The sequence below is a fragment of the Azospirillum sp. UENF 111221 genome (genome assembly GCF_058780625.1).
Genome location: NZ_JBSNCH010000005.1, coordinates 1,835,001 through 2,056,060 on the forward strand (window position 1 = coordinate 1,835,001; position 221,060 = coordinate 2,056,060).

At 68.5% G+C, this 221,060-nt stretch carries 221 protein-coding genes, 3 tRNA genes and 11 pseudogenes (1 of these 235 only partly in view); 143 read left to right on the top strand and 92 right to left on the bottom strand.

Translation table 11 applies throughout. The annotated features are described in order from the left end of the window. Positions 1-23: 23 nt before the first annotated feature. From ACWPN3_RS23315 to ACWPN3_RS23330, 4 genes are all read right to left on the bottom strand, one after another. Positions 24-197 carry a hypothetical protein gene (locus ACWPN3_RS23315; RefSeq protein ID WP_158285370.1) on the bottom strand — a complete coding sequence of 58 codons (174 nt, stop codon included), beginning with the start codon at positions 195-197 and terminating at the stop codon, positions 24-26. Between the two features lie 103 nt (positions 198-300). After that, the gene (locus tag ACWPN3_RS23320) at positions 301-1,260 is read right to left on the bottom strand and encodes a lipid II:glycine glycyltransferase FemX (protein WP_109096911.1); all 960 of its coding nucleotides are present in this window, start codon (positions 1,258-1,260) and stop codon (positions 301-303) included. A gap of 30 nt (positions 1,261-1,290) precedes the next feature. Next, positions 1,291-2,151 carry a flagellar motor stator protein MotA gene (motA, locus tag ACWPN3_RS23325; RefSeq protein WP_098740974.1) on the bottom strand — a complete coding sequence of 287 codons (861 nt, stop codon included), beginning with the start codon at positions 2,149-2,151 and terminating at the stop codon, positions 1,291-1,293. 364 nt (positions 2,152-2,515) lie between these two features. Next, complete coding sequence (locus tag ACWPN3_RS23330; RefSeq protein ID WP_492241303.1) at positions 2,516-2,884, bottom strand: hypothetical protein; 369 nt, start codon at positions 2,882-2,884, stop codon at positions 2,516-2,518. 371 nt (positions 2,885-3,255) lie between these two features. Between ACWPN3_RS23330 and ACWPN3_RS23335 the strand changes: the two genes are divergently transcribed. Beyond that, positions 3,256-3,831 carry a glutathione peroxidase gene (locus ACWPN3_RS23335; protein ID WP_492261770.1) on the top strand — a complete coding sequence of 192 codons (576 nt, stop codon included), beginning with the start codon at positions 3,256-3,258 and terminating at the stop codon, positions 3,829-3,831. Positions 3,832-3,851: 20 nt separating this feature from the next. Here the strand turns inward: ACWPN3_RS23335 and ccmB are convergent, their stop codons facing one another. Continuing rightward, the gene (gene ccmB / locus ACWPN3_RS23340; RefSeq protein WP_395458927.1) at positions 3,852-4,517 is read right to left on the bottom strand and encodes a heme exporter protein CcmB; all 666 of its coding nucleotides are present in this window, start codon (positions 4,515-4,517) and stop codon (positions 3,852-3,854) included. After that, positions 4,514-5,206 carry a heme ABC exporter ATP-binding protein CcmA gene (ccmA, locus tag ACWPN3_RS23345; RefSeq protein ID WP_492241305.1) on the bottom strand — a complete coding sequence of 231 codons (693 nt, stop codon included), beginning with the start codon at positions 5,204-5,206 and terminating at the stop codon, positions 4,514-4,516. The genes ccmB and ccmA overlap by 4 nt, the downstream gene beginning before the upstream one ends. A 589-nt stretch (positions 5,207-5,795) precedes the next feature. On the opposite strand from ccmA, the gene ACWPN3_RS23350 reads away from it, so the two are divergent. The 5 genes from ACWPN3_RS23350 to ACWPN3_RS23370 all read left to right on the top strand — a co-directional run bounded on the left by ACWPN3_RS23350 (position 5,796) and on the right by ACWPN3_RS23370 (position 10,920). Beyond that, positions 5,796-7,475 carry a putative transporter gene (locus ACWPN3_RS23350; protein WP_492241306.1) on the top strand — a complete coding sequence of 560 codons (1,680 nt, stop codon included), beginning with the start codon at positions 5,796-5,798 and terminating at the stop codon, positions 7,473-7,475. Between the two features lie 137 nt (positions 7,476-7,612). Next, the gene (locus ACWPN3_RS23355) at positions 7,613-8,419 is read left to right on the top strand and encodes an ABC transporter ATP-binding protein (RefSeq protein WP_109096908.1); all 807 of its coding nucleotides are present in this window, start codon (positions 7,613-7,615) and stop codon (positions 8,417-8,419) included. An 86-nt stretch (positions 8,420-8,505) separates the two neighbouring features. Continuing rightward, positions 8,506-9,360, top strand: coding sequence for a lysine/arginine/ornithine ABC transporter substrate-binding protein (locus tag ACWPN3_RS23360; protein WP_255636334.1), 855 nt, complete (start codon positions 8,506-8,508; stop codon positions 9,358-9,360). A 161-nt stretch (positions 9,361-9,521) separates the two neighbouring features. Continuing rightward, positions 9,522-10,226 (top strand): ABC transporter permease, encoded by a 705-nt coding sequence (locus tag ACWPN3_RS23365; protein WP_098740968.1) that lies wholly within the window; start codon positions 9,522-9,524, stop codon positions 10,224-10,226. Between the two features lie 4 nt (positions 10,227-10,230). After that, on the top strand, positions 10,231-10,920 hold the full coding sequence (locus ACWPN3_RS23370) for an ABC transporter permease (RefSeq protein WP_492241307.1): 690 nt from the start codon (positions 10,231-10,233) through the stop codon (positions 10,918-10,920). 203 nt (positions 10,921-11,123) lie between these two features. Here ACWPN3_RS23370 and ACWPN3_RS23375 read toward each other — a convergent pair whose 3' ends face one another. After that, on the bottom strand, positions 11,124-12,281 hold the full coding sequence (locus ACWPN3_RS23375; protein ID WP_492241308.1) for a penicillin-binding protein activator: 1,158 nt from the start codon (positions 12,279-12,281) through the stop codon (positions 11,124-11,126). 104 nt (positions 12,282-12,385) lie between these two features. On the opposite strand from ACWPN3_RS23375, the gene rsmI reads away from it, so the two are divergent. Genes rsmI through gshB form a run of 4 tightly spaced genes read left to right on the top strand, consistent with a single transcriptional unit; the run spans position 12,386 to position 15,499 of the window. Beyond that, positions 12,386-13,291 carry a 16S rRNA (cytidine(1402)-2'-O)-methyltransferase gene (rsmI, locus tag ACWPN3_RS23380; RefSeq protein ID WP_492241309.1) on the top strand — a complete coding sequence of 302 codons (906 nt, stop codon included), beginning with the start codon at positions 12,386-12,388 and terminating at the stop codon, positions 13,289-13,291. Next, the gene (locus ACWPN3_RS23385) at positions 13,288-13,656 is read left to right on the top strand and encodes a YraN family protein (RefSeq protein WP_109096902.1); all 369 of its coding nucleotides are present in this window, start codon (positions 13,288-13,290) and stop codon (positions 13,654-13,656) included. The genes rsmI and ACWPN3_RS23385 overlap by 4 nt, the downstream gene beginning before the upstream one ends. 27 nt (positions 13,657-13,683) lie before the next feature. Continuing rightward, positions 13,684-14,529 (top strand): SirB1 family protein, encoded by an 846-nt coding sequence (locus ACWPN3_RS23390; protein WP_109096901.1) that lies wholly within the window; start codon positions 13,684-13,686, stop codon positions 14,527-14,529. A 22-nt stretch (positions 14,530-14,551) separates the two neighbouring features. Further along, positions 14,552-15,499, top strand: a complete 948-nt coding sequence (gene gshB / locus ACWPN3_RS23395; RefSeq protein ID WP_109096900.1) for a glutathione synthase — start codon at positions 14,552-14,554, stop codon at positions 15,497-15,499. Positions 15,500-15,571: 72 nt separating this feature from the next. Here the strand turns inward: gshB and ACWPN3_RS23400 are convergent, their stop codons facing one another. Then, the gene (locus tag ACWPN3_RS23400; protein WP_109096899.1) at positions 15,572-16,441 is read right to left on the bottom strand and encodes a LysR family transcriptional regulator; all 870 of its coding nucleotides are present in this window, start codon (positions 16,439-16,441) and stop codon (positions 15,572-15,574) included. Positions 16,442-16,548: 107 nt separating this feature from the next. Between ACWPN3_RS23400 and ACWPN3_RS23405 the strand changes: the two genes are divergently transcribed. The 3 genes from ACWPN3_RS23405 (at position 16,549) to ACWPN3_RS23415 (ending at position 18,708) form a co-directional block, all read left to right on the top strand. Then, positions 16,549-16,917 carry a cupin domain-containing protein gene (locus ACWPN3_RS23405; protein ID WP_492241310.1) on the top strand — a complete coding sequence of 123 codons (369 nt, stop codon included), beginning with the start codon at positions 16,549-16,551 and terminating at the stop codon, positions 16,915-16,917. 104 nt (positions 16,918-17,021) lie between these two features. Then, the gene (gene trpS / locus ACWPN3_RS23410) at positions 17,022-18,020 is read left to right on the top strand and encodes a tryptophan--tRNA ligase (RefSeq protein ID WP_109096897.1); all 999 of its coding nucleotides are present in this window, start codon (positions 17,022-17,024) and stop codon (positions 18,018-18,020) included. A 13-nt stretch (positions 18,021-18,033) separates the two neighbouring features. Then, positions 18,034-18,708: a pyroglutamyl-peptidase I gene (locus ACWPN3_RS23415; RefSeq protein WP_492241311.1), complete on the top strand. Its 675-nt coding sequence runs from the start codon at positions 18,034-18,036 to the stop codon at positions 18,706-18,708. 7 nt (positions 18,709-18,715) lie between these two features. Here the strand turns inward: ACWPN3_RS23415 and ACWPN3_RS23420 are convergent, their stop codons facing one another. Beyond that, positions 18,716-19,090 carry a MarR family winged helix-turn-helix transcriptional regulator gene (locus ACWPN3_RS23420; RefSeq protein WP_085090502.1) on the bottom strand — a complete coding sequence of 125 codons (375 nt, stop codon included), beginning with the start codon at positions 19,088-19,090 and terminating at the stop codon, positions 18,716-18,718. A 987-nt stretch (positions 19,091-20,077) separates the two neighbouring features. Between ACWPN3_RS23420 and ACWPN3_RS23425 the strand changes: the two genes are divergently transcribed. Both ACWPN3_RS23425 and ACWPN3_RS23430 read left to right on the top strand, forming a co-directional pair. Next, a complete protein-coding gene (locus ACWPN3_RS23425) occupies positions 20,078-21,571 on the top strand; it encodes an alpha/beta fold hydrolase (protein WP_492261771.1) in 1,494 nt (497 codons plus the stop codon). 22 nt (positions 21,572-21,593) lie between these two features. Then, the gene (locus ACWPN3_RS23430) at positions 21,594-21,848 is read left to right on the top strand and encodes a hypothetical protein (RefSeq protein WP_492241313.1); all 255 of its coding nucleotides are present in this window, start codon (positions 21,594-21,596) and stop codon (positions 21,846-21,848) included. Positions 21,849-21,887: 39 nt separating this feature from the next. Here ACWPN3_RS23430 and ACWPN3_RS23435 read toward each other — a convergent pair whose 3' ends face one another. Beyond that, on the bottom strand, positions 21,888-23,420 hold the full coding sequence (locus tag ACWPN3_RS23435) for a YifB family Mg chelatase-like AAA ATPase (protein ID WP_492241314.1): 1,533 nt from the start codon (positions 23,418-23,420) through the stop codon (positions 21,888-21,890). A 221-nt stretch (positions 23,421-23,641) separates the two neighbouring features. Between ACWPN3_RS23435 and ACWPN3_RS23440 the strand changes: the two genes are divergently transcribed. The 4 genes from ACWPN3_RS23440 (at position 23,642) to ACWPN3_RS23455 (ending at position 26,773) form a co-directional block, all read left to right on the top strand. Next, positions 23,642-24,487 (top strand): creatininase family protein, encoded by an 846-nt coding sequence (locus ACWPN3_RS23440; RefSeq protein ID WP_492261772.1) that lies wholly within the window; start codon positions 23,642-23,644, stop codon positions 24,485-24,487. Positions 24,488-24,557: 70 nt separating this feature from the next. Then, positions 24,558-25,598 carry a heat-inducible transcriptional repressor HrcA gene (hrcA, locus tag ACWPN3_RS23445; RefSeq protein WP_492241315.1) on the top strand — a complete coding sequence of 347 codons (1,041 nt, stop codon included), beginning with the start codon at positions 24,558-24,560 and terminating at the stop codon, positions 25,596-25,598. A 51-nt stretch (positions 25,599-25,649) separates the two neighbouring features. Further along, on the top strand, positions 25,650-26,249 hold the full coding sequence (grpE, locus tag ACWPN3_RS23450; RefSeq protein WP_492241316.1) for a nucleotide exchange factor GrpE: 600 nt from the start codon (positions 25,650-25,652) through the stop codon (positions 26,247-26,249). A 158-nt stretch (positions 26,250-26,407) separates the two neighbouring features. Then, on the top strand, positions 26,408-26,773 hold the full coding sequence (locus ACWPN3_RS23455) for a response regulator (protein ID WP_109096891.1): 366 nt from the start codon (positions 26,408-26,410) through the stop codon (positions 26,771-26,773). Between the two features lie 16 nt (positions 26,774-26,789). Here ACWPN3_RS23455 and ACWPN3_RS23460 read toward each other — a convergent pair whose 3' ends face one another. From ACWPN3_RS23460 to ACWPN3_RS23490, 7 genes are all read right to left on the bottom strand, one after another. Continuing rightward, positions 26,790-27,659, bottom strand: a complete 870-nt coding sequence (locus ACWPN3_RS23460) for a DUF1848 domain-containing protein (protein ID WP_492241317.1) — start codon at positions 27,657-27,659, stop codon at positions 26,790-26,792. Between the two features lie 59 nt (positions 27,660-27,718). Continuing rightward, positions 27,719-28,276: a NifU family protein gene (locus ACWPN3_RS23465; RefSeq protein WP_492261773.1), complete on the bottom strand. Its 558-nt coding sequence runs from the start codon at positions 28,274-28,276 to the stop codon at positions 27,719-27,721. A gap of 203 nt (positions 28,277-28,479) precedes the next feature. After that, positions 28,480-28,989 (bottom strand): universal stress protein, encoded by a 510-nt coding sequence (locus ACWPN3_RS23470; RefSeq protein ID WP_109096889.1) that lies wholly within the window; start codon positions 28,987-28,989, stop codon positions 28,480-28,482. A 19-nt stretch (positions 28,990-29,008) separates the two neighbouring features. After that, entirely contained in the window at positions 29,009-29,785 is a 777-nt protein-coding gene (locus tag ACWPN3_RS23475; RefSeq protein WP_492241318.1) for a TIGR02186 family protein, read from the bottom strand. Further along, on the bottom strand, positions 29,785-30,702 hold the full coding sequence (locus tag ACWPN3_RS23480) for a sulfite exporter TauE/SafE family protein (protein ID WP_109096887.1): 918 nt from the start codon (positions 30,700-30,702) through the stop codon (positions 29,785-29,787). Before ACWPN3_RS23480 ends, ACWPN3_RS23475 begins: the two co-directional genes overlap by 1 nt. A gap of 171 nt (positions 30,703-30,873) precedes the next feature. Then, positions 30,874-31,572 (bottom strand): hypothetical protein, encoded by a 699-nt coding sequence (locus tag ACWPN3_RS23485; RefSeq protein ID WP_492241319.1) that lies wholly within the window; start codon positions 31,570-31,572, stop codon positions 30,874-30,876. 97 nt (positions 31,573-31,669) lie between these two features. Beyond that, a complete protein-coding gene (locus ACWPN3_RS23490) occupies positions 31,670-32,200 on the bottom strand; it encodes a hypothetical protein (protein ID WP_109096087.1) in 531 nt (176 codons plus the stop codon). Positions 32,201-32,337: 137 nt separating this feature from the next. Between ACWPN3_RS23490 and ACWPN3_RS23495 the strand changes: the two genes are divergently transcribed. Next, the gene (locus ACWPN3_RS23495) at positions 32,338-32,811 is read left to right on the top strand and encodes a hypothetical protein (RefSeq protein ID WP_109096086.1); all 474 of its coding nucleotides are present in this window, start codon (positions 32,338-32,340) and stop codon (positions 32,809-32,811) included. A gap of 103 nt (positions 32,812-32,914) precedes the next feature. Here the strand turns inward: ACWPN3_RS23495 and ACWPN3_RS23500 are convergent, their stop codons facing one another. After that, a complete protein-coding gene (locus ACWPN3_RS23500) occupies positions 32,915-33,922 on the bottom strand; it encodes an adenosine kinase (protein ID WP_109096085.1) in 1,008 nt (335 codons plus the stop codon). Positions 33,923-34,087: 165 nt separating this feature from the next. On the opposite strand from ACWPN3_RS23500, the gene ACWPN3_RS23505 reads away from it, so the two are divergent. The 4 genes from ACWPN3_RS23505 to ACWPN3_RS23520 all read left to right on the top strand — a co-directional run bounded on the left by ACWPN3_RS23505 (position 34,088) and on the right by ACWPN3_RS23520 (position 37,706). Further along, a complete protein-coding gene (locus ACWPN3_RS23505) occupies positions 34,088-34,561 on the top strand; it encodes a winged helix-turn-helix transcriptional regulator (RefSeq protein WP_109096084.1) in 474 nt (157 codons plus the stop codon). Further along, a complete protein-coding gene (gene fabF / locus ACWPN3_RS23510; RefSeq protein ID WP_492241321.1) occupies positions 34,558-35,841 on the top strand; it encodes a beta-ketoacyl-ACP synthase II in 1,284 nt (427 codons plus the stop codon). The genes ACWPN3_RS23505 and fabF overlap by 4 nt, the downstream gene beginning before the upstream one ends. A 139-nt stretch (positions 35,842-35,980) precedes the next feature. Next, entirely contained in the window at positions 35,981-36,676 is a 696-nt protein-coding gene (locus ACWPN3_RS23515) for an EI24 domain-containing protein (RefSeq protein WP_109096082.1), read from the top strand. A gap of 151 nt (positions 36,677-36,827) precedes the next feature. Further along, the gene (locus ACWPN3_RS23520) at positions 36,828-37,706 is read left to right on the top strand and encodes a bactofilin family protein (RefSeq protein WP_492241322.1); all 879 of its coding nucleotides are present in this window, start codon (positions 36,828-36,830) and stop codon (positions 37,704-37,706) included. A gap of 97 nt (positions 37,707-37,803) precedes the next feature. On the opposite strand, the gene nth is transcribed toward ACWPN3_RS23520, so the two are convergent. Continuing rightward, positions 37,804-38,439: an endonuclease III gene (gene nth, locus ACWPN3_RS23525; protein WP_492241323.1), complete on the bottom strand. Its 636-nt coding sequence runs from the start codon at positions 38,437-38,439 to the stop codon at positions 37,804-37,806. 322 nt (positions 38,440-38,761) lie between these two features. Here nth and ACWPN3_RS23530 point away from each other — a divergent pair, with 322 nt between their 5' ends. Then, the gene (locus ACWPN3_RS23530; protein ID WP_109096080.1) at positions 38,762-39,238 is read left to right on the top strand and encodes a hypothetical protein; all 477 of its coding nucleotides are present in this window, start codon (positions 38,762-38,764) and stop codon (positions 39,236-39,238) included. Between the two features lie 80 nt (positions 39,239-39,318). Continuing rightward, on the top strand, positions 39,319-39,909 hold the full coding sequence (locus ACWPN3_RS23535) for a DUF2244 domain-containing protein (RefSeq protein WP_492241324.1): 591 nt from the start codon (positions 39,319-39,321) through the stop codon (positions 39,907-39,909). 19 nt (positions 39,910-39,928) lie between these two features. Here the strand turns inward: ACWPN3_RS23535 and ACWPN3_RS23540 are convergent, their stop codons facing one another. The 3 genes and pseudogenes from ACWPN3_RS23540 to ACWPN3_RS23550 form a co-directional block, all read right to left on the bottom strand. Beyond that, positions 39,929-40,405 carry a low affinity iron permease family protein gene (locus tag ACWPN3_RS23540; RefSeq protein ID WP_109096078.1) on the bottom strand — a complete coding sequence of 159 codons (477 nt, stop codon included), beginning with the start codon at positions 40,403-40,405 and terminating at the stop codon, positions 39,929-39,931. A gap of 137 nt (positions 40,406-40,542) precedes the next feature. Further along, a complete protein-coding gene (locus ACWPN3_RS23545; RefSeq protein ID WP_492261898.1) occupies positions 40,543-41,145 on the bottom strand; it encodes a mechanosensitive ion channel family protein in 603 nt (200 codons plus the stop codon). A gap of 16 nt (positions 41,146-41,161) precedes the next feature. Further along, positions 41,162-43,021 (bottom strand): annotated as a pseudogene (locus tag ACWPN3_RS23550) (mechanosensitive ion channel domain-containing protein); the annotation flags it as partial. Between the two features lie 110 nt (positions 43,022-43,131). On the opposite strand from ACWPN3_RS23550, the gene ACWPN3_RS23555 reads away from it, so the two are divergent. Together ACWPN3_RS23555 and ACWPN3_RS23560 are read left to right on the top strand one after the other, a co-directional pair. After that, positions 43,132-43,857, top strand: coding sequence for a sulfite oxidase-like oxidoreductase (locus tag ACWPN3_RS23555; RefSeq protein ID WP_492241325.1), 726 nt, complete (start codon positions 43,132-43,134; stop codon positions 43,855-43,857). Between the two features lie 73 nt (positions 43,858-43,930). After that, positions 43,931-44,007 (top strand) — tRNA-Arg (locus tag ACWPN3_RS23560). Between the two features lie 20 nt (positions 44,008-44,027). Here the strand turns inward: ACWPN3_RS23560 and ybaK are convergent. From ybaK to apaG, 3 genes are all read right to left on the bottom strand, one after another. Further along, the gene (gene ybaK / locus ACWPN3_RS23565) at positions 44,028-44,510 is read right to left on the bottom strand and encodes a Cys-tRNA(Pro) deacylase (RefSeq protein WP_199237490.1); all 483 of its coding nucleotides are present in this window, start codon (positions 44,508-44,510) and stop codon (positions 44,028-44,030) included. A 94-nt stretch (positions 44,511-44,604) separates the two neighbouring features. After that, complete coding sequence (gene folE / locus ACWPN3_RS23570; RefSeq protein WP_174471515.1) at positions 44,605-45,231, bottom strand: GTP cyclohydrolase I FolE; 627 nt, start codon at positions 45,229-45,231, stop codon at positions 44,605-44,607. Positions 45,232-45,688: 457 nt separating this feature from the next. Next, positions 45,689-46,081 carry a Co2+/Mg2+ efflux protein ApaG gene (apaG, locus tag ACWPN3_RS23575; RefSeq protein WP_098740939.1) on the bottom strand — a complete coding sequence of 131 codons (393 nt, stop codon included), beginning with the start codon at positions 46,079-46,081 and terminating at the stop codon, positions 45,689-45,691. 483 nt (positions 46,082-46,564) lie between these two features. Here apaG and ACWPN3_RS23580 point away from each other — a divergent pair, with 483 nt between their 5' ends. From ACWPN3_RS23580 to ACWPN3_RS23600, 5 genes are all read left to right on the top strand, one after another. Then, positions 46,565-47,269, top strand: coding sequence for a GNAT family N-acetyltransferase (locus ACWPN3_RS23580; protein ID WP_492241326.1), 705 nt, complete (start codon positions 46,565-46,567; stop codon positions 47,267-47,269). A gap of 199 nt (positions 47,270-47,468) precedes the next feature. Next, complete coding sequence (gene miaB / locus ACWPN3_RS23585; RefSeq protein ID WP_492241327.1) at positions 47,469-48,863, top strand: tRNA (N6-isopentenyl adenosine(37)-C2)-methylthiotransferase MiaB; 1,395 nt, start codon at positions 47,469-47,471, stop codon at positions 48,861-48,863. Beyond that, complete coding sequence (locus ACWPN3_RS23590) at positions 48,860-49,969, top strand: PhoH family protein (protein WP_492241328.1); 1,110 nt, start codon at positions 48,860-48,862, stop codon at positions 49,967-49,969. The genes miaB and ACWPN3_RS23590 overlap by 4 nt, the downstream gene beginning before the upstream one ends. Further along, complete coding sequence (ybeY, locus tag ACWPN3_RS23595; RefSeq protein WP_492241329.1) at positions 49,966-50,472, top strand: rRNA maturation RNase YbeY; 507 nt, start codon at positions 49,966-49,968, stop codon at positions 50,470-50,472. The genes ACWPN3_RS23590 and ybeY overlap by 4 nt, the downstream gene beginning before the upstream one ends. Then, positions 50,469-51,425 (top strand): hemolysin family protein, encoded by a 957-nt coding sequence (locus ACWPN3_RS23600; RefSeq protein ID WP_492241330.1) that lies wholly within the window; start codon positions 50,469-50,471, stop codon positions 51,423-51,425. Before ybeY ends, ACWPN3_RS23600 begins: the two co-directional genes overlap by 4 nt. Before the next feature lie 79 nt (positions 51,426-51,504). Here ACWPN3_RS23600 and ACWPN3_RS23605 read toward each other — a convergent pair whose 3' ends face one another. Beyond that, a complete protein-coding gene (locus tag ACWPN3_RS23605) occupies positions 51,505-51,744 on the bottom strand; it encodes a hypothetical protein (RefSeq protein WP_492261774.1) in 240 nt (79 codons plus the stop codon). Here ACWPN3_RS23605 and ACWPN3_RS23610 point away from each other — a divergent pair. The 5 genes and pseudogenes from ACWPN3_RS23610 to trmB form a co-directional block, all read left to right on the top strand. Further along, a pseudogene (locus tag ACWPN3_RS23610) lies at positions 51,713-52,051 on the top strand (apolipoprotein N-acyltransferase); the annotation flags it as partial. The gene ACWPN3_RS23605 and the pseudogene ACWPN3_RS23610 sit on opposite strands and share 32 nt — an antisense overlap. 28 nt (positions 52,052-52,079) lie before the next feature. After that, a complete protein-coding gene (lnt, locus tag ACWPN3_RS23615) occupies positions 52,080-53,183 on the top strand; it encodes an apolipoprotein N-acyltransferase (protein WP_492261775.1) in 1,104 nt (367 codons plus the stop codon). 130 nt (positions 53,184-53,313) lie between these two features. Then, positions 53,314-53,808, top strand: a complete 495-nt coding sequence (locus ACWPN3_RS23620; RefSeq protein WP_109096070.1) for a helix-turn-helix domain-containing protein — start codon at positions 53,314-53,316, stop codon at positions 53,806-53,808. Positions 53,809-54,123: 315 nt separating this feature from the next. Beyond that, positions 54,124-55,305, top strand: a complete 1,182-nt coding sequence (gene metK / locus ACWPN3_RS23625) for a methionine adenosyltransferase (RefSeq protein ID WP_492241331.1) — start codon at positions 54,124-54,126, stop codon at positions 55,303-55,305. A 120-nt stretch (positions 55,306-55,425) separates the two neighbouring features. Continuing rightward, the gene (gene trmB, locus ACWPN3_RS23630) at positions 55,426-56,208 is read left to right on the top strand and encodes a tRNA (guanine(46)-N(7))-methyltransferase TrmB (RefSeq protein WP_492241332.1); all 783 of its coding nucleotides are present in this window, start codon (positions 55,426-55,428) and stop codon (positions 56,206-56,208) included. A 10-nt stretch (positions 56,209-56,218) separates the two neighbouring features. On the opposite strand, the gene ACWPN3_RS23635 is transcribed toward trmB, so the two are convergent. Next, positions 56,219-56,548 (bottom strand): antibiotic biosynthesis monooxygenase family protein, encoded by a 330-nt coding sequence (locus tag ACWPN3_RS23635; RefSeq protein WP_492241333.1) that lies wholly within the window; start codon positions 56,546-56,548, stop codon positions 56,219-56,221. 275 nt (positions 56,549-56,823) lie between these two features. On the opposite strand from ACWPN3_RS23635, the gene rimP reads away from it, so the two are divergent. The 23 genes and pseudogenes from rimP (at position 56,824) to ACWPN3_RS23750 (ending at position 77,962) form a co-directional block, all read left to right on the top strand. Continuing rightward, on the top strand, positions 56,824-57,324 hold the full coding sequence (gene rimP / locus ACWPN3_RS23640) for a ribosome maturation factor RimP (RefSeq protein ID WP_109096066.1): 501 nt from the start codon (positions 56,824-56,826) through the stop codon (positions 57,322-57,324). A gap of 113 nt (positions 57,325-57,437) precedes the next feature. Continuing rightward, positions 57,438-58,994 (top strand): transcription termination factor NusA, encoded by a 1,557-nt coding sequence (nusA, locus tag ACWPN3_RS23645; protein WP_492261776.1) that lies wholly within the window; start codon positions 57,438-57,440, stop codon positions 58,992-58,994. Between the two features lie 74 nt (positions 58,995-59,068). Continuing rightward, positions 59,069-59,842, top strand: coding sequence for an RNA-binding protein (locus ACWPN3_RS23650; RefSeq protein ID WP_492241334.1), 774 nt, complete (start codon positions 59,069-59,071; stop codon positions 59,840-59,842). A gap of 21 nt (positions 59,843-59,863) precedes the next feature. Then, a complete protein-coding gene (infB, locus tag ACWPN3_RS23655) occupies positions 59,864-62,743 on the top strand; it encodes a translation initiation factor IF-2 (RefSeq protein ID WP_492241335.1) in 2,880 nt (959 codons plus the stop codon). 96 nt (positions 62,744-62,839) lie between these two features. Next, on the top strand, positions 62,840-63,163 hold the full coding sequence (locus tag ACWPN3_RS23660) for a type II toxin-antitoxin system Phd/YefM family antitoxin (protein ID WP_492241336.1): 324 nt from the start codon (positions 62,840-62,842) through the stop codon (positions 63,161-63,163). Further along, a complete protein-coding gene (locus ACWPN3_RS23665; protein ID WP_492241337.1) occupies positions 63,142-63,537 on the top strand; it encodes a type II toxin-antitoxin system VapC family toxin in 396 nt (131 codons plus the stop codon). Before ACWPN3_RS23660 ends, ACWPN3_RS23665 begins: the two co-directional genes overlap by 22 nt. Positions 63,538-63,586: 49 nt before the next feature. Next, positions 63,587-64,113 (top strand): annotated as a pseudogene (gene rbfA / locus ACWPN3_RS23670) (30S ribosome-binding factor RbfA); the annotation flags it as partial. Positions 64,114-64,208: 95 nt separating this feature from the next. Next, entirely contained in the window at positions 64,209-65,150 is a 942-nt protein-coding gene (gene truB, locus ACWPN3_RS23675; RefSeq protein WP_109096059.1) for a tRNA pseudouridine(55) synthase TruB, read from the top strand. Positions 65,151-65,164: 14 nt separating this feature from the next. Beyond that, complete coding sequence (rpsO, locus tag ACWPN3_RS23680; RefSeq protein ID WP_109096058.1) at positions 65,165-65,434, top strand: 30S ribosomal protein S15; 270 nt, start codon at positions 65,165-65,167, stop codon at positions 65,432-65,434. Between the two features lie 378 nt (positions 65,435-65,812). Further along, on the top strand, positions 65,813-67,924 hold the full coding sequence (gene pnp, locus ACWPN3_RS23685) for a polyribonucleotide nucleotidyltransferase (protein ID WP_109096057.1): 2,112 nt from the start codon (positions 65,813-65,815) through the stop codon (positions 67,922-67,924). A 136-nt stretch (positions 67,925-68,060) separates the two neighbouring features. Continuing rightward, positions 68,061-68,771 carry a helix-turn-helix transcriptional regulator gene (locus ACWPN3_RS23690; RefSeq protein WP_492241338.1) on the top strand — a complete coding sequence of 237 codons (711 nt, stop codon included), beginning with the start codon at positions 68,061-68,063 and terminating at the stop codon, positions 68,769-68,771. Between the two features lie 106 nt (positions 68,772-68,877). Further along, entirely contained in the window at positions 68,878-69,309 is a 432-nt protein-coding gene (locus tag ACWPN3_RS23695) for a VOC family protein (RefSeq protein ID WP_492241339.1), read from the top strand. Next, a complete protein-coding gene (locus ACWPN3_RS23700) occupies positions 69,306-69,761 on the top strand; it encodes an EVE domain-containing protein (RefSeq protein WP_492241340.1) in 456 nt (151 codons plus the stop codon). The genes ACWPN3_RS23695 and ACWPN3_RS23700 overlap by 4 nt, the downstream gene beginning before the upstream one ends. Before the next feature lie 234 nt (positions 69,762-69,995). Beyond that, entirely contained in the window at positions 69,996-70,754 is a 759-nt protein-coding gene (locus ACWPN3_RS23705; protein ID WP_109096053.1) for a heme ABC transporter permease, read from the top strand. 5 nt (positions 70,755-70,759) lie between these two features. Next, the gene (gene ccmD, locus ACWPN3_RS23710) at positions 70,760-70,993 is read left to right on the top strand and encodes a heme exporter protein CcmD (protein WP_492241341.1); all 234 of its coding nucleotides are present in this window, start codon (positions 70,760-70,762) and stop codon (positions 70,991-70,993) included. Next, positions 70,990-71,454, top strand: a complete 465-nt coding sequence (ccmE, locus tag ACWPN3_RS23715) for a cytochrome c maturation protein CcmE (RefSeq protein ID WP_098740916.1) — start codon at positions 70,990-70,992, stop codon at positions 71,452-71,454. Before ccmD ends, ccmE begins: the two co-directional genes overlap by 4 nt. Before the next feature lie 7 nt (positions 71,455-71,461). After that, positions 71,462-73,468: a heme lyase CcmF/NrfE family subunit gene (locus ACWPN3_RS23720; RefSeq protein ID WP_492241342.1), complete on the top strand. Its 2,007-nt coding sequence runs from the start codon at positions 71,462-71,464 to the stop codon at positions 73,466-73,468. Between the two features lie 14 nt (positions 73,469-73,482). Beyond that, entirely contained in the window at positions 73,483-74,037 is a 555-nt protein-coding gene (locus tag ACWPN3_RS23725; protein ID WP_109096050.1) for a DsbE family thiol:disulfide interchange protein, read from the top strand. After that, a complete protein-coding gene (locus ACWPN3_RS23730) occupies positions 74,037-74,510 on the top strand; it encodes a cytochrome c-type biogenesis protein (RefSeq protein ID WP_492241343.1) in 474 nt (157 codons plus the stop codon). Before ACWPN3_RS23725 ends, ACWPN3_RS23730 begins: the two co-directional genes overlap by 1 nt. After that, positions 74,510-75,928, top strand: a complete 1,419-nt coding sequence (gene ccmI / locus ACWPN3_RS23735; protein ID WP_492241344.1) for a c-type cytochrome biogenesis protein CcmI — start codon at positions 74,510-74,512, stop codon at positions 75,926-75,928. Before ACWPN3_RS23730 ends, ccmI begins: the two co-directional genes overlap by 1 nt. A 45-nt stretch (positions 75,929-75,973) precedes the next feature. Continuing rightward, the gene (locus ACWPN3_RS23740; protein WP_492241345.1) at positions 75,974-76,810 is read left to right on the top strand and encodes a shikimate 5-dehydrogenase; all 837 of its coding nucleotides are present in this window, start codon (positions 75,974-75,976) and stop codon (positions 76,808-76,810) included. 139 nt (positions 76,811-76,949) lie between these two features. Further along, positions 76,950-77,525, top strand: a complete 576-nt coding sequence (locus ACWPN3_RS23745; RefSeq protein WP_109096046.1) for a Smr/MutS family protein — start codon at positions 76,950-76,952, stop codon at positions 77,523-77,525. Positions 77,526-77,562: 37 nt separating this feature from the next. After that, positions 77,563-77,962 (top strand): annotated as a pseudogene (locus ACWPN3_RS23750) (helix-turn-helix domain-containing protein). 37 nt (positions 77,963-77,999) lie between these two features. On the opposite strand, the gene ACWPN3_RS23755 reads toward ACWPN3_RS23750, so the two are convergent. The 7 genes from ACWPN3_RS23755 to hisB all read right to left on the bottom strand — a co-directional run bounded on the left by ACWPN3_RS23755 (position 78,000) and on the right by hisB (position 82,281). After that, positions 78,000-78,368: a histidine triad nucleotide-binding protein gene (locus ACWPN3_RS23755; RefSeq protein WP_109096044.1), complete on the bottom strand. Its 369-nt coding sequence runs from the start codon at positions 78,366-78,368 to the stop codon at positions 78,000-78,002. 30 nt (positions 78,369-78,398) lie between these two features. Further along, positions 78,399-78,806: a phosphoribosyl-ATP diphosphatase gene (locus tag ACWPN3_RS23760; protein ID WP_492261777.1), complete on the bottom strand. Its 408-nt coding sequence runs from the start codon at positions 78,804-78,806 to the stop codon at positions 78,399-78,401. Further along, positions 78,799-79,584, bottom strand: a complete 786-nt coding sequence (gene hisF, locus ACWPN3_RS23765; protein ID WP_109096043.1) for an imidazole glycerol phosphate synthase subunit HisF — start codon at positions 79,582-79,584, stop codon at positions 78,799-78,801. Before hisF ends, ACWPN3_RS23760 begins: the two co-directional genes overlap by 8 nt. Next, the gene (gene hisA, locus ACWPN3_RS23770) at positions 79,584-80,330 is read right to left on the bottom strand and encodes a 1-(5-phosphoribosyl)-5-[(5-phosphoribosylamino)methylideneamino]imidazole-4-carboxamide isomerase (RefSeq protein ID WP_492241347.1); all 747 of its coding nucleotides are present in this window, start codon (positions 80,328-80,330) and stop codon (positions 79,584-79,586) included. The genes hisF and hisA overlap by 1 nt, the downstream gene beginning before the upstream one ends. A gap of 74 nt (positions 80,331-80,404) precedes the next feature. Next, positions 80,405-80,947: a GNAT family N-acetyltransferase gene (locus ACWPN3_RS23775; RefSeq protein ID WP_492261778.1), complete on the bottom strand. Its 543-nt coding sequence runs from the start codon at positions 80,945-80,947 to the stop codon at positions 80,405-80,407. 4 nt (positions 80,948-80,951) lie between these two features. Continuing rightward, the gene (gene hisH, locus ACWPN3_RS23780) at positions 80,952-81,596 is read right to left on the bottom strand and encodes an imidazole glycerol phosphate synthase subunit HisH (protein ID WP_492241348.1); all 645 of its coding nucleotides are present in this window, start codon (positions 81,594-81,596) and stop codon (positions 80,952-80,954) included. Between the two features lie 61 nt (positions 81,597-81,657). Further along, positions 81,658-82,281, bottom strand: coding sequence for an imidazoleglycerol-phosphate dehydratase HisB (gene hisB / locus ACWPN3_RS23785; RefSeq protein WP_044550958.1), 624 nt, complete (start codon positions 82,279-82,281; stop codon positions 81,658-81,660). Positions 82,282-82,416: 135 nt separating this feature from the next. Here hisB and ACWPN3_RS23790 point away from each other — a divergent pair, with 135 nt between their 5' ends. The 3 genes from ACWPN3_RS23790 (at position 82,417) to hslU (ending at position 85,975) form a co-directional block, all read left to right on the top strand. Beyond that, complete coding sequence (locus ACWPN3_RS23790; RefSeq protein ID WP_492241349.1) at positions 82,417-83,946, top strand: serine protease; 1,530 nt, start codon at positions 82,417-82,419, stop codon at positions 83,944-83,946. Between the two features lie 116 nt (positions 83,947-84,062). Further along, positions 84,063-84,626 (top strand): ATP-dependent protease subunit HslV, encoded by a 564-nt coding sequence (hslV, locus tag ACWPN3_RS23795; protein ID WP_492241350.1) that lies wholly within the window; start codon positions 84,063-84,065, stop codon positions 84,624-84,626. Between the two features lie 5 nt (positions 84,627-84,631). After that, on the top strand, positions 84,632-85,975 hold the full coding sequence (gene hslU / locus ACWPN3_RS23800; protein ID WP_492241351.1) for an ATP-dependent protease ATPase subunit HslU: 1,344 nt from the start codon (positions 84,632-84,634) through the stop codon (positions 85,973-85,975). Between the two features lie 75 nt (positions 85,976-86,050). Here the strand turns inward: hslU and mltA are convergent, their stop codons facing one another. Further along, entirely contained in the window at positions 86,051-87,253 is a 1,203-nt protein-coding gene (mltA, locus tag ACWPN3_RS23805; RefSeq protein WP_492241352.1) for a murein transglycosylase A, read from the bottom strand. 16 nt (positions 87,254-87,269) lie between these two features. Next, positions 87,270-87,965 (bottom strand): Tim44/TimA family putative adaptor protein, encoded by a 696-nt coding sequence (locus ACWPN3_RS23810; protein ID WP_492241394.1) that lies wholly within the window; start codon positions 87,963-87,965, stop codon positions 87,270-87,272. A gap of 233 nt (positions 87,966-88,198) precedes the next feature. On the opposite strand from ACWPN3_RS23810, the gene ACWPN3_RS23815 reads away from it, so the two are divergent. Together ACWPN3_RS23815 and secB are read left to right on the top strand one after the other, a co-directional pair. Beyond that, positions 88,199-88,834 carry an FxsA family protein gene (locus ACWPN3_RS23815; protein ID WP_492261779.1) on the top strand — a complete coding sequence of 212 codons (636 nt, stop codon included), beginning with the start codon at positions 88,199-88,201 and terminating at the stop codon, positions 88,832-88,834. Positions 88,835-89,088: 254 nt separating this feature from the next. Further along, entirely contained in the window at positions 89,089-89,523 is a 435-nt protein-coding gene (gene secB / locus ACWPN3_RS23820) for a protein-export chaperone SecB (protein WP_492261780.1), read from the top strand. 140 nt (positions 89,524-89,663) lie between these two features. Here the strand turns inward: secB and rho are convergent, their stop codons facing one another. The 4 genes from rho to hemE all read right to left on the bottom strand — a co-directional run bounded on the left by rho (position 89,664) and on the right by hemE (position 94,004). Further along, entirely contained in the window at positions 89,664-90,920 is a 1,257-nt protein-coding gene (rho, locus tag ACWPN3_RS23825) for a transcription termination factor Rho (protein WP_109052252.1), read from the bottom strand. 395 nt (positions 90,921-91,315) lie between these two features. Then, on the bottom strand, positions 91,316-91,744 hold the full coding sequence (hemJ, locus tag ACWPN3_RS23830; protein WP_098740896.1) for a protoporphyrinogen oxidase HemJ: 429 nt from the start codon (positions 91,742-91,744) through the stop codon (positions 91,316-91,318). A gap of 28 nt (positions 91,745-91,772) precedes the next feature. After that, positions 91,773-92,891 (bottom strand): ferrochelatase, encoded by a 1,119-nt coding sequence (gene hemH, locus ACWPN3_RS23835; RefSeq protein WP_109096036.1) that lies wholly within the window; start codon positions 92,889-92,891, stop codon positions 91,773-91,775. A gap of 93 nt (positions 92,892-92,984) precedes the next feature. After that, a complete protein-coding gene (gene hemE / locus ACWPN3_RS23840; protein ID WP_492241395.1) occupies positions 92,985-94,004 on the bottom strand; it encodes a uroporphyrinogen decarboxylase in 1,020 nt (339 codons plus the stop codon). A gap of 514 nt (positions 94,005-94,518) precedes the next feature. On the opposite strand from hemE, the gene ACWPN3_RS23845 reads away from it, so the two are divergent. The 5 genes and pseudogenes from ACWPN3_RS23845 to dnaQ all read left to right on the top strand — a co-directional run bounded on the left by ACWPN3_RS23845 (position 94,519) and on the right by dnaQ (position 98,170). After that, the gene (locus tag ACWPN3_RS23845) at positions 94,519-95,358 is read left to right on the top strand and encodes a pyruvate, water dikinase regulatory protein (protein ID WP_109052255.1); all 840 of its coding nucleotides are present in this window, start codon (positions 94,519-94,521) and stop codon (positions 95,356-95,358) included. Further along, positions 95,355-95,960: a Maf family protein gene (locus tag ACWPN3_RS23850; protein WP_492241354.1), complete on the top strand. Its 606-nt coding sequence runs from the start codon at positions 95,355-95,357 to the stop codon at positions 95,958-95,960. Before ACWPN3_RS23845 ends, ACWPN3_RS23850 begins: the two co-directional genes overlap by 4 nt. Continuing rightward, positions 95,957-96,839 (top strand): annotated as a pseudogene (locus ACWPN3_RS23855) (shikimate dehydrogenase). The gene ACWPN3_RS23850 and the pseudogene ACWPN3_RS23855 overlap by 4 nt, the downstream one beginning before the upstream one ends. Before the next feature lie 10 nt (positions 96,840-96,849). Continuing rightward, complete coding sequence (gene coaE / locus ACWPN3_RS23860; protein WP_492241356.1) at positions 96,850-97,494, top strand: dephospho-CoA kinase; 645 nt, start codon at positions 96,850-96,852, stop codon at positions 97,492-97,494. Continuing rightward, positions 97,487-98,170 carry a DNA polymerase III subunit epsilon gene (gene dnaQ / locus ACWPN3_RS23865; protein ID WP_492241357.1) on the top strand — a complete coding sequence of 228 codons (684 nt, stop codon included), beginning with the start codon at positions 97,487-97,489 and terminating at the stop codon, positions 98,168-98,170. Before coaE ends, dnaQ begins: the two co-directional genes overlap by 8 nt. A gap of 38 nt (positions 98,171-98,208) precedes the next feature. Here the strand turns inward: dnaQ and ACWPN3_RS23870 are convergent. The 3 genes and pseudogenes from ACWPN3_RS23870 to ACWPN3_RS23880 form a co-directional block, all read right to left on the bottom strand. Continuing rightward, positions 98,209-99,184, bottom strand: a pseudogene (locus tag ACWPN3_RS23870) (quinone oxidoreductase family protein). Between the two features lie 57 nt (positions 99,185-99,241). Continuing rightward, complete coding sequence (locus tag ACWPN3_RS23875) at positions 99,242-99,739, bottom strand: methylated-DNA--[protein]-cysteine S-methyltransferase (protein ID WP_109096029.1); 498 nt, start codon at positions 99,737-99,739, stop codon at positions 99,242-99,244. Between the two features lie 19 nt (positions 99,740-99,758). Then, on the bottom strand, positions 99,759-101,810 hold the full coding sequence (locus ACWPN3_RS23880; protein ID WP_492241359.1) for a thioredoxin domain-containing protein: 2,052 nt from the start codon (positions 101,808-101,810) through the stop codon (positions 99,759-99,761). 184 nt (positions 101,811-101,994) lie between these two features. On the opposite strand from ACWPN3_RS23880, the gene ACWPN3_RS23885 reads away from it, so the two are divergent. The 7 genes from ACWPN3_RS23885 to ACWPN3_RS23915 all read left to right on the top strand — a co-directional run bounded on the left by ACWPN3_RS23885 (position 101,995) and on the right by ACWPN3_RS23915 (position 108,362). Next, complete coding sequence (locus tag ACWPN3_RS23885; protein ID WP_014249167.1) at positions 101,995-102,246, top strand: DUF6489 family protein; 252 nt, start codon at positions 101,995-101,997, stop codon at positions 102,244-102,246. After that, complete coding sequence (locus ACWPN3_RS23890) at positions 102,243-102,617, top strand: (2Fe-2S) ferredoxin domain-containing protein (RefSeq protein ID WP_247872788.1); 375 nt, start codon at positions 102,243-102,245, stop codon at positions 102,615-102,617. Before ACWPN3_RS23885 ends, ACWPN3_RS23890 begins: the two co-directional genes overlap by 4 nt. A 10-nt stretch (positions 102,618-102,627) precedes the next feature. Then, positions 102,628-103,959, top strand: coding sequence for a tRNA uridine-5-carboxymethylaminomethyl(34) synthesis GTPase MnmE (gene mnmE / locus ACWPN3_RS23895; RefSeq protein WP_109096027.1), 1,332 nt, complete (start codon positions 102,628-102,630; stop codon positions 103,957-103,959). A gap of 128 nt (positions 103,960-104,087) precedes the next feature. Continuing rightward, a complete protein-coding gene (mnmG, locus tag ACWPN3_RS23900) occupies positions 104,088-105,983 on the top strand; it encodes a tRNA uridine-5-carboxymethylaminomethyl(34) synthesis enzyme MnmG (protein WP_492241360.1) in 1,896 nt (631 codons plus the stop codon). Then, positions 105,980-106,594 (top strand): 16S rRNA (guanine(527)-N(7))-methyltransferase RsmG, encoded by a 615-nt coding sequence (gene rsmG / locus ACWPN3_RS23905; protein ID WP_492241361.1) that lies wholly within the window; start codon positions 105,980-105,982, stop codon positions 106,592-106,594. Before mnmG ends, rsmG begins: the two co-directional genes overlap by 4 nt. Before the next feature lie 62 nt (positions 106,595-106,656). After that, on the top strand, positions 106,657-107,454 hold the full coding sequence (locus ACWPN3_RS23910) for a ParA family protein (RefSeq protein WP_063635622.1): 798 nt from the start codon (positions 106,657-106,659) through the stop codon (positions 107,452-107,454). Next, positions 107,451-108,362, top strand: coding sequence for a ParB/RepB/Spo0J family partition protein (locus ACWPN3_RS23915; RefSeq protein ID WP_098740884.1), 912 nt, complete (start codon positions 107,451-107,453; stop codon positions 108,360-108,362). The genes ACWPN3_RS23910 and ACWPN3_RS23915 overlap by 4 nt, the downstream gene beginning before the upstream one ends. 28 nt (positions 108,363-108,390) lie before the next feature. Here the strand turns inward: ACWPN3_RS23915 and ACWPN3_RS23920 are convergent, their stop codons facing one another. Genes ACWPN3_RS23920 through rdgB form a run of 3 tightly spaced genes read right to left on the bottom strand, consistent with a single transcriptional unit; the run spans position 108,391 to position 110,678 of the window. After that, positions 108,391-108,885, bottom strand: a complete 495-nt coding sequence (locus tag ACWPN3_RS23920) for a dihydrofolate reductase (RefSeq protein ID WP_109096024.1) — start codon at positions 108,883-108,885, stop codon at positions 108,391-108,393. Positions 108,886-108,918: 33 nt separating this feature from the next. After that, positions 108,919-110,088, bottom strand: coding sequence for a radical SAM family heme chaperone HemW (hemW, locus tag ACWPN3_RS23925; RefSeq protein WP_492241362.1), 1,170 nt, complete (start codon positions 110,086-110,088; stop codon positions 108,919-108,921). After that, positions 110,076-110,678, bottom strand: a complete 603-nt coding sequence (gene rdgB, locus ACWPN3_RS23930) for an RdgB/HAM1 family non-canonical purine NTP pyrophosphatase (protein WP_492241363.1) — start codon at positions 110,676-110,678, stop codon at positions 110,076-110,078. The genes hemW and rdgB overlap by 13 nt, the downstream gene beginning before the upstream one ends. Before the next feature lie 137 nt (positions 110,679-110,815). Between rdgB and ACWPN3_RS23935 the strand changes: the two genes are divergently transcribed. Then, a complete protein-coding gene (locus ACWPN3_RS23935; RefSeq protein WP_492261781.1) occupies positions 110,816-112,714 on the top strand; it encodes a hypothetical protein in 1,899 nt (632 codons plus the stop codon). A gap of 5 nt (positions 112,715-112,719) precedes the next feature. Here ACWPN3_RS23935 and rph read toward each other — a convergent pair whose 3' ends face one another. Both rph and ACWPN3_RS23945 read right to left on the bottom strand, forming a co-directional pair. Beyond that, positions 112,720-113,436: a ribonuclease PH gene (gene rph, locus ACWPN3_RS23940; RefSeq protein WP_492261782.1), complete on the bottom strand. Its 717-nt coding sequence runs from the start codon at positions 113,434-113,436 to the stop codon at positions 112,720-112,722. 39 nt (positions 113,437-113,475) lie between these two features. Continuing rightward, positions 113,476-114,795, bottom strand: coding sequence for an MFS transporter (locus ACWPN3_RS23945; protein ID WP_199237484.1), 1,320 nt, complete (start codon positions 114,793-114,795; stop codon positions 113,476-113,478). Between the two features lie 308 nt (positions 114,796-115,103). On the opposite strand from ACWPN3_RS23945, the gene ACWPN3_RS23950 reads away from it, so the two are divergent. Beyond that, a complete protein-coding gene (locus ACWPN3_RS23950) occupies positions 115,104-117,368 on the top strand; it encodes an NADP-dependent malic enzyme (protein WP_492239768.1) in 2,265 nt (754 codons plus the stop codon). Positions 117,369-117,450: 82 nt separating this feature from the next. Here ACWPN3_RS23950 and ACWPN3_RS23955 read toward each other — a convergent pair whose 3' ends face one another. Continuing rightward, positions 117,451-118,011: a GNAT family N-acetyltransferase gene (locus ACWPN3_RS23955; protein WP_492239769.1), complete on the bottom strand. Its 561-nt coding sequence runs from the start codon at positions 118,009-118,011 to the stop codon at positions 117,451-117,453. 11 nt (positions 118,012-118,022) lie between these two features. After that, on the bottom strand, positions 118,023-118,619 hold the full coding sequence (locus tag ACWPN3_RS23960) for a helix-turn-helix domain-containing protein (RefSeq protein WP_492239771.1): 597 nt from the start codon (positions 118,617-118,619) through the stop codon (positions 118,023-118,025). A 170-nt stretch (positions 118,620-118,789) separates the two neighbouring features. Here ACWPN3_RS23960 and ACWPN3_RS23965 point away from each other — a divergent pair, with 170 nt between their 5' ends. The 7 genes and pseudogenes from ACWPN3_RS23965 to ACWPN3_RS23995 all read left to right on the top strand — a co-directional run bounded on the left by ACWPN3_RS23965 (position 118,790) and on the right by ACWPN3_RS23995 (position 126,727). Next, positions 118,790-120,412: an ATP-binding protein gene (locus ACWPN3_RS23965; protein ID WP_492239772.1), complete on the top strand. Its 1,623-nt coding sequence runs from the start codon at positions 118,790-118,792 to the stop codon at positions 120,410-120,412. 127 nt (positions 120,413-120,539) lie between these two features. Continuing rightward, positions 120,540-121,581: pseudogene (locus ACWPN3_RS23970) on the top strand (PstS family phosphate ABC transporter substrate-binding protein). Positions 121,582-121,607: 26 nt separating this feature from the next. Next, a complete protein-coding gene (gene pstC, locus ACWPN3_RS23975; protein WP_492239774.1) occupies positions 121,608-122,990 on the top strand; it encodes a phosphate ABC transporter permease subunit PstC in 1,383 nt (460 codons plus the stop codon). After that, entirely contained in the window at positions 122,983-124,296 is a 1,314-nt protein-coding gene (pstA, locus tag ACWPN3_RS23980; RefSeq protein ID WP_492239775.1) for a phosphate ABC transporter permease PstA, read from the top strand. Before pstC ends, pstA begins: the two co-directional genes overlap by 8 nt. 5 nt (positions 124,297-124,301) lie before the next feature. Next, positions 124,302-125,132, top strand: coding sequence for a phosphate ABC transporter ATP-binding protein PstB (gene pstB, locus ACWPN3_RS23985; RefSeq protein WP_109096012.1), 831 nt, complete (start codon positions 124,302-124,304; stop codon positions 125,130-125,132). 95 nt (positions 125,133-125,227) lie between these two features. After that, positions 125,228-125,932 (top strand): phosphate regulon transcriptional regulator PhoB, encoded by a 705-nt coding sequence (gene phoB, locus ACWPN3_RS23990; RefSeq protein WP_109452346.1) that lies wholly within the window; start codon positions 125,228-125,230, stop codon positions 125,930-125,932. Between the two features lie 66 nt (positions 125,933-125,998). Beyond that, positions 125,999-126,727 (top strand): SAM hydrolase/SAM-dependent halogenase family protein, encoded by a 729-nt coding sequence (locus ACWPN3_RS23995; RefSeq protein ID WP_492239776.1) that lies wholly within the window; start codon positions 125,999-126,001, stop codon positions 126,725-126,727. A 103-nt stretch (positions 126,728-126,830) separates the two neighbouring features. On the opposite strand, the gene ACWPN3_RS24000 is transcribed toward ACWPN3_RS23995, so the two are convergent. The 3 genes from ACWPN3_RS24000 to ACWPN3_RS24010 form a co-directional block, all read right to left on the bottom strand. Beyond that, complete coding sequence (locus tag ACWPN3_RS24000) at positions 126,831-127,556, bottom strand: Bax inhibitor-1/YccA family protein (protein WP_063635611.1); 726 nt, start codon at positions 127,554-127,556, stop codon at positions 126,831-126,833. A gap of 146 nt (positions 127,557-127,702) precedes the next feature. Then, on the bottom strand, positions 127,703-130,228 hold the full coding sequence (locus ACWPN3_RS24005) for an ABC transporter permease (protein WP_492239777.1): 2,526 nt from the start codon (positions 130,226-130,228) through the stop codon (positions 127,703-127,705). 198 nt (positions 130,229-130,426) lie between these two features. Then, on the bottom strand, positions 130,427-131,194 hold the full coding sequence (locus ACWPN3_RS24010) for an ABC transporter ATP-binding protein (RefSeq protein ID WP_492239778.1): 768 nt from the start codon (positions 131,192-131,194) through the stop codon (positions 130,427-130,429). A gap of 112 nt (positions 131,195-131,306) precedes the next feature. On the opposite strand from ACWPN3_RS24010, the gene ACWPN3_RS24015 reads away from it, so the two are divergent. The 4 genes from ACWPN3_RS24015 (at position 131,307) to thpR (ending at position 134,815) form a co-directional block, all read left to right on the top strand. After that, the gene (locus ACWPN3_RS24015; RefSeq protein ID WP_492239779.1) at positions 131,307-131,927 is read left to right on the top strand and encodes an arylesterase; all 621 of its coding nucleotides are present in this window, start codon (positions 131,307-131,309) and stop codon (positions 131,925-131,927) included. Between the two features lie 6 nt (positions 131,928-131,933). Further along, complete coding sequence (locus tag ACWPN3_RS24020; protein ID WP_492239780.1) at positions 131,934-133,100, top strand: FIST signal transduction protein; 1,167 nt, start codon at positions 131,934-131,936, stop codon at positions 133,098-133,100. 28 nt (positions 133,101-133,128) lie between these two features. Then, positions 133,129-134,184, top strand: a complete 1,056-nt coding sequence (locus ACWPN3_RS24025; protein WP_492239781.1) for an NADP(H)-dependent aldo-keto reductase — start codon at positions 133,129-133,131, stop codon at positions 134,182-134,184. 79 nt (positions 134,185-134,263) lie between these two features. Then, the gene (thpR, locus tag ACWPN3_RS24030; protein ID WP_109096006.1) at positions 134,264-134,815 is read left to right on the top strand and encodes an RNA 2',3'-cyclic phosphodiesterase; all 552 of its coding nucleotides are present in this window, start codon (positions 134,264-134,266) and stop codon (positions 134,813-134,815) included. A gap of 8 nt (positions 134,816-134,823) precedes the next feature. Here the strand turns inward: thpR and ACWPN3_RS24035 are convergent, their stop codons facing one another. From ACWPN3_RS24035 to dnaK, 3 genes and pseudogenes are all read right to left on the bottom strand, one after another. Further along, positions 134,824-136,014 carry a GGDEF domain-containing protein gene (locus ACWPN3_RS24035; protein WP_247872785.1) on the bottom strand — a complete coding sequence of 397 codons (1,191 nt, stop codon included), beginning with the start codon at positions 136,012-136,014 and terminating at the stop codon, positions 134,824-134,826. Positions 136,015-136,239: 225 nt separating this feature from the next. Further along, a complete protein-coding gene (dnaJ, locus tag ACWPN3_RS24040) occupies positions 136,240-137,391 on the bottom strand; it encodes a molecular chaperone DnaJ (protein WP_109096005.1) in 1,152 nt (383 codons plus the stop codon). A gap of 151 nt (positions 137,392-137,542) precedes the next feature. Continuing rightward, positions 137,543-139,460, bottom strand: a pseudogene (gene dnaK, locus ACWPN3_RS24045) (molecular chaperone DnaK). Positions 139,461-139,797: 337 nt separating this feature from the next. Between dnaK and ACWPN3_RS24050 the strand changes: the two are divergent. Both ACWPN3_RS24050 and ACWPN3_RS24055 read left to right on the top strand, forming a co-directional pair. Next, on the top strand, positions 139,798-140,082 hold the full coding sequence (locus tag ACWPN3_RS24050; RefSeq protein WP_492239783.1) for a hypothetical protein: 285 nt from the start codon (positions 139,798-139,800) through the stop codon (positions 140,080-140,082). A 12-nt stretch (positions 140,083-140,094) separates the two neighbouring features. Next, the gene (locus ACWPN3_RS24055) at positions 140,095-140,298 is read left to right on the top strand and encodes a hypothetical protein (protein WP_098740861.1); all 204 of its coding nucleotides are present in this window, start codon (positions 140,095-140,097) and stop codon (positions 140,296-140,298) included. Positions 140,299-140,378: 80 nt separating this feature from the next. On the opposite strand, the gene ACWPN3_RS24060 is transcribed toward ACWPN3_RS24055, so the two are convergent. From ACWPN3_RS24060 to ddpX, 3 genes are all read right to left on the bottom strand, one after another. Beyond that, entirely contained in the window at positions 140,379-140,909 is a 531-nt protein-coding gene (locus tag ACWPN3_RS24060; RefSeq protein ID WP_109096004.1) for a hypothetical protein, read from the bottom strand. Between the two features lie 189 nt (positions 140,910-141,098). Continuing rightward, positions 141,099-142,151 (bottom strand): polysaccharide deacetylase family protein, encoded by a 1,053-nt coding sequence (locus ACWPN3_RS24065; RefSeq protein ID WP_109096003.1) that lies wholly within the window; start codon positions 142,149-142,151, stop codon positions 141,099-141,101. 240 nt (positions 142,152-142,391) lie between these two features. Further along, positions 142,392-142,961, bottom strand: a complete 570-nt coding sequence (gene ddpX, locus ACWPN3_RS24070) for a D-alanyl-D-alanine dipeptidase (RefSeq protein WP_492239785.1) — start codon at positions 142,959-142,961, stop codon at positions 142,392-142,394. Positions 142,962-143,158: 197 nt separating this feature from the next. On the opposite strand from ddpX, the gene tsaB reads away from it, so the two are divergent. Further along, entirely contained in the window at positions 143,159-143,941 is a 783-nt protein-coding gene (gene tsaB / locus ACWPN3_RS24075; RefSeq protein ID WP_492239787.1) for a tRNA (adenosine(37)-N6)-threonylcarbamoyltransferase complex dimerization subunit type 1 TsaB, read from the top strand. Next, positions 143,938-144,405 (top strand): GNAT family N-acetyltransferase, encoded by a 468-nt coding sequence (locus tag ACWPN3_RS24080; RefSeq protein WP_109096001.1) that lies wholly within the window; start codon positions 143,938-143,940, stop codon positions 144,403-144,405. Before tsaB ends, ACWPN3_RS24080 begins: the two co-directional genes overlap by 4 nt. A 3-nt stretch (positions 144,406-144,408) precedes the next feature. Here the strand turns inward: ACWPN3_RS24080 and ACWPN3_RS24085 are convergent, their stop codons facing one another. Next, positions 144,409-144,663 (bottom strand): sulfurtransferase TusA family protein, encoded by a 255-nt coding sequence (locus tag ACWPN3_RS24085; protein WP_098740857.1) that lies wholly within the window; start codon positions 144,661-144,663, stop codon positions 144,409-144,411. Positions 144,664-144,752: 89 nt separating this feature from the next. On the opposite strand from ACWPN3_RS24085, the gene ACWPN3_RS24090 reads away from it, so the two are divergent. The 9 genes from ACWPN3_RS24090 to ACWPN3_RS24130 all read left to right on the top strand — a co-directional run bounded on the left by ACWPN3_RS24090 (position 144,753) and on the right by ACWPN3_RS24130 (position 152,186). Next, a complete protein-coding gene (locus ACWPN3_RS24090) occupies positions 144,753-145,166 on the top strand; it encodes a Ros/MucR family transcriptional regulator (RefSeq protein WP_014249126.1) in 414 nt (137 codons plus the stop codon). Between the two features lie 397 nt (positions 145,167-145,563). Beyond that, positions 145,564-146,457, top strand: coding sequence for a GNAT family N-acetyltransferase (locus ACWPN3_RS24095; protein WP_492239788.1), 894 nt, complete (start codon positions 145,564-145,566; stop codon positions 146,455-146,457). A gap of 7 nt (positions 146,458-146,464) precedes the next feature. Next, positions 146,465-147,331 (top strand): lysophospholipid acyltransferase family protein, encoded by an 867-nt coding sequence (locus ACWPN3_RS24100; RefSeq protein ID WP_109095999.1) that lies wholly within the window; start codon positions 146,465-146,467, stop codon positions 147,329-147,331. 47 nt (positions 147,332-147,378) lie between these two features. Next, positions 147,379-147,452 (top strand) — tRNA-Gly (locus ACWPN3_RS24105). A gap of 203 nt (positions 147,453-147,655) precedes the next feature. Further along, positions 147,656-147,904 (top strand): hypothetical protein, encoded by a 249-nt coding sequence (locus tag ACWPN3_RS24110; RefSeq protein ID WP_492239789.1) that lies wholly within the window; start codon positions 147,656-147,658, stop codon positions 147,902-147,904. Positions 147,905-148,560: 656 nt separating this feature from the next. Beyond that, positions 148,561-149,154, top strand: coding sequence for a YgjV family protein (locus ACWPN3_RS24115; protein ID WP_158285353.1), 594 nt, complete (start codon positions 148,561-148,563; stop codon positions 149,152-149,154). 209 nt (positions 149,155-149,363) lie between these two features. Beyond that, entirely contained in the window at positions 149,364-149,747 is a 384-nt protein-coding gene (locus ACWPN3_RS24120; protein ID WP_492261783.1) for a PA2169 family four-helix-bundle protein, read from the top strand. Between the two features lie 151 nt (positions 149,748-149,898). Further along, the gene (locus ACWPN3_RS24125; RefSeq protein ID WP_109095995.1) at positions 149,899-150,138 is read left to right on the top strand and encodes a hypothetical protein; all 240 of its coding nucleotides are present in this window, start codon (positions 149,899-149,901) and stop codon (positions 150,136-150,138) included. A 179-nt stretch (positions 150,139-150,317) separates the two neighbouring features. Next, entirely contained in the window at positions 150,318-152,186 is a 1,869-nt protein-coding gene (locus ACWPN3_RS24130) for a hypothetical protein (RefSeq protein WP_492239791.1), read from the top strand. Between the two features lie 27 nt (positions 152,187-152,213). On the opposite strand, the gene ACWPN3_RS24135 is transcribed toward ACWPN3_RS24130, so the two are convergent. The 3 genes from ACWPN3_RS24135 to ACWPN3_RS24145 all read right to left on the bottom strand — a co-directional run bounded on the left by ACWPN3_RS24135 (position 152,214) and on the right by ACWPN3_RS24145 (position 156,411). Then, positions 152,214-152,993, bottom strand: coding sequence for a DUF1003 domain-containing protein (locus tag ACWPN3_RS24135; protein WP_492239792.1), 780 nt, complete (start codon positions 152,991-152,993; stop codon positions 152,214-152,216). 293 nt (positions 152,994-153,286) lie between these two features. Continuing rightward, entirely contained in the window at positions 153,287-155,110 is a 1,824-nt protein-coding gene (locus ACWPN3_RS24140) for a phosphoenolpyruvate carboxykinase (GTP) (protein WP_109095992.1), read from the bottom strand. Positions 155,111-155,607: 497 nt separating this feature from the next. Next, positions 155,608-156,411 carry a HugZ family pyridoxamine 5'-phosphate oxidase gene (locus ACWPN3_RS24145; protein ID WP_492261784.1) on the bottom strand — a complete coding sequence of 268 codons (804 nt, stop codon included), beginning with the start codon at positions 156,409-156,411 and terminating at the stop codon, positions 155,608-155,610. A 402-nt stretch (positions 156,412-156,813) separates the two neighbouring features. Here ACWPN3_RS24145 and ACWPN3_RS24150 point away from each other — a divergent pair, with 402 nt between their 5' ends. The 8 genes from ACWPN3_RS24150 (at position 156,814) to ptsP (ACWPN3_RS24185) (ending at position 164,198) form a co-directional block, all read left to right on the top strand. Then, positions 156,814-157,509 carry a response regulator transcription factor gene (locus ACWPN3_RS24150; RefSeq protein WP_109052301.1) on the top strand — a complete coding sequence of 232 codons (696 nt, stop codon included), beginning with the start codon at positions 156,814-156,816 and terminating at the stop codon, positions 157,507-157,509. Between the two features lie 4 nt (positions 157,510-157,513). Then, entirely contained in the window at positions 157,514-159,235 is a 1,722-nt protein-coding gene (locus ACWPN3_RS24155) for a stimulus-sensing domain-containing protein (protein WP_492261785.1), read from the top strand. Positions 159,236-159,459: 224 nt separating this feature from the next. Further along, the gene (locus tag ACWPN3_RS24160) at positions 159,460-159,870 is read left to right on the top strand and encodes a hypothetical protein (RefSeq protein WP_247872783.1); all 411 of its coding nucleotides are present in this window, start codon (positions 159,460-159,462) and stop codon (positions 159,868-159,870) included. 141 nt (positions 159,871-160,011) lie between these two features. Next, complete coding sequence (locus ACWPN3_RS24165; protein ID WP_109095988.1) at positions 160,012-160,470, top strand: HPr kinase/phosphorylase; 459 nt, start codon at positions 160,012-160,014, stop codon at positions 160,468-160,470. Next, the gene (gene rapZ / locus ACWPN3_RS24170) at positions 160,467-161,504 is read left to right on the top strand and encodes an RNase adapter RapZ (protein WP_492239794.1); all 1,038 of its coding nucleotides are present in this window, start codon (positions 160,467-160,469) and stop codon (positions 161,502-161,504) included. Before ACWPN3_RS24165 ends, rapZ begins: the two co-directional genes overlap by 4 nt. 122 nt (positions 161,505-161,626) lie before the next feature. Beyond that, positions 161,627-162,025 (top strand): PTS sugar transporter subunit IIA, encoded by a 399-nt coding sequence (locus tag ACWPN3_RS24175; RefSeq protein ID WP_042690507.1) that lies wholly within the window; start codon positions 161,627-161,629, stop codon positions 162,023-162,025. A gap of 9 nt (positions 162,026-162,034) precedes the next feature. Then, positions 162,035-162,337, top strand: a complete 303-nt coding sequence (locus tag ACWPN3_RS24180; protein WP_109095987.1) for an HPr family phosphocarrier protein — start codon at positions 162,035-162,037, stop codon at positions 162,335-162,337. Beyond that, positions 162,327-164,198 carry a phosphoenolpyruvate--protein phosphotransferase gene (gene ptsP / locus ACWPN3_RS24185; protein ID WP_492239795.1) on the top strand — a complete coding sequence of 624 codons (1,872 nt, stop codon included), beginning with the start codon at positions 162,327-162,329 and terminating at the stop codon, positions 164,196-164,198. The genes ACWPN3_RS24180 and ptsP (ACWPN3_RS24185) overlap by 11 nt, the downstream gene beginning before the upstream one ends. A gap of 48 nt (positions 164,199-164,246) precedes the next feature. On the opposite strand, the gene ACWPN3_RS24190 is transcribed toward ptsP (ACWPN3_RS24185), so the two are convergent. Next, the gene (locus ACWPN3_RS24190) at positions 164,247-165,977 is read right to left on the bottom strand and encodes a c-type cytochrome (protein ID WP_492261786.1); all 1,731 of its coding nucleotides are present in this window, start codon (positions 165,975-165,977) and stop codon (positions 164,247-164,249) included. Positions 165,978-166,029: 52 nt separating this feature from the next. On the opposite strand from ACWPN3_RS24190, the gene ACWPN3_RS24195 reads away from it, so the two are divergent. Then, a complete protein-coding gene (locus ACWPN3_RS24195) occupies positions 166,030-167,520 on the top strand; it encodes a M48 family metalloprotease (protein WP_492239798.1) in 1,491 nt (496 codons plus the stop codon). A gap of 137 nt (positions 167,521-167,657) precedes the next feature. On the opposite strand, the gene ACWPN3_RS24200 is transcribed toward ACWPN3_RS24195, so the two are convergent. Continuing rightward, positions 167,658-167,954, bottom strand: a complete 297-nt coding sequence (locus ACWPN3_RS24200; RefSeq protein WP_492261787.1) for a hypothetical protein — start codon at positions 167,952-167,954, stop codon at positions 167,658-167,660. Between the two features lie 192 nt (positions 167,955-168,146). Beyond that, positions 168,147-168,911, bottom strand: coding sequence for a hypothetical protein (locus ACWPN3_RS24205; RefSeq protein ID WP_492261788.1), 765 nt, complete (start codon positions 168,909-168,911; stop codon positions 168,147-168,149). Here ACWPN3_RS24205 and ACWPN3_RS24210 point away from each other — a divergent pair. Next, positions 168,880-169,713: an adenylate/guanylate cyclase domain-containing protein gene (locus ACWPN3_RS24210; RefSeq protein ID WP_492261789.1), complete on the top strand. Its 834-nt coding sequence runs from the start codon at positions 168,880-168,882 to the stop codon at positions 169,711-169,713. The two genes, ACWPN3_RS24205 and ACWPN3_RS24210, sit on opposite strands and share 32 nt — an antisense overlap. Before the next feature lie 65 nt (positions 169,714-169,778). Here ACWPN3_RS24210 and cobT read toward each other — a convergent pair whose 3' ends face one another. From cobT to ACWPN3_RS24235, 5 genes are all read right to left on the bottom strand, one after another. Beyond that, positions 169,779-171,650, bottom strand: a complete 1,872-nt coding sequence (cobT, locus tag ACWPN3_RS24215; RefSeq protein ID WP_492261790.1) for a cobaltochelatase subunit CobT — start codon at positions 171,648-171,650, stop codon at positions 169,779-169,781. A gap of 4 nt (positions 171,651-171,654) precedes the next feature. Beyond that, positions 171,655-172,053 carry a type II toxin-antitoxin system VapC family toxin gene (locus ACWPN3_RS24220; RefSeq protein ID WP_492239801.1) on the bottom strand — a complete coding sequence of 133 codons (399 nt, stop codon included), beginning with the start codon at positions 172,051-172,053 and terminating at the stop codon, positions 171,655-171,657. Then, a complete protein-coding gene (locus tag ACWPN3_RS24225) occupies positions 172,050-172,598 on the bottom strand; it encodes a ribbon-helix-helix domain-containing protein (protein WP_492239802.1) in 549 nt (182 codons plus the stop codon). The genes ACWPN3_RS24220 and ACWPN3_RS24225 overlap by 4 nt, the downstream gene beginning before the upstream one ends. Positions 172,599-172,643: 45 nt before the next feature. Next, complete coding sequence (gene cobS, locus ACWPN3_RS24230) at positions 172,644-173,648, bottom strand: cobaltochelatase subunit CobS (protein WP_109095981.1); 1,005 nt, start codon at positions 173,646-173,648, stop codon at positions 172,644-172,646. A 74-nt stretch (positions 173,649-173,722) separates the two neighbouring features. Then, positions 173,723-174,367, bottom strand: coding sequence for a J domain-containing protein (locus ACWPN3_RS24235; RefSeq protein ID WP_348770320.1), 645 nt, complete (start codon positions 174,365-174,367; stop codon positions 173,723-173,725). A 150-nt stretch (positions 174,368-174,517) separates the two neighbouring features. Between ACWPN3_RS24235 and ACWPN3_RS24240 the strand changes: the two genes are divergently transcribed. Continuing rightward, a complete protein-coding gene (locus ACWPN3_RS24240) occupies positions 174,518-174,793 on the top strand; it encodes a BolA family protein (protein WP_085087049.1) in 276 nt (91 codons plus the stop codon). A 301-nt stretch (positions 174,794-175,094) separates the two neighbouring features. Continuing rightward, the gene (locus tag ACWPN3_RS24245; protein ID WP_247872779.1) at positions 175,095-175,562 is read left to right on the top strand and encodes a ribbon-helix-helix domain-containing protein; all 468 of its coding nucleotides are present in this window, start codon (positions 175,095-175,097) and stop codon (positions 175,560-175,562) included. A gap of 60 nt (positions 175,563-175,622) precedes the next feature. Here ACWPN3_RS24245 and ACWPN3_RS24250 read toward each other — a convergent pair whose 3' ends face one another. The 5 genes from ACWPN3_RS24250 to ACWPN3_RS24270 form a co-directional block, all read right to left on the bottom strand. Further along, on the bottom strand, positions 175,623-176,258 hold the full coding sequence (locus ACWPN3_RS24250) for a DUF2889 domain-containing protein (protein WP_109095979.1): 636 nt from the start codon (positions 176,256-176,258) through the stop codon (positions 175,623-175,625). Between the two features lie 114 nt (positions 176,259-176,372). Next, entirely contained in the window at positions 176,373-176,834 is a 462-nt protein-coding gene (locus tag ACWPN3_RS24255; protein WP_109095978.1) for a CBS domain-containing protein, read from the bottom strand. A gap of 167 nt (positions 176,835-177,001) precedes the next feature. Further along, on the bottom strand, positions 177,002-177,490 hold the full coding sequence (locus ACWPN3_RS24260; protein ID WP_109095977.1) for an SRPBCC family protein: 489 nt from the start codon (positions 177,488-177,490) through the stop codon (positions 177,002-177,004). 117 nt (positions 177,491-177,607) lie between these two features. Then, a complete protein-coding gene (gene aroB, locus ACWPN3_RS24265; RefSeq protein ID WP_492239803.1) occupies positions 177,608-178,753 on the bottom strand; it encodes a 3-dehydroquinate synthase in 1,146 nt (381 codons plus the stop codon). 51 nt (positions 178,754-178,804) lie between these two features. Beyond that, on the bottom strand, positions 178,805-179,518 hold the full coding sequence (locus tag ACWPN3_RS24270) for a shikimate kinase (protein ID WP_492261791.1): 714 nt from the start codon (positions 179,516-179,518) through the stop codon (positions 178,805-178,807). A gap of 341 nt (positions 179,519-179,859) precedes the next feature. Between ACWPN3_RS24270 and ACWPN3_RS24275 the strand changes: the two genes are divergently transcribed. The 3 genes from ACWPN3_RS24275 to ACWPN3_RS24285 are packed head-to-tail and all read left to right on the top strand — an operon-like array spanning position 179,860 to position 182,987. Continuing rightward, on the top strand, positions 179,860-180,000 hold the full coding sequence (locus ACWPN3_RS24275) for a hypothetical protein (protein WP_167393297.1): 141 nt from the start codon (positions 179,860-179,862) through the stop codon (positions 179,998-180,000). After that, positions 179,981-181,915, top strand: coding sequence for a hypothetical protein (locus ACWPN3_RS24280; protein WP_492239805.1), 1,935 nt, complete (start codon positions 179,981-179,983; stop codon positions 181,913-181,915). The genes ACWPN3_RS24275 and ACWPN3_RS24280 overlap by 20 nt, the downstream gene beginning before the upstream one ends. Before the next feature lie 43 nt (positions 181,916-181,958). Next, entirely contained in the window at positions 181,959-182,987 is a 1,029-nt protein-coding gene (locus ACWPN3_RS24285) for a site-specific tyrosine recombinase XerD (protein ID WP_492239806.1), read from the top strand. A gap of 60 nt (positions 182,988-183,047) precedes the next feature. Here the strand turns inward: ACWPN3_RS24285 and ACWPN3_RS24290 are convergent, their stop codons facing one another. Both ACWPN3_RS24290 and ACWPN3_RS24295 read right to left on the bottom strand, forming a co-directional pair. Next, positions 183,048-183,359 (bottom strand): polyhydroxyalkanoic acid system family protein, encoded by a 312-nt coding sequence (locus ACWPN3_RS24290; RefSeq protein WP_098740825.1) that lies wholly within the window; start codon positions 183,357-183,359, stop codon positions 183,048-183,050. 60 nt (positions 183,360-183,419) lie between these two features. Continuing rightward, positions 183,420-183,722 (bottom strand): 4a-hydroxytetrahydrobiopterin dehydratase, encoded by a 303-nt coding sequence (locus ACWPN3_RS24295; protein WP_109452339.1) that lies wholly within the window; start codon positions 183,720-183,722, stop codon positions 183,420-183,422. A 142-nt stretch (positions 183,723-183,864) separates the two neighbouring features. Here ACWPN3_RS24295 and ACWPN3_RS24300 point away from each other — a divergent pair, with 142 nt between their 5' ends. After that, the gene (locus ACWPN3_RS24300) at positions 183,865-184,215 is read left to right on the top strand and encodes a metallopeptidase family protein (protein ID WP_098740823.1); all 351 of its coding nucleotides are present in this window, start codon (positions 183,865-183,867) and stop codon (positions 184,213-184,215) included. A gap of 130 nt (positions 184,216-184,345) precedes the next feature. Beyond that, a complete protein-coding gene (locus ACWPN3_RS24305; protein ID WP_492239807.1) occupies positions 184,346-184,642 on the top strand; it encodes a CCDC90 family protein in 297 nt (98 codons plus the stop codon). A gap of 68 nt (positions 184,643-184,710) precedes the next feature. On the opposite strand, the gene ACWPN3_RS24310 is transcribed toward ACWPN3_RS24305, so the two are convergent. Next, positions 184,711-185,322 carry a uracil-DNA glycosylase family protein gene (locus ACWPN3_RS24310; RefSeq protein ID WP_492239808.1) on the bottom strand — a complete coding sequence of 204 codons (612 nt, stop codon included), beginning with the start codon at positions 185,320-185,322 and terminating at the stop codon, positions 184,711-184,713. Continuing rightward, positions 185,315-186,055, bottom strand: coding sequence for a Sir2 family NAD+-dependent deacetylase (gene cobB, locus ACWPN3_RS24315; RefSeq protein WP_492239809.1), 741 nt, complete (start codon positions 186,053-186,055; stop codon positions 185,315-185,317). The genes ACWPN3_RS24310 and cobB overlap by 8 nt, the downstream gene beginning before the upstream one ends. Positions 186,056-186,164: 109 nt before the next feature. Between cobB and ACWPN3_RS24320 the strand changes: the two genes are divergently transcribed. Continuing rightward, a complete protein-coding gene (locus tag ACWPN3_RS24320; protein ID WP_492239810.1) occupies positions 186,165-186,662 on the top strand; it encodes a low molecular weight protein-tyrosine-phosphatase in 498 nt (165 codons plus the stop codon). Between the two features lie 69 nt (positions 186,663-186,731). Continuing rightward, positions 186,732-187,928: a sensor histidine kinase gene (locus tag ACWPN3_RS24325; RefSeq protein WP_492261792.1), complete on the top strand. Its 1,197-nt coding sequence runs from the start codon at positions 186,732-186,734 to the stop codon at positions 187,926-187,928. A 31-nt stretch (positions 187,929-187,959) separates the two neighbouring features. On the opposite strand, the gene ACWPN3_RS24330 is transcribed toward ACWPN3_RS24325, so the two are convergent. From ACWPN3_RS24330 to ACWPN3_RS24345, 4 genes are all read right to left on the bottom strand, one after another. Continuing rightward, positions 187,960-188,430, bottom strand: a complete 471-nt coding sequence (locus ACWPN3_RS24330; RefSeq protein WP_492239812.1) for a DUF2000 family protein — start codon at positions 188,428-188,430, stop codon at positions 187,960-187,962. A gap of 44 nt (positions 188,431-188,474) precedes the next feature. Next, positions 188,475-189,332 carry an AraC family transcriptional regulator gene (locus ACWPN3_RS24335; protein ID WP_492239813.1) on the bottom strand — a complete coding sequence of 286 codons (858 nt, stop codon included), beginning with the start codon at positions 189,330-189,332 and terminating at the stop codon, positions 188,475-188,477. A gap of 77 nt (positions 189,333-189,409) precedes the next feature. Next, on the bottom strand, positions 189,410-190,789 hold the full coding sequence (locus ACWPN3_RS24340) for a leucyl aminopeptidase family protein (RefSeq protein WP_492239814.1): 1,380 nt from the start codon (positions 190,787-190,789) through the stop codon (positions 189,410-189,412). A 225-nt stretch (positions 190,790-191,014) separates the two neighbouring features. Further along, on the bottom strand, positions 191,015-191,170 hold the full coding sequence (locus ACWPN3_RS24345) for a hypothetical protein (RefSeq protein ID WP_492239815.1): 156 nt from the start codon (positions 191,168-191,170) through the stop codon (positions 191,015-191,017). A 39-nt stretch (positions 191,171-191,209) separates the two neighbouring features. Between ACWPN3_RS24345 and ACWPN3_RS24350 the strand changes: the two genes are divergently transcribed. From ACWPN3_RS24350 to ACWPN3_RS24360, 3 genes are all read left to right on the top strand, one after another. Next, positions 191,210-192,367 (top strand): GGDEF domain-containing protein, encoded by a 1,158-nt coding sequence (locus ACWPN3_RS24350; protein ID WP_492239816.1) that lies wholly within the window; start codon positions 191,210-191,212, stop codon positions 192,365-192,367. A gap of 83 nt (positions 192,368-192,450) precedes the next feature. After that, positions 192,451-193,101 (top strand): glutathione S-transferase family protein, encoded by a 651-nt coding sequence (locus ACWPN3_RS24355; protein WP_492239817.1) that lies wholly within the window; start codon positions 192,451-192,453, stop codon positions 193,099-193,101. Continuing rightward, on the top strand, positions 193,098-193,604 hold the full coding sequence (locus ACWPN3_RS24360) for a GNAT family N-acetyltransferase (protein WP_492239818.1): 507 nt from the start codon (positions 193,098-193,100) through the stop codon (positions 193,602-193,604). Before ACWPN3_RS24355 ends, ACWPN3_RS24360 begins: the two co-directional genes overlap by 4 nt. A gap of 115 nt (positions 193,605-193,719) precedes the next feature. On the opposite strand, the pseudogene gltB reads toward ACWPN3_RS24360, so the two are convergent. Continuing rightward, positions 193,720-198,268, bottom strand: a pseudogene (gltB, locus tag ACWPN3_RS24365) (glutamate synthase large subunit). A 96-nt stretch (positions 198,269-198,364) separates the two neighbouring features. Beyond that, positions 198,365-199,813 (bottom strand): NAD(P)-dependent oxidoreductase, encoded by a 1,449-nt coding sequence (locus ACWPN3_RS24370; protein WP_492239820.1) that lies wholly within the window; start codon positions 199,811-199,813, stop codon positions 198,365-198,367. A gap of 385 nt (positions 199,814-200,198) precedes the next feature. Between ACWPN3_RS24370 and ACWPN3_RS24375 the strand changes: the two genes are divergently transcribed. Beyond that, on the top strand, positions 200,199-200,999 hold the full coding sequence (locus ACWPN3_RS24375; protein ID WP_109095962.1) for an undecaprenyl-diphosphate phosphatase: 801 nt from the start codon (positions 200,199-200,201) through the stop codon (positions 200,997-200,999). Positions 201,000-201,089: 90 nt separating this feature from the next. Here the strand turns inward: ACWPN3_RS24375 and ACWPN3_RS24380 are convergent, their stop codons facing one another. Together ACWPN3_RS24380 and ACWPN3_RS24385 are read right to left on the bottom strand one after the other, a co-directional pair. After that, positions 201,090-202,277, bottom strand: a complete 1,188-nt coding sequence (locus ACWPN3_RS24380; protein WP_492239821.1) for an MFS transporter — start codon at positions 202,275-202,277, stop codon at positions 201,090-201,092. A gap of 197 nt (positions 202,278-202,474) precedes the next feature. Further along, entirely contained in the window at positions 202,475-203,446 is a 972-nt protein-coding gene (locus ACWPN3_RS24385; RefSeq protein ID WP_492239822.1) for a complex I NDUFA9 subunit family protein, read from the bottom strand. A gap of 278 nt (positions 203,447-203,724) precedes the next feature. On the opposite strand from ACWPN3_RS24385, the gene ACWPN3_RS24390 reads away from it, so the two are divergent. From ACWPN3_RS24390 to ACWPN3_RS24440, 11 genes and pseudogenes are all read left to right on the top strand, one after another. After that, a tRNA-Leu gene (locus ACWPN3_RS24390) sits at positions 203,725-203,811 on the top strand. Between the two features lie 121 nt (positions 203,812-203,932). Beyond that, a complete protein-coding gene (locus ACWPN3_RS24395) occupies positions 203,933-204,559 on the top strand; it encodes a ribonuclease D (RefSeq protein WP_109095959.1) in 627 nt (208 codons plus the stop codon). Between the two features lie 241 nt (positions 204,560-204,800). Continuing rightward, complete coding sequence (locus tag ACWPN3_RS24400) at positions 204,801-205,838, top strand: KpsF/GutQ family sugar-phosphate isomerase (RefSeq protein ID WP_492239823.1); 1,038 nt, start codon at positions 204,801-204,803, stop codon at positions 205,836-205,838. Between the two features lie 52 nt (positions 205,839-205,890). Then, positions 205,891-206,664 carry an LPS export ABC transporter periplasmic protein LptC gene (gene lptC / locus ACWPN3_RS24405; protein WP_247872776.1) on the top strand — a complete coding sequence of 258 codons (774 nt, stop codon included), beginning with the start codon at positions 205,891-205,893 and terminating at the stop codon, positions 206,662-206,664. After that, on the top strand, positions 206,661-207,557 hold the full coding sequence (locus ACWPN3_RS24410; RefSeq protein ID WP_492239824.1) for an LptA/OstA family protein: 897 nt from the start codon (positions 206,661-206,663) through the stop codon (positions 207,555-207,557). Before lptC ends, ACWPN3_RS24410 begins: the two co-directional genes overlap by 4 nt. Beyond that, complete coding sequence (lptB, locus tag ACWPN3_RS24415) at positions 207,554-208,345, top strand: LPS export ABC transporter ATP-binding protein (protein ID WP_109095958.1); 792 nt, start codon at positions 207,554-207,556, stop codon at positions 208,343-208,345. Before ACWPN3_RS24410 ends, lptB begins: the two co-directional genes overlap by 4 nt. 33 nt (positions 208,346-208,378) lie before the next feature. After that, a complete protein-coding gene (gene rpoN, locus ACWPN3_RS24420; protein ID WP_492239825.1) occupies positions 208,379-209,995 on the top strand; it encodes an RNA polymerase factor sigma-54 in 1,617 nt (538 codons plus the stop codon). 152 nt (positions 209,996-210,147) lie between these two features. Next, positions 210,148-210,738, top strand: a complete 591-nt coding sequence (gene hpf / locus ACWPN3_RS24425; RefSeq protein ID WP_109095956.1) for a ribosome hibernation-promoting factor, HPF/YfiA family — start codon at positions 210,148-210,150, stop codon at positions 210,736-210,738. A gap of 34 nt (positions 210,739-210,772) precedes the next feature. Beyond that, positions 210,773-211,231 (top strand): PTS IIA-like nitrogen regulatory protein PtsN, encoded by a 459-nt coding sequence (ptsN, locus tag ACWPN3_RS24430; RefSeq protein WP_109095955.1) that lies wholly within the window; start codon positions 210,773-210,775, stop codon positions 211,229-211,231. A 150-nt stretch (positions 211,232-211,381) separates the two neighbouring features. Further along, positions 211,382-211,711: pseudogene (locus ACWPN3_RS24435) on the top strand (Uma2 family endonuclease); the annotation flags it as partial. 70 nt (positions 211,712-211,781) lie between these two features. Further along, complete coding sequence (locus ACWPN3_RS24440; protein ID WP_492261913.1) at positions 211,782-211,925, top strand: hypothetical protein; 144 nt, start codon at positions 211,782-211,784, stop codon at positions 211,923-211,925. Between the two features lie 163 nt (positions 211,926-212,088). Here the strand turns inward: ACWPN3_RS24440 and ubiG are convergent, their stop codons facing one another. Then, entirely contained in the window at positions 212,089-212,883 is a 795-nt protein-coding gene (gene ubiG, locus ACWPN3_RS24445) for a bifunctional 2-polyprenyl-6-hydroxyphenol methylase/3-demethylubiquinol 3-O-methyltransferase UbiG (protein ID WP_492239827.1), read from the bottom strand. 183 nt (positions 212,884-213,066) lie between these two features. Here ubiG and ACWPN3_RS24450 point away from each other — a divergent pair, with 183 nt between their 5' ends. The 4 genes from ACWPN3_RS24450 to ACWPN3_RS24465 all read left to right on the top strand — a co-directional run bounded on the left by ACWPN3_RS24450 (position 213,067) and on the right by ACWPN3_RS24465 (position 218,797). Further along, the gene (locus ACWPN3_RS24450; protein WP_109095953.1) at positions 213,067-214,302 is read left to right on the top strand and encodes an aspartate kinase; all 1,236 of its coding nucleotides are present in this window, start codon (positions 213,067-213,069) and stop codon (positions 214,300-214,302) included. A 46-nt stretch (positions 214,303-214,348) separates the two neighbouring features. Beyond that, the gene (locus ACWPN3_RS24455) at positions 214,349-215,434 is read left to right on the top strand and encodes an NAD(P)H-dependent flavin oxidoreductase (RefSeq protein ID WP_109095952.1); all 1,086 of its coding nucleotides are present in this window, start codon (positions 214,349-214,351) and stop codon (positions 215,432-215,434) included. Between the two features lie 2 nt (positions 215,435-215,436). Then, on the top strand, positions 215,437-217,755 hold the full coding sequence (gene ptsP, locus ACWPN3_RS24460; RefSeq protein ID WP_376957971.1) for a phosphoenolpyruvate--protein phosphotransferase: 2,319 nt from the start codon (positions 215,437-215,439) through the stop codon (positions 217,753-217,755). A gap of 232 nt (positions 217,756-217,987) precedes the next feature. After that, positions 217,988-218,797 (top strand): transglutaminase-like domain-containing protein, encoded by an 810-nt coding sequence (locus ACWPN3_RS24465; RefSeq protein WP_109095951.1) that lies wholly within the window; start codon positions 217,988-217,990, stop codon positions 218,795-218,797. A gap of 19 nt (positions 218,798-218,816) precedes the next feature. Here the strand turns inward: ACWPN3_RS24465 and ACWPN3_RS24470 are convergent, their stop codons facing one another. Then, a complete protein-coding gene (locus ACWPN3_RS24470) occupies positions 218,817-218,969 on the bottom strand; it encodes a hypothetical protein (protein ID WP_492261914.1) in 153 nt (50 codons plus the stop codon). Between the two features lie 82 nt (positions 218,970-219,051). Next, positions 219,052-219,312 (bottom strand): annotated as a pseudogene (locus ACWPN3_RS24475) (winged helix-turn-helix transcriptional regulator); the annotation flags it as partial. Between the two features lie 102 nt (positions 219,313-219,414). Between ACWPN3_RS24475 and ACWPN3_RS24480 the strand changes: the two are divergent. Further along, positions 219,415-220,185 (top strand): SDR family oxidoreductase, encoded by a 771-nt coding sequence (locus ACWPN3_RS24480; RefSeq protein WP_492239829.1) that lies wholly within the window; start codon positions 219,415-219,417, stop codon positions 220,183-220,185. 110 nt (positions 220,186-220,295) lie between these two features. On the opposite strand, the gene gyrB is transcribed toward ACWPN3_RS24480, so the two are convergent. Beyond that, positions 220,296-221,060, bottom strand: partial view of a DNA topoisomerase (ATP-hydrolyzing) subunit B gene (gene gyrB, locus ACWPN3_RS24485; RefSeq protein WP_109095914.1) — the 3' portion only. It continues 1,719 nt past the right edge of the window; only the last 765 of its 2,484 coding nucleotides appear in the window; its start codon lies beyond the right edge, outside the window; the stop codon is at positions 220,296-220,298.

Genomic DNA, 221,060 nt, shown 5'->3' on the forward strand with positions numbered 1-221,060 from the left:
GGTGGAGAGGACCGCCGGTGCGCCTATTCCTTGTTCATCATGTTGCGAATGGCGCCGACGAACTGGCGGGCGGTGTCCTCGTTCTCCACCATCTTCTGCAACCTGTCGCGGATGATCATCGCCTTCGGCCGCTGCTGCATGGCGCGTTCGATGGCGACGTCGGCTTCGCCGGGCTTCAGGGGTTCAAGGTCTGACATGGCGGATATCCCGTGCGAAAGCGTTGACGTGTCGGCGCGCAGGTAAGGATAGCCGGAACCGCTGCGGCCATCATCAGGCAAAGCACATCAGTGACACCGGCTATCAACGATACTGGCCGACGGTCTCCACCGCCTCGCCGCCGGTGCCGAGCTTGAACTCGGTGACGCCGGGAGCCGTATCAGGGTTGATGCCGCCGAGGTCGAGGGCTCGGACGCCGCGCTGCTTCAATTCCTGCATCGCCTTCCACAGCACCAGCCGTGTGGCGCCGTTCTTGCGCCCCGCCTCGCTGGCCCAACTGATCTGACTGGTGGCACAGACGCCATGACGGAAGAACAGCCAGCAGGCGGCCGGCGCGCTGCCGTCCAGCGCCGTGATCATCAACGCCCCGTTGTTGCGGCCGCCGCCTTTGACCATGGCGTTGCGCAGACGGACCGCCAGCGGCCCGGTCATGGCGCGGAACCCCTTCTCGCGCGCCTGGTCATGCTCCCGCTTCATCAGCCAAGGCAGGTTGTCGGCCTTCCAGTCGACGTCGAGGACGAGGCCGGCCTTTTCGGCCCCGCGCAGACGCTTGCGCCAATCGCGGGCAAGGCCGGCATGCATCGCCTCCTCGCTCCGCGTCAGATCCAGCCAGACGGTCCGATAGCCGGGGCCGACTTTGCGAAAGCCGCAGCGGGCGAGCAGCGCCTCGTTCTCCAGTCCGGCCGGGAGTTCAGGCAGCAGGTTGGCGCGGCTGAGCGGATTGCCTGGACAGGCGCGGCGCAACAGGCGGAACACCGCCTCCAGCGTATTGGCATCGGGGATTGTACCGTCCAGCCACAGCGGTCCGCGGTAGCATTGCCGGTCGTGGAACAGCTTCAGCATGCGGCGGTCGAGTGTCTGGACGAGGCCGATCGGCTCGCCATCACGGTTGATCACGCCCAGGCGAGGGACATGGCCATAGGTGCGGCCCATGGCACGGCCATAGGCGAAGCTCTGCAGCAGGGTGGAGCGGGGAACGCGGGCGAACAGCGCATCCCAATCGCCGACGGTGCCCTCGTTCCAGGCGATGTCGATGTCCGGCATCGGCGTCTTCCGAAAGTTCAGGTGGCCGGATCAGGCGGGCGGCAGGGCGGAGGTCGCCTCTTCCACCTGGGCGAAGGTCGGACGGTATTCCGGTTCCAGCACGTTGCGGGCGTATTCAACCGAAATGGCGGGCGCGTAGCCGGACAAATGGGCGATCAGGCCGGTCTTCATCGCCTGATAATACTTGCCCTCGGCGTGATAGACGTTCTTGAGGCCGCTGGCGATGGGCGCGAGGAAGCCGTAGGCGACCAGAATGCCGGTGAAGGTGCCGACCAGCGCGCCGCCGATCAGCTTGCCCAGAACTTCCGGCGGCTCGGTGATCGAGCCCATGGTGTGGATCACGCCCAGCACCGCCGCCACGATGCCAAGCGCCGGCACGGCGTCGGCCACCGCCTGAATGGCATCGGCGATGCGCTGGTGTTCGTGGTGCATCGTCTCGATGTCCTCGTCCATCAGGTCGACCAGCTCATGCGGGTTGTCCGCACCCAGCGACATCAGACGGAGATAGGTACAGAGGAAGGCGATGGCGTGATGGTCGCCGTAGAATTTCGGAAACTGCTGGAAAAGCGGCGAGTCCTCCGGCTTTTCGATGTGCTGTTCAAGCGCCAGCAGGCCCTTGGTCTTCGCGATCTTGAAGACCTGGTACATCATGGTGAGGACCTCCAGGAAGTCCTCTTTCTTGTATTTCGGGCCTTTGAACAGGTGGCCCAGCTCCTTGCCGGTGTGGGTGACCACCGATTTCGGATTGGCGATGAAGAAGGCGCCGGCACCGGAACCCAGGATGATCATGAACTCGAACGGCATCCACAGCACGCCCATGTGGCCACCGCCGAGGATGTAGCCACCGAACACACTGAAGATCACGATGCCGAAGCCGATCATCACGAACATTCGGTCTCTCCCCTCCCCATACCGACCACGGGCCGCAAGATGCTGCCGGCTGACAGATGGCCGGACATCGGTTGAGTTTCCGTGAATCACCCGAACGGCCTACCGCCTTCGCGACAGGCCGCGCGATCCTACCGATGCAGGAGTGCCCTGTCACGAAAGGACTGAGGAGTAAGGGTTTTCAACGGGTGCAGGGAGGAGGGGCGGTGAAGGTGTCGCTGGGCTCCGTGCACAGGAGGACAAATGCACAGCCCGAGCGCGACGGAAAAGCACAGGATGGTCACAGCCCAAGCGGGGCGGTCCGACAGCGCAACGCCCCAGCGACCGGGTAGACCGGCCAGCCGGGGTGCTCGAAAAGCAAAGAATGTTATCGAAGCGGAATGTTCATCTGGACGCTGACGCCCGGCGGCGGCGGCGGGGCATAGATGACCGGGGGCGGTGCATAGGACGGCGCATAAATGACGCGCGGCGGAGGCTGCGGGGCCGGCACGACGACCACCGGCGGCGGCGCGCCATAGATGACGACCGGACGATCATCATGGTGATGCTTCTTGTGATGGCCCCAGCCATGGCCACGGCCATGCTCGCCGGGGTCGGCAAGCGACGGCGCAGACAGCGCGGCACCGAGCATCAACATCGTTCCGGCAACACCGGCGGCCTTTGCGGCGGCACGGACAGCCCGGCGTATCGCCGTCCGCGGCATCTGGAGATCCTGCATGGCGGCTCCGGCGTTCATCGACCTGTTCTCCTGGAATGGGTTTGCATCGGCAACGGGAAGCGCGGACGCCGGGCGGACGGCCACATACCCAATTCGATGGGATAAACGCTTATGCTCAGGCTGAGGTTCGACCGGGTGGGACATTTTTGGGCGCTGTGCGGTGGAGGGGGTTGGCTGAACGGACGGCGGCGGGAGGGTGCCGTGCGTCCTTACTCATGAAGCTGTTGATCGACGGCGGCCACCGCTACCCGTCCGAAGGGGCTAGACCGGATGAAGCGCGCAGTCGGGTGGTGCCGTCATGATCCGATGGGCACTTGGCCGCGTATCAGGCATCGTATGGGCAAGGATGACCTCATCCCAACCGCCACCCCACCCACCGAGCCGCGCCGATGACCGTCCGAGCCAGACTTCGCACCGTCGCCATGGCGGCAGTCCTTTCCATGATGGGAGGCGCCGGCGCCATGGCCGCAAGCAACGCTTACGATTTCACCTTCCAGAGCATCGACGGCAAGCCGCTGCCGCTGTCGCAGTTCAAGGGCAAAGCGATCCTGGTGGTCAACACCGCTTCGCAATGCGGCTTCACCCCGCAATACAAAGGGCTGGAGGCGCTGTGGCAGCGCTACCGCGATCGCGGTCTGGTGGTGGTCGGCGTGCCCTCCGATGACTTCGGCGGCCAGGAGCCGGGGAGCGCCAACCAGATCAAGGATTTCTGCGAGGTCAATTACAGCATCGACTTCCCGATGGCGGACAAGACGGTGGTATCGGGCGACAGCGCCCACCCCTTCTACCGCTGGGCGGCGGACGAGCTTGGCTTCCTCGCCAAGCCGCGCTGGAATTTCCACAAATATTTGGTGGGGCCGGACGGCAAGCTGGTGTCCTGGTTTTCCACCATGACCGACCCCGAGTCGGACAGGGTGCGCGAGGCAATCGAGACGCTGCTGCCGGAAAAGGCGCCGAAGTCTTAAGCGCCGCCGCCGCTCCCGCCCTACTCCACCGCCTGCCGCAGCGCCGCAGCCCCCGCCCAGGGGGCGAGCGGCAGGGCGGCGGCGAGGATGCCAGCAAGCAGCAGCAGGTGCGGGCGCGGGGTCAGCCCGTTGATCGCCGCGTCGATGGCGCCCGCGCCGAAGATCAGCACGGGGATGTAGAGCGGCAGGATCAGCAGCGACAGCAGAACGCCGCCACGCCGCGCCCCCAATGTCAGCGCGGCGCCGATGGCGCCGATCAGGCTGAGGATCGGCGTACCCAGCGTCAGGGTCAGCACCAGCACGCCGAACCCCTGCGCGTCCATGTTCAGCAGGACGGCCAACAGCGGGGCGGCGACGATCAGCGGCACACCGGTGACCAGCCAATGGGCCAGCGTCTTCGCCAGCACCGCGGCCTCCAGCGGTAGGGAGGACAGTGACAGCAGCTCCAGAGAGCCGTCCTCGTAATCGGTCTGGAAGAGACGCTCCAGCGACAGCAGCGAGGCGAGCAGCGCCGCCACCCAGATCACGCCGGCGGCGATGCGGGCCAGGATGTTCGGCTCCGGACCGACGCCGAAGGGGAACAGCACGACACAGAGCACGAAGAACATGACGGCGATGGTGGCGTCCGATCCCTGGCGCAACGCCAGCCGCAGGTCACGCGCGACAAGACGCAGGAAACGGCTCATGGCCCAGCCCCTTCTTCCTCATGCTCGTCGCCCACATCCTCATCGCCGGCCTCTTCGTCGGCGTAAGGGGTGAACTCGTCCAGATGCAGTTCCTCGCCGCCGGGGGTGGCGATGTCGGTGTGAGTGGACAGCACCACCATGCCGCCCTGCGCCCGATGTTCGGCGATCAACCCTTCGAACAGGGCGATGGCGGCGCGGTCGAGCGCCACGGTCGGTTCATCCAGCAGCCACAGGGTCGCCGGTGCGGCCAGAAGCCGCGCCAAGTTCAGCCGGCGCTTCTGACCGGCCGACAGGTAGCGGCCCGGCACCCCGGCGATGTGCGGCACCCCAAGCCGGTCGAGTGCGGCCCGCGCGTTGGCGGCGGGATCGGCGGCCCCGGCCAGCGCCGCCCAGAAGGCAAGGTTCTCCGCCGCAGTCAGCACCGGCTTCACCGCGTCGAGATGGCCGACATACTGCACCTTCGCCCGGTGGGCATCCGGGTCGTCGGCAACCGACACCCCGTCCCAGCCCAGCGTGCCGCGCAGCGGCTTCAGCAGCCCGGCCATCACCCGCAGCAGGCTGGACTTGCCGCTGCCGTTGGGACCGAGCAGAACCAACGCGCCGCCGGGAGCGATGCGGAACTCCAGCCCGGTGAAGACCAGCCGGTCGCCACGCAGACAGGTCAGCTCTGATCCGGCAAAGACGGGCATGGGGACGGGTCGCGCTTCCGGTTGAGGGAGGCGCTGCTATAGCACAGGGCAGCGGGAAAGCCGGAGCGAGAATGCGGTCGCCCCAGCGGTCAACCGACGCATCGGTTCAATGGGCACAGCGGGTCAATGGAGGCGGGACAAAAGAAAAGGCCACCGCGAGGGGGTTCTCGCGATGGCCTTGCGTCCGGCCGGGTCCGGCCGGTCGATACCTTGTGGAACGGCTTCGTTCGTCGCAGCGATGGCGCTAGGGGGAACGCCGATGCGCGCGACCTCTGGGGCCGGTTGCTTGGGTTATCGTGTACGGGAAGAAAGTGGCAAAATTTGGATGGAGTTCGAGGAAACGGATGCTACCCGATGACGCGACGCGGCCTCCGCAGCGCTGCGCTCCCATGCGTGCACCGCAGCGCCGGGTGCCGGGATTGTCACGGCTAAAGGCCGGACGCTTGTTCTGAATCAACGCCTTGGTCGCTGTCCTGCCGCATCGTGGCGCTGTCATGCCCCCGCTCGAACGGGGACCGCCGCCACCCTCCGGGTTTCCTCGTGATTGCGGCGGTGTCTGCCCAAATGTGTTCAGGAAGCGAGTTGTCCCATGTCGGCCTTCGCAGACATCCTCCAGGCCATGCCGCCGATCGCGCGGGTGGTGTTCATGCTCGGTCTCGTCTCGGCGGCGGGCGTGGCGCTCGGCCATATCAAGATCCGCGGTGTCGGGCTCGGCATCGGCGGCGTGCTGTTCTCCGGCATCGCCGGCGGCCACATCGCCAAGGAGGCGGGCATCGCCTTCAATCCGGAGATGATGGACTTCATCCGCGACTTCGGGCTGATCCTGTTCGTCTACACCATCGGCATCCAGGTCGGTCCCGGCTTCTTCGCCGCACTCCGGCGGACCGGGCTGGCCCTGAACGGGCTGGCCCTGCTGATGGTGGGATCGAGCATCCTGCTGACCGCGGTGCTGGTGTCGTCGGGCGCGCTATCGCTGGGCTCCTCGCTGGGCGTGTTCGCCGGTGCCGTGACCAACGCCCCGGCGCTCGCCGCCACCCAGCAGGTGCTGACTGAAGTCGGGGCCGGGGCCGGGGTGATGGCCCTGCCCGGCCTCGCCTTCGCCGTCACCTACCCGTTCGGCATCGCCGGCAACCTGCTGTCGATGGCCGCCGTCCGCATCCTGTTCCGCATCGACCCGGAGGCGGAGGCCACCCGCTTCGAGGACTGCCGCCGGGCCGAGGTGTCGACGCTGGAGACCATGGATCTGGCCGTCCGCAATCCGGAGCTTGCCGGCCGGCCGCTGGGCTCCATCGACCTGCTGTGCGGCCAGGGGGTGGTCGCGTCGCGCCTGCTGTGCGACGGCAAGCTCTGCGTCCCGCATGACGGGACCTGCCTGAAGCTGGGCGACGTGCTGCATGTGGTCGGGCCACGGCCGAAACTGGAGCAGGTGCGCGCCCTGCTGGGACAGGAGTTCGACCGGCCGCTGACCACCAAGGGCACCGACCTGAAGTGGGAGCGCATCGTCGTCACCAACAACGCGGTTCTGGGCAAGTCGATCGCCACGCTGAACCTCCAGGACGCCCATGACGTGGTTGTCAGCCGGGTCAACCGGTCGGGCGTGGAGCTCGTGCCGACCCCGGCGCTGAAGCTTCAGTTCGGCGACATCCTGACGGTGATCGGCCGACCGGACAGCCTCGCCGCCGTCGGGCAGATCTTCGGCAACTCCACCCGCAAGCTGCAGCAGGTGGAGATGATCCCGATGTTCCTGGGCATCGCGCTGGGTGCGGCTCTGGGCGCCATCCCGATCTTCCTGCCGGGGATGCCGGCACCGCTGCGCCTCGGCCTTGCCGGCGGCCCGCTGATCGTCGCCCTGATCCTGGGCCGCATCGGCCATGTCGGGCCGCTGGTCTGGTTCATGCCGCCTGCCGCCAACCTGGCGCTGCGCGAGATCGGCATCATCCTGTTCCTGGCCGTGCTGGGCATCGCGTCCGGCGACCGCTTCGTCGCCACGCTGGCCAGCGGCGCCGGCTGGCCCTGGATGATGTGGGGCGTGCTGGTAACGCTGGTGCCGCTGCTGCTGACCGGGCTGGTCGCGCGCGGTGTCATGAAGCTGAACTTCCTGACCATCTGCGGCGTCCTGGCCGGCGCCCAGACCAACCCGCCGGGGCTGGCCTATGCCAACGCGCTGGTCGCGTCGGAGGCTCCGGCGCTGGCCTACGCCACCGTCTACCCGCTGGCGATGTGTCTGCGTATCCTGGGACCGCAAATTCTGGTACTATTGTTGTGGTGACGCACCATTTTCCGACACAAGCGGCACAACGCGCGCGGCGTGTGAAATCCGCGTTGCGGAACCCCTGCGCCCCGGTCTAGCCTGTGCCGTAATGGTCAGACCATAGCCAGCCTCCACAACCCAGCCGGTTCTCCCGCATGCATCGCCATCCGCCCGTCAGCGATTCCGCACCCGCCGCCGTCGCCGTGGAGGATTTGCACAAGCGGTTCGGCGAGCTGGAGGTGCTGAAGGGCGTGTCGCTGACCGCCCGCGAGGGCGACGTGATCACGTTGATCGGCTCGTCCGGCTCGGGCAAGAGCACGCTGCTACGCTGCATCAACATGCTGGAGATCCCGGACGACGGCCGCGTGGTGATCGGCGGCGAGGCCATCGCGCTGAAGAAGACGCGCGGCGGCGCCAGCATCCCCGCCGACTCGCGGCAGGTGGAACGCATCCGCACCCGGCTCGGCATGGTGTTCCAGAGTTTCAATCTCTGGACCCATATGACCATCTTGCAGAACGTGATCGAGGCACCGGTCCATGTGTTGGGCGTGCCGAAGGCCGAGGCCATCGACCGCGCCCGCATGCTGCTGGACAAGGTCGGCATCCTGGCGAAGGCCGACAGCTATCCGGTCCAGCTCTCCGGCGGGCAGCAGCAGCGCGCGGCCATCGCGCGCGCACTCGCCATGCAGCCGAAGGTGATGCTGTTCGACGAGCCGACTTCGGCGCTCGACCCCGAACTGGTCGGCGAGGTTCTGCGCGTCATCCGCCAGCTGGCGGACGAAGGCAACACGATGATCCTGGTGACGCATGAGATGGGCTTCGCCCGCGAAGTGGCGTCCAAGGTGGTTTTCCTGCACCAGGGGCGGATCGAGGAGGAGGGGTCACCCGACAAGGTGCTGACCAACCCCGACTCGGACCGGGTGCGGCAGTTCCTCTCGCGCCATCTGTCCGGCGCGGCGTGAGGGGACGAGGCAGAGGGCAGGACCGGACCGTCAGAAACAGCCCGGCTCCCAACAGGAGCCAAAGAACGGGCGAACCGAACAGAGGAGTGTGTTCCTTGAAGAAGATCGTTTCGGCCCTGGCGCTCGGCGCCATGATGGCCGTCGCCGCTGCCGGCGCCGCCGGTGCGAAGGAATGGAAGACGGTCCGCATCGCCAGCGAGGGCGCCTATCCTCCGTGGAACGCCACCGACACCTCGGGCAAGCTGACCGGCTTCGAGGTCGACCTCGGCAACGACCTGTGCAAGCGCATGAAGGTCACCTGCGAGTTCGTCGCCCAGGATTGGGACGGCATCATTCCGGCCCTGCAGCAGGGCAAGTACGATGCCATCATGTCGGCGATGACCATCACCGACGAGCGGAAGAAGGTCATCGACTTCTCGGTCCCCTATGGCACCGAGCCGTCGGTCTTCGCCGTGGTGACCGGCTCGCCGCTGGCCAAGGCGCTGAACCTCGGCGCCGACCGCGTCGACCTGAACGACCAGGGCAAGGCGAAGCCGGTCCTGGACAAGCTGGCCGAAGCGCTGAAGGGCAAGTCGGTCGGTGTCCAGGTGTCGACCATCCAGGCCGACTTCATGGACAAGCATCTGCCGAAGGTGACCATGCGCACCTACGACAAGATCGACAATGCCGGCATCGACCTGGGCTCCGGCCGCGTCGACGCCATGCTGGGCGACCGCTCGGTCGTCGAGGCGGTGGTGAAGGCCACGCCGGACAAGATGGTCATCGTCGGCCCGAACTTCATCGGCGGCGTGATTGGCGAAGGCATGGGCGTGGGCCTGCGCAAGGACACCGCCGACCTGAAGGCGATGTTCGACAAGGCCATCGGCGAGGCGCTGAAGGACGGCACCGTCAAGAAGCTGAGCACCCAGCATTTCGGCTACGACATCTCGCCCACCAAGTAAGGGGGCGAAGCAAGGCGGACCACAGGTCCGCCTGTCTGACCGGTACGGCGCCCGGCGACCTTCACGGCGACCGGGCGCCAGTCGTTCAGTAACCTCCGTTCGCTGACCCCCGTCCGGCCGGCGCTCCGCGCCGCGCCCGGCGGGCCTTACCGGGCGTGCCAATGCTGGAACTCCTTTCCTTCGGTCCCAACGGCTGGGGCGGACAATTGCTGATGGGCACCGCGATGACGGTCGCGGTCGCCGTGTCGGCCTTCGCCTTCGGTATCCTCGTCGGGTCGCTCGGCGCCTCGGCCAAGCTCAGCCACTCCCTGGCGCTGAACGTCGTGGCCGATGTCTACACCACCATAGTGCGCGGCATCCCCGAACTGCTGGTCATCTATCTGCTGTTCTTCGGCGGCAGCGGCGTCGCCACCTCCATCGCCGCCGCCTTCGGCTATGACGGGCGGGTCGACCTGAATGCCTTCACCATCGGCGTGCTGGCGGTCGGGCTGATCTCCGGCGCCTACTCGACTGAGGTGATCCGCGGTGCGGTGCAGTCGGTCCCCTTCGGCCAGATCGAGGCGGCGCGCGCCTGCGGCATGAGCCGCTGGCTGATCCTGCGCCGGGTTCTGGTGCCGCAGACGCTGCGCTTCGCCCTGCCCGGCCTCGGCAATGTCTGGCAGCTGACGCTGAAGGACACGGCGCTGGTGTCGGTGACGGCACTGGCCGAGCTGATGCGCATCACCCATCTGGCGGCGGGCGCCACGCGCCAGCCCTTCCTGTTCTACAGTACCGCCGCCGTGCTGTACCTGATGCTGACCACCATTTCGACGGCGCTGTTCAACCGCGCCGAAATCTCCGCCAATCGCGGCGTCCGGAGGGCCTGAGGCCATGAACTGGCAACTGATGTGGGACAGCCTGCCCCGCATGCTCGGCGGGTTGTCGCTGACGCTGCAGCTGATCGTCGGATCGCTGGCGCTGGGCGCGCTGGTCGCCTTCGGCGTGGCGTTGCTGCGTCTGTCGGGCAACCGCGTGGTGGAGACGCTGGCGGCGGCCTATGTCTTCATCTTCCGCGGCACCCCGCTGCTGGTGCAGATCTTCCTGGTCTATTACGGGCTCGGCCAGTTCGAGTTCATCCGCGACAGCTTCCTCTGGCCCTTCCTGCGCGAGCCCTACTGGTGCGCCATCCTGGCGCTGACGCTGAACACCGGCGCCTACACCAGCGAGGTGCTGCGCGGCGCCATCCTGTCGGTGCCGCAGGGACAGGTGGAAGCGGCACGGGCCTGCGGCATGTCGCGGGCGCTCGCCTTCCGCCGCATCGTGCTGCCGGTGGCGATCCGCCAGATGCTGCCGGCCTACGGCAACGAGGTGATCCTGATGGTGAAGGCGACCTCGCTCGCCAGCACCATCACGCTGATGGAGGTCACCGGCATCGCTCGCCGGATGATCGCCCAGACCTTCGCGGTCTTCGAGCTGTTCATCGTCGCCGGCGTGATCTATCTGGTGCTGAACTTCATCGCCACCCGCCTGATCAAGTTCGCCGAATGGCGCCTGACCCCCTACCTGCGGGCACGGGCATAAGTAAGGATAGCGTCGCACACATCGTCTCCCAGCCGGAGGTTTTCCCCACTCTCCCTTGGAGAGTAAGGCCGGGGTTAAAGGGACACACGGCGACGATCCCCGTGTATCCTTACCTGGGAAACGAAAACGCCGCGGTCCGTCCCGATGACGGCCGCGGCGTTTTCATTTCCAGCCTCTCTTCCCGGAGGAGAGAGCGTGTCTCCTTATTGCCCGAGTATCTCGAAGGACGGCGGGGCCGGATCGATCACGCGCGATCCGGTCGGCGTGATCTCCATCACCGCCAGTCCGCGTTCGACCAAGCCGTCGGCGCGCAGGCGGAACAGGCCGTCCAGCCCCTCGAAGCCGTTCGGGTTGGTCATCGCCATGCGGTCGAAGGGCACCGGACCGCCGGTGCGGGTCAGCACCGCGGCGATGGAGGTGGCGTCATAGGCCAGCGTGGCGATGCGCGGCGGCTTGCGGCCATAGACCTGCTCGAACTGCGACTCGAAGCGGGCGCGGGTCTGCGGCGCCGGTGCGGCATAGAGCGCGCCGACCAGCGCCGGCTCCTGCCCGAGCGCCCCTTGCGAGGTGTCGTCCCACAGGCCAGTGCCCAGCAGCTTGACCTGCTGCGGCTGCACGCCGTTGGCGGCCAGCGCCTGGGCAATGCCCTGGGCGCGCTGCCCGCCTTCGGCCAGCATCACCGCCTGCGGCTGCGGGGTTTCCTGGGCCACCTGCTTGGCCGGGACCGACAGGTCGGTGACCGCCGGATCGTAGCGTTCGACCTGCGTGGTCATGGTGCCGAGCTTCGGTGCGATCTGCTGCATGGCGTTCACCACCGCGTCGCCATAGGGCGAGCGCGGCGCCAGCACGGTGAAGCGCGTCACCCCGCGCGAGCGGGCATAGCCGGCAACGCGGTTGACCTGATCGGCCGGGACGAAGCCAAGCACATAGGTGCCGTTGCCGGCCTGGGTGGCGTCGTTGGTGAAAGCCAGAACGTCGACGCCGGCATTCTGGGCAATCGGCCGCACCGCGGCGACGTCGGCGGCGAACAGCGGGCCGATGATCAGGCGGGCGCCCTCGGCCAGCGCCTGGCGCGCGGCGTCGGCCGCGCCGTTCGGCGTGCCCTTGGTGTCGCGCGGCAGAAGCTGCAACTGATCGCCGGCCATGTCGAACAGCGCCATCTGGGCGGAGTCCAGCATGGCCTGGCCGATGGCGGCGCTCTGCCCGCTGAGCGGCACCAGGACGGCCACCTTGATCGGGCCCTGCGCTTCCGGCAGGGGAGCCACCGGAGCCGGGACCGGTTGCGGCGCTTGTGCCACCCGCGGCGGCGCGCTTACAGTCGAACAGGCCGACAACAGGCCGGCGACCAGCAAGGCTGCCACGCCGTGACGTTTCAGACCCTGTGAGAAAGCTGTTGCCAAGCGTGCCACCAATCGTCTCCACATCTGCTGAAACGGCCGCCGATACCGAAGGCGAGACCCAAGGCATGGTCCCCACCGAGCCGGCCGAAAGTGGCGTTCAAGGTAGCCCCCTCGCCGCGCCAAGTAAACTCGCGGGCGGGCTGTATGTCGTCGCTACCCCCATCGGAAACGCCGCCGACATCACGCTGCGCGCGCTCGACACGCTGAAGCGGGCCGACGCCATCGCCTGCGAGGACACGCGCGTTACCGCCAAGCTGATGGGCATCCACGGCATCCACACCCCCTTCGTCTCCTACCACGAGCACAACGCTGCAAAGATGCGTCCGATCCTGATCGGCCGCATGAAAAAGGGCGAGGCCATCGCGCTGGTCACCGACGCCGGCACCCCGCTGGTCTCCGACCCCGGCTACAAGCTGGTGCGGGAGTGCGTGGCGGAGGGGGTGGCGGTGACCACCCTGCCCGGCGCATCGGCCCCGCTGGTGGCCCTGGTGCTGTCCGGCCTGCCGACCGACCGCTTCCTGTTCGCCGGCTTCCTGCCGAACAAGAGCAGCGCGCGGCGCGCCACCGCCGGTGAGCTGAAAGGCGTGCCCGCCACGCTGGTCTTCTTCGAATCGCCGCAGCGCCTGCCGGAGTCGCTGGCCGACCTCGCCGACATCCTGGGCCCGCGCGAGGCCGCCGTCGCCCGCGAACTGACCAAGCTGTACGAGGAGGTGCGGCGCGGCACCCTGCCAGAGCTGGCCGCCCATTATGCCGAGGCCGGCCCGCCGCGCGGTGAGGTCGTGCTGGTGATCGGCCCGCCGGGAGAGGAGGCGACGCCGGGCGAAGCCGATGTCGACGCCCTGCTGCGCGAGGCGCTGACCCGCCTGTCGGTGCGCGATGCCGCCGCCGATGTCGCCGCCCGCACCGGCCAGCACAAGCGCACCGTCTATGCCCGCGCGCTGGAACTGCAGCGGGAGGAAAGGACGAAATGACCGACTTGGATGCGCGGCGCCTGCGTGCCGAAAGCCTGGGCCGCCGGGCGGAGGCGCTGTGCCGCCTGTCGCTGCGGCTGCGCGGCTACCGCATCCTGGCAAGCCGCCTGCGCACGCCGATGGGCGAAATCGACATCGTCGCCAGACGCGGCCGCACCATCGCCATCGTCGAGGTGAAGGCACGCGGCGACTGGGACACCGCCAACGAAGCGTTGAATGCCCGCCAGCGCGGCCGGCTCGCCCGCGCCGCCCATGCCTTCCTCGGCGCCAACCCACGCTATGCCGGCTATGTCTTGCGCTTCGACGTGATGCTGGTTACCCCTTGGGCCTGGCCCCGTCATCTGGTCGATGCCTGGAGACTGTGAGGGGATGAATTTGAAGGGGCGACAGTCTTGAGCAACAGCGCGGAAGCCCGCGAAATCCTGCGCCGCATCGGCGACCAGCCGGACGACGAGATCGATCTGGCCGAAGCCGCCCTGGCTCTGGGCGCGCTGGAGTTGCCGAGCGCCGACCTCGCCCCCTACCGCGCCCATATCCGCGCCATCGTCGAGGATCTGGCCGCCCGCGTCGCGGCAGAGGACAAGGCCGCGGGCGATAGCCTGGAAGCGCGCATCGCCCATCTGCACGCCGTGATCGGCGAACGCCACGGCTATTCCGGCGACCACGACACCTACGACGACCTGCAGAACGCCAACCTGCTGCGGGTGGTCGACCGCCGGCGCGGCCTGCCGGTGGCGCTCGGCATCCTCTACATGCATGCCGCCCGCTCGCAGGGCTGGCCGATGGTCGGGCTGAATTTCCCCGGCCATTTCCTGGTCCGCATCGAGAAGGACGGCGCCCGCGCCATCCTTGATCCCTTCAACGAGGGGCAGACCCGCAGCGTCGTCGACCTGCGCGACCTGCTGAAGGCCACCGCCGGCAGCGCCGCCGAGCTGGAACCCGGCCATTACCAGCCGGTGTCGAACCGCGACGTGCTGCTGCGCCTGCAAAACAACATCAAGCTGCGCCACCTGTCGGCGCACGATGTGCCGAAGGCGCTGGAGGTGCTGGAGGCGATGCGCCTGTTCGCCCCGCACGAGCCGGCGCTGTGGCGCGAGACCGGCCTTCTGGAAGCCCATGCCGGCAATCTGAAGGACGCCATCACCGCGTTGGAAACCTTCATGGCCCTGACCGGTGACGACCATCACCGGCACCAGACCGCCTCGCTGATCCAGCAACTGAAGAACCGCCTGAACTGACCCCGTTCCAGAGGGACCCGTCATGAGCCTCGCCGTCGCCTTCCAGATGGACCCCATCGAGTCGATCAACATCGACACCGACTCCAGCTTCATGATGGCGCTGGAGGCGCAGAAGCGTGGCCATCGCCTGTACCACTACCACCCGCGCGACCTGATCCTGACCGGCAACCGCCTGACCGCCCGCGTGCGCGAAATGACGGTGGTGCGCCAGCGCGGCGCCCACTACACGCTGGGCGAGCCGGTTATGACCGACCTGTCGACGATGGACGTCATCCTGCTGCGGCAGGACCCGCCCTTCGACATGGCCTACATCACCTCCACCCACCTGCTGGAGCATGTGCAGCCCAAGGTTCTGGTCGTCAACGACCCGGCCGAGGTCCGCAATGCGCCGGAAAAGCTGTTCATCACCAAATTCCCCGACCTGATGCCGCCGACGCTGATCACCAGCGACAAGCAGGCCATCCTGGACTTCCGGGCCGAGCACAAGGACATCATCGTCAAGCCGCTGTTCGGCAACGGCGGCGCCGGCGTCTTCCACCTGAAGCCGGACGACGAGAATCTCGGCTCCCTGCTGGAGATGTTCACCCAGCTCTACCGCGAGCCGGTGATTGTCCAGCGCTACCTTCCGGAAATCCGCCAGGGCGACAAGCGCATCATCCTGGTCGACGGCGAGCCGGCTGGTGCTGTCAGCCGCATGCCGCTGGAGGGCGAGGCCCGCGCCAATTTCCATGCCGGCGGCAGCGCCAAAAAGACCGAGCTGACCGCGCGCGAGCGCGAGATGTGCGACGCCATCGGCCCGGTGCTGCGCGAGAAGGGTCTGGTCTTCGTCGGCATCGATGTGATCGGCGACTACATGACCGAGATCAACGTCACCTCCCCCACCGGCATCCAGGAGATCAACCGCCTGAACGGCGTGCAGTTGGAAGCCCTGCTGTGGGATGCCATCGAGCGCCGCCGCGCGGCAAAATAAGGACTGCGGCGCGCGGGGAAGTAAGGATAGGGCGCCACCGGGTCGAACGGGCGGGCTGGGCCGTGGGACCGGTCAGCCCGTCCGCTTGAACCGGGCGAAGGCGTCGCGGATTTGCCGGGCCAGTTCCGCCGCCGCCAGCGAGGGCGTGCGGACCGGCCGATGCAGCGTGACGGCGAAGGACGGCAGGTCGGGAAGACCGCTGTCCGCCGGCAGGATTTCCAAGTCGGGCGGCACGGTGAAGGCCAGCCAGGCCGAGACCGCGAGATCCATCCGCACGGTGGCGAAGGTGGCGTCCAGCCCGCCATTCTCGAACATGCTGCGCCAATCCCGCCCCTGTCGGCGCAGCGCCGCCATCACCGCCGGCCGGAAGACGCAGGTTTCCACCACCAGCGACAATGGCAGCGGGGTCGCGGCATAAGCATTGCCGCCGCGCGCACCGACCCAGACCAGACGGTCGATCAGCAGATGCTCGCCCTGCGCCGCCTCCACCGGCTCCTCGACCAGCGCAAGGTCGAGATCGCCATCGCCGATGCGGCCCGCCAGTTCGGGGGACGATCCGCAGATCAGCGTCAGCTCGACCTTCGGAAAGGCAGCGGTGAAACTCCGCAGCATTGGGGCGATGCAGGGAGCGACAAGGTCGTAGGGAACACCGATCCGCACCGGCCCGTCGATGGCGCCGCCGGTGATGTCTGCCCAAATCTCGTCGTTCAGCGCCAGCAACCGCCGGGATTTCCCCAGCAAACGCTCCCCCAATGCGGTCGGGCGCAATCCGCCGCGGTCACGGATGAACAGGGGGCCGCCGGCCAGCGCTTCAAGCCGGGCAATCTGCTGGCTGACCGCCCCCTGCGTCAGGTTCAGGTTCTGGGCTGCCGCCGTCATGCTGGCGTGGTCTGCGACCACGGCAAAGCTGCGCAGCAGGGTCGTGTCGAGATTCCTGGGCATGACGGCATTATGAACAATAATGATCTCCATCTCCACTATTAGTTACCAAAGAGATCGGTTGAACGCTATTCCGGTTCATCCGCACCACGACCGGAGATGACGTTCCGATGATCCCTGCCCTCAACATCGACGCCGCACTCGACGCCCTGACCGATCACTGGTCGCCCAAAGTGATCGCGCGGGTGAACGACCAGTATGTGAAGGTTGCCAAGTTGAAGGGCGAGTTCGTCTGGCACCGCCACGATGATGAGGATGAACTCTTCCAAGTCATCCGCGGCCGGCTGCGCATCCAGTTCGAGGATGGCAACGAGACGCTGCTGTCACCGGGCGAACTGTGCGTGATCCCACGTGGAGTGATGCACAATCCGGTCGCCGACGAGGAATGCTGTATTCTGCTGATCGAAACGGTGACGACGAAGCACACCGGCGATGTCGAGACGCCGATGACCCGCACCATCGCCCAACAGCTGGCCTGAAAGCGGGCCCGACGGCGTGCTTGGCTGCGGCGCGCCGTGCCTTGACCGGCGGACTTCGGGGGGCGATAACTGCCGCCTCCCAGAGTTTTCGAGCGAGACCACCCGTGAACCGCATTTTCTCCGGCATGCAGCCGACCCGGCAGCTTCACCTCGGCAACTATCTGGGGGCGCTGCGCAACTGGGTGGATCTGCAGAACAGCTACGAGTGCATCTTCTGCGTCGTCGACCTGCACGCGCTGACCATCGACCAGGACCCGGAGGTTCTGCGCAACAACATCCGCGAGGTCGCCGCGGCCTACATCGCCGCCGGCATCGACCCGGACAAGAACATCCTGTTCAACCAGTCGGTGGTGTCCGGCCATGCCGAGCTGGGCTGGATCCTGTCCTGCCACACGCCGCTGGGCTGGCTGAACCGCATGACGCAGTTCAAGGAAAAGGCCGGCAAGCAGAAGGACATGGCCAACCTCGGCCTCTATGCCTACCCGACGCTGATGGCCGCCGACATCCTGCTGTACAAGGCCACCCATGTGCCGGTGGGCGAGGACCAGAAGCAGCATCTGGAACTGGCGCGCGACATCGCCGGCGCCTTCAACCGCCGCTATGAGACCGAATACTTCCCGCTGCCCGAGCCACAGATCCTGGGCGAGGCGACGCGGGTGATGAGCCTGCGCGACGGCAAGAAGAAGATGTCGAAGTCGGACGAGTCCGAATATTCGCGCATCAACATGACCGACGATGCCGACACCATCGCGCAGAAGATCCGCAAGGCGAAGACCGATCCGGAACCGCTGCCGGAAACCGTGACCGAGCTGGAGGCCCGTCCGGAGGCCGACAACCTCGTCACCATCTATGGTGCGCTGGCCGGCCAGTCACGCGAGCAGGTTCTGGCCCAGTTCGCCGGGTCCCAGTTCTCCGACTTCAAGAAGTCGCTGGTCGACCTGTCGGTGGACAAGCTGGCGCCGATCACCACCCGCATGAAGGAGCTGCTGGCCGACAAGGCTGAGATCGACCGGCTGCTGAAGAAGGGCGGCGAGCGCGCCGCCGCGATTGCGGAAAAGAACCTGAACGACGTGAAGGACATCATCGGCCTGCTGCGGCCGTAAGGATAGCCTGCCCGTGACGGCCCCCATCCTGATCACCGGCTTCGCACCGTTCGGGACGATCCCGGACGGCGAAGCGGATCCTTCAGCCGCCGACCATCCCCCCACCGACCATCCCTGGACGGCCGATCCGACCGCCCTGCTGATGGAGCGGCTGGCGGGAGAACCGGGGGTCGTCACCGCCACCCTGCCCCCCCTGTATGACACCTGCGGCGAGGCCTTCGCCGCGCTGCTGGCGGAACACCGGCCACTGGCTGCGCTCGGCTTCGCCTATCTGGACTCCAGCGATTACATCCGGCTGGAACGGCTGGCCTGGAACCGCGACGAAAGCCAGCTGCCGGACGCAGCCGGCACGGTGCGGGACCATGCCGACATCGTGCCCGACGGGCCGACCGCCTATGGCAGCACCCTGCCGGTGCCGCGGGTGATGCGGGAATTGTCGATGGCCGGCCTGCCGGTGACCTTCGGCGATTTCTCCGGCGGCTTCCTCGGCAACCATCTGTTCTACCGGGCGCGCCATATCATCGAGAGCGCCGGCCTGGACGTGCCCTACGGCTTCTTCCACATGCCACCGCTGCCGGAGCGCGCGGCGGTGCTGCGCCGTTTCGGCGGTCTGAGCCTGGATCGGCAGGAACTGGCGGCCCGCACATTGGTCGGCATGCTGCGCCGGGCGCTGGACGGGATCGCGTAGGTAAGGATCAGGCCGTCCTGGCGGGACGGCGCTGCTCGGGCGGGTTCACGATGGCGCGCAGCGCGTCCAGGAACTCACGGCCCTTGTCGGTCAGGGTGACGATCTTGCGGCGGCGTTCGCGCGGATCTTCCTGCGCCTGCACCAGATCGAGGCCGGCCTTGCCGAAGCTGTGCCAGCGGCTGAGCGCCGCGACGTTGCGCGACGCGGAGGATTGGGCGATGCCCAGGCGTTCCGCCAGTTCGCCGATTGAGATGCCTTCGCTCTGCGCGATGGTCATGAAACTCAGCGCATACTGGATGGGCAGGTCGGGGTCGAGCTTGCGGAACGCCTCAAGCACCTGGACGACGGTAAGGACCTCGTCATGACGAACGCGGGCCGGCATTCAGCAGGTCTCCGCGACGCCGCGCGCTATGCAGCGCGGGAGGGTGGTCCCCAACGGGCCGGTGTGTAGATGATGTTCAGGCGTCCAAGCCATAGGATGACTTCCCCGTTTTCACGCCTCAGGTCGAAGGACCCGGCCGGCGATGCCCAGCGGGCGTGTTCAACGAAGAGACGGTGACCGCAAAAACCCAGAAAGACACACATGGGATCCTCTCGATATCCGGAATTCACGTTCGAAGGCTGCGGGAAGAAGGCGGGCCGGCTGGGCTTGAGTGGCGGCCATATGGGCGGCCCAATTGGCGGCGATGATGGCCGGGTCGCCCGATCGGCGAGTCCAGGCAGTGGCTACGATGGCTTTCATCGAAACTCTCCAGGGGTTGAGTGATGCCGGCGTGAGAGACCGGCGGATCCGGTATCGCCGGTCAGCGATACGGTTGCAAGGTCAAAAATGTCCGCGCGTCCGATAGGTTCCGATCGCGGATGTGAAAAGGCGGAAGACGGCAGGCGAGTGGAGGCTCTTCGCCGTCTCCGACGTCGCCGTCCGTCAATCCGATGTCGCGCCGCAAATGGTCGCACAATCGGCCCGGTCCCGAGGATAGCCCGGAATCGAGCCAACGGCTCCGCAACGCCGTCCACAAGGTCGGCATGATCTGCTCCTGTAATCGAGAGACACCGACAGTCGGGACTTCTGTGACGAAATAATTCCGTGAGCGGATGTATTCCGTCAACCGGTTCCTCTTGAGATGACCGTTCGTTTGCAAATGGCGTGACCTTCACCGCACGTCTGTTGCAAATCGGCACCGCTTTTCCGCCGTTTCGCCATCCGCCAGGATGAGGCCGGGCATCTCTGGACAAGCGGAGGTCGGTCGGTCAAACACAAAGCCGGCGGCAAAAGCCGTCTGCGGTACTCCTCTCACCGGTCTCCTATCCATCAGTTCCGGGTCGCCCGTCCGTGTCCATCCTCCCCTCTTCCGCATGGCCGACAGCGGTGCGTTCCGCCCGTAAGCTGCTGGCGGTTGCAGCCGTGGCGGCGGGCGTGCTGTGGAGCCTGCCTGCGGCGGCGGAGGCGCGTTTCACCCCCGGCCCCTGCTGGTTCACCGTGCCGGACGGCGAAGCGGCCCTGTGCGGAACGGTCGCGGTGCCGGAGCGGCGGGACCGTCCCAACAGCCGCAGCCTGCGCCTGCCGGTCGCCGTCCTGCTCAGCACCGCCCGCCAGCCGGCCCCCGATCCCGTGCTGTTCCTGGAGGGTGGCCCCGGCGCCTCCCCCTTCGGCAGCGGCGAGGCGACGGAGGAGCGGATGGAGGTGTGGTGGGAACTGTCGGCCCCGTTCCGCCGCACCCGCAACCTGATCCTGTTCGATCCGCGCGGCGTTGGCCGGGCGGAACCCGACACCGATTGCCCGGAGCTGGACGCCGTCGGCACCAGCCGCGGCACCCGGCCGCTGACGCGCGAGCAGCGCGCGGCGGCGGAACGCTCCGCGGTCAGCGCCTGTTCCGCTCGGCTGCAGGCGGCCGGGCTGGATGCCACCCAATTCTCCACCCCCGTCGCGGCGGAGGATGCGCTGGACATCGTCACCGCGCTGGGCGCCCAGCGCGTCAACCTGTTCGCGGTGTCCTACGGCACGCGGGTCGGGCTGGAGATCCTGCGGCGGCAGGGCGTCCGTGTCCGCACCGCCGTCTTCGACAGCGTTTATCCGCCCGACGTCAACGCGCAGGAGGAGATGGCTTGGCTGGCGCAACGCTCCTATCGCCGGCTGTTCGACGACTGCGCCGCCAACCGGGCCTGCCGCTCCGCCTTTCCCGATCTGGAAAAGCGCTTCCTCGGCCTGATCGACCGGCTCGACCGCAACCCGGTCGAGATCGTCGTCGGCGATCATGAGACGCGCCGCATCCTGCGGCTGACCGGCGGGGCGGCCATTGCCGCCGGGCTGGAGGCGATGGCGGTCAGCGAGGCCGTGCCGGCTCTGCCGATCATGCTCGACCGCGCCATCCGCGGCCAATACGCCACGCTGGCCGAATGGGCGCCGACCAACTGGCTGGGCGACCCGGAGGTCGCCGACGGGCTGGCCTTCTCGGTCGAATGCCGTAAGTCGGTGACCACCGCCGATCCGTTGAAGCGCGCCGACAACGCCCGCCGTTATGCCCCCTACGGGCTGGTCGCCGCCGACGACCCCGGCCAGCGCGTTTGCCGCCTGTGGCCAGCCGGCCATCAGGAGTTGACCGAGCGCCTGCCGGTCGCCAGCCCGGTGCCGGTGCTGCTGCTGTCGGGGGCCTACGATCCCGTCACCCCGCCGGACTGGGGCGACCGCGCCGCCGCCACCCTGCCGAAGAGCCGCCATCTGGTCTTCCGCGCCGCCAGCCACATCGTGACCTCCGGCGAGGACTGCGCCATGGCCTCCGCCGTGACCTTCGTCGAGCAGGAGTCGGTTCCGGCAACCGTCTGTCCGGGCGCGGCCAAGCCGCCGGTGTTCGAAGGACCATGAACCGCAGGAGAACAACTCCCCGATGCCCTTTCCACCCCATGAACGCGCCGTGCTGCTGGCGGTCAAAGGCGTCGGGCCGACTGTGATCGGCAGGCTCGAACAGGTCGGCATCCATGATCTGGCGGCGCTGGCCGGTGCGGACGCCGCGGCCCTGTGCACGGCAATCGCCGGAGAACTGGGCGCGAGCTGCTGGAAGAACAGCCCGCAGGCACGCGGCGCCATCGCGGCAGCGATCCGTGCCGCGCAACAGCATGGGGCGGCGACCGCCGCAGACTGATGCCGGTGGTCGTCCTGCGCGCCCTGTTCACCGTCTCGTTCACCGCCCCGGCGCGATCCGCCGGTAGCTCAGCGCCTCCGCGATGTGGCGGCGCCTGACCCCCTCGGCCCCGTCCAGATCGGCCAGCGTCCGCCCGACCCGCATCACCCGATGATAGCCGCGGGCTGACAGCTTCAGCCGCTCCGCCGCCTCGGTCAGCAGGGCGCGGCCGGGGGCGTCGGGGGAGGCCACCTTTTCCAGCAGTTCGCCGTCGGCCTCGGCGTTGGTCCGCACCGCCCGGCCGGCCGGGTAAGGACCGAAACCGCCGTAGCGCTCCGCCTGGATGGCGCGGGCGACGGCGACACGGGCAGCGATGGCGGCGCTGCCCTCCGCCGGGGGCGGCAGGCTGAGGTCGGCGGGGCTGACCGCCGGGACATCGATGTGCAGGTCTATGCGGTCGAACAGCGGGCCGCTGATCTTCGACTGATAGTCGGCGGCACATTTCGGCGCGCGGGCGCAGGCGAGCGAGGCGTCGTCGAGATGGCCGCAGCGGCAGGGGTTCATCGCCGCCACCAGTTGGACGCGCGCCGGGTAGGTCACATGGTGGTTGGCGCGGCTGACCACCGCCTTGCCGGTCTCCAGCGGTTGACGCAACGCCTCCAGCAGCGCGCGGGGGAACTCGGGCAATTCGTCGAGGAACAGAACGCCCTGGTGCGCCAGGGAGATCTCGCCCGGCTTCGCCCGCGTGCCGCCACCGACCAGCGCCGGCAGGCTGGCCGACTGGTGCGGCGCGCGATAGGGGCGCTGGCGCAGCAGACGACCGTCCTCCAGCAGACCGCCGACGCTGTGGATCATCGACACCTCCAGCGCCTCCGCCGGGTCGAGCGGTGGCAGCAGGCCGGGCAGCCGGGCGGCCAGCATCGATTTGCCGGAACCGGGCGGGCCGATCATCAGCAGGTTGTGCGAGCCGGCGGCGGCGACCTCCAGCGCACGCTTGGCCGTTTCGTTGCCCTTCACGTCGCGCAGGTCGGGCGGCGGTGCGTCCTGCTCCTGCATCCGCGGCTTGGGCGGGGTCAGCACCTGGGTGCCCTTGAAATGGTTGATCAGCGCCAGCAGGTTGGCCGGCGCCAGCACGTCGAGGTCGGGACCGGCCCAGGCCGCCTCGCCGCCGCAAGCCGCCGGGCAGATCAGGCCGCGCTCGTTGGCCAGCGCGTCGATGGCGGCCGGCAGCACACCCGCCACCGGGGTCAGGGCGCCGTCCAGCGCCAGCTCGCCCAGCGCCACATAACGGGCGATCTCCGCATCCGGCAGCACCCCCATCACCGTCAGCAGGCCGAGCGCGATGGGGAGGTCGAAATGGCTTCCTTCTTTCAGCACGTCGGCGGGGGCGAGGTTGACGGTGATGCGCTTGGCCGGCAGCGCCAGTCCCAGAGCGTGCAGCGCGGCGCGCACCCGCTCCCGGCTTTCGCCCACCGCCTTGTCGGGAAGTCCGACGACGGTGAAGGCGACGATTCCGCCGGACATCTGGACCTGGACGTCGATCCCCAGAACCTCGATGCCCTGGAACGCCACCGTGTTGACGCGCGCAACCACCACCGCACCCCGAAACAGACGCCCGACAGGGCATGTTGCACGCGATTGTAGTCTTCCCACCAGCTATGCGCCAGCGCGGGATGAAAATCACCTCGCCACCGGCCCCATCATATCCGCCCGGCGCAGGGAGCGGTTGTCCCGGCCCTCCGGCCGCCTAACATGAGGGCAAACACATGTCCGGCTGCATTGCCGGCACGCATCGTCGAAAAGGATCAGCCACCGTGCAGCTTCACCTGAGCACCTGGGCCGAGGTCGAGACCTATCTGAAGACCTCCAAGGGCATCATCATGCCGATCGGCTCGACCGAGCAGCATGGGCCGAACGGGCTGGTCGGCACCGACGCCATCTGTGCCGAGGTCGTCGCGAAGGGCGTCGGCGACGCCACCGGCGCGCTGGTCGGCCCGACCATCCCGGTCGGCATGGCCGTCCACCACATGGAATTCCCCGGCTCGATGACGCTGAAGCCGTCCACCCTGATCGCGCTGCTGCGCGACTATGTCGGCTCGCTGGCCGAACACGGGTTCGAGCGCTTCTTCTTCGTCAACGGCCATGGCGGCAACATCGCCACGCTGCGCGCCGCCTTCTACGAGATCTATGCGGAGAACCGGGCGCTGCGCGGCCGCGACGCGCCGGACCTGCGCTGCACCCTGGTGAACTGGTGGGAGAATGGCGAGGTCGGCCGCCTGTCGCGCGAGCTGTACCAGGGCAAGGAGGGCTCGCACGCCACCCCCAGCGAGGTGTCGCTGACCCAGTACGCCTATCCCCAACTCGATCAAGACCGCGGCGATGGAGCCGGAACAGGCGCCGGCCGGCGGCTTCCACGATGCCCGCGACTTCCGCCGCCGCTATCCCGACGGCCGCATCGGCTCCGCCCCCGGCCTCGCCCGTCCCGAACATGGCCAGCGCCTGTACGAAGCGGCAGTCGGCGCCATCGCCACCCAGTACCGCGCCTTCCTGGCGGAGCAGTAAGGGCGGTCACTCTCCTGCACGCCGCTCAGGTCCCAGTGGGGGGATGCCGGTGGGGCATCTTCGCCCCGCACGTTGATTCGGCGGTCGGACCTGCCTAAATTCGGACCGGTTGACGGAACCCGCGTTCCGCAACCGACCGGCCCGAACAGAGCACGACCGCCCCAGTCCATGATCAACGAGCTGAACCAGCGATCGCGCGAGATTTTCCGGCTGATCGTCGACGCCTATGTGGCGTCGGGCGAGCCGGTCGGCTCGCGCACGATCTCCAGGCGGCTTGGCATGGCCTTGTCGCCCGCGACCATCCGCAACGTGATGGCCGACCTGGAGGAGCAGGGGCTGCTCTACGCACCGCACACCTCCGCCGGCCGCATCCCGACCGATGCCGGCCTGCGCATGTTCGTCGACGGCCTGCTGGAGATCGGATCGCTGACCGAGGACGAGCGCGCCTCGATCGAAGCGAAATGCTCCGCCTCCGGCCGCGCCTTCGCCGACGTGCTGGGTGAGGCGTCGACCATGCTGTCCGGCCTGTCGCACTGCGCAGGCTTGGTGGTGGCGCCCAAGACCGACCGCCCGCTGAAGCACATCGAGTTCGTGTCGCTCGGCCCCGGCCGCGCCCTCGTCGTCCTGGTAAACGAGGATGGGCTGGTCGAGAACCGGGTGATCGAGGTTCCGATGGGGGTGCCGACCTCCACCCTGCAGACGGTGTCGAACTTCCTCAGCGCCAAGCTCGCCGGCCGCACGCTGGACGAGGCCCGGCAGGAGGTCCTGCAGGAGATCGAGCAGCAGAAGACGCAGTTGGACGAGCTGTCGCGCAAGGTGGTCGCCGCCGGTCTGGCCACCTGGGCCGGCAGCGGCGGGTCGAACGCCGGCCAGCTGATCGTCCGCGGCCAGTCCCGCCTGCTGGAGGACGTCACCGCGCTGTCGGATCTGGAGCGCGTGCGCGGCCTGTTCGAGGCGCTGGAGACCAAGGAGACGATGCTGCGCATGCTGGACGCCACCGGTCGCGGCGACGGCGTGCAGATCTTCATCGGGTCGGAGAACGTCCTGTTCAGCCACTCCGGCTGTACGATGATCATCTCCCCCTTCCAGAACAGCCGGGAACAGGTGATCGGCGCCATCGGCGTCATCGGCCCGACCCGCATCAATTACGCCCGCATCATTCCGCTGGTCGATTACACCGCCAAGGTGGTCAGCCGGCTGATCGGCTGAGCACCGCCCTCACCAACTCCGCCTTTTGACGAAGCAAGAATTGAGAAGACCATGAGCGAAGAGCAGAACAAGCCCGCCGACGCCACGGTGGAGCCGACCGAGGCCACCGCCGACACCACCGCCAACCAGACGGACACCGGTTCGCCTGAGGACCGCGTCGCCAAGCTGGAGGCCGAGGTCGCCAGCCTGAAGGACCAGCTTCTGCGCGCCATGGCGGAGACGGAGAACACCCGTCGCCGTGCCCAGCGCGACCGTGAGGACGCCAGCAAGTTCGCCGTGTCGAGCTTCGCCAAGGAGCTGGTGTCGGTCGCCGACAATTTGCGCCGCGCGCTCGACGCCGTGCCGGCCGAGGGCCGCGAGCAGGACGATGTGCTGAAGGGCCTCGCCGTCGGCGTCGAGGCGACCGAGCGCCAACTGTTCGCCGCCTTCGACCGCGCCGGCATCAAGAAGCTGGACCCGGCCGGCGAGCCGTTCGACCCGAACTTCCATCAGGTGATGTTCGAGATCGAGAACACCGGCAAGACGGCCGGCACCGTCGTGCAGGTCCTGCAGCCCGGCTACACCATCCACGGCCGCCTGCTGCGCGAGGCGATGGTCGGTGTCGCCAAGGGCGGTGACGCCGGCGGCCAGCACGTCGATACGAAGGCGTAACCGTACAACCTCTGCAAAGCCCCCGGTTCAGCGGCTCCGCCGACGGGCCGGGGGCTTCGTGCCGTGCGGAATAGGGTACGCCAGCGGTTGACGGTCGGCGGGAAATTGCCTAGGCCTTTCCCTTATTCCTTTCGGCCGAGCAACCGGAGCCGCGTTCCATGCCCAAGAGCGTCCTGACCGTCGACGATTCCAAGACCATCCGCGACATGGTCGGGTTCACGCTGAAAGGCGCCGGCTATGAGGTGGCGGAGGCGTCGGACGGCACTGCCGGCCTTGCCCTGGTCAACCAGCGCAAGTTCGACTGCATCATCACCGATTTGAACATGCCGGGCCTGGACGGGCTGGCGCTGACCCGCGCCATCCGCGGCTCGGCACTCAACCGCGCCACCCCGGTCCTGCTGCTGACCACAGAGGCCGATCCGGCCAAGAAGTCCGCCGGCCGCGAAGCCGGCGCCACCGGCTGGCTGGTGAAGCCCTTCAACCCGGAAAAGCTGGTGGAGACGGTGCGGAAGGTCTGTCCGTAAGGACCGGTCTTCCCCGTCAACGGGCAATCAGGAACTCCCCGTCAGGATCATGCGCGGCGAAGCGCTGTTGGGCCTTGCCGCGGTCGGCGACGGCATAGCAGTAGACGCAGCCGTGCGGGCAGCTGTCATAGTCGCCGATGTCGCGGCTTTCGGCGCACAGGCAGCCGGGCCGGTTGCCCTTCTCCCGCGCGGCGATCGCATGGCCCGCGACATCGGACAGCCGCAGCCCATCGACGCAGCGGGCCGGCGCCGTGCCGGGCGTGCCGTCCAGGTCCGGCTGGGTGCAGAGCGTCAGCGCCATCCCCTCCCCCGCCGCGATCCCGGCCAGGTCCGCCAGCAGCGCGCGCTTCTCCTCCGCCTCCGGATCGCGCCAGCCGATGCCGGCGGCGGCGAGGTTGCGGGCGGTCTTGCGATAGGGCTGGAGGAAGGAGGCCACCACCTCGTCGGTCACCCCGCGCAGCGAGCGGGCGATGGCGGCGAAGGTCTCGCGGTGCCAAGCGGGCGGCGTGGCCTCGGTCAGGGCGATGGGGTCGTAGCGCCAGACCGCGGCGCGCGGGCCCCAGCGTTCGCGCACCCGCAGCATATGGCCGACCGCGGTCTCCCAGGCGGGGACCGAGCGCTCCAGCACGGTCGGCAGGCCGGTGACGCTGTACTGCACGACGAAGGGAAAGCCCCGCTCCGCCACGCTGTCGAGTGCCGGCAGGAACGGTCCCAGATTCTTGGTCCAGAAGATGAAGCCGTCGACCGCCGGACGGGTGAGGTCGATGCGGTAGGTCTGGCCGCCATAGGGGTTGACCATCCGGCAGTAACCGGCGTCGAGGCGGTTCAGGAACCAGCGCCCGTAGAAGGCGGGAATGTCGGTCTTGTAGCTGGCGGAGATGATCATGCAGCCAGCATGGGAATGCCGGCCCGCCGCTTCAAGGGCGGACCGGCATGACCAAATCCTTACTGGACCGCGCGGACTTCGACCACTTCGGGGATGTAGTGGCGCAGCATGTTCTCGATGCCGTGCTTCAGCGTGGCGGTGGAGCTGGGGCAGCCGGAACAGGCCCCCTTCATCGCCAGATAGACGACGCCGCGCTCGAAACCCTGGAAGGTGATGTCGCCGCCGTCCTGGGCGACCGACGGGCGGACGCGGGTGTCCAGCAGCTCCTTGATCTGCTCGACGATCTCCTCGTCGTCGGCATTCGCCGCCGCGGCATGGCCGTCGCCGCCGTCCTCCAGCAGGACCGGGCGGTCGGCGGTGAAATGCTCCATGATCACGCCGAGGATCGACGGCTTCAGCAGGAACCAGTCGCGGGCGTCGGTCTTGGTGATGGTGATGAAGTCGGCACCCAGGAAGACGCCGACGACGCCCTCGATCTCGAACAGGCGCTGGGCGAGCGGCGACCGGGCGGCATCCTCGCGGCCGGTGAAGTCGGCGGTGCCGCGTCCGAGCACGTCACGCCCCGGCAGGAACTTGAAAGTCGCCGGGTTGGGCGTCTGCTCGGTCTGAATGAACATGGTCTGGTCCTCCATCGGCGGCGGAATGGAACCGCCGGCGCGCCCGGGATCGGGACGCGGTACGATTGGGGGAAATCTGGGCCGAAACGCCGGGCGGATCAAGGACCCCGGTTGTGTGGGTATTCGGCATCCGGCATGCGCGGACCGTTCCCGCCGCACCTATCCTTACCTGCGTCGCCATCCTTACCTGCCTTGCCCCCGCTTTACGTGATCGCGTCCAGCTCCTCGTTGCTGAGACCGCCGGGGACGATGGTCAGCGGGATGTGCAGCCGCCCCAGCCCGCGGCCGGTGTAGTAGGAGATCAGCGGGCCGGGCCCCTCCGGGTCGGTGCCGGCGGCCAACACCAGGATGGAGATGCTCGGCTCCTCGCCGATCAGGGCCAGCACCTCCTCGGTGCGGTTGCCTTCGCGGACATAGAGCGCCGGCAGGGTGCCGGTCAGCTGGTTGACCTCGCGCGCCAGCTTCTGGAGCATCTGCTCCGCCTCGGCGCGCTGTTCCTCGCGGATCAGGTTCTCCACCGCCAGCCAGTGCTGCATCTCGCCCTTTTCCAGCACGGTCAGCAGCGCCACCTTGCCGCCCGACTTGCGGGCGCGCAGGCAGGCATAGCGGAGCGCCACCTTCAGCTCCGGGCTGTCGTCGACCACCACCAGGAAGATGCGCACCGGCTTGGGGGGCTGCTGTTCCGGCGTGGCGGACTGCGTCGTGTCGGTCATCTCTGTCAACCCTCTCGGCTTAGACCCGGCGGAATGCGGCGCCGGCCGCCCAGCCGGCCGCGATGGCGCCGAGGACGGCGGCCACCCCGTAGACGACCGGGCGGTTGCGCGCGAAGTCCGACACTTCGGCGCTGAACCCGATCTTGGACACCACCAGCGGCGTGGTCTGGGCGCTGACCACCTCGCCGTCGCGTATCAGCAGGGCTTCGACATTGTACAGCCCGGTCGGGACATTGGCCGGGAAATAGATGTTGGTGCGGAACAGCCGCTCGCCCAGGAAGGCGACCTGCCCCATGGAGATGGCGTAGAGCCCCTGGCGCTGCTTGTTGCGGATCAGCGCGCTGCGGTAGGCGGCAAGCTCCTCCGGCGGCAGGGTGGATTCCGCCGGCAGTTGCAGCTGCGGCAGGCCAAGCTGGTGGCGCTCCAGCGCCGGGCGGCCGACCAGCTGGTCGAGCGGCCGGCTGACCGCCACCGTGTAGAAGCTGGGCACCTGGTCGAAGCGCAGGCTGTCGGTGTTCATCCACATGCCGGCCACCCGCTGCTTGCGGCGGACGGTGGCGGGGGAGCGCGGGCCGGTGACGACGATGGCGACGTCGCCCGCCCCGTCGGTGGTGCCGAACAGCACGACCTCCGTGCCGGTGAAGCCGGTGGTGATGGCGATCAGATGGCTCGACAGGTCGGCGACCAGCTGCTGCGCCCACACCGTCGCCGCCACCGTGCCGCCCAGCAGCAGCCCGGCCAGCGCCGCGGCGGCCTGGACCAGACGGCGCTTGGTAAGGATACGCAGCCCCGCCATCAGCGCAGCCCCATGGTCAGGGTGTAGAGGTCGTCGGGACGGGAGAACAGGTCCCAGGCCAGCTTCAGCGCCACCGCCACCACGATCATCGACAGCGCCATCCGGGCGGTCTCGCCGCGCAGCCGGGTGCCGGCCCGGGTGCCGAACTGCGCGCCGATCACGCCGCCGATCAGCAGCAGGAGCGCCAGCATGGCGTCCACCGTCTGGTTGGTGGCGGCCTGGAGCAGGGTGGCCGCCGCGGTGGTGAAGATGATCTGGAACAGCGAGGTGCCGGCGACCAGGCCGGCCGGCATGTTCAGCAGATAGATCATCGCCGGCACCAGCAGGAAGCCGCCGCCGATGCCCATGATCGCCACCAGCATGCCGCCGACCGCCCCGATCCCCGCCGGCAGCAGGGCGGAGATGTAGAGCTTGGAGCGCTGGAAGCGCATCTTGAAGGGCAGGCCGTGCAGCCAGATGTGGCGGTGCAGCTTGCCGCGCTTGGCCGTCGGTGCCCGGCGGCGCAGGATGGCGCGGCTGCTTTCCACCAGCATCATGCCGCCGATGGTGCCGAGGAAGAAGACGTAGGACAGGGTGATGGCGATGTCGATCTGGCCCAGCCGCTGGAGGATGCCGAAGATCCACACCCCCACCGCGGTGCCGACCACGCCGCCGCCCAGCATCACCACGCCCAGCTTCACGTCGACATTGCCGCGCCGCCAGTGGGCGAGCACGCCCGACACGCTGGCGGCGACCAGCTGGTTGGCCTGGGTGCCGACGGCGATTGCCGGGGGAACGCCGATGAAGATCAGCAGCGGCGTCATCAGGAAGCCGCCGCCGACGCCGAACATTCCCGACAGGAAGCCGACCAGCCAGCCCATGCCGAGCACCAGCAGCGCGTTGACCGACATCTCGGCAATCGGCAGGTAGACTTGCATGGAGGAGCAATCTGTCAGGATGGGCGGCGGGATCGGCAGCTTACCCGAGCCGGTGCCGTGGCGGAAGACCGCAGCGCCGCCCTTTCGGGGGGATCGCTTCCGGTGACGGGGCCGGCGGGAGGGGTGGAACGGCGTGGAACGGTTTCCGGCCGATGTTCCATCCTGTCCGCCTCACAGACGGTCGAAGGCGGCCTTGCCGCGGCGTTCCAGCGCCGAGCCGAGGGTGGGGTAGGGATCGTCGGGGTTGAGGGTGTAGGGATAGACGCCCTTCGGCCCCGGCGCTTCCGGGCGGGCGAGGATGGCGGCGACGGCGCGCGGATCGGGCGGGGTGCGTTCGCGGAAGGCGCCGGGGATGCTGTCGTCGTCGAGGTCGGGGACGATCCCGGCGAAGGGGTCGGCCGCAGGCTCGGCAGACGGGTCTTCCGACGGCTGAGATTTTTGCGGCTGATGCGCCGGCCGTTGCGCCGGCTGGTCGGCCAGCCCGTCGAGGATGCCGAGCCGGTCGGCCAGCCAGCGCACCGTCGACGGATCGCCGGAGGAGACCAGCCGTTCGATCTGCTCGACGACCAGACTGCGCAGCGAGGACAGGCGGAGGTCGGCCTCGCGTCTCAGCGCCTGCCGCTCCCACCACACCCTGTGACGGAAATCCTTGGAGCCGTAATAGGCCCGCCAGAGGGTCGTCCGGCTGCATCCCATGGCGCGGGCGACATAGAGGAAGCTGCTGCCGCGGGCCAGCATGCCGGCGGCCATGATCCATTGCTCCTCATGGAACTGCGAACCGGGGACCAGCGAACCGTCCGACGGCACCGGCGGCTCTTCCGCCCACACCGGAAAACGGTCGTTTGCGAGGGTACGGCTGTCGAGGGGCATGGCGTGGCTCCGCGAATGAGGGGGCAGTGCGGAGAGAGTATAGGAATTATTTCTTTATTCGGTGGGCTTTTGCAAAAACCGGAAACCGGACGGGGGGTCAGGGCACCGCCGCGTGGAAGAAGACCTGATAGCCGCCCTTCTGCGGGAAGATATGCTCCGCCTCGCGCCGGGCGGACGACATGTCCAGCGCATGCACCACGACCCGGTTGCCGTAGCGCCAGGCCGGGTTCACCGGCTTGCCGGCAGCGCGGGCGGCGGCGGCGACGACGGTGTCGAACTGCGCCTCCGCCTTGAAGCTGCGCCGGTTGCCGCCGGGGGTGCCGAGGACGTGCAGGAAGACCGGCGGTTCCTTGTCCAGTGTGTCGATCTGGCGCTGGAGATGGCTGACCCGCAGTTCGGCGGCGGTCAGACGCCCCCTCGCCTCCTCCAGCCGGTAGGCCATGTCGGCCAGCGCCTCCGTCTCGGCGCGCTCGCGCTCCTTCAGCGGCCGCACCGACTGGCGCAGCCGGTCGAGCCCGGCCACCCGTTCCCAGCTGCGCCGGATGCCGACCCAGCACAGATGGCACAGCATGGCGAGCGCCGCCACCAGCGGCACCGCCGAGTCGAGGATCGTCCGCACCACATCCATCGCCACCCCCGCCCCTTCAAACCCCGCCCCTTAAAGCGGCATCGCCGCCGGCGCCTGCCCTGGCACGCCGGTTGCTGACGTCCAGGCAGCCGGGCATGCAGCAAGGAGCGTGCCGACGGGAGCGGAGGAGGAGGAGCATGCAGACGCCGCTGCTGCTGGTGCTGGAAATGGTCATCATGATGGCCTGCCTCAGCTGGGGCACCGTGTCGATCCTGCGGATCGGCTACCGGATTGCGTCGGTGCAGCGCCGCCGGTCGCAGCTGCATCATGGACGGACGGAGCTGGCCCACACCACCGACTCCCTGCGGCGCGACCTGCGCCGGCAGGAAACCGAACTGCGCCAGCTGGAGGACGCGATCGCCGTGCGCAACGCCCAGGCGGCGGACTTGCAGAGCCAGTTGAACGATTTGCGCCGCCAGGGTCCGCGGGAATACACGCTGATGACCGAGCGTTTCGGCGAGAAGGACCGGCTGTGGCTGCTGACCGTCCCGCGGCCCGACCGGCCGGAGCGCTGGGCGGTGGCCGCCCCCGACAGCGGAACGGCGCTGGCGCTGCTGTGCGCCCGGGTCACCGTGCCGGAGCGGCCGGTGGTGGACGACCAATTGAACTGAGCCGGCTGAACTGACGAAAACCGGACCGGAATGAGAACCGGCCGCAGTTGCAAAATGCAGTGCGGCCGGCAACGTTGTCGCGATCTGACAGGCAAATCGCAGGTCAGAGGATGCCCTTGGCGGCGACCAGTTCGCGCAGGTTCACCTCCGGCCGGGCGCCGACATGGCCGATGATCTCCGCCGCGGCGACGGCGCCCAGACGGCCGCAGACCGCCGGGGACAGGCCGCGGGTGTGGCCGAACAGGAAGCCGGCGGCATAGAGGTCGCCGGCCCCGGTGGTGTCGACCACCCGCTCCACCGGCTCGGCCGCCACCTCGACCACCTCGCCGGCCGAGACGATGACGGCGCCCTTCTCGCTGCGGGTCAGCGCCGCCGTCTTGCCCAGCCGCTTCACCGCCGCCAGCGCGTCCTCGAAGCTGTCGGTGCCGTAGAGGGCGCCGATCTCATGCTCGTTGGCGAACAGGATGTCGACATGGCGTTCCACCAGATCGACGAACTCGGCATGGTGGCGGTGGACGCAGAAGCTGTCGGACAGCGACAGCGACACCTTGCGGCCGGCGGCGTGCGCGATCTCCGCCGCCTTGCGGAAGGCTTCCTTGGCGCGGGGCGGATCCCACAGATAGCCTTCCAGATAGGTCACCTGCGAGGCGGCGATCAGCGTCTCGTCGATGTCCTCCGGCCCCAGTTCGACGCAGGCGCCGAGATAGGTGTTCATCGAGCGCTGGGCGTCCGGCGTGACCAGGATCAGGCAGCGGGCGGTCGGCGCCCCGCCCAGCAGCGGCGCGCTGTCGAAGGCGACGCCCGAGGCGCGGATGTCGTGGCGGAACACGTCGCCCAGCTGGTCCTTGGCCACCTTGCCGATATAGGCGCCGCGCCCGCCCAGCATGGCGATGCCCGCCATGGTGTTGCCGGCGGAACCGCCGGAAACCTCGACGCCCGGCCCCATGCGGCCATACAGCTCCTCCGCCCGGGCGGCGTCGATCAGCGTCATCGCCCCCTTTTCGATGGTGTTGGCGGCGAGGAAGGCGTCGTCGGCGTGGGCGATCACGTCCACGATGGCGTTGCCGATGCCGGTGACGTCGTAGGCGGCATCCTGGACGGACGTGGTCATGGGCTCTCCTGGGAGATCTTGCGGTCGGTGCGAAGTTGCGGCGCGAGTATAGCCGCCGCCGCCCGCATCACAAGCGCGGCTCGGGCAGGCACTCCCGATGCTCCGCGGCCGTGCCGCCGTCCCCGTCGCTTGCATGATGAAAGTGACCGTGCGACAGTCGCCGCCATGCGACGCACCCGCCTGAGCGACGTTCCCTGCCCCATCGCCCGCGGCCTCGACGAGGTCGGGGAATGGTGGTCGCTGCTGATCCTGCGCGACGCGATGTTCGGCCTGACCCGCTTCGACGAGTTCCAGCGCAGCATCGGGCTTGCCACCAACATGCTGACCCGCCGCCTCCAGGCTCTGGTGGAGGCCGGGCTGCTGGAGAAGCGGCCCTACCAGGACCGCCCGCTGCGCCATGGCTATCACCTGACCGGCAAGGGACGGGATTTCCTGCCGGTGCTGATCGCCATGGCCGGCTGGGGCAGCCGCTGGCTGGCGTCCGGCGGGGCGTTCCGGATTGTCGACAGGGACACCGGACGGACGGTCGAGCCGGTGCTGATCGACAGGACGACAGGCGAAGCGATCCGGCCGGAGCGGCTGCGCCCGGACTTCACGATCCCTGCAAAGACGACATGGTCAAAGGACGAAACCGAATGAGACGAGTCGTGGTCACCGGATTGGGCGCGGTCACGCCGCTCGGGGCCGGGGTGTCGGCGAGCTGGCGCGCCGTGCTGGACGGCCGCAGCGGCATCCGCGCGGTAAGGGGAGTCGATGCCGGCGGGATCGATGTCGCCGACCTGCCCTGCCGCATCGCCGGACAGGTGCCGGACAGCGGGGATGCCGCCTTCGACGCCCCCTTCGATGCCGACGCGGTGGTGCCGCCCAAGGACCAGCGCAAGATGGACCGCTTCATCCTGCTGGCGCTGGCCGCCGCGGAGGAGGCGGTGGCCGATGCCGGCTGGCGCCCGGCCGACGCGGAGGCGCAGGAGCGCACCGGCGTGATGATCGGCTCCGGCATCGGCGGCCTGCCGGCCCTGGCCGACGCGGCGCTGACCCTGCACGCGAAGGGGCCGCGCCGCATCTCGCCCTTCTTCGTGCCGTCGACCCTCATCAACCTCGCCTCGGGCCATGTCTCGATCCGCTACGGCTTCCGCGGGCCGAACCATGCCGCGGTGACCGCCTGCGCGACCGGGGCGCATGCCATCGGCGACGCCGCCCGGCTGATCGCCATGGACGATGCCGACGTCATGCTGGCCGGCGGCAGCGAGGCGACGATCTGCCGTCTCGCCATCGCCGGCTTCTGCGCCGCCCGCGCCATGTCCAGCGGCTTCAACGACGACCCGGCCCGCGCGTCGCGCCCGTGGGACCGCGAGCGCGACGGCTTCGTCATGGGCGAAGGGGCCGGGGTGCTGGTGCTGGAGGAACTGGAGCACGCCAAGCGGCGCGGGGCGACGATCTATGCCGAGGTCACCGGCTATGGCCTGTCGGGCGACGCCTACCACATCACCTCGCCGGCGGAGGACGGCAACGGCGCCTTCCGCGCCATGCGCGCCGCGCTGAAGCGGGCCGGGCTGGCGCCGGACGCCATCGACTACGTCAACGCCCACGCCACCTCCACCCCGGCCGGCGACCCGGTGGAGATCGCGGCGGTCAAGCGCCTGTTCGGCCCGGCGGCGGCGAACCTCTCGATGTCCTCGACCAAATCGGCGACCGGCCATCTGCTGGGCGCGGCGGGCGCGGTGGAGGCGATCTTCGCCATCCTGGCCCTGCGCGACCAGGTCGCCCCGCCCACCCTGAACCTGGAGGCGCCGTCGGAGGGCTGCGACCTCGACCTCGTGCCGCTGCGGCCGAAGGAGCGGCGCATCCGCCATGTCCTGTCGAACAGCTTCGGCTTCGGCGGGACCAACGCCGCGCTGGTGTTCAGCCCCGCGCCGTAACGGGAGAGCGGCACAGGCGGCACGGGGGGACTGGAACCCGGCCGCCGGCCACCGTAGATATGCGGGCGGCGGCCCTGCTCCGAAGCCCTGCTCCGACGCCCTGCCCCGCCGCCATTCCCCGCCGCCTTACGGACCGCCGATGATCCGCGCCCTCGTGCTTGCCTTCGCCCAGCTGTCCGACCCGCGCGTGCGCCGGGTGGTGTGGATCGGGGTGTTCGTCTCGCTGCTCGCCTATGCCCTGCTGGCCGCCGGCGCCTCATTGGCGCTGTCGGCGACGCCGCTGACCGGCTATGGCTGGATCGACGCCACCATCGACGTCATGGGCGGGCTGGGGGTGCTGGTGCTGGCGTGGCTGCTGTTCCCGGCCACGGTCGGCACGGTGTCGAGCTTCTTCCTCGACGAGGTGGTGGAGCGGGTCGAGGCGCGGCACTACCCCGGCCTGCCCGCCCCGCGCCAGGCCGGCTGGCTGGAGGAGCTGGCGACGGCGCTGCGCTTCCTGCTGCTGGTGCTGGCGGTCAATCTGCTGGCGCTGCCGGTCTACATCTTCGCGCCCGGCCTGAACCTGATCGTCTTCTACACCATCAACGGCTATCTGCTGGGCCGGGAGTATTTCGAGATGGTGGCGCACCGGCGGATGGACCGCGCCGCCGCCCGGGCGATGCGCCGTGCCAGACCGCTGAAACCTTTTTTGGCCGGGGTCGTCATTGCCTTCCTTTCGACAATCCCCTTCGCCAATTTGCTGGTCCCCGTCGTGGCGAGCGCCTTCATGGTTCATGTCCTACAGTCCATGTCGGCGCCCCTTGCGGCGGGCCGGACGACCGTGATACGCCGCTAGGCGGCACGGCCGCACACCGTCGCCTGCCCGGAAACCGGCCGCCCGGACACCAATTGCGGCGACCGCCTTCCCGGCGGGGCGCCTCCGGCACCGGGCCACACGATTTCCAGGCCATCCCGCCACCCGAATGTCCAGACTGGGGGAACCGCTCATGCTGTTCGGACGAAAGACACCGCCCGCCGCTCCCAAGGCCGACAGCCCCGTCCCGCCGCAGCCGGCTGTCCGTCCGCACACCCCGGGCGAGCCCGGCGCCGTCTCGTCGCCGCTCGCCTCCCTCAACAATCCGGGGCTCAACACCCCGGCCCATGCCCCGGCCTCCGCTGTCGCGGCCGGAGCGGCCGCCCCCAGCATGGCCCACGCCCTGGCCGGCACGCAGCACGCCGCCCCGGCCTATCCCGACATGCCTTCCGCCTCGAAGGGACCCGACATGAACAGCATTCCCAAGCCCCCCTCCGCGCCGTCCGTGCCGGGTGCCGGCTTCAAGACCGACGTGCCGCGCCGGGTCGTCGACATGCCCGGCTCCGCCCCGCGCCAGCCGTCGATCCCGATCGCCAACCCGGCTGCCGCCCCCGTCGCCCAGGCTCCGGTCGCGCCGGCCCCCGTCGCCCCGGCCATGCCCGAGCAGCGCCGCCTGACCGTCGGCCGCGACATCTCGCTGACCGGCGAGATCGGCTCCTGCGACGTGCTGGTTGTCGAAGGCACGGTCGAGGCCAAGCTGCGCGAAGGCCGGCTGGTCGAGATCGCCGAGACCGGCCTGTTCAAGGGCTCGGTCGACATCGAGGAGGCCGACATCGCCGGCCGCTTCGAAGGCGACATCGCGGTCCGCGGCCGCCTGACCGTGCGCTCCACCGGCAAGATCACCGGGTCGATCCGCTTCGGCGAGCTGGCGGTCGATGCCGGCGGCCAGCTGGTCGGCGACATCCAGATCTACGGCACCGGCTCCAAGCCCGCCGCCGCCGCGGTCCAGCCGGTGGCCCAGCCCGTGGCCCAGCCCGTGATCGAGCAGATCCCGGCGGCCGAGACCGTCTGACCGGCCCCTGCGACCGGCAGAAACCGCAAGACGCCCGGCTGGCTCTCCGCCATGCCGGGCGTCTTGCGTTTGGGCCAAGCGAGATCAGGCCCCCCAATCAGGCGATGATCTTGTCCTTGAAGGCGCAGAGGTCGGCGACCGGGCAGACCGGGCACTCGGGCTTGCGCGCCTTGCAGACGTAGCGGCCGTGCAGGATCAGCCAGTGGTGGGCATGGCGGCGGTAGAGCTTCGGCACCGCCTTCAGCAGCTTCGCTTCCACCGCGTCCGGCGTCTTGCCGGGGGCGAGCCCGGTGCGGTTGCCGACGCGGAAGATGTGGGTGTCGACCGCGATGGTCTCCTCGCCGAAGGCGACGTTCAGCACGACGTTGGCGGTCTTGCGGCCGACGCCGGGAAGCTGTTCCAGCGCGTCGCGGTCGCGCGGCACCTCGCCGCCATGGCGCTCGATCAGCAGCTCCGACAGGCGGATGACGTTCTTGGCCTTGGTGTTGAACAGGCCGATGGTCTTGATGTACTGGCGCAGCCCCTCCTCGCCCAGCGCCACCATCTGCTGCGGCGTGGTGACGATTTGGAACAGCGGTCCGGTCGCCCGGTTCACCCCGACGTCGGTGGCCTGGGCCGACAGCACCACGGCGACCAGCAGCGTGTAAGGATTGACGTAGTCCAGCTCGCTCCGGGGTTCCGGGTTGGCGGCGGACAGGCGGCGGAAGAATTCCTGGACGGCGGCTGGCTTCATGACCGCCACCATAGCCGCAACGCCCGAGCCTGCGCCAGAGGCGGAACGGGCCAGGGAGAGTGGCCGTTTGACGGCGAACGATGACAGCCGCGAAACACTCCGGCGCAGACCGCAGGCCAAACTGCAGCGCTGCGTCGCAATTTGCGACAAAGATCGGAGCAATTGACGCCAGTTCAACAGAATTGGACGCAGGATTACGGCTTTCCGGTCGCTTTTGCGGTGGCGTATGATTTGCTGGCTGCGGGGGAACCGTTAGAACGCTTGAAGACGAACCATGGATTATCCTGGTTGTGGCGTTCGGATCGGATAAGGGTATTTGGAAATGACCGCGTCTTATCTTGTGGAACTGAAGGATTGGGGACTGCATGTCCGGTTGCAGGGCACCCTGTCGCTGGAGCAGCGCGACAGCATCGCCCGGCAGGTGGAGATGCACTGCGCCGCCCTGGGCGCGCGCGGTACGCCCTGGAGCAGCCTTGTCGAGTTCGACCGCTTCGAGGCCGAGGACTTCCGGCCGGAGATCGTCGTCGCCCTGATGAAGCTGGCCCGGCGCTGCGGACAGGTGCGGTGCGGCGTGGTGATGACCGACTGGGACTGGGCCGCGGTGATGGCGGAGGTGATGATCGTCGCCGGCATCGACGATCAGGCGCGGATCTTCGTCCTGGCCCAAGGCCTGAACCTCGACGGCAGCCTGGCCGGGGAGATCGAGGGCCGGCCGGCCGCAGACTATCCCGGCATGGACAGCGCCATGGCCTGGGTGCTGAACGGCGGCGCGGTGCCGATGGTGTCGCAGGCAGCATAAGGGGGCAGCATGACGAGGGCGGCATAACCCCGATTTCCTCGCGGTTTTCCGACGGGCGGCGCTGGGGTAGGATGGCCGCCATGCCAATCGACATCAGCGGCCCGCAACCCGGTGGCCGGCAGCCCGGCGACGGTCCCTCCCCCGCGGACAGCGGCGGCGGCAGCGGCTCGGTGCGCGTGCTGTTCGACGCCATCCTCCACCCGCACCGCAGCCTGGGCCGCAGCGGCTTCCGAATCCTGATGGCGGTGGTCGTGGCGATGAATTTGATCGTCGCCGGCATCTTCGTCGCCCATGGCGCCTGGCCGGTCGTGCCCTTCTGCGGGCTGGACGTGCTGGCGCTGTGGCTGGCCTTCCGGGTCAGCTACCGCTCCGCCCGCCAGTATGAGCGGGTGCGTCTGACCGAAACCGCGCTGACGGTGCAGCGGGTGCATTGGAAGGCGCCGGAGCGGCGCTGGTCCTTCCATCCCTACTGGCTGCGGATCACCCACAGCGAGCCGGCCGACCATGAGCGCCACGGCGCCGCCGGGCAGGTCACGCTGAGTTCCCATGGCCAGTCGGTGGGGGTCGGGTCCTTCCTGTCGCCGGACGAGCGGTCCAGCTTCGCCCGCGCGCTGGGCGACGCGCTGCGCGCCTGGCGCCGCCCCCCCTGCCCGCCGGCGCCGGCCGGATAGGGCAGCCTAAACGGCACACTCACCGCTTCTCCGCCGGGTCGGGCAGGCCGCGCTCCTCCAGCTCCTCGTCGACCTCGCGCTCCACTTCGCGTTCGACCGCGCGTTCGACCTTTTCGTCGATGCGGTGGTCCAGGCATTCGGCGGTCCTGGCGAGCTTTTCAAAGCTGCGCTTCACCTTCGCCAGCTCGTTTTCCGGCATCTCCTCCACATCGATCATGCCGTTGCGGGCGGAGTGGGTGGCGCGGATCAGCTCGTCCAGCTTCAGGTGGATGGCCTGGGTGTCGCGGTTCTGGGCGTTCTGGATGATGAACACCATCAGGAAGGTGACGATGGTGGTGCCGGTGTTGATCACCAGCTGCCAGGTGTCGGAAAAATGGAACAGCGGCCCGGTCAGTCCCCAGACCAGCACGACGGCGAAGGCGGTGACGAAGGCAGCCGGACGGCCGGACTGGCGCTCCATCCAGCGGGCGAACCGGGAAAAGGCATCGCTGAGCATGGTTGCGGCTGGCTCCCGCCGATCGGACGTACAGGACGTACATAAGGAAAACGCCCGGCAAAGCCGGGCGTTCCCTGTGCGTAAGGTCTGAGCCTGTGCTTACGGGCAGTACCCCTGGCGGGCGATACCCCCGGCGGTCAGGAGCCCTGGCTGAGCGCTTCCGCCAGCGCGCGGTCATGCGGGTTCTGGCCGACGACCAGCTGCATCGACTGGGTCGGCATGGAGATGCCCAGCTCGTCGAACTTCTTCTTGAGCAGGCGGTTGAACTCGCGGGTGACGCCCCACTGGCGGGTCGGGCGGGTCTTGAACTGGGCCAGGATGTTGATGCCGGTGTCGGACAGCTTGTCGACGCCCAGCACCTCCAGCGGGTTCAGGATGTCGGCGGCGAACTGCGGCTGGGCCTGCACCTCGGCCCCCGTCTCCTTCAGCGCGGCGATGATGCGGTCGGGATCCTCGCGGTTGGACACCGTGATGTTGAACAGGGTGACCGAGAAGTCCTTGCTCATGTTCTTCACGGTGGTGACGGCGCTGAACGGCACGGAATGCACGGCGCCCGACCCGTCGCGCAGGCGGATCGAGCGGATGGAGATCGCCTCCACCGTGCCGGAATGGCCGCCGCCGACGTCCACCGCGTCGCCGACCGACACCGTGTCCTCGAACAGGATGAACAGGCCGGTGATGATGTCCTTGACCAGAGTTCTGCGATCCGAAACCGATGGCCAGACCGACGACACCGGCACCGGCCAGCAGCGGCGCGATGTTGACGCCCAGCTCCGACAGGGTGATCAGCGACACCATCGTCACCAGCAGGATCAGGAAGGCGTTGCGCAGCAGCGGCAGCAGCGTGCGCATGCGGGCGCTGCGTTCGATGCGGGTGCCGTTGCGGTCGGTGGCGCGCAGGAAATGCTCGATCAGCGCGCTGACCACCTCCCAGGCGACGATGGCGCCGGCCAGCAGCAGGCCGATGGAGATGGCGCTGCCGACGATGCGGCGGCCGGCGTTCGTTTCGACCATCCCCAGCGTGTCGATGCCCCAGCCGTTCAGCGCGGCGCCGAGCGCCACCAGCCAGATGATGATCTTGCCGATGCGCTGGACGATGGGGAGATAGTGGAAGGCGCGGGTGTGGAGCTGCGGCAGGTTGCCGGCCAGCTCGCGGTTCATGGTCAGGCCGCGGCGCAGCGTCCGGTTCAGCCCGCCCACCAGCAGCCGGGCCACCACCACCGCCACCACGGTCACGGCGGTGCCGCGGGCCAGGAATTCAAAGCCGCCATAGACGTTGAGCACCCAGACGCCCAGCGTCACCACGACATAGAGGATCGCCAGCACGTGCCAGATCTCGGCGAAGCGGCGGCGCGCGGTGCGCAGCACCGCCCCCTGCCCTTCCGCCTCGCGCCGGGCGGTCGCCAGCGGGTCGCCGTCGCCCGACAGCGGGTTGCCGCGCATCCAGTCGGCGACGCCGACCCGGTTCTGCAGGATCAGCGCGATCAGCATGGCGGCGATCACCACGCCCAGCAGCTTCAGCAGCGCGCCGTAGGCGCCCAGCGGCAGGCCCAGCACATAGGCCCCCTCCGCCAGGAAATAGCCGTAGACCGCCACGGCGATCAGCCGGCGCGACCAGATGTAGCAGCGCTTCGCCCCGGCCTCGCTGGTGTGGACCATGCGCAGGTTGGGCGCGTCGGGCGCGAACATCATCCGCACCAGGATCAGCAGCGCCTGGGTGATGACGGTGGCGTTGACCACCGCCAGCGCCACCAGCCGCACCCGCGGCGCCGGTTCGGTCACCGACAGGATGGTGTAGGCGACGACGATGAAGCCCAGGATCGGCGCCAGCTCCAGCACCGCCCGGCCGAGCAGCATCGGGATGCGCAGCAGGGTGGAGTCGACACGGCGGGCGGCCATGGCATGGCGCGGCCGGCTGAGCAGCCAGGCGATGCCGCGCGCAGCCACCGCGCCGATGCCGAGGATCATCGCCAGCTGGATGGCGATCTGGACCCAGCGGTCGCGGGCGGTGTCGTCCTGCGCCTGCCGCTGCACCCAGGACAGCGCCCCCGGCAGGTCGGAGAAGACGTTGGCGACCTGCACCAGCTGGCGACTGACCACGTCCATCCGCGCCGCCAGGAAGGCCAGCGCGCGGGCGCCCAGGGTCTGCGGCAGCGCCGACTCGCCTTCCGCCTCCTTGGCCTGGGCAAGGCCGCGCTGGGCGGTGATCAGGTTGCGCAGCTGGGTGACCAGCTGGGTGCGCGCATCCTGGTTCTCCAGCGTGCCGACCAGCGCCTCCAGCTGCTGCACGGTCGCCTCGTCCACCACCACCGGGGCGGCAGCGGGAGCGGCGCCACCGGCGGCCGGAGCCGCAACGGCGGCGGCGGGCGCTGCCGAGGCGGCGAGCACCGGCGTCCCCGCCCCGGCGAGCAGGCCCGCGAGAAGCAGGACGGCGAGGCCGCCGGACAGGAGCCGACGCCAAGCGCTTGGCAGAGGGTTTGCGGCGGGCGTTGCGGACCGGATCATCGGCAATTCACTCGGGTGGTCTTTGACGGGGCGGCGATGCGGGTGGGCGGCAAAAAACAGCCGGCCGGCACCCTGGCGTGGAACTGTGGCTCCAATATGCCGGGGCTCCATTATGCCGGGCTTCGGGAAGTTAGTTCTCCCGCTTGCGCTTGCCAACCCGACTGTCTGTTCCTTTTTTTAGCGGGACCCCTGCCGGAAACGGCGGAAACGGAGGACGAGCGATGAACGACACACCCAGCGGAGAGGACAGGACCGACCGGCCGGAGCCCGGGCAGGAGGTGGGCCGGGAGGTCGAGCGCGAAGGCGCCGTCCGCGACAAGCTGGTCGCCACCAAGGAGCAATGGGCGCGCGATGGCCGTGCCCTGACGGGACATGCCGCCGACCCGGCGCGCGACCGGCTGCCGCCCGGCCAGCGGCTGGTGACCGACTGGCCGGTGCTGGATCTCGGCATCACGCCGAAGGTGACGACGGCGAACTGGTCGCTCGCGGTGGACGGGCTGGTGGAGAACCGGCTGTCCTGGAGCTGGGACGATTTCCAGTCCCAGCCGCAGGAGAGCTTCGTCTCCGACATCCATTGCGTCACCACCTGGTCGCGCTACGACAACCGGTGGGAGGGGGTCAGCGCCCGCCGCCTGCTGGAGCTGGCCCGGCCGAAGCCGGAGGCGCGCTTCGTCGTCTTCCATTCCTTCGACGGCTACACCACCAACGTCGCCCTGTCGGACTTCGACGACGACGGCGTGCTGCTCGCCACCAACTGGGAAGGCCAGCCGATCAGCCGCGAGCATGGCGGCCCGGTGCGGATCATCCTGCCCAAGCTGTATCTGTGGAAGAGCGCCAAGTGGGTGAAGCGGATCGAGCTGCTGGCCGGCGACCGCAAGGGCTATTGGGAGGTCCGCGGCTACAACAACCACGCCGACCCGTGGCTGGAGGAGCGCTATTCGGACTGACGGGGGCGGCGCCGCACTTTCACCAAAAGCCACTTTCCCCTTCCCGGCGAAACCGTTAAGGTGCGGCGCAAGTGGCCCCGTAGCTCATCAGGATAGAGCGCGAGTTTCCTAAACTTGAGGCAGCAGGTTCGAGTCCTGCCGGGGTCACCACCACCTTAAAAAATCGCGGTTCAGTGCGCGACGATGGCGCAGACCGCCGCCTTCGTCGCCTTCGCCAGATCGGCGGGCGCCAGCACGATCTGCAGACCGCGCCGGCCGCCATTCACCACCATTTCCGACAGCGCCTCGGCGCTCGCGTCGATGAAGGTCGGCAACGCCTTCTTCTGGCCGAGCGGGCTGATGCCGCCGACCAGGAAGCCGGTGGTCTTTTCCGCCAGCGCCGGGTCGGCCAGATCGGCCTTCTTCGCCTTGGCCGCAGCGGCGATGGCCTTCAAATCCAGCTTGGCCGCGACCGGGATGACGGCGCAGGCCAGCGCCTTGGGCTCCAGCTGGACGATCAGGGTCTTGTAGACGATGGCGGGGTCGAGGCCGAGCGATTCGGCCGCGTGCAGGCCGATGGCGTCGGCCGACGGGTCGTACTCGTATTCCATCAGCCGGAAGGCGACGCCCGCCGCCTTCGCCGCATTGACCGCCGGGGTCACCTTCGCCGCCATGCTCCACACCGCTCACTGGGAAATAGCGGCGGGAGCTTGGCAGGCAGCGGTTTGGGTGTAAAGCCCTCTCCCCCGGAGGGAAGGGGCAGCATCCTCACTCCATCCCGCGCGACGACGGGTTGCCGATCATCGTCAGGAATTCGCGGCGGGTCGACGGGTCGGTGCGGAAGGCGCCCAGCATGCGGCTGGTCACCATGGTCACGCCGGTCTTGTGGATGCCGCGGGTCGTCATGCACTGGTGCTGCGCCTCGACCACCACGGCGACACCCTCGGGCTGGAGGACCTCGTCGATGGTGTTCGCGATCTGCGCCGTCATCTTCTCCTGGATTTGCAGGCGCTTGCCGTAGGCCTCGACCAGCCGCGCCAGCTTGGAGATGCCGACGACGCGGCGGCGCGGCAGATAGGCGACATGGGCCTTGCCGATGATCGGCACCATGTGGTGCTCGCAATAGGACTCGACCCGGATGTCGCGCAGCACGACCATCTCGTCGTAGCCGTCGGTCTCCTCGAAGGTGCGCGACAGGATCTCGACCGGGTCGATGCCGTAGCCGGCGAAGAATTCCTCGTAGGAGCGGACGACGCGGTCCGGCGTGCCGACCAGCCCCTCGCGCGCCGGATCGTCGCCGGCCCAGCGGATCAGGGTGCGCACCGCCTCCTCCGCCTCGGCGCGGGACGGACGGTCGAGGGCGTCCGGCCGGGACAGGCCGGGGCCGCGGAGCACGTTGTCGACCGCCGGAGGCTTGGCGTGCGGGGTCTTGGTAGCCGTCACGGGAACATCCTTTCCATAACTGATAACACGCCTTGCATGGACCGCCGGCCGTGAGCCGACGGCTGTCGCGCAACACGCCCATCCTGTCTGGCCATCCTGTCTGGCGTCACTCGGGTTTGCCGTCAGTACGGAGCCGATGCCTCGGCGGATCAACCGAACGGCCCGCAAGACGAAAAGGAAATATCTAGACCGGAGTGGCGGCGCCTGCCTTCCCGTTTCCGCCCGGTTTCTGTCGCCGGACGCCAGTCGGAAGACCCTAGATAGGGTCAGGCCTATGACCGTCAAGCGGTGGACAAACTACGGGCAGCCATGCGGCTTGTCAAAGCCGCGTGTTGAATTCTTCCAATAACCACACACATTCTATTGTATTATTTGCCTGCAGCCGGATTTCCGGGTCCGGGTTTTCCGGTCAGTTCAGCTGCATCGGCTGGTGCGGGCTGTCCAGCGAGAAGGCCGGGATCGTCACGTCGAAGGCGCGGCCGTCCTCGCCCTCCATGCCGTAGGTTCCGGCCATGATGCCGGACGGCGTGCCGAGCGGCGTGCCGCTGGTGTATTCGAAATGGTCGCCCGGCTCCAGCACCGGCTGTTCGCCGACGACGCCGGGGCCCCGCACCTCCTGCACGCGGCCCATGGCGTCGGTGATGCGCCAGTGGCGGGTGCGCAGCTGCACCGTCTCCTCGCCCTCATTCTCGATGCGGACATGATAGGCCCAGACGAAGCGCCCCTCCGCCGGGGACGACTGGTCCTCCAGGAACACGGGCTGGACGGTGACGCGGATGTCGTGGGTGACGGCGGTGTACATGGTCGAGGATCCTGGCAGGCAATCCGGGCGGACAGCCAAGTGAACGGCGCCGGCCGAAAAACGTGCCGGCGGCCGGGGAATCCGGCTGGCCGGGCGGCTGTCGGCCACAGAATAAGGTCCCCCCTCCGCACTGTCCAGAAGCGCCCCGGACAATCGTGGGACATGGCCGTATGGGGCCCGCATCCAGATGGATACAGTTATGCACTCCATCGGGGTCTCCGCGGTCTTGCGACGGGGGGGCGACGATGATATATGCGCAAGTCCCAGCAACGGCCGAAGAGCCTTGTCCATGTCTCGTTCGCACGCCCTTCGCATCCGACGACGGAGCCTCGCACCGCGCTTTGCGGTTGCGGCCGTCCTTGGGTCGCGTGCGAACGCCAAAGGCACATCGGGGACCTGACACCCCCGGCCTTCCGGCGGCGGCGCGATCCGCCCTTCAGAAGCCTTCTGAGAAGACCTTCTTCCCGCCGGGAGCCCCACCTGATGATCATCACCGTCGAAGAGCCGAAGCACGCCGCCGCCATCGAAGCCCTGCTGGACGCCTCCTTCGGTCCGGACCGCTTCAACAAGACCGCCTACCGGCTGCGCGACGGCGTCGACTCCATCCCCGCCCTGAACCTCGTCGCCATCGAGCATGACGAGCATGGCCGCGAGGTGGTGGTGGGCACCATCCGCTACTGGCCGATCCTGGTCGGCGGCGCCACCCCGTCCATCCTGCTCGGCCCCATCGCCGTCGCCGCCCATCTCCAGGGCAGCGGGCTGGGCAGCAAGATGATCCGGATGAGCCTGAACAAGGCGGTGGCGCTGGGCCACAAGTCGGTGATCCTGGTCGGCGACGCCCCCTATTACGAGCGGTTCGGTTTCTCCCGCGCCCTGACGCTGGGTATGGAGATGCCGGGTCCGGTCGACATGAGCCGGCTGTTGGGGCTGGAACTGGTCGAAGGCTCGCTGGCCGGCGCCGCCGGCATGATCGGCAAGCCGGAACCGGCCGACGCGCAGGATATCGCCATCGGCGCCACCCCTGTTCTCGGCCCGGTGCTGGCGACCTCCATCGACCTGCCGGCGGGAGACACCCCCGTCCCTTTCAGCGCCCTGTTCAGCCGGACGGCGGCGGAGCGACTTTGGACTGACCGGGTGCGCCGGACCGACTGGTTCTGGCGCGACGGCCTCCAGGCCGGGGCGGCGTGACGGTTCCGGATCGCGGAAACGGCTTGTTTTGCGAATTGGGCCTGTTTGCGAAATGTGGGCGGGGCGAAGCGGGATTGACTCGATTCGCCCCGCACGCGATACCATCTTTTCAGGAGCGACGCCGGACCGACGGCGTGCCGCGCGCCACGCAAAACCGTGAGCGCGCTATTCGTTTTTGTTCCAAGCGGAAGGGTGCGGGTTGACCAAGAAGCTGTTCATCAAGACCTGGGGCTGCCAGATGAACGTGTACGACTCCGCCCGCATGGTGGACGTCCTGGCACCGCTGGGCTACCAACCGGTCGATGAGCCGGACGGCGCCGACATGGTGATCCTGAACACCTGCCACATCCGCGAGAAGGCGGCCGAGAAGGTCTTCTCCGAGCTGGGCCGGCTGCGCCAGATGAAGGACCGCAAGGCGGAGGCCGAGGACGGCCGGATGATCCTGGCGGTCGCCGGCTGCGTCGCCCAGGCCGAGGGCGAGGAGATCGTCGCCCGCGCCCCCTTCGTCGACATGGTCTTCGGCCCGCAGACCTACCACACCCTGCCGGAGATGGTGGCGAAGGCCAGCCGCGCCGCCGGCAGCGTGCTGAACACCGACTTCCCGGCCGAATCCAAGTTCGACCTGCTGCCGGAGGAAGCCGGCAGCCAGGGCGTCGCCGCCTTCCTGGCGGTGCAGGAGGGTTGCGACAAGTTCTGCACCTTCTGCGTGGTGCCCTACACCCGCGGTGCCGAGTTCTCCCGCCCCGCCGGCCAGATCCTGGCCGAGGCGAAGCGGCTGGTCGCCGGCGGCACGCGCGAGATCACCCTGCTGGGCCAGAACGTCAACGCCTGGCACGGCGACGGGCCGGACGGCGCCACCTGGGGCCTCGGCCGGCTGATCCGCGAACTGGCGGAGATCGACGGGCTGGCGCGCATCCGCTACACCACCTCGCACCCGCGCGACATGGCCGACGACCTGATCCGCGCCCATGCCGAGGTGCCGCAGCTGATGCCCTATCTGCATCTGCCGGTGCAGGCCGGCTCCGACCGCGTCCTGGCGGCGATGAACCGCAAGCACAGCGCCGACGATTACCGCCGGCTGGTCGGCCGGCTGCGCGACGCCAAGCCCGACCTGGCGATGTCCGGCGACTTCATCGTCGGCTTCCCCGGCGAGACGGACGCCGATTTCGCCCAGACGCTGAAGCTGGTCACCGAGATCGGCTATGCGCAGGCCTATTCCTTCAAATACAGCTCGCGTCCCGGCACCCCGGCCGCGGTCGAGGGCGCCCAGCTGCCGGACGCAGTGAAGGAGGCACGGCTGGAGGCGCTGCGCCAGCTGCTGGACGCCCAGCAGATCGCCTTCAACCATGGCTTCGTCGGCCGCAGCGTGCCGGTCCTGTTCGACCGCGTCGGCCGCCGCGACGGCCAGCTGCTGGGCCGCAGCCCGTGGATGCAGTCGATCCATGCCGAGGCGGACGCACGGCTGCTCGGCCGCATCGTCGAGGTGCGGGTCGACGCGGCGCGGGCCAACAGCCTCGCCGGCACCGTGGTGACCGGTGAATACGTCACCGCCTCTCCCTTCCAGCCTGCCGTAACCTTGGAGGCCAGCGCTTGAACGGTCTGCCCGAACGGCGCATCGACGTTCAATTCGATGACAACCGTCTTCTGCCGATGCTGTATGGCGAGCATGACCGCCACCTCGCCCGCATCGAATCGCTTCTCGGCGTGTCGCTGATCTCGCGCGGCAACACCCTGACCATCTCCGGCCCGTCGGACGCCGCCGAAACGGCGCGGACGGCGCTGAACGGCCTGTATGGCCGGCTGAGCCGCGGCCAGACCATCGACGGCGGCGAGGTCGACGGCGCCGTCCGCATGGCGACCGCCGAGGCCAGTTTCGCCGGTGTTGCGAGCGGCGAGGAGCCGCGCGCGCCCGGCCCGCAGGCGACCATCACCCGCGCCGAAATCGCGCTGCGCACCCGCCGCCGCGGCCCGATCACCCCGCGCACCCCGACCCAGGCCGCCTATCTCCAGGCCCTGGCGGAGAGCGAGCTGGTCTTCGGGCTCGGCCCGGCCGGCACCGGCAAGACCTATCTGGCGGTGGCGCAGGCGGTGGCCCTGCTGACAACCGGCCAGGTCGACCGCATCGTGCTGTCGCGCCCGGCGGTCGAGGCCGGCGAGCGGCTGGGCTTCCTGCCCGGCGACCTGAAGGAAAAGGTCGATCCTTACCTGCGCCCGCTCTACGACGCGCTGCACGACATGCTGCCGGCGGAACAGGTCAAGAAGCGGCTGGAGTCCGGCGAGATCGAGATCGCACCGCTGGCCTTCATGCGCGGCCGGACGCTGGGCAACGCCTTCGTCATCCTCGACGAGGCGCAGAACACCACGCCGATGCAGATGAAGATGTTCCTCACCCGTCTCGGCGAAGGCGGGCGGATGGTCGTCACCGGCGACATCTCGCAGATCGACCTGCCGACCGGCACCCGGTCGGGCCTGCGCGACGCGCTCGACATCCTGCGCGGGGTGGAGGGCGTGCGCTTCGTCCGCTTCACCGACGCCGACGTCGTCCGCCACCCGATGGTGGCCCGCATCATCCGCGCCTATGACCAGGCCGATGCCCGCGAGGCGGAGCGCAAGCAGGCCCGCCGCACCAACACCGCGCCGGCTGGTTCCGCACCCGAAACGACCGTTGGTGATGCTGGGACCATTGGAGAACCGGAATGACCACCGCGGTCGACATCGCTGTTTCACGTGAAGCCGGCGACTGGGCCGAGGATGCCGAGTGGCTGGCGGAGCGCGCCGCCCTCGCGGCCCTCGCTGCCGCCTATGACGACGAGGAAGGCCCGGCCGAGCTGTCGGTCGTGCTGGCCGACGACGAGCTGGTCCACCGGCTGAACCGCGAGTATCGCGGCAAGGACAAGCCGACCAACGTCCTGTCCTTCGCCCTGACCGAGGCGGAGGAACCCGACGCGCAGGACGGCATGCCGGTGATGCTGGGCGACGTCATCCTCGCCTATGAAACGGTTGCACGCGAAGCCGCCGAACAGCGGAAAAGCTTCCAGGACCACATGACTCACCTTGTGATGCATGGTGTTCTGCATCTGCTGGGGTATGATCACGAGACGGACGACGAGGCCGAGGAGATGGAGGCGCTGGAAACCCGGTTGCTCGCCACGCTCGGAATCGCCGATCCTTACGCCGCCAACCACCAACCGCCGGACCGATGAGCGATATATCCGACAGTCGCACGCCCCGTGATGACAACGGGGCCGAAGACCATTCCCTGGGCCACCTGTTCAAGGGGTGGCTCCGCACCGTCTGGGGCGGCCGCGAGGACAATTCCCTGCGCGGCACCATCGAAGAGCTGATCTCCGGCCTGGACGATGCAGCCAGCGAGGACGGCGAGGATTCGCTGGGCACCGGCGAGCGGGCGCTGCTGACCAACATCCTGAAGCTGCGCGACCGCACCGTCGCCGACGTCATGGTGCCGCGCGCCGACATCATCGCCGTCGACATCGACACGCCCTTCCCTTCACTGGTCCAGCGCGTCGCCGAGGAAGGCCATTCCCGCCTGCCGGTGTTCCGCGAGACGCTGGACGACGTGGTCGGCATCATCCACATCAAGGATGTGATGACCCTGATGGCCAAACAGGCCGTCTCCGCCGAGGGCTTGCGCCAGAAGCCGGACCTGAGCGGCATCATCCGCGAGGCGAAGATCGTCGCCCCCTCCATGCATGTGCTCGACCTGCTGGTGCAGATGCGCCAGACCCGCCAGCACATGGCGCTGGTGGTGGACGAGTTCGGCGGCATCGACGGCCTCGTCACCATCGAGGATCTGGTCGAGGAGATCGTCGGCGAGATCGAGGACGAGCATGACGAGGCCGCGGCGCCGCGGCTGGTCGAACGTCCCGACGGCAGCCTGATCGCCGACGCCCGCCTGCCCATCGAGGATTTCGAGGTCCGGGTCGGCCCGGTGCTGACCGAGGAGGAGCGCGAGGACATCGACACGCTCGGCGGTCTGGTCGTCTCCATCGCCGGCCGGGTGCCGGGGCTGGGCGAACGGCTGGTCCATCCGTCGGGCCTGGAGTTCGAGATCGTCGATGCGGACTCCCGCCGCCTGAAGCGCCTGCGCGTCCACAATGTCCCGGCGAACAGCGTGGAGCTGGCGGAGACGGCCTGAGGAACGGGGTGGGGACGGTCTCCCCACCCCCACAACACAGCCCCGCCCACAAGGACCTTGGCACCCCTGCACGGCCGCATTACCTATGGCGCCGCCCGCCCTTTGCCTGTGGCGCCGCCCCCTGCCGCTGCCGGAGTTTTGCCTTGACCGCCACCGACACCCTGCCCGTCCCGGCCAAGCTGGGCCGCGTTTCCGCGCGGCTGGCCGCGCTGACCGGCTGGCGCCGGCTGGCCGCCGCGATGCTGCTGGGCGGGTTCGCCACGCTGGCGCTGCCGCCGGCCGACCTGATGCCGGTCGTGCTGGTCGCCTTCCCCGGCATGATCTGGCTGCTTGAGGGGGCGGAGACCAAAAAGGCCGCCTTCGCCGTCGGCTGGTTCTTCGGCTTCGGCCATCATTTGCTGGGGCTCTACTGGATCAGCGCCGCGCTGTTCACCGACATCGACCGCTTCTGGTGGGCGCTGCCGCTGTCGGCGGTCGGGCTGCCGGTCGTGCTGGCGATGTTCAGCGGCGGCGCCACCCTGACCTTCCAGCTGCTGCGCCGGCGCGGCTTCGGCGCCGGGCTCGGCCGCCCGCTGCTGTTCGCCGCCTGCTGGTGCCTGTGGGAATGGCTGCGCGGCCATCTCTTCACCGGCTTTCCCTGGAACCTGATCGGCTATGGCTGGGTCGGGGTGCTGCCGGTTCTGCAGAACCGCCTCGCTGGTCGGCATCTATGGCCTGACGCTGGTGACGGTGCTGGTGGCGTCGCTGCCGGCCGCCCTGCCCGACCGCGACACCACGCCCGGCCGGGCCGGTGCCGCCGTCGCCGCCGGTCTGGCGCTGCTGGCGGTCCTCGGCGGCTGGGGAGCCTGGCGGCTCGCCGGTGCTGTCGACGAGCCGGTGCCGGGGGTGCGGCTGCGGCTGGTCCAGGCGGCGATCGACCAGCGGCTGAAATGGGCGCCCGGCGAGCGGGTGCAGAATTTCCAGAGCCATCTCGCCTTGTCCGCCGCCGCCCCGGCCGATCCCGCCGCCCCGCCGCCCAACGTCATCATCTGGCCGGAAACCGCCGTGCCCTTCTTCATCGAGGACGATGCGCGGGTGCGGCAGGCCCTGGCCTCGGTCACGCCGTCCGGCGGGCTGCTGATCACCGGAGCCCCGCGCACGACGGTCGATGCCGATGGCGAGCGCCGCTATTTCAACGGCATGGTGGCGGTGGACGGCAGCGGTGCCGCGGTCGCCGACTACGACAAGTTCCATCTCGTCCCCTTCGGCGAATACATGCCGCTGCGGCAATGGCTGCCGGTCGGCGCCATCGCCGGCAACGGGGCGGAGTTCTCCGCCGGTCCCGGCCCGCGCACCCTGCACCTGGGCGACCGCGTGGCGGGCCTGCCGCCCTTCAGCCCGCTGATCTGCTACGAGAGCATCTTCCCCGGCGCGGTGGTCGACAGCGCCGACCGGCCGCAATGGCTGCTGAACCTGACCAACGACGCCTGGTACGGCCGCACCGCCGGTCCGCACCAGCATTTCGCCATCAACCAAGTGCGGGCCGTCGAGGAAGGGCTGCCGCTGGTCCGGGTGGCGAATACGGGAATATCCGGGGTGGTGGATTCCTACGGTCGTGTGCGACAATTGCTCGGTCTGGGTGAGCGTGGCTTCATCGATACCACGTTACCGAAAGCTCCGTCTGGCGTTACAGCCTATGCCCGTATGGGAGACTGGATTTTCGGCATAGTGCTTCTGGGCTGTTTCATGGCGGCCCTGACCACGCGATATCACCGCTGATGCTGCAATACGGGCATTCTGCCCGCCACAGGCAGAACAAATTCGTGTAACCGGCATGACCGGAGCGGGCTTGACTGCATACGTGGATATGTCGTAACTAGGTTGCACAACCGTTACAGGGATAAACGAGATGCAGACTGAAACTGGAGCGCCGCGCGGGCGCCGTGCGGGTGCGGGCCGTCCGAAGACCGGAAAGCCGAATCCCATCGATGTCCACGTCGGATCCCGCGTCCGTCTCCGCCGCACCCTTCTCGGCATGAGCCAGGAAAAGTTGGGCGAGGCCATCGGTCTGACCTTCCAGCAGGTGCAGAAGTACGAGCGCGGCGCCAACCGCATCGGCGCATCGCGTCTGTTCGATCTCAGCCGCGTGCTGGACGTGCCGGTTTCCTTCTTCTTCGACGACATGCCGGCCGACGCGGCCTCGGCCCGCGTCGAGGACGACGACGAGGCGGGTGGCTCGGAAGAGCGGTCGGCCAGCACCTACGAGCCCGATCCGATGGCCAAGCGCGAGACGCTGGAACTGGTCCGCGCCTATTACAAGATCAGCGATCCGTCGGTGCGCAAGCGCCTGTTCGAGCTGACCAAGGCCGTGGCCAGCGCCGCCGTGGCGGAAGCCGCGGAGTAAGTTGCGGCGGCGATTTGCTGCAAGGGCTTGCGGCAAGGGCTTGCGGCGGTGACTCACGGCGGCGCTTTGCAGCCTTGAGCACCCGGCGGTGCCTCCCGCCGGTTGTCCGCGGCCTGAGATACCCACCGAACGGGGAAGATGCGGCGCGACCGTATCCACCCCCTTCGTGTGGTGCCTGCGATGATAGGACCAAGGCCTTACCGCCGGTAGGCTTCTTGACCCCGGCCTGAAACCTTGTCAAAACCGGATTTGGATCGGTGTCTGCGGCCGCTGTACCGGTCTGCCGTTTCGGCTCATGAAATAGCGTGCCGCCGAATGCCGAGGTTTCCCGTGGCAAAGTTGAACTACGTCTTCACCAGCGAGTCCGTGTCGGAAGGTCATCCCGACAAGGTCTGCGACCGCATTTCCGACGCCATCGTCGATCTCTACCTCTCGCACGACCCGCAGGCCCGCGTGGCCGTGGAGACGCTGGCGACCACCAACCAGGTGGTGCTGGCCGGCGAGGTTCGCGGCCCCGACAGCATCAAGGCCGACCAGCTGGTCGCAGCCGCCCGTGCCGCGGTGAAGGACATCGGCTACGAGCAGGACGGCTTCCACTGGGAGAAAATGGACGTCAAGTGCTTCGTCCATTCCCAGTCCGCCGACATCGCGGTCGGCGTCGACGCCGCGGGCAACAAGGACGAGGGTGCCGGCGACCAGGGCATCATGTTCGGCTATGCCTGCCGCGAGACCCCGGCCCTGATGCCGGCGCCGATCTACTACAGCCACGCCATCCTGAAGTCGCTGGCCGAGGCGCGGCATTCCGGTGCCGCCCCGCAGCTGGGCCCGGACGCCAAGAGCCAGGTCACCCTGCAGTACATCGACGGCCGCCCGACCCGCGCCACCGCCATCGTGCTGTCGACCCAGCATGCCGAGGGGCTGGACCAGGACGCCGTGCGCGAGATCGTCCTGCCGCACATCGTCAACTGCCTGCCGGAAGGCTGGATGTGCGACGACAAGAACCTGTACGTCAACCCGACCGGCCGCTTCGTCATCGGCGGCCCGGACGGTGACGCCGGCCTGACCGGCCGCAAGATCATCGTCGACACCTACGGCGGTGCCGCCCCGCACGGCGGCGGCGCCTTCTCCGGCAAGGACCCGACCAAGGTCGACCGCTCGGCCGCCTACGCCGCCCGCTACCTCGCCAAGAACGTCGTCGCGGCGGAACTGGCGGACAAGTGCACGATCCAGGTCTCCTACGCCATCGGCGTGTCGAAGCCGCTGTCGGTCTATGTCGACACCCACGGCACCGGCAACGTCGACGAGGACCGGCTGTCCGACATCCTCCAGCAGCTGGTCGACCTCAGCCCGCGCGGCATCCGCACGCATCTGGGCCTGAACAAGCCGATCTACGCCCGCACCGCCGCCTACGGCCATTTCGGCCGCGAGCCCGAGGTGGACGGCGGCTTCTCGTGGGAGAAGACCGATCTGGTCGAGGCCCTGCGCGGCGCCTTCTGACCGTCCCGACCGGCGGATTACCGGAGATGAAAAAGGCGGCGGAGGCTGGAAACGGCCTCCGCCGCCCTTTTTTGTAAGCTCTTTTCCTGCCACACCGCTCTTTGAACCGCATCAGCCGCCATGACCGACAGCAAAACCGACCGACCGACTGACGACGCTCCGCAGAGCGAAACCGGAAACCGGCTGTTCGGCCGGCGCAAGGGCCGTCCCCTGCGCAAGCGCCGGACAAGCCTGATCGAGGACCTGCTGCCGCAGCTCCAGATCACGGTGCCGAAATCCGGGGGGCCGAAATCCGGGGGGCCGAAATCCGACGCCGGCCAGGCGCCGGCATTTTGGGACCCTGCCGGCCTGTTCGACACGCCGAAGCGCGAGGTCTGGCTGGAGGTCGGCTTCGGCATGGGCCATCACCTCGCCTGGCAGGCCAAGCACAACCCGGACGTCGGCATCGTCGGCGCCGAACCCTTCCTCAACGGCATCGCCGGCCTCCTGGGGATGATCGACGACGACGATCTCGGCAACGTGCGCATCCATCCCGACGACGCCCGGCCGCTGCTGGACGCCCTGCCCGACGCCTCCATCGGCCGCGCCTTCGTGCTGTTCGCCGACCCCTGGCCGAAGAAGCGCCATGCCGACCGCCGCTTCATCGGGCCGGAGAACCTGCCGCGGCTGGCCCGCGTGCTGAAGGACGGCGCCGAGCTGCGTCTGGCCAGCGACGACATGGGACTGGTGCGCTGGATGCTTGAACACACGGTCAAGCATCCCGATTTCGAATGGACGGCGCGCCGTCCGTCCGACTGGCGCATCCGCCCCGACGACTGGCCGGCGACGCGCTATGAGGAGAAGGCCATCGCCGCCGGGCGCAAGCCGGTCTTCCTGCGATTTGTCCGCCGCCCGCGGGGGTGAGCCGCCGGCGTCAGACGCTTGCGGCCGGCCGGAGCGGATCCGGTTCGGCGATGCGTGGAGCGGCGAAATGCTCCACCACCGGGAACGGATCGTAGAAGCGATGGAGACGTCCCTTCCACTCGACATACCGGTCCGAACCACGGAATCCCACGGTATGGTCGTCCAGACGCTCCCACCAGACCAGCAGCAGGTAACGACAGCCGTCCTCCAGGCAGGGCCGGACCTCCATCCCACGGAAACCGGCCGATGCCGCGATGAGCGGACGGGCTTCGGCCATGGCCTGTTCGAAGGCGCCCTGCTCACCCGGACGCACGTTTAAAATCGCCGCTTCGAGGATCATTCCGGTCCTTCCCTGATGCCGCCCCCACCAGTTCCGCTTGTAAAGGAACGGGGCGATCCCGAAAAGGCTTGCGGCATCGGCCGGAATGACTATATTCACCCTCTGAGAACCCATACGGATTGGCGGCCCGGGCAACCGGGCCGGCGAGACGCTTTGCGGGTGGGCTTTTGCCCACTTATTTTTTTATGAGCGTGTGGAGACACGCGCTTGTTGAACCTTCTGTTGTGGAAACCTCGTCCGGTTCGATCCCGGCCGCAGGCTTTGGGTTAGGTGGAATGGACGCTACAGGTCGCATCGAACAGATCATCACGCCGTCGGTCGAAGCCATGGGCTATGAGGTCGTGCGCGTTCAGATCTCGGGCGGCCAGCGGGCAATTCTCCAGATCATGGCGGAGCGCGCCGACGGCGCGCCCATGACTGTCGAGGATTGCGCCGACATCAGCCGCTCCGTTTCGGCCCTGCTGGATGTGGAAGACCCGATCCGCGAGGCCTACACGCTGGAAGTCAGCTCGCCCGGCATCGACCGGCCTCTGACCCGGCTCAAGGATTTCGAGCGCTTCGCCGGCTTCGAAGCCCGGCTGGAAAGCCGCATGGCCATCGACGGCCGCAAGCGTTTCAAGGGCATGCTGAAGGGCGTCGAGGACGGCCTGGTGTGCATCGACACCGAACAGGGACCCGCCCGGCTGGAGTTCGACACCATCCTGCGCGCCAAGCTGGTGCTGACGGACGAGCTGATCCGTGCCAGCCAGGAGCAGCAGGAGGGCCTGGAGCACTGACGGCACGGTCCGACAGGACGATAGCCGCCAGAACCCCCGCCCCGACCCCGCCGACCCGACCGGACATCACGCAAGACCGGCACCACACAAGACCGATTCAGGAAGTGTAACGGATGGAACTGCTGCAAGTCGCTGACGCGGTCGCCCGCGAAAAGAACATCGACCGGGACGAAGTCCTGGAGGCGATGGAGCAGGCGATTCAGAAGGCCGGCCGCTCCAAGTACGGCCATGAGCACGACATCCGCGCCCGCATCGACCGCAAGACCGGCGACATCCATCTGACCCGCCACCTGGAGGTGGTCGAGACGGTGGAGAACGAGGCGACGCAGGTCACCCTGCCCTACGCCCAGAAGCGCAAGGCCGGCGCCAAGCTCGGCGATTTCCTGGTCGACCCGCTGCCGCCGATCGATTTCGGCCGCATCGCCGCCCAGACCGCCAAGCAGGTGATCGTGCAGAAGGTGCGCGACGCCGAGCGCAAGCGCCAGTTCAACGAGTACAAGGACCGCAACGGCGAGATCGTCAACGGTCTGGTCAAGCGCGTCGAATACGGCAACGTCACCGTCGACCTGGGCCGCGCCGAAGCGATCCTGCGCCGCGACGAGCTGCTGCCACGCGAGCATTTCAAGAACGGCGACCGCGTGCGCGCCTACATCTTCGACGTCCGCGAGGAACCGCGCGGGCCGCAGATCTTCCTGTCGCGCACGCATCCCATGTTCATGGCGAAGCTGTTCGCCCAGGAAGTGCCGGAAATCTACGACGGCATCATCGAGATCAAGGCGGTCGCCCGTGACCCGGGTTCGCGCGCCAAGATCGCGGTGCTGAGCCACGACAGCTCCATCGACCCGGTCGGCGCCTGCGTCGGCATGCGCGGCAGCCGCGTCCAGGCGGTCGTCGGCGAGCTGCAGGGCGAGAAGATCGACATCATCCCGTGGAACGGCGAGGCGCCGACCTTCGTCGTCAACGCGCTCGCCCCGGCCGAGGTCGCCAAGGTCGTGCTCGACGACGACAACCACCGCATCGAGGTGGTGGTGCCCGACGACCAGCTGTCGCTGGCCATCGGCCGCCGCGGCCAGAACGTGCGCCTCGCCTCGATGCTGACCGGCTGGGACATCGACATCCTGACCGAACAGGAAGAGTTGGAGCGCCGGTCGGAGGAAATCCACAACCGCTCCGCCCTGTTCATGCAGGCGCTGGACGTCGACGACGTGATCGCCCACCTGCTGGTCGCCGAAGGCTTCACCTCGGTCGAGGAGATCGCCTATGTCGAGACCGAGGAGCTGGCCGAGATCGAAGGGTTCGACGAGTCGGTCGCCGACGAGCTGAAGCAGCGCGCGCTCGCCTTCCTGGAAGTCCGGGACGAGCAGGCCAACGAGCGCCGGCTGGAGCTGGGCGTCGAGGACATCATCGCCGAGCTGACCGGCTTCAGCGCCACGCAGCTGGTGAAGCTGGGCGAGAACGGCGTCAAGACGCTGGACGACCTGGCCGACCTGGCCGGCGACGAGCTGGTCGAGATCCTGGGCAAGGACGGCGCCAAGGACGCCCCCTCGGAAGAGGAGGCGAACGCGATCATCATGGCCGCGCGCGCCCACTGGTTCGAGGGTGAGGGCGAGGACGCCGCCGCGGCTCCCGCCGCTGGGGGCTCGGCCGATGGCCAGGGCGCGCAGGCCTGACCGGCAGCAATGCCGGTTGGAACTGCGCCCGAGAGGAACGATTATTCGGGACCGCGCGAGCGGATGACGATCGGATGACCGAACGGAACGACGAACGGACACCGACCGCCGCCGCGGATGCGGTGCCGGAACAGGATTTGGCACAGGACGACGGTGCCGGTACGGACCGCCTGCCGGCCGACGACGAGAAGGGGCCTCTGCGCCGCTGCATCGCGTCGGGCACGGTGGGGCCGAAGGAGAGCATGATCCGCTTCGTGATCGGCCCCGACGGCGAGGTGGTTCCGGACCTGGAGGAACGTCTGCCCGGCCGCGGCCTTTGGGTCACGGCCGACCGGGATGCCCTGGCGAAGGCCATGGGTAAATCCGTTTTCGCCAAAGCGGCCCGCCGGGCGGTGAAAGTACCGCCCGATCTGGCCCAGAGGCTGGAACGGCTGCTGGAACGTCGGTGTCTGCACGCGTTGGGCCTTGCCCGCCGTGCCGGCCACGTCCTGGCGGGATACGAGAAGGTGCGCGAGGCGTTGAGGGCCAACCAGGTCGGCCGTGCGGGTCCCCCGCCGGCCCTGCTGGTGGAAGCCGCGGACGGCTCGCTGGACCAGCGCGGCAAGGTGACGGCGCTCGCGCCGTCGCTGCCGGTGATCGACCTCTTCCAGTCCCCGGCCTTGGCCGCGGCGCTGGGACGCGATCACGCGGTGCACGCCGTGGTGGCGCGGGGCAGGCTGGCCGCAGGGCTGGCCCGCGATGCGGCACGCCTGAGAGGGCTGAAAGGTCCCCAAGGGGACCAGGATGCGCACCAGGATTCTGATAAGGGCTTGGGAGTTGGCAATACGGCCGGCCGGCCTGCGATGTAACGTCTGACCATTCGGGAACCGATGACCGACAGCAACGACCAGGACCAGAAGAAAGTCTTGCACCTAACCGGCGCCAGCAAAGGAAAGCTGGAGTCGAAGAAGCCGGTCGAGACCCAGGTCCGGCAGAGCTTCTCCCATGGCCGGTCAAAAGCGGTGACCGTAGAGGTCAAGCGCAAGCGTCATGTTGAAAAGGGCGCCGTGCCCGGCGTTGCCGACGGCGGCGCCGCCGCGCGTCAAGCTGCCCAGGGCCTGCCCATGCGCGGTGCGCAGGGCCAGCGCCCCCGTGGCGGCGGTGCCCCTGCCGGGCGCCAGCTGACCCGCGAGGAGCTGGAATCCCGCCTGCGTGCGCTTCGTGGCGCCGCGGCGTTCGAGGAACAGCGCCGGATCGACGCCGAGGAAGACGCGGCCCGCGCTGAAGCCCGCGCCGCCGAAGCCGCCGCCCGTGCCGCCGAAGAGGCGGCATCCGCCCCAGCCGACACCGCCGAAGCCGCCGCCCCGGCTGCCGCTCCCGCCGCGTCCGATGCTGCGGCATCGGCCACGCCGGACATGCCGCCGATCATTCTGGATGCCGACACCCTGCGCCAGCGCGAGCTGGACGAGATGCGTGCCATTCAGGAGGAGGATCGCAAGATCGCCGCCGAGGCCGAACGCCGCCGCAAGGAGGAAGAGGCCAAGCGCAAGGAAGCCGAGGACGCCAAGCGCCGCGACGCCGAACCGGCGCCCCGCCGTGACGGTGCCCGCGATGGCGGCCGTGACGGTGCAGCACCCCGCGACGGTGCGCGTCCGGCCGGTGCCCGCCCGGGTGCCGACCAGCGCCCCGGCGGTGCCGCCGCCCGTCCCGCCGCCGACGCCGCTCCCGGCCGCACCCTGCCGGGCGTCGGCGCCCCGCCGGCCCGCGCCGAGGAAGAGGACGACAACCGCCGCAAGGGTGGCCGCGGCGGCGCTCCCGCCAAGGCCGCGCCGGCCCGTCCGGCCGCCAAGGCTCCCGCCGGCGCCGACCGCCGCAAGGGCACCAAGCTGACCGTCTCGCAAGCGCTCAGCGACGACGGCAGCGACCGCACCCGGTCGCTGGCCGCGGTGCGCCGTGCCCGCGAACGTGAACGCCTGCGCCAGATGAGCCGCCAGGAGACCGCCAAGGTCACCCGCGACGTCGTCCTGCCGGAGGTCATCACGGTCCAGGAGTTGGCCAACCGCATGGCCGAGCGTGGCGCCGACGTCATCAAGGCGCTGATGCGCATGGGCGTGATGGCGACCATCAACCAGACCATCGACGCCGACACCGCCGAGCTGCTGATCACCGAGTTCGGTCACCGCGTCCGCCGCGTGTCGGAGTCCGACGTCGAGATCGGCCTGCGTGCCACCGAGGAAGAGGGCGCCATCCTGGTGTCCCGTCCCCCGGTCGTCACCATCATGGGCCACGTCGACCACGGCAAGACCTCACTGCTCGACGCGCTGCGCCAGACCGACGTGGTGTCGGGCGAGGCCGGCGGCATCACCCAGCACATCGGCGCCTATCAGGTGCAGCTGGAGTCGGGTGCGAAGATCACCTTCATCGACACGCCGGGCCACGCCGCCTTCACTGAGATGCGTGCCCGCGGCGCCAACGTCACCGACGTGGTCGTGCTGGTGGTCGCCGCCAACGACGGCGTCATGCCGCAGACGATCGAGGCCATCCGCCACGCCAAGGCGGCCAAGGTTCCGATCATCGTCGCCATCAACAAGTGCGACCTGCCCGATGCCAAGCCGGAGCGCGTCCGCCAGGAACTGCTCCAGCACGAGCTGGTGGTCGAGGAGATGGGCGGCGACGTGCTCGACGTCGAGGTGTCGGCCAAGGCCAAGCGCAACCTGAGCAAGCTGGAAGAGGCCATCCTGCTCCAGGCCGAAATCCTGGAGCTGCGGGCCAACCCCGAGCGTGCCGCCGAAGGCGTCGTCATCGAGGCGAAGCTGGAGCGTGGCCGCGGTTCGGTCGCCACCGTGCTGGTCCAGCGCGGCACGCTGAAGGTCGGCGACGTGTTCGTCACCGGCGCCGAGTGGGGCCGCGTCCGCGCCCTGATCAACGACCGCGGCCAGAACGTCAACGAGGCGGCCCCGGCCGTGCCCGTCGAGGTCCTGGGCCTGAACGGCACGCCGATGGCCGGCGACGACTTCTCCGTCGTCGAGTCCGAGGCCCGTGCCCGCGAGATCGCCGAGTTCCGCCAGCGCAAGAAGCGCGAAGCGGCGGTGGCGGCCTCGGCCCGCGGTTCGCTGCAGGACATGTTCAGCCGCATCCAGGCCGGCGAGGCCAAGGAACTGCCGGTCGTCATCAAGGGCGACGTGCAGGGCTCGATCGAAGCCATCGCCAGCTCGCTGGAGAAGCTCACGGCCGAGAACACCGAGGTCAAGGTCCGCGTCCTGCACAACTCGGTCGGTGCGATCAACGAGTCCGACATCACGCTGGCCAATGCGTCCAACGCGATGATCATCGGCTTCAACGTCCGCGCCAACCCGCAGGCCCGCGACCTCGCCAAGCGCGACGGCGTCGAAATCCGCTACTACTCGATCATCTACAACGTGATCGACGACGTGAAGGCGGCGCTGACCGGTCTGTTGTCTCCGACGCTGCGGGAACGCTTCATCGGCTACGCGACCATCCGCGAGGTGTTCAACATCACGAAGGTCGGCAAGGTCGCCGGTTGTATGGTCACGCAGGGCACCGTCAAGCGCGGCGCCGGCGTCCGCCTGCTGCGCGACAACGTCGTCATTCACGAAGGCACGCTCAAGACGCTCAAGCGCTTCAAGGACGAGGTCAAGGACGTCCGCGAGGGTTACGAGTGCGGCATGGCCTTCGAGAACTACGACAACATCCAGGCCGGCGATCAGATCGAAGCCTTCGAGATCGACGAAATCGCTCGCGAGCTTTGAGACCGACGGTCCGCCCGGCCCCTCCCGGTGTTTTACCGGACGGGGCCGGGCGGTTCGTTTTTCGGACGAGAGGTGATGCCACCTGGAGGTGACGCTATGGATCGCATTCCGCTATCCGAAGCCGACGGGCATATGGCCGAACTGATCGACCGGGTGGAGAATGACGAGGAGATCGTCATTCTTCGCGATGGGAAACCTGCGGTCAGGCTGGTGCCCGTCGCGGAAGGCCCCCTCGCGGAAGACGGAGTGTCCGCGCCGACGCCGTCCGGCAAGCGGCCGGTGCGGTTCGGCTTCGCCAAGGGACAAATCCGGATCGCCGACGATTTCGACGCTCCGCTGCCCGACGACCTGCTGAAGAGCTTCTACGGTCTCGCTCCGGACGAGGAGTGGCCGGATCAGTGGAAAGGGATGCCGGGGTGAGGCTGCTGCTCGACAGTCATGTGCTGCTGTGGCTGGCGACCGATGACCCGAAGCTCGGTTCCGCCGTCCGGACCGTGATCGCCGACGGTTCCAACACCGTGCTGGCGAGCATCGCGTCGCTCTGGGAACTCACCATCAAGTCCAGCTTCGGAAAACTGACCTTGCCCGCCGGGTTCCATCGCCTTCTGGTCGAAAACGGTCTGACGATCCATGCAATCGACGTCCGTCACATCGACCGGCTGGACCATCTGCCCCGGCATCACGGCGACCCCTTCGACCGGATGCTGATCGCCCAGGCCCAGGCCGATGGCCTGACTCTGGTCAGCGCCGACCGAACCATCAGACTTTACGACGTGCCCGTTCTCTGGTCCTGACACCGGTCAGGCCGCCGCGGGCGCCAGACATCGACGAAAGACACGTACCATGGCCAGCAAGAAGCGCGGCGCGTTCATCGCCGGCAAGCCCCCGTCCCAACGGCAACTGCGCGTCGGCGAGGAGGTGCGCCACGCCCTTGCCGACCTGTTCCGCCGCGGGGACTTCCACGATCCGGAACTGGCCTCGCTGAACGTCACGGTCACCGAGGTGCGGATCAGCCCCGACCTGTCCAATGCCACCGTCTTCTATGCGACGCTGGGCGGCGAGCGGATGGAGGAGGCCCAGGTCGCCCTGAAGCGGGCCGCCGCCTTCCTGCGCGGGCAGGTCGCGCGCATGGTCAACCTGCGCCACGCCCCGACGCTGAGCTTCGAGGGCGACACCTCCTTCGACTACGCCCACCGCATCGACAGCATCCTGCACAGCCCGGAGGTCGCCCGCGACCTGAGCGGCCATCCGCTGGGCCGCGTCAATGGCGACGACGACCACGACGAGGACGAGGACGACTCCTGGGACGAGGAGGGCGACGAAGAGGGGGATGAGGACGGCGACGACCTCGGCCCCGACGAGACGGACGAGGACGACGATCTCGACGACGACCGCGCCATGCTCGACGACGAGGACAAGGGCGGGGACAAGAGCGGGGACAAGGACGAGAGCCGGGGCGGCCGTCGTGGCTCGTAAGCGCAAGGGCACGCCGATCCATGGCTGGGTGGTGCTGGACAAGCCGGAAGGCATGACCTCCACCCAGGCGCTGTCGAAGGTGCGCCGCCTGCTGAACGCCGAGAAGGCCGGGCATGGCGGCACGCTGGACCCGCTGGCGACCGGCATCCTGCCGATCGCGCTGGGCGAGGCGACCAAGACCGTGTCCTACGCCATGGACGGTGCCAAGACCTACCGCTTCTCCATCCGCTGGGGCGAGCGCACCAGCACCGACGACCGCGAGGGCGAGGTGATCGCCCGCTCGGACCACCGTCCGGCGACCGAGGCGATCCGCGCCGCCCTGCCCGCTTTCCTGGGCGAGATCCAGCAGGTGCCGCCGCAGTTCTGCGCCATCAAGATCGACGGCGAGCGCGCCTACGACATCGCGCGCGAAGGCGATGCGGTCGATCTGGCCGCCCGCACCGTGCGCATCGACCGCTTCGAGCTGGTCGAGGAACCGGACGCCGACCATGCGGTGTTCGAGGTCGATTGCGGCAAGGGCACCTATGTCCGCTCGCTGGCGCGCGACCTGTCGGAAGCGCTCGGCACGGTCGGCCATGTCGGGCTTCTGCGCCGCCTGCGCGTCGGCTCCTTCACGCTGGAGCGCGCGATTTCCCTGGACGAACTGGCCGCCATGGAGCAAGGTGCGGCCGTCGAACGACTTCTGTTGCCGATCGAGACCGCGCTGGACGACATCCCGGCGCTGGCCCTGACGGAAGCGGAAGCGCACCGACTGAGGCACGGCCAGACGGTCGCTCTCCTCACCCGGCAGGATCGTGAACGCCTGATGGCGCTTCAGGGTGCTGACGGTGGGGATGGCACCGTCATTGCGCTTTTCGGCGGAACGCCGGTGGCGTTGGCCCGTGTCGAGGGGGCGGAGGTCCGTCCGGTGCGCGTGCTCAACCTCACGTGATTTAGGAGACCCCGATGTCGATTACGCCCGAGCGCAAGCAAGAGCTGATCAAGGAATTTTCCCGCGGCACCAACGACACCGGTTCGCCCGAGGTCCAGGTGTCGATCCTGACGGAGCGCATCAGCAACCTGACGGATCACCTGAAGGGCCACAAGAAGGACTTCCACTCCCGCCGTGGTCTGCTGGTGATGGTCGGTCAGCGCCGCCGTTTGCTCGACTATCTGAAGAAGAAGGATCACTCACGCTACGCCGCTCTGATCGAGCGTCTGGGCCTGCGCCGCTAACGGCTGCGCCGTCCCGCTGACGGGTTCGGGTTCCCCCGGCCGGCCACCCCGGCCGGGGGCTTCCCCCGGAAGCCGGCGGGACCACGGACGTCGGATATGGGCGTCGAACATCGAAGTCCTCGTTCACCTGTACCGTTCCGGAACACCTCATTGGTTATTGGCAATAGAAACTGGATCTTGAGCGTTTCGTGATGGACAGGCCGGCCCGATCATTCGGGGACCGGCCTTTTTTGCATTCACGCCACTTCTATCTCGATTCGTTTGGTGCTGTTGTCGAACACCGTCATTTCAGTTTTCTCGCGGGGTCCTACGACCGATGGCCCCGGCCTTGGGCGGCAATCCGGCCGTTGCAGGGTGTCGGATGGAAGGAAAGAATCCATGTTCACTGTTCATCGCAAGGAAATCGAGTGGGGCGGCCGCAAGCTGGTCCTGGAAACGGGCAAGATCGCCCGCCAGGCCAACGGCGCGGTTCTGGTCACCTATGGTGACACCACCGTCCTGTGCACCGCCGTCGCCGCCAAGGCGCCGAAGCCGGGCGTCGATTTCTTCCCGCTGACCGTCAATTACCAGGAAAAGGCGTTCGCGGCCGGCAAGATCCCCGGCGGCTTCTTCAAGCGCGAAGGCCGTCCGACCGAGAAGGAAACGCTGGTCAGCCGCCTGATCGACCGTCCGATCCGTCCGCTGTTCGCCGACGGCTTCCGCAACGAGACCCAGGTCGTCTGCACCGTGCTGAGCCACGATCTGGAGAACGATCCGGACATCGTCGCGATGGTCGGCGCGTCCGCCGCGCTGACGATCTCCGGCATCCCGTTCCTGGGTCCGATCGCCGCCGCCCGCGTCGGCTACAAGAACGGCCAGTACATCCTGAACCCGACCCGGGACGAGGTCGGCGACAGCGATCTGGATCTGGTCGTCGCCGGCACCGTCGAAGGCGTGCTGATGGTCGAATCGGAAGCCAAGGAGCTGACCGAAGAGGTCATGCTGGGCGCCGTCATGTTCGGCCACACCAACTTCCAGCCGGTGATCAACCTGATCATCGACCTGGCCGAGGAAGCCGCCAAGGAGCCGTGGGACCTGCCGGAGCCGGCCTATGACCGCAAGGCCCTGAAGGCCCGCCTGCGCGAGACCGTCGGTGCCGCCGTCGAGGCCGCCTACACCGAGACGGTGAAGCAGAGCCGCTACGAGAAGGTCGGCGCCGCCAAGGCGAAGGCGCTCGAGACGCTGGCCGAGGAATTCGACGCCCAGTCCATCGGGTTCGAGTTCAAGGAACTGGAAGCCGACATCCTGCGCGGCGCCGTGCTCAAGACCGGCCGCCGCATCGACGGCCGCGACACCAAGACCGTGCGCCCGATCGTGTCGGAAGTCGGCGTGCTGCCGCGCGCCCACGGCTCGGCCCTGTTCACCCGCGGCGAGACCCAGGCGCTGGTCGTCACCACGTTGGGCACCAGCCAGGACGAGCAGATCATCGACGCGCTCGAGGGCGAGTACCGCGAGCACTTCATGCTGCACTACAACTTCCCCCCGTACTCGGTGGGTGAAGCCGGCCGCATGGGCAGCCCGGGCCGCCGCGAGATCGGCCACGGCAAGCTGGCGTGGCGCGCCATCCACCCGCTGCTGCCGAAGAAGGAAGACTTCCCCTACACGCTGCGCGTCGTGTCGGAAGTCACGGAGTCCAACGGCTCCTCCTCGATGGCCACCGTCTGCGGCACCTCGCTGTCGCTGATGGACGCCGGCGCGCCGCTGATCCGTCCGGTCGCCGGCATCGCCATGGGCCTGATCAAGGAAGACCACGGCTTCGCCGTCCTGTCGGACATCCTGGGTGACGAAGACCACCTGGGCGACATGGACTTCAAGGTCGCCGGCACCGAGGTCGGCGTCACCGCGCTGCAGATGGACATCAAGATCACCTCGATCACCGAGGAGATCATGAAGATCGCGCTGGGCCAGGCCAAGGACGGCCGCCTGCACATCCTCGGCGAGATGTCGAAGGCGCTGACCGGCGCCCGCGAAGGCGTCAACGAGAACGCCCCGCGCATCACCGTCATCAACATCCCGAAGGAGAAGATCCGCGACGTGATCGGCTCCGGCGGCAAGGTGATCCGCGAGATCGTCGAGCAGACCGGCGCCAAGATCGACATCGAGGACGACGGCACCGTCAAGGTCTCGGCCGTCGACCAGAAGAAGTCGGACGCCGCCATCGAGTGGATCAAGGGCATCGTCGCCGAGCCGGAGATGAACGTCGTCTACACCGGCAAGGTGGTGAAGGTCGTCGATTTCGGCGCCTTCGTGAACTTCCTGGGTTCGCGCGACGGCCTCGTCCACATCTCCGAACTGGCGCAGCAGCGCGTCGGCAAGGTGTCGGACGTCGTGTCGCAGGGTGACTCGGTTAAGGTCAAGGTCATCGGCTTCGACGACCGCGGCAAGGTCAAGCTGTCGATGAAGCAGGTCGACCAGGCCACCGGCGAGGACCTGACCAAGAAGGCGGAGTGATCCGCCGGTAAGGTTCGGGAACGCCGGGCAACCGCCCGGCGGGACCTGCCATGAACAGGGGCGCTTCCCATCGGGGAGCGCCTCTTTGTCATTTTAGGTGTCATTATGGGCACCCTTCCCTCTTCCGCAGTTCCCGATGTCCCGCGCCGAACGTCTCCTCGATCTGATGCAGGTTCTGCGGCGGCATCGCCAGCCGGTCAGCGGCAAGTCGCTTGCCGGCGAACTGGGGGTCAGTCTGCGCACGCTCTACCGCGACATCGCCACGCTGCAGGCGCAGGGCGCGATGATCGAGGGGGAGCCGGGGGTCGGATATCTGCTGCGCGCCGGCTTCCTGCTGCCGCCGCTGATGTTCACCGAGGAGGAGGTCGAGGCGCTGGTGCTGGGCTCGCGCTGGGTGGTGGAGCGCGGCGACAGCCGGCTGGGCGGGGCGGCGCGCAACGCGCTCGCCAAGATCGCCGCGGTGCTGCCGCCGGACAAGCGCGAGGGGCTGGACGGCTCGGCCCTGCTGATCGGTCCGGGCGAGCCCATCGCCGGAGGCGATAACAATGTTTCGGCGGGAGATGCGGAGCTGGCGACCATCCGCGGCGCGATCCGCGGGGAGCGCAAGCTGGAGATCGCCTATCGCGACCGCGACGGGTCGGAGAGCCGGCGCACCGTCTGGCCCTTCGCGCTGGGCTTCTTCGACCGGGTGCGGGTGATGGTGGCGTGGTGCGAACTGCGCCAGTCCTTCCGCCATTTCCGCACCGACCGCATCCTGGCGCTGACCGCCAGCGAGACCCGCTATCCCCGCCGCCGGCAGGCGATGCTGAAGGAGTGGCGGGCGGCGGAGGGCATTCCGCAACGATGACAGGATGCTGACGGAAACTGTCAGCATGCCGGCCTAGTCTTGGCTTTGCCGGTGAGGGCGCCGAACGGAACCGCCCCACCCCAATCCTTCAAGACCGGAGCCGACCATGCCCGCCACCCAGACCGTCAGCAAAGCCGCCGCCCTCGCCCTCGATTTCGTCCTGCTCTATGTCGACAACCCGGCCGCCAGCGCCGCCTTCTATGCCGACCTGCTGGGCCGCAAGCCGGTGGAGGCCTCCCCCACCTTCGCCATGTTCAAGGCGGGCAACGGGCTGATGCTGGGCCTGTGGTCGCGCCACTCGGTGGAGCCGGCGGCGACCGCGCCCGGCGGCGGCGAGATCGCCTTCACCGTCGCCGACGAGGCGGTAGTGCGCGACCTGCACGCCGACTGGAGCGCCCGCGGCCTGACCATCCTGCAACCCCCGACCGCGATGGATTTCGGTCATACCTTCGTTGCACAGGACCCGGACGGCCATCGCCTGCGTGTGTTCGCGCCCAATCAGGGTGAGGAAGCCCAGTCCGAACAGGTGCGGTCGTGAGCGGCGGCACAGACACCGGTGCCTGGATCGCCGTGGCCAGCGCCGAGCATGTCCGGCGCGGACGGGCCGGCGGCTTCATGCAGGTCTGCCACGGCAAGGCGGCCCCGCTGCGGCGGATCCGGGCGGGCGACCGGGTGGCGTACTACTCCCCCACCGACCGGTTCGGGGCGGCAGACGGGCTGAAGTCCTTCACCGCCATCGGCGCCATCCTGCCGGGCGAGCCCTACCGCTTCGACATGGGCGGCGGCTTCATCCCCTTCCGTCGCGACGTGTCCTGGTGGCCGGCGGAGGAGGCGCCGATCCAACCGCTGCTGGACCGGCTGGAGCTGACCGCCGGGGTGCGGAACTGGGGCTATCCCTTCCGCTTCGGCCTGCTGCCGGTCAGCCTGCGCGACTTCGACCTGATCGCGGAGGCGATGGGGGTGGCGGCGCAGAAGGCGATGGCGGCCTGATCGGGAAAAAATCACCGGGGCGCGGCGGATGAAACGCCCCGCCTCCGGCGTCCCACACCGGGGAATACGGGCGCCGCCGGAGGTCCGGGGCGCCTGATACCTTGGTGTCAGAGTACAAACGAATGGCGGATCGGCCTGACCGAGATCAAGGCGAAACCCCTCGCAGTCCGTCATACATGCGCTTATATCGTCCGCAAGCCTGACCAAGGTCACCTGTACCGGGGCCATCGTTCCATGCATCGTTTCGCCAACCCCGCCCGCTTCCTGCGCCTGTCGGCCCTGCTGTTGCCGTGGTGCGCCGGGGCGACCGTGATCCTGACGATCCTCGGTCTGTGGTTCAGCCTGTTCAGCTCGCCGCCCGACTATCAGCAGGGCGAGACGGTGCGGATCATGTACATCCATGTCCCCGCCGCCTGGATGAGCCTGTTCGTCTACACCAACATGGCCATCGCCGCGGCTTGCGGCCTGGTGTGGAAGCACCCGCTGGCCGATTTGTTCGCCAAGGCCGCCGCCCCCATCGGCGCCGGCTTCACCTTCGTCTGCCTGGTGACCGGGTCGCTGTGGGGGGCGCCGATGTGGGGAACCTGGTGGGTGTGGGACGCCCGGCTGACCAGCGTGCTGATCCTGTTCTTCCTCTATCTCGGCTACATGGCCCTGGTGAACGCCTTCGACGATCCGCAGCGCGGCATGAAGGCGGGCAACGTCCTGCTGCTGGTCGGCATCGTCAACGTGCCGATCATCAAGTTCTCGGTCGACTGGTGGAACACGCTGCACCAGCCGGCCAGCGTCGTGCGGATGGGCGGTCCCAGCATCGACCCCAGCATGCTGACACCGCTGCTGGTGATGGCCGGCGCCTTCACCGCCTATTTCCTGTCGGTGGTGCTGCTGCGCGTGCGCACCGAGATCGCCCAGCGCAAGATCCAGACGCTGCGGCTGGCAGTCGCCGGCGGGGTTGCTGGCGATGGTACCGTCCATGACGGGATGCGGGGGTAAGGACGATGAGCGAATTCCTCCATATGGGCGGGTATGCCGCCTATGTCTGGCCGGCCTACGGCATCGCCACCCTCGTGCTGCTGGGGCTGCTGGTCGCCACCTGGAAGGGGCTGCGCAACGCCGAGGCGACGCTGAAGGCGCTGGAAAGCGCCCGGCCCGCCCGCCGCCGCACCCGCAATGCCGGCCGCAAGATGGCCGATCAGAGCGCCGGAAGACCGGCGGAAGCGAGCGAAGGATGACCCGCAAGAAACGCCGCCTTTATATGCTGGGCCTCGCCCTTCTCGGGCTGGGTTCGGCGACCGCCCTGGCGCTGACCGCCTTCCAGGACAACATCGTCTTCTTCTACAGCCCGAGCCAGCTGCAGACGCAGCAGGTCGGCGACCGCAATTTCCGCCTGGGCGGGCTGGTCGAGGAAGGCAGCGTCCAGAAGCAGCCGGACGGCGTCACCACCGCCTTCCGCGTCACCGACACCGCCCACACCGTGGATGTCCGCTATCGCGGCCAGCTGCCCGACCTGTTCCGCGAGGGCCAGGGCGTGGTGGCGGAGGGCCGGATGACCGGCGGCGTCTTCGTCGCGCGCGAGGTGCTGGCCAAGCATGACGAGAACTACATGCCGCCCGAGGTGTCGGAGGCCCTGAAGCAGGCCGGCGTCTACAAGAACCCGGCGGAGTCCGCGACGAAGACCGCGAAGAAGGAGTAGCGGACCCGTGATCCCCGAACTCGGCCATTACGCGCTGGTGCTGGCGCTGTTCGTCGCGCTGGTGCAGTCGGTGCCGCCGCTGGTCGGCGCCGCCACCCGCAACGGCGCCTGGATGAACGTCGCGGTGCCGGCGGCCATCGCCCAGATGCTGCTGGTGCTGCTGTCCTACGCGGCGCTGACCTGGGCGCATGTGGTGTCCGATTTCAGCGTGCTGAACGTGGTGCAGAACAGCCACTCGGCCAAGCCGATGCTTTACAAGGTGTCGGGCGTCTGGGGCAACCACGAGGGCTCGATGATGCTGTGGATCGTCATGCTGACGATCTTCGGCGCCGCCGTCGCCCTGTTCGGGCGCAATTTGCCGCCGACGCTGAAGGCACGCGTGCTGGCGGTCCAGGGGCTGATCGGGGTCGGCTTCCTGCTGTTCATCCTGATCACGTCGAACCCCTTCATCCGCGTGATTCCGGCGCCCATCGACGGCAACGATTTGAACCCGCTGTTGCAGGACCCCGGCCTCGCCTTCCACCCACCCTTCCTCTATGCGGGATATGTCGGCTTCTCGATGGCCTTCTCCTTCGCCGTCGCAGCATTGATCGAGGGGCGGGTCGATCCCGCCTGGGCGCGCTGGGTGCGGCCCTGGACGCTGGCGGCCTGGTCGACCCTGACCATGGGCATCGCCATGGGCTCCTGGTGGGCCTATTACGAGCTGGGCTGGGGCGGCTGGTGGTACTGGGACCCGGTCGAGAACGCCTCCTTCATGCCCTGGCTGGCCGGCACCGCCCTGCTGCATTCGGCAATCGTGGTGGAGAAGCGCGACGCGCTGAAGAGCTGGACCATCCTGCTGGCCATCGTCACCTTCTCGCTGTCGCTGATGGGCACCTTCCTGGTGCGCTCCGGCATCCTGACCTCGGTCCACGCCTTCGCCGTCGATCCCAAGCGCGGCATCTTCATCCTGGTTCTGCTGGCGATCGCCACCGGCGGCTCGCTGCTGCTCTACAGCCTGCGGGCGCCGACGCTGAAGGCGGGCGGGCTGTTCGCGCCGATCAGCCGCGAAGGCGCGCTGGTGTTGAACAACCTGCTGCTGTCGACCGCGACGGCGACGGTGTTCATCGGCACGCTCTATCCGCTGTTCCTCGACATCCTGAAGCTGGGCAAGGTGTCGGTCGGCGCCCCCTTCTTCAACGCCACCTTCGTGCCGGTCGCCATCCCGATGGTGATCGCCATGGTCGTCGGCCCCTATCTGTCCTGGAAGCGGGCGGATCTGGGAGCCGCGCTGACCCGGCTGTGGGTGGCCGGCGTCGCCGTGGTGGCCGCCGTCGCCGTCACCGCCTATGTCAAGGCGGGCAGCGGCCCGCTGCTGGCGCTGGTCGGCATCGGGCTTGCCGCCTGGGCCTTCGTCGGCTCGCTGGTCGAGTTCGCCGACCGCATCGCCCTGTTCCGCACCTCGTTCAAGAACAGCTGGAACCGCGCCGTGCATCTGCCGCGCAGCGCCTGGGGCATGACCATCGCCCATGCCAGCATCGGCCTGTCGATCCTCGGCATGACCGGAACCTCGGCTTGGCAGACGGAATCGATCACGGCGATGAGACCGGGCGACCGGGCCAGCGTCGCCGGCTACGAGTTCCAGTTCGACGGCGTCGGGCTGGTCGACGGCCCGAACTTCAAGGCGGAGCGCGGCACCTTCACGGTGACGAAGGACGGCCAGCGCATCGCCACGCTGGAGCCGGAACGCCGCAGCTACAGCACCACCCGCATGACCACCACGGAATCGGCCATCCACACCACGGTCCTCTCCGACCTGTATGTGGCGCTGGGCGACCCGACGCAGAACGGCACCGCCTGGATCGTCCGCATCTACCACCACCCGCTGGTGCCGTGGATCTGGATCGGCGGCGTCGGCATGATGCTGGGCGGGCTGGTCAGCCTGACCGACCGCCGCTTCCGCATCGGCGCGCCGGAACGCCGCCGCACGGCCGGAAAGACCGGTGGCAAGTCGGCTCCGCTGCCGGCCGAATGAGGACACAAGACACCATGCGCCGCCTTCTGTACCTGCTGCCCTTCCTGCTCTTCATCGGGGTGGGCATCGCCTTCTACCTGGGGTTCGAGCGCGACCCGCGCGACATCCCGTCGGCCCTGATCGACAAGCCGGCCCCGACCTTCGACCTGCCCGCCATTCCGGGCCAGATGGTGCAGGGCCAGCCGGCCGCCAGCGGCCTGTCTTCGGCCAAGCTGGCCGGCGACGTGACGCTGGTGAACGTCTTCGCCTCCTGGTGCATCCCCTGCAAGGCGGAGCATCCCGTCATCACCCGCCTGTCGCGCGAGCAGGGGGTGACGGTCTACGGAATCAACTACAAGGACAAGCCGGAGGATGCGCTGACCTGGCTGTCGCGCAACGGCAACCCCTATGCCGCCATCGGCGCCGACCAGGACGGCCGGGTGTCGATCGACTGGGGCGTCTATGGCGTGCCGGAGAGCTACCTGATCGACCGCAAGGGCCGCATCCGCTTCAAGCATGTCGGCCCGCTGACCCCGCAGGTGGTGGAGGAGCAGATCCTGCCGATGGTCAAGCATCTGAGGCAGGGCTGATGAAACGCTTCCTCCTCTCCGCCCTGCTGGCGCTGTCCGCGCTGTCTTCCCCCGCCCTGGCCGTCCAGCCGGACGAGGTGCTGCCGGATCCGGCGCTGGAGACCCGCGCCCGCACCATCAGCCAGGAGCTGCGCTGCCTCGTCTGCCAGAACCAGTCCATCGACGACAGCAACGCGCCGCTGGCCCGCGACCTGCGCGTTCTGGTGCGCGACCGGCTGAAGGCCGGCGACAGCGACGACAAGGTGATGGAGTACGTCACCGACCGCTACGGCGACTATGTGCTGCTGCGGCCGCCCTTCAAGGCGACGACGCTGGTGCTGTGGATCGGTCCCTTCGCCGTGCTGCTGCTGGGGGCGGCCGGCACCTTCCTGTTCCTGCGCGGGCGGCGCGGCGTGGCCGCCGGTGCCGACACCGCGCCCCTGAGCGCGGATGAGCGGCGGCGGCTGGACGCCCTGCTGCGGAAAGACGACTGATGCTGTTCTGGATTTTCGCCGCCGTCCTGACCGCGGCCGTGCTGCTGCTGCTCGTGCCGCCGCTTCTGCGCACGGCCGGATCCGGCCATGACCTTGTCCCTGGCCGCGAGGAGTTCGACCGCGAGGTCTACCGCGACCAGCTGGACGAGCTGGAGCGCGACCGCGCGCGCGGCCTGATCAACGACGCCCAGGCGGAAGCGGCCAGGGCGGAGATCGCCCGGCGCATGCTGGCGACCGCCGAGACGGGCGCGGCGACCGGCGGCGGCGCCGTCACCCCGCGCAGCGCCCGCGTCCTGGCGGTGCTGCTGGCGCTGGTGCTGCCGGTCGGCGCGCTTGCCGTCTATGGATCGGTCGGCCGTCCGGATCTGCCGGCGCAACCGCTGGCCTCGCGCAACATCGAGCAGGAGCGCGGCGGCCCGCCGAAGAGCGTGCTGGCGGCGATGGACAAGCTGAAGGCCCAGCTGGCCGAGAATCCCAGCGACATCCAGGGCTGGCTGATCCTGGGGCAGGCCTATGCCAAGATGGGCCGCAACGGCGATGCCGCCGACGCGCTGCGCCATGCCGTCGCCCTGAACCGGGACGATGTCGAGGTGCAGGGGCTGTTCGCCGAGACGCTGGTCTCGGCCAACGACGGCATGGTGCCGGAGGAGGCGGTGGCCGCCTTCGACGCCGTGCTGGCGAAGGAACCCAAGGACCCGCGCGCCCGCTTCTTCGCCGCCCTCGCCCGCTTCCAGGCCGGCGACCAGCAGGGGGCGCTGGACCGCTGGAGCGCGCTGATGGCGGAGTCCCCCGCCGATGCGCCGTGGGTGCCGGTGGTGCGCGACCAGATCCGCGAGGCGGCGGTGGCGCTGAACCTCGACCCCGCCAAGGTCACGCCGCAGCCGCTGCCGCCGGAGCAGAAGGAACAGCAGACGGCCCCGAACGCGCAGGCCCAGGCCAACCCCCAGGGCAACAACGCGGCGGGCCAGGACGAGATGATCCGCGGCATGGTCGCCACCCTCGCCGCCCGGCTGGACGCCGACCCAACGGATGTCGATGGCTGGTTGAATCTCGCCCGCTCCTACGGCGTGCTGGGCGACACCGCCAAGGCGCTGGACGCCGCCCGCAAGGCGCGCGAGCGGGCGCCGGACCGCGCCGACGTGCAGGTCGCCTACGCCAACGCCGTCTTGCAGAGCCAGCCGCGCAACGAGACGCCGAAGCCGCTGCCGGAAGAAGCCACGTCCGCCCTGCGGCTGGCGCTGAAGGTGGAGCCCGACAACAAGGATGCGCTGTGGCTGCTCGGCCTCGACGCCATGATGTCGGGGCACAAGGACGAGGCCGCCGCCCATTGGGGTAAGCTGATCGCCCAGTTCAAGCCGAGCGATCCGGAATACACTCTGTTGAAAGGACGTTTGGACGCGTTGAAGGCCGGCGGCTGACCCGCCGGACAACGTCCAACCAGAAAGCGGCAAGGAGAGGCTTGGTTGCCCCACAAGATCGACAGAGACACGCGCCTGTGCATTTCGCTTTCGGGCCGCCCGAGCAACATCGGCACGCGCTTCCACAATCACCTCTATGAAGCCCTCTCGCTGAATTACGTCTACAAGGCGTTCACCACCAACGATCTGCCGGGCGCCATCACCGGCATCCGGGCGCTGAACATCCGCGGCTGCGGCGTGTCGATGCCCTTCAAGGAAGCCTGCATCCCCTTCCTCGACGAGCTGGACCCGTCGGCCGCGGGCTTGCAGTCGGTCAACACCATCGTCAACGACACCGCCGAGGACGGCGGCAGCCGGCTGCGCGGCTACAACACCGACTATCTCGCGGTGCGCACGCTGCTGGACCGCCACGATGTTTCGCCCGGCCTGCCCTTCGCGCTGCGCGGCAGCGGCGGCATGGCCCGCGCGGTGCTGTGCGCGTTGCGCGATTCCGGCTTCACCAACGGCACGCTGATCGCCCGCAACGAGACGACCGGCCGCCGGCTGGCCGACGAGTACAGCCTGCCCTGGCAGCCGGACACAACCGGCATCGCCGAGGGGTCGCTGCTGGTCAACGTGACACCGCTCGGCATGGCCGGCGGACCGGAGGCCGACACCCTGGCCTTCGAGCCGGCATTGATCGAGGCGGCGGCGCAGGTGTTCGATGTCGTCGCCATGCCGGCCGAAACCCCGCTGATCCGTGCCGCGCGGGACGCCGGCAAGCCGGTGATCACCGGCGCGGAAGTGATCGCCCTGCAGGCGCTCGAACAGTTCGTGCTCTACACCGGCGTCCGTCCGACCGACGAGCAGATCGCGGCGGCCGCCGCCTGGTCGCAGGCCTGAGCCGGCACATCGTTTCCGAGCCATCATTTCCCGCGCGCTCTTTTTCTTTGCAGCGCGGCAACACACATTGACAGGGGCGGGCCGACGGGCTTTATCCGTTGGCACCGCCCTTTTCCTTGCCGCAGAAGGTTCCGCGCCGATGACCCGCAGACGACTGCCCACGCCCGACGAGCGGCGCCTGTGGCGGATCGCCATGCGCGACGCCGAACCGATGCCCGGCCGCGCCGTCGAGGCCGAGCCGGAACCGCTGGCGACCATGGCGGAACTGGTGGAGGAACCGGTGGCGACCAGCCTCGCCCCGCCGCCGACCGCCAGGCAATTCCCCTCCCCGGCCCGGCCGTCGCACGCGGCCCATCCGCCGCTGACGCCCGGTTCGACCGCCAACATCGACCGCCGCACCGGCGACCGGTTCCGCCGCGGCGAGCTGGAGATCGACGGCCGCATCGACCTGCACGGCATGACCCAGGCGCAGGCGCACCACGCGCTCGCCGGCTTCGTCCACCGCGCCTGGAACGAGGGGCGGCGCTGCGTGCTGGTGATCACCGGCAAGGGCAGCTTCGGTAGCCTGGGCGTGCTGCGGCAGGCGACCCCCCGCTGGCTGGCGGACCCGGCCCTGCGCCCGATGGTGCTGGCGATCCAGCCGGCCCAGCCCAAGCATGGCGGCGACGGCGCGCTGTATGTCTTGATCAAACGGCGGCGCGACCGTAAGGACTAGGTCCCAAACAGTCAGCGACTTAAACCAGGGACTCCACATGACCCCGTTCGGCGAACGGGTCCGGTCGCTGCGCGACGCCAGGGGCGTGACGCTGAAGCAGATGGCGACCGACCTGTCCATCTCGTCCGCCTATCTGTCGGCGCTGGAGCATGGCAAGCGCGGCCAGCCCTCCCCCCAGCTGGTCCGGCAGATCTGCGCCTATTTCGGCATCATCTGGGACGAGGCGGAGGAGCTGGAACGGCTGGCGGATTCTGTCCCACCCGCGGGTGACGGTGGACACCTCCGGCCTGAGCGCGCGGGCGACGGAACTCGCCAACCTTCTGTCGGAACGGATCGGCGATCTGGACGAGGACGGGATCGCGGCGATCCTGGCGATCCTGGACGCCGTGCCGCCGAAGAAGGGGACACGGCGCCGGGCGGGGATGCGGCGGCGGTAGACGCTACCGGCGGCAGATGCCGCCGGCGCCGGGCGGCTCAGGCCTTGCCGATCATCCGGCCCAGGTCGCGGCCGGCGAACAGGTGGATGTGCAGGTGGGGCACTTCCTGGTGTGCGGCCTCGCCGCAGTTGGACAGGATGCGGTAGCCGGGGCCGTCGGCGCCGACCATGCGGGCGACCTCGCCCACCGCGCGGAACAGGCCGGCAATCTCCGCCTCCGACGCCTTGGCGGTGAAGTCGTCCATGTCGGTGTAGGCGCCCTTCGGGATCACCAGCACATGGGTCGGCGTCTGCGGCTCGATGTCGTGGAATGCCAGCGCGTGTTCGGTCTCGTGCACCTTCTTGCACGGGATTTCGCCGCGCAGGATGCGGGCGAACACGTTGTTGGCGTCATAGCTCTTGGCCATCGCATGCGTCCTCTTGCTGGGGAGTCCCGGTCAGGTCTTGCGGGACTTCTTCTCGTCGATGCCGCTGGTGCCCTCGCGCTGGGCGAGCTTGCTCCAGACCTCCACCGGATCCAGCCCGGTGTCGGCCCACAGAACCAGCAGGTGATAGAGCAGGTCGGCGGATTCCGCGGCCAGCGCCGCCTTGTCGCCGCGCACCGCCTCCAGGATCGCCTCCACCGCTTCCTCGCCCACCTTCTGGGCGATCTTGGCGGTGCCGCGGCTGTAGAGCTTCGCGGTGTAGGAGCTTTCCGGATCCACGCCCTTGCGGGCCTGCACGGTGACGAACAGGCGGTCGAGCACCTCGGCGGACGGGGTGGCCGACGGGGTGGCCTGAACCTTCTCGGCAGACTTCTCGCCGGCTTTTTCCGCAGCCTTCTCAGCGGCCTTCTTGTCACCCATTGGTCGTCTCCAGCGCCTTGGCCGGGCGCACCGGGATGCCGGCGGTGGCGAGCGCGGCCTTGGCCTGCCCGATGGTGTAGGTGCCGAAATGGAAGATCGAAGCGGCGAGCACCGCGGTGGCGTGCCCCTCGCGGATGCCCTCCACCAGATGGTCGAGCGTGCCGACGCCGCCCGACGCGATCACCGGGACGCGGATCGAGTCCGCCACCGTGCGCGTCAGTTCCAGGTCGAAGCCGCTCTTGGTGCCGTCGCGGTCCATCGAGGTCAGCAGGATTTCGCCCGCCCCCAGCGATTCCATCCGCTTGGCCCACTCCACCGCGTCGATACCGGTGGCGTTGCGGCCGCCATGGGTGAAGACCTCCCATTTGGCCGGCCCGACCTTCTTGGCGTCGATGGCGACGACGATGCACTGGGCGCCGAACTTCTCGGCGCCTTCGCGCACGAACTCCGGCCGGTGGATCGCCGCGGTGTTGATCGACACCTTGTCGGCGCCGGCCAGCAGCAGCTTGCGGATGTCGTCAACCGTGCGCACGCCGCCGCCGACGGTCAGCGGCATGAAGACCTGCTCCGCCGTCCGCCGCACCACGTCGAAGATGGTGTCGCGGTTCTCGTGACTGGCGGTGATGTCGAGGAAGGTCAGCTCGTCGGCGCCTTCGCGGTCATAGACGCGGGCCTGCTCCACCGGATCGCCGGCATCGACCAGATCGACGAAATTGACCCCCTTCACCACCCGGCCGTCCTTGACGTCCAGGCAGGGGATGACACGCATCTTCAGCATCAGTCGGCGTCCTCGACGGCGGGGGCGGACAGCAGGGCCAGTGCCTCCTTGGGATCGATCCGGCCATCGTACAGCGCCCGGCCGCAGATCACGCCCTCGATCCCGGTGTCCTCCTCGACCTTCAGCGCCTTCAAATCCTCGATGGAGGAAACGCCGCCGGACGCGATGACCGGGGTGGTGAGGTGGAAGGCGAGATCGGAGGTGGATTCGACGTTGACGCCGCCCATCGCGCCGTCGCGGTTGATGTCGGTGTAGATGATGGCGGCGACGCCGCAATCCTCGAACTTCAGCGCCAGATCCAGCGCCTTGATGTCGGAGGTCTCGGCCCAACCGGCCACCGCGACATAGCCTTCGCGCGCATCGATGCCGACGGCGACCCTGCCGGGGAACTCGCGGCAGGCCGCCTTCACCAGTTCGGGATCGCGCAGCGCCACCGTGCCCAGGATGACGCGGCTGATGCCCTTCTCCAGCCACATGCCGATGGTGTTGAGGTCGCGGATGCCGCCGCCGAGCTGCACCGGGATGGTGACCGACTTCAGGATGCTCTCGACCGCCGCACCGTTCACCGGCTTGCCTTCGAAGGCACCGTTGAGGTCGACCAGATGCAGCCATTGGAAGCCCTGGCTCTGGAACAGGCGGGCCTGTTCGCCGGGATCGGTGTTGAAGACCGTGGCCTGGCTCATCTCGCCGCGCAGCAGGCGGACGCAGGCACCGTCCTTGAGGTCGATGGCGGGGTAGATGATCATCGCGGGCGTCTTCCTATGGCGTGGCTGGCGGTTGTCGGGCAGGCGGTGTCAGGCTGGCGGTGTCGGGCTGGCGCTCATGGGGCCGGCGGCTGTTGCGCAGGCTCGAGATCCTTGCAGTAGTAATGTCCGGCGAGCGGCTTTCCCTGCACCAGCGCGTAGAAGGGATGGGTGCCCCAGCGCTTGAAGCCGAGCGATTTATAGAGCGCGATGGCCGCATCCTGCGTCACGCGGACATCAAGGTTCAGCACCTTGAAGCCGACGGCGCGCGCCTCTTCCAGCACCGCCACGGTCAGGCGGCGGGCAAGGCCGTGGCCACGCGCCCAGGGGGCGACGAAGCTGGTGGTCAGCTGGGCGGCGTGGGCCTGCGCCTCGTTGTTGCGCGGCGGCTTGACCAGCTGGGCGGATCCGGCCACCACCCCGTCCAGGCGGGCGACGAACATCACCCGTTCCGGCACCACCAGAACGCCCTTCCAATAGCGTTCCATCACGTCGCGCGGCGGCGGCTCGACCCAGCCGAAACCGCCGCCGGCACGGATGGCGTCGTCGGCGGCGTCGCAGAGGTCGTGCAGGTCGGCGGTCTTCAGCGCATCGACCTTGTCGATGGCGATCTCGGCCATCTCGTCAGACCTTCCAGCGCAGGAAATTGGCGATCAGCGCCAGGCCGGTCGCCTGGCTCTTTTCCGGATGGAACTGGGTGCCGACCAGATTGTCGCGCCCGACCACCGCGGCGAAGGGCCCGCCATAGTCCGCCGACGCGACCAGCGTCTCGGGATCGGCGAGCCTGAACTGGTAGGAATGGACGAAATAGGCATGGCTGCCTTCCGGCAGGCCGGCCAGCACCGGGTGCGGGTGGCGGATGTTCAGCTCGTTCCAGCCCATGTGCGGAATCTTCAGGGCCGGATCGGACGGCTCCAGCTTCACCACCTCGCCCGGGATCCAGCCCAGCCCCTCGGTCACGCCATATTCGCGGCCGCGCTCCGCCATCAGCTGCATGCCGACGCAGATGCCGAGGAAGGGCCGGCCGCGGCGGTGGACCACCTCCTCCAGTGCCTCCAGCATGCCCGGCACCTCCGACAGGCCGCGCTTGCAGTCGGCGAAGGCGCCGACGCCGGGCAGGACCACCCGGTCGGCCCGGCGGACCGCATCGGCGTCGGAGGTGACGAGGACGGTGTAGGACGCATCGGCTTCGCCGGCCGCGCGCTCGATCGCCTTGGCGGCGGAGCGCAGGTTGCCGGAGCCGTAATCGATCAGCGCGACCGTTTCCATGAACGTGACAAACCTTCCGATAGGACGGCGGAGGGGGAGGACTGGACCGTGGTCCCCGCCGTCAGAGCGATCCGCCGAGCGTGCCCTTGGTGGAGGGCACCGCATCGCGCTTGCGCGGGTCGATCTCCACCCCGGCGCGCAGCGCGCGGGCAAGCGCCTTGTAGCAGCTTTCCACGATGTGGTGGTTGTTCTCGCCATACAGGTTCTCGACGTGCAGCGTCACGCCGGCGGCCATGGCGAAGGCCTGGAACCACTCGCGGAACAGCTCGGTGTCGAAATCGCCGATCTTGTCGCGGGTGAAGTTCACCTTCCAGATCAGGTAGGGCCGGTTGGAGAAGTCCAGCGCCACCCGCGTCAGCGTCTCGTCCATCGGGACATAGGAATGGCCATAGCGCTGGATGCCCTTGCGGTCGCCCAGCGCCTTCGCCACCGCCATGCCGATGGCGATGCCGGTGTCCTCGGTCGTGTGGTGGTAGTCGATGTGCAGGTCGCCATCGGCCAGGACCGTCAGGTCCATCAGGCTGTGGCGCGACAGCTGTTCCAGCATATGGTCGAGGAAGCCGACCCCCGTCTTGACGTCGTAGACGCCGGTGCCGTCAAGGTTCAGCGCGACCCGGATCCGGGTCTCCGTGGTGTTCCGCTCGATCGAGGCGCGGCGGCCGCCATTGATGGGGGTCTGGTCCATGGCGGTTTTGTAGCAGGAAGCATCCCTGCACGCCAGCATCCGGCACGATTGATGCGCGGCCTGTCCATTCCGACGATTGTCCTACGAACGTGTGCAGGATAGAGTTGTTTACACTTCCTGCGTGCATATCCGCTTATGACCGACCATCCGCGCTTTTTCGCCGCAGTCCTGATCCTCCTTCTCGGCCTGCCGCCGGCCGGCTGCACCGGCCTTTCCCCGCCCCCGCCGGTCGCCCGGACGGCGCCGCCGGTGGCCGCCGGGACCACGGCGCCCTTCCGCTTCGGCGAGCTGACCATCGGGTCGATGCGGCGCGGGATGCAGATCGGCCGCTATGTCTGGGGCATCGACTGCGCCCCGCCCTATGACGACGTCTATTGGACCAGCGGCGTCAACATGCGGCGCGGCTCCACCTTCGACGAGCGCTTCGCCGAGGCGATGACCGCCGCCGGCTTCGACGTGGTCGGCCGGCCCGGCGGTCCCGACAACCCCGACGGCAACCGCAGCCGTGCCCGCTTCACCGTGCAGGGCGACCTGCGCGACGTGCAGCTGGAATTGTGCCACCGCACCAACTGGCTGACCGGCAGCAGCAAGGGCAGTTCCGGCACCGGCAGCGTCAAGGTGGAATGGACGGTCTACGACGCCCGCGGCGGCGGGATGGTGCACCGCGTGGTCACCACCGGCGCCATCGCGCAGGAGAGCGGCGTGCCGCAAGGCGACACCCTGCTGGTCGAGGAGGCCTTCGCCGCCGCGGTCGAGGCGCTCGCCGCCGACAACGGCTTCCGCGCCCTGCTGTCGGGCGGCGCCCTGCCCCGGTCACAGCCTCAGTCCCAGTCTCCGCCACCATCGGCGGCTCCGCCGGCCGTGTTTCCCGTGGCGGTGCCGGCCGGATCCGGCCCCACGCCGCTGACGCCGGACGCCGCACCCCCTGCCCTGGCCGCGGGGTCGGCGGCGTACCGTCCGGGCCGCCTGCTGCTGCGGACCGGGGCCGGAACCGGCCGGCCCGCATCGGCGAGACTGCCGGTCGGCGGGTCGCATGGGCTGGTGATCGGCGAGACCGATGCGGCCGGCGAGGTCCAGGCGGTGCTGCTGGCCCCGCTGCCCGGATCCGACCCCACCGTCACCGTCCGGCCCGCCCGCGGGGTGGAGCTGACCGGCTGGGTGGTCGGGCGCGACCCGGCCAGCGGCTTCGCCCTGGTGCGGGTGCCGGCCCGGCTGCCCGCCCTGCCCGTCCGCACCGCGGCCCTGCACGTCAGCGAGCCGGTGCGGGCGATCCCCGGCGGACGGGGACGGGAGATCGCCGGCATCGTCGGCGGGCTGCCGGCCGACGATGGGTTCGGTGCCTCCAGGATCCAGGCGGATCTGGGCTCGGCCGCCCTGCTGACCGCGGTGACCGAGGCGGGCGATCCGCTGCTGGACGGCAGCGGCGCGCTGGTCGGGATCGCGCCCTCCGCCGGCCGTTCCATCTCCACTCCGGCCGGTCTGGTCGAGTTCCTGGCACTCGGCCCGCTGCTCGACCGGCTGGGGGCCGATCCGGCCGGCCCCATGCCGTCCGCCGCTCCGGCCAAACCGGGCAAAACGCGCAGGAACGGCCCGGTCGAGTCCCTGTGGGAGGAGGATGAGCCAAACGGCGACATGCTTGACGGCGACAGCGCCCCTCCCACATAGACCGGATGCCCTGCCGCCACGACTTGCAAGGTCCATTTGCAAGGTCCACGCGTCTGCGACGGCGCCCCGGATCCGGGGCGGCGGGACCGTTTCCCATTCTCCAGCGTGGTTCCCGCATGACCTATCCAGCGTCCAATCCTCATGATCCCATCCAGTGGCACGGCACGACGATCCTGTCGGTGCGCAAGAACGGTCAGGTGGTGATCGCCGGCGACGGGCAGGTCTCGGTCGGCCCGACGGTGATGAAGGCCAATGCGCGCAAGGTCCGCTGGCTGGCCGGCGGCACGGTGATGGCGGGCTTCGCCGGCGCCACTGCCGACGCGATGACCCTGTTCGAGCGGCTGGAAGGCAAGCTGGAGCAGTATCCCGGCCAGCTGACCCGCGCCTGCGTCGAGATGGCCAAGGACTGGCGCACCGACCGTTACCTGCGCCGCCTGGAGGCGATGATGGCGGTGGCCGACAAGAGCGTCAGCCTGGTGCTGACCGGCAACGGCGACGTGCTGGAGCCGGAGGACGGGCTGATCGGCATCGGCTCCGGCGGGTCCTACGCCCTGTCGGCGGCGCGTGCGCTGGTCGACATCGACGGGATGGATGCGGAGGCCGTGGCGCGCAAGGCGATGAAGATCGCCGCCGGCATCTGCGTCTACACCAACGAAAACGTCACCCTGGAAAAGCTGTGATCGCCATGAGCCAGACCGCATCCGTTTCCGCCGACACCGCCGCCTTCAGCCCGCGCGAGATCGTCTCCGAACTCGACCGCTACATCGTCGGCCAGAACGAGGCCAAGCGCGCCGTCGCCATCGCGCTGCGCAACCGCTGGCGCCGGCAGCAGCTGCCCGAGGGGCTGCGGGAAGAGGTGTTGCCGAAGAACATCCTGATGATCGGCCCGACCGGCGTCGGCAAGACCGAGATCGCGCGGCGCCTCGCCCGGCTGGCCCAGGCCCCCTTCCTGAAGGTCGAGGCGACCAAGTTCACCGAGGTCGGCTATGTCGGCCGCGACGTGGAACAGATCGTCCGCGATCTGGTCGAGGCCGCCATCGGCCTGACCCGCGAACGGCTGCGCAAGGAGGTCGCCGCCAAGGCCGAACTGCGGGCGGAGGAGCGGGTGCTCGACGCGCTGTGCGGCGACAACGCCAGTGCCGAGACGCGCGCCAAGTTCCGCAAGATGCTGCGCGAGGGCACGCTGAACGACAAGGAGATCGAAATCCAGGTCGCCGACACCGGGGCGCCGGCCGGCATGCCGACCTTCGACATCCCCGGCATGCCGGGCTCCCAGATGGGCATGCTGAACCTGAACGACATGTTCGGCAAGATGATGGGCGGCCGCACCAAGACCCGCCGCATGACGGTGGCCGAGAGCCACACCGTGCTGATGGCCGAGGAGTCGGACAAGCTGCTGGACCAGGAGAAGGTGGTGGCGGAGGCGATCCGGGCGGTCGAGCAGAACGGCATCGTCTTCCTCGACGAGATCGACAAGATCTCCGCCCGCTCCGACGCCCGCGGCGCCGACGTCAGCCGCGAAGGCGTGCAGCGCGACCTGCTGCCGCTGATCGAGGGCACCACGGTGTCGACCAAACATGGCCCGGTGAAGACCGACCATGTCCTATTCATCGCGTCGGGCGCCTTCCACGTCGCCAAGCCGTCGGACCTGCTGCCGGAGCTGCAGGGCCGCCTGCCGATCCGCGTCGAGCTGAAGGCGCTGAGCCAGGACGACTTCAAGCGCATCCTGACCGAGCCGGAAGCCAGCCTGATCCGCCAGTATAAGGCGCTGATGAAGACGGAGGAGGTCGATCTGGTCTTCACCGACGACAGCATCGACGAGCTGGCCCGGCTGGCGGCGGAGATCAACGGCTCGGTGGAGAACATCGGCGCGCGCCGCCTGCACACGGTGCTGGAGCGGCTGCTGGAGGAGATCAGCTTCGCCGCCAGCGACCGCGCCGGCGAGACGGTCACCATCGACGCCGCCCTGGTGCGGGAACGGGTCGGCGGGCTGGCGAAGAACGCGGATTTGTCGAAGTTCATCCTGTAAAAACGCGAGGGGCGCCCGAGCGGGCGCCCCTTTGCTTCACGTGAAACATTGCCCGGCGATCACCCCTGCCCGACCCTAGCTTCCTGCCGCCACCTTCACGCTTTTCGGCAGCAGCAGCACATAGCTCCCGCGGCTCTTCATCAGGCCGGCCCTGTGCTCCGCGTCTGCACCATGGCCCCAGAAGACATCGCCGCGCACCGGTCCGCGGATCGCTCCGCCGGTGTCCTGGGCCACCAGCAGCCGTTGCAAACGCTGCCCGGCATCGACCGGATCCTCGGCATCCAGCCATACCGGAACGCCATAGGGCATGAACTTCGAGTCGACTGCCAGGCTGCGGCCGGGCGTCAGCGCCACGCCCTGGGCGCCGTTCGGGCCGTCGCCGGTCAGCGTCTGGAAGAAGACGTAGGACGGGTTGACGTTCATCACCGCCGCCGCCTGGTCGGGATGCGCCAGCAGCCAGGCGCGGATGGTCTGGAGCGAGACCTCCTCCCGTTTCAAGGCGCCGCGGTCGATCAGTTCCTTGCCGATGGCGACGTATTTGTGGCCGTTCTGGGCGGCGTAGCCGATGCGCGTCTCGCTGCCGTCGGCCAGCCGGATCCGGCCCGACCCCTGGATTTGCAGGAAGAAGGCGCCGATCGGGTCCTTCACCCACACCAGCTCCAGCCCCTTGCCCTTCAGCGATCCGGCGACGATGGCGGCGCGATCCTCGTAAGGCTTCAGCTTGCCGTCGACCACGCGGCCGGCGGTGCGCTCGCCCTTCCAACGGTCGGAGAAGTCGCCGAGATCGACCATCACCAGATCGGGCGGCCGGCGGTAGAGCGGAACCGGATAGGCCGGATCCGGGCGCAGGCTGCCCTCCAGCTCGGCCTCGTAATAGCCGGTGAACAGGCCCTCGCGGGTACCGTTGTTGCCGGCGGCATAGGGGGTGAAGTTCTGCTCGAAGAAGGTCCGGGCGGCGGCATCGTCACCCGCGGGCAGATCCGCCAGCCGGGCGCAGGGGCCCTGCCAGTCGGCGATGGTCCCGGCCACCCCGTTCGGCCCGACGATCCGGTCGGCCGGCAGGCTTTTGAAGCGGGCGCAGGAGCGGGCGAGCGCCGGCACCGCCTGCGCCACCGGGTCGCCGCGCCAGCCGGCCAGATCGGCAAAGGACAGCGGCGCCAGGGTCAGGGCGTCGGGCGGCGGCTTGGCCTCCTCCTTGGGCGCGCAGGCCGAAAACAGCAACGCCACCGCCCCGAAGAGGGCGATGGCGCTGAAACCGGTACGGTGACGATGCGTCATTGCTGGCGGTCGTTCCTCACTGGACAGGACGCACCTCGACCAGCGCCCAGTTCGGATCGCGGGAGCGGAGGTTGCGGGCGAAGGTCCAGACGTCGGTGTTCTCCACCAGTGCCTTGGGATCGCCATCGATGACGGCGCCGTTGCGGTCGCGCACCACATTCACCTGATCGGAGACCAGACGCACGGTGACGCGGGCGGTGCGGCCGGCATCCAGCTTCGCCTCCACCACCTCGGCCTCGCGGACCTGCTCGATGCGGGCCTCGTGCTGCTCGCCGGCGGCCTGGCGGTCGCGGATGACCTGGGCGAAGCTGTCATAGACGTCGTCGGCCAGCAGCGGGCGCAGCGTCGCGGTGTCGCCGCGGGCGAAGGCATCGACGATCATGGCGAAGGCGGCCTTGGAGCCTTCCAGGAAATGCTTCTCGTCGAAGTTCGGATCGGCGGCCCGGATCTGGTCGATGGAGGCGGCGAGCGACAGCGGCTCGTCCGAAACCACCACGTCGGCGCCGGGTGCGACATCCGGTCGCGTCCGGTTGCGCTCCGGCAGGTTCACGACGTTGTCGGGCTTCGCCGCCCCCGGAGCCGGGGTGAAGGGGTTGGACCGCTGCCGCTCCTCCCCCGTGCGGCGGCCCAGCACGCTGCGCAGCCGATAGACGAGGAAGGCCGCGATCATCGCGAAGATCACGATCTCGATGAACACGAACCCGTCTCCCATCATCTGTTCCTTCCGATACGATTTGTCGTGAACGTCTGGCTGCGGCGAAATCGCCGGCGGATCCGGCCCGCCTCTGGACCTTGCGGCCGCTCGGCATTACGTGTTGCTTGCCCGCCGGTAATTGCCGATTGAACCGCCAATTGGGTGAGGCCGGCAGTCTTTCGACCGGTCGACCTATCCAAACCTAGATAGGGGCAGCGAGCCCGAAGAGCAAGGACACCATGAATCCCCTGTTGTTGATCCTTCTTCTGCCGATCCTGGAGATCGTCGGATTCATCCAGGTCGGCGATTGGATCGGCGCCGGGCCGACCATCGGGCTGCTGGCCCTGTCGGCGGTGGTGGGCGTGCTGCTGGTGCGTCACCAGGGGCTGGCCTCGCTGAGCAAGGCCCAGGCGGCGGCGGCGCGCGGCGAAGCACCCATCGGCACGGTGCTCGACGGCTTCTGCGCGGTGCTGGCCGGCGTCCTGCTGATCATCCCCGGCTTCCTGACCGACATCCTCGGCATCCTGCTGCTGATCCGGCCGCTGCGACGCGGCATCGGCCGCTGGTTGTTCAGCCGGATCGGCGCCGGCATGCCGGTCTTCACCACCACGGGCCGGGGTGGATTCGGAGCCGGGGGCTTCGGTCCCGGTTTCGGAGGCGCGGCCGGCGGACCCACCAGCGGCGACCAGGGTTTCGGCAGTGCGGAATTCGGCACCGGCGGTCCGCGCCGCGGTGACGATCCCTTCCGCCCCGCTCCCGGCGTGCCCGGCGTCATCGATGGGGATTTCCGCGACGTTACCCCGGAGGACAGGACCGGTGAGGATCGCGACGCGCCGCGGCTGACCGATTCCCAATGGGGCAGGCAGCGTCCGGACGAGCGGCGCTGAGCCGCCGGCCAATGGCCGGTTTCCCGTCGGCGGTTTCCGTTGGCAGGACGGCCGATCCATGATAGCCAGCCCGTTGGGCGAAGGCACAACCGTCGCGAACCAAACCCTGTCACCTCACATCCGGGTCGGCCTGCGACCCCTGCCCTCCGTCCCTACCGGGATCGGGGATGGAAAGCGGGCCGGCGATTAGGAGTCCGTTATGTCCGATCAGATGAGCAACGGCGCCGAGCAGCAGCAGAACGTCCTCGCTGCCGATGCATGTCCTCGCGCAGTATGTGAAGGACTTCTCCTTCGAGAACCCCAACGCCCCGCAGAGCCTGCTGCCGAACCAGCCGCAGCCGCAGGTCAACATCGGCGTCGACGTCCAGGGCCAGAAGGTCGGCGACGACATTTACGAGCTGACGCTGAACTTGCGCTGCGAAGCCCGCCAGGGCGAGTCCGTCGCCTTCCTGGTCGAGCTGGCCTATGGCGCGCTGTTCCAGTTCCCCGGCCTGCCGGAAGAGCATCACCGCCCGGTCCTGATGATCGAAGGCGCCCGGATGATCTTCCCGTTCGCCCGCGCCATCGTCTCCAGCGCGACCCGCGAAGGCGGCTTCCCGCCGCTGATGATCAACCCGATCGACTTCGCCGAGCTGTACCACCGCCAGTCGGCCCAGCAGGCCGAACAGCCGCAGCAGCCGCCCTTCTGATCCCGGTCAGGGATTGATCGAAGGGACCGAGTTGAGTTGAGAAAGAGAAAGGGCGGGTGACCGGAAGGTCCCCGCCCTTTTTCTGTACCGCGGCAGATGGCCGCCCCCTCCGCAGAGGAGAGGGCGGATCCGGCGCGACCTTACTGGTTCATGCTTTCGAAGAACTCGTTGTTCGACTTGGTGTGCTTCAGCTTGTCGACCAGGAAGTCCACCGCGTCGGTCACGCCCATCGGCATCAGGATGCGGCGCAGGATCCACATCTTCGACATGGTGCCCTTGTCGACCAGCAGCTCCTCCTTGCGGGTGCCCGACTTGGAGATGTCGATGGCCGGGAAGGTGCGCTTGTCGGAGAGCTTGCGGTCCAGCACGATTTCCGAGTTGCCGGTGCCCTTGAACTCTTCGAAGATCACCTCGTCCATGCGGCTGCCGGTGTCGATCAGCGCGGTGGCGATGATGGTCAGCGAACCGCCCTCTTCCACGTTGCGGGCGGCACCGAAGAAGCGCTTGGGCCGCTGCAGGGCGTTGGCGTCGACACCGCCGGTCAGCACCTTGCCCGATGACGGCACCACGGTGTTGTAGGCGCGGGCCAGGCGGGTGATGCTGTCCAGCAGGATGACCACGTCGCGCTTGTGCTCGACCAGCCGCTTGGCCTTCTCGATCACCATTTCAGCGACCTGGACGTGGCGGGTCGCCGGTTCGTCGAAGGTGGAGCTGATGACCTCGCCGCGGACCGAGCGGGCCATGTCCGTCACCTCTTCCGGACGCTCGTCGATCAGGAGGACGATCAGGTAGGCTTCGGGGTGGTTGGTGGCGATCGAGTGGGCGATGTTCTGCAGCATCACCGTCTTGCCGGTGCGCGGCGGCGCCACGATCAGCCCGCGCTGCCCCTTGCCGAGCGGCGCCACCAGGTCGACGATGCGGCCGGTGAGGTTCTTCTTGGTGGGATCCTCGACCTCCATCCGGATGCGTTCTTCCGGATAGAGCGGCGTCAGGTTGTCGAAGTTGATGCGGTGACGGACCTTGTCGGGCGCGTCGAAATTGATGGTGTTGACCTTCAGCAGGGCGAAATAGCGCTCACCGTCCTTGGGCGAGCGGATTTGCCCTTCCACCGTGTCGCCGGTGCGCAGGCCGAAGCGGCGCACCTGGCTGGGGCTGACGTAAATGTCGTCGGGACCCGGCAGATAATTGGCTTCTGGCGAACGCAGGAAACCGAACCCGTCCTGCAGCACCTCCAACACGCCGTCGCCGAAGATCGGAATGTCGTTTTCCGCCAGCTGCTTCAGGATCGCGAACATCATGTCCTGCTTGCGCAGCGTGCTCGCGTTCTCGATCTGCAGCTCCTCCGCGAACGCCAGCAGTTCGGCGGGGCTTTTGCACTTCAGCTCTTGGAGATGCATCGGATTGCCTGTGAAATCGTCATGCGGGGGAGTGGCCTTGGAGGTGGGGAGTGCCGGAGGGTCCGGCCGACGGCGGCTGGGGGCGGCGGACGCCGCAACGCGGTCGCGTCGGGTGGGCAGCGGGTGGCGCTTTGGCGGGTGCGCACCAGGGCGTCCGGAAAATGGCCGCACGGGAGCAACTCGCCAGCCACCAGGCCCGGCTCAAGATCAGAGCGTCGGATCGGCAGATGTGGGCGTGGGAGGCCGCGGGGCGAAAACCCCGTGGTCCTGACATGGTTATCGGATCGGTGGACGCAAGTCAAACGAAAGCGGAACCGGCAAAGGTCGCGGATTCCGCTTTTTCCGGGGGATGGAAGGCCGGCGATTTACCTGCCCCCTGGTTCGGAAGGGGCCGGTCAGAAGGGCTTCACGATGACGAAGATGACGATGCCGATCATCAGCAGCGTCGGCACCTCGTTGGCGATGCGGAAGAAGCGCTGCGGCCGCGTGTTGCGGTCCTCGGCGAAGTCCCGGCGCCAGCGGGCCATCATCATGTGGCTGGCGGTCAGCAGCAGGACGAACAGCAGCTTGGCATGCAGCCAGCCCTGCTTCATCCATTCCGGCGTCAGCACGATCATGGCGATGCCGAACACGTACGCCGCGATCATCGCCGGGTTCATGATGGCGCGCAGCAGGCGGCGTTCCATCACCTTGAAGGTCTCCGACGCCTCCGATCCGGCCTGCACCTGGCAATGGTAGACGAACAGGCGCGGCAGATAGAGCAGCCCCGCCATCCAGGCGATGATGCTGATGACGTGCAGCGCCTTGATCCATTCGTACAGCACCGGGCGTGTCCCCTTTTTTCGTTTCGGTTCAGCGCCGCGCCTGCGGGCAGCCGGAGAAGTTGGACGGGCAGATCCGGTCGCCCTTCTGCGAGCAGATCGCAGCCCTGCCCGCGACCGTCTGCCGCACCAGTTTGGCCAGCCCGTCGATGAAACCGGGGTGCACCCCGACCGTCGGCACGCGGGTGAAGTGCGGCACCCCCGCCTCCTTGGCGAGATGGCGGTATTCGACCTCGATCTCCACCAGCGTCTCGGAATGCTCCGACACGAAGGCCATCGGCACCACCAGGATCGGCACGCCGTCCTGGCCGGCGCGGCGGATCTCGGCGTCGGTGCTGGGGCCGATCCACTCCATCGGGCCGACGCGGCTCTGGTAGCAGTTGATCCAGTCCAGATCGTCGATGCCCAGCGCCGCGGCGATGGATTCGGCCGTCCGCTCGCACTGCCACTGATAGGGGTCGCCCCCAGCCACCACCTTCTTCGGCAGCCCGTGGGCGGAGAACAGGACGCGCGGCTTGCCATGGGCCTTGGCGGCCTCGTAGAGCGGCCGGATCAGGTCCGCGGCACCGTCGATGAAGCCGGCCTGGGTCGGGTAGCAACACAGCAGCTTCGTCGGAGCCGTCAGCCCGACGGTGCGCGCCGCCTCATGCCACGCTTTCGCACTCGATGCCGTCGTCGTGGTGGAGAATTGCGGATAGAGCGGCAGCAGCACGACCAGATCCGGGTCGTAGGCCTTCACCTTGGCAGCCGTCTCGGCGCTCATCGGGTGCCAGTAGCGCATGGCGATGAAGACCTTGGTCTCCGCCCCAGCGACGGCCGGATCCGCCCCCAGCACCCCTTCCAGCGCCGCCGCCTGGGCCTCCGTGTTCTCCAGCAGCGGCGACTTGCCGCCGAGCTGGGCATAGATCGCCGCCGCCGGCTTCGCCCGCCGCCCGCTGATCAGGCTGGCGATCAGGAAGCGGAACGGGTTCGGCAGCCGGATGATGGCCGGATCCGCGAACAGGTTGAACAGGAAGGGCCGCACCGACTCCGGCGCGTCCGGACCGCCGAGGTTGAACAGCACGACGGCGACGCGGCGCGGCGAACCGCCGGGGCCGGCATTGGAAGCTGTGTTATTCGAGGCGGAGGTCTGGGGGAATGGCTGGCTCATGGTGCCCGCTAAACTGGAGCGTTGCCGCCGCTCTGTCCAGACCCCCGCCGTCGCTTTTTCAGTCCCTTGAGGCGCGGCCCGGTGGAAAGGCCCTCAGCCCTGCCAGTCGCGCAGGATGCGCGTCAGCGCCTCCACATGGGCCGGCGGGGTCGACTGGATGACGCCATGGCCCAGGTTGAACACGAAGGGTCCACCGGACAGAGCCGCCAGGATGTCGTGGGTCGCCGTCTCCAGCGCCTTGCCGCCGGCCGCCAGCATGATCGGATCGAGGTTTCCCTGCACCGGCAGCCGCGGCTGGAGGGTCTGTGCGGCCCACACCGGCGGAACGGTGGTGTCGAGCCCCACGGCGTCCACCCCGGACCCGGCGACATACTCCTCATAGGCGTGGCCGGCGCCGCGCGGGAAGCCGATGACCGGCGTGTCCGGGTGCTTCGCCTTCACCAGTGCGACGATCCGCCGCGTCGGCTCGATCACCCAGCGGCGGAACTCCGCCACCGGCAGCACGCCGGCCCAGCTGTCGAACAGCTGCACCGTCTCGGCCCCGGCCTCGATCTGGCGGCAGAGGTAGTCGGCGGTCACTTCGACGATCAGGTCGATCAGCTGGCCGAAGCCGACCGGATCGCCGTAGGCCCAGCGCTTGACATGCGCATACTCCTTGGAGCCCGCCCCTTCGACCATGTAGCAGGCGATGGTCCAGGGAGCGCCCGCAAAGCCGATCAGCGTCGTGCCGGCGGGGATCGCGGTGGAGAGCCGGCGCACCGTCTCGTAGACCGGCGCCAGCGTCTCGTGGAAGCGGTCGCGCGACAGGCGCTTCAAATCCTCGACGCTGCGGACGGGGTCCAGCTTCGGCCCCTCCCCTTCCAGATAGGCCAGCGGCTGCCCCAGGGCATGCGGCACCACCAGGATGTCGGAGAACAGAATCGCCGCGTCCATGCCGTAGCGGCGGAGCGGCTGCAAGGTGACCTCGACCGCGAAGTCGGGATTGTAGCAGAGGTCGAGGAAGCTGCCGGCCTTGGCCCGCAGTTCGCGATACTCCGGCAGATAGCGTCCGGCCTGACGCATCAGCCAGAAGGGCGGTTGCTGCCGCACCTCTCCCGCCAGGGCGGCGAGCATCGGCTTCAGGGCAGGCTTGGAAGCCTGATTCTGGACGTCGGAGCTGGTGGCGGACAAGACGGTGCGTTCCCCTGACATGCGAATCCGAAAAGCCCCGCGCGATTCCGACGCCGATTCCGCGCCAGAATCCGGGACGGGTTTATCCCCTCTTCTTCACTATATTTTTTAAAGGGAGAAAGGAAGAGGATGAGGTGGATGGCTGTGGATAACGGTGATCCCCGATTCTGGAGAATCTGTCCACAGATCCGGGAGCTTGTGCCGGCATGTGTGCGGATCTGTGGACGATTCGGAGCACTACCGCCGGAAACGGCGGAAATGCTATAGCTGGACGAGCGGGAGTCCCGTGGATAACCGGGCGGACGGGGCCGGATCTTCCCAGCTTCCGAAGCGGTCGGCGGAGTTGTTCCGCGCTTGGCCGTATCGGGGAGGAGGAGTCCCCCAGCCGGGACGAAACGACGGTGAATCCGGTTGTCCACAGATCTGGGCCGGATTCTCCACAGAATGTTGGGGACGGATGAAAGAGTTCCACCTACATCTCGTATCCGATGCGACGGGCGAGACGATCAACAGCGTGGCGCGCGCCTGCGTCATCCAGTTCGACGACGTACGGCCGATCGAACATTTCTGGAATCTGGTGCGGACCGACCGCCAGCTCGACCTCGTTCTGGAGGGAATCCGGGACAATCACGGGCTGGTGATGTTCACGCTGGTCGACGAGACGCTGCGCCGCCGGCTCCAGGATTTCTGCCGCGAGATGCAGGTGCCCTGCATCCCCGTGCTCGATCCGCTGATCAACGCGCTCGCCGCCTTCCTGGGCGTTGAATCGCAACGCCAGCCCGGCCGCCAGCACGTCCTCGACGCCGAATATTTCAGCCGCATCGACGCCGTCGATTTCGCCCTGTCCCATGACGACGGCCAGTCGAACTGGGACCTGCACGAGGCCGACGTCGTGCTGATCGGCGTGTCGCGCAGCTCCAAGACGCCGACCTGCATCTATCTGGCCAACCGCGGAATCAAGGCGGCCAACATCCCGCTGGTGCCGGGCAGCCCGCTGCCGGCGGAACTGGACCTGCTGACCCGGCCGCTGATCGTCGGCCTGACCAAGGACCCCGACCGTCTGGTGCAGATTCGCCGCAACCGGCTGAAGCTGCTGAATCAGGGCGAGGGCTCCAGCTATGCCGATCCCGAACTGGTCCGTGCCGAGGTGCAGGAGGCGCGCCGCCTGTTCAGCCGGCGCGGCTGGCCGGTGATCGACGTGTCGCGCCGCTCCATCGAGGAGACCGCGGCCGAAATCATGATGCTGCTCGCCCGCCGACAGAGCGGCAATTTCAGCCCGGAAGGGAAGAAGACGTGAGCGCGGCTCCGAAGCTCGTCCTGGCGTCCGGCTCGCGCACGCGGGCGGCGATGCTGGAACAGGCCGGCGTGTCCGCCATCCTCGACAAGCCGCTGGTCGACGAGGACGAGGTGAAGGCCGCCGGCCGGGCCGAGGGCGTCCCCGCCGACGCCGTCGCCGAGGCCCTGGCCGAATTGAAGGCCCAGCGCATCGCCCGCCGCCATCCGGGCGCGCTGGTGGTCGGCGCCGACCAGATGCTGGAATGCGAGGGGCGCTGGTTCGACAAGCCGGCCGACCGCGCCGCGGCACGCGCCCAGCTGCTCGACCTGCGCGGCAAGACCCATCGGCTGGTCAGCTGCGCCGTGGTGGTGCGCGACGGCGAGCGGATGTGGCACAAGACCGACAGCGCCCGCCTGACCATGCGCAACTTCAGCGAAGCCTTCCTCGACGACTATCTCGATCGCGTCGGCGACGACGTGCTGCACTCGGTCGGCGCCTATCAGCTGGAAGGGCTGGGGGCGCAGCTGTTCCACCGGGTCGAGGGCGATTTCTTCACCATCCTCGGGCTGCCGCTTCTGCCGCTGCTCGGCTTTCTGCGCGTGCATGGAGTGGGCAGGGAATGACGGCGGGTTCTGCAAGCAATGCTGGAGCGATCAGCGGCAAGGCGAAGATCGCCGGCGTGATGGGCTGGCCAATCGGCCATTCGCGCTCTCCCCGGCTGCATGGATTCTGGCTGCGGCAATATGGCATCGACGGCGCCTATGTGCCGCTGGCGGTGGCGCCCGACCGCGCCGAACAGGCGATCCGCGCCCTGCCCGCTTTGGGCTTCCGCGGCTGCAACGTCACCGTCCCGTTGAAGGAGATCGCCTTCCGCACCGTCGACCGGCTGGACGGGACGGCGCGGCGGATGGGAGCCGTCAACACCATCGTGGTGGCCGATGACGGCGCGCTGGAAGGCGGCAACACCGACGGCTTCGGCTTCATCGAGAATCTGCGCGCCGAACAGCCGGACTGGACGGCGGAGCAGGGCCCGGCGGTGGTGATCGGTGCCGGCGGTGCCGCCCGCGCCGTGGTGGTCGCCCTGCTCGACGCCGGTGCGCCGGAGGTCCGTCTGGTCAACCGCACCCGCGCCCGCGCCGAGGAGCTGGCGGCGGATTCTGGCGGCTGCTGGGCTGAATGGCGGCGTGACGGTGGTTGATTGGGTTTCACGTGAAACCGCGCTCGACGGTGCGTCGCTGCTGGTCAACACCACGACCCAGGGCATGGCCGGCCAGCCGGCGCTGGACCTCAGCTTGCGCGCCCTGCCCGTCTCGGCTGTCGTCAACGACATCGTCTATGTGCCGCTGGAAACCCCGCTGCTGGCCGAAGCCAAGGCGCGCGGCAACCGGGTGGCCGGCGGCATCGGCATGCTGCTGCATCAGGCGCGTCCCGGCTTCAAGGCCTGGTTCGGCGTCGAGCCGCAGGTGACCCCGGATCTGACCCGTTTCGTCCTGGAAGGCTGAGGCGACGGCCATGATCGTGCTGGGCCTGACCGGTTCCATCGGCATGGGCAAGAGCACCGCCGCCCGCATGCTGAAGGCGATGGGCGCCCCGGTCTGCGATTCCGACGCGGTGGTGCATGGGCTGCTCGGCCGCGGCGGCCGGGCGGTGCCCGTCATCGAGGCTGCCTTCCCCGGCGTGGTGATCGATGGGGCGGTCAGCCGGCCGGCGCTGGGGGCCGCGGTGTTCCGCGACCCGGACGCGTTGAAGCGGCTGGAAGCGATCCTGCACCCGATGGTCCAGGCGGCGCAGCGCGATTTCCTCGCCCGTGCCGCCCGTCGCGGTGCCGGGATCGCCGTGCTGGACATCCCGCTGCTGTTCGAGACCCGGGGCGAGCGGCGGGTCGATGCGACCGTCGTGGTTTCGGCCCCCTTCGCCGTCCAGCGTGCCCGCGTGCTGGCCCGGCCGGGCATGACGGCGGAGAAGTTCGCCGGCATCCTCGCCCGCCAGATGCCGGATGTGGAAAAGCGCCGCCGCGCGGACTATGTCGTGCCGACCGGGGCCGGTCGGCTGGTGACGCGGCGGGCGCTTCAGGGCATTGTGCGCGACGTGGCGCGGCGGCCGGGCAGGCATTGGCCGCCGCGCGGTTATCAACCAGGGCAGATCCATCATGCGTGAAATCGTTCTCGACACCGAAACCACGGGCTTCAAGCCGGAGGAAGGCCATCGGCTGGTCGAGATCGGCTGCATCGAGCTGGTCAACCACCTTGCCACCGGCGAGCGCTTCCACGTCTATCTGAACCCCGAGCGCGACATGCCGCCGGAGGCCTTCGCCGTCCATGGGCTGAGCACGGAGTTCCTGGCCGACAAGCCGCTGTTCAACGACGTCGCCGCCGACTTCGTCAAGTTCATCGGCGACGCGCCGCTGGTGATCCACAACGCCGCCTTCGACATGCATTTCCTGAACTGGGAGCTGAAGATCGCCGGCTATCCGGTGATGCCGAAGGATCGTGCCGTCGACACGCTGCTGATGGCCCGGCAGAAGTTCCCCGGCTCGCCCGCCACCCTGGATGCGCTGTGCAAGCGCTTCGGCGTCGACAACTCCAACCGAACCCTGCACGGCGCGCTGCTCGACGCCCAGCTGCTGGCCGAGGTCTATCTGGAGCTGCTGGGCGGCCGGCAGACCGGCCTGTCCTTCGCCGGTGGTCCGGCAGGGAAAGGCGGCGTCGCCAGCCCGGTCCGCATCGACCGCCCCTTCCGCGAAGCCCGCGTCTTCGCCGTCAGCGAGGAAGAGACCGCGGCCCATGCGGAGATGCTGAAGAAGATCAAGAACCCGCTCTGGGCGGTGGAGTAAGGAGGCAGATCCGGGTCTCCGCCCCCCGGCTCCGGCTCTTAGGGCACCAGCACCGTCGAGCCCGTGGTCGCCCGCGATTCCAGCGCCCGGTGGGCGTCGACGGTGTCCTTCAGCGCGAAGCGCTGGTTGACGGTGAAGGTCACCCCACCGTTTTTCACCGCGTCGAACAGATCGGCGGCCGAGGCCATCGAGATCCTCCCGCTTGGCGGTGTAGGTCGCCAGCGTCGGCCGCGTCACATACAGTGATCCCTTCGCCGCCAGCAGCCCGAGATCCAGCGGCTCCGGCGCGCCCGATGCGGCGCCGAACAGCACCATCAGCCCGCGTGGCCGCAAGCAATCCAGCCCCTTGAGGAAGGTCGTCCGGCCGACGCCGTCATAGACGACCGGCACGCCCTGCCCGTCCGTCAGCTCCTTCACCCGGACGACGAAATCCTCGCGGGTGTAGTCGATGGTGTGATGGCAGCCATGGGCCTTCGCCAGCTCGGCCTTCTCCGCCGAGCCGACGGTGCCGATTACCGTGGCGCCGAGATGCCGGGCCCAGGAGCACAGCAGCAGCCCCACCCCGCCGGCGGCGGCCTGCACCAGGATGGTGTCGCCGGGCTGGACCGCATAGGTGCTGCGCAGCAGATACTGTGCGGTCAAGCCTTGCAGCAGCGTGGCGGCGGTCGCCTGCTCGTCTAGCCAGCTCGGCAGCGGCACCAGCCGGTCGGCGGCGATCAGCCGGCTCTCGGCATAGGCGCCGATCGACATGGCGTAGCCGACGCGGTCGCCGACCTTCAAGGTGGTGACGTTTGGACCCAGCGCCTCGACCACGCCGGTCCCCGCCATGCCGATCACCGCCGGCAGATCCGGCAGCTTGTAGGCGCCGGAGCGGTGATAGGTGTCGATGTAGTTCAGCCCGACCGCGGTCTGGCGGATGCGCACCTGTCCCGGACCGGGCTCTCCCACCTCGATCTCGTCCCAGCGCAGAACCTCCGGCCCGCCGTGCTCATGGATGCGGATCGCGTGAACCATGGTGGTTGGTTTCCTTTGTCGTTGGTCGTTGGTTGCTCGTTGAGATTTCCGCGTGGCTCAGAGCAGCGCGAACTGCTCAGCCGCAGCACCGTTGCCCTGGCCGACACCGGCATGCCGGCGCTCCAGCGCCAGCAGCCAGGCCTTGGTGTCGAGCCCGCCAAGGCCGGAATAGCCGCCGGGAGCGCCGCCGCTGGCCAGCACCCGGTGGCAGGGGATGACGATGGGGATCGGGTTGGCGCCGCAGGCGCCGCCGACCGCGCGCGGCCCGCTGCCGAGCATCCTCGCCATCCCGCCATAGGTGGCGGTGCCGCCATAGGGGATCGCCAGCATCGCCTCCCAAACGCTTTGGCGGAAGGCGGTGCCCGCCGGCTTCAGCGGCAGATCGAAGCGCTGGAGCCGTCCAGCGAAATAGGCCTCCAGCTGGCGCGCCGTCTCGACCAGCACGGCGTCCGGCTCGTCCCGGTCGAAACGGCCCCATCCGACCGAGGTCAGGGCGGATCCGTCCCCGGCCAGCATCAGGGGCCCGAGCGGGCTGTCGATGGAAAGGCGCGCCATGGGGTCCTCCCGCGGTAAGTCAGCTGTTCGTCGTCAGAAGTGCGGCCAGATCCGCCGGCGCCGTCACCGGGGCCGAACAGGTCATGCCGCGGCAGACATAGGCGGTTGCCATCCCGTCGCGCATTCCCTTGCCCTGCGCCGGGTGGTTGGCGGGCAAATCCATCCCCGGTGCCAGCACGCTCAGGATGCGGTTGGGCAGCGAGCGCTCCAGCACCGTCCGCCGCAGCGCCTCGGTCTCCGCAGTTTTGGGTGGGCCGACGATGACGATCTGCATCGGCGCCGTCATCAGCTCCACCGCGTTCAGGAAGGTCGGCAGCGGGAAGAAGTTGCGCGCCAGCTCGCCGGAGAAGGCGGCGGCGAGCGCTTCCGCCCGCTCGCGGTAGGCATCCTCGCCGGTGCGCTGGAACAGAGTTGTCAGCACCGCCAGCATGGTGCCGTTGCCGCTGGGGGTGGCGTTGTCATGCGGGCTCTTGGTGCGGACGATCAGCCCTTCGGCATCGTCGGCGGTGAAGAAATAGCCGCCGTTGGCGCCGTCCCAGAAATGGGCGTCGAGCGTCGCCACCCAGACCCTGGCCTGGTCGAGCGCCGCCGGATCCCCGGTCGCCTCGTGCAGCGCCAGGGCGGCGCGTGCCATGTGGGCATAGTCGTCCAGCATGCCGGTGTGCTTGCCCTGCCCGTTCCGCCAGCTGTGGCAGAGCCGCCCGCCCGTATCCATGCGGTCACGGACGAAGGCGAAGGCGCGCCCGGCGGCGTCCAGCCACTCCGGCTCGTCGAGCGCCAGGGCGGCATGGGTCAGGGCGGCGATCATCAGGCCGTTCCAGTCGGCCAGCACCTTGTCGTCCCAGCCCGGCCGCACCCGCTTGGCCCGCGCCCGCAGCAGGATGTCCCGGCCCTTGGCGAGCATCGCCTCGGTGGCGTCGTCGGCGAGCGTCAGGCCGCCCAGCCGGTTCAGGATGGTGACGCCTTCCCAATTGCCCTGGGGCAGCACCTCGTAAACGCGTTTAAACGTCGCCAGCCCGTTGTCGCCGAGGACAGGACCGAGCAGCCGGTCGACCTCATGCTCCTGCCAGATATAGAAGAGCCCCTCCTCGCCCTCGCTGTCGGCGTCCAGCGTCGCGGCGAAGCCGCCGCCGTCGGCGATCATCTCGCGCAGCAGCCAGCCGACCGTCTCGCGGATGCGGGTCTCCAGCAGCGGGTCGCGCGTCTCCTGCCAGACCAGGGTCATCAGGTCGAGCAGCTCGGCGTTGTCGTAGAGCATCTTCTCGAAATGCGGGACCAGCCAGCGTTCGTCGACCGAATAGCGGGCGAAGCCGCCGCCGAGATGGTCGTAGATGCCGCCCTGCGCCATGTTGGCCAGCGTGTGGGTCACCGCCTCGCGGAAGGGATCGCGCCCGGTCCGCTGCCAAGCCCGCCACAGCAACTCGAACAGCGGCACCTGCGGGAATTTCGGCGCGCTGCCAATGCCGCCATGGATGGGGTCGACCTCGCGCAGCAGCCGTTGCGCCACCTGGTCCAGCACCGCGGCATCGACTGCACCGGCCGAGCGGTTCTCCCCCATGCCGGCGAGCGCCGATTTCAGCGCGTCGACATTCTTGACGACCTTGTCCTGTTCGTTGGCGTAGGTGTCGGCGATGCCGTGCAGCACGTCGGGGAAGCCGGCGCGGCCATAGCGTGCCGCCGGCGGGAAATAGGTGCCGCCCCAGAAGGGCTCGGCATCCGGCGTCAGGAACATGGTCAGCGGCCAGCCGCCCTGCTGTCCCAGCAGCGCCAGGGCCGACTGGTAGATGGTGTCGAGGTCCGGACGTTCTTCGCGGTCGACCTTGATGTTGACGAACAGCTCGTTCATCAACCCGGCGATCTCGGGATTCTCGAAGCTTTCATGCGCCATCACGTGGCACCAGTGGCAGGCGGCATAGCCGACCGACAGCAGCACCGGCTTGTTCTCCGCCTTGGCACGGGCGAAGGCCTCCGGGCCCCAGGGCATCCAGTGCACCGGGTTGTCCTTGTGCTGCAGCAGATAGGGGCTGGTCTCCCGGCCTAGCAGGTTCGCGCCCAACGGAGTGGCGGGCATGGCGGTGTCCGATCTGTTGGTGTGTCGTTGGACAATAGGTGGCGCCGGGGTGGCGTTGCGCCAGTGCATCCTATCTGTATAGTGGGGCATGAGCCGCCGCGGCGCTCAACCCCAAAATCAACAAGGGCCATTGGCCGGACAGCTCCCTCCACGGGTGCCGGCTCCGGCTCTGGAGGGGGTCCCCATGAAAATCACCGTCGACATCGACTGCACCCCGGACGAGGCCCGGCACTTCCTCGGCCTGCCCGACGTGAAGCCGATGCAGGATGCCATGATGCACGAGATCCAGGAACGGATGCGTGCCAACCTCCAGGCGATGGACCCGGAGACCATGCTCAAGACCTGGCTGCCCGCCGGCATCCAGGGCATGGAGCAGATGCAGAAGATGTTTTGGTCCCAGATGGCCTCGGCCCTGGGCCAGGAAGGAAGAAAGTGACCGACCGTCCCATTGAGTCCCAGAAGCCTTACTTCGAAGCCCATGTCTTCTGCTGCACCAACCGCCGGCCCGACGGCCACCGGCGCGGATCCTGCGCCGCCCACGGGTCGGAGAAGCTGCGCGACTATATGAAGGCCCGCGCCCGCGAACTCGGCTTCGACGGCAAGGTGCGGATCAATTCCGCCGGCTGTCTCGACCGCTGCGAGCTGGGACCGACGCTGGTGATCTATCCGGACGGCGTCTGGTACACCTACCGCAGCACCGGTGACGTCGACGAAATCCTCCAGACCCATCTGGTCGAAGGCCGCCGGGTCGAGCGGCTGATGCTGACGCCGGAGCAGCGCGAACTGCGGCCCGAGCAGCAGGGCTGATCCTCCGCCGATGTCCACCGACACCATCTACGCGCTCGCCACCGCCCCCGGACGATCCGGTGTGGCGGTGGTTCGCATTTCGGGGCCCGGGGCCGGATCCGCCCTCGCCGTCCTGACCGGCCGCTCCCTGCCCGCGCCGCGCCGCGCCGTGCTGACCAAGCTGCGCGATCCGAAGAGCGGCGATGCGCTCGACGACGCACTGGTCCTGCGCTTCAGCGCTCCCGCCAGCTTCACCGGCGAGGATGTGGTTGAACTGCATCTGCATGGCGGCCGCGCCGTCGTCACCGGCGTGACCGAGGCGCTGGCCACCCTGCCCGGCCTGCGGCTGGCCGAGCCCGGCGAGTTCACCCGCCGCGCCTTCGAGAACGGCAAGCTCGACCTGACGGAGGCCGAGGCGGTCGCCGACCTGATCGACGCCGAGACCACCGCGCAGCGCCGGCAGGCCTTGCGGCAGATGGAGGGCGCGCTCGGCAAGCTCTATGACGGCTGGCGGGAGCGGTTGACCCGTGCCCTCGCCCACATCGAGGCCGACATCGACTTCGCCGAGGACGACCTGCCCGGCGGCGTCGCCGACGCCGTCCGTCCGGTGATCGCCGGTCTGGCCGGGGAGATCGCCAGCCATCTCGATGACGGCGGCCGTGGCGAGCGTCTGCGCGAAGGGCTGCACATCGCCATCGTCGGCGCGCCCAATGCCGGCAAGTCGAGCCTGCTGAACGCGCTGGCCCGCCGGGACGCCGCCATCGTCTCCGCCCGCGCCGGCACCACCCGCGACATCATCGAGGTGCATCTCGACCTCGGCGGTTATCCCGTCGTGCTGGCCGACACCGCCGGGCTGCGGGAGGCCGCCGCCGACGAGGTCGAGGAGGAAGGCATCCGCCGTGCCCGGGACCGCGCCGCCCGCGCTGACGTGAAGGTCGCGGTGTTCGATGCCGCCACCCTGCCCGATCTCGACCCGGCGACGCTGGACCTGATCGACCGCGATACGGTGGTGGTCTTCAACAAGACGGATCTTGCTGCCGTCACCGATCTGCGCCCGGATCTGTCGCCGATCCTGGTCTCCGCCCAGACCGGTGCCGGGCTGAAGTCGTTGGAAGAGAAGTTGACGGAGTTCAGCGCCGACCGGCTTGCCATCGGCAGCGCGCCGTCGCTGACCCGTGCCCGTCATCGCGCCGCGCTGACCGAGTGCCGGGAGTCTTTGCTGCGGGCGTTGGACGCGCCGCTGCCCGAACTGGCGGCGGAGGATGTGCGTCTCGCCAGCCGGGCGCTGGGGCGCATCACCGGGCGCGTCGATGTCGAGGATTTGCTGGACGTGATCTTCCGGGACTTCTGCATCGGCAAATGAGGATGGCCAACGGCCGCGTGTTTCACGTGAAACAGGGCTGACCTGCGGCACTTGTCCCTGTCCGCCTCCCTGCCTGCCTCCCCGCCTTCCTCTTGGATCCGTGCCGCCGTTCCGCTATGGTCCCGCACATGCGAAGCTATGATGTCATCGTTGTCGGCGGCGGTCACGCCGGCTGTGAGGCTGCCGCGGCGGCAGCGCGCATGGGTGCGCGCACGCTCCTGCTGACCCACAAGGTCGAAACCATCGGCGAGATGTCCTGCAATCCCGCCATCGGCGGCTTGGCCAAGGGCCATCTGGTGCGGGAGATCGATGCGCTGGACGGGGTGATGGCGAAGGCCATCGACCGCGGAGGCATCCAGTTCCGCATCCTGAACCGTAGCAAGGGCCCCGCCGTCCGCGGCCCGCGCGCCCAGGCCGACCGCAAGCTTTACCGGCAGGCGATGCAGGCTTTGCTGGCCGAGCAGGAAAACCTGTTCATCGAGGCCGGCGGCGCCGAGGACCTGATCGTCGACGAGGAGAAGCGCATCGTCGGCGTCGTCACCGGTGCCGGCGAGTCCATCCGCGCCGGCGCCGTGGTGCTGACCACTGGCACCTTCCTGCGCGGCCTGATCCACATCGGTGAGGAGCGCACCCCCGCCGGCCGTGTCGACGAGGCGCCGTCCATCGGCCTGTCCGACACGCTGGCCCGTCTCGGCTTCCCGCTCGGCCGTCTGAAGACCGGCACCCCGCCGCGGCTCGACGGGCGCACCATCGATTGGGACGCGCTGGAGAAGCAGCCCGGCGACATGCCGCCGCCGCCCTTCTCCTACATGACCGAGCGGATCGACACGCCGCAGATCGATTGCGCGATCACCTGGACGACGCATGAGGCCCATGCGCTGATCCGCGCCAACCTGCACCGCGCCCCGATGTATTCCGGCCAGATCACCGGCACCGGTCCGCGTTATTGCCCCTCCATCGAGGACAAGGTCGTCCGCTTCGCCGAGAAGGAGAAGCACCAGATCTTCCTCGAACCGGAAGGGCTGGACGATCCCACCGTCTACCCGAACGGCATTTCGACCTCCCTGCCCCGCGACGTGCAGCTCGGCATCCTCGCCAGCATGCCGGGGCTGGAGAAGGTGGTGTTGATCCGCCCCGGCTACGCCATCGAATACGACTATGTCGATCCGCGCGAGCTGAAGCCAACTCTGGAGACCCGCCGGGCGCCGCGCCTGTTCCTAGCCGGACAGATCAACGGCACCACCGGCTATGAGGAAGCGGCGGCCCAGGGGCTGATGGCCGGCATCAACGCGGCGCTGGCGGCGGGCGGCAATGCGGACGGCTTCGTGCTCGACCGGGCCGACGCCTATATCGGCGTGCTGATCGACGACCTGATCGGCCGGGGCACCAACGAGCCCTACCGCATGTTCACCTCGCGTGCCGAATACCGGCTGCTGCTGCGCGCCGACAATGCCGACCAGCGTCTGACCGCCAAGGGCGTCGCCATCGGCTGCGTCGGCTCCGAGCGCCGCGATGTCTTTGCCGCCAAGAGCGCCGCCCTGTCCGCCGGGCGTGCCCTGGTCGCGTCGCTGCAGGCGACGCCGGTCGAGCTGTCCCGCCAGGGCGTCGCGGTCAATCAGGATGGCGTGCGCCGCAGCGCCGCCGACCTGCTGCGCTATCCCGACATCGACCTCGCCACTCTCGCCCGCCTGTGGCCGGAGCTTGGCGGGATCGCGCCCGAGATCGCCGAGCAGCTGGAGATCGACGGCAAATATGCCGGCTATCTCGGCCGGCAGGAGGCCGATATCCGCGCCTTCCGCAAGGACGAGTCCCTCGCCCTGCCCGACGATCTCGATGTCGATGGCATCGGCAGCCTGTCCGCCGAAATCCGGCAGAAGCTGCGCCAGTCACGTCCGGCGACGCTGGGTGCCGCCGCGCGCATTCCCGGCATGACCCCGGCGGCTCTGGTCGCCCTGCTGCGCCATGTGAAGCGCCGCGATGCGGGGTCGTCCGAAATTGACGCCTCCGGGGTGGCCGCGGAATGAGCGGGTTCGATGCGGTTGCATTTCAGGAGGCCACCGGTGTTTCACGTGAAACGCTCGACCGCCTGATCGCGTATGACGGTCTGCTGCGCAAGTGGCAGCCGAAGATCAATCTCGTCGGCCCCTCCACCCTGCCGGACACCTGGAAGCGCCATTTCCTCGACTCCGCCCAGCTCTACCCTTTGCTGCCGGACGGTGTGCAGGTGCTGGTCGATCTCGGCAGCGGTGCCGGCTTCCCCGGTCTGGTGCTCTCCATTCTCGGCGTGCCGCAGGTGCATCTGATCGAGAGCGACGTGCGCAAATGCGCCTTCCTGCGCGAGGTCGCCCGGGTCTGCGAAGCTCCGGTCACCGTCCACACCAAGCGGATCGAAACCGTCACCGGCATCGAGGCCGATGTCGTCACCGCCCGCGCCCTGGCGCCGTTGGCCGACCTGTTCGGCTGGGCCCATCCCTTCATCGGATCGCGCGGCAAGTGCCTGTTCCTGAAGGGCGCGGCACTGGACGACGAATTGACCGCTGCAACGCAATATTGGACACTGGTTCCTGAGCGATTCGACAGCCGCACCGATCCGAGCGGGACCATCCTGCGTGTGAGCCATCTTGAGCGTGCGTGAAGACCGTGCCTGACACCGTTCCCCCGCCCTCTTCCCGCCAACCGGACTCCCGAGAGGCTGCCATGTCTGCCGTCACCCGTCCCCTTGCCCGCGTGGTTGCGATTGCCAACCAGAAGGGCGGCGTGGGCAAGACCACGACGACGATCAACCTCGCCACCGCGCTCGCCGTCATCGGCAAGCGGGTGCTGGTGATCGACCTCGACCCGCAGGGCAACGCATCCACCGGTCTCGGCATCCCCCGCTCCGACCGCCGCGTCGGCATCTACGACGTGCTGTTCGACGACGTGTCGCTGGAGGAGGCCGCCACTCCCTCCTCCGTGCCTAACCTGTCGATCATCACCTCGTCGGTCGATCTGTCGGGTGCCGAGATCGAGCTGGTCGGCGCCGAGCGCCGCGAGTTCCGCCTGCGCGAGGCCGTCGCCAACAGCGCGCTGGAATACGATTACGTCCTGATCGACTGCCCGCCGGCGCTGGGATTGCTGACGCTGAACGCGCTGGTCGCGTCGCATGCGGTGATGGTCCCGCTCCAGTGCGAGTTCTATGCGCTGGAAGGTCTCAGCCATCTGGTCCGCACCATCGAGCGGGTGAAGCGCGCCTTCAACCCCAACCTCGACATCCACGGCGTCGTGCTGACCATGTTCGACAAGCGCAACAACCTGTCGGACATGGTCGCGGCGGATGTCCGCGGCTTCTTCGGGGAGAAGGTGTACGACACCGTGATCCCGCGCAACGTCAAGGTCTCGGAGGCGCCGTCCCACGGCAAGCCGGTGCTGATCTACGACATGCGCTGCCCCGGATCTCAGGCCTACATCCATCTGGCGGGCGAGGTGCTTCGCCGTGAGAAGAGACTGACCGCATGATCGACGACACCAAACAAGGCGGCGCCCGCCGCGCCAGCCTGGGCCGCGGCCTGTCCGCGCTGTTCGGCGAAGCGACCGAGGATTACTCGGCGCTCGACAAGGTGCGGCAGTCCAAGCAGGTGCCGATCGAGTTCGTCCATCCCGGCAAGTACCAGCCGCGGCGGAAGTTCGACGACGAGGCGATCCAGGGCCTCGTCGAGTCCATCCGCGACAAGGGCATCCTCCAGCCGCTGCTGGTCCGCCGCGACGCCGAGGACGCTAATTCCTATGAGCTGATCGCCGGCGAACGCCGCTGGCGCGCGGCGCAGATCGCCGGCCTGCACGAGGTGCCGGTCATCATCCGCGATCTCAGCGACCGCGAGGCGCTGGAAATCGCGCTGATCGAGAACATCCAGCGCCAGGATCTGACCCCTCTGGAAGAGGCGGAAGGCTATCGCCGCCTGATGGAGGAGTTCGAGCACACGCAGGAGGATCTGGCCCGCGCCGTCGGCAAGAGCCGCAGCCATGTCGCCAACATGATGCGCCTGCTGGCCTTGCCGGAGCCGGTCAAGTCGATGGTGCAGGACGGCGCGCTGACCGCCGGCCATGCCCGTGCCCTGCTGACCGCCCCGGATCCGGCCGCCGTCGCCCGCGAGGTGGTCACCCGCGGCCTGAACGTGCGCCAGACCGAAGACCTGATGCGCGGCGACCAGCCCAAGGCGAAGAAGGGCAAGGCCGCGGCCGGCGGAGCTGGATCGGCGCCTGCAATGAAGGACGTCGACCTGATCAATCTGGAGGAGGAGATCTCCGCCCGCATCGGCTTGAAGGTCGCCATCAACCCGCAGGGACAGCGCGGGACGATCACCATCCACTACCAGACGCTCGACCAGCTGGACGATGTGCTGCACCGGCTGGGCGGGGAAGAGTAACGGGGCTTTGTCGGGGGTGTTCGCGCCCCTACCCCCTCTCCTTCGCGAAGTCGATGTAGCGGTAGATCAGCCCGTTCTCTTCCATGGGCGCGCTCGACCACACCTCGGCCCAGTCCGTTCCGATCGGCGGCATCAGCGTGTCGCCCTCGATGGCGCTTTCGATGCGGGTCAGGTGCAGGCTGTCGGCGATCGGCATCGTCTCGCGGAACAGGGCGGCGCCGCCGATGACGCAGAGTTCGGCGGCGCCGGACTCCTGCGCCCACGACACCGCCGCACCCAGCCCGTTGAACCAGCGGGCGCCGTCCTTTTCGCCAACTTCGGCTTGGCGGCTGATCACCAGATTGTCCCGGCCGGGAAGCGGACGGCGCGGCAGCGACTCCCAGGTCTTCCGGCCCATCAGGATCGGCTTGCCCATCGTCAGGTCCTTGAACCGGCGCAGGTCGCTGGGTAGGGTCCAGGGAAGCCGGCCGTCGCGGCCGATCACGTCGTTCGTTGCGGCGGCGACGATCAGAGTGATGAGCATGCCATGCCCTTTCCCCGGTGGAGCTGAGCGATTTTACGCCAGAATTGCGCCGAGCACCGCGTTCAGACGCTGTAGCCCCTCCGGTGTGGCAACCAGACGGTCGGCATCGCGAGCGAGGAAACCGCCGTCGATCAGACGGGACATGGCCGCCGGATCGACGAAATCGTCCAAAGTCCGTCCGGTCTCCTCCGCCAGACGGGCAAGCCGCACGCCTTCGGTCAGGCGCAGCCCCATCATCATCAGCTCGGTCCCGCGGGCGTCGCGGTCGATGGGGTCGGGAGCGGCGGCGCCATGACCGTCGCGCTCCACCCGCTCCAGCCAAATCTCCGGGGCGCGGTGGGCGCGGGTGGCGAATTTCCCGCCGTCAAGCGTCAGCCGGCCATGGGCACCGGGACCGATGCCGACATAGTCGCCATAGCGCCAGTAGGTCAGATTGTGGCGGCTTTCCTCACCCGGACGGGCATGGTTGGAAATCTCGTAGGCCGGCAGCCCGGCCGCCGTCAGCTGGCTCTGCGTCGCCTCATAGAGATCGCCGGCCAGATCCTCGTCGGGCAGCACCAGATCGCCGCGGGCATGGAGCGGATAGAAGGCCGTGCCCTGCTCGATGGTCAGCTGATAGACCGACAGGTGGCCGACCGCGTAGTCCAGCGCCCGCGCCAGCTCCGCCTGCCAGGCCGCCACCGTCTGGCCGGGACGGGCATAGATCAGGTCGAAGGAGAAGCGGTCGAAAATCCGCGCTGCCAGGTCTATGGCGCCGGTCGCCTCCGCCGCGTTGTGCTCGCGGCCGAGGAACTTCAGGCTGGCGTCGTCCAGCGCCTGGATGCCCAGCGAGACGCGGTCGATCCCGGCGCTGCGGAAGGCGCGGAACTTGTCGGCCTCGACTGAGGTCGGGTTGGCCTCCAGCGTCACCTCCAACCGCTCGGCGACCGTCCAGCGCTGGGCCACACGGTCGACGATGGCGGCGACGGTGGCGGGCTCCATCAGCGACGGGGTGCCGCCGCCGAAGAAGATCGAGGTGACGGTGCGCCCGGCTGTCAGGTCGGCGTAATGGTCCAGCTCGCGCAGCAGCCCGGCCCGCCAGCGGTCATGATCGACCCGCTCGCGGACATGGCTGTTGAAATCGCAGTAGGGGCACTTCGACTTGCAGAAGGGCCAATGGACGTAGACGGCAAAACCGGGATCAGAACCGCTCACCGGAAGCACCGCTCCACCAGCTGGCGGAAGGCGTCGGCGCGGTGGCTCATCTCATGCTTCTTCGCCGGGTCCATCTCGCCGAAGGTCAGCCCGTGCCCGTCGGGCAGGAACATCGGGTCGTAGCCGAAGCCATGCGGCCCGCGCGGCGGCCACACCAGCGTGCCATAGCAGCGGCCCTCCACACTCTCGACATGGCCGTCCGGCCAGGCGAGCGACAGGGCACAGACGAAATAGGCGCTGCGGTCGGACTTGCCGGCCAGACCGTCCTCGACCTTTTGCATCGCCATGGCGAAGTCCTTGGACGGGCCGGCCCAGCGGGCGGAGTAGATGCCGGGATCGCCGTTCAGCGCCGGCACCACCAGCCCGCTGTCGTCGGCGAGCGCCACATGGCCGGCGGCGGCGGCGGCCTTGGCCTTCAGCTCCGCATTGGCGATGAAGGTCGTGCCGGTTTCCTCAGGCTCGGGCAGGCCCAGCTCCCCGGCCGCGGTGAAGGTGGCGACATAGGGGCCGAGCAACTCGGCGATCTCGCGCACCTTGCCCTTGTTGTGGCTGGCGATGACGAGGGTGTCGCCTTGAAAAATTCGAGGCATAGATTTCATTACGGTGTTTCCTTCGCGTCCACTGTTTAGCGCTCGGTGAGTGGAAGGTCCATAAGGAAACGTTCTATTCTGGACCCTTTGCCTGGGCTCTTGTATATAAAACAGTCTATTCCCTTTGAAGTATGGAGTTTGTTCATATGAGCAACTTTAAATTACTTGATACAGATAGAGTTCGCTCTTTAGATGAAATCGAGAATAATCTTGATGAATGGAGAGCGTACAATGATTTATTTGATCATTTTACCAAGGATTTTGACGAAATTTTTAGCTCCGATTATAATAACAACCGTGTAATAGATGAGCTATATGTAGAGAGATTTGATGGAAGCAAAGATCAATCATTTGAAGATAAAATGGTAAATCTTCTGTTTTTCGATCACAATCTACCCGAGGGAAAGATTTACGTACTAACTGGAGATGTTGGTACAGGAAAAACAACTTTTATAAAATACCTATGCGAGAAAAAAATTAGAGTGAGGCATAATAAGAGCTTTCTTTGTGTCTATATGGATATGTTTTCCTCGATGATATCAGAGTCTACACCATTCTCAGATGTAGAAAAGAACTTCCTAGAAAAGTTGAAAAATCAAATCTGGTCGTCTTCACATTCAAAATTCAGTGGTCCTCTAGATTTTTCTAAATTTTACTTAAACCAGAATGGCATACATAATGTATCTATTCAGGACATTATTAATATGTCGGAGTCGATAAACCGTATGTCGCTCTCAAACTTGTTAAGCTTTGTGCTTACCAATTGTGGTTTTACTCACGTTGTTTTTGTTGTAGACAATATCGATGAGGGGAACTTTCACAAGAAAATGGCAGGTGGTGAATTCGCTAGGTATTTGAAAGGATTGTGCAGTGAGACTGTTTGTACTGCAAAGACATGCATAATTCTTCCAGTCAGAACTTACACTAGAAACGAGTTTTTTTCTACCGATCACTATTTTACTAAGAAGATGCCTCAACCTCCAGCAAGTGCCATAATCTCCAAAAGAGTTTATGCAATGCGAAATAGGTTCTCGCATTATATAAAGAACAAGTCTCATAGCATCGAGATTTATGAGCAAGACAAGCATGGACAAAAGAGATTTGTAACAGCAAAGAGCGTCAGAATTTCCCCAGAAACTGCTCATGCTTTTCTGATGGAAGTGTTAAAGATCCTTGATCTTACGCAGGAGAGACCAGCCCGATATATGCTACTTTGTATATCAAACAAAAACATGAAAATATTAATGAAGATAGTTTATTACCTATTTCACTCATGTAAACTCAATTACCTGCCAATATTCCAGTTGGTGTTTGGTGGTACGAGGGCGGTTGATAAAACATCACATGGAGATGAAAGCATATTCCCAATTCATCTTATAATAGAGTGCTTGATGGCCATACATTACCCCTTTTACGACAAAGATGCATCACCTATCGCAAATATATTTAATGCAGACATATCAACTAACGTTAATGATTATAGAAACACACTTATCATTCCAAGGATCATGTTCTTCTTGAAGCGCAGACCGTCTGCAGAATATGAAGAAATGACCAAGGAATTCAATGCAATCGGATATGATACCTTCTCAATCCGTCAGGCTTTGAATGTCTTGCTTAAGTATGGGTTGGTAGAAATTGATGTTGGTTATATTGTCGAGCACGTAAGAGAGAAATCGAAGATAAAATTATCAATGTCAGGAGATTTTTATGTCAATTGTATATTTACGCAAGTTAGATATCTAGAACTGATAGTTGTTGATGTAGTAATGCCTAAAAGGTATATCATTCCCATAAACGAGATCTATCCCGCTAAGCACGCTGATAGCAAGCATCCTGCAGCAGTAGTAAAGAGCAAGGTTAGACAAGCAGTAAAAAACTTTCTTATGTTTCTCAGATTAGAGGAAGAAAGGGAATGGGAGGTGATTGAGAAAAGGTCCCGACTGGATAGGCTGAATTTTATGGCAAAATTTGGACCTCCGGGTGGGCAGCCAACGTCAATCGCTGACTGCCTCACCCAAGCTATATCAAGGCAGTGGAACTGATAGGGTCATATCTGAAGAACCTGCTTCTGCAACGCCACCAGCTCGGTGACACCCTTGCGGGCGAGCGTCAGCAGTTCCATGAACTGCGGCTCGGAGAAGGGGGTTTCCTCGGCGGTGCCCTGGATTTCGACGATGCCGGCCTTGCCGGTCAGGACGAAGTTGGCATCGGCCTGCGCCTTGGAGTCCTCGTCGTAATCGAGGTCGAGCACGGCGTTGCCCTGGTAGAGGCCGCAAGAGACGGCGGCGACCTGATCGGTCAGCGGCATGGTCTTCAAGGCACCGATCTGCATCAGGTGCTGGAAGGCCAGATGGAGGGCGACATAGCTGCCGGTGATGGCGGCGGTGCGGGTGCCGCCGTCGGCCTGGATCACGTCGCAGTCGATCTTGATCTGCTTCTCGCCCATCGCCGAGCGGTCGGTGACGGCGCGCAGCGCGCGGCCGATCAGACGCTGGATTTCCTGGGTGCGGCCGGACTGCTTGCCCTTCGCCGCCTCACGGTCGCTGCGGCTGTGGGTGGAGCGCGGCAGCATGCCGTATTCGGCGGTGACCCAGCCCAGCCCGGTGTTCTTCAGGAAGCGCGGCACCGTCTCGTCGACGCTGGCGGTGCACAGCACATGCGTGTTGCCGAAACGCACCATGCAGGACCCCTCGGCATAACGGCTGAAGCCGGGTTCGAGGGAGACGGTGCGCAGTTGGTCGAAGGCGCGGCCGGAGGGGCGCATGGGCATCATTCCGAAGGTCGTTTGCAGATCGGCGGCAAGCTAACGGCTCCGCCCCGCCCCGTCCAGTACGGCGTCCGCCGCCACCGGTACAGGTGCCGGCATGACGGCGGCTGTCGGCGCCGGGGCGCGCGTCGCCCGCTCCAGCCACAGGGTCAGCATGGGAATGGCAAGCCCGATGGCGATGGAGACCATGGCCATGGTCGAGACATGCTCCAGCCGGCCGTCGGGCGCGTTGGTCAGGATCTCCGCCGACAGGAAGGCGCCGAAGGCCGAGCTGAGATGCTGGACCGCCGACACCAGCGCCATGAAGCCGGCGCGCTCCTGCGGGTCGGGCACGCGGGAGAAGGCGGCGCCGTTGGCGACCATGCGGACGCCGACGAAGGTCATGAAGAAGGGGAACAGCCCCAGCACCGGCATCCAGGGACGGTAGCCGATGAAGGCGGTGAAGATCACGACGCTCAACCCCACGGTCGCCGCGAAAGTGATGGCGCTGGAGCCGTGGCGGTCGACCAGACGGCCGGCCCAGCGCGAGGCGAAGAAGCTCAGCGCGCCGCCGGTCATGTAGACCAGGCTCAGATGGTCGCGCGGGAAGCCCAGATTGCCCTGCACATAGGCGGCGATGTTGGGGACGATCATGAATTGCTGGACCTGCACCAGTGCCACGGTGGCGTAGGCCAGCCAGACCTTGCGGCGGGACAGCAGCGCCGTCATCCGCACCCACGCGCCGGTCTTCACCCCCGCCCCTGCCCCGGCGGCCAGATGGCCGCGCTGCGGCGGCAGGATGGCGATGGCGGCGACGGCGACGACCAGCCCGGCGGCGGCCACCGCGAAGAATGGCAGGCGCCAGCCGCCATAGAGCGCCAGCTCCAACCCGACCGGCACCCCGGCGATGGCCGACAGCGAGAAGGCCGACATCACGGCCCCCATCGCCTGTCCGCGCCGCTGCGGCGCCACCTGGTCGGTCAGCGTGGCGATGGCGACCGCGACGGCAGGACCGCCGAACAGCCCGGCCAGCACGCGGGCCGCCAGCAGCGACGGGAAGTCCCAGGCCAAGCCGCCGAGTGCGGTGGAGACGATCAGCCCGGCCATCGCCACGGCAAGCGCCCTGCGGCGGTCGAAGCGGTCGAGCAGCATCGAGCCGATCAGCCCGGCCACCGCGGCGGCGGCGGTGTAGCTGCCGCCGATATAGCCGATGTGTGCCGCCGGAATGCCAAGCGCCCGCGCGAAGTCGGGGCCGAGCGGCATCACCATCATGAAATCCAGGATGTTGATGAACTGCACCGCCGCGATGACCAGCGTGATGCGGCGTTCGTCGGGCGTCAAAGCGGTGGGCGCCGCAGGGCGTGTGGCCTGGGACAAGATGGAGGCTCCGGCAGAGGCGGAAAAGCGCGGATCGCGGGACCGCCCCCGATGGTAACAGCCACCGCCCGGCCATCCCAAACGCCATGGTCATGCAAGGCGAGCGCAGCAGATAGGACGCAATACCAACTGAATGTGTCTTCAATCGTCAAAAAAATGCATGATTCGTACAAAAAGCGGGCTTTGGAGGCTTGGCGAGTTGCGCGTGCCGCGTGTACCATCGCGGCCCCACCGTCGGCAGCGCACCGCCCAGAAGGGCATCAATGAAGACCGACGGGCTATGCACTCCGTTGAGGAACACGACATCCATGTCCGACACCAAGCGCGTCACCGACGAAGAGGCCCTGCTGCTGCATTCGAGCGGCCGGCCCGGCAAGCTGGAAATCACCCCGACCAAGCCGCTGACCACCCAACGCGATCTGGCGCTGGCCTATTCCCCCGGCGTCGCCGCCCCCTGCCTGCGCATCGCCGAAGACCCGTCGCTCGCCTACGACTACACGGCCAAGGGCAACATCGTCGCCATCATTTCCAACGGCACGGCGGTGCTGGGGCTGGGCGACCTGGGTGCGCTCGCCGGCAAGCCGGTGATGGAAGGCAAGGCGGTGCTGTTCAAGCGCTTCGCCGACGTCGACGGCATCGACCTCGAGGTCGACACCCGCGACGTGGACGAATTCGTCAACTGCGTGCGCTTCCTCGGCCCCAGCTTCGGCGGCATCAACCTGGAAGACATCAAGGCGCCCGACTGCTTCATCATCGAGGAGCGGCTGCGCGAACTGCTGGACATCCCGGTCTTCCACGACGACCAGCACGGCACCGCGATCATCGCCGCCGCCGGCCTGATCAACGCCTGCGACATCACCGGCCGCAAGGTCGAGGACGTGAAGATGGTGGTGAACGGCGCCGGTGCGGCGGGCATCGCCTGCGCCGAGCTGTTCTGCACGATGGGTGTTTCACGTGAAAACATCATCCTGTGCGACACCAAGGGCGTGGTCTACCGCGGCCGCACCAACGGCATGAACCAGTGGAAGTCGTCCTTCGCCGTCGACACCGACAAGCGCACGCTGGAAGAGGCGGTTGCCGGCTCCGACGTGTTCGTCGGCCTGTCGGCCAAGGGGGCGATGACGCCGGAGATGGTCAAGTCGATGGCGGCCAAGCCGATCATCTTCGCGCTGGCCAACCCTGATCCGGAGATCACGCCGGAGGAGGTCAAGGCGGTGCGCGGCGACGCCATCGTGGCGACCGGCCGCTCCGACTATCCGAACCAGGTCAACAACGTCCTGGGCTTCCCCTATCTGTTCCGCGGCGCGCTCGACGTCCGCGCCACCACCATCAACGAGGCGATGAAGGTCGCCGCCGCCAAGGCGCTGGCCGCACTGGCGCGCGAGGACGTGCCGGACGAGGTCGATGCCGCCTATTCCGGTCGCCGGCTGCGCTACGGCCCGGACTACATCATCCCGGTGCCGTTCGATCCGCGCCTGATCGTCACGGTTCCGGCCGCCGTCGCCCAGGCGGCGATGGAAAGCGGGGTGGCGCGCAAGCCGATCCTCGACCTGACCAGCTACAAGCACAGCCTGCGCACCCGCCTGGACCCGACCGCCGACAGCCTGGAGCTGATCCTGGAGAAGGTGCGGACCAACCCGCGCCGCGTCGTCTTCGCCGAGGGCGAGGAGGAGCGGACGATCCGCGCCGCCATGGCCTTCCGCGCCCACGGCTACGGCACGCCGGTGCTGATCGGCCGGGAGGAGGTCATCCGGGAACAGCTGACGGCGATGGGGCAGCCCAACGTCCAGTTCGAGATCCACAACGCCCGCCTGTCGGACGCCAACCGCCGCTATGCCGACCACCTTTACCGCCGCCTGCAGCGCAAGGGCGCGCTGCTGCGCGACTGCCAGCGGATGGTCAACCAGGACCGCAACGTCTTCGCCGCCTGCATGGTGGCGCAGGGCGACGCCCATGCCATGGTGACCGGCCTGACCCGCAGCTTCGGCGTCGCCTACGAGGAAATCCGCCGCGTCATCGATCCCAAGGCGAGCGGGCCGGTGTTCGGCCTGCACCTGTCGATCACCCGCAACCGCACCGTCTTCATCGCCGACACCACCGTCCATGTCCGTCCCGACGGCAAGACGCTGGCCGACATCGCCATCGGGGCTGCGGCCAAGGCCCGGCAGATGGGGCACGAGCCGCGGATCGCGATGCTGTCCTTCTCCAACTTCGGCCAGACGCCGCATCCGAACACCGATCCGCTGCGGGAAGCCCTGTCGATCCTCGACAGCCGCCGGGTCGATTTCGAGTATGACGGCGAGATGTCGGCCGACGTGGCGCTGGATTACCAGCTGATGAAGCGGGTCTACCCGTTCTGCCGGCTGTCCGGTCCGGCCAACGTGCTGATCATGCCCGGCCTGCATTCGGCCAACATCTCGGCCAAGCTGCTGAACAAGATGGCCGGCGGCCAGATGATCGGCCCGCTGCTGATCGGCTTGGACAAGCCGGCGCAGATCGTCACCATGGGCGCCTCGGTCAACGACATCGTCACCGCCGCAGCATTGGCGGCGCATGACTCGCTGCCGTGGTGAGGTGAGGTAGGACGCCTCTTCTTCCGCCGCGGTGGAGGACACCCCCCTCTCCCGCCCCGGGAGAGGGGTTTAAAGGATGCACTCACCCCAACGCCTTGTAGAAGAACGCCGTGTCGCAGAGCCCTCCTTGCGGCCACAGGGCGAAGTTCGGGATGACGCCGACCTTCACCCAGCCGGCGCGGGTGTAGAGCCGTTCGGCCTCGGGCGAGGCGGTGTCCAGCACCAGCAGGGTCTTGCCGGCGGCGCGTCCCGCATCCTCGGCAGCCTGCATCAGGGCGGCGCCGACGCCCCGGCAGCGGGCGCGGCGGTGGACCAGCATCTTGGACAGGTCGGCGCGGTGCGGCTGGTTCGGCGGCTGGGCGACAACCAGCTGGACGGTGCCGAGCACGCCCTCGCCATCCTCCGCCACCAGCAACATGCGCTCCCCCCGCTCCACCCCGGCCGCCACGCTCCGCCAGAAGCCTTCGGCGGTGGCGCGGTCGAGGGGAGCCATGAAGCTGACCGACGCGCCGCCCTCCACGCAATCCAGCAGCACGTCGGTCAGGCCCGGCACGGCGGCGCCGGCGTCCTCCGCCGTCAGCAGGCGGACCGTCACCGCACCGTCTCCACTCCGCCGGTTCGGGTCCAGGCAGGCAGCGTCCATGGCTCGCTCCTTCAGCGTTTAACGGCGTTTGACCCGCCGCGCCCCTCAGTGGTCAGCGCCACGATGTAGCGGGCGGTGCGGTCGGTCGGGTTGTGGAAGCCGGTCGGCCGGTCGAGCCGCATGGCGAGGCAATCGCCCGTGTCCAGCCGGTGCGTCACCTCCCCCACCGTCAGCTCGATGGTGCCGTCCAGCAGATGGATCTGCTGCTCGACAACGGCGGCGCGGGTGCCGCTGTCGTAGGAGACGCGGGCGCCCGGGGGCAGCTCCACCTCCACCAGCTCGATGGGGGACGGATAGCCCGGCGGCGACAGGTTGCGGCGGCGATAGCCGGTGGCCGGGTCGGTCCAGGCGATCTGGTCGGCGCGGCGAACCACCGGGTCGGCGTCCTCGCGCTCCGCCTCGGCGAACAGCGTCGCCAGCGTCACGCCAAGCCCGGCGGCGAGCCGTTCCAGCACCGAGGCCGTCGGGCTGCTCTCCCCGCGCTCCACCAGCGAGATCATCGAGCGGCTGACGCCCGACCGCTCGGCCAAGCCGTCCATCGTCAGGCCACGATCCGCCCGCAGCGTGCGCAACCGGGTTGCAAGCCGGCTGTCGATGTCGTTTTCCATCTTTTCCATGAAGATAGAATGAAGGTCCAGGATATTGGAGTCAACGGCCAGCCGCACAGTCGCCGCCATGAATCTTTTATGACCGCCGCGCGGGGGTCGTGGCGATGGTGTAGAAGGGCTGAACCTGCGGTTTCCTGTTCCGTCTCCACTCTCAAATCCGGTGCCACCCCATGCGCCAGAAGGCGTCGCCGCCCACCCCGCTTCTGACCGCCATCCTGCTGATGCTGGCCCCCCTTGCCGGCGTGCTGAGCTGGGCGGTCTATGGCGGGGCCTTGCATGGCGGGCTGGCGCTGGCGGCCGGCATCGTGGCAGTGGCGGGTGCGGTCCAGATCCTGCGGACCTATCGGCGCGATGCCAACGCAGTGACCGACTATGCCGCCCGGCTGGCCGAAGCCGACGAGCCGCTGGCCCCGGCCGGCACGCCGCCCGCGCTGAAGGCGCTGGCCGCCACCATCGGCCGCCTGCACCGGGTCGGGCTGCGCCGGGCCGAGAGCGTGCGGATGCAGCTGGACGCCGACGAGGCGGTGATCGACGCCCTGCCCGCCCCTCTCCTGCTGATGGATGCCGACCGGCAGGTGGTGCGCGCCAACCAGACGGCGCGGGAGCTGTTCGGCGACAAGATCGTCGACCGCGACCTCGCCTCGTCCCTGCGCACGCCGGCGGTGCTGGAAGCGGTGGATTCGGTGCTGCGCGGCGGTGCGTCCCGCATCATCGAGTTCACCCTGCCGGTGCCGGTGGAGCGCAGCTTCGAGGCGCAGGTGAAGCCCTTCCAGCGGCTGGTGCAGGAACCCGACCCCTCGCTGCTGGACGGCGAGATCGAGGAGGAGCCGGCGCCGCGTCCGCCCACCGTCGCCCGCATGGCGATCCTGACCCTGCACGACGTGACCGCCGCCCGCCGGTCGGAGCAGATGCGCGCCGACTTCATCGCCAACGCCAGCCACGAGCTGCGCACGCCGCTGTCCTCCCTGCTGGGTTTCATCGAGACGCTGCGCGGCCCGGCCCGCGACGATCCGGAGGCGCAGGACCGCTTCCTGGCGATCATGCACGATCAGGCCAGCCGCATGACCCGTCTGGTCAACGACCTGCTGTCGCTGTCGCGCATCGAGCTTGACGAGCACATGCAGCCCAACGGCCGCGTCGATGTGGTGGAGGAGCTGGAGAACGTCATCGCCGCGCTTCAGCTGAAGGCGGCGGAGCGCCGCATCCGCCTGCGCCTGGAGGCGCCGGAGGAGTTGCCGCCGGTCGTCGGCGACGAGGACCAGTTGACCCAGGTCTTCCAGAACCTCGTCAGCAACGCGATCAAATACACGCGCGAGGACACCGACGTGACCGTCAGCGTGGCGCTGGCCGACGGTGCCGCGGTGGGCTTCACCGGCCTGCCGGCGCCGGGCGGCGTGGCGAAGGACAAGCGGGCCGGGCGCGGCGGCACTGCCATGGTGTCGGTGTCGGTGCGCGACCGCGGCGACGGCATCGCCCGCACCCACCTGCCCCGCCTGACCGAGCGCTTCTACCGCGTCGACGCCGCGCGCTCCCGCGCCATGGGCGGCACCGGGCTGGGGCTGGCCATCGTCAAGCACATCCTGAACCGCCACCGCGGCCGGCTGACCATCGAAAGCGAGGTCGGGGTCGGCAGCGCCTTCACGGTCTATCTGCCGGCCGAGGCCCCTTCCCTTTCCCGAGCTGAGGGCCGGGGAGAGGGGGAGACGCGTCAGGATTTTCGTGGAAGGGCCGCCGTGCTTCCCCCTCACCCTAACCCTCTCCCCGGGGGGGAGAGGGGATATGGCGGGGTGTGAGAGGGGCGCACCATTCCATGACGCTGTCATGAAAGCGTCATAAAAACGTAATCAATCGGTCGCCCTCCGGGTCTATGGTCCGCGCAATTCCGCTGGACCAGTCTCCGTTTGATCGAGGAGGGCACCCGTGACCATCCGGACCCATGTTTTCGCCGCGACCGCTTTGGGCCTGGCTGTGGGTTTCACCGCCCCGGCCTGGGCGCAGTCGCGCGACCAGAATCCGTGCGGTCGGCTCCTCCACCGTCTTCCCTTTCACCACCGCGGTGGCGGAGGCCTTCGGCAAGACCGGCAAGTTCAAGACCCCGGTGGTCGAATCGACCGGCACCGGCGGCGGGCTGAAGCTGTTCTGCGCCGGCGTCGGCCCGGCCCATCCCGACATCGTCAACGCCTCGCGCCGGATCAAGAAGTCGGAAATCGACCAGTGCGCCGGCAACGGCGTCACCACGATGACCGAGCTGAAGATCGGCTATGACGGCATCGCGCTGGCCTCCTCGAAGAAGGCAGCGCCGGTGTCACTGTCCACCGTCCTGCTGTGGAAGGCGCTGGCGAAGGAGGTGCCGGTCAACGGCGCCCTGGTCGCCAATCCTTACAAGCTGTGGTCCGACATCGACCCGTCGCTGCCCAAGGCGGCCATCGAGGTGCTGGGGCCGCCGCCCACCTCCGGGACGCGCGACACCTTCAACGAGCTGGCGATGCTGGAAGGCTGCAAAAAACTGGCCGAGGTCGCCAAGGCGGTTCCCGACGAGAAGGCGCGCGAGCGCGCCTGCATGACGATCCGCGAGGATGGCGTCTATGTCGAGGCCGGCGAGAACGACAACCTGATCGTCCAGAAACTGCTCGCCAACCCCAACGCCTTCGGCGTCTTCGGCTACAGCTACCTGGACCAGAACCGCGACACGCTGCAATCCGCGAAGATGGACGGGGTGGAGCTGACGGCGGAGACGGTGGCCGCCGGCAAGTATGAGCTGGCCCGCCCGCTCTACATCTATGTCAAGAACGCCCATGCCGGCGTCATTCCGGGCATCCGCGAGTTCATCGGCGAATACACGTCGGAGCGGGCGATGGGCGACGACGGCTATCTGGTCGACAAGGGCCTGATCCCGGAGCCGAAGGCGCTGCGCGACACCGCCCGCGTCGAGGCGGTCAACCTGACGCCGTTGCAGTTCTGACCAACTCCTCCTCTTGAGCGACCCGCATGCAGCTGACCCTCCTCGCCCTGATCCTGGCCCTGCTCACCCTGATCGGCTTCATGATCGGCCGGTCGCGGGCGGCGGCGTCCGTTGGCGGGCGGGTGGCGGAGCTGCATTCGGTCCCGTCATATCATGGCGTCTATGTCGCGCTGTGGGCCGGGCTGCCGGCGCTGCTGCTGTTCGTCGCCTGGACGGCGTCGGAAGGCTGGCTGGCGATGCAGCTGGTGCTGTCGGCCCTGCCGGAGCGGCTGACCACCGGTGACGGCCAGTCGGTCGCCCTGCTGAAGGCCGACATCCTCAACCTCGCCCACGGCATCTCGACCGGGCGCGACTCCGATCCGCTGGTGGTCGAGGCGGCGCGCCGCTATGCGGGCTTCCGCGATCTCGCCGGCTGGAGCCTGCTGGCGGTCGGCGCCAGCCTCGCCGTCGCCGGGCTCGCCTGGGGCCGCCACCGCATCGGCCCGGACCTGCGCGCCCGTCCGGCGGTGGAGCGGGTGGTGCGGGTGGCGCTGGTCGTCTGTTCGCTGGTCGCCATCCTGACCACGGTCGGCATCGTCCTGTCGCTGCTGTTCGAGGCGCTGCGCTTCTTCAGCGTCGTCTCACCGCTCGACTTCCTGTTCGGCACCCATTGGAGCCCGCAGATGGCGATGCGGGCCGATCAGGTCGGATCGAGCGGTTCCTTCGGTGCCATCCCGCTGTTCGCCGGCACGCTGCTGATCACGGTGATCGCCATGGCGGTGGCGGTGCCGGTCGGGCTGATGGCGGCGATCTACATGTCGGAATATGCCGGACGCGGCGTGCGCACCTGGCTGAAGCCGGCGCTGGAGATCCTGGCCGGCATCCCGACCGTGGTCTACGGCTTCTTCGCAGCACTGACCATGGCGCCCTTCGTGCGCTCGGTCGGCGAGGCGCTGGGGCTGGACGTCAGTTCGGAATCGGCGCTGGCCGCCGGCATCGTCATGGGGGTGATGATCATCCCCTTCGTCAGCTCGCTGTCGGACGACGTCATCAACGCGGTGCCGCAGAGCTTGCGCGACGGCTCCTACGGCCTCGGCGCCACCAAGTCGGAAACCATCAGGCAGGTGGTGCTGCCGGCGGCGCTGCCGGGCATCGTCGCCGCGGTGATGCTGGCGGTCAGCCGCGCCATCGGCGAGACGATGATCGTCACCATGGCGTCGGGCCTGACCGCCAACCTGACCGCCAACCCATTGCAGGCGGTCACCACCGTCACCACCCAGATCGCCACGCTGCTGGTCGGCGACCAGGAGTTCGACAGCCCGAAGACGCTGTCGGCCTTCGGCCTCGGCCTTGTGCTGTTCCTCGTCACGCTCTGCCTCAACATGGTCGCCCTGCGGGTGGTCCGGACCTATCGGGAAAAATATGACTGACCTCGTCGAGCGGGACGCGGCGGCCGTGACGCCCTCCCCCGCCTCAACCACCCCGCCGAAGTCGCGCCTGCGCAGCGAGGCCTTCGCCCGCCGTCTGCGCGCCCGCCATGCCGCGGAGCGCCGCTTCCGGCTGGCCGGCGCCGCCGCGGTGGCGCTGGCGGCGCTGATGCTGGTTCTGCTGCTGGGCTCCATCGTCGCCAAGGGCGCCAGTGCCTTTTGGGAAGCGCGCATCCGGCTGGAGGTGACGCTGGACCCGGCGGAGGTCGCCGACCGCAACTACGCCGCCCCGCTGCGCCGGGCGCTCTACGCCCAGTTCCCCCAGGTCACCGACCGCGCCGGCCGCCGCGTGCTGAACGACCTGCTGTCGTCGGGGGCACCCTACGAGCTGGAGGCGATGGTGGCGAAGAACCCGGCGCTGGCCGGCACCACGCAGACGATCTGGGTCCGCGCCGACGACCAGATCGACCAGCTGGTGAAGGGCGGCTACCGCCGCGACCTGCCGGAGAGCGAGCGCGGGCTCAGCGACGCCAAGGTCGCCGCCGCCGACGCGCTGCTGGCCTCCGGCGCGCTGGCGCAGGGCTTCAACACCACCCTGTTCACCGCCGGCGACAGCCGCGAGCCGGAACAGGCCGGCATCGGCGGCGCCATCGCCGGCTCGCTGCTGACCCTGCTGGTGACCATGGCGCTGTCGGTGCCGACCGGCATCGCCGCCGCGGTCTATCTGGAGGAGTTCGCGCCGAAGAACCGCTGGACCGACCTGATCGAGGTGAACATCAACAACCTCGCCGCGGTGCCATCGATCATCTTCGGCCTGCTCGGCCTCGCGGTGTTCCTCGGTTTCTTCGGCATGCCGCGCTCCGCCCCGCTGGTCGGCGGGCTGGTGATGGCGCTGATGACGCTGCCGGTCATCATCATCGCGTCCCGCGTCGCGCTGAAGGCGGTGCCGCCGTCGATCCGCCAGGCGGCGCTGGGCATCGGCGCCTCGCCCTTGCAGACGGTGCTGCACCATGTGCTGCCGCTGGCGATGCCCGGCATCCTGACCGGCACCATCATCGGCATGGCCCGCGCGCTGGGCGAGACGGCGCCGCTGCTGCTGATCGGCATGGTCGCCTTCATCGTCGACGTGCCCCACGGGCTGACCGACAGCGCCACGGTGCTTCCGGTGCAGATCTACATGTGGGCCGACAGCCCCGAGCGGGCCTTCACCGAGCGCACCTCGGCGGCGATCCTGATCCTGCTCGGCGTCCTGATCCTGCTGAACGGCGCGGCCGTGATCCTGCGCAAGATTTTCGAGAGACGGTGGTGAGCGTCATGAGCATTCAGAACCCGCTGAAGCTGCGGCCCCGCGCCGAAGACCGCCCCGGTCAACGCGCGGGTGCCGCCCTGCCCAACAAGATGACCGCCCGCGGGGTGACGGTGTTCTACGGCGCCAAACAGGCGTTGAAGGGCATCGACCTCGACATCCAGGAAAACCGGGTGCTGGCGCTGATCGGCCCGTCCGGCTGCGGCAAGTCGACCTTCCTGCGCTGCCTGAACCGGATGAACGACACCATCGAGGGCTGCCGGGTCGAGGGGCGGATCGCGCTGGATGGCGAGGACGTCTATGGCAAGGCGGTCGATGCGGTGCAGCTGCGCGCCCGCGTCGGCATGGTGTTCCAGAAGCCGAACCCCTTCCCCAAGTCGATCTACGACAATGTCTCCTACGGCCCGCGCATCCATGGCCTGGCCTCCGGCCGCGACGAACTGGACGAGGTGGTGCAGACCTCGCTGAAGCGCGCCGGGCTGTGGGGCGAGGTCAAGGACCGCCTGCGCGAACCCGGCACCAGCCTGTCCGGCGGCCAGCAGCAGCGGCTGTGCATCGCCCGCGCCATCGCCGTCAGCCCCGAGGTGATCCTGATGGACGAGCCCTGCTCGGCGCTCGACCCCATCGCGACCGCCCACATCGAGGAGCTGATCGACGAGCTGCGGGCCAACTACACCATCGTCATCGTCACCCACAACATGCAGCAGGCCGCCCGCGTGTCGCAGCGCACCGCCTTCTTCCATCTGGGCGAGATGGTGGAGTGCGACGACACCGAGGACATCTTCACCAACCCGCGCGACGAGCGCACCCAGGGCTACATCACCGGCCGCTATGGCTGAGCCCCGCCTTACCTCTGCGCCCTCCCCTCCTCCTTTGTTGAAAAGGCTGTCCCATGCCGGTTAACGTCGAGACGCGCGCTGTCAACGGAGCCACCATGAACGCGGCCCTGAAGCCGCTCGTCCTGATCGTCGAGGACGAGGCCGACATCCTGACGCTGCTGAAGTACAACCTGGAAAAGGAAGGCTTCCGCGTCGCCACCGCCAGCGACGGCGAGGAGGCCCTGCTGGCCGCCGGCGAGCAGACGCCGCACATCGTGCTGCTCGACTGGATGCTGCCGCTGATGAGCGGGCTGGAGGTCTGCCGCCAGCTGCGCCGCAACGCCAAGACCCGCGACATCCCGATCATCATGCTGACCGCCCGCGGCGAGGAAGGCGACCGGGTGCGCGGCCTGAACTCCGGCGCCGACGACTACATCACCAAGCCCTTCTCGCCGACCGAGCTGGTCGCCCGCATGCGCGCGGTGCTGCGCCGCGCCTCTCCCGGCATGACCGACGAGGTGCTGACCTTTGCCGACGTGACGATGGATCTGGCCGCCCACCGCGTCCGCCGCAACGGCCGTGACGTACACCTCGGCCCGACCGAATTCCGCCTGCTGCGCCACTTCATGCAGCATGCCGGCCGGGTGTTCTCGCGCGAGCAGCTGCTCGATCTGGTGTGGGGCCACGACGTGTATGTCGAGCCGCGTACGGTCGACGTACACATCCGCCGCCTGCGCAAGGCGATGAACGAGGAGGACGAGCTGGACCTGATCCGCACCGTGCGGTCGGCCGGCTACGCGCTCGATACCAAGTCGGTGTGAGTGCGGGGTTCGGATGGGGGTAGGATGGGGGCCAAGACCACCACAGCACTGGTGAGAAGGCCCTCGATGATCCTGCTTTTCACCGATTTCGGACTTTCCGGCCCCTACACCGGCCAGATGAAGGCGGTGTTGGCACAACAGGCGCCCGGCGTGCCGGTCATCGACCTGTTCGCCGACGCCCCCGCCTTCGACCCACAGCTGTCCGCCTATCTGCTGGCAGCCTATGCTCCGGCCTTCCCGGCTGGCAGCGTCTTTCTCTCTGTTGTCGATCCCGGCGTCGGCACTGACCGGCGGCCGGTGATGGTGGAGGCCGACGGGCGCTGGTTCGTCGGTCCGGACAACGGCCTTTTCGCCCTGATCGCGCGCCGCGCAACGTCGCTAAACGCCTGGACAATCGACTGGATCCCGGACCGGCTGTCCGCCAGCTTCCACGGCCGCGACCTGTTCGCCCCCGTCGCCGCCAGCCTTGCCACCGGCCGGGCCGTCGCGCGCAGCCCGCTCAATCCCGCCGCCATCGACCGGCCGGACTGGCCGGAGGAGCTGCCGCGCATCGTCTATGTCGATGTCTACGGCAACGTCATGACTGGCCTGCGGGCCTCCGCCCTGCCCGCCGACGCGGTGCTGACCGCCGGTGGCGCCCGCGTCGCCCGCGCCCGCACCTTCGGCGCCGTCGGGCCGGGGCAGCCGCTGTGGTACGAAAACTCCAACGGGCTGGCCGAGATCGCCGTCAACCGCGGGCGGGCCGACCGGGTGCTGGGACTGGCCGTGGGCGACCTGGTGACGGTAGAGTCCTGAGCGGGCCCAAAAGAAAACCGCCCGGAAGCGGGTGCTTCCGGGCGGCTGCTGCGTCGATCAGGTGCTTGTCCGATCGGGCGTCTCGGGTCGGATGTCCTCAGGCTCAGTCGTTGTTGCGCTGGCCCAGGAACTGCAGCAGGAACTGGAACAGGTTGATGAAGTCCAGGTACAGCGTCAGGGCGCCCATCAGGGCCAGCTTGCCGGTGCTCTCGTGATCGTAGCCCTCGGCGTAGCTTTCCTTGATCGCCTGGGTGTCGTAGGCGGTCAGGCCGGTGAAGATCAGCACGCCGATGGCGGAGATCGCGAAGTGCAGGGCCGGCGACTGGAAGAAGATGTTCGCCAGGCCGGCGATCACCAGGCCGATGACGCCCATCATCAGGAACGAGCCCATCTTCGACAGGTCGGCCTTCGTGGTGTAGCCGTAGAGGCTCATCGCCAGGAAGGTCGCGGCGGTGACGAAGAAGGTCAGCGCGATCGACGCCCCGGTGAAGACCAGGAAGATGGCCGACATCGACAGGCCCATGGCACCGCAATAGGCCCAGAAGATCATCTGTGCCGATGCGAAGGAGAGGCGCTGGATGCCGAAGGACAGCACCATGACGAAGGCCAGCGGCGCCAGCATCACCACCCACTTCAGCGGCGTGCCGAAGATGGTGGCCATCATGGCCGGGCTGGACGACACGAGCGCGGCGACCAGACCCGTCAGGATCAGGCCGGCACCCATGTAGTTGTACACGCGCAGCATGTGCTGGCGCAGGCCTTCGTCGAAGTATCCCCGATCTGTCGCGCGGCCTGCGGTCGCGAAGCGGTTATAGGTCGGGTCTGCCATGGTTTGGTTTCCTCGGTGGAATTGGGTGATCCCGTCGCAGGACATATTGGCGAGTCCGCCAGGCGGTTCAATAGGAATCGGCGGCGCTTTTTCCAGATGAAAAAGCTTTCACGATTCGTTTTTCCTGCGGCTTCATCATACGGGAGTCACTCGTTCCGAAGCAATGGCGCCGAAGGCTGGCCCAGAGCCCGCCAAGTACCATAGAACCCGAAAGCCAGCGTGATCGCCGTACTCAGCAACGCGGTGGTGACGACAGCCGACGGCAGGAAGCTCCATTCCCAATGCATCAGGAACTTCAGCACCGCCCAGGCGGTCAAGGTTCCGATGAAGCCGGCAATGACCGCGGTCAGCAGGCCGAGCAGCCCGTATTCCAGCAGGAAGGCGCGCAGAATGTCGCCGCGCGTGGCCCCCAGCACCTTCAGCACCACCGCGTCGTAGACCCGGCGGCGGTGGCCGGCGGCGACCGCCCCGGCCAGCACCAGCGTGCCGGCGGCCAGCGTGATGCCGGCGACGATGCGCACCGCGGTGCCGATATGGCCCAGCATCTCCGCCACCGTGTCCAGCGCGTCCTTCACCCGCACCATGGTGATGTTGGGGAAGCGTTGCAGGACGGCGCGCTGCACCTGCGTTTCGGCGTCCGGCGTGGCGCGGACGGTGGCGACCCAGGTCTGCGGCGCCCCTTCCAGCGTGCCGGGGGCAAAGACCATGGTGAAGTTGATCGCCATGCTGCTGAAATCGGCGGAACGGACGTTGGCGACCTTCGCCTCGAAGCTGCGGCCCAGGATGTTGACGGTCATGGTGGCGCCGGGACCGATGCCGAAGGCCTCGGCGACGCTCTGGTGGATGGAGATCAGCGGCGGCCCGGCATAGTCGGTCGGCCACCAGGACCCGGCGGTGACGGTGGAGTGCTTCGGCAGCGTCGCCGAATAGGTGATGCCGCGGTCGCCGGCCAGGATCCAGGCCTGCTCCGGGTTGACCAGCGCCTTTTCGGCATCCTCGCCGTTCACCCGCTCGATCCGACCGCGCAGGCTCGGCACCGCCTCGAAGGCGCTGGCGCCGGGGACGGCGGTGACGAGCTCGCGCAAGGGGTCGAACTGGTCGCGCTGGATGTCGACGAAGAAGAAGGCCGGGGCGTCCTGCGGGATCGTCTCCGACACCCGGCGGGAGAAGTTGCCCTGGATCAGCGCGATGGCGACCAGCACCGTCAGGCCAAGCCCCAGCGACAGCACCACCGCCGCCGTCGGGTTGCCCGGCCGGTGCAGGTTGGCGAGCGCCAGCCGCAGGCCGGGACGCCTGACCCGCCCTACCCTCGCAGCACCCCAGGTGACCAGGGCGGCGGCGGCGCGGAAGGCGAGGAAGGTGGCGATGGAGCCGCCGACGAACCACAGGGCGAAGATCTTGTTGTGGGCGGTCAGCACCGCCAGCCCGGCGAGCGCCGCGGCCGATACCACCATCGCGACCGTATAAGGCGTGCGCGGCCGTCCGCCGGCCGGGGCGATCACGTCGCGGAACAGGGCGCCCGCCGGCACCTCGCGCGCCCGGCCGAGCGGCCACAGCGAGAAGGTCAGCGCGGTCAGCACGCCATAGAGGGCGGCGAGCGCCAGGGCGCCGGGATAGACGCCGATGTGGGCCGACACCGGCAGCACGCCGTCGAGCAGCCGGCCAAGCGCCAGCGGCGCCACGGCCCCCAGCGCCAGCCCGATGACGATGCCCAGCAGCGCCAGCGCCAGGATCTGCGCCAGATAGAGCTGGAACACCAGGGCGCCGGGCGCACCGATGCACTTCATCATGGCGATGGTGCGGGCACGCGAATCGAGATGGCTGCGCACCGCGTTGCCGACCCCGACGCCGCCGACCAGCAGCGCGGTCAGCCCGACCAGCGTCAGGAACAGCGTCATGCGGTCGATGAAGCGCTCGATCTGCGGCGAGGCGTTGGTGTAGTCGCGCATCCGCCAGGGCGCGTCGGGGAAGCGGCTGCGCAGGGTATCCTGCCATGCCTTGAGGTCGGTGTCCGGCGGCAGCGCCACCTTGGTGCTCCACCAGGTGAGGCTGCCGGGTTGCAGCAACCCGGTGTTCGCCAGCGACGGCAGCGCCACCAGCAGGCGCGGTCCGAGCGAGAAGGCGTTGGAGGAAGCGCGGTCCGGCTCGCGGTCCAGCACGGCGGCGACGCGGTAGGCGCCCTCGCCGACATGGATGGTGTCGCCGGGCTTGATGCCCAGCCGGTCGACCAGACTGGCCTCGACCACCGCACCCCAGCGGCCGTCCTTCTGCGCCAGCGCGTCGCGCAGGTCGCCGCCGCCGTCCAGCGTCACGGCGCCGTAGAGCGGATAGAGATCGTCGACCGCCTTCAGCTCGACCAGCGATGAGCGGACGTTGTCATCCGCGCGGGCCATCGCCCGCATCTCGGCGGAGGTCGACACCCGGCCGCCGGCCTTCAGCGCGGCCATCTGCCCGTCGGCCGGCGGATTGTAGAGTTGCCGCAACGCGACGTCGCCGCCAAGGATGGAACGCCCGTCGCTCGCCAGCCCGTCGAGCAGCCCGCTCGACACCGACTGCACCGCGGCGATGGCGGCGACGCCCAGGGCGAGGCAGGCGAGGAAGACCCAGAACCCTTTCAGGCCGGTGCGCAGCTCCCGCCGGGCAAGCCGGAGCGCGAGGCTGAGGTTGGTCATCGCGTAGCCCCCTTCCACCTGCTGCTGTCCCCTCTCCCCCCCGGGGAGAGGGTTAGGGTGAGGGGGGTGCGTGGCGAGGATTGCTTCAATGGCGAGGACTTTGCGCGTCGAGCAACGCCACGCACTGCGTCCCCCTCACCCCGACCCTCTCCCCGGGGGGAGAGGGAGTATTTGGCGCGAACATCCTTTCCATCCCCCTCACTCCCCCGCCGCCTGGAGCTTCGCGCGCCGGGCGGCCTGCCCATCGTCGGCGATCCGCCCGTCCGCCAGCCGCACCGTGCGGTCGCAGCGCGCAGCCAGGCTCTGGTCGTGGGTGATCAGCACCAGCGTCGTGCCGCGCCGCTCGGCCAGATCGAACAGCAGCTTGACGATGGTGCTGCCGGTGTCGATGTCGAGGTTGCCGGTCGGCTCGTCGGCCAGCAGTAGCGACGGCTCGGTGACGAAGGCGCGGGCGAGCGCCGTGCGCTGCTGCTCGCCGCCCGACAGCTGGCCGGGATAATGGTGGATGCGATGGCTTAAGCCCACCTGCTCCAGCCCGACGCGGGCGCGGTCGAAGGCGTCGGCGACCCCGGCGAACTCCAGCGGGATGGCGACATTCTCCTGCGCCGTCATGGTCGGCACCAGATGGAAAGCCTGGAAGACGATCCCCACATGCTGGCGGCGGAAGCGGGCCAGCCCATCCTCGTCCAGCTTCCCGAGATCCTGGCCGGCGACGCGGACGAGGCCGCCGCTGGGGCGTTCCAGCCCGGCCATCACCATCATCATGGTGGACTTGCCGGAGCCGCTGGGGCCGACGACGCCGACCCGCTCGCCGGCCGAAACCTGAAGATTCACGCCGCGCAGGATGTTGACGGGTCCGGCGCCGCTGTCCAATTTCAGGTGGACGTCGTCGAGTTCAACGATGATTTCGTTTGAAGGCCGGGCGATGGAGTTTGACGACGTTGCAGGGGACTGAGCCTTGGACATGCGACACTCGCACAAGCGGAATGGACCATCGCCATATGGCACGACCCGCCGGGCTTTCAACACGGGCGCCCTTGGCGCCGCACTCGCCTTTCTTCTTGCCGCAGGGGCATCGATGACCGTTCCGACCCGCGCGGCTGCCGCGCCGCCGGTGAAGCTGCTGGCGCTGGGCGACAGCCTGACCGCCGGCTACGGCTTGCCCGAACCGCAGGGCTTCACCCGCCAGCTGGAAAAGGCGCTGGCGGCGAAGGGCTACAGCGTCACCGTCGTCAACGCCGGCGTGTCGGGCGACACCACCGCCGGTGGGCGGGCGCGGCTGGACTGGGCGCTGGCCGACAAGCCGGACGCCGCCATCGTCGAGCTGGGCGCCAACGACATGCTGCGCGGGCTCGACCCCGGTCAGGCCAGGGCCAACCTCGACGCCATCCTGAAGACGTTGAAGGAGCGCAAGGTGCCGACCCTGCTGGCCGGCATGTTCGCCTCGCCCAGCCTGGGCAAGCCCTACACCGACAGCTTCAACGCCATCTACCCGGATCTCGCCAAGACCTACGATGTGCCGCTCTATCCCTTCTTCCTCGACGGGGTGGCGTTGCAGCAGGCGCTGATCCAGCCGGACGGCCTGCACCCCAACGCCCAGGGCGTGGCGGTGATCGTCGAGCGCATCCTGCCCTCCGTCACCGCCCTGCTCGACAGCCTGCCGCAAATCCAGAAGACTACAGAAAAGACCGGAGGCTGAGCCGCCATGACCGTGACCCCCATGACCGTGCCCCAGGACAGCGACACCCGCTTTACCGCCGCCTGCGCCGCCGGGTCCGAGTGGGGGCCGACGGTCAAGGCCTGCCTGGACCGGCTGGGGCCGGTCGCCGGCTGCAACCTGGGCTTCCTCTATCTGACCGACGGGCTGGCGGAGCATGCGACCAGCATCGTCACCCTGCTGCGCGGCGTTACCGGCATCCGCCATTGGGTCGGCACCGCCGGCATCGGCGTGATGGCGAACGGTGCGGCCCTGTTCGACGAGCCGGGGCTGGCGATCATGGCCGCCCGCCTGCCGGAGGACAGCTTCCGCCTGTTCCCCACCCTGACCGACGGGCTGGAGCCGCTGCGCGGCAATGCCGGCGGCTGGCTGGACAAGCATGGCGCGGCGCTGGCGCTGATCCATGTCGACCCGCACCATGCCGACATGGCCGGGCTGGTCGCCCGTTTGTCGGAGGAGGCCGGCGTCTTCCTGGTCGGCGGCCTGACCGCCTCGCGCGGGGAGTTCCCGCAGATCGCCGCCGGGGCGGAGGATGCCGACCCGGTCACCGACGGCGGCGTGTCCGGCGTGCTGTTCGCGCCGCAGCTGCCGGTCGCCACCGCGCTGACCCAGGGCTGCCGCCCCATCGGGCCGACGCGCACCGTCACCGCCAGCGACGACAACGTGATCCTGGAGATCGACGGCCGCCCGGCGCTCGACGTGTTCAAGGAGGACATCGGGCCGGAGCTTGCCGCCGACCTGCGACAGGTGGCCGGGGTGATCTGCGCCGGGCTGCCGATCGCCGGCTCCGACACCCAGGATTATCTGGTGCGCGACCTGATCGCCATCGACCCGCGCGCCGGCTGGCTCTCCATCGCCGAACGGGTGACCACCGGCCAGCCGGTGATGTTCACCCGCCGCGACGCGGAGACCGCCGCCGCCGACATGCGCCGGATGCTGGACAGCCTCAAGAAACGGGTGAAGGCGACGCCGAAGGGGGCGGTGTATGTCAGCTGCATCGCCCGCGGCCCCAGCCTGTTCGGTGCCGCCAATGCCGAGCTGTCGATGATCCGCGAGGTCTTCGGCGACATCCCGCTGACCGGCTTCTTCGCCTCGGGCGAGGTGTCGCACAACCGGCTCTATGGTTACACCGGCGTGCTGACGCTGTTTCTGTAAAGATCATTTCGAATAAGGAACGTTCCGGATGCAGTATCGTCCGCTTGGCCGCACCGGCCTGTCGGTCAGCGCCATCGGCCTGGGCACCATGACCTGGGGCCGCCAGAACACCGAGGCCGAAGGCCATGCCCAGATGGATGCGGCGCTCGACCGCGGCATCAATTTCTGGGACACGGCGGAGATGTACGCCATCCCGCCCACCGCCGACACCTATGGCAAGACGGAGGAGGTGATCGGCAGCTGGTTCCAGTCGCGCGGCAAGCGCGACCGGGTGATCCTTGCCAGCAAGATCATCGGCCTGCCGGCCGGCGGCTTCGGCTGGATACGCGACGGCAAGTCGCGGCTCGACCGCGCCAACCTCTTCGCGGCGGTGGAGGCCAGCCTGTCGCGGCTGAAGACCGACTACATCGACCTCTACCAGATCCACTGGCCCGACCGCGTCACCAACCGCTTCGGCGGCCGCACCTATCAGCACAAGCCCGAGCAGGACGCCGTGCCGATCGAGGAGACGCTGGCGGCGCTGGCCGAGCTGGTGCAGGCGGGGAAGATCCGCCATGTCGGCCTGTCGAACGAAAGTCCGTGGGGCGTCATGCGCTGGCTGCGCGCCGCCGAGGTGGCAGGGGAGCCGGCCGGTCTGCCGCGCGTCGCCTCGATCCAGAACGCCTACAACCTGCTGAACCGGACCTTCGAGAACGGCTTGTCGGAGGTGGCCCTGCGCGAGGATGTCGGGCTGCTGGCCTATTCGCCGCTCGCCGCCGGCACGCTGACCGGCAAGTACCTGAACGGCGCCATCCCGCCGGGCAGCCGCCGCTCGCTCGACCACCGGCCGTCGCGCTACAACACGGTCAATGCCGACGCGGCGACCGAGGCCTATCTGGACATCGCCCGCCGCCACGGTCTGGCGCCGAACCAGATGGCCATCGCCTTCACCCTGCAGAAGCCCTTCGTCACCTCCTCGCTGATCGGGGCGACGACGATGGAGACGCTGATCTCCAACATCGACTCGGTCGGGCTGACCCTGTCGCCCGAGGTGTTGGCGGAGATCGACGCCGTGCACAACCGCATGCCGGATCCCTGCCCGTAAGCCACCGTACGGCCCGCACCCTTCATCGAACGGGGGCGGGCCGTTGCAGCAACCGGCCCTGCAAGTCTGGAGGTGCCCCATGCTCCGCCTGTTCGTCGCGCTCGACCTGACGGAGGAGGTTCGCCGGCGGCTGGCCGGTCTGGGCGGCGGGGTGCCCGGCGCGCGCTGGACCGAGCCTGAGAATATGCACCTGACCCTGCGCTTCATCGGCGAGGTGCCGGAGGATCAGGCGATGGACATCGACGCCGCCCTGGCGGAACTGCGGGCGCCGGCCTTCGCGCTCACCCTCGACGGGGTCGGCGTGTTCGGCGCCGGCCGCAAGGCACGGGTGCTGTGGGCGGGGGTGGAGCGCAACGAGGCGCTGGCCCATCTCCAGGCCAAGGTCGAGTCCGTCGTCGTCCGCTGCGGCCTGCCGGCGGAGGAGCGGAAATTCTCCCCCCACATCACGCTGGCCCGGCTGAAGGACGCGCCGGCCGACCGCATCGGCCGTTTCCTGTCCGACCGCGGCCTGTTCCGCGCCGGCCCGATGCCGGTCGACCGCCTCACCCTCTACCGCAGCCATCTCGGCAACGGCGGCGCGGTGTATGAGGCGTTGGGGGAGTATCCGCTGGACGGCCCGGCGGAAAGCTGACTGGGCGCTCAGGCGGTGATGCCGTCCCAGGGATCGGTCTCGGCGTCGGGCTTGACGCCGGCGCCGGTGACGACCACCCGGTCCTTGCCGTCCTGCTTGGCGCGGTACATGCGCTGATCGGCCAGTTCCACCAGCGCTTCCCAATCGGCGGGGCGGTCGGCCGTCTGTTCGGCGATGCCGATGCTGGCGGTCTGCAAACTGCCGTCCGGCCGCTTGCCGAAGCCGGCGCGGCGCATGCGCTCCACCGCGATCATCGCGCCGTCCACCGGGGTGTCGGGCATGACGACCAAAAACTCCTCGCCGCCCCAGCGGATCAGGGCGTCGGACTGGCGCAGCAGGCTGCGGATGGTGTTGGCGGCATGACGCAGGACGCGGTCGCCCTCCTCATGGCCATAGCGGTCGTTGACCGCCTTGAAGTCGTCCAGATCGACGAAGATCGCCGTCAGCGGCTGTGATGCCCGCTCGGCATGGGCGACCTGGAGTTTCAGCAACTCCTCGCCGATCCGGCGGGAGAAGGCGCCGGTCAGCGCGTCGTGCGCCGCCTGCTCCAGCAGCGCGATCATGAAATGCAGCTGGCTGATCGCCGCCAGCGTCGCCACCACCGCGATCAGCGCCAAGAGCCACAGCGCGCTGATGTAGGAGGGGAACGGCATCACCAGCGAGCCGTAGAAGCCGGCGGCCAGATGGGCACCCAGCATCGGTGCGGCGAACAGCGCCCCCTCCAGCGCGGTCAGCGGAAAGACGCTGAGCCCCGCCACCATCACGAAGGGCAGATAGCCGTAGCCGGCGCTGACGGCGATGCGCAGGTCGTCGACCCCCTGGTTATAGAGGAGCGGGTGCGAGACGGCGAAGAACACGGTCGGGATCGCCAGCAGCGCGGCCAGCCGCCACCAGGCGCAGGCCATGTCCTCGCAGGACCGGCGGTCGAAGGCGAGCGCCAGGAAGGCGGCGCTGGCGGTCAGGCGCAGCAGGATCAGCCAGATCGCCAGCGACCATTCAAAGACGGTGACGTCGATGGCGATCCACAGCGGCGTCAGGATGCCGAAGATCAGCGCCACCATGCGCACACGCGACTGGATCATCGCGGCGCGGCGGCGTTGCAGGATCGGCGAGTGGCCCGCCGGCAGGATCAGGTCGGGCAGCTCGTCGCCGCGGACGAAAGCGTCGACCAGCGCGGTGAGAAGCCTCTCAACCCGCATGAGGCAGCCTGCCCCCGGCACCGGCCGGGCATGTCGCCAATGGATTAGCCATGCTGGGTGATTACACGTGCATGACCGCCCCTTCAACGGCTTTCGCGCAAAAACCGCTCGGCAGCCGTGGAAAACACGCAAAGATCCCAGTATGCGACAAAAAGTAACGGGCGGCGCATCATCGACGCGCCGCCCGTCCAGACAGTCCCGATTTGTCCCCGGCGATGGCCGGGATCAGTCCTTCAGGTCTTCCCAAAGCTCCTTCACCTTGGCGAAGAAGCCTTCCGACTGCGGGTTCGACCCTTCCTTTGCGGCGCCCTCGAACTCGCGCAGCAGTTCCTGCTGGCGCTTGGTCAGGTTCACCGGGGTTTCCACCACCGCCTGGATGTACATGTCGCCGCGCTGGGCGCTGCGCAGCACCGACATGCCCTTGCCCTTGATGCGGAACTGGTGGCCCGACTGGGTTCCCGGCGGCACCGTCACCTTGGTGCGGCTGCCGTCGATGGTCGGCACCTCCACCGCCCCGCCGAGCGCCGCCGTGGTCATCGGGATCGGCACCCGGCAGTGGATGTTGGCGCCGTCGCGCTGGAAGATCGGGTGCGGGGCAAGCGCCAGGAAGATGTAGAGGTCGCCGGCCGGCGCCCCGCGCAGGCCCGCCTCACCCTCGCCCGCCAGACGGATGCGGGTGCCGTCCTCGACGCCGGCGGGGATGTTGACCTGAAGGGTCTTCTCCTTGCGCAGCCGGCCGGAGCCGCCGCAGGTCTTGCAGGCGTCCTTGATGACCTTGCCGGCGCCGTGGCAGCCGGGGCAGGTCCGCTCGATGGTGAAGAAGCCCTGCTGCGCCCGCACCTTGCCGTGACCCTGGCAGGTCGGGCAGGTGATCGGCTGGGTCCCCGCCGCGGCACCCGACCCGTTGCAGCCGTCGCACTGCACGGTGGTGGGCACGCGGATGGTGGTCTGGGTGCCCTTGAAGGCCTCCTCCAGCCCGATCTCCAGATTGTAGCGCAGGTCCTGGCCGCGGCCGGACGCACCGCCGCCGCCGCGGCGCCCGCCCATGAACTCGCCGAACATCTCGTCGAAGATGTCGGCGAAGCCGCCGCCGCCGCCGAAGTCGAAGTTGAAGCCGCCGGCGCCCGCACCGGCACCCGGACCACGGCCATTCTCGAAGGCGGCGTGGCCGAACCGGTCGTAGGCTGCGCGCTTCTGATCGTCCTTCAGGACCTCATAAGCCTCGCTGACTTCCTTGAACTTCTGCTCGGCGTCCTTGTCACCCTGGTTGCGGTCCGGGTGGTACTGCATCGCCATCTTGCGATAAGCCTTTTTCAGCTCATCCGCGCTGGCGTTCTTCGCCACACCGAGCAGCTCGTAATAATCCTGTTTCGCCATGGGGGCCGACCGCCTTTGAGTCGTTCTGGTCCAAACTGTCCGCGTCGCGTCGGAGCCTGACCCCAGCATACCGAAGGCCCGCCGCCGGGGAAAGGCGGCGGGCCATCGATGCTCGCGTCAGGTCCGTATCAAAAAGAAGCTGGCGTCGGGCTTATGCCGACTTCTTCTTGTCGTCCTGGACCTCCTCGAAGTCGGCGTCGACGACGCCCGGCTCGTTCGGCTGGGCGCCCGGCGCCTCGCCGCCCGCAGCCGGGGCCTCGCCCTGGCCGGCCTTGTACATCGCCTCGCCCAGCTTCATGGAGACCTGGGCCAGGGCCTCGGTCTTCGCCTTGATGCCGTCCAGATCCTCGCTGTCCAGCACCGACTTCAGTTCGGCGACGGCAGCCTCCGCGGCGGTCTTGTCGGAGGCCGGGATCTTGTCGCCGTTCTCCTTGATGGTCCGCTCGGTGGTGTGGATCAGGGCGTCGGCATGGTTGCGGGCGTCCACCAGTTCGCGGCGCTTCTTGTCGTCGGCCGAATGGGCCTCGGCGTCCTTGACCATCTTCTGGATGTCGGCGTCCGACAGGCCGCCCGAGGCCTGGATGCGGATTCTGCTGCTCCTTGCCGGTCGCCTTGTCCTTCGCCGTGACGCTGACGATGCCGTTGGCGTCGATGTCGAAGGTCACCTCGACCTGCGGCACGCCGCGCGGGGCCGGCGGGATGCCGACCAGGTCGAACTGGCCCAGCATCTTGTTGTCGGCCGCCATCTCGCGCTCGCCCTGGAAGACGCGGATGGTGACGGCGTTCTGGTTGTCCTCGGCGGTCGAGAAGGTCTGGCTCTTCTTCGTCGGCACCGTGGTGTTGCGGTCGATCAGGCGGGTGAAGACGCCGCCCAGCGTCTCGATGCCCAGCGACAGCGGGGTGACGTCGAGCAGCAGGACGTCCTTGACCTCGCCCTTCAGCACGCCGCCCTGGATGGCGGCGCCGATGGCGACCACCTCGTCCGGGTTGACGCCGCGGTGCGGCTCACGGCCGAAGAACTGCTTCACCGCGTCGATGACCTTGGGCATGCGGGTCATGCCGCCGACCAGGATCACCTCGTCGATCTCGCTGGCCTTCAGCCCGGCGTCCTTCAGGGCCGCCTTGCAGGGCTCGATCGTGCGCTGCACCAGCTCGTCCACCAGGGCTTCCAGCTTGGCGCGGGTCAGCTTGATGTTCAGGTGCTTCGGACCGGTCTGGTCGGCGGTGATGAAGGGCAGGTTGACTTCGGTCTGCGTGGTGGACGACAGCTCGATCTTCGCCTTCTCGGCAGCTTCCTTCAGGCGCTGCAGCGCGAGCTTGTCCTTGCGCAGGTCGATGCCCTGCTCCTTGCTGAACTCGTCGGCAAGATACTCGATGATGCGGCTGTCGAAGTCCTCGCCGCCCAGGAAGGTGTCGCCGTTGGTCGACTTCACCTCGAACACGCCGTCGCCGATCTCCAGCACGGAGATGTCGAAGGTGCCGCCGCCCAGGTCATAGACCGCGACGGTGCCGGACCCCTTCTTCTCCATGCCGTAGGCGAGCGCCGCGGCCGTCGGCTCGTTGATGATGCGCAGGACTTCAAGCCCGGCGATCTTGCCGGCGTCCTTGGTGGCCTGGCGCTGGCTGTCGTTGAAGTAGGCCGGGACGGTGATGACCGCCTGCGTGACCTTCTCGCCCAGATAGTTCTCGGCGGTCTCCTTCATCTTGGTGAGGATGAAGGCGCTGATCTGGCTGGGGCTGTACTTCTTGGAGTGCGCCTCGACCCAGGCGTCGCCGTTGTCGCCGGAGATGATGCGGTAGGGAACCAGGCCCTGGTCCTTCTTCGTCAGCGGATCGTCGAAGCGGCGGCCGATCAGACGCTTGATGGCGAAGAGGGTGTTTTCCGGATTGGTGACCGCCTGGCGCTTGGCGGGCTGGCCGATCAGCCGCTCGCCGCCCTGGCTGAAGGCGACCATGGACGGCGTCGTCCGCGCGCCCTCGGCGTTCTCGATCACCTTGGCGCTGCCGCCTTCCATAACGGCGACGCACGAGTTCGTGGTGCCGAGGTCGATACCAATCACTTTGCTCATGTTCAGCCTCTTTCGTTCGGCAGATGCGTGGCGGCCCGTCTGGTCCGGCACCGCCGCGATCCCCATAGGGTCGGTGAAACGTCGGTGGAGCGCTTGGGGTCCTGGTGTCCGGGGGCGACACATGAAAGCGATGCCCCCGGGTCCGGCCCGTGCTGGCGGAGATATAGGCGGAGCCGTTTCGGGCTGCAACAGGGTGGCGCGCCTTTCAGCCTGCAAAAGCGGGGAAAAAACGCGTCCCCAACAGCCTTTGCCACACCGCCGCCGTCCTATTGCTCCTGGCAATAGAATACCGGTGTATTCAAGTACGCAAGGACGAGTATCCCGATATTCAAGCGCGATGATTCAAATCGTCACAGGTGTTACAAGAGATAAATCCTTAGCTTATGAACTAGTCAAGGAAGTTAACCTTTCATTAACAAGCAACCGCGTGCAAAGCTGTGTGCAATCAATTCGCAGTTGCTATGATTATTCAAGTTTTGGAGAATCTAATAGTGAAACCCCAAAAGGAATATGCTATCTCGTTTACCCATTGGGGATGACCGCAAGGGAAGGGGCCGGCAATGCTGCCGCTGCCGCCGCCGGGCCATGCGGTTCAATTGCGATGCTGGTCACACAGGTGTGAAAGGGAAGCGCGATGATGGACGAACGACGCGACGTGGCCCTGGCCATCAAGTCCTGCCTCGACAGCCTGATGAGCGATGCCACGCGATGCGATCTGGACGATCTGGTGCGCTTCCTCAGCCTCGCCGCCCTTGCGGCCGAAGAGGCCGCCGTCGCCCACGACCCGCATGCGCTCCGCATGAAGGCGCTGATGGCCACCGGCGCCGGCCACTGCTGACCGGCGTTCCTCCCATGACGGCGTTGCGGTAACCCTGTCCCGAAGAGGCGGATGCCTTCCGTCTCACAAAACCTGCCGCCTCACAAAATCTCCGCATTGCGGATGGCGTCGTCGATCCGGCCCAGCATCTCGGCGCAGGATTCGTCGCCATCCATCAGGTCGGGCAGCGCGAAGCTGAACATGGCGACCGCGGCGACGGACCCTGCCGCATCGGCGCGCTCCGCACCGACCAGCCACAGATAATGGGTCTCCGCCCGGCCGTCCTCTTCCGTCCGCATCATCGCCTGGGCGATCACGGCGCCGTCGGACCGGCTGTCCACGGTCCGGTCCCCTGCCCGCTGGTCCTGCGGCCGGACAAAGCGCAGAGCCATTTCCTGCAAGGTTGCGGCGGTGCCGCCGGAGTCCGGCCGCGGCACCACCCGGTCGGTCACCAGCCGCAGGACGCCCGCGGCCGGCGGCGGCGGCCGGAAGGTGCCGACCGGCTGCCCTTCATGCTCCTCCACATCGACGGCCCAGCCGGCCGGCAGCCGGAACCGCACCGTGTCGGCCCAGCCGATGTCGGAGCCCTGCGCGCCCCCAGGCCCGCTTGCTGAATAGGTGTCGTCGGCCATGGCCCGCTCCCGAAAAATCGCCCGCTTGTGAAAACGCCCATTTCTGGAAACCGCAGCGCGCCACGCGACGGCCCGCCGGAACCGGCACCATAGGCGTGGCGGAACCGGCCGCCAATGCCCGATTGATGCGGTCGGAAATGCCCGGGGACTGCCCTGGGGACTGCCCTGGGAACTGTTGGTGCGGCCGGTTTACTCCGGGATCAGGAACTGCACGCCCAGCCAGCGCCAGCGGCCGTCGGCGGCCGGCAGCGTGCAGTTGACGCGCGCCCGGCCCGGCGGGAAGGGATCGCGGATGCGGACCTCCACCCGGTCCTCGGCGATGCGTTCCAGCGCGGTGCGGCCCTGGCCGGTGGCGAAGCAGGCCAGCTTGGAGCTGTCGCCCACCCCGTCGGCGATGGTGAAGCCGAGCGGCGGCGGGTTGACGGTGACCAGCGGGTCGTCGGGCGTCAGGTCCGACACCGGCAGCGGCAGCGCGTTGGCCGCCAGCTCGAACCGGTCGGCGCTGCCATAGGTCTCGTTCATGACGAAGCGCGGCAGGCTCCAGGGATCGGCCTGCGGGTGCAGGACCCCCGACTGCTGGCCGAAGGCGGCGGTGAAGCCCTGGTCGATCACCATCTGCCGCACCGCCAGCGAATATTCGCCCTGCGGATAGGCCAGGACCGCCGGGCGCCGCCCCAGCTCCGCCTGGAAGCGGTCGGACATCCGGCGCAGGTCGGCGGCGAGCTGGTCGGGGCTGCGCGCCAGCATCGACTGGGTGGAGGTGCCGAGCGCCCCGATGGTGACGCCGGCCGCCGCCAGCTGGCGGATTTCGCCCCAGGTCATGTGGGCGGGGGAGCCGCGGTCCACCGCATCGGTGGCGACGAACAGGGTGAAGGGCAGATTGGCCGCCTTCAGCCGCGGCCACGCCTCGGTGAAGGCGGAGCGGCTGGCCTCGTCGATGGTGATCGCCACGGTGCGGTCGGGCAGCGGCTTGCCGGTGCGCAGCGCGTCCAGGATCTTCGGCAGGGGCAGGACGGTGTAGTCGCCGTCGGTCAGCTCGTCCAGATGGGCCTCGAACTGGTCGATGCGGATGCTGATCGACGGGTTCTGGTCCTCGCCGAAGCGGTCATAGGCGAACACCACCGCGCTGGCGCCCTGCGGAGAGGCGGCTTCGGCGGCGGCGGGCCGGGACACCGGCACGAACGCGGTCCAGATGGACAGCGCGGCGGCGGCGACTACCGAGACGGCACGACGGAACGGCATGGCGCCCTTGCGGAAAAGGCTGATTGGGGCGACCTCCGCCCCAACGCAAATGATGTGCCACAGTCCCCGTCCTGCGAACAAGCGCCGTCCGCCGCTTTCCTGCGGAGAGCAGAGATGCGGTGCGCGCGTGCAACAATGGAACGCCTCAGGCGTAGCACACGTAGAAATGAGCCGGGGCAAATGAGCTTCGGCAGATGGGTTCGGCAGACGGGTTTGGGCCGGTACCGGCCGCCCCTGTCCCTACATCAGCCGGCCGCCGGCCGCGGCGTCGGTCAGCAGCGGGTAGCGTTCGGCATCCGGCAGCTGGTAGTGCCACCATTCCGAGGGGTAATGCTCCCACCCCGCCCCCACCATCACGCCCAGCAGCAGGGCGCGGTTGCGCTGCTGGTCGGCGGTCAGGTCGCTGCGGCCATGGTGCGACCGCTCGGTCATCGCGTCGAACCCGGTGCCCATGTCCAGCGGCACGCCGGCGGCATCCACCAGCGTCAGGTCGATCGCCACGCCGCGGGTGTGGTTGGACCCCAGCCGCGGGTCGGCGATATAGGTGGGATCGGGGAAGGCGTGCCAAAGCCTCCATTGCGCCTCCGCCGGGCGGAAGGCATCGTACACCCGCAGCCGGCAGCCGATGCCGCGGGCCAGCCGGATGGCGTCGCCGAGCCGGCGGGCCGCGTCGGGGTGCAGCATGCACACCGCCGAGCGGTAGATCGGCACGCCCGACAGATTGTCGGCGGTGGCGTAGAGAAGCTCCAGGTCGATGTCGAAGGCCGGAGGCGTGATCTCGGTCAGCATGAACAGGGCAACCGTCGGCATATGAGAAAGACGATCGTCCTGTAGCATGGCCGCGGCGCCGTCTGCCATGGTCGCGGGTCTGCCATTCCCATGGCGGCGTGCCATGACGGCCGGCCCCATTTCGGGATGATGCCGCACGGTGAGGAAATCCGTGGCAGTCTGGCTTGCGTATCATGAACGGGCCGTCCGCGGGTCGCGGCGGCAGGGAAGGTGGGGTGATGAAGGTTCTGGGTCTGGATACGGCCACGTCGGGCTGTTCGGCGGCAGTGTGGGACGGAACGGCCGGTCAGGATGACGGTGCGCGGGTGACCGTCCGGCGCAGCCCGCCGATGGCGCGCGGGCAGGCCGAAGTGCTGGTGCCGCTGGCGCAGGAGGTGCTGGCCGACGCCGGCGCCGGTTTCGCCGACCTCGACCGCATCGCCGTCACCGTCGGGCCGGGCGCCTTCACCGGGCTGCGCATCGCGCTGGCCGCCGCGCGCGGCATCGCCGTCGCCCGGGACCTGCCGGTGATCGGCATCACCAGCTTCGACGCCATCGCCCATGGCGTGCCGGTCGCCGAGCGTGCCGGCCGGTTCCTGCTGGTTGCCGTCGACAGCCGGCGGGCGGAACCCTTCCTTCAGCTCTACGACGCGGCGCTCGCCCCCGTCGGCGATCCGGCGATGCCCGATCCGGCGGCGATCCCCGGCTGGCTCGACGGGCTGTACCCGTCCGGCCCGCTGCTGCTGGCCGGCGACGCGGCGGCGGTGCTGGCGCCGCTGCTGGCCGGGCGTGGCGATCTGGCGCTGGCGTCCGGCGACGGGCTGCCGGATGCCGCCGTGGTGGCGGCGCTCGGGGCCGTCCGCCCCACCGGCCTGCCAGTCGACCCCTTCTATCTCCGCCCGCCCGACGTCACCCTGCCTAAGACGGGGGGGCCTAAGACGGGGGGGCCGAAGACCGCGGGACCGAAGACCGCGGCAGCCAAGCCGGGGAGCAAAGCCGTACCGGGCGGAGCCGCGGCATGACCGCCGCCGTCCGCCTCCACCCCGCCGGCCTGCTGGAGGCCGGTGTGGTGGCGGCCCTGCAGCAGGCCTGCTTCCCGGACGATCCCTGGGACGAGGCGTCGGTCGCCACCCTGATCGTCCCGCCGGCCGGCTTCGCCACCATCGCCCTCGACGACCGGGACCGGCCGCTCGGTTTTGTGATGGCCCGGGTCGCGGCGGAGGATGCGGAGATCCTCGCCATCGGCGTGCTGCCGCAGGCCCGCCGCGGCGGCATCGGCCGCCTGCTGGTGGAGGCTGCGGTCAGCGGATCGCAGGACCTGGGCGCGACTGCATTGTTTCTTGAAGTTGCCGAGGATAACCCGGCAGCTTCGAGTCTATACAAGGCCAGCGGCTTTTTTTCGGTCGGGCGTCGCCCCGGATACTACAAACGACCGGATGGACGGGTCGCGGCACTTGTTCTGCGCCGCAATCTTGACGGGGCATAGGGGTTAATTTTTCTGCACGATCAGGCGATGGACGCCGTCGGGCTCATCCATTCGTTCGGGGTGGACAGAGAGAATGCTGTGACCCAACTCGATCAAGGATCGTGGAACGTTTTCCAAGGGTTCACCGGCATTCAGCCGGACTTCGAGGGTCTGCCCCGCGTCCATCCGCTCCACCATCAACTTGGTCTTGACGAAGGTTAACGGACAAACCTGCGAGGTGATGTCGAGAAACAAGTCTGTGGAGATTTTTTCGGTCACCGATTCCTCTTTGTTCCAAAGGATGGATATTGCACGATGCAGGAAACCTCTTTATATGGTGAGGTACGAATGCCGCGGAGCAAGCTTACATGAGCAACGGGTCCCCTTCCAACGCGCTGTTGTCTCTGACCACGGAGATCGTGGCGGCGCATGTCTCAAACAATACAGTCGCACTGACCGATCTTCCGACTCTGATCGAACAGGTCTACAAGTCGCTGGCCAATGTCGGCACCGAACCGGTGGTGGCGGAAGAGCGTCCGCAGCCTGCCGTGCCGATCAAGAAGTCGGTCACGCCGGACTATATTGTGTGCCTGGAAGACGGCAAGAAGCTGAAGATGCTGAAGCGCCATCTCAAGACGGCGTACAATATGACACCAGAAGAATACCGTGACCGCTGGGGCCTGCCGGCCGACTACCCGATGGTCGCGCCGAACTACGCCCGCCAGCGCAGCTCGCTGGCCAAGCAGATCGGTCTCGGTACCCGCGCCCGCCGCGGCGCCTGAGGGTTGGGGGTCCCGCAGGGCGGACCGGTGCCGTGCCGGCGCCGCCGCCCTTTTCCGCCCCCTCCCCTTCCCTTCCGCGCCCGTCGATCCCGCCTTCGCTGCGGGTGGTCCGTCCGGCAGGGCGTCGGCGCCGACCTGCTCTCCGGCGCTCCAGACTCCACAACTGCAAAATCACGCAGGCCGATCCGCTGCCGGCCAAGGGTGCCGGCTGACCGCGTGCCGCGCTGTCGGCTACGATGTCGGTTGACCGGCAACCGGCGGATCGTGTTATGCCTTGTGGCGCGCGCGACTCTGTCGTCCCGACCCAGCCGCTGTGGCCCGGCCGTTACAGTCCGGCGGCGTCAGGCAGGGAGGCGCAGCGCATAGTCCCGAACCATCATCGCAGCGGACCCTCGACATGGCTGATGCAAGCTTGGACCAGCCGGGCATGACCCGGACTAGCCCGGAGCGGCGCGAGGCGTCCGCACCCGATGCCTCCGGTGTCGGCGGCGAGAAGCTGACGGACGGTATTCGCCTGGGCACACTGGAGGTGCGGCTGGCCCGCTCGGCTGAGGAGATCGATTGGGCGCAGGCGCTGCGCTACCGCGTCTTCTATGAAGAGATGGCGGCGGTCCCCTCTCCGGCGATGCAGGCCCGGTCCCGCGATTTCGACGATTACGACGGTGTGGCCGACCATCTGCTGGTCATCGACCACGCCCGCGGCAACGGCCCCGACATGGTGGTCGGAACCTACCGGCTGATCCGCCGCCCCGCCGCCGAGAAGGTCGGCCGCTTCTATTCCAGCGACGAATACGACATCGGCCGCCTCGCCAGCTATCCCGGCGAGGTGCTGGAGCTGGGGCGCTCCTGTGTCGATGCCGGCTATCGGTCCCGCGGCAGCATGCAGCTGCTGTGGCAGGGCATCGCCGCCTATGTGTTCCAGCACGACATCGCCCTGATGTTCGGCTGCGCCAGCCTGCCCGGCACCGATCCGGATGCGCTGGCGGAGCCGCTGTCCTACCTTTACCATCACCATCTCGCCCCGGCGGAGCTGCGGGCGACGGCCTTGCCGGAACGCTTCGTCTCGCTGAACCGCATGCCCAAGGACCAGATCGATCCGCGCCGCGCGCTGAACATCCTGCCGCCGCTGATCAAAGGGTATCTGCGGCTGGGCGGTTTCATCGGCGACGGTGCCGTGATCGACCATCAGTTCAACACCACCGACGTCTGCATCGTGGTGAAGAGCGATCTGATCACCGACAAGTACGCCAAGCATTACGAGCGTCGCAGCCGCGACAGCCAAACCGGCTGAGGCCATCATGACCCGCACCGCCCGCGCCCTGGGCTCCTCCGGCCGCGGCGCCCTGCGCCTGACGATCTATCTGCTGTGGACGCTGCTGCTGATCCCGCTGCAAGCCCTGGCGGTGGCGCGCGGCTGGCGGCTGCGCAGCACATTGCCGGCCTTCTATCACGGCGTCTGTGCCCGTGTGATGGGGCTGGATGTGGTGGTGCGCGGCCAGCGGGTGGCCGACGGGCCGGTGCTGTTCGTGTCCAACCACTCCTCCTATTTGGACATCACGGCGCTGGGGTCGCAAATTCCCGGCTCCTTCATCGCCAAGTCGGAGGTTGGGAGCTGGCCCTTCTTCGGGCTGCTGGCCCGGCTTCAGCGCACGGTGTTCGTTGAACGCAAGGCCCGCGCCTCGGTCGACAAGCAGCGCGACGACATCGGCAGCCGTCTGGATGCCGGCGACAGCCTGATCCTGTTCCCGGAGGGCACCTCCAGCGACGGCAACCGCACCCTGCCCTTCAAGACCGCCCTGTTCGCGGTCGCCGCCCGCCGCATCGACGGCCGTCCGCTGACGGTGCAGCCGGTCAGCGTCGCCGCCACCCGCCTGGACGGCATCCCGATGGGCTTCGCCTTCCGCCCCTTCTATGCGTGGTACGGCGACATGGATCTGGCGCCGCACCTGTGGCAGGCCTTCCGCCTGGGCGGCATGACGGTGGAGGTTGAGTTCCACCCGCCGGTGACCATCGACGGCTTCAGCAGCCGCAAGGCGCTGGCCGAGCATTGCCATCGGGTGATTTCCGACGGCGTCGCCTGCGCCATTTCCGGCCGTCCGTCCGTCCCCGCCCCGGCGAAAGAAGCCACGTCTCCGGCCCCCGCTCCCACCGCCGCGAGTGCTTGATTCCGCTCTTGTATCCGATGCGGCACTCGCCTATAAACAGCGGGCGCGCGGGTGTAGCTCAATGGTAGAGCAGAAGCTTCCCAAGCTTACGACGAGGGTTCGATTCCCTTCACCCGCTCCAAACGCCATGCCGGCTGCATGGCATCCGGCCTTGGGCCGCTTCAGTTCCTGAAAATTTGAAATTTCAAAGACGGGCGGTTCGCACCGATGGGTGCGGATGGGCGCTCTCTTTTGCGTGGGCGGTTCGCCGATGGCGCAATTGCTCGAAGAGCCCCGATCTCTGAAGCTGGGCGATGCCGTTCAGCAGAAAGAAGGGAACCGCCGATGCCGCCGATCGAAAGAGCCCGCAGGCTGAGCCGTTCACTGCAGGCGCGCTTCCGCATCGACCTGTTCTCCGCCCTTGTCGAGCGCGAATTCGAACGGCGTCTGGCCGACGCCATCGTCGAGGCCGAACGCGACGCCTACCGGCGCGGGCGCGAGGAGGCACAGGCGGGGCTGGCCGCCGGTGCGGTCAGTCCAGTTCAGCGGCCGGAAGCGACGGTGCGGCCGGACGGCCCGCCCATGACCATGTAAGCCCGGCACGCTCGGCGCAGGCGTAATGCCAAGGGTTCTGGTCGCCATGCCCGGCCCAATGGGGGTCGCCGGCACGGATCGGCCTGCCGCAGCAACAGCACAGCGGCCCGTTGCGGCCGGCACGGCCACCATGCGCGCGCGATGCACCGGTCTTGGTCGACTTCGGCTTCGGTTCCCAGCCCAATGAGGCGGGATGCCGTCCATACAGCGCCATGGTGGTTCCCCCGGTTCGCCCTGATTGCGTTCGCCCTGATTGCGGATGATCCCCCGATCCCGGTCCGGCGACCCTCGCAACGAATCCTCCGAAAACGAGGCCGTCGATAACGATGCCGCCGTGACGGGGCGAGAATGCCGTCCTCAGTCCGCTTTGCCAACGACAAGGATGGACAGGATCCAACCCGAAATCGCCGGGCCCGCACCTATGCAATCTTTCAAAACCATTTCCATCACAGGGCGCCGGGGCAGAGGACACACAATAATCACCGGCTTTGACGACGGGAGACACATGATTGCGCTTCCCAACTTTCGGTGGTTGCCAGCCGGTCGTCTTTTGGTCTGTTTCCGGTCACATCGATGTTCATATCTGGTTAACCGTCCGGGACTAGCGTCCGCCGCCTTCGCTGCACTGCGGCATGTTCTTCGTGCGAAGGCGTTCCATGACGGCATTTCTGCTGGATTATCTTCCGACCCTGACCTCCCAGTCCGTCACGCTGTCGCCGGTTGCGGCAACCGGCATCGCCGGACTGTCGGCGGCCACCCTGTCGACGCTGCTCGGCGGCCGGCGGGCGATCCTGCTGGCGCAGGCGACGGCCTCCTCCCTCTTCCTGCTTCACTTCCTGTTGCTGGGCGCCCAGACCGGCATGCTGATGTGCGGGCTGGGATTGATCCAGATGGCGGTGCGCGTGCGCCGGCACCCCGGCCGGGCGCTCGGCCTTCTCTATGGGTTGACCGTTCCGGCGGCGCTGGCGGTGGCGGCGCTGAGCTGGCAGGGGCCGATGTCGGCGCTGTCGGCGACCGGCTTCCTGCTGGCCACGCTCGGCCGCTGGCAGAGCGAGGTCGGGCGGATGCGCCTGTTCTTCATCCTGGCGACCCTGGTCGGGTCGGGACACAATATGCTGGCCGGCTCTGTCTTCGGGCTGGTGTCGGACGCGATGGGCCTGTCCGGTCATTGCATCGGCTTGTGGCGGGCTGGGATATTCCGCGGCCGTCCGTTCCCTGCACGCAACCCCTCCGGCCAAGTGGCGGCATAAGGCGTCCTCGTTCGCCTGCCCGCCTTGTCTCCCTTGGCGTGTCTCTCCCCGCCTGTCTCTCCCGGAGTGCTCCCGGTGGCTGGCGGGAACATTCAGCCCTGCGCATTGGTTGTGGCACCGTAGGGGACGCATGGGAGGGCTTGCCGTCATGGAAAAGGACGAGATCGTCGATACGCTGAACGAGCTGATCCGCATCGTCGAGGACAGCCATGAAGGCTATCGGCAGGCCGCCGAAACCGCCGAGGACGGGGATTCTGAAGGCCCTGTTCAACGATCTCGCCGCCCAGCGCGGCGCCATCGTGCGCGAGATTCAGCGGCTGGTCGCCGAACAGGGCGGGGCGCCGGACATGGGCGGCACCATGCTGGGCGGCGCGCACCGCTTCTTCCTGGAACTGAAATCCACCGTGCTCGGGCATGACCGGGCCGCGATCATCACCGAGGTCGAGCGCGGCGAAAGCGAATGCCTGCGCCGCTATGACGAGGCGATGGCGAAGGAGCTTCCGCTGCCGATCACAGCGGTGATCGCCCAGCATCTCGACCGCATCCGTGTCGACCGGGACCGCATGGCGGCCCTGCGTGGGGTGGTGGCTTGATGGTGCGTCGCAGCATTGCGGGTGTGGAAAAGCGGGCGTAGGCTTTTTGCAATGGCTGCGACGAACCGGTACGGCCGCAGGGTTGTGCCGCCGCCATTGCCGATCATCCGGCTCCGGTGGCCGGATGTCCACTCCACCTGGACATGGATTGATGAACAGCGACAAACCGAAGAACGCGGACCTGACCGGCAACGATCTGGTGACGAAGGGCGCTTTCGCGCTCTATCGCGCCGAGAATGCCCACCGTGTGTCCGAATTCGAGAAGTCCCAGAATGCCGAGGCGGCCATCGCCGCCGATTTCGACGCCTACCGCACCCGTTACCTGCGGAAGTTCAAGGACGTCTTTGAAAGCCTGTCCGAGCAGGGACTGACCGTCACCCGCGCGGTCTGAGCGTTATGTGGACGGCGCCCGGAACGACGGCCGCAAGGGCGACCGCCGCCTGGGCGCCGTCCACCCCGCTTCCGTCTGCCAACGCCGCCGCTGCGGCAAGCCGTCAGCACCGACGGATTGCGGATTGAAACGATTGGGAAAGCTGCGGGGCCGCCGCTATACTGCGCGGCATGGCCCGTATGCTGTTCCTCCGCGACATCGACGCCGACGTGCAACTGCGCTGCCGCGCCTGCGGACATGGCGGCGTGCTGCCCCGTGCCATGCTGGAGCGGCGCTTCGGCCCCAATTACCCGGTTCTGTCGATCGCGCCGCATTACCGCTGCTCGCGCTGCGATTCCCGCGACACCGAAAGCCGGCCGATCCTGGCCGTTCCGGCGGCCCCCACCGCTGCCCCCGCCGCTGACGAGCCGTCCTTCGACGCGCCGCTGGCGGCGCTGAACGGGCTGCTCGCCTCGTTGCGGGGAGACAATGGTCCGGACAGGGCCGTGGACAGGGATCCGCCCGCTCCCCCGCCTCCCCCCGCTCGCGCCAAGCCCCTGTCGGAGCTTCCGCTGTCCGATCTCGTGGCCGACGGGCCGGGAGACGGCGAGGCCGAACCGTTGTGGGAGCCGGTGTCCCTCGCCGACATGGCGGCCCGGCTTGGCCGCAGTTCGCCGCCCGACGAGTGGGAGGACAAGTGGAACGACGATCCGGAGGAGGAACCGGCTGCGGGCGATTCCAGGGGTCCGACCAGGTTCCCGGCCAACGACGCGTTGCCGGAACCGGCTCCTGCGGGCGCTCCGGACGATGTCGATGATGATGAGGATGGCGACGACGAGACGCTGATGGCGATGCGCCAGCTGCTGGCGCAGGCCTATGGGTCGGATGACGAGTTCGACGAGGATCAGGAGGGTGAGCAGGAGGACGGGCGGAACGGCGCCATGCCGCAGCCTCCCGCCGGCCGTGCTGCGAACGCCGCTGACCGGCGGCCTGCCGACGATTTCGCCGGCGACAGCTTCAGCGGTGGTTTGAGGGGCGATTTGAATGGTGGCAACGGGCCTGCCCCCGGCCCTGATGACGACGAACCGACGGCCTTCTCGCACAAGGTTCTGGTGCGCCGGGATTTCGAGGACGAGTGGGCCGATAGCGATGCCGATGGCGATGCCGACCCCTGGGCGGCGGACGCGGACGAGGACGACCGCGAGGACGGGTTCGACGACGGCGAGCCGGACGGCGAGGAACCGTCGGAGGAGGACATCCTGTCCTTCGCCATCCGCGACCCGGAAAAGCCCGCCACAGCCTCCCGTCCCGCCAAACCCGTGCCGGCGCCGGCCGCCGAGCCACTCGACTTCGACCAGCACCGCGCCGAACGCCGCGCCCTGCGCCCGCCGCCGCCGGAGGACGAGGAAGGTTTCGACCGCACCCTGGCCGCCCTGCGGTCGATGATCGAGGATGCGGCGAACGAGACGGAGGAGGAGGACGCCGCGCCCCTGCCCCCGCCCACGCCGCCCCCGCCGCGCAGGACGCCGCGCGGCGCCGGCCAGACGGCCGACAGGTCCGCGGTGAAGCCGGTGGACAAGCCTCTTCCCCGCGAGGAGGAGGACGAGCCGCCGGCCGGCCGGGACGATGACGACGACGATGGTTGGTCGCTGCCGGCCGGCTGGGGCGATCCCGACCCGGCGCCGGAGCCGCCCGTCGCGGAGACCGCCTCCCCCGACGCGGCCCCTGCCGGGCGCCGCTCGGCCCAGGAGCGCGAGATCGAGGAGGCGATGAAGGCCCTGCGCGGGCTGATCGAGGACGAGGTGAACGCTGACCCGCCGGCATCTCCCCCGGCATCTCCCTCGGCGCCTCCGCCGGTTCAGCCGAAGCCCCGTGCCGGCAAGCCGCGCCAGTCCCGCGGCGGACCGGCCGCGCCGGATGCCGTCCGTCCGCAAAGCGTCCAGGCACCGGAGGTGGCGCCGCCGGAAGAGGACCTGTCCGGCAAGCCCGCCGGCGAGCCGACGCCGCTCAGCAAGACCATCGCCGCGCTGCGCGGCATGCTGGAACTGGACGGCCGGCGCAAGCGCTGACGCTCCGGCCGTCCAGCCGGAGGGCGCTTATCTCCGCAGGCGCTTTTCCTGCATGATTTCCAGCTGCAGCTGCTGGATTTCGGTCAGCCGCTGCCACTGGCGCTGGATCAGATAGTCCATCTTCTCGTGCAGGTGTCGGATTTCCAGCTCTGCCTTCAGGTTGACGCGGTAGTCGTTTTCGGAGCGCAGCCGGTCCTTCGCCTCCTGCCGCTTCTGGCTCATCATGATGACCGGCGCCTGGATGGCGGCCAGACAGGACAGCAGCAGGTTCAGCAGGATGAAGGGATAGGGATCGAAGGCGCGCGCATCGCCCTCGACGATGTTGATCAGCATCCACACGCCGAGGAAGAAGGCGAAGGAGATCAGGAAGGCCCAGCTGCCGCCGAAGGTGGCGAGGCCGTCCGACAGCCGTTCGCCCAGCGTGCGGTGGTCGTCATATTCCTCCTCCGGGTTCTCGGCCAGCGTCTCGTGCCGGGCGAGGCTTTCGGCGACCTCGCGGTCCAGCTCGCTGAGTTCGCCATGCTCCTCCTTCAGCAGCTCGGCGACATAGAGCGAACGGTAGCGCGCCAGCTCCTGCCGGCTGATCTGCGCGTCATGCTCCAGATGCGGGTGGTCGTGGCGGATGCGGTCGGCCAGGCTGGGGCGCAGCGCGTCGAGCGCGATCAGGTCGCGCTTCGGCCGGCGCTTGCCGCTGATGGCGCAGGGCTGCCGCTTGGACGCCTGATCGGCGGCATCGTGATTGGTGGATGGGAAAGTCGGCTCCGCGGACTCGTCACCGTCCCCCGGTGGAAACTGATGATCGGCCATGATGTCGCCCTCCCCGCATGCACATTCCGGCGCGGGCGACTTTATGCCTGATTATTTTGACAATCCGGTTAAATCACCGAAAGGCGAAGACCGCAGGTAAGGAAGCGATGGCCTTGCAAAGGCTGGACATCACCGGCGACGCCGGCCGCATCGGCTGTCCATCGGGCAATTCCGGATGAATTCCGGTTCATCTTCGCCACAAGCGGACAACGCCGAACGGAAAAGGGGCCGCCTTGCGGCAGCCCCTATCCTTACTTGACCGATGGGCCTTACCTGCGACCCGCTCTGGACGGTCAGCCGATGCGCCAGACGTCCGGGCTGTTCTCCAGCCGCTTCAGGACGTTGACGCGCTGCTGCTCGATCTCCTCGGGCAGGCGGTCGCCGAAGCGGTTGAACAGCTCTTCCTGGTCCTTCGCCTCGGCCTCGGCCTCCTTGCGGTCGATGTCCATGATCTTGGCGAACTTGTCGGCCGGGAAGGTCAGGCCGGACCAGTTCAGATCCTGGTAGCGCGGGGAATAGCCGAAGGGCGATTCCGCCACGTCGGTGGCGCGGCCGCGGACGCGGTCGACGATCCACTTCAGCACGCGCATGTTGTCGCCGAAGCCCGGCCAGACGAACTTGCCGTTCTCGTCCTTGCGGAACCAGTTGACGCGGTAGATGCGCGGCAGGCTTTCGACCTTGCCTTCCATCGACAGCCAGTGGTTCCAGTAGTCGGCCATGTTGTAGCCGCAGAAGGGCAGCATGGCGAACGGGTCGCGGCGGATGGCGGCCTGGCCGACGGCGGCGGCGGTGGCCTCCGAACCCATGGTCGCCGCCCAATAGACGCCTTCGCGCCAGTTGTAGGCCTCGAACACCAGCGGGAAGGTCTTCGACAGCCGGCCGCCGAAGATGAAGGCGCTGATCGGAACGCCGGCCGGATCCTCCCAGGCCGGGTCGATCGACGGGCACTGCGCCGCCGGGGCGGTGAAGCGGCTGTTCGGGTGGGCGGCCGGACGGCCGGAACCCGGCGTCCAGTCCTTGCCCTGCCAGTCGATCAGGTGCGCCGGCGCCTCGTCGGTCAGGCCTTCCCACCAGACGTCGCCGTCGTCGGTCAGCGCGACGTTGGTGAAGATGACGTTGTGGTCCAGCGTCTTTAGCGCGTTCGGGTTCGACTTCACGCTGGTGCCGGGGGCGACGCCGAAGAAGCCGGCCTCCGGGTTGATGGCGCGCAGCGTGCCGTCGGGCTGCGGCTTGATCCAGGCGATGTCGTCGCCGATGGTGCGGACCTTCCAGCCCTCGAACTCCTTCGGCGGGACCAGCATGGCGAAGTTGGTCTTGCCGCAGGCCGACGGGAAGGCGGCGCCGACATAGGTCTTCTCGCCGGCCGGGCTTTCCACGCCGAGGATCAGCATGTGCTCGGCCAGCCAGCCCTGCTCGCGGCCCATGGCGGACGCGATGCGCAGCGCAAAGCACTTCTTGCCCAAGAGCGCGTTGCCGCCATAGCCGGAGCCGTAGGAGACGATGCGGTGCTCGTCGGGGAAATGGACGATGTACTTGTTGTCGGCGTTGCAGGGCCAGGCCACGTCCGGCTGGCCGGGCTCCAGCGGGGCGCCGATCGAATGCAGGCAGGGAACGAAGTCGCCGTCGCCCAGGATGTCCAGCACTTTCTGGCCCATGCGGGTCATCATCCGCATGTTGACCGCCACATAGGGGCTGTCGGAGATCTGCACGCCGATGTGCGAGATGTCGGAGCCCAGCGGGCCCATGCTGAACGGCACCACATACATCGTGCGGCCGCGCATGCAGCCCTCGAACAGGCCGTCCAGCTTGGCCTTCATCTCGGCCGGGTCCATCCAGTTGTTGGTCGGACCGGCTTCCTCGCGCGTCTTCGAGCAGATGTAGGTGCTGTCCTCGACACGGGCGACGTCGCCCGGATCGGAGCGGCAGAGGAAGGAGTTCTGGCGCTTGGCCTCGTTCAGGCGGATGAAGGTGCCGGCCTCGACCATCTCGTTGCAGAGGCGGTCATATTCCTCCTGCGAACCGTCGCACCAGTGAACGCGCTCCGGCTTGCATTTCAGGGCGATCTCCTCGACCCAGGCCAGGAGCTTCTTGTTCCGCGTCCGTGTGTTACCAGTCATATCGTCCCTCTCGAAGGCTGGGCCGGTACCGCCGCGCCGGGCATGCCCCTTGTCCGGGGCTCCCGCGGCCGGTCCGGCCGTTCTTTCGTCCGTTGTCGTGTCAGATGGATGGCATCGGCCGCATCAGCGGCGTGCCGGTCCGAACAGGCGGCCGGGCTGCGAACCCGCCGCGAGGCGCGGCACCGGCAGGGTGCGGCGACGATACGGGGCAAAAGGCGGTCCTGAGGCGACAGGTCTGGGGGCCAATGGCCCGGACGGGAAACGGGTCGATCCGTTATGGTCCACTGAAGTGTTCTCCTGGTTGCGCGTGCCCGCGCGTCGCGTTCTTGTTTTTGGTGCGGCGCCCGGTGGTGTCGAAGCGACCTCTCGGCTGGTCGTTTATGCTTGCGGTTGGCAGGCTGACGGTTGGCTTCCCGCCTCTCTCATTTTTTTGCTTCTCTGACCGTTCTTTTTGTTCTTTTTGACCTGTTTCTTGCTTTTGTCCGGCTGCGGAGATGTCAGGCGCCTCCGCCGCTGTCAGGTGGGGTTCCAGCCGTTGGTGTCCCGGATGTCGATCCTCCGGGTTGTCCCGACCCGTCCGGCGGCCGGACCAGCGTGTCCAGCATCAGTTTAGCCGATTCGGGGTCATGGATTCTCTGCTCAAAATCGACGCGGGCGACGTACCCCCCGCGTCGCAGGTCGCATCCCTCCGGGTCGATCCCGGTCACGCTCCAGCCGTCCGTCCCATCGTCTGAGGCGGGCGCCAGCCGGGGGCCGTACCCCTCGCCGTTCAGACGGTCGAGCAGCGCCGCCTCATCCGCCGCCAAGGCAGGGGCAGGGGCGGGAAGGTCCAGCTCCGCGGCGGACAGCCAGTGGATGCGGCCGAAGCCGGCGACCAGATGGGCGCGCTCCACCGCCACGCGGTAGATCGCGAAGTCGCCGAAACCGGCATAGAGGGCGGCGTCGGGATGGCGGCGCAGGTAGCGCGCGCGGTGGTCCGGATCGTCCGACCGTTCCGCCCGGCCCTGGACCGACAGGCGCGCGCCGGTCAGCGGCTGCGCCAGCCCGGCGGTGCCGTCGAACAGCAGCCCGACCCGGCCGTCGGCCAGCAGGTTGCGCGTGTGGTCGGCGAGCGTGGAAAGAAGCAGCAGCGGGCTGCCGTCATGGTCGAACGCCACCAGCACCAGCGAGGGGTAGGGCCAACCGGCGGCATCCGCCATCGCCCCGGCACCCTCGTCGGCCGGGGTCGGCCGCTGCACGGTTGCCAGCGCGGCGCGGTCGCAGGCGCGCATCAGGCGCCGGGCACGCAAGGCCGGAGCCATGGTCGCCGGACCCTGGGTCGCCGGAGCCGGGTTGGCTTGAGCCGTGCCAGGCCGGTCGGAACCCGGCGGCGTCGCGCCCCCCTGGCCGTCCGCAGTGGCGCCGGCCGGAGAGGACGCGGAAAGGGCGTTCGAAAAACTCATTCCAAAACGAGCGCGTTCTCCCGCGCGGCACCGTTGTTCGGCGCCGCATTGCCGCCATATTGGCCCATACAAATGCTGCGGGAAAAGAGAAAACTGCCGCTGGTACCTGGACTCTGGCATAAAGTATTGGAATGACCACTCGTCCTATGCCTGATGTTTCCGCTAACATTACCGGGTTCCGGCAGTTCGACCGCGCCAACCTGTTCCCGACTGTCCGCTTCCCACTGTCCCTGCCCCGCTTCGATAGGATCAGTTACGACCATGGCCCACACCGTCGCCCTGGTGGATGACGACCGCAACATCCTGGCCTCGGTCTCCATCGCCCTGGAGGCCGAGGGCTTCGACGTGCGCACCTACACCGACGGCGCCGAGGCGCTGCGCGGATTGAGCCAGCGCCCGCCCGACCTCGCCGTGCTCGACATCAAGATGCCGCGCATGGACGGCATGGAGTTGCTGCAACGCCTGCGCCAGACCAGCCAGATGCCCGTCATCTTCCTGACCAGCAAGGACGACGAGCTGGACGAGCTGATGGGCCTGCGCATGGGCGCGGACGACTACATCAAGAAGCCCTTCTCGCAGCGCCTGCTGATCGAGCGCATCCGGGCGCTGCTGCGGCGCGAGGCCCTGCGCGGCGAGAGCCCGGAGGTCGATCCCGGCCAGATCATCACCCGCGGCCCGCTGCTGCTGGACGGCGCCCGCCATGCCTGCAGCTGGAAGGGCCAGCCGATCGACCTGACCGTGACCGAGTTCCTGCTGGTGCGTGCGCTGGCCCAGCGGCCGGGCCATGTGAAGAACCGCGACCAGCTGATGGACGCGGCCTATGGCGAGCATGTCTATGTCGACGACCGCACCATCGACAGCCACATCAAGCGGCTGCGCAAGAAGTTCAAGGCGGTCGACGCCGACTTCTCCCAGATCGAAACGCTCTATGGCGTCGGCTACCGGTACAAGGAATAACGCGGTGTCCACGCTCGGCAGGGCTGGGGGCGGAACCGGGGGCGGGAAGCGGCGGAGGCTGGGCGGCGTCTCGCCGCTGACCCTGCGCATCCTTGCGGTGAACGTGCTGGCGCTGCTGGTGCTGCTGGCGGGTCTGCTCTATCTCGGCCGCTACCAGGACAGGCTGATCCAGGCGGAGACCGAGGCGCTGGCGACGGAGGCGCGCATCTTCGCCTCCGCGCTTGGCGAAGGGGCGGTGAACCGCATCCTGACCGCCCCCTCCCCCACCGGCGACGAGAGCGGCGAGCGCTTCGAGCTGGCGCCCGAACTGGCGCGGCCGATGATCCGCCGGCTGGCAGAGGCGACCTCGACCCGCACCCGCCTCTTCGACATCGACGGGAACATGCTGTCCGACAGCCGGGTGCTGGTGGGATCGCAGGGCCGCATCGAAATCCGCGAGCTGCCGACCCCGCCGTCCGGCGATCCGGTCAGCCGGGCGATCAACGACCTCTACACCCGCCTGATCGACGTGGTGCCCAGCCGTGAAGGGCTGCCGGTCTACCGCGAGAAGCCGGGCCAGCCCAATCCGGACGTGGAGCGGGCGCTGGCCGGCGAGGCGGCGGCCACCGTCTGGCGCGTCGACGGCGCCGGCGGCGACCCGGAACTGCTGCTGACCGTGGCGGTTCCGGTCCAGCGCTACCGCGAGGTGCTGGGGGCGGTGCTGCTGACCCGCGGCGGCGGCGAGATCGACCGGGCCATCCGCTCCGTCCGCTTCGACATCCTGCGGGTGTTCGGCGTGGCGCTGCTGGTGACCATCGCGCTGTCCTTCTATCTGGCCGGCACCATCGCCCGGCCGATCCGCCGGCTGGCCCAGGCCGCCGACCGGCTGCGCACCAGCCATGGGCGCCATGCCGAAATCCCCGACCTCACCCGCCGCGGCGACGAGATCGGCGAGCTGTCCGGCGTGCTGCGCGAGATGACCGACGCGCTGTGGACGCGGATGGACGCCATCGAGCGCTTCGCCGCCGACGTCGCCCACGAGATCAAGAATCCGCTGACCTCGCTGCGCAGCGCCGTGGAGACGGCGGAGCGCGTCAGCGACCCGCGCCACCGCGACCGGCTGATGGCGATCATCGCCGACGATGTGCAGCGGCTGGACCGACTGATCAGCGACATCTCCAACGCGTCGCGCCTGGATGCCGAACTGTCGCGGGCAGAGCCGGAGCCGGTGGACATCGGACTGCTGCTGACCATGCTGGCGGAGCTGCGCCAGACGGTTGCCGCAACCATGGACGAGCGGGTGGCGGCCGGAGATGGCGATGGCGGGAATGGCGGGGCGCGGCCGCCGCGCCTCGTGCTCGACCTGCCGGCCGGCGAGCGGCTGGTGGTGCCGGGGCTGGAAGGGCGCCTGACCCAGGTGTTCCAGAACCTGATCGACAACGCCCTGTCCTTTTCGCCGCCCGGCGGCACGGTGCGGCTGACCGCAAGGCGCAGCGGCCGCAGCGTCAAGGTGGTCGTGTCGGACCAGGGGCCGGGCATTCCCGACGGCAAGGAGGAGGCGATCTTCGACCGCTTCTACACCGAACGTCCGGCGGGCGAGAAGTTCGGAACCCACTCCGGTCTCGGCCTATCGATTGCCAAGCAGATAGTCAGTGCGCACAATGGTTCTGTATTTGCGAAAAATCGTCATGTATCGGACGGGACCATCGAGGGCGCCGACTTCGTGGTGACTTTGCCTTTGCTGTGAGAAACTCTGCGGAATTCCAGGCTTCCTTCCCACTCTCGGCTAGACAAGCCCTGTCCAAGCATCGATCATGGTCTTGGTCGTTCTCGCTTGTCGGCTGCCGGGTCGGACGGACCATGCCGGTCCGGTTGTGTGCCTGCACCATACGGCAACGGGAAGGTGGCCATACCCCGGGACAAAGATGTGGGGTTGCCATGCTTGAGTGCGTTCCGCCCGAATCCTCCTCCGTGCATACCCTGTCCGCGGCCGGCCGCCGTTCCGCAGTCGTGGGTGCCGCCGCGGGCGCCGTCCCGGGTGCTGCGCCGGGCGACGTCGTCGACCTGCGCCGCTACCGTCTGGCCCGCCTGATCCGGGATGCCGGCCGGCAGCAGGGCGAACTGGCAAGGATGATGCGGCAATCCGCGCGGGAACGGACCCAGCTCGCCGAAGCGCTCCAGGGCGCGCAGCGCCACCTCGCCAGCATCGCCGACAACTACAAGGTCCTGCTGGTTCGGCTGAAGCGGGAGAAGGATTTCCGCGACGCCTGCCAGGAGGCGGCGGAACTGGAGGATCTGGACGAGATGATCCGCCGCCGCGACGCCCTCGCCCTGGAGCTGGAGGCGATCCGCCGCACTCCCCGCGGCGCCGCCGGCGCCTGAGGTCGGCACAGTCCTTATCCATGCCGAAAGAACGGTTGGAAGCGGATGGGGGATCCCGGACAGGTTTCCCCGCCTGACCTTGCGGGACACCGTTCCGTTCCCATTGACAGAACCGGCGCCACGTCTCACCTTCGCCAGACTATGGTGACGATTCACGGCACCTGCGTCTTGCTCTCCGGCATCGGCGTGCTGCTGCGTGGGGAGTCCGGACGGGGAAAATCGGATTTGGCCTTGCGACTGATCGATGGCGGAGCCTTGCTGGTCGCGGATGACCGGGTGGCGCTGCATTGCGATTCCGGCCGCCTGACCGCCTCTCCCCCGCCCGCCCTGGCCGGGCTGCTGGAGGTGCGGGGCGTCGGCATTCTTCCCGTTCCGTCGGCCGGGCCGTCCCCCGTCGGCCTCGTCGTCGATCTGCTCGAGCGTGACGAGGTGGAGCGGCTGCCGGAGGCGGAGACCGACACGCTGCTGGGCGTCGCCCTGCCCCGCCTCGGCCTGCACGCCTTCGATGCCTCCACCCCCGCGAAGATCCGCCTTGCCGCCGCCAGCCTGTGCGGCGGACGGCTGGACCGGGTGCCCGCCAGCCTTTCGGCCCCATCATGAAACCTCCCGACACCCTGATGTCCGACGCGCCGGCCGACCCCGCCGCCCCTGCCGCCCGCGGGCGCATCGTCCTGGTCACCGGCATGTCGGGGGCCGGCATGTCGGTGGCGCTGAAGGCGCTGGAGGATCTGGGCTACGAGGCGGTGGACAATCTGCGCCTGTCGCTGGTGCCGGCCCTGATCCGGCAGGCCGATCCGAAGCGCCGGCCGCTGGCCCTGGTGATCGACAGCCGAACCCGCGACTTTTCCGCGCAGAACTTCCTCGACGAGCTTGAGGAGCTGCGGCGCGACGGCGATCTCGACGTCAGTCTGGTCTTCCTGGACTGCGGCGACGAGGTGCTGCAGCGCCGCTTCACCGAGACGCGCCGCCGCCATCCGCTGGCGGAGGACCGCACGGTGCCCGACGGCATCCAGCGCGAACGCGCCCTGCTGTTCCCGCTGAAGGAGGAAGCCGACGTCACCATCGACACGACGCAACTGTCCATTCACGATTTGCGGCGCATCCTGTCCGGGCATTTCCGGCGTGACGCCCAGGCAGCCTTGCAGGTGTTCGTGACCTCCTTCTCCTTCCGCCAGGGTCTGCCGCGCGAAGCCGATCTGGTCTTCGACGTGCGGTTCCTGACCAACCCGCATTACGACCCGGAGCTTCGGCCGCTGACCGGCCTGAACCCGGCCGTCGCCGCGCGGGTGGAGAGCGATCCAGATTTCCCCGCCTTCTTCGGCAACCTGACGGAGCTGCTGCGCCCGCTGCTGCCGCGCTACAACCAGGAAGGCAAGAGCTATTTGACCATCGCCATCGGCTGCACCGGCGGCAAGCACCGGTCGGTCTTCATCGCCGAACGGCTGGCGGCCTGGCTGAAGGACCAGGGGCTGCGGGTCAATCTCAGCCACCGCGAACTGGAACGGCTGGGCTTGCGGACCGCCGGGGCCGGCCCGGCCAACAATCAGCCGGCCGGTGGCCAGCAAGCCGGCGGCCAGCAGGCCAACCATCAGGCCAACCATCAGGCCAACCATCAGGCCAACCATCAGGGATGATGCAAATTGCGCCTTGACGACCATGCGTCCAACCAACGATCCAGATGCGATGAGCGCTGCCGCCCCGCGGCGGCGGCCCTCGCGCAGGTCTCCGGGGAGGACCCAACCTTGAAGGATGTCCCATGATCGGTATGGTTCTTGTCACCCACGGGCGGCTGGCCGAGGAATTCATCGCCGCACTGTTCCACGTGGTGGGCGAACAGCAGCAGGTGCGCGCCGTGTGCATCGGCCCGGACGACGACATGGAACAGCGCCGCCAGGACATCCTGAACTCGGTGGCGGAGGTCGACGACGGGTCGGGCGTCGTGGTGCTGACCGACATGTTCGGCGGCACGCCGTCCAACCTCGCCATCTCCATCATGGACAAGGCGAAGGTCGAGGTGATCGCCGGCGTCAACCTGCCGATGCTGATCAAGCTCGCCAGCGTGCGCAAGACCGAGCCGCTGGACAAATCGGTGATCGCCGCCCGCGACGCCGGGCAGAAATACATCAACGTCGCCTCCACCCTCCTGTCGGACTGACCGCCCGCGATGAGCCACCCCGACGACACGGCATCCGCCGACGGCGAAATCCGCCGCACCGCCACCATCACCAACCAGCGTGGCCTGCACGCGCGCGCCTCGGCCAAGTTCGTCAAGCTGGTCGCCACCTTCGATGCCGAGATCTCGGTGCGCCGCGGCGAGTCCGTGGTGTCCGGCGAGTCGATCATGGGGCTGATGATGCTGGCCGCCGGTCCCGGCACCAGTGTGGAGCTGCGCGCCAGCGGCGCTGAGGCCGATGCCGCGATGGACGCCCTCCTGGACCTGATCAACCGCAAGTTCGATGAAGAATGACCTGCCCCCCGCCGGCCAGACCGGCGGCCCAACTGGCGGCCAAGTATCCGGCCCCGACCGCGGCGGTTCCGGCGGCACCCCGTCGCCCGAGCCGGTGAGCGCTTCGGCCAGCGCTGCGGCGCGCGCCCTGCGCGGCCTGGGCGTGTCGCCCGGCATCGCCATCGGCCCGGCCCATGTGGTGGAAAGCGGCGCCGTCGCCATTCCCGAATACGCCGTCGAACCGCAAGCGGTCGAGGCGGAGGTCGCCCGATTCAACGAGGCGGCGACCAAGGCGCGCCGACAGATCAAGAAGCTGAAGAGCAAGGCGCTCGTCCTGCCCGACTCGGCGTCGGAGGAGATCGGCTTCCTGCTCGACGCCCACCTGTCGATGGTCACCAACTCGCGCCTGACCCGCGGGGTGGAGCATCGCATCAAGCAGGACCGGATCAACGCCGAGGCCGCCATCCAGGCGGAGATCGCCACCATCGCCGCGACCTTCGCCGGCATGGACGACGCCTATCTCGCCGGCCGCATCGACGACATCCGCGAGGTCGGGCGGCGGCTGACCCGCAACCTGATGAAGCAGGAATACCGGGCCTTCAGCAGCCTGCCCCCCGGCAGCATCATCCTTGCGGAGGAGCTGACCCCCGCCGACACCGCCCTGCTCGACCCCACCGTCGTCGGCGGCTTCGCCACGGTGCTGGGCGGGGCGGAAGGGCACACCGCCATCCTCGCCCGCTCGCTCGGCCTGCCGGCGGTGCTGGGTGCCCCCGGCCTGCTGGCCGGCGTGCGCAACGGCGTGACGGTGGTCGTCGACGGCCTGCAGGGCCGCGTGCTGATCGACCCGCCGGCCGATGTGCTGGCCGATTACAGCGAGCGGCGCGCCGCCCGCGAACGCGAACGCCAGGGGCTGAAGAGCCTGCGCAAGCTGCCCGCCGTCACCCGCGACGGCACCGCCATCACGCTGATGGCGAACCTGGAGCTGCCGCGCGATCTCGACCACGCGCTGGAGCATGGCGCCCAGGGCATCGGCCTGCTGCGGACCGAGTTCATGTTCATGAACCGCGACCATCTGCCCGACGAGGATGAGCAGTACGCCGTGCTGCGCACCATGATCGAGGGGATGGGCGGCCGCACCGTCACCGCCCGCACCATGGATCTGGGTGGCGAGAAGCTGGCCGGCTGGATGGCCGGGCGCTATGGCGAGCCGGCCAACCCGGCGCTGGGCCTGCGGGCCATTCGCCTCGGCCTGCGCGAGCCGAAGCTGCTGGAGACGCAGCTCGCCGCCATGCTGCGGGCCGGCGTCCACGGACCGCTGCGCATCCTGCTGCCGATGATCGCTTCGGTCACCGAGGTGCAGAAGGTGCGCGAGATGATGGGGCAGGTCGCCCGCCGGCTGCGCCGCCGCGGCGTCGCCATCGCCGACCCGCTGCCGCCGGTGGGCGTGATGGTGGAGGTGCCGGGGGCGGCGCTGGCCGCCGACGCGCTGGCCTATGCCGCCGACTTCTTCTCCATCGGCACCAACGACCTGACCCAGTACACGCTGGCCATCGACCGCGCCGACGAACAGGTCGCCACCCTCTACGACCCGCTGCATCCGGCCGTGCTGCGGCTGATCCAGTTCACGGTGGAGGCCGCCCTGCGCGCCCGCATCCCGGTGTCGGTCTGCGGCGAGATCGCCGGCGACCCGCGCTATACGGCGTTGCTGCTGGGGCTGGGCGTGCGCGAGCTGTCGATGGCGCCGCTGGCGGTGCCGGCGGTGAAGAAGCGCATCCGCTCGCTCGACCTTGTGGAGGCGGGCCGCCGCGCCCGCGTCATCATGGACCAGAGCGACAGCGGCCGCATCGCCACGCTGCTGGACGATTTCAACGCGACCCTATGACGCCCCGCCGGATGTGTCGCCGGTGGGATGGGGGCGAAAGCCCCCCTCTCACGGCGCCTTCCGCCCCGCCATATGGCCGAGATAGGCGACGACCCGGTCCAGATCGGCATCGCTCAGCATTGTGGTGTCGAAACCCGGCATCTGCTGGCCGGGCCATGTCCGGACGGATCGCGGATCGCGGATCAGCGTCTTCAGCCCGGCGGGCGTGAGGTATTGGGTCGGGTTCATCGGCCGGTTCAGGTCCGGCCCCATCGTGGCGCTGCCGGCGCCGTTCAGGGTGTGGCAGGCCATGCACTGGGTGATGAACACCGCCTGTCCGGCGCGGATGGCCGAGTCGGCGGGCAGGCCCTGCTCGACCGCCAGCTGCGGCCAGCGGCGCAGCGGATCGTCGGAGGCGACGATGCGGGCCAGCTGATAGGGCCATTGTTCGCTGCGCACCCCCGACGCCTCCGGCCGCACCCACACCAGATAGAAGGGGCCGGCGGAGACCTCCTTTCCCGGCAGGTTGGGCCAGGGCCGGTCGGCCGGCTCCACCGCCAGGAAGGCGACGGCGCCGTCGGGACCGCTGCGCAGGCACAGCTCCGGCGGCAGCTGCGCGGTGAAGCCGTCCGACGCCACCCCCTCCAGCACCGTGCCGGGCGGAAAATCTACGGTACCCAGCAGGCTGGCGAGCGGCACGGCGCGGTAGCTCATCGGCCGGCCATAGGAGATGTCGGCCGGGATGTCGACGGTCACCGCGTCGGGCCGCGCCAGCAGGGTGTCGCGGTCGAACACCCGCTCGGCCCCGGCGACGGCGACGGTCAGCGCCGGCCCGCCGGCCAGTGCCGGATGCAGCGGTAGGGCGACGAGCAGCAAAGACAGGGCGGCAAACAGGCGTCCAGCCACAGGCCCAAGCGACGGCTTCCTCATTCCGGATTCCTCCTCCCCTTCGTCGTCATCCCATGGGTCGTCATCGTCGGCGCCGGCACGCTGCGGGGCGGCGGCGGCCGGCTCCCGCTCCAGCCGCTCGATCTGGTCGGGATGGGTGATCTCGATCATGGGGCCATTGCGCAGCGTGATCCAGCCCCGCACGCGCACCCGGCGGCCTTCGTAGGACAGCGGGTCGATGCCGGCGCGGGTGACCTCGCGCATCGCGGCGCGGCCGATATGGACGGTGACGTCGCTGCGCCAGTCGGTGCCGAAATCGAGCCAGCTCTCGCCGCCGCCCTTGGACACCGCCAGCACCAGCCCTTCCACCAGCTGGAAGCTGTCGCGGTCGCGGGAAAGCCCGTCGGCGTCGGCGGCGTCGCGCACGGCATAGACCCGGCTGCGCCACAGCCCGCGCCCGGCGTTGCGCGCGGCCTCCTCGCCGGCCAGCAGCTCCGCCGCATAGGCGCGGGCGTCGGGCCGGGTGTGGACGCGCGCCAGCCCGCGGACCAGCAGCGCCGATTGCAGCCACAGCCCGTCTTCCCGCACCAGATGGGCGAGCAGCCGGCCATGGCGGTCGGTCGGCGCCGGCCCATGCAGCCTGACGCGGCGGCCCAGCGACAGATCGGCCAGCGCCGCGGTCGCCGCCTCGGCCAGCGGCCAGACCCGCCCGTCGGCGGGATCGGCGTTCCGCGGCGGCTTTGCCGCGTCGATCCCGGCCAGACGGACCCGGCGGCCGTCCTCCAACTCCAGCGTGTCGCCGTCCAGCACGGCGGTGACCCGGAGCCCGTCCGCCCAGGCGGCGCCGGTCACCGGCAGCCCGGCCAGCAGCAGAATCGACAAGCGCACAAGCGGAAGCGTGACACGTCGCATCGGGAAGGCCGTCCTTGCGGAACATCCGCCGCCGGGCGGGGTTTTGACCGGTATGCCGACCCATCTCCCCTTCCGCAAGCCCCTCCGCGCCGCACCCCTCCGCGCCGCACTGGCCACCCTGATGCTGGCAGCCGCCGCGCCCGCCCTTGTCGCGCCCGCGCCCGCCCGCGCCGGGCTGCTCGACAATGTCCTCTCCGGCGGCGACGAGGCGGCGCTGGGGGCGCAGGAACACCCGAAGATCCTGGCCCAGTTCGGCGGCGCGGTGAAGGATGCCAAGCTCCAGGGCTACATTGACCAGCTCGGCCGCAAGCTCGCCGCCACCACGGCGCTGGCGCGCGAGCCCTGGACCTTCACCGTGCTGGACAGCGACGTGGTCAACGCCTTCGCCCTGCCCGGCGGCTATGTCTACGTCACCCGCGGCCTGCTGGCGCTGGCGAAGGACGAGGCCGAGGTGGCCGGGGTGCTGTCGCACGAGATCGGCCACGTCACCGCCCACCACTCGGCGCAGCGCCAGACCCGACAGACCATCGCCGGGCTGCTCGCCGCCGGGGTCGGGCTGGTGTTCGGCAACGACACGCTGGCGCAGCTGGCCGGGCTGGGCGGCACCGCGATGGTCGCCAGCTATTCGCGCGAGCAGGAGCTGGAGGCCGACCAGCTCGGCGTCGAGACGCTGCGGCGGACCGGCTACGATCCCTTCGCCATGGCGACCTTCCTGGAGACGCTGCGCCGCGACAGCCAGTATGACGGCCTGCGCGCCGGCAACAAGGGCGGGGGCGGCTTCGACTTCCTCGCCAGCCATCCGGCGACCGAGGAGCGCGTCCGCCGCACCGCCGACCTCGCCCGCGCCATCCCGCCGGGCGGTGCCCGCCCGCGCGATCCTTACCTGGCGGCAGTCGACGGCATGATCTATGGCGACAGCCCGGAGAACGGCTATGTCCGCGGCCGCACCTTCGCCCACCCGCAGCTTGGCATCGCCTTCACCGTGCCGCAGGGCTATTCGTTGTTGAACGGCGCCGATCAGGTGGTCGCCAAGGGACCGAACGGCACCGCCATGGCCTTCGACGGCGGATCGGCCGCCGGCGTGTCCGACCCGGCCGGCTTCCTGACCGGCGTGTGGGGCAAGGACGCGACGCTGTCGAACCTCCAGCGTCTCACCATCGGCGGCATGGCAGCGGCGACGGCCACCACGCGCGGCGAGACCGACGGCACCAGCGCCGACATCCGGCTGGTGGCGATCCGCGCCCAGGACGGCAAGATGTACCGCTTCACCTTCCTGGCGCCCGCCGGATCGCTGGCTCGTTTCGACAGCGATTTCCAGGCGGCGGCCAACAGCTTCCACCGCATGACCGCGGAGGAGGCCGCCCGCTACCGCCCGCGCCGGGTGCAGGTGACGGCGGTGCAGCCCGGCGACAGCGTTGCCGGCTTCGTTCGCCGCATGCCGCAGGAGCCTTATGCCGAAGAATTGTTCCGAATCATCAACGACCTCCCGCCCGGCACGCCGCTGCAACCCGGCCAGCGGGTGAAGGTGATTGTCGGGCAATAGGGCGGGCAATAGTGAGCAGGGAGTAGCGGCAACCCCAAGCATGAGCATGACCGCATGAAATCCGCGTAAGGATACAGCCCCGCGGGTTGCCGCCGGCCGGATGGGCGGGTAGGCTGCCGCGCATGTCCGATACCCCGTCAGCGCGCCCCCAGATTGCTCCGCCCCTTCCGGCGACGGCCGTGAAGCCGGCCGGACAGGCGGTGGCGAAGGCGTCGGCGAAGGCTGCGGGAAAAGCCGGCCTGAAGCCCGCCGGGCGCCGGCGCCTGCGGCTGCCCATCGCCGCGGTGCTGGTGGCGGGGTTCGGCTCGCTGATGCTGGCGGCGGTCGCCAGCGTCCTGGTGCTGGGTCTGGTCAGCGCCAGCACCAACACCTTCGCCCTGCTGAACGACAAGGCCGATCTGGCGCTGGCCGGGGTGGAGGTGCGGGTCCGCCACCAGCTTGATCCCGCGCGCGAGATGGCGCGCTTCGTCGCCGGACTGATCGAGCGCGGCGACCTGCGCGCCGGCGACAACACGGCGATGATCGACACGCTGCGCGGCGCGCTGGCCGGCGCCCCGGACGTCACCGGCCTCGCCTTCATCCGCCCGGACCTGACCGGCGTCCGCGTCGGCCGGCTGAACGGCGGGCTAGCCGCCGATCCCATCGACTTGCAGGGCGACAGCGACATTCCGCCGGAGATCCTGGACGGCCCCAACCGCAGCGCCGCGACCTGGGCCGACCCGCGCTGGCTGAAGGAGGCGCAGAACAGCTTCGTCACCCTCTACCAGCCGGTGCGGCGCGACGGCCGCTATCTGGGGCAGGTGGCGGTCGGCGTGTCGCTGGGCGACCTGTCGCGCTTCCTGTCGGTGCTGTATGTGGAGCAGGGGCTGAACGCCTTCGTGCTGTATGACCAGAGCCATGTGCTGGCCCATCCGGCGCTGGTCGGCCGCAGCTTCGATTTTTCCGGCAAGCTGGACGGCCCGCCGCTGCCGCGTACCGATCAGGTCGACGACCCGGCGCTGGCGGCGCTGTGGTCCAGCGGCGTGCCCGTCCAGTCGCTGAAGAAGCGGGTGGAGGCGCGCGCCGTCCAGGTTCTCGGCAGCGACTACATCTTCCTGACCCGCAAGATGTCGGGATACGGGCAGCAGGACTGGATCATCGGCATCGGCTATCGCGACGGCGAACTGAATGTCGAGGTCCGCCGGCTCTACATCACCGGCGCCGTCGGCCTCGCCATCCTGCTGGTGTCGGTCGGGGTGGCGCTGCTGGTCGGGCGGCGGATCAGCCGGCAGGTGGCGCGGCTGGCCGAGGCCGCCGACCGCGTCCGCGCCTTCGAGTTCCGCGCCATTTCCGACCTGCCCGACTTCCCGCCTGCGCGAGATGGCGCGCGCCGCCACCGCCTTCAACGCCATGGTCGCCGGCCTGCGCTGGTTCGAGACCTATGTGCCGAAGGCGCTGGTCCTGCGCCTGATGCGCCAGCGCGAGACCGAGGGCGGGCTCGACTCGGTGCAGCGCGAGGTGACGGTGATGTTCACCGACATCCGCGGCTTCTCCCGCATGGCCGAGCATATGGCCGCCGCCGACACCGCCGCCCTGCTGAACGAGCATTTCACCCTGCTTGCCGCCTGCATCGAGGCGGAGGGCGGCACGGTGGACAAGTTCATCGGCGATTTGCTGATGGCCTTCTGGGGCGCGCCCGAGGCGCAGGAGGACCATGCCGTCCGCGGGCTGCGTGCCGCACTGGCGATACACCATGCCATCCGCGCCGACAACCGCCGCCGCGTCGCCGAAGGCCGGGCGCCGATCCATGTCCGCGTCGGGCTGCACAGCGGCCCGGTGGTGGTCGGCAACATCGGCTCCGACAGCCGGATCAACTACACCATCGTCGGCGACACCGTGAACGTCGCCGCCCGGATCGAGGAGCTGTCGGCCGCCCTCCAGGGCGAGTCCGAGGTGATCGTCCTGACCAGCGGCGTCACCGCCGCCAAGGGCAAGGACGCCGTTCCGCTGGTCCGCCAGGGCGGCCGGTCGCTGCGCGGCCGGACCGGGATGACCGAACTTTGGCGCCTGGTGCTGGAGGAGGAGAAGAAGGACGCCGCGAAGGCGGCGGCAGTGGCAGCGGCGGCAGTGGCGCCGGCAGCGCCGCCCGCCGCACCCCCGCCGGTGGCGGGTGAGACTGCCAAGCCGGTGTTCGCAGGTAAGGATACGCCCTGAAGCGGGCCGGCGTTTCCAGATAAGTCATTGGAAAGACTGGAAACGCCCCTGCCCGCTTCCTTACCTCAGCGCCAGCTGCGACGGCCGCCGCGGCGGTCGTCCTCGTCGAACAGTTCGGCCAGCTTGTTCATCATCGTGCCGCCCAGCTGCTCCGCATCGACGATGGTCACGGCGCGGCGGTAATAGCGGGTCACGTCGTGGCCGATGCCGATCGCCACCAGCTCGACGGGCGAGCGGGTCTCGATCTGCTCGATGGTCTGGCGCAGGTGGCGTTCCAGATAGTTGCCGGCATTCACCGACAGGGTCGAGTTGTCGACCGGGGCACCGTCGGAGATCACCATCAGGATGCGGCGCTGTTCCGGCCGGCCGAGCAGCCGGTTGTGCGCCCATTGCAGCGCCTCGCCGTCGATGTTCTCCTTCAGGATGCCTTCGCGCAGCATCAGGCCGAGATTCTTGCGGGCGCGGCGCCACGGCATGTCGGCCGCCTTGTAGACGATGTGGCGCAGGTCGTTCAGCCGGCCGGGATGCGGCGGCTTGCCGCCGGCCACCCAGGCCTCGCGCGCCTGTCCGCCCTTCCAGGCGCGGGTGGTGAAGCCCAGCACCTCCACCTTCACCGCGCAGCGCTCCAGCGTGCGGGCGAGGATGTCGGCGCTCATCGCGGCGATGGAGATCGGCCGGCCGCGCATCGAGCCGGAATTGTCGATCAGCAGCGATACCACGGTGTCGCGGAAGTCCATCTCCTTCTCCGCCTTGAAGGAGAGCGGCAGGACCGGGTTGGCGACGACGCGGGCCAGCCGGGCGGCGTCGAGGATGCCTTCCTCCAGGTCGAAGTTCCAGGAACGCTGCTGCTTGGCCATCAGCCGCCGCTGCAGCCGGTTCGCCAGCTTGGAGATCACGCCCTGCAGGTTCTGCAACTGCTGGTCCAGCAGGTGGCGCAACCGTTCCAGCTCGGCCGGGTCGCAGAGGTCTGCGGCGTCCACCACCTCGTCATACTGGGTGGTGAAGGCCTTGTAGGCGTTGGGATCGGGCTCGTTGCGGCGGTTGAGGTCGTTGCGCCAGGGCTGGCCGGGGCCGGCGGGCTCCTCCGCCCCCTCGCCCTCGCCCATCTCCATGTCGCCTTCCTCGCCGGCGCCCTCCTCGGCGCTCTCGCCGGCCTCCGACGAGTCCTGCATCTCCGACGAGGCCATCGATTCGGCGTCGGACTGGTCCTCGTCCTGGCCGCGGGTCTGGCCGTGCTGGGGCGATTCCTCGTCCTCGGAGGACTGGGTCTGCTGGTCCTCCTCCTCCTCCTGGTCGGCTTCCTGCCCGACTTCCATGTCGAGGTCGGCCAGCAGCCGGCGGACGGCCTTGGCGTAGGCCTCCTGGTCGCCGACGTAGTTGGCCAGCCCCTTCATGTCCCGGCCCAGCCGCTCCTCGATCCAGGGGCGCCAGAGGTCGACGGCATGGGCGGCGGCGGGCGGCGGCGGCGCACCGGTCATCGCCTCGCGCGCCATCATCCGCAGCGCTTCCGACAAGGGCACCTGTCCGCGGTCGTCGAAGCGGTCGAAGCCCTGGCGGGTGTAGCGATCCTCCAGCGCCGCTTCCAGATTGTGGGCGACGCCGGCCATGTCGCGGCTGCCCAGCGCCTCGCAGCGCGCCTGCTCCATCGCGTCGTAGGCCTGGCGCGCGGCGTCGCCCAGCGGCATGCGGTGGGCATGCACCGTGGCGTCGTGATGGCGCAGCCGCAGCGCGACGGCATCGGCCGCCCCGCGCAGCTTGGCGACCTCGACCGGGTTCAGGTCGCGCGCCGGCAGCGGCACCCGCACCCGCTGGCCCGCCAGACCCGGCGGATCGGACGAAAAGCCCACCTGCACCTCCGCCCGCCGGGACATGGCGCGCACCGTGGCGGTGGTGGACCGCTTGAAGGCTTCGACGGGGGTGTCGTTCTGGGTGGTCATTTCATCAAGCCGGATGTTGGAATTCGGGCAGGCGCGCGGCCTTCCGGTCAAACGTAAGTGTGCAGGCGCAGCCGGAAACCCGGTTGCCCACGGCGATAAGCCCGTCGGCGAAACCGGCCGGGCCGGCACGGTAACGCTCCAAGGCCTCAAGCGCCACTTCGTGGTCTTCGACGATCAGGTCCACGGTGTTCAGAAGGCGGTCGAGGATCGAGCAGATCTCCGCACGCGGGCGTTTGTAGGCCCGCTCCATCACCCAGACGACCTCCGTCAGCACGATCCTGTTCACGAACAGCCGCTTGCCCTCCGCCACCGCGCGGCTGACGGCGTTGCGGGCGCGGGCGGCCTGTTCCTGGTCATCGTCGACGATCAGGCGGACGAGTGTGTTCGTGTCCAGTCCGATCATGTCCGCCGGAATCTCTCGGCGGTGGCATCCTGGATGGCCTCGTCCATGTCCTCGACCGACACCGGCGGGTGGAACCGGCCGGCGATGCCGAACAGATCCTCGATCCGGTGCTGCGGAGGGGAGGGTGTCGCAGTTGCCGCGACCCCTGGCAAGGCCAGAGGCGTGCCGGCGAACGGGTCCGCAGCGGTCGATTCCCCTCCCTCGCAGGCCCGGCGGTAGTAGCCGGTGATGTAGACCCGCAGTGCCGACGCCAGGGTCTGCGGTCCATTGTCCGGTGCCCGGTCGCCGCGGCGGGCGATGGCGGCGATCCGCTCCCGCACCAGATCGCACAGCTCCTCGACGGAGCGCCCTTCCCGCTTCGCGATGTCCGCCAGGGCATCCCACAAGAAAGGCTCCAGCGGCGGCGAGGCCGGGGAAAGCGCGAGACCGTGGTCGTCGCCGGTCACCTCGACCCGCAGGGAATCGCCGGGACCGAGCCGAAGCCGGTCACGCACGCTTTGCGGAAGCGTGAGTTTCCCGTCCGGTCCGATCCATGCGTATCCCATCGCTCTCCTCCGCCCGGTCTGCCGCCCGGTCTATCGGCCGACCTCTCACACGAGGTTCGCCTGGACCCCCGTCTCCGGCAGCTCGACGCCGAAGCAGCGCTGGTAGTATTCGGCCACCGTCGGCCGCTCCACCTCGTCGCACTTGTTGAGGAAGGTGATGCGGAAGGCGAAGGCGACGTCGCTGAAGATCTTGGCGTTCTCGGCCCAGGTGATCACCGTGCGCGGGCTCATGACGGTGGAGATGTCGCCGTTGATGAAGCCGGCGCGGGTCAGGTCGGCCAGACGCACCATCGACGCCACCGTGTCGCGGCCCTTGGCGTCGTCATAGGACGCGACCTTGGCCTGGACGATCTTCACCTCGGCGTCGACCGGCAGGTAGTTCAGCGTCGCCACGATGTTCCAGCGGTCCATCTGGCCCTGGTTGATCTGCTGGGTGCCGTGATAGAGGCCGGTGGTGTCGCCCAGCCCGACGGTGTTCGCGGTGGCGAACAGGCGGAAGGCCGGATGCGGGCGGATGACGCGGTTCTGGTCGAGCAGCGTCAGCTTGCCTTCCACCTCCAGCACGCGCTGGATCACGAACATCACGTCGGGGCGGCCGGCGTCATATTCGTCGAACACCAGGGCGCAGGCATGCTGCAGGGCCCAGGGCAGGATGCCCTCGCGGTATTCGGTGACCTGCACGCCGTCGCGGAGCACGATGGCGTCCTTGCCCATCAGGTCGATGCGGCTGATGTGGCTGTCCAGGTTGACGCGGATGCAGGGCCAGTTCAGCCGGGCCGCGACCTGCTCGATGTGGGTCGACTTGCCGGTGCCGTGATAGCCCTGGACCATGACGCGGCGGTTGTAGGCGAAGCCGGCGAGGATGGCCAGGGTCGTGTCCCGGTCGAAGCGGTAGGCGCTGTCGAGGTCGGGCACATGCTCCGAGCGCTGGCTGAAGGCCGGCACCTGCATGTCGCTGTCGATGCCGAAGACCTCACGCACCGAGACCGTCGTGTCGGGCTTGTGGTCGAACAGGGCCGAGCTGGCCTGGGTCGCTCCTTGGGAAGCCATGGGTGGTTTCTTACGTTCCAGCGAGTGTCGGTTGTCCAGCGGCCGCGGGATTGACCCGGCCCGCCAACGGGGGTTCAGGCAGCATAACAGGCTTTCAGCGTATTGTAGGCCTGATTGATTTCTTTCAGGCGTTCTTCCGCAGCCTTGTCGCCGCCGTTGGCATCGGGATGATGCTTTTTCGCAAGCTCCCGATAGCGTGCTTTGATCCGTGCGAAGTCCACCGGCGGAGTCAGTTCAAGGACCGCCAGCGCCTTTTCCTCTTCGGTACGGGCGTGGTGGCGCCGGTGCGCCTTTTCCTCGGTCTTCGTCTTGCCGGTGTCCTGGCCGAATTCGAAACTGAAGCCGTTGACCACGCGGTCGCGGATGAAGCGCTCCTGCGTCGCCCATTTGCCGAGCGGCCAGCTCGGCCGCTGCCAAGTGGTGTCCTGCCGCACCTCCGCCTCGATCTGGTCGGTGGACATGCCGGCGTAATAGTCCCAGGCCCGGTTGTACTCCCGGACATGCTCCAGGCAGAACCACCAGTACTCGTTGAGGCTGCTGCGGCTTTTCGGCGCACGGAATTCGCCGGCGGCGACGCAATCGGGATGGTCGCACACACGGGTGGCCGCGCGCGGGGCGGCGTAGCTGTCGTAACTGGAGCGGGCGCGGTTCCTGGTCATCGGCCAAGTATGGGAAGAGCCGGTGCCTCTGGCAAGCGCGCCGAATCGAGCTTCCGTCATCCGCAATCTGCGGGTCGCCGGGCTTGACAGACGCTTGACAGGGCAGGGATCGCACCGTCTCCTGACCGTTGGCGCGCCGGGCGGGTCACGACGTCCCGCCGCAGCCTCTCCCATCCCTCCCCGACCAGCGACGAGACATCAGGATCCGCCATGGAATACGCCACCCGCATCCGCGAAAAGCTGACCGCCGGACTGGCGCCGGACCGGCTCGAGGTCGTCGACGACAGCGCCCGCCATGCCGGCCATGCCGGGGCGGACGCCGCCGGGGAAACCCACTTCCACGTCACCGTGGTCTCCGCCGCCTTTGCCGGCAAGTCGCGGGTGGAGCGCCAGCGGATGGTCTATGCGCTGCTGGCCGACGAGTTGCGCGAGCGGGTGCATGCGCTGGGGCTGACCACCCACGCCCCCGGTGAAGCCGGGGCCTGAACGGGGCCGGAAAGCCCGCACCCATCCCGTCCGCGGGGCGTTCCCGTCGATCGTTCGTGCGCCTCAAATAACGAGCGGTTGAGCGGCCGAAATGACATACATATGGATGCAACCAAGAGTCGATTTTAGGAAAACTTGTAAGAATGAGAGGCGCTAGCGTGGTTGCATTTCCCGCTGCGTTTAGTAAAGTATGATATATGCAACCATTTATCGCGCCGTGGCGGACACAAACTTCGCATGTCCGCTGGCGGCTTCGTGGAAGGGGCTGCGGATGGCGAAGCGTGGGCCGAAGAAAAAGCGCGTGATCACTTCCCATGCGGGGGTGGAACCGCTGAGGAGCCAGAACATCATGATCGGCGGGCACCGCACGAGCATGCGGCTGGAACCGTCGATGTGGGATGCTCTGGAGGAGATCGGCCGTCGGGAAGGCCTGACCGTCAACCGCCTCTGCACCCAGATCAAGGAGCGGATCGAGGAGCAGGCGCGCCGCAAGGGCATCAAGCCGGAAGACGCCGATGTCACCCTGACATCGGCCGTGCGCGTCTTCATTGCGTCCTATTACCGGCGGGCCTGCACCGAGGACGGTCATCTGCGTGCCGGCCATGGCGGCAGCGACCCGTTCGTCGGCACGCCGTTCGAGCTGCCGCTGGCTGACGAGGAGGACGGTGTCAAGGCCGCGGTCGCCGCGGGCGGCAGCTTCCCCACGCCCGGTCCGACCCCCGGCCCGACCCAGGCCGCAGGTCCGGCCCAGCCCGGCCTGGACGCCTGAGCGGCGCCACCCGGCGCCCGCCCGGCTGATTTCCGGCGGGCGCCCGGGGCGAAGGCTATCCTATTCCGCCGCCTCGTCCCGGGCGGCGTCTTCGTTTTCAGGGCCGGCGCGATCATCGCCGGTGTAGTGCGCAGGCCAATGTCTGCGCACCGCCTCGCCGTTGCTGTCGAAGATATGGCACATGTTCAGAAGCACCGGCCGCTTGCCGTCGTCCTGGGCCGGCTTGCCGGACGCCTTCGCGCGGTCCGCCGCCTCGCGGGCCAGGATCGGGTAGACGGTCTGGAAGGCGGTGGTCGCCAGCGGACCCAGCAGCTCGACCAGATGGGTGCAGCCCTTCGCTCCGCCCAGCCGGTCCTTCACCGCCCGGGTCCAGCCCGGTCCGACGCGCAGGCCCACCAGCTGCTGGAACTGCGGCGTGATGCTGCCACAGGCCTTGTAGGGGCTGTGTTCGGTCACCGCCTCCACCGCCTGGACGGTCAGTTTGTCGTCGACGGTCAGGCGCATCCACATCTGGTGGATCGGGGTTCCCGGCTCCAGATGCCCGCGCTCCTCCGTATGGAAGCCATAGCTTTTGACGTCGGTCAGATGGCCTTCGATGTCCCACAGCCCGTCGGCGCGCCGAAAGCCCTGGCAGGTGACACGACGGGTGTGGATCGGCTCGCGCGCGGCGGGGGCGGACAGCGAGGGCGCGGACATCGGGCTTTCCAGTTCAGCAAAGAGGATGGCTCACCCTCGACTATCGGTGGGGCCGGGCGCCCGGTCAACCCGACCCCACCGCAACGCAGCGTTACCTATGGGTCAAGCTTGCCGTCAGCCCAGCGTGGCCTCCGCCGAATAGCCGCTGCCGAACATGTAGGCTTCGCGGCTGCGCAGTTCGTCCTCCAGATGGGTGCGCACCACGGCGAAGAGGTCGCGGATCGACACCATGCCGACCGCCTCGCCCTCCACCGCGATGGGCAGGTGGCGGTAATGGTGACGCTCCATCAGGTCGAGCGCCTCCAGCGCCGTCGCCGAGGGCTCCAGCGTGTCGGGATCGGCGGTCATCACCGACGACAGCAGGGTGGTGTCGGGGTCGAGCCCGGCCGCGACCACGCGGGCGGTCATGTCGCGCTCGGTGACGATGCCCTTCAGCGTCCTCCCGTCGGTGACCAGCACCGCGGCGATGCGCTTCTGCGCCATCAGCGTGGCGGCATCGCGCACGGTGGCGCCCGGCGGCAGGCAGGTCAGTTCCTGGTTCTTGATGACATCGGGCATCAGTCGGCGTGTCGGCATGTGTCCCATCTCCCTCGTGATTGCAGGTTTTGTGGACGAACGATGCACTCGACCGCGATTTCGCAGCGCGGCATACACGATCCTGTCAGCTTGATGGACCGATCGTCAATAGAACTGATTGTCTGGAACTTCCCGCATGTGCCGGGGCACTGCCGACGGCGTTGTCGTTACTGGCCGGACTCCAGCCGCTTGCGCAACCCGTCGAAGCCGCTGGTGTAGATGCCGGCAATCGCCTTGCGCGCGTCCGCATCGGAGGCGCCGCTGGCCTGGAAGCGCGAGGACCAAGTGATGCGGGTGGTGCGGGCGTCCACCGCGCTCAGCCGGATGGTGGAATTGTAGTTCTTCACCGGCAGCGGCCCGTTCAGCAGGGTGTAGCGCAGCCGGTGCTTGGCGGCGGAAAGGCCGGTCAGCCGTTCCTGGATCGCACCGCCGCCCTTCAGGGCGATGTCACGCTCCTGGCGGTCGCCGGTCTTGCGCAGGGTGCAGCCCTCCACCGCCGGGTGCCAGTCGCTGATCGCGCAGAAGGGGGCGATCTGCTTCCACACCTGCTCGACCGGCGCCTTGATCGTCGCCTGCTCGCGCACCTCCAGCGCCATGGCCGGCGCCGCCGCCAGCAGCACCGCACCCATCGCCGACATCCCAAGCGTCGCCTTCATCGCTCATCCTCCCCGTTGCGGCCGCGGCGGGATGGCCGCGGTGTTGGAGGGAGTATGGGCGGGCAACCGCCGCCGCTGCTATTGTGCGAAAGACGGATTATCCGTGATGACCGGGGATCAGGCGGGCTGGACCGACTCGTCCAGAACGGCGCGGACGGCGGCGGCATCGACGTCGCGGCGGGTGAAGGCGTTGCCGATGCGGTCAGCCAGGATGAAGGTGATGCGGCCGTCCTGCACCTTCTTGTCCTTCGCCATCGACCGCACCAGCCCATCCACGTCCCAGGCGACGCCGGGGATGTCGGCCGGGCGCACCGGCAGGCCGACATCGGCCAGATGGGCGCGGGCGCGCCGCGCGTCGTCGGCCGGGCACAGCCCGAGCCGGACCGACAGGTCGAAGGCCAGCACCATGCCGATCGCCACCCCTTCGCCATGCAGCAGGGTCTGGCCGAAGCCGGTCGCCGCCTCCAGCGCATGGCCGAAGGTGTGGCCCAGGTTCAGCAGGGCGCGGTCGCCGCTCTCGCGCTCGTCGACGCCGACGATGTCGGCCTTGGCGCGGCAGCTGACGGTCACCGCATGGCGCCGGGCGTCGCTGTCGCCGTCCACCACCCGCCGGCCGTTCCGCTCCAGCCAAGCGAAGAAGTCGGGCTGGCGGATCAGGCCGTATTTCACCACCTCGGCATAGCCGGCCAGCACCTCGCGCCGCGGCAGGGTGTCCAGCGTGGCGGTATCGGCGATGACCAGGCGCGGCTGGTGGAAGGCGCCGATCAGGTTCTTGCCGTGCCGGCTGTTGATGCCGGTCTTGCCGCCGACCGAGCTGTCGACCTGGGACAGCAGCGTGGTCGGCACCTGGATGAAGTCGATGCCGCGCAGCGCCGACGCCGCGGCAAAGCCGGTGATGTCGCCGATCACCCCGCCGCCCAGCGCCAGCAGAACGGTGGACCGCTCGATGCCGCGGCCCAGGACGTCGTCCATCAGTTGCTGGAAATGGGCGAAGTCCTTGGTCTTCTCGCCGGCCGGCAGGACGATGGCCGGCTGCGGTGCGATCCCCGCCGCCAGCATCGCGGCGTTCAGCGTGTCCAGATGCAGAGGCGCGACGTTGGCGTCGGTCACCACGATGGGCGCCCGGCCGCGGGTGATCGCGGCGATGCGCTCGCCGGCATCGGCCAGCACCCCGTCGCCGACGAGGATGTCGTAGCTGCGGGCGCCCAGCTCCAGGCGGACGGTGTCGAGTGCGGCCGGGGTGGTGGCGTTGACGGAGGTCATCGGGGCAGTCCGCGAAGCTGGTGGTTCATGACAAGGGGCGGGAGGCGGGGATCAGGGCGCGTCGGTTTTTGGGGCGTCGGGCTTTCCGGGCCGGCCGCCGCGCTGGGCGTTGCCCTGGCCCTGCGGTTGGCCCTGGGGCTGGCGGTGGGGAAGCTGGACGCCGAAATGCACCTCCAGCGCGTCGATCACCAGCTCCACCGTCACGTCGGGCGGGCGTTCGTCGCTGACCACGGTCAGGTCGGCCTCGGCATAGACGGGATAACGCTGCTCCATCAGCCGGCCCAGGATGGTGCGCGGATCGCCCTGGTTCAGGATGGGGCGGTGGGTGCGCCGGGCGGTGCGGGCGACCAGCACGTCCAGTTCGGCGCGCAGCCAGACCGAAATGCCGTGCTGGCGGATGGCGGCGCGGGTCTCCGGGTCCATGAAGGCGCCGCCGCCGGTCGCCAGGATGTGCACGGGCTCGTCCTTCACCAGGCGGGTGATGATGCGCCGTTCGACGGAGCGGAAGACCGGCTCGCCGTCGCGGGCGAAAATCTCGGCGATGGTGCAGCCGGCCGCGGCCTCGATCTCGGTGTCGGCGTCGCGGAAGGGCAGGTGCAGGCGCGTGGCCAGCCGGCGCCCGATGGCGCTCTTGCCGGCTCCCATCAGCCCGACCAGCACCACGGTGCGCGGCAGCAGCGGCACCGCATCCTCCGCCGCACCCGTGCCCGGACCTGCTCCCGGACCTTGGGCCGTCATCGCCTTGCGCAGTCCCATAACATCCATCCGATCCGCCACCCGCACTCCCGGCGCCAGCATGCCGGCGTCTTCGCCGGCCGTCACACCGCTGCAACAGACAACACTCATACCCGCCGAAAGCTGGCCGGCACAAGCGCCCCGGTTCCGCCATGCCCTGCCCCGCATCCTGCTGCGGAGCCGGCGAATGGCCCGGTGGACGGGTTGCGCCGCGGTCCAACCTGTGGCTACACTGCGCCGTCCTCCGGCCGCCGGCCGGGGCCGCGGATGCTTTAGCAGAAAAGCCCTTGCTTGTCCCAAGCCCTGCGGATGCAGGACATGGTAGCTCCGCTCCGATCCTCCGTTTTCCGACACAACACGTCCCTGGTGCCATGAGCCGGTTTCTTTCGATCCTCTTCGTCCTGCTGTTGCTGGTGATCGCCGGTGGCATGGTGTTCCTCGCCTCGTGGGACCTGCCGGCTCCGTCGAAAACGGTGGAGAAGGTTCTGCCGGATGAGCGCTTCCCGCGCTGAACCCCGACCATCGGCCGGGAAGGTCAGGCCCCAGGGTGTCCGACAGGCAACCGTTCCGCTGCTGGCCGGACTGCTGACGGCCGTCTGGTCCATGGCCGCCGCCGCGCAAGCCTTCGGCCCGCCGGTCCGGCTGACGCCCGACGCCGCGGTGGAAACCCCCGTCCGGTCCCGGCCTTCCATCCCCGCTCCGGTCATCGTGCCGGCCTATCCGCCCATCGTCACGCCGCCGCCCGCCGTCTCCCCGGTGGTGGCGCGGCCGGCGCCGGTCGCGCGCGAGCCGCTGGGGGCGCCCGACCCGGACGGCGCCGGCCTCCTCGACGGGGTGCAGGGGCTGGGCGGCGACCCCTGGCGCGGCATCGGCCGGGCCGAGCTTCTGCCCCTGATCGCCGCCCTGCCGGTCGACACCCCGTCTCCCACCGTCAAGGCGCTGGAGCGCCGCCTGCTGCTGAGCGCCGGCTCTCCGGCGGTCGCGACCGGGGAAGCGCCGCCGCCCCGCCGCCTCGGCGCCCTGCGCATCGAAAAGCTGGCGCGGCTCGGCGATCCCGCCGGGGCGGCCGAGCTGGCCGGGCGCCTGCCGGCGGCGCTGGCGGCGGACGAGCCGGCGGCCCGGGCGCTGACCGATGCGGAGCTGGTGCGCGGCGGCCTGGATTGCCCGCGCGCGCTGGCCCGCGGCAAGAGCTTCGCCTCCGCCTACTGGGCCAAGCTGGGCCTGTTCTGCCGTGCCCGTTCCGGCGACCGGGCCGGCACGGACGAGGCGCTGGCGGTCTTGCGCGACAGCCGCCGGTCCGACCCCTTCCTGCCGGTTGCCGAGGCGCTGGCCGGTGCCGCCCCACCGCCGGCCCGCTCGCTGTCGCTGCAAGCCGATGCGGACGGGCTGGCGCTGCTGCTCGCCGCCCTGCGCATCGCGCGGATCGGCGTGCCGCCCGACCGGCTGCCGCTGGACAATCTGCCGGCGCTGGCCGCCATCGCCACCAACCCCGCCGTCGATCCCACCACCCGGGCCGCCGCCGGCGAGCGGGCGGCGGCATCCCTGTTCCTCGATGCCCGCCAGTTGCAGGATCTCTATGCCCAGATCCCGGCGGTGGGGGACGAGCTGCTGCGGGTCCGCGACATCGCCCGGCGCGACCGCGGCGCCCGCACCCGCGCGCTGGTCCATCAGGCGATGGCGGCGGCGATGGACGGGCGGCGGCGCGTGGCGCTGGCCGCGCTGGCGGTGGAGCTGGTCGATCCGCGCCTGCGCGCCGGGCCGGTCGGCGGTGCCGCCGCCGGTCTGCTCGACGGCGTGTCGCCGACCGGCGACGCCGCGGCGCTGGCCCCGGCGGCGGCGCGGCTCTATTACGCGCAAGGCCGGCTCGACCAGGCGCAGCGCTGGCACGATCTGGCCCTGCGCAGCGGCCGCAGCGCCGACACCGCCTGGCTGTGGCCGCTGGCGGTGGTGGCGACGGGGCAGGGGGCTCAAGACCCGAGGGCCCTGACCGAATGGCTGGACGAGGCGCTGCGCGGCGCCGACACCGCCGCCCGCAGCCGCATCGCCGGCCAGCTGGCGCTTCTCCAGGCGACCGGGGTCGCCGTCCCGGACGAGGCCTGGATGACCGTCACCGACGGTGCCGGCCCGCCCAGCGGCAGCGAGGCCGGTGTCGATCCCGCCTTGTGGCAGCGGCTGGGCGACGCCGCGGCCGGCGGGCGCATCGGCGAGACGGTGGCCGTCGCCCTGATCCTGCTTGGGGAGACCGGACCCGCCATCCTTCCGCCCGTCGTCACCGCCCGCGTGGCGGCCAACCTGAAGGCGGTCGGGCTGGAACCGGACGCCCGCGCGCTGGTTCGCGAGGCGATGGCCGCAATCGCCGGCCCCACCGCCCAGGCCCCCATCCCGAATCCGACCCCAAATCCGACTCCAAATCCGACTGCCGAATGACCTTCCGCCCCGTGGAGCCCGCCACCACCATGACGCCGACACCATGACCGGCAGCAAAAAGACCGCCGTCAAAGCCGGCGCCAAGCGGCGCGGCCGGCCGTGCAAGCCGCGCCCGCTCGCCACCTCGCCGCATCTGGACGCCTTCCTCGACATGCTGACGGCGGAGCGCGGGGCGGCGGTGAACACCCGGCTGGCCTACGAGCGCGACCTCGCCGACCTCGGCCGCTGGCTGGCCCAGCGCAGCGTGGCGCTGGAGGCGGCGGGCACCGAGGATCTGCGCGCCTATCTGGCGGTGCAGAGCAAGGACGGCGCCCCCCGCACCGTGGCGCGGCGGCTGTCGGCGATGCGGCAGTTCTACCGCTTCCTGCTGTCCGAAGGCCGCCGCCTCGACGATCCCGCCTCGCCGCTCGACAGCCCCAAGCAGGGCCGTCCGCTGCCCAAGATCCTGACGGAGGCGGAGGTCGGCGCCATGCTGTCCACCGCCGAGGTGCGCGGCGGGCCGGAGGGGCTGCGGCTGGTGGCCCTGCTGGAGGTGCTCTACGCCACCGGCCTGCGCGTGTCGGAGCTGGTCGGCCTGCCGATGACGGCGATCATGCGCGACGGCCGCGGCCTGCTGGTGCGCGGCAAGGGCGGCAAGGAACGCATGGTGCCGCTGTCCGACCCGGCGCTGGCGGCGCTGGCCGGCTACATCCCGTTCCGCGGCCACTTCATCCCGCCCGCCGCCGGTGCAGGGGGAGCAGGCGAGGCCGGGCACAGCCCCTTCCTGTTCCCGTCCCGCATCTCCGCCGAAGGGCACCTGACGCGCCAGCGCTTCGCCCAACTGTTGAAGCAACTGGCCATCGACGCCGGCATCGACCCGGAAAAGGTCAGCCCCCACGTCCTGCGCCACGCCTTCGCCACCCATCTGCTCGACCATGGCGCCGATCTGCGCTCCGTCCAGAAGATGCTGGGCCATGCCGACATCGCGACGACGCAGATCTACACCCACGTCGTGACGGAACGTCTGAAGCGGGTCATGCACGACCACCATCCGCTGGCGCGCCGCAAGGTGGAGGAGGCGTCGGAGGGGTAGGGCAGGTAAGGATGGGTGGGGAGGTGAGGGCGTCGAGTCCCGCACCTCCCCGGTCAACCCTTACTTCTTCTCCAGCATCAGCGTGCCCTGGCGCGAGACCTTGTTCTTGATCTTGTCGGCCAGCAGGGCCAGCGCCCAGGGCAGCTGCACCTCCATCTCGACCCGGTCGTCCAGCACGTCGATGTGGCCGGCGATGGTCTGGGCCAGCGCCACGACGTGGAAGTTCAGGCGGTCGTCGGTCCAGCTGTCGTCGACGCTGGCCGACACGGCGCTCAGGCGCGCCCGCACCTCGCCCATGCCGTCGACCAGCCGGCGCTTGGCCTCCGCCCGGCCAAGCGAGTGGGGGATGGACAGGGTCAGGGGTTTCGGCATGGTCGGCGGCTCCGCACGTCACAGGGCTAGGGTAACGCCCGCAAGCGGGCGTTGGGTCCATCAGCGGTCGTGCAGGGGCGCCATCTGGTCCAGGCGATGGGCGAAGTCGATGTCGGCCTGGGTCACCGCGTCGTTGTTGCGGGTGTAGAGGATCACCTCGACCCGGCCCAGATCGTTGAACCATTCGGGATGGTGGCCGGTCTTCTCGGCCAGCAGGGCGACCTGGTTCATGAACCCCCAGGCGGCGGGGAAATCGGCGAAATGGTAGGTCTTGCGGATGGCGTCGCGTTCCAGCACCTCCGCCCAGCCGTGCAGTTCCTTCAGCGCCGTCTGGCGATGCGCGCCGACAAGACGATCCGACATGATGACCTCCCTTTCCTCAAGTCTCTCTTTTGCCGCCCGCAGCTTCTTGGCGAACGGGCGGCGGTTCGCTACCTTCTGCGGCATGATACGGAAACCTTCAGGTCCCCATACGGTTCCGCCCACGGTCGAAGACCTGGAGCGCATGGCCGAAGAGGCGCTCGACACCATCCCGGCGGAGCTGCTCGCCCCGGTCGGGAACCTCGTGATCCATGTCGAGGATTTCCCCGATGAGGATACCGAGCGGGAGATGGAGCTGGAAAGCCCATTCGACCTGCTGGGCCTCTATCGGGGCGTGGATTTGACGCGGCAAAGCGTCGCCGACCTGCGAGGCGGGCCGGACATGATCTTCCTCTACCGCCGCCCGATCCTCGATTACTGGTGCGAGACGGGGGAGGAACTGCCGGCCATCGTCCGCCATGTCCTGATCCACGAGATCGGCCACCATTTCGGCTTCTCCGACGACGACATGGAACGGATCGAGACGATGGAATAGTCCGACAATCCCGACAATTGGGAGGAGGTGGCGGCCGAGACCTACGAGTGAAAATCGCACCGCTCCGTCTTGGAATAATGTACCTTCGGAAAGCGTTTCCCACCCTGGTACTCTGTAGCGGAATCGATAGATGAGCGCGTCGGCGATCCTGAAGCTTCAGAAAGTTGGCTTCACCTCCGAGCAGGTGGAGGCTCTGGCCGACTTCATGGACACCCAGGCCGCCAGCAAGGCGGACCTGGAATCGACCGAGCACCGGCTCGATGTAAAGATCACCGAGGTCAAATCCGAACTCAGGCTCGTTGAAACCGGGTTGCGCGCCGAGTTGAAGCAGATCGAGCAGCGGATGACGATCAAGCTGGGGGCCATGCTGCTGGCGCTGGCCGGATTGCTGCTCGCTGCGATCCGGTACCTGCCACCGCATCCGTAACGGCTGCCGCACATTCCCAGTTCTCCCCTATGCTTCGCCTTCGACGGCGCGAAGAGCAGGGGGCGCATTCAATCGTCCAGCGCGTCGGCCACCCGGCGGCGCAGGGCCGGCACCAGATCCTCATCGAACCACGGGTTGCGGTTCAGCCAGGCGGTGTTGCGCCAACTCGGGTGCGGCAGAGGCATATAGGCCGGGCCGTACTCCCGCCAGTTCGCCACCGTTTCCGTCATCGTCGCCTTGCGCCGCTCGCCCAGATAGCGCGCCTGGGCGTACTGCCCGATCAGCAGGGTCAGCCGGACGCCCGACAGCGCGTCCAGCAGCGGCGGGTGCCACAGCGGCGCGCATTCCGGACGCGGCGGGTAATCGCCGCCCTTCGGCATGGTGCCGGGATAGCACAGCCCCATCGGCACCACGGCGATGCGGGACTCGTCGTAGAAGGCGGCACGGCCCATCGCCAGCCATTTGCGCAGCCGGTCGCCGGAGGCGTCGTCCCAGGGGATGCCGCTGGCATGCACCCGCGCGCCGGGCGCCTGCCCGACGATCAGCAGGCGGGCGGTCGGGCTGCCGCGCAGCACCGGGCGGCAGCCATGGGGCAGCACGCCTTGGCACAGGGTGCAGGCGCGCACCCGCGAGAACAGGCGGTCGAGATCAGAGCCGCCGTCAACGGTTTCATCAGACAAGCGTCAGCAAATCCTGGACGAAGGCCGGCACCACCTGGGTCGCCGGGCCGTGGATCGAGCTGTGGAAATAGGAGGCGCCCTCCGACGGTTCCAGGTTCAGCTCGACCGTATAGGCGCCGGCCGACCGCGCTTCCGCCACGAAGCCGGCGGCGGGATAGACATGGCCCGAGGTGCCGACCGACACGAACAGGTCGCATTCCTCCAGCGCCCGCTGGATGCGCTCCATCTGATAGGGCATCTCGCCGAACCACACCACGTCGGGCCGCATGCCGCCCTTGCGGCCGCAGGTCAGGCAATGGTCGTGCACCGACAGGTCGCCCTGCACCTCCACCACCGTGCGGCAATGCAGGCAGACCGCCTTCAGCAGCTCGCCATGCATGTGCAGCGGGGCCTTCGAGCCGCCGCGCTCGTGCAAATCGTCGATGTTCTGGGTCACCAGCAGGACATTGCCCGTCCAGCGCCGCTCCAGCTCCGCCAGCGCCCTGTGCGCGGCGTTGGGCTGCACCGCCGGATCGGCGAGGCCGCGGCGGCGGTCGTTGTAGAAGCGGTGGATCAGATCGGGGTCGCGGGCGAACCCTTCCGGCGTCGCCACATCCTCCAGATCGACCTGGCTCCAGATGCCGCCGGCGCAGCGGAAGGTGTCCAGCCCCGATTCCTTGGAAATCCCGGCCCCGGTCAGGATGACGATCCGGTCGGTCGGGCGCAGGCGGTTGGTCAGGGCGGGAGCGGGCATGAAATCCCCTTAGCGGTTCGGAAACCGGTCATGTGGAAAACTTCTGCGGCGTACGCCCGTCACGCCCCGATGTAAAGCCGCAAGAAACACGAGAGAGGGGATACCGAAGGTGGTCAAGGTCCTGTTCGTCTGCACGGGCAACATCTGCCGCTCGCCCACCGCCGAAGGAGTGTTCCGCCATCTGGCCGACCGCGCCGGGCTCGGCGCCCTGGTGAGCGCCGACTCCGCCGGCACCCACGGCTATCACGTCGGCGATCCGCCCGATCCGCGCACGGTGCGCGCGGCGCTGGCCCGCGGCGTCGACCTGTCGGGCTTGCGCGCCCGCAAGGTGACGGCGGCCGACTTCACCCGCTTCGACCACATCCTGGCGATGGACCACGGCCATCTGGCCCAACTGCGCCGCATCGCCCCGGCGGGCGCCACCGCGGCGCTGCGCCTGTTCCTGGACGATGCGCCTGGGTTGGAAGGCCGTGAGGTGCCCGATCCCTATTATGGCGGCCCCGACGGTTTCGAGCAGGTGCTGGACCTGTGCGATGCCGGGTCGCGCGGCCTGCTGGACCGCCTGTCGCGCGAAAGCCGGTTTCCGATTCGCGAAAGCCTCGGGTAACGTCTCGCGGTTTCCCGGCTGCTTGATCTATGCTGCCGGGACAAGGCCCATTCGGAGCATCCCCTCACCATGACCAGCGCCACCACCGGCACAACCGCGCCCGGCGGAATCCTCGACGGCATCGTCCTGTTCGAGGCCTTCTCGCCGGAGGAGCGCGCGGCCGTGGCCTCGCGCGGGCGGGTGTTCGACGCCCCGGCCGGCGCCGTCCTGATGCGCGAGGGCGACAGCGCCAGCTCGCTCTATGTCCTGCTCGACGGCACGGTGCGCGTGGTGCGCGACGATCCCTTCGGCGGTCAGGTGGAGGTCGGGTTCCGCCGGGCCGGCGACTGTTTCGGCGAGATGGCGCTGATCGACGGCGGCGCCCGCTCCGCCTCGGTCATCGCCGCCACGCCGGTCACGGTGTTCGAACTGGAACGCGACCTGTTCCTGGCGCTGATCTCCCCCTCGCCCGACCTGCTGGCGAAGCTGCTGCGCGAACTCAGCCGCATGATCCGCGAGGTGTCGGAGCGGGTGGTGCGCGAGGATCTGGAGCGCCGCGCCCGCATCGCCGAATTGGCGCTGGCCCGCCAGCGCGCCATCACCCAGGCGGTGACCGGGCTGGCGCATGAGCTGAACACGCCGCTCGGCGTCTGCGTCACCGCGGCCAGCCATTTGCAGGATCTGGCCCGCCCCGGCAACGGCCCGCTGGCGACCGAGGAACTGCGGGAGCCGGCAGCCCTGCTCGACGCCAACCTCGCCCGCGCGGTGGAGTTGGTGGAGGCATTTTCCGCCATCGCCGCCTGCCAGACCGCCGAACCGCTGGAGGCGCTGGACCTCCGCTGCATGGCGGAGGACGCGGCGAGCCTGTTCGCGGTCCAGCATCCCGACCTGCCGCTGGCCGTCCGGGTCGTACCCGGCACCGCCTGCCCCTGGATCGGCTATGCCCCGCATCTGGAGCGTGTGCTGCACCATCTGTTCACCAACGCCGCCGCCCATGGCTATGGCGGCGGCCCGGGCGAGGTGGAGGTGACGGTGGAGCCGGCGACGCTGGATGCGGTCCCGGCCTGGAACCTGATCGTCCGCGACCGCGGCGCCGGCATTCCGGCCAACAACCTGCCGACCCTGACCGATGCCTTCTTCACCACCGCGCGCTACCGCGGCCACAAGGGGCTGGGGCTGGCGGTGGTGTTCAACACGGTGACCGGCCCGCTCGGCGGCCGGCTCGCCATCGACAGCGCGCCGGGCAACGGCACCACAGTGACGATCACCGTCCCGCAGGAGCTGTGACGGGCGGGTTGACGCTACCCCCTGTTGTTCCTCATCCGTGCAGGGTGAGGCCCTTCACCGTCTTGTCCACCGCCTTCTTCGGCCCGCGCAGGGCCAGCCCGACCAGATCGGGGCTGTCCGGGTCCTCGGCCTGGAAGGCGGCGCGGTTGGCGGCGTCGTGGCCGGTGGCGAACATGGCGGCGACATAGGGCACCAGCGTCAGGCCCCGCTCCAGCGCCGCATCGCGGACGGCGCGCAACTGGTCGCGGTCGGCGGCGAAGATCATCATCGGCTGGCCCAGCATGCGGCCATAGCGGCGGCCGGCACCGTCGACATACTCTTCGCCCAGCGCATCCGGTGCCGCGGCGGCGATCCCGGTGGCGAGGAAGGCGGCGACGTTCAGCTTCTGCCAGACCGCCAGATCGGCGCGGACGACCAGCGCGACCTTGGTGTCGAAGCGGACGGGTGCGTCCGCGGGGGTGGTTTCGGGCATCTGGCTGTGGGGCATCTGGCTGTCGGGCATGGCAATCATCTCCTTTGCCCCTTCAGATGCCCGACGGCGGCGCCTCAGTCTGGAACGTTCGTGCACAGATCGCGGTAGGCGGCCGGCGTCAGGCCATAGGCGCGGCGGAACCAGCGGCCGAGATGGCTCTGGTCGGCGAACCCCACCTCGGCCGCCACCAGGGCCGGCGCCTCGCCCTCGGCCAGCCGGCGCCGGGCGGCGCGCAGGCGCAGCCGGACCAGATAGGCATGCGGCGACAGGCCGAAGGCTGCACGGAAGCCGCGGTTCAGCCGGAACCGGTCGACGCCGGCCGCGGCGGACAGCGCGTCCAGCCCGACATCCTCGGCCATCCGGGCATGAAGCAGGTCGCGCGCCAAGCGGGCGGCGCGGTCGGGCTGCTGCGGCCGGCGGCCCTCCGGCGGTGCCAGATGGCCGGCCAGCCTCGCCGCCAGCCGGTCCAGCGACAGGTCGCGGGCCAGCCGCCCCTCGCGCCGGTGCAGGGCCAGGAAGGCGGAGCGGATCGTCGCCGCAAGGCCGGGATCGTCGGCCAGCGTGTCGCGGAAGCCCAGCGGCATGCCGGTTCCGCGCGGCGTCAGGCTGCGCAGCGCCTCGCTGCGGGCGGTCAGCAGCGGCACCGGCAGGTAGAGCATGGCGTAGGTGAAGCCATCCTCCCCCGGGCTGTGGCCGTCATGGGCCTCGCCGGGTTCGATCAGGATGACGCGGCCGGGAACGCTGGTGTGCAGCCGCCGCCGGCAGCGGAAGGCCTGCACCCCCTGCTCGGTGACGCCGACCAGAAGCTCGTCATGGTCGTGCAGGTCATAGGCATGGCCGCGGAAATGGGCGCGGATGGTCTCGATGCCGGTCTCCGCATCGCGGCGCACCGCCACCCAGTCATTCTTTCCGGCTGCCGTTCTTTCGGCCATGTGGCACCTCCGTCACCGGATCGAAGGACGGCGAAGCATGCCGCCGTCCTTCCCCCAGTCTCCACCGCCGTGGATGGTCAGCCGAACCGCTTGGCGATCACCGCATAGGCGGCGCGCAGGCCCAGCGCCTCGCCACCTTCCGGACGGCCGGGACGGGCCGAACCGTTCCAGGCATAGGTGTCGAGATGCGCCCAGGGCGTTTCCTTCGACACGAATTCCTGAAGGAACAGCCCGGCGGTGATGGCGCCGGCGAAGCCGTTGGCGGTGACGTTGTTGATGTCGGCCACCTTGCTGTCCAGCCCCTTGCGGTAGGGCGCCCACAGCGGCAACCGCCACATCGGATCGTCCTCCGCGGTCCCGGCCTCGGTCAGGTCGTTGGCCAGCGTGTCGTTGTTGGACATCAGCGCCGGCAGGTCGGGACCGAGCGCCACGCGGGCGGCCCCGGTCAGGGTGGCGAAATCGATCAGCAGCTCCGGCTTCTCCGAATCAGCCTCGGCCAGCGCGTCGCACAGGATCAGGCGGCCCTCGGCGTCGGTGTTGCCGACCTCGATGGTCAGGCCCTTGCGGGTCTTCAGCACGTCCTGCGGCTTGAAGCTGTCGCCGGACACGACATTCTCCACCGCCGGCACCAGCACGCGGAGCCGCACCGGCAGCCCGGCCATCATGATCATCCGGCCGAGCGCCAGCGCATGCGCCGCACCGCCCATGTCCTTCTTCATGATCAGCATGGCGGACGACGGCTTCAGGTCCAGCCCGCCGGTGTCGAAGCAGACGCCCTTGCCGACGATGGTCACCTTCGGGTGTTCCGGATTGCCCCAGCGCAGGTCGACCAGCCGCGGCGCCCGCGGGCTGGCGCGGCCGACGGCATGGATGGCCGGATAGTCGCGGTCGAGCAGATCCTGGCCGACGATGACCTCGACCGCCGCGTCGAACTCGGCGGCCAGATCCTGCGCCGCCTGGGCCAGCTCGGCCGGACCCATGTCGCAGGCCGGGGTGTTGACCAGATCGCGCACCAGCCAGGTGGCGGTCGCCGCCCGCTCCACCTCGCCGCGGTCGGCCTCCGCCGGCCAGACCAGGGCGGCGAAGCCCTTCTCGGGCGGCTTGCGATAGCGGGTGAAGCGGTAGCTGCCGAGCGCCCAGCCCAGCGCCGCCCGCGTCGCCGCCCGCGCATCCAGCGCCGCGTCGATCCGGTAGGAGCCGGCCGGCAGCGCGGCGGGCAGGCCGGCGAAGGCCCACAGGTCGTCGACCGCCGACACGCCGGCCAGCACGCGGGCGACGGCGCCGTCCGGCCCCGGCAGGAAGACGGTCGATCCGGCCTCGCCGGTGAAGCCCACGGCCTTGACCCAGGAGGCAACGGCCGGCGACTGCGCCGCCAGCCAGTCGGCCAGCCCGGCCTTGGTCACGGGGGTGAGGGCGACGGTGTCGGGACCGTCGACGGCAAGCAGGGTGGCGAGCAAGACGGGGGGTTCCTTTTCACGAGAACACGTCACGCATCCGATGCGGATGCCCATCCCCCAAGGATGGCGCGCCTGGAGCCGGCTGGAAAGGGGGGGCGTGGAACGGAGTGAAACGGTTGGCGCATGGATGTTTCCTCCGATCGGCATGGGCGCTGGGCGTCAGGTCCGGTGACTGCCGAATCCATGCCTCAACAAGCCTTTAAGGACAGGGAAAAGGAAAATCCGTCATGCGAACCAGAAGCCTTCGATTTCACCCACTTCACCAAAATCAGCGGAAAATTTCATGGCCCCGATCATTTTTGCAAAGCTCGATTGCGGTGTCCGATATTTCAGACTGAGAGATTTTCCCCAACGGCCCGGTTCACCAACAGCGACGTTCACGGTATAAGACCCTGTGATCATCAACCGGCGTTGCCGTCCATGATTGTGCTCGACATCGCCACAGTGCTGTTTCTGTACCAGTCATCACTTCTGGTGGGGGCGGCCGTCTTTCTGCTCGCGCGGTTGCGAAACGTCCCCGCATCGGGATTCGGCACGCTGGCGGCGGCGTTTTCCCTGGTGGGGACCGGCGGCGCCCTGGCCGGATTCGGCGAGCAGGCCATGCTGCCGAAGTTCGTCTGGACCCTGGGCAGCCTGCTGCTCGGCGTGGTCGGGCATGGGCTGCTGGCGCTGGGGATCGAACGCCTGCGGTCCGGGCGCCTGCCGCGGGGGTGGCGCCTGCTGGCGCTCTATCCGCTTTCGGTCCTGATCGCCGCTTGGGCGACCGGTTTCCACCTGGACAACCAGCTCCGCGCCGCCTTTTTTCATCTGAATGCGGCGCTTTGCCTGATGCTGGCGGCGCGGATCGTGACCCGGCTCCGGCGGGTCGAGCAGTTGCCGTCCTGCCGGCCGCTGGCGGCGGTGCTGGCGCTCAGCGGGGCGTCGTTCCTGCTCGGTGCTGTGGTCATCCTGTTCGTCGCGGATTTCGTGCCCTGGCTGGCCTGGGAGTTCTTCATCCAGATCCTGGGCAATTTCGCCGTCTCGATCCTGATCTACAGCGTCGCCACCGACCGGGCGGAGCGCAAGCTGAGCCTGATGGCGGAGCTGGACAGCCTGACCGGCATCGGCAACCGGCGCTGGCTGGAACGGATGCTGCCCGGCCATCTGCGTCCCGGCGACACCGTCTTCTGCATCGACCTCGACCATTTCAAGCGGATCAACGACCGGTTCGGCCATGCCGCCGGCGACACCGTACTGGTCGCGGTGGCGGCGACGCTGCGCAACCTGAAGCGTTCCGACGATGTGCTGGCGCGGATGGGCGGGGAGGAATTTCTGCTGTTCCTGCCGGAATTGCGGACATCGGACGCGCTGCCGGTCGCCGAGCGGATCCGCGAGGCGATCCAGGCGATCCCGTTCCAGCTTCAGGGAAACCCGCTGGGGGTGACGGCCAGCATCGGCGTCGCCCAGGTCGTCCGGCTGGGGGAGAACTGGCCCGACCTCGTCCATGCCGCTGACATGGCGCTCTACGAGGCCAAGCGCGACGGCCGCAACCGTGTCGCGCACGCGCCGCGGGTTCCCCAGGACCTCGTGCCGGCGTAAGAAGGGGGGAGCGGTTGCGCGAAGGCGCAATCCGTCGCTCCAACCGTTCCCATCCTATTCCTTCGCGCGAAAGGTGCCGTCCGATGTCCGACCCGACCCTGGTGATTGGGAACAAGGCCTATTCGTCCTGGTCGCTGCGTCCATGGCTGGTCCTCAAGCAGGCCGGGATCGCCTTCGCCGAGACCCCGATCGTCCTTCGCCAGCCGGACAGCGCCGCGCGCATCGCCGAGCATTCGCCGTCGGGCCGTGTGCCCGCCCTGATCCATGACGGGCTGACCGTCTGGGATTCGCTGGCGATCTGCGAGTATGTGGCGGAACTGGCGCCGGAGGCCGGGCTGTGGCCGGCGGACCGGGCGGCGCGGGCGGTGGCGCGCTCGGTGGCGGCGGAGATGCATTCCAGCTTCGTTTCGCTGCGCACCACCATGCCGATGGACCTCAAGCGCGACCGCAAGGGCCAGGGCATGACCGAGGCGACCGCCGCCGACATCGCCCGGATCGAGGCGCTGTGGGCCGATGCCCGCACCCGCTTCGGCGTCCCGGCCGGCGGTCCCTTCCTGTTCGGCGCCTTCACCATCGCCGACGCCATGTTCGCCCCGGTGGTGACGCGGCTGGAGACCTATGGCGTCGCGGTTTCGCCGGTGTCGCGCGCCTATATGGACGCCGTGCTGGCGCTGCCGGCGATGCGGGACTGGACCGCGGCGGCCAAGGATGAGCCGTGGGAATTTGAACCGTGAGCTTTACCGTCCGCACCGCCTGGCCGGAGGATGCCGCGGCGGTGGACCGGGTGCTGTCGGCCTCCTACCCGGCCCTGATGCCGGCCGGCTATCCGCCCGAGGTCATGGACCGGGTGCTGCCCATCATCACCCGGTCGAATCCGGCGCTGCTGGGCGCCGGCACCTATTATCTGGCGGAGGCCGCGGATGGCACGCCGGTGGGCTCCGGCGGCTGGAGCTTCGACTGGCCGGGTGAGCCGGTGCGTCCGCAGCAAGCCGGGCTGGCCCATGTCCGGCACTTCGCCACCCATCCCGGCTGGCTGCGCCGCGGCGTCGGACGGGCGCTGCTCGACCGCTGCTTCGCCGATGCCGCCGATGCTGGTGCATCGCGGATGCTGTGCTACGCCAGCCTGGTGGCGGAGGAGTTCTATGCCTCCGCCGGCTTCGTGGCGACCGGCCGGAATTCGATGGAGTTCCCGCCCGGCAACCGCTTCGACAGCATCGTGATGGAGCGGGGCCTTTAGCCAGGCCTCGCCCCGCGGAAACGGAAAACGGCGCGCCGTCCTGCCGGATGGCGCGCCGTTCTCCTATCCGCCCGCCGCCCCGCCGGTGAGGGCGGGGCGGAGGTTCGGCCGTCGGTCACTCCGCCGGGATGGCGCGCGGCAGGGTCACCGGCACGGCCAGACGGTGCAGCATCTCCTTCGGGACCACCTGCCAGAAGTGGCCGAGTTCACGCTGCCAGTCGTTGAGGATCTCGGCGGCGAAACGGCTCTGCGTCTCGGCGACATGCTCCTCGATCAGGGCGCGCAGCTGGGCCTCGTAATGGGCCACCTCGACCCGCTGGAAGATGACGCTCTCTTCGTTGATGAAGAGCGGCAGCGAGTCCTCCGGATCGTAGATGTAGGCCATGCCCCCGGTCATGCCGGCGCCGAAATTGTCGCCGACCTTGCCCAGGATGACCGCCGTACCGCCGGTCATGTACTCGCAGCCGTTGGAGCCGCAGCCCTCCACCACCACGGTGGCGCCGGAGTTGCGCACCGCGAACCGCTCGCCGGCCTGGCCGGCGGCGAACAGCTTGCCGGCGGTGGCGCCGTACAGCACCGTGTTGCCGATGATGGTGTTGCGGTTCGACTCCAGCGGGCTGCTGGTCGCCGGACGGACGACGATGGTGCCGCCCGACAGGCCCTTGCCGACATAGTCGTTGGCGTCGCCCATCACCTCCAGCTTGATGCCCTGGACCGCGAAGGCGCCCAGCGACTGGCCGGCGGTGCCGCGCAGACGGACGGTGATGTGGCCGGGCTGGAGCCCGAACATGCCGAACTTCCGCGTCACCATCGAGGACAGCCGCGTGCCGATGGCGCGCTGCGTGTTGCGGGCGTTGTAGGCGAGCTGCATCTTCTCGCCTTCCTCGAACAGCGGGCGGGCATCGGCGACGATGCGGGCGTCCAGCGTGTCCGGCACCTCGTTGCGGCCCTGCAGCGTGCAGTAGCGCGCGTTCTCGCCGGGATCGACCTGGGCCAGCAGCGGGTTGAGGTCGAGGTCGTCGAGATGGGCGCCGCCGCGGCTGACCTGATGCAGCAGGTCGGTGCGGCCGATCACCTCGGTCAGCGAGCGGAAGCCCAGCTTGGCCAGGATCTCGCGGACCTCTTCGGCCAGGAAGGTGAAGAGGTTGACGACCTTCTCCGGCGAGCCGACGAACTTCTCGCGCAGCTTCTCGTCCTGGACGCAGACGCCGACCGGGCAGGTGTTGGAATGGCACTGCCGGACCATGATGCAGCCCATGGCGATCAGGCTGGCGGTGCCGATGCCGAACTCTTCCGCGCCCAGCATGGCGGCGATGACGATGTCGCGGCCGGTCTTCAGGCCGCCGTCGGTGCGCAGCCGCACGCGGTGGCGCAGCTTGTTCAGCGTCAGGACCTGATGGACCTCCGACAGGCCCATCTCCCAGGGCAGGCCGGCGAACTTGATCGAGGTCTGAGGGGACGCGCCGGTGCCGCCGGAGTTGCCGGAGATCAGGATGATGTCGGCGTTGGCCTTCGCCACGCCGGCGGCGATGGTGCCGATGCCCGACCGGCTGACCAGCTTCACCGTGACCTTGGCGTCCGGGTTGATCTGCTTCAGGTCATAGATGAGCTGCGCCAGATCTTCGATCGAGTAGATGTCGTGGTGCGGCGGCGGGCTGATCAGCATGACGCCCGGCGTCGAGTGACGCAGCCGCGCGATCATCTCCGTCACCTTGAAGCCGGGCAGCTGGCCGCCCTCGCCGGGCTTGGCGCCCTGGGCGACCTTGATCTCCAGCTCGCGGCACTGGTTCAGGTACTCGGCGGTGACGCCGAAGCGGCCCGACGCCACCTGCTTGATGGCGGAGTTCCAGTTGTCGCCGTTCTTGTCGGGACGGAAGCGCGCCGGATCCTCGCCGCCCTCGCCCGAGTCGGACTTGGCGCCGATGCGGTTCATCGCGACGTTCAGCGTGCCGTGCGCCTCGGGCGACAATGCTCCCATCGACATGCCGGGCGTGATGAAGCGCTTGCGGATCGAGGTGATGCTCTCCACCTCGTCCACCGGAACGGCGGCCTTGGTGGTGCGGAACTCCAAGAGGTCGCGCAGCTGCATCGGCGGCCGCTTGTTCACCTGCTCGGAATACTTCTTGAAGGTGGTGTAGCTGTCGTTGGTGACGGCCTGCTGCAGGGTGTGGATGATCCCACCCTCCCAGCCATGGCGGTCGCCCGACTTGCGGAAGCGGTAGAAGCCGCCGACCGGCAGGGGCAGCGCCTCGCCGGCATAGGCCAGCGCGTGCTGCTCCAGGACCTTCTTCTGGATGCCGTTCAGGCCGATGCCGGAGATGCGGCTGACCATCGCCGGGAAATGCTCGGCGACCAGGGCGCGGCTGAGGCCGATGGCCTCGAAGTTGCCGCCGCCGCGGTAGCTGCTGATGACCGAGATGCCCATCTTGGACATGATCTTCAGCAGGCCGTCGTCGATGGCCTTCTTGTAGTTCGTCATCGCCTTTTCCAGCGACAGCGAGCCGAGCAGGCCGCGGCGCTGGCGCTCGGCCACCGCTTCCTGCGCCAGATAGGCGTTGACGGTGGTGGCGCCGACGCCGATCAGCACCGCGAAGTAATGGGTGTCCAGGCACTCCGCCGTGCGCAGGTTCAGCGAGGTGAAGGTGCGCAGGTTGGAGCGGATCAGGTGGGTGTGGACCGCACCGGTCGCCAGGATCGCCGGGATGGCGGCGCGGGCCGGGCCCATCGCCTCGTCGGTCAGGGTGACGTGGTTGGCGCCGCCGCGGACGGCGTCCTCCGCCTCCTGGCGGATGCGGCGCAGCGCGTCGCGCAGCGCGTCGGGGCCGCCGTCGACCGGGAAAGTGGCGTCGATCACCGCCGCGGTGTCGGCCATATAGTCCCGCATGGCGTGGAATTCGGCGGTGGTCAGCACCGGGCTGTCGAGTTGCAGCAACCGGGTTCTGGCTCTCATCCTCGTCCAGGATGTTGCCGAGATTGCCCAGACGCGTCTTCAGGCTCATCACCCGGCGCTCGCGAAGCGAGTCGATGGGCGGATTGGTGACCTGGGAGAAGTTCTGGCGGAAGAAATGGTGCAGGCCGCGGTACTTGTCGGAGAGCACGGCGATGGGGCTGTCGTCGCCCATCGAGCCGACGGCCTCCTTGCCGTCCTCCGCCATCGGGTGGAGGATCAGCTCCATGTCTTCCATGGCGAGGCCGAAGGCCATCTGGCGACGGCGCAGCTCGTCCTTCTCCATCTCCGACGGCTCGCCCTTCAGCGCGGCGGTCTTCACCAGCTCGTCCAGATGGGTGGTGTTCTTGACCCACTGGCCCCAGGGCTTCTGGCTGGCCAGATGGTCCTTCAGCTCACGGTCGTTGAACAGCTTGCCGGCCTGCAGATCGACGGCGATCATCTCGCCAGGCCCGAGGCGGCCCTTCTCGACCACCTGGTTCTCCTCGATCTTGACCATGCCGGTCTCGGAGCCGCCGATGATCAGGCCGTCGGTGGTGATGGTGTAGCGCATCGGGCGCAGGCCGTTGCGGTCCATGCCGCCGACGACCCAGCGGCCGTCGGTCATGGCGAGTGCTGCCGGGCCGTCCCACGGCTCCATGACGGAGTTGCAGTAGGCGATCAGGGCCTTGTGGTTGTCCGGCGTGGTCTGCGAGCTGGTCAGCGCCTGCGGCACCAGCATCATCTTGACCATCGGCGCGCTGCGGCCGGCGCGGACCATCACCTCGAACACGCTGTCGAGCGCGCCGGAGTCGGACAGGCCGACGCCGATGACCGGCTTCAGGTCGCCCATGTTGGCGCCGAACACCGGATGCTCCATCCGGGTCTCGTGCGCCTTCATCCAGTTGACGTTGCCCTTCAGCGTGTTGATCTCGCCGTTGTGGGCGAGCATGCGGAAGGGCTGCGCCAGCGGCCAGGTCGGGAAGGTGTTGGTCGAATAGCGCTGGTGGTAGATGGCGAAGGACGACTCGAAGCGGTCGTCGGTCAGGTCCGGATAGAAGGTGGACAGCTGTTCGGCCAGGAACATGCCCTTGTAGATGATCGAGCGCGCCGACAGCGAGCAGATGTAGAAGTCGTTGATGCGCTCGTTCTGCACCGCCTTCTCGATCCGGCGGCGGATGATGTAGAGGTCGAGCTCGAACTGCTCGTCCGACACGCCCTTGGCGTTGCCGATGATGATCTGTTCGATCTCGGGCCGGGTGGCGTTGGCCTTTTCGCCGATGATGTCGACGTTGATCGGCACCTGGCGCCAGCCGTAGATGTAGTAGCCGAAGGCCAGGATCTCGGTCTCGACGATGCAGCGGCAGGCTTCTTGGGCGTCCAGGCTGATGCGCGGCAGGAAGACCTGGCCGACCGCCAGATTGTTCTCCGGCGGCAGGTGGCCGATGATCTTGACGTGGTCCTTGAAGAACTTCTGCGGCACCTGGACATGGATGCCGGCGCCGTCGCCGGTCTTGCCGTCGGCATCGACCGCGCCGCGGTGCCAGACCGCCTTCAGGGCTTCGATGCCTTTTTCGACCACCGAGCGGCGGGGCTTGCCGTCGATCGCGGCGATGAAGCCGACGCCGCAGGCGTCGTGCTCGTCGGCCGGATTGTAGGCGTGGGCAGTGGTCAGCGCCGCGGCGTTGGCGCGGAAATCGGCGACGAACTGCTCACCCTGGTTCATCTCGGTGGTCATGGAACGACCCTTTCACAGTCTGGACGTTGACCTGGGGGGCCGAAGGGAAGGCCCCCTGGGGTAGACGGTGTTCTGATAGCGGAAAGACGGAGCGCCTTACTCGGCCGCGACGGCCAGCTTGGGCGCGCCGACGGTCTGGGCGTAGGCGTGCATGGCGTCGGCGGCGTCGCGGCCGTCGCGGATGGCCCACACCACCAGCGAGGCGCCGCGGACGATGTCGCCGGCGGCGAAGACGCCGTCCAGGCTGGTCATCTTGGTGCGGTGGTCGACCAGCAGCGTGCCCCAGCGGGTGACGGTCAGGTCCGGCGAGCCGAACATGCCCGGCAGATCCTCCGGCTCGAAGCCGAGCGCCTTGATGACGAGGTCGGCCGGCTCGGTGAAGTCGGAGCCCTCGATCACCTGCGGGGTCTGGCGGCCGGTGGCGTCGGCGACACCCAGATGGATGCGCACGGCGCGCACACCGGTGACGACATCGGTGCCGGTGAAGGCCTCGGGTGCGGCCTGCCAGACGAACTCGACGCCTTCTTCCTCGGCATGCGCCACCTCGCGCTGCGAGCCCGGCATGTTCTTGCGGTCGCGGCGGTACAGGCACTTGACCGAGGTCGCACCCTGGCGGATCGCCGTGCGGACGCAGTCCATCGCGGTGTCGCCGCCGCCGAGAACCACCACCTTCTTGCCGGCGGCGTTCAGCGAGCCGTCCTCATAGGCCTCCATGGAATCCCCGAGACCGACCTTGTTCGAGGTGGTCAGGTATTCCAGCGCCGGGACGATGTTCTTCAGCCCCGAGCCGGGGGCCTTGATGTCGCGGGCCTTGTAGACGCCGGTGGCGATCAGGATGGTGACGTGGCGCTCGCGCAGCTCGGCCAGGGTGGCGTCGCGGCCGACCTCGAAATTGGAATGGAAGATGACGCCGGCATCGGCCAGACGCTGGACCCGGCGGGCGACGACGTCCTTCTCCAGCTTGAAGCCGGGGATGCCGTAGACCAGCAGGCCGCCCATGCGGTCGTAGCGGTCGTAGACATGGACCTCGTAGCCCTTGGCGCGCAGCTCCTCGGCGGCGGCGAGACCGGCCGGGCCGGCGCCGACCACGCCGACCGACAGGCCCAGCTCGCGGGCCGGCTTGCGCGGCTTGACCCAGCCGTTTTCCCAGGCGGTATCGTTGATGTACTTCTCGACCGAGCCGATGGTGACGGCGCCGTGGGTCGACTGCTCGATGACGCAGTTGCCCTCGCACAGCCGGTCCTGCGGGCAGATGCGGCCGCAGATTTCGGGGAAGTTGTTGGTGGCCTGGGAGACCTCGTAGGCCTCCTCCAGACGGCCCTCGGCGGTCAGCTTCAGCCAGTCGGGGATGTTGTTGGAGACCGGGCAGTGCACCTGGCAGAAGGGAACGCCGCACTGCGAGCAGCGGTTGGCCTGCTCGCCGGCGCGCTCGTTGCTGAAGCGGGCATAGATCTCGGCGAAGTCCTGGCGGCGGTCGGCGGCAGACCGCTTGTCGGGCATCTTCTGCGCGGTGTGCACGAAGCCCAACATTTTCTGGTTCGCCATGACGTCTGCTCCTTGCTTCGCGGCCCCGCCCGCTGTCGCGGGGGCATCGCCTTGCTGGGCCTGACCGGGGGCTGCGGCTGTGGCCTACACCGACCGGATGGGTTGAAATCGAACGTCCGCGAAGTGGCGGACGCTCGTCATATAACGCATGCGCCCACCCCGCGGAAGCACAAAAACACCGATAGGTCCGGTTTGTTGACCTTTTCTTCCGCAAGGCTGAAATGCGTGGGCGTGGCGGTGGGGTGTCACAAAAACGCGACAGAAAATTAGTCCCAATTCAGGACTATCGCCCGAATAGGGGTACCGACCCCACGCCATCGCCAACCGCCGCCGCCGCCTGCTATAAGCGCTGCAACATTCACCGTGCCGAAGGCTGCGTGCCGCGATGATGATCGATCAATATCTGGACGCCACCCTCCTGGGGCTGATCGAGGGGCTGACCGAGTTCCTCCCCGTCTCCTCCACCGGCCACCTGATCATGCTGGACGAACTGCTGGGTTTCGAGGGCCCGCCCGGCAAGGTGTTCGAAGTCGTGATCCAGCTCGGCGCCATCCTGGCGATCTGCGTGGTCTATTTCCAGCGGCTGTGGCATGTCGCCACAGGGCTGAAGGACGATCCCGGCGCCCGGCGCTTCGTGATGGCGGTGGTCATCGCCTTCCTGCCAGCGATGGTGCTGGGCGCCGGCCTGCACGGCGTCATCAAGGCGGTGCTGTTCAACCCCACCGTGGTCAGCATCGCGCTGATCGTCGGCGGCATCGCCATCCTGCTGGTGGAGCGGCTGATCCCGGTCGCCCGCTACCACAAGATCGAGAATTTCTCCGCCCCGCTGGCGCTGAAGATCGGCTTCTGCCAGTGCCTCGCCCTGGTGCCGGGCGTGTCGCGGTCGGGTGCCAGCATCCTGGGCGCCCTGCTGATGGGCGTCGACCGCAAGGCGGCGGCCGAGTTCTCCTTCTTCCTGGCGGTGCCGACCATGGCCGGCGCCACCGTCTACGACCTCTACAAGAACTGGTCGGTGATGAGCCTGGACAGCGGCCTGCTGATCCTGGTCGGCTTCGTCACCGCCTTCATTGCCGCAGCATTGGTGGTGAGGACGCTGGTGGACTTCGTCGGCCGCTACGGCTTCACCCCGTTCGGCTGGTACCGCATCGCCGTCGGCACCGGCATGCTGGCGTTCCTTTACCTGTAAGGACGAGGGCCGCGACTGCGGCCCCCGCAGGCCCATGCCTGCGCAGGCAAGCGGCCGGATGGCCGCGCCCGCCGATTGAGGGCAAAAAAGCTAAACCACCCGCCGCGGCACCGCACGGGCCGCGGCGGCGGCCATGCCCAGCGCCAGCAGCGCGATCATCGCGAAGGCGGTGGCGAGGCTGGTGGCCTCGGCGATGAAGCCGACCAGCGGCGGACCGGCCAGCACGCCGGCATAGCCCATGGTGGACACCGCGGCGACCGCATGGTCGGGATGACCGCTGTCCACCGACCCCGCGGTGCTGAACAGCACCGGGACGATGTTCGACAGGCCGATCCCGGTCAGTCCGAAACCGACCATCGCCAGCACCGGCGCTCCCCCTCCGACGATCCCCCCGGCCAGCACGCAGCCCAGCCCGGCCGTGGCCAGCAGGCCGCCGGCACGCATCAGCGTCGCCCCGCCGAAGCGGTGGCGAAGCCGGTCGCCGCTGAACCGCCCGGCCGCCATGGCGGCGCAGAACACGCCGAAGCCCATGCCGGCGATGGAAGCCGGCGCCCCCAGATCGTCGCGCAGGTGGATGGCGCTCCAGTCCAGGATGGCGCCTTCGCCCATGAAGGCCATCGCGGCGAGCAGGCCAAGCAGCAGGGTCTTGCGGTCGGGCAGCACCAGCCCGCCGCCGCCGGAATTGCGGTCGGGCAGGAAGCGCCCCTGCAAGGCCAGGAACAGCGCCAGCAGCCCGGCCGACACCAGCCCGGCCTGCGCCGCCGGCGGCATCAGCGGCAACAGCAGCCCGCCCAGGCCGGCGCCGGCCAGCCCGCCGAGGCTCCACATTCCGTGCAGCGATGACATGATCGGCCGGCCCATCCGCCGTTCCACCAGCGCGCCCTGGGCGTTCATCGCGACGTCCATGGTGCCGCCCGACGCGCCGAACAGCGCCAGCACGATGCACAGCGTCGTCACGTCCGGCACCAGCGAGGGCAGGGGAAGCAGCCCGGCGAACAGCAGGGCGGTCACCCGCGTCACCGGCGCGCTGCCCAGCCGGCCCAGAAGCGGCCCGCTGGCGATCATCGCCGTCAGGGCGCCGACGGCGAGGCAGAGCAGGGCGGCACCCAGCACCGCCGGGCTGAGGTCGAGCCGGTTCTTCAGCAGCGGAATCTGCGTCGCCCACACGCCGAAGACGGTGCCGTTCAGGAAGAAGGCGGCGACGGTCGCCCAGCGCGCGACCGATGCCTGTTCCGCCATCCGGCCCGACACGCCCCGGATATCCTCTGCTCCCGTCATCACCGTTCCCGCCCTGGTTGAACCGCCCACATGACGGCGGCGGCGGGGTAATTCAAGCGGCGTTGGAGCAGGCGTGCCATGCCCGCGGCAGCAGGCCGATGGTCCGGGCAAAGGAAAAGCCCCGGCGCAGGGCCGGGGCTTTCGGGAGGCATGGGCGCGAACCTGCCTGCTGGCGGGCCTTGGCCCGGCAGGCGTTGTCAGTGCGCGCTGTTGGTCTGGCCGCTGAACTTGCCGCCGACGATGAAGCGCGACAGGTAGGTCGGCAGGATCACCTCGCAGGCCGCCAGCTCGGTGATGCCCAGATCCTTGAAGCCCAGCGCGCCCGGCGAGACGACGTTGTCCTGCTTCAGCAATGCCACCTGGTCGCGGGTCAGGGCCGGGGCCAGCACCGGCACCTTCTCCAGGATGCCGGCCAGCGACTCGGCGGCGTTCCAGGGGATGGTCACCAGCGGGCGGTGGCGCTGGATGTCCTTCTGGGTCAGCTCCAGCAGTTCGCGGAAGGTGTAGATGCGCGGACCGCCCAGCTCGTAGGTCTTGCCGCGGCTGGCGTCGCTGTCCAGCGCCGCGATCACGGCGTCGGCCAGGTCGCCGACATAGACCGGCTGGAACAGGGTCTTGCCGCCGCCGATCAGCGGCAGGACCGGGGCCTTCTGCGCCATCGCAGCGAACTTGTTGAAGAAATTGTCCTCCGGCCCGAAGACGATGCTGGGGCGCAGGATGGTCGCCGCCGGGAAGGCGGACAGCACCGCCTGCTCGCCGGCCGCCTTGGAGCGGGCATAGACCGACGGCGAGGAGGCGTCGGCGCCGATGGCGGAGATCTGGATCAGCCGGTTGACGCCCGCCGCGGCGGCCAGCCGGGCGATGCGCGACGCGGCGTCGACATGCACGCCCTGGAAGCTCTGGCTGCCGCGCTCGTACAGCACGCCCAGCAGGTTGATGGCGACATCCGCCCCCTGCAGCGCGCGGCCGACCGACACGTCGTCGGTGCAGTCGGTGGCGAACGGCACGATCTGGCCGACGGCGCCGGCCGTCTTCAGGAAGCCGGCCTTGCCCGGGTTGCGGGTGGCGATGCGGATGACGGCGCCCGACTTGGCGAGGCGCCGGATCAGGTGGCGGCCGATGAAGCCCGAACCGCCGAACACCGTGATAACCTGAGTGCGATAGGACATCGACCGTCTCCCGTGCCGTTGCGCGCCGAAACCGGGGTCTTCGCGCTTTTTGCGCGCGCCCCCGCGCGTCGTCCGACTGTGTGTCGCCATAAAGGACTGCTGGAACTGCGGTCCTGCTTATAGCGAATGGACCGCGCCCAATCTAGGGACTGCATCGCCGCGGCCGGTGCTCCGCGGGCGAAAACCCGCGATGCGGCAAAAAAATGAAGGGGCCGGAAAAAAGCTGTTGACGCCCCCCGGAAGGATCATTAAACAACCGCCCACACACCGAGCACCGAGCCCAGGTGGCGGAATTGGTAGACGCGCAGGTTTCAGGTACCTGTGGCAGAAATGTCGTGGAAGTTCGAGTCTTCTCCTGGGCACCATTTCTTTCTACCCGGCTGCGCCGCATGCACAGCTCCTTCGATCGAGAAGGAGGACGTGCAGAGCGGCGTTCGTCGTTTCTAGGGTCCATGGCCGGGGGCCTGACCACCCCGGGACGCGACCATGCCCATCGACCTTCATGACGGCGACCTCCCCGACGGCCTCGACCTCGGCGCCGGCGCCCGCGACAACTGCGTCGCCATCGACACCGAGACCATGGGGCTGAACCCCCACCGCGACCGCCTCTGCCTGGTGCAGCTGTCGGCCGGCGACGGTGCGATCCATCTGGTGCAGTTCCGCCCCGGCCAGTATGAGGCGCCGAACCTGAAGCGCCTGCTCACCGATCCCACCGTGACCAAGCTGTTCCACTTCGCCCGTTTCGACGTGGCGGTGATGAAGGCCTATCTGGGCGTCAGCTGCCAGCCGGTCTACTGCACCAAGGTGGCCTCCAAGCTGGTCCGCACCTTCACCGACCGCCATGGCCTGAAGGACCTGTGCAAGGACCTGCTGGGCGTGGAGATCTCCAAGCAGCAGCAGTCCTCCGACTGGGGGGCGCCCGAGCTGACCACCGACCAGATGAAGTACGCCGCGTCGGACGTGCTGCACCTGCACGACCTGAAGGCGAAGCTGGACGTCATGCTGGCGCGCGAGGGCCGCACCCACCTGGCCCAGGCCTGCTTCGACTTCCTGCCCGCCCGCGGCGAGCTGGACCTCGGCGGCTGGGAAACCCCGGACATTCTGGCGCACTGACAGCGGGCGTCTTTGGTGCTTCAAATGGCGGGAGGAATCCCTCTCCCCGCTCTCAGCGGACCTTCGGTCCGCCTGTCGCGACAGCGCAAACTTCGTTTGCGCGAAAGCGGGGAGGAGAGGGGGCTGACCGGGCGTTGATTTGACCCGGCGTCCGCCGGTGGGCATACTGCCTGATGCGCCTGTCCGGGAGTCCTCCGGGCAGGCGCCGTCTTTGTGAACGGCCCATCGCCGGGCCTTGCGAATGGAAGGCATCACAGCCTTGACCAGTGTCATTACGTCCAGCCTCGCCGGCAGCCAGGCCGTTTCGACGGAGTCGAGCCCGGTGGAAAACCGCGATCTCGCCTGCGCCACCCGCGTTCTGCGGACCGAGGCCGATGCGCTGCTGGCGCTGGCCGACAGCCTCGACGGCAAGTTCCTGCGGGCGCTCGACATCCTGCAGGGCATCGAAGGCCGCGTGATCGTCACCGGCATGGGCAAGTCGGGCCATGTCGCCCGCAAGATCGCCGCCACCATGGCCTCCACCGGCACGCCGGCCTTCTTCGTCCATCCGGGCGAGGCGAGCCACGGCGACCTCGGCATGATCGCGAAGATCGACGCGGTGGTGGCGCTGTCCAATTCCGGCGAGACGCACGAGCTGGCGGACATCATCGCCTACACCCGCCGCTTCGGCATTCCGCTGATCGGCATGACGCGGCGCGCCGCCTCCGCCCTGGCCGAACAGTCCGACGTGGCGCTGGTCATCCCGCCGGAACCGGAAGCCTGCCCGCTGGGGCTGGCGCCCACCACCTCCACCACCATGATGCTGGCGCTGGGCGATGCGCTGGCGGTGGCCCTGCTGGAACGGCGCGGCTTCTCCGCCGCCGATTTCCGCGAGTTCCACCCCGGCGGCCAGTTGGGCCGCGCATTGCTGAAAGTCACCGACATCATGCACAAGGGCGAGGATTTGCCCCTGTGCCGTCTTGACTCGCCGCTGTCCGACGTCATCTTCGAGATGACGGCCAAGCGGCTGGGCTGCGTCGGGGTGACCGACGATGCCGGCGCGCTGGTCGGGATCATCACCGACGGCGACCTGCGCCGTCATCTGACGCCGGAGCTTCTGGCGGAACGCGCGGACAGCATCATGTCGCCGCGGCCCAAGACCATCCGCCCCAAGGCGTTGATCGTCGAAGCGCTGCGCGAGATGAACGACAAGAAGATCACCACCCTGTTCGTGATCGAGGCCGACCGGCCGCTCGGCATCGTGCACATCCACGATGTCCTGCGCGCCGGTGCGGCCTGACGATTGTTCTGTCCATGATGGAAGCGAAGCGCCGAGCCGGAGGGACGAGGATTTGAGCCTGGACGACCTGCGCAGCCCTGATCGCACCGCCCCCGCCGCCCCGAGCAGCGGGCAAGGCTCCATCGGCGGCCTGTCCGCTGCCGGTGCGCCGAACCTTCGCGCGCCGGACCGCCGCCTGTCGGCCGCCGCCGAACCGCCGGCGGCGCTGCGGGCGCACCGGCGGCGCGACACCCGTCCGGTCAGCCGGGTCTACAGCCGTTTCGTTTCCGCAATGAAGTTCGTGCTGCCGGCGGCGGCGCTGGCGATGGTGGCCCTGCTGGCCGCCTGGCCGTCGCTGAACAGCCCGCAGAGCGCCCGCGTCAGCGCCGACGCCGGGCAGAGCGAGATGCTGAAGCCGCGCTATTTCAGCCTGGACGAGCACAACCAGCCCTTCTCGCTGGTGGCGGCCAAGGCCGACAAGTCGGCCGACCAGCCCGACATCGTCCTGCTGGACGACCCGCAGGCGGAGATGACGGAGACCACCGGCACCTGGGTGACCATGCGGTCCGACAAGGGCTGGTACAACCAGGCCACCGGCATCCTGCTGATGCGCGGCAACGTCCATGTGCTGCGCGACGACGGCAACGAGTTCACCACCAGCGAGGCCGAGGCCGACATCCGCAAGGGCAACGCCTGGGGCGACAAGGCGGTGACCGGCCAGGGTCCGCAGGGCGAGATCAACGCCATCGGCTTCCGCATGACGGACCGCGGCAAGAATGTCGTCTTCCTCAACCAGTCGAAGGCCGAGGTCCAGGCCGCCGAGCGCCCCGGGAGCAAGAAGCCGTGACGTCCAAACGGTCGCCAATCCGTCCCCCAACACTCCGTACCGCCCCCTTTTGTACCGCCCTGACCCTGTCGGCCATCCTGGCCGGCGGGTTTTTCGCTTTCGCATCTCCGATCTCCGCTCCGGCCTTCGCCCAGGGCCTGCCCGGCATGGGCGGCAAGCAGCCGGTGGAGATCAACGCCGACCAGGCGATCGAATGGCACCAGGACGTCCGCGCCTATGTGGCGCGCGGCAACGCGTCGGCCAAGCGCAACGACTCGACCGTCTTCGCCGACGTGCTGACCGCCTATTACCGCGAGACCCCGGGCAAGGGGAACGAGGTGTTCCAGCTGGTGGCCGACGGCAACGTCCGCATCGTCAGCCCGACCCAGCAGGTCTATGGCGACCACGGCGTCTATGACGTCGACAAGCAGGTCGCCGTCGTCACCGGCCGGGATCTGAGGCTGATCACCACCAAGGACGTGGTCACCGCCCGCGACAGCCTGGAATATTACGAGGCGCAGGACCTGACCGTGGCGCGCGGCGACGCGGTGGCGGTGCGCGGCAACGACCGGCTGCGCGCCGACGTGCTGATCGGCCGGCTGAAGAAGATGCCGGACGGCACCACCCAGATGGAGCGGATCGACGGGTCCGGCAACATCGTCGTCACCACCCCCACCGACGTGGCGCTGTCCGACAAGCTGGTCTATTCGGTCGCCGACAATGTCGCGGTGCTGATCGGCAACGTGAAGATCACCCGCGGCGACAACCAGCTGAACGGCGAAGCCGCCGAGATGAACATGAACACCAAGATCAACCGCGTCATCGCCGGCCGCGACGCCGGCGGCCGGGTCAGCGGCCTGCTGATTCCCGGCGAGAAGAACGGGCCCGGCGCGCCCGCGGGCAAGAAGCAGTGACCGTGCTGACCGCGAACGGGCCCGGCGCCGCTTCTGCCGGCAGCATCGCCGCAGCATCCGTCCCGACCGAAGGGCTGGTGGCCCAGCATCTTGGCAAGTCGTTCAAGAAGCGGCCGGTGGTGCGCGACGTCTCGATCAGCGTCCAGCGCGGCGAGGCGGTCGGGCTGCTCGGCCCCAACGGCGCCGGCAAGACCACCTGCTTCTACATGATCACCGGGCTGATCGCCGCCGACTCCGGCACGATCACGCTGGACGGCCAGGACATCACCGCGCTGCCGATGTACCGCCGCGCCCGGCTCGGCATCGGCTATCTGCCGCAGGAGGCCTCGATCTTCCGCGGCATGACGGTGGAGAACAACATCCGCTCCGTGCTGGAGGTGGTCGAGAGCGACCGCGACGCGCGCGAGGCGATGCTGGACGAGCTGCTGGCCGAGTTCTCGGTCACGCATCTGCGCCGCTCCCCCGCCCTGGCGCTGTCGGGCGGCGAGCGGCGGCGCGTGGAGATCGCCCGCGCGCTGGCCGGGCAGCCGCACTTCATCCTGCTGGACGAGCCGCTGGCCGGCATCGACCCCATCGCGGTGAACGACATCCGCGAGCTGGTCGGCCACCTGCGCGACCGCGGCATCGGCGTGCTGATCACCGACCACAATGTGCGTGAAACATTGGACCTCGTCGATCGGGCATACATTTTGCACGACGGTGTGGTACTAATGGAGGGACGGCCCGACGAGATCGTGGCGCACGAGGGGGTTCGCCGGGTCTATCTCGGTGACCGCTTCAGTCTGTAGCCCTCCGTTTCCACTGGTTCCGGTTCCACAGCCATGGCGCTTGCTCAACGTCTCGACCTTCGACAAGCCCAGACCCTGGTGATGACGCCGCAGCTGCAGCAGGCCATCAAGCTGCTGCAGCTGTCGAACATCGAACTGTCGGACTTCGTCGACCGCGAGATCGAGCAGAACCCGCTGCTGGAGCGTGACGGCGGACCGGCCGACGGCGGCAGCGATCCGGCGGGACCGGCGGACGGCGGCGATGTTCCGGGCGGGCTGGACGGCCCCGGCGGCATGGAGGCGAACGGCCTCAGCGTCGACGGGCTGAACGGCCGCGATGACGGGCCGGGTCTGGCCCCCAGCGACGGACGCACCCGCGACACGGTGGAGATGACCTCGTCGGACACGATGGCCTCCTCGTCGGAGTCGCCGCTCGACACCGATTTCGAGAATGTCTACAGCGACGACCGCTTCTCCGACGGCTCGGACGGCGGCAGCGAGGTCTACGGCTCCTACGGCGAGCGCGGCGGCCGCAGCGGCTTCGAGGATGACGACAGCAACCTCGAAGCGACGCTGACCAGCGAGAAGAACCTCCGCGACCATTTGACCGAGCAGCTGAAGATCGACCTGCCCGACCTGGGCGACCAGCTGATCGGGCTGGCCCTGATCGACATGCTGGACGAGGCCGGCTGGCTGATCGGCTTCGACGCCCAGGCGCTGGCCGAGCAGCTCGGCTGCGGTGCCGACCGGGTGGAGCGGGTGCTGGCCGCCTGCCAGCGCTTCGATCCGCCCGGCATCTTCGCCCGCTCGCTGAAGGAATGCCTGGCCATCCAGCTGCGCGAGAAGAACCGGCTCGACCCGGCGATGGCGGCGCTGCTCGACAACCTGGAGCTTCTGGCCGCGCGCAACCTGCCGGCCATCATGAAGGTCTGCGGCGTCGATGCCGAGGACGTCGCCGACATGGTCGTCGACATCCGCAAGCTGAACCCGAAGCCGGCGCTGGCCTTCGACCACACCCCGGCCCAGCTGGTCACCCCCGACATCCTGATGCGGGCCAATCCCGGCGGCGGCTGGCTGATCGACCTGAACCCGGACACGCTGCCGCGGGTGCTGGTCAACCACCGCTATTTCGCCCGCATCTCCGACGGCGCCCGCAACAAGGCCGACAAGGAATACATCTCCGAGCGGTTCCAGTCGGCCAACTGGCTGGTCAAGTCGCTGCACCAGCGCGCCACCACCATTTTGAAGGTGGCGAGCGAGATCATCCGCCAGCAGGATGCGTTCTTCATCCATGGCGTCTCGCACCTGCGACCGCTGATCCTGCGTGACATCGCGGAGGCCATCGGCATGCATGAAAGCACAGTCAGCCGCGTCACCACCAACAAGTTCATGGCGACCCCGCGCGGCGTCTTCGAGCTGAAATACTTCTTCACCTCCGCAATCCAGGGGGCGGACGGGCAGGCATCCCATTCCGCAGAAGCGGTTCGGCACCGCATCAAAACCATGATAGATGCCGAGAAGCCCGACGATGTGCTGTCCGACGACAAACTGGTGGAGATTCTGCGGGCGGAAGGGATCGACATTGCGCGAAGGACTGTCGCGAAGTATCGTGAAGCGATGAAAATACCGTCATCGGTGCAGCGACGCCGTGCCAAGATGTCACGCATGTAAGCGGGTTCGATGGGGGAGGGCTCGATTGACAGTCCGGTGACCCTTGCCTATCGTCCCGGCCCGCAAGCGGCGGATCAGCATCTATGAGCCCGACATCTTCGGACGTCGTGTCTACACCGTCCCCAGCGGACCAATATTGGAAACGTTCCACCATGCAACTCTCCGTCAAAGGCAAGCAGCTCGATGTGGGTGACGCTCTGCGCACCCATGTGGCCGACAGCCTGAACGCCGTGGTCGGCAAGTACTTCGACAAGCCGATCGAAGCGAACGTGATCCTGACCAAGGACGCGCACCTCTACAAGGCCGACATCCAGGCCCATGTCGGCCGCGGAATCGTCCTGCAGAGCGCGGGCGACGCCACCGAACCCTATCCGGCCTTCGACATCGCCTGCGAGAAGCTGGCCAAGCGCCTGCGCCGCTACAAGCGCCGCCTGCGCGACCACCACGCGGCCGAGAACGGCGCCGCCCTCCCGGCGAGCTACCGGGTGCTGGAAGCCGAGACCGAGGAGCATCACGACGAGGTCGAGGCTGCCGCCGACGGCGCCGCGAACCCGATGGTCGTCGCCGAGATGGAGACGAGCATCGCCACCCTGTCGGTCAGCGAGGCGGTGATGCGCCTTGAGCTGGCGCAGGCTCCGGCGCTGATGTTCCACAACGGTGCGCATGGCCGCCTGAACATGGTCTACCGTCGCGCCGACGGGAACATCGGCTGGGTCGACCCGGCGGAGAAGGCCGGCGCCTGACGGCGCCGACCCGTCTCGCCGGTCAAGAAGCGTCATGCTCGACCTCATTTCTCCGCACGCCATCCTCCCGAACCTGAAGGCCGGCAACAAGAAGCAGGCCCTGCAGGAGATGGCGCGCAAAGCGTCCGAGCTGACCGGTCAGCACGAGCGGGCGATCTTCGACGTGCTTCTGGAGCGCGAAAGGCTGGGCACGACCGGCGTGGGGCATGGCATCGCCATCCCGCACGGCAAGCTGTCCAGCCTGGACCGTGTCCATGGCGTCTTCGCCCGTGTGGAGCGGCCCATCGATTTCGATGCGATCGATGAGCAGCCGGTCGACCTGATCTTCCTCCTTCTCGCCCCGGAACAGGCGGGAGCCGATCATCTGAAGGCCCTTGCCCGCGTCTCGCGTCTTCTGCGGGACCAGTCCATGTGCGAGAAGCTGCGCGGAGCCCAGTCGGGCGACGCGATGTACGCGCTCCTGACCCAGCACGAGCCGAGCCCGTCCAACTGACGGGCCGCCGGTGAGGGGAATGGTATGCCGAAAGGGCCGCTGCACATTCGTGCGCGGCCCTTTTTCTTTGGTGCTTCAACACCAATTAGTGTCGGAACGGACGGGCTGCTACACTGGACCGAGTCGACTTGTTTGACGGGGGCCAAGGCCATGGGAAACCCACAGCGCAAGCCCTGGATTTCGCCGCAGGACTACCTCGCCGCCGAACGCAGCGCCGAGGTCCGCCACGAATATGTCGATGGCGAGATCTTTGCCATGGTCGGCGCGAGCCTGAACCATGCACGGATCGTTGCGCGCCTCGGGTATGCGATCCGGCAGGCGGCGTTGCGTCGTGGCTGTGATGCGTTCACCAACGACGTAAAGGTCAGGGTGGAGGCGGCGAACGCCTACTACTATCCCGACATCGTGGCGACCTGTGCCGCTGACGACGACCCGTATGTCGTCAAGGACCCGGTGCTGGTCGTGGAGGTGCTGTCCGACAGCACCGAAGCCATCGACCGTCGCGAGAAGCGGACCAACTACCAGAAGAATCCCATCCCTGCGCGAGATCGTGCTGGTCTCGCAGAGCGAGCGTCTGGTCGAGGTCTACCGCCGCGACGGCAGCGGCTGGACCGTCGATGTGGTGCGCGACGGTCCGGTCATGCTGGCCGCGTTGGACCTCTCTCTGCCGTTGGACGCGATGTACGAGGATTGAGGGCACGCGGCGCTTTTCAATACCGGCCCTCCGTCGGTCGTCATCCCCGCGCAGGCGGGGATCCAGGAAACTCCGCAGTGAAGCGGCTGAAGCGGCTGGATTCCCGCCTGCGCGGGAATGACGGTCGAGATGAAACGGCGTCGGCTTCCGGCGCCCGCGCCCCTCACCCCCGCTCCGCCCAGCCCATGTAGTTCACGTCCAGATCACGCGCGTTCAGCCGGAACTCGTCGCTCAGTGGGTTGTACGTGATGCCGGTCAGGTCGCGTACGCTCAGGCCGTACGGGCGTACGATGGCGTTCAGTTCGGACGGGCGCAGGAACTGGCGCCAGTTGTGGGTGCCGCGCGGCAGCCAGCGCAGGATGTACTCCGCCCCGACGATGGCCAGCGCGAAGGACTTCGGCGTGCGGTTCAGCGTCGCCAGGAACAGCACCCCGCCCGGCGCCAGCAGGTCGGACAGCGACTTCACGAACAGGGGCACGTCGGCGACATGCTCGATCACCTCCATCGCCAGCACCACGTCGAACGTCTCGCCGCTGGCCGCCAGCGCCTCGGCGGTGGTGGCGCGGTAGTCCACCGTCGTGCCGGTCTCGGCGGCGTGGGTGGCGGCGGTCTTGATGTTCTTCTCCGACGCATCGACCCCAACCACCGTGGCGCCCATCCGCGCCAGCGGTTCCGCCAGCAGCCCGCCGCCGCAGCCGATATCGACGATGCGCAGGCCGGCAAGCGGGTTCGGCGCCAGCGGGTCGCGGCCCAGCCGCCTGCAGACGGCATCGCGGATGTAGGTCAGGCGCAGCGGGTTGAGCCGGTGCAGCGGCTTGAACTTTCCGGCCGGATCCCACCACTCGGCGGCGATGGCGGAGAAGCGGGCGACATCCTCCGGATCCACGGTTCCGCCGCCAATTCCGCCGGCAGGAGCGGTTGCGGACGCGTGCGGGAAGGCGGAGGATGAGGCGGTCATGGTGAAAATCCGTAAACTGTGAGGCGGGACGGGCGCGGGCAACTTGCCTCGCTTCCAGCGACGGAGTATGGATACGCCGCCCCGCGCCGGCAACGGTGGAGCGGGGGTGCGCACAGCCGACCCGCATGACCCAGATGGCGAGATCCAGACGGCATGACCGGGCGGCCAGACATGGTGTGAGGTATGGCGCGGATCGTCCTGAAGTTCGGAGGCACGTCGGTCGGCGACATCGACCGCATCAAGAACGTGGCCCGGAAGGTCGAGCAAGAGGTGAAGGCGGGGCATCAGGTCGCCGTCGTCGTGTCGGCGATGTCCGGCGTGACCAACCAGCTCGTCAAATACTGCAACGAAATCGACAAGCTGCACGACGCCCGCGAATATGACGCGGTCGTGGCGTCGGGCGAGCAGGTGACCTCCGGTCTCCTGGCCGTCGCCCTGCAGTCGCTCGGCATTCCCGCCCGCTCCTGGGCCGGCTGGCAGATTCCGATCCGCACCGACGACACGCACGGCAAGGCGCGCATCGTCTCCATCGACACCACCGAGATGGAAAAGTCCCTGCAGACCGGCGAAGTCGCCGTGGTCGCGGGCTTCCAGGGCGTGTCGGAGCATGGCCGCATCACCACGCTGGGCCGCGGCGGCTCGGACACCTCGGCGGTGGCGCTGGCGGCGGCGGTGAAGGCCGACCGCTGCGACATCTACACCGACGTGGACGGCGTCTACACCACCGACCCGCGCATCGTCACCAAGGCGCGCAAGCTCGACAAGATCACCTACGAGGAGATGCTGGAGCTGGCCTCGCAAGGCGCCAAGGTGCTTCAGACCCGCTCGGTCGAGATGGCGATGAACCACCGCGTGCGCGTGCAGGTGCTGTCGAGCTTCGAAGCGGCGGCGGGCAGTTCGCTTCCCGGAACCCTGGTTGTTGACGAGGACGAGATCGTGGAAAAGGAAGTTGTTAGCGGCATCGCCTACAGCCGCGACGAGGCGAAGATCACCCTGGTGGGCGTCGCCGACCAGCCGGGCGTCGCCGCCGCCATCTTCGGTCCGCTGACCGACAACGCCGTCAACGTCGACATGATCGTCCAGAACGTGTCGGAAGACGGCAAGTCCACCGACATGACCTTCACCGTCGGCAAGGCGGACATCGCCCGCGCCGTGAAGGTGCTGGAGGATGCGCAGTCCACCCTGAACTACAAGCGCATCGTGTCGGATGCCAACGTGGTCAAGGTGTCGGTCATCGGCGTCGGCATGCGCAGCCATGCCGGCGTCGCCCAGCGCATGTTCAAGGCGCTGGCCGACAAGGGCATCAACATCCAGGTCATCTCGACCTCGGAGATCAAGATCTCGGTCCTGATCGCCGAAGAGTATGCGGAGCTGGCGCTGCGCGCCCTGCACACCGCCTACGGCCTGGACGCCGCCTGATCGCAAGGTGGGTGCCGGGGACGGGAACATCAGGAGAGGGCCGGCCATGACCGACGCCACATCTTACGCGGCGGCAGCATCGGCCCGGCTCGACCGGCTCTGGCAGCGGGGCCGGGACTTTCTCGGCACCCGCACCGCCGTGATGGGCGGTGCGATGAGCTGGGTGTCGGAACGGCATCTGGTCTCCGCCATCTCGAATGCCGGCGGCTTCGGCGTGCTGGCCTGCGGCTCGATGGCCCCGGACCAGCTGGCGGTTGAGATCGCCGGCACCCGCGCGCTTACGACCAAGCCGTTCGGCGTCAACCTCATCAACATGCACCCGGCGCTGGACCAGCTGATCGACGTCTGCCGCGAGCAGGCGGTCGGTCATGTGGTCGTCGCCGGCGGGCTGCCGACCGGCGCCACCCTGCGCCGCATCAAGGATGGCGGGGCCAAGGCGATGGCCTTCGCCCCGACCCTGACCGCCGGCCGGCGGCTGGCGAAGCATGGCGCCGACGCGCTGGTGATCGAGGGAACCGAGGCCGGCGGGCACATCGGCCCGGTCTCAACCACCGTGCTGGCGCAGGAAATCTTGCCCGACCTGCGCGAGGTCCCGGTGTTCGTCGCCGGCGGCATCGGCCGGGGCGAGACGATCCTCTCCTATCTGGAGCTGGGGGCCGCCGGCGTGCAGGTCGGCACCCGTTTCGTCTGCGCCACCGAATGCGTGGCCCATGCCAATTTCAAGCAGGCCTTCATCCGGGCGTCCGCCCGCGACGCCCAGCCGTCGGTGCAGATCGACCCGCGCTTCCCCGTCATCCCGGTGCGCGCGCTGGCGAACGAGGCGTCAAAGCGTTTCATGGAGTTCCAGCGCGACGTCATCGCCAGGGTCGATTCCGGCGCGATGAGCCGCGACGAGGGCATGCTGGAGATCGAGCATTTCTGGGCTGGCGCGCTGCGCCGCGCGGTGATCGAGGGCGACGTGGAAAGCGGCTCCCTGATGGCCGGGCAGAGCGTCGGGCTGGTCACCCGCGAACAGCCGGTGGCCGAAATCCTGGCCGAATTGATCGCCCAGGCCGAATCGGCGCTGGCACGGCGGGCGATGGATGAGGCATCGTTAAGCGTGATGACGGAGCCGACGGTGGGAGCGCTGTAGCGATGACCGACACCCTCGACACGGCAGCCGGTGACGGCGGTATGGGCGGGGGTGTGCATCCCCGCTTCGACGGCACCTCGTCGCGCCGGCTGCTCGCCCGGCTGCGCGACATCATGGCCGGGTCGGGGTCGGGGCAGGACCGGCTGGACAAGATCGTCACGCTGATCGCCGCCGAGATGAAGGCCGACGTCTGCTCCTGCTACGTCATGCGCGCCGGCGAGGTGCTGGAGCTGTTCTCCACCGAGGGCCTGAACAAGACCGCCGTCCACAACACCCGCCTGCGCGTGGGCGAGGGCATCGTCGGCTACATCGCCGGCCATGCCCGCCCGGTGGCGCTGGACAACGCGCCCTCCCACCCCAGCTTCGCCTACCGTCCGGAAACCGGCGAGGATCCGTTCCAGTCGCTGGCCGGCGTGCCGATCCTGCGCGGCAGCAAGGTGCGCGGCGTGCTGGTGATCCAGCACAAGGACCGCCGCCGCTATGTCGAGGAGGAGGTCGAGACCCTCCAGACCATCGCCATGGTCGTCGCCGAACTGGTGGCGCAGAGCGAGCTGGTCAACCCGGTCGAGGTCACCACCACCGGCGACCCCGTGCTGGCGCCGGCCCGCCTGTCGGGCACGGCGATGAGCGCCGGGCTGGCCATGGGCCTCGCCGTCATCCACCGGCCGCAGCTGACCGTCCGCCAGATGGTGGCGGAGGACGCCGATGCCGAGCTGGAGCGCTTCAACACGGCGCTCCAGACCATGCACAGTGCCATCGACGATCTGCTGGAGGCGGCGTCGCTGGCGGGCTTGAGCGAGCCGCGCGACATCCTGGAGACCTACCGGATGTTCGCCGAGGACCGCGGCTGGCTGTCGCGCATCCGCGAGGCGATCCGCGTCGGCCTGACCGCGGAAGCGGCGGTGCAGCAGGTCCAGAACGACACCCGCGCCCGCATGAGCCATCTGACCGATCCCTACATCCGGGAACGGTTGATGGATTTCGAGGATCTGACCAACCGGTTGCTGCAACATCTGGCCGGCAAGACCGGCACCACCGACGGCGCCACCCTGCCGGACGACATGATCCTGGTCGCCCGCTCGATGGGGCCGGCGGAGCTGCTGGATTACGACCGCACCCGCCTGCGCGGCCTGCTGCTGGAGGAGGGGTCGCCGGCCAGCCATGTCTGCATCGTCGCCCGCGCGCTCAACATCCCGGTGGTTCAGGCCGCCGACGCGCTGAACCGGATCGAGCCGCTGGACCAGCTGATCGTCGACGGCGACCATGGCTCGGTCTTCATCCGCCCGGCCGAAGACATCCAGATGGCCTTCGGCGAGGCGGTGGCGTTGCAGCACCGCAAGGAGCAGATGTATGCGGAGATCCGCAACCTGCCCTCGGTGACGCGCGACGGCGTGCCGATCTCCATCCAGCTGAACTGCGGCCTGCTGATCGACCTGCCGCATCTGACCGCCAGCGGGGCGGAGGGCGTCGGGCTCTACCGCACCGAAATCCCCTTCATGGTCCGGGCGTCATATCCTGACGTGACGGCGCAGACGACCCTCTATTCCCGCATCATGGACGAGGTCGGCCACAAGCCGATCGTCTTCCGCACGCTGGATGTCGGCGGCGACAAGATGCTGCCCTACATGACCGGCGGCGAGGAGGAGAACCCGGCGCTGGGCTGGCGTGCGGTGCGCATCGGGCTGGACCACCCGTCGCTGCTGCGCCAGCAACTGCGGGCCTTGCTGCTGGCCGCCGCCGGCCGGCCGCTGTCGGTGATGTTCCCGATGATCGCCGAGGTCGCGGAGTTCGACGGCGCCCGCCGCCTGCTGGAGCTGGAGCTGAAGCGCCTTGCCGCCCAGGGGATCGAGGCGCCCAGCAGCCTGCGCGTCGGCACGATGCTGGAGGTGCCGTCGCTGTTGTGGCAACTCCCGGCCCTGCTGCCGAAGCTGGACTTCCTGTCGGTCGGCTCCAACGACCTGACCCAGTATCTGTTCGCCGCCGACCGCGGCAACCCGCGCACCTCGACCCGCTACGACCCGCTGTCGCCGTCGATGCTGTGCGTGCTGCGCCGTCTGGTCGACGAATGCAGCCGGCACAAGGTGTCGCTCAGCATCTGCGGCGAGATGGCGGGGCGGCCGCTGGACGCCATGGCGCTGATCGGCGTCGGCTTCCGCACCCTGTCGATGTCGCCGCCGTCCGTCGGCCCGGTGAAGACCATGCTGCGCTCGCTCGACGTCGCCGCCCTGCGGCAATATATGAGCGGGCTCTATACCGGTGCCGACCACAGCCTGCGCGACAAGCTGAAGACCTTCGGCAAGGATCATGGCGTGATCTTCTGATGCCGGATGGTGGCGCGCAGTGCCGCCGGTTTGGGAAGTTTGCTCTTTTTTCAGGCAGGTCGCGAAAAGAACGGGCGGAGCCGGTGTGGTCCGCCCTTTTTTATTTTCCATTCCTGCCAGGCTGGCCGGCCGATACCATAAAATAAGTATCCTTTTCCCTCGATCTTCTTCAGCCTCGGAGGCGACACCTGTATCCGGCAGCGCCAGCACGCTTTTTCATCGGAGGGCATTCATGCGCATACGCCTGGGCTACCAGCTGAATTTCAGCTTTCCCGCCCCTACCCCCATGATCGTGATGCTGAACGTGCATTACTCCCGCGTCGGCGACCTGGAGCGGCCAGACCATATCGTCACCAGCGTTCCGGCGCCGATCCAGGGCTATCGCGACAGCTTCGGCAACTGGTGCAGCCGGCTGGTCGCGCCCGCCGGTCCCGTCACCATCAGCGCCGACAGCATCATCCGGGACAGCGGGGCGTTCGACCCGGTCGATCCCGGCGCCGTCCAGCACCGCGTCGACGAATTGCCGGCCGACACGCTGCTGTTCCTGCTGGGAAGCCGCTATTGCGAGACCGATGTCCTGTCGGACGAGGCATGGCGGATGTTTGCGGGCACGGCGCCGGGCTGGGCCAGGGTGCAGGCGATCTGCGACTTCGTCCACAACCACGTGACATTCGGCTACGAGCATTCGCGCCCGACGCGGACCGCCGCCCAGACCTATGCCGAGAAGCGCGGGGTCTGCCGTGACTTCGCCCATCTCGCCATCGCCTTCTGCCGCGCGATGAACATTCCCGCGCGCTACTGCACCGGATACATCAGCGACATCGGGCTGCCGCCCCCTTATGGGCCGATGGATTTCGCGGCGTGGATGGAGGTCTATCTGGGCGGCCGCTGGCATGTGTTCGACCCGCGCAACAACGCCCCCCGGATCGGGCGCATCCTGATCGCGCAGGGGCGCGATGCGGCCGATGTGCCGCTCACCCACACCTTCGGCCCCAACACGCTGACGGAGTTCCGGGTCTGGACGGACGAGGTGGGCGCGTAATCGACGCCTGTCCCGTCGCTCAAGCCGGGCCGGGGTGGGGACCCCGCCCGGTGCCTGGCGGCAGGATGTCCGGCGCCGGGATCGCCGGGGTGCCGGATGCCGCCTCGCGCTCGGCGAAGGCCGCCCGCGCCTGCTCGATCTCGGCATGGTGCGTCTCCGCCCAGATCCACACGCCGCAGAAGGCCGCTCCCAGAACTCTCGCCGAGCGGTGTCAGCGTGTAATCCACATGCGGCGGGATGACCGGATGCACCGTCCGCCGCACCAGCCCGTCCCTCTCCATCTGGCGCACGGTCTGGGTCAGCATCTTCTGGCTGATGCGGCCCACCGCCTTGCCGAGCTGCGTGAAGCGCAAGGTGCCATGTTCATGCAGGGCTTCGAGGATCAGCATGGTCCATTTGTCGGCCACCTTGCCGATGATGTCGTGGACCAGCGCCTTGATGGCCGGATCGACCGTGTCGGGGGGCGGTTGCCGGCGCCGTGCCTCGATCTGCGGGTCGGGCAAAGCCTTGCGCATCCCACACTCTCCTTTTGGTGCGTATAAATCTTTTCGGTGCCTACTTCTGTCTGGAGAGTGTGGGCGATAGCTTACGGACAGACAACAGCGAAAGTCACGCCCATGAAGACCGAAGGGAACACCATCCTGATCACGGGTGGCGGCTCAGGGATCGGCAAGGCTCTGGCCCACCGTTTCCATGATCTCGGCAACACGGTGATCGTCGCCGGCCGCCGCGACGATGTGCTGCAACAGGCGATTTCCGGCCGTCCGAACATGCACGCCATGACCTTCGATGCCGACAGCGCCGCGGGCATCGCCGACTTCGCCCGACGGCTGACGGCCGAGCATCCGGCTCTCAACGTGCTGATCAACAATGCCGGGATCATGCGCTTCGAGGCGCTCGACCGGCAGCGCGACCTTGGCGATGCGGAGGCGACCGTCGCCACCAACCTGCTCGGCCCCATCCGGCTGACCGACGCCCTGGTCGAGCATCTTGGCCGCCAGTCCGACGCGGCCCTGGTCAACGTCACCTCCGGCCTGGCCTTCGTGCCGCTCGTGGCAGCGCCCACCTACTCGGCGACCAAGGCGGCCATGCACCTCTACACGGTCGCCCTGCGCGAGGCGCTGAAGGGCAAGGTAGAGGTCATCGAGCTGGTGCCGCCGGCGGTCCAGACCGACCTCACCCCCGGGCAGGCCACCCGTCCGGGCTATCTGCCGCTGGCCGACTTCATCGACGAGGTGATGGCGCTGTTCCGGCAGCAGCCGACCCCGCGCGAGATCCTGGTGCAGCGCGTCGCTTTCCAGCGCCAGGCCGAGGCGGAGCACCGCTTCGACGAGGCGGTAACCACGCTCAACGAGATGGCCCGCAAAGCGCGCGAGGCGCAGCAGTAAGGACGCAGGCGAGGGCGGCTGCGTCAGGGCATAAAAAGTCAGGGCATAAAAAAAGCGGAGCCATGGAGGCTCCGCTTTTTTCGTTTTCGCTCAACCAGCCACCCCGATGATCACACGTCCAGGTTCGACACCTTGAGCGCGTTGTCCTGGATGAACTCGCGGCGCGGCTCGACGACGTCGCCCATCAGGGTGGAGAAGACCTCCTCCGCCTGATCGACGTGGCTGACGCGGACCTGCAGCAGCGAGCGCTTGGTCGGGTCCAGCGTGGTTTCCCACAGCTGGTCCGGGTTCATCTCGCCCAGGCCCTTGTAGCGCTGGATGGTGACGCCGCGGCGGCCAAGCTCCATCACCGTGTCGAACAGGGCGACGGGGCCGGTCAGGGCGCGGCTTTCCTTCTGCTTCTCGAAGGCCTTGCCGGCGGTGCCGAACACCCGCTTCAGGTCGGCGGCCAGCGCGTCCAGGCGGCGGGCCTCGCCGCTCTTCAGCAGGTCGGTGTCGAACAGGTGGCGGTGGGTGACGCCACGCCGGGCGCGGATCACGGCATAGCCGCCCTGGGGCAGCGCCTCGCCGCGCCAGCCGCCGTCGGCGTCCAGCCCGTTCATCCGCTCGGCCACCGCCTTGGCCGCGGCCTCGGCCGCCGCCTTGTCGTCGGCCAGGACGGCGGACAGGGTGCCGGCGACCGACGCCTGCTCCACCACCATGGCGTTGCCGACCTTGCGCGACAGCGTGTCGATCGCCGGGCGCGCGGTGCGGGCCTGCTCGACCAGGGCGGCCAGCTGCTCGCCGATCAGCAGCGAGCCGTCCGACAGCCGGACCGACAGGTCGCCCAGCGCCGCCTCGACCAGATACTCCTCGAGCGCCCGGTCGTCCTTCAG

Excerpts from the sequence above, each read along its gene's own strand:
- ACWPN3_RS23455 (WP_109096891.1), top strand. The coding sequence starts at position 26,408 with ATGCCCAAGAGCGTCCTGACCGTCGACGATTCCAAGACCATCCGCGAC.
- ACWPN3_RS23350 (WP_492241306.1), top strand. The coding sequence starts at position 5,796 with ATGTCGGCCTTCGCAGACATCCTCCAGGCCATGCCGCCGATCGCGCGG.
- ACWPN3_RS24035 (WP_247872785.1), bottom strand. The coding sequence starts at position 136,014 with ATGCGGGTTGAGAGGCTTCTCACCGCGCTGGTCGACGCTTTCGTCCGC.
- ACWPN3_RS23760 (WP_492261777.1), bottom strand. The coding sequence starts at position 78,806 with ATGGGTGACAAGAAGGCCGCTGAGAAGGCTGCGGAAAAAGCCGGCGAG.
- lnt (WP_492261775.1), top strand. The coding sequence starts at position 52,080 with ATGGCTGGGTCGGGGTGCTGCCGGTTCTGCAGAACCGCCTCGCTGGTC.
- ACWPN3_RS23660 (WP_492241336.1), top strand. The coding sequence starts at position 62,840 with ATGGATCGCATTCCGCTATCCGAAGCCGACGGGCATATGGCCGAACTG.
- nusA (WP_492261776.1), top strand. The coding sequence starts at position 57,438 with ATGGAACTGCTGCAAGTCGCTGACGCGGTCGCCCGCGAAAAGAACATC.
- ACWPN3_RS23420 (WP_085090502.1), bottom strand. The coding sequence starts at position 19,090 with ATGCCGGCCCGCGTTCGTCATGACGAGGTCCTTACCGTCGTCCAGGTG.
- ACWPN3_RS24330 (WP_492239812.1), bottom strand. The coding sequence starts at position 188,430 with ATGCCCGACAGCCAGATGCCCCACAGCCAGATGCCCGAAACCACCCCC.
- ACWPN3_RS23385 (WP_109096902.1), top strand. The coding sequence starts at position 13,288 with ATGACCGACTTGGATGCGCGGCGCCTGCGTGCCGAAAGCCTGGGCCGC.
- tsaB (WP_492239787.1), top strand. The coding sequence starts at position 143,159 with ATGAAGGTTCTGGGTCTGGATACGGCCACGTCGGGCTGTTCGGCGGCA.
- motA (WP_098740974.1), bottom strand. The coding sequence starts at position 2,151 with ATGTTCGTGATGATCGGCTTCGGCATCGTGATCTTCAGTGTGTTCGGT.
- ACWPN3_RS24165 (WP_109095988.1), top strand. The coding sequence starts at position 160,012 with ATGGTGACGATTCACGGCACCTGCGTCTTGCTCTCCGGCATCGGCGTG.
- fabF (WP_492241321.1), top strand. The coding sequence starts at position 34,558 with ATGAGACGAGTCGTGGTCACCGGATTGGGCGCGGTCACGCCGCTCGGG.
- ACWPN3_RS24095 (WP_492239788.1), top strand. The coding sequence starts at position 145,564 with ATGGCTGATGCAAGCTTGGACCAGCCGGGCATGACCCGGACTAGCCCG.
- grpE (WP_492241316.1), top strand. The coding sequence starts at position 25,650 with ATGAGCGAAGAGCAGAACAAGCCCGCCGACGCCACGGTGGAGCCGACC.
- rpsO (WP_109096058.1), top strand. The coding sequence starts at position 65,165 with ATGTCGATTACGCCCGAGCGCAAGCAAGAGCTGATCAAGGAATTTTCC.
- pstA (WP_492239775.1), top strand. The coding sequence starts at position 122,983 with ATGACTGACCTCGTCGAGCGGGACGCGGCGGCCGTGACGCCCTCCCCC.
- ACWPN3_RS24220 (WP_492239801.1), bottom strand. The coding sequence starts at position 172,053 with ATGATCGGACTGGACACGAACACACTCGTCCGCCTGATCGTCGACGAT.
- infB (WP_492241335.1), top strand. The coding sequence starts at position 59,864 with ATGACCGACAGCAACGACCAGGACCAGAAGAAAGTCTTGCACCTAACC.
- ACWPN3_RS24065 (WP_109096003.1), bottom strand. The coding sequence starts at position 142,151 with ATGCCGTTCCGTCGTGCCGTCTCGGTAGTCGCCGCCGCCGCGCTGTCC.
- ACWPN3_RS24020 (WP_492239780.1), top strand. The coding sequence starts at position 131,934 with ATGACCGTGACCCCCATGACCGTGCCCCAGGACAGCGACACCCGCTTT.
- ACWPN3_RS24260 (WP_109095977.1), bottom strand. The coding sequence starts at position 177,490 with ATGAAGGCGACGCTTGGGATGTCGGCGATGGGTGCGGTGCTGCTGGCG.
- ACWPN3_RS24145 (WP_492261784.1), bottom strand. The coding sequence starts at position 156,411 with ATGGCTCCGGCCTTGCGTGCCCGGCGCCTGATGCGCGCCTGCGACCGC.
- ACWPN3_RS23335 (WP_492261770.1), top strand. The coding sequence starts at position 3,256 with ATGACCGTCCGAGCCAGACTTCGCACCGTCGCCATGGCGGCAGTCCTT.
- ACWPN3_RS24060 (WP_109096004.1), bottom strand. The coding sequence starts at position 140,909 with ATGGCCGACGACACCTATTCAGCAAGCGGGCCTGGGGGCGCGCAGGGC.
- ACWPN3_RS23880 (WP_492241359.1), bottom strand. The coding sequence starts at position 101,810 with ATGCCCGCCACTCCGTTGGGCGCGAACCTGCTAGGCCGGGAGACCAGC.
- ACWPN3_RS24010 (WP_492239778.1), bottom strand. The coding sequence starts at position 131,194 with ATGTCCAAGGCTCAGTCCCCTGCAACGTCGTCAAACTCCATCGCCCGG.
- ACWPN3_RS23605 (WP_492261774.1), bottom strand. The coding sequence starts at position 51,744 with ATGCCGGGGAAGGCGACCAGCACGACCGGCATCAGGTCGGCCGGCGGC.
- ACWPN3_RS23355 (WP_109096908.1), top strand. The coding sequence starts at position 7,613 with ATGCATCGCCATCCGCCCGTCAGCGATTCCGCACCCGCCGCCGTCGCC.
- ACWPN3_RS23430 (WP_492241313.1), top strand. The coding sequence starts at position 21,594 with ATGCCCTTTCCACCCCATGAACGCGCCGTGCTGCTGGCGGTCAAAGGC.
- ACWPN3_RS24150 (WP_109052301.1), top strand. The coding sequence starts at position 156,814 with ATGGCCCACACCGTCGCCCTGGTGGATGACGACCGCAACATCCTGGCC.
- ACWPN3_RS24275 (WP_167393297.1), top strand. The coding sequence starts at position 179,860 with ATGAGCCGGTTTCTTTCGATCCTCTTCGTCCTGCTGTTGCTGGTGATC.
- ACWPN3_RS24380 (WP_492239821.1), bottom strand. The coding sequence starts at position 202,277 with ATGACGGGAGCAGAGGATATCCGGGGCGTGTCGGGCCGGATGGCGGAA.
- ACWPN3_RS23475 (WP_492241318.1), bottom strand. The coding sequence starts at position 29,785 with ATGGCGGGGCTGCGTATCCTTACCAAGCGCCGTCTGGTCCAGGCCGCC.
- hisH (WP_492241348.1), bottom strand. The coding sequence starts at position 81,596 with ATGGAAACGGTCGCGCTGATCGATTACGGCTCCGGCAACCTGCGCTCC.
- ccmA (WP_492241305.1), bottom strand. The coding sequence starts at position 5,206 with ATGCCCGTCTTTGCCGGATCAGAGCTGACCTGTCTGCGTGGCGACCGG.
- rsmI (WP_492241309.1), top strand. The coding sequence starts at position 12,386 with ATGGTCCCCACCGAGCCGGCCGAAAGTGGCGTTCAAGGTAGCCCCCTC.
- coaE (WP_492241356.1), top strand. The coding sequence starts at position 96,850 with ATGATCGTGCTGGGCCTGACCGGTTCCATCGGCATGGGCAAGAGCACC.
- ACWPN3_RS23515 (WP_109096082.1), top strand. The coding sequence starts at position 35,981 with ATGATCCGCGCCCTCGTGCTTGCCTTCGCCCAGCTGTCCGACCCGCGC.
- rimP (WP_109096066.1), top strand. The coding sequence starts at position 56,824 with ATGGACGCTACAGGTCGCATCGAACAGATCATCACGCCGTCGGTCGAA.
- rsmG (WP_492241361.1), top strand. The coding sequence starts at position 105,980 with ATGAGCGGGTTCGATGCGGTTGCATTTCAGGAGGCCACCGGTGTTTCA.
- ACWPN3_RS23950 (WP_492239768.1), top strand. The coding sequence starts at position 115,104 with ATGTCCGACACCAAGCGCGTCACCGACGAAGAGGCCCTGCTGCTGCAT.
- ACWPN3_RS23810 (WP_492241394.1), bottom strand. The coding sequence starts at position 87,965 with ATGGGAGACGGGTTCGTGTTCATCGAGATCGTGATCTTCGCGATGATC.
- hemE (WP_492241395.1), bottom strand. The coding sequence starts at position 94,004 with ATGCTCGCCGCCCTGGCGGGAGAGGTGCGGCAGCAACCGCCCTTCTGG.
- trmB (WP_492241332.1), top strand. The coding sequence starts at position 55,426 with ATGACCGACAGCAAAACCGACCGACCGACTGACGACGCTCCGCAGAGC.
- ACWPN3_RS24225 (WP_492239802.1), bottom strand. The coding sequence starts at position 172,598 with ATGGGATACGCATGGATCGGACCGGACGGGAAACTCACGCTTCCGCAA.
- ACWPN3_RS24140 (WP_109095992.1), bottom strand. The coding sequence starts at position 155,110 with ATGACTGGTAACACACGGACGCGGAACAAGAAGCTCCTGGCCTGGGTC.
- ACWPN3_RS24240 (WP_085087049.1), top strand. The coding sequence starts at position 174,518 with ATGGAATACGCCACCCGCATCCGCGAAAAGCTGACCGCCGGACTGGCG.
- rph (WP_492261782.1), bottom strand. The coding sequence starts at position 113,436 with ATGCGCCCCTCCGGCCGCGCCTTCGACCAACTGCGCACCGTCTCCCTC.
- ACWPN3_RS23995 (WP_492239776.1), top strand. The coding sequence starts at position 125,999 with ATGATCCTGCTTTTCACCGATTTCGGACTTTCCGGCCCCTACACCGGC.
- ACWPN3_RS23400 (WP_109096899.1), bottom strand. The coding sequence starts at position 16,441 with ATGCCCAGGAATCTCGACACGACCCTGCTGCGCAGCTTTGCCGTGGTC.
- ACWPN3_RS23495 (WP_109096086.1), top strand. The coding sequence starts at position 32,338 with ATGCAGACGCCGCTGCTGCTGGTGCTGGAAATGGTCATCATGATGGCC.
- ACWPN3_RS24125 (WP_109095995.1), top strand. The coding sequence starts at position 149,899 with ATGAACAGCGACAAACCGAAGAACGCGGACCTGACCGGCAACGATCTG.
- ACWPN3_RS24465 (WP_109095951.1), top strand. The coding sequence starts at position 217,988 with ATGCGCATACGCCTGGGCTACCAGCTGAATTTCAGCTTTCCCGCCCCT.
- ACWPN3_RS23330 (WP_492241303.1), bottom strand. The coding sequence starts at position 2,884 with ATGAACGCCGGAGCCGCCATGCAGGATCTCCAGATGCCGCGGACGGCG.
- ACWPN3_RS23790 (WP_492241349.1), top strand. The coding sequence starts at position 82,417 with ATGACCGACCATCCGCGCTTTTTCGCCGCAGTCCTGATCCTCCTTCTC.
- ybeY (WP_492241329.1), top strand. The coding sequence starts at position 49,966 with ATGACCACCGCGGTCGACATCGCTGTTTCACGTGAAGCCGGCGACTGG.
- rdgB (WP_492241363.1), bottom strand. The coding sequence starts at position 110,678 with ATGAAATCTATGCCTCGAATTTTTCAAGGCGACACCCTCGTCATCGCC.
- ptsP (WP_376957971.1), top strand. The coding sequence starts at position 215,437 with ATGACCGACACCCTCGACACGGCAGCCGGTGACGGCGGTATGGGCGGG.
- cobT (WP_492261790.1), bottom strand. The coding sequence starts at position 171,650 with ATGACCACCCAGAACGACACCCCCGTCGAAGCCTTCAAGCGGTCCACC.
- ACWPN3_RS24100 (WP_109095999.1), top strand. The coding sequence starts at position 146,465 with ATGACCCGCACCGCCCGCGCCCTGGGCTCCTCCGGCCGCGGCGCCCTG.
- ACWPN3_RS23370 (WP_492241307.1), top strand. The coding sequence starts at position 10,231 with ATGAACTGGCAACTGATGTGGGACAGCCTGCCCCGCATGCTCGGCGGG.
- ACWPN3_RS24335 (WP_492239813.1), bottom strand. The coding sequence starts at position 189,332 with ATGGCCGAAAGAACGGCAGCCGGAAAGAATGACTGGGTGGCGGTGCGC.
- ACWPN3_RS23555 (WP_492241325.1), top strand. The coding sequence starts at position 43,132 with ATGAACGACACACCCAGCGGAGAGGACAGGACCGACCGGCCGGAGCCC.
- rapZ (WP_492239794.1), top strand. The coding sequence starts at position 160,467 with ATGAAACCTCCCGACACCCTGATGTCCGACGCGCCGGCCGACCCCGCC.
- ACWPN3_RS24290 (WP_098740825.1), bottom strand. The coding sequence starts at position 183,359 with ATGCCGAAACCCCTGACCCTGTCCATCCCCCACTCGCTTGGCCGGGCG.
- ACWPN3_RS23520 (WP_492241322.1), top strand. The coding sequence starts at position 36,828 with ATGCTGTTCGGACGAAAGACACCGCCCGCCGCTCCCAAGGCCGACAGC.
- ACWPN3_RS23915 (WP_098740884.1), top strand. The coding sequence starts at position 107,451 with ATGATCGACGACACCAAACAAGGCGGCGCCCGCCGCGCCAGCCTGGGC.
- ACWPN3_RS24280 (WP_492239805.1), top strand. The coding sequence starts at position 179,981 with ATGAGCGCTTCCCGCGCTGAACCCCGACCATCGGCCGGGAAGGTCAGG.
- ACWPN3_RS23620 (WP_109096070.1), top strand. The coding sequence starts at position 53,314 with ATGCAGACTGAAACTGGAGCGCCGCGCGGGCGCCGTGCGGGTGCGGGC.
- ACWPN3_RS23920 (WP_109096024.1), bottom strand. The coding sequence starts at position 108,885 with ATGCTCATCACTCTGATCGTCGCCGCCGCAACGAACGACGTGATCGGC.
- ACWPN3_RS24305 (WP_492239807.1), top strand. The coding sequence starts at position 184,346 with ATGAGCGCGTCGGCGATCCTGAAGCTTCAGAAAGTTGGCTTCACCTCC.
- ACWPN3_RS24255 (WP_109095978.1), bottom strand. The coding sequence starts at position 176,834 with ATGCCGACACGCCGACTGATGCCCGATGTCATCAAGAACCAGGAACTG.
- ACWPN3_RS23530 (WP_109096080.1), top strand. The coding sequence starts at position 38,762 with ATGACCGCGTCTTATCTTGTGGAACTGAAGGATTGGGGACTGCATGTC.
- secB (WP_492261780.1), top strand. The coding sequence starts at position 89,089 with ATGCATGTCCTCGCGCAGTATGTGAAGGACTTCTCCTTCGAGAACCCC.
- hpf (WP_109095956.1), top strand. The coding sequence starts at position 210,148 with ATGCAACTCTCCGTCAAAGGCAAGCAGCTCGATGTGGGTGACGCTCTG.
- ACWPN3_RS23960 (WP_492239771.1), bottom strand. The coding sequence starts at position 118,619 with ATGGAAAACGACATCGACAGCCGGCTTGCAACCCGGTTGCGCACGCTG.
- ACWPN3_RS24395 (WP_109095959.1), top strand. The coding sequence starts at position 203,933 with ATGCCCATCGACCTTCATGACGGCGACCTCCCCGACGGCCTCGACCTC.
- ACWPN3_RS23500 (WP_109096085.1), bottom strand. The coding sequence starts at position 33,922 with ATGACCACGTCCGTCCAGGATGCCGCCTACGACGTCACCGGCATCGGC.
- ACWPN3_RS24120 (WP_492261783.1), top strand. The coding sequence starts at position 149,364 with ATGAAGGCTATCGGCAGGCCGCCGAAACCGCCGAGGACGGGGATTCTG.
- dnaQ (WP_492241357.1), top strand. The coding sequence starts at position 97,487 with ATGCGTGAAATCGTTCTCGACACCGAAACCACGGGCTTCAAGCCGGAG.
- ptsN (WP_109095955.1), top strand. The coding sequence starts at position 210,773 with ATGCTCGACCTCATTTCTCCGCACGCCATCCTCCCGAACCTGAAGGCC.
- hslV (WP_492241350.1), top strand. The coding sequence starts at position 84,063 with ATGACCTATCCAGCGTCCAATCCTCATGATCCCATCCAGTGGCACGGC.
- ACWPN3_RS24050 (WP_492239783.1), top strand. The coding sequence starts at position 139,798 with ATGATTCAAATCGTCACAGGTGTTACAAGAGATAAATCCTTAGCTTAT.
- ACWPN3_RS23315 (WP_158285370.1), bottom strand. The coding sequence starts at position 197 with ATGTCAGACCTTGAACCCCTGAAGCCCGGCGAAGCCGACGTCGCCATC.
- ACWPN3_RS24015 (WP_492239779.1), top strand. The coding sequence starts at position 131,307 with ATGACCGTTCCGACCCGCGCGGCTGCCGCGCCGCCGGTGAAGCTGCTG.
- metK (WP_492241331.1), top strand. The coding sequence starts at position 54,124 with ATGCCGAGGTTTCCCGTGGCAAAGTTGAACTACGTCTTCACCAGCGAG.
- ACWPN3_RS24190 (WP_492261786.1), bottom strand. The coding sequence starts at position 165,977 with ATGCGACGTGTCACGCTTCCGCTTGTGCGCTTGTCGATTCTGCTGCTG.
- ACWPN3_RS24455 (WP_109095952.1), top strand. The coding sequence starts at position 214,349 with ATGACCGACGCCACATCTTACGCGGCGGCAGCATCGGCCCGGCTCGAC.
- mnmG (WP_492241360.1), top strand. The coding sequence starts at position 104,088 with ATGCGAAGCTATGATGTCATCGTTGTCGGCGGCGGTCACGCCGGCTGT.
- hemH (WP_109096036.1), bottom strand. The coding sequence starts at position 92,891 with ATGAGCCAGCCATTCCCCCAGACCTCCGCCTCGAATAACACAGCTTCC.
- ACWPN3_RS24300 (WP_098740823.1), top strand. The coding sequence starts at position 183,865 with ATGGCCGAAGAGGCGCTCGACACCATCCCGGCGGAGCTGCTCGCCCCG.
- pstC (WP_492239774.1), top strand. The coding sequence starts at position 121,608 with ATGCAGCTGACCCTCCTCGCCCTGATCCTGGCCCTGCTCACCCTGATC.
- ccmI (WP_492241344.1), top strand. The coding sequence starts at position 74,510 with ATGCTGTTCTGGATTTTCGCCGCCGTCCTGACCGCGGCCGTGCTGCTG.
- hisA (WP_492241347.1), bottom strand. The coding sequence starts at position 80,330 with ATGATCATCTACCCCGCCATCGACCTCAAGGACGGTGCCTGCGTCCGC.
- gshB (WP_109096900.1), top strand. The coding sequence starts at position 14,552 with ATGAGCCTCGCCGTCGCCTTCCAGATGGACCCCATCGAGTCGATCAAC.
- apaG (WP_098740939.1), bottom strand. The coding sequence starts at position 46,081 with ATGTACACCGCCGTCACCCACGACATCCGCGTCACCGTCCAGCCCGTG.
- ACWPN3_RS24180 (WP_109095987.1), top strand. The coding sequence starts at position 162,035 with ATGAGCCACCCCGACGACACGGCATCCGCCGACGGCGAAATCCGCCGC.
- ACWPN3_RS23955 (WP_492239769.1), bottom strand. The coding sequence starts at position 118,011 with ATGGACGCTGCCTGCCTGGACCCGAACCGGCGGAGTGGAGACGGTGCG.
- ACWPN3_RS24325 (WP_492261792.1), top strand. The coding sequence starts at position 186,732 with ATGACCAGCGCCACCACCGGCACAACCGCGCCCGGCGGAATCCTCGAC.
- ACWPN3_RS24080 (WP_109096001.1), top strand. The coding sequence starts at position 143,938 with ATGACCGCCGCCGTCCGCCTCCACCCCGCCGGCCTGCTGGAGGCCGGT.
- ACWPN3_RS24375 (WP_109095962.1), top strand. The coding sequence starts at position 200,199 with ATGATGATCGATCAATATCTGGACGCCACCCTCCTGGGGCTGATCGAG.
- ACWPN3_RS23635 (WP_492241333.1), bottom strand. The coding sequence starts at position 56,548 with ATGATCCTCGAAGCGGCGATTTTAAACGTGCGTCCGGGTGAGCAGGGC.
- thpR (WP_109096006.1), top strand. The coding sequence starts at position 134,264 with ATGCTCCGCCTGTTCGTCGCGCTCGACCTGACGGAGGAGGTTCGCCGG.
- ACWPN3_RS24055 (WP_098740861.1), top strand. The coding sequence starts at position 140,095 with ATGATGGACGAACGACGCGACGTGGCCCTGGCCATCAAGTCCTGCCTC.
- aroB (WP_492239803.1), bottom strand. The coding sequence starts at position 178,753 with ATGACCTCCGTCAACGCCACCACCCCGGCCGCACTCGACACCGTCCGC.
- ACWPN3_RS23845 (WP_109052255.1), top strand. The coding sequence starts at position 94,519 with ATGAAAGAGTTCCACCTACATCTCGTATCCGATGCGACGGGCGAGACG.
- ACWPN3_RS23600 (WP_492241330.1), top strand. The coding sequence starts at position 50,469 with ATGAGCGATATATCCGACAGTCGCACGCCCCGTGATGACAACGGGGCC.
- ACWPN3_RS23695 (WP_492241339.1), top strand. The coding sequence starts at position 68,878 with ATGCCCGCCACCCAGACCGTCAGCAAAGCCGCCGCCCTCGCCCTCGAT.
- ACWPN3_RS23540 (WP_109096078.1), bottom strand. The coding sequence starts at position 40,405 with ATGCTCAGCGATGCCTTTTCCCGGTTCGCCCGCTGGATGGAGCGCCAG.
- ACWPN3_RS23775 (WP_492261778.1), bottom strand. The coding sequence starts at position 80,947 with ATGGCCGAGATCGCCATCGACAAGGTCGATGCGCTGAAGACCGCCGAC.
- ACWPN3_RS24205 (WP_492261788.1), bottom strand. The coding sequence starts at position 168,911 with ATGGCGTTGAAGGCGGTGGCGGCGCGCGCCATCTCGCGCAGGCGGGAA.
- ACWPN3_RS24270 (WP_492261791.1), bottom strand. The coding sequence starts at position 179,518 with ATGGATGTTATGGGACTGCGCAAGGCGATGACGGCCCAAGGTCCGGGA.
- ACWPN3_RS23580 (WP_492241326.1), top strand. The coding sequence starts at position 46,565 with ATGATCATCACCGTCGAAGAGCCGAAGCACGCCGCCGCCATCGAAGCC.
- ACWPN3_RS23470 (WP_109096889.1), bottom strand. The coding sequence starts at position 28,989 with ATGACCGACACGACGCAGTCCGCCACGCCGGAACAGCAGCCCCCCAAG.
- cobS (WP_109095981.1), bottom strand. The coding sequence starts at position 173,648 with ATGGCTTCCCAAGGAGCGACCCAGGCCAGCTCGGCCCTGTTCGACCAC.
- ACWPN3_RS24000 (WP_063635611.1), bottom strand. The coding sequence starts at position 127,556 with ATGGCAGACCCGACCTATAACCGCTTCGCGACCGCAGGCCGCGCGACA.
- ACWPN3_RS23505 (WP_109096084.1), top strand. The coding sequence starts at position 34,088 with ATGCGACGCACCCGCCTGAGCGACGTTCCCTGCCCCATCGCCCGCGGC.
- ACWPN3_RS24195 (WP_492239798.1), top strand. The coding sequence starts at position 166,030 with ATGCCGACCCATCTCCCCTTCCGCAAGCCCCTCCGCGCCGCACCCCTC.
- ACWPN3_RS23460 (WP_492241317.1), bottom strand. The coding sequence starts at position 27,659 with ATGATCATCTCCGCCAGCTACAAGACCGACATTCCCGCCTTCTACGGG.
- ybaK (WP_199237490.1), bottom strand. The coding sequence starts at position 44,510 with ATGGCGGCGAAGGTGACCCCGGCGGTCAATGCGGCGAAGGCGGCGGGC.
- nth (WP_492241323.1), bottom strand. The coding sequence starts at position 38,439 with ATGAAGCCAGCCGCCGTCCAGGAATTCTTCCGCCGCCTGTCCGCCGCC.
- hrcA (WP_492241315.1), top strand. The coding sequence starts at position 24,558 with ATGATCAACGAGCTGAACCAGCGATCGCGCGAGATTTTCCGGCTGATC.
- ACWPN3_RS23690 (WP_492241338.1), top strand. The coding sequence starts at position 68,061 with ATGTCCCGCGCCGAACGTCTCCTCGATCTGATGCAGGTTCTGCGGCGG.
- ACWPN3_RS24210 (WP_492261789.1), top strand. The coding sequence starts at position 168,880 with ATGGCGCGCGCCGCCACCGCCTTCAACGCCATGGTCGCCGGCCTGCGC.
- ACWPN3_RS23650 (WP_492241334.1), top strand. The coding sequence starts at position 59,069 with ATGACCGAACGGAACGACGAACGGACACCGACCGCCGCCGCGGATGCG.
- ACWPN3_RS24400 (WP_492239823.1), top strand. The coding sequence starts at position 204,801 with ATGGAAGGCATCACAGCCTTGACCAGTGTCATTACGTCCAGCCTCGCC.
- ACWPN3_RS23730 (WP_492241343.1), top strand. The coding sequence starts at position 74,037 with ATGAAACGCTTCCTCCTCTCCGCCCTGCTGGCGCTGTCCGCGCTGTCT.
- ACWPN3_RS23465 (WP_492261773.1), bottom strand. The coding sequence starts at position 28,276 with ATGTTCATTCAGACCGAGCAGACGCCCAACCCGGCGACTTTCAAGTTC.
- ACWPN3_RS24250 (WP_109095979.1), bottom strand. The coding sequence starts at position 176,258 with ATGTCCGCGCCCTCGCTGTCCGCCCCCGCCGCGCGCGAGCCGATCCAC.
- ACWPN3_RS23965 (WP_492239772.1), top strand. The coding sequence starts at position 118,790 with ATGCGCCAGAAGGCGTCGCCGCCCACCCCGCTTCTGACCGCCATCCTG.
- ACWPN3_RS24115 (WP_158285353.1), top strand. The coding sequence starts at position 148,561 with ATGACGGCATTTCTGCTGGATTATCTTCCGACCCTGACCTCCCAGTCC.
- mnmE (WP_109096027.1), top strand. The coding sequence starts at position 102,628 with ATGTCCACCGACACCATCTACGCGCTCGCCACCGCCCCCGGACGATCC.
- hisF (WP_109096043.1), bottom strand. The coding sequence starts at position 79,584 with ATGCTGAAGATGCGTGTCATCCCCTGCCTGGACGTCAAGGACGGCCGG.
- ACWPN3_RS23885 (WP_014249167.1), top strand. The coding sequence starts at position 101,995 with ATGAAAATCACCGTCGACATCGACTGCACCCCGGACGAGGCCCGGCAC.
- ACWPN3_RS24110 (WP_492239789.1), top strand. The coding sequence starts at position 147,656 with ATGCCGCCGATCGAAAGAGCCCGCAGGCTGAGCCGTTCACTGCAGGCG.
- ACWPN3_RS24130 (WP_492239791.1), top strand. The coding sequence starts at position 150,318 with ATGCTGTTCCTCCGCGACATCGACGCCGACGTGCAACTGCGCTGCCGC.
- pnp (WP_109096057.1), top strand. The coding sequence starts at position 65,813 with ATGTTCACTGTTCATCGCAAGGAAATCGAGTGGGGCGGCCGCAAGCTG.
- hisB (WP_044550958.1), bottom strand. The coding sequence starts at position 82,281 with ATGGACCAGACCCCCATCAATGGCGGCCGCCGCGCCTCGATCGAGCGG.
- ACWPN3_RS24295 (WP_109452339.1), bottom strand. The coding sequence starts at position 183,722 with ATGTCGGATCGTCTTGTCGGCGCGCATCGCCAGACGGCGCTGAAGGAA.
- ACWPN3_RS24450 (WP_109095953.1), top strand. The coding sequence starts at position 213,067 with ATGGCGCGGATCGTCCTGAAGTTCGGAGGCACGTCGGTCGGCGACATC.
- ACWPN3_RS23365 (WP_098740968.1), top strand. The coding sequence starts at position 9,522 with ATGCTGGAACTCCTTTCCTTCGGTCCCAACGGCTGGGGCGGACAATTG.
- ACWPN3_RS24005 (WP_492239777.1), bottom strand. The coding sequence starts at position 130,228 with ATGACCAACCTCAGCCTCGCGCTCCGGCTTGCCCGGCGGGAGCTGCGC.
- ACWPN3_RS23405 (WP_492241310.1), top strand. The coding sequence starts at position 16,549 with ATGATCCCTGCCCTCAACATCGACGCCGCACTCGACGCCCTGACCGAT.
- ACWPN3_RS24285 (WP_492239806.1), top strand. The coding sequence starts at position 181,959 with ATGACCGGCAGCAAAAAGACCGCCGTCAAAGCCGGCGCCAAGCGGCGC.
- ACWPN3_RS24355 (WP_492239817.1), top strand. The coding sequence starts at position 192,451 with ATGTCCGACCCGACCCTGGTGATTGGGAACAAGGCCTATTCGTCCTGG.
- hslU (WP_492241351.1), top strand. The coding sequence starts at position 84,632 with ATGAGCCAGACCGCATCCGTTTCCGCCGACACCGCCGCCTTCAGCCCG.
- ACWPN3_RS23755 (WP_109096044.1), bottom strand. The coding sequence starts at position 78,368 with ATGGCCAAGAGCTATGACGCCAACAACGTGTTCGCCCGCATCCTGCGC.
- ACWPN3_RS23705 (WP_109096053.1), top strand. The coding sequence starts at position 69,996 with ATGCATCGTTTCGCCAACCCCGCCCGCTTCCTGCGCCTGTCGGCCCTG.
- ACWPN3_RS23875 (WP_109096029.1), bottom strand. The coding sequence starts at position 99,739 with ATGGCGCGCCTTTCCATCGACAGCCCGCTCGGGCCCCTGATGCTGGCC.
- ACWPN3_RS23535 (WP_492241324.1), top strand. The coding sequence starts at position 39,319 with ATGCCAATCGACATCAGCGGCCCGCAACCCGGTGGCCGGCAGCCCGGC.
- ACWPN3_RS23485 (WP_492241319.1), bottom strand. The coding sequence starts at position 31,572 with ATGCCCCTCGACAGCCGTACCCTCGCAAACGACCGTTTTCCGGTGTGG.
- ccmD (WP_492241341.1), top strand. The coding sequence starts at position 70,760 with ATGAGCGAATTCCTCCATATGGGCGGGTATGCCGCCTATGTCTGGCCG.
- ACWPN3_RS23490 (WP_109096087.1), bottom strand. The coding sequence starts at position 32,200 with ATGGATGTGGTGCGGACGATCCTCGACTCGGCGGTGCCGCTGGTGGCG.
- ACWPN3_RS24090 (WP_014249126.1), top strand. The coding sequence starts at position 144,753 with ATGAGCAACGGGTCCCCTTCCAACGCGCTGTTGTCTCTGACCACGGAG.
- rpoN (WP_492239825.1), top strand. The coding sequence starts at position 208,379 with ATGGCGCTTGCTCAACGTCTCGACCTTCGACAAGCCCAGACCCTGGTG.
- phoB (WP_109452346.1), top strand. The coding sequence starts at position 125,228 with ATGAACGCGGCCCTGAAGCCGCTCGTCCTGATCGTCGAGGACGAGGCC.
- ACWPN3_RS23745 (WP_109096046.1), top strand. The coding sequence starts at position 76,950 with ATGACCCGCAGACGACTGCCCACGCCCGACGAGCGGCGCCTGTGGCGG.
- rho (WP_109052252.1), bottom strand. The coding sequence starts at position 90,920 with ATGCATCTCCAAGAGCTGAAGTGCAAAAGCCCCGCCGAACTGCTGGCG.
- ubiG (WP_492239827.1), bottom strand. The coding sequence starts at position 212,883 with ATGACCGCCTCATCCTCCGCCTTCCCGCACGCGTCCGCAACCGCTCCT.
- ACWPN3_RS24350 (WP_492239816.1), top strand. The coding sequence starts at position 191,210 with ATGATTGTGCTCGACATCGCCACAGTGCTGTTTCTGTACCAGTCATCA.
- mltA (WP_492241352.1), bottom strand. The coding sequence starts at position 87,253 with ATGACGCATCGTCACCGTACCGGTTTCAGCGCCATCGCCCTCTTCGGG.
- ddpX (WP_492239785.1), bottom strand. The coding sequence starts at position 142,961 with ATGCCGACGGTTGCCCTGTTCATGCTGACCGAGATCACGCCTCCGGCC.
- ACWPN3_RS24135 (WP_492239792.1), bottom strand. The coding sequence starts at position 152,993 with ATGGCCGATCATCAGTTTCCACCGGGGGACGGTGACGAGTCCGCGGAG.
- ACWPN3_RS23480 (WP_109096887.1), bottom strand. The coding sequence starts at position 30,702 with ATGCAAGTCTACCTGCCGATTGCCGAGATGTCGGTCAACGCGCTGCTG.
- ACWPN3_RS23725 (WP_109096050.1), top strand. The coding sequence starts at position 73,483 with ATGCGCCGCCTTCTGTACCTGCTGCCCTTCCTGCTCTTCATCGGGGTG.
- ptsP (WP_492239795.1), top strand. The coding sequence starts at position 162,327 with ATGAAGAATGACCTGCCCCCCGCCGGCCAGACCGGCGGCCCAACTGGC.
- ccmE (WP_098740916.1), top strand. The coding sequence starts at position 70,990 with ATGACCCGCAAGAAACGCCGCCTTTATATGCTGGGCCTCGCCCTTCTC.
- ACWPN3_RS24480 (WP_492239829.1), top strand. The coding sequence starts at position 219,415 with ATGAAGACCGAAGGGAACACCATCCTGATCACGGGTGGCGGCTCAGGG.
- ACWPN3_RS24025 (WP_492239781.1), top strand. The coding sequence starts at position 133,129 with ATGCAGTATCGTCCGCTTGGCCGCACCGGCCTGTCGGTCAGCGCCATC.
- pstB (WP_109096012.1), top strand. The coding sequence starts at position 124,302 with ATGAGCATTCAGAACCCGCTGAAGCTGCGGCCCCGCGCCGAAGACCGC.
- ACWPN3_RS24370 (WP_492239820.1), bottom strand. The coding sequence starts at position 199,813 with ATGGCGAACCAGAAAATGTTGGGCTTCGTGCACACCGCGCAGAAGATG.
- ACWPN3_RS24235 (WP_348770320.1), bottom strand. The coding sequence starts at position 174,367 with ATGACGGAAGCTCGATTCGGCGCGCTTGCCAGAGGCACCGGCTCTTCC.
- ACWPN3_RS23910 (WP_063635622.1), top strand. The coding sequence starts at position 106,657 with ATGTCTGCCGTCACCCGTCCCCTTGCCCGCGTGGTTGCGATTGCCAAC.
- cobB (WP_492239809.1), bottom strand. The coding sequence starts at position 186,055 with ATGCCCGCTCCCGCCCTGACCAACCGCCTGCGCCCGACCGACCGGATC.
- ACWPN3_RS23935 (WP_492261781.1), top strand. The coding sequence starts at position 110,816 with ATGAGCAACTTTAAATTACTTGATACAGATAGAGTTCGCTCTTTAGAT.
- ACWPN3_RS24175 (WP_042690507.1), top strand. The coding sequence starts at position 161,627 with ATGATCGGTATGGTTCTTGTCACCCACGGGCGGCTGGCCGAGGAATTC.
- dnaJ (WP_109096005.1), bottom strand. The coding sequence starts at position 137,391 with ATGGCGAAACAGGATTATTACGAGCTGCTCGGTGTGGCGAAGAACGCC.
- ACWPN3_RS23320 (WP_109096911.1), bottom strand. The coding sequence starts at position 1,260 with ATGCCGGACATCGACATCGCCTGGAACGAGGGCACCGTCGGCGATTGG.
- ACWPN3_RS24385 (WP_492239822.1), bottom strand. The coding sequence starts at position 203,446 with ATGTCCTATCGCACTCAGGTTATCACGGTGTTCGGCGGTTCGGGCTTC.
- ccmB (WP_395458927.1), bottom strand. The coding sequence starts at position 4,517 with ATGAGCCGTTTCCTGCGTCTTGTCGCGCGTGACCTGCGGCTGGCGTTG.